This is a genomic window from Heliophilum fasciatum (assembly GCF_004341395.1).
Classification (GTDB): domain Bacteria; phylum Bacillota; class Desulfitobacteriia; order Heliobacteriales; family Heliobacteriaceae; genus Heliophilum; species Heliophilum fasciatum.
This window is the reverse complement of the sequence record NZ_SLXT01000004.1, coordinates 1-177,845: the sequence shown is the minus strand read 5'-3', so window position 1 is coordinate 177,845 and position 177,845 is coordinate 1. Positions and strand designations below refer to the sequence as shown.

161 protein-coding genes, 2 pseudogenes, 1 riboswitch and 2 other annotated features are annotated in these 177,845 nt (G+C 52.9%); of the genes and pseudogenes, 26 read left to right on the top strand and 137 right to left on the bottom strand.

Annotated elements, in window-relative coordinates; translation table 11 throughout:
* On the top strand, window positions 1-438 hold a 438-nt coding region (locus EDD73_RS03375; protein ID WP_207668794.1), incomplete at its 5' end, for a transposase.
* A gap of 373 nt (window positions 439-811) precedes the next feature.
* On the opposite strand, the gene EDD73_RS03370 is transcribed toward EDD73_RS03375, so the two are convergent.
* The 48 genes from EDD73_RS03370 to EDD73_RS03130 form a co-directional block, all read right to left on the bottom strand.
* The gene (locus EDD73_RS03370) at window positions 812-1,978 is read right to left on the bottom strand and encodes a polysaccharide pyruvyl transferase family protein (protein ID WP_131918313.1); all 1,167 of its coding nucleotides are present in this window, start codon (window positions 1,976-1,978) and stop codon (window positions 812-814) included.
* 1 nt (window position 1,979) lies between these two features.
* Window positions 1,980-3,083 (bottom strand): glycosyltransferase family 4 protein, encoded by a 1,104-nt coding sequence (locus EDD73_RS03365; protein WP_131918311.1) that lies wholly within the window; start codon window positions 3,081-3,083, stop codon window positions 1,980-1,982.
* Between the two features lie 266 nt (window positions 3,084-3,349).
* The gene (locus tag EDD73_RS03360; RefSeq protein WP_131918309.1) at window positions 3,350-4,417 is read right to left on the bottom strand and encodes an ATP-grasp domain-containing protein; all 1,068 of its coding nucleotides are present in this window, start codon (window positions 4,415-4,417) and stop codon (window positions 3,350-3,352) included.
* A 15-nt stretch (window positions 4,418-4,432) separates the two neighbouring features.
* The gene (locus EDD73_RS03355) at window positions 4,433-5,659 is read right to left on the bottom strand and encodes an alanine racemase (RefSeq protein WP_207668793.1); all 1,227 of its coding nucleotides are present in this window, start codon (window positions 5,657-5,659) and stop codon (window positions 4,433-4,435) included.
* 46 nt (window positions 5,660-5,705) lie between these two features.
* On the bottom strand, window positions 5,706-6,326 hold the full coding sequence (locus tag EDD73_RS03350; protein WP_243116772.1) for a sugar transferase: 621 nt from the start codon (window positions 6,324-6,326) through the stop codon (window positions 5,706-5,708).
* Window positions 6,323-7,003, bottom strand: coding sequence for a PIG-L deacetylase family protein (locus EDD73_RS03345; RefSeq protein WP_131918307.1), 681 nt, complete (start codon window positions 7,001-7,003; stop codon window positions 6,323-6,325). The genes EDD73_RS03350 and EDD73_RS03345 overlap by 4 nt, the downstream gene beginning before the upstream one ends.
* Before the next feature lie 717 nt (window positions 7,004-7,720).
* Complete coding sequence (locus EDD73_RS03340; protein ID WP_131918305.1) at window positions 7,721-9,658, bottom strand: polysaccharide biosynthesis protein; 1,938 nt, start codon at window positions 9,656-9,658, stop codon at window positions 7,721-7,723.
* A gap of 392 nt (window positions 9,659-10,050) precedes the next feature.
* The gene (leuS, locus tag EDD73_RS03335) at window positions 10,051-12,639 is read right to left on the bottom strand and encodes a leucine--tRNA ligase (RefSeq protein ID WP_131918304.1); all 2,589 of its coding nucleotides are present in this window, start codon (window positions 12,637-12,639) and stop codon (window positions 10,051-10,053) included.
* Between the two features lie 32 nt (window positions 12,640-12,671).
* Window positions 12,672-13,295 carry a DedA family protein gene (locus EDD73_RS03330; protein WP_207668792.1) on the bottom strand — a complete coding sequence of 208 codons (624 nt, stop codon included), beginning with the start codon at window positions 13,293-13,295 and terminating at the stop codon, window positions 12,672-12,674.
* A gap of 34 nt (window positions 13,296-13,329) precedes the next feature.
* Complete coding sequence (locus tag EDD73_RS03325; protein ID WP_131918302.1) at window positions 13,330-14,085, bottom strand: class I SAM-dependent DNA methyltransferase; 756 nt, start codon at window positions 14,083-14,085, stop codon at window positions 13,330-13,332.
* Window positions 14,086-14,176: 91 nt separating this feature from the next.
* Complete coding sequence (gene rsfS, locus EDD73_RS03320; protein WP_131918301.1) at window positions 14,177-14,542, bottom strand: ribosome silencing factor; 366 nt, start codon at window positions 14,540-14,542, stop codon at window positions 14,177-14,179.
* Between the two features lie 2 nt (window positions 14,543-14,544).
* Window positions 14,545-15,135, bottom strand: a complete 591-nt coding sequence (gene yqeK / locus EDD73_RS03315) for a bis(5'-nucleosyl)-tetraphosphatase (symmetrical) YqeK (RefSeq protein WP_131918299.1) — start codon at window positions 15,133-15,135, stop codon at window positions 14,545-14,547.
* Between the two features lie 74 nt (window positions 15,136-15,209).
* Window positions 15,210-15,464, bottom strand: coding sequence for an RNA recognition motif domain-containing protein (locus EDD73_RS03310; protein ID WP_131918298.1), 255 nt, complete (start codon window positions 15,462-15,464; stop codon window positions 15,210-15,212).
* A gap of 141 nt (window positions 15,465-15,605) precedes the next feature.
* On the bottom strand, window positions 15,606-16,205 hold the full coding sequence (gene nadD / locus EDD73_RS03305) for a nicotinate-nucleotide adenylyltransferase (protein ID WP_131918297.1): 600 nt from the start codon (window positions 16,203-16,205) through the stop codon (window positions 15,606-15,608).
* Window positions 16,206-16,208: 3 nt separating this feature from the next.
* On the bottom strand, window positions 16,209-17,465 hold the full coding sequence (locus tag EDD73_RS03300; protein ID WP_131918295.1) for a glutamate-5-semialdehyde dehydrogenase: 1,257 nt from the start codon (window positions 17,463-17,465) through the stop codon (window positions 16,209-16,211).
* An 89-nt stretch (window positions 17,466-17,554) separates the two neighbouring features.
* A complete protein-coding gene (gene proB / locus EDD73_RS03295; RefSeq protein WP_131918293.1) occupies window positions 17,555-18,394 on the bottom strand; it encodes a glutamate 5-kinase in 840 nt (279 codons plus the stop codon).
* Window positions 18,395-18,479: 85 nt separating this feature from the next.
* Complete coding sequence (obgE, locus tag EDD73_RS03290) at window positions 18,480-19,790, bottom strand: GTPase ObgE (RefSeq protein ID WP_131918292.1); 1,311 nt, start codon at window positions 19,788-19,790, stop codon at window positions 18,480-18,482.
* Between the two features lie 41 nt (window positions 19,791-19,831).
* Window positions 19,832-20,434 carry a Spo0B domain-containing protein gene (locus tag EDD73_RS03285; RefSeq protein WP_131918290.1) on the bottom strand — a complete coding sequence of 201 codons (603 nt, stop codon included), beginning with the start codon at window positions 20,432-20,434 and terminating at the stop codon, window positions 19,832-19,834.
* 221 nt (window positions 20,435-20,655) lie between these two features.
* Window positions 20,656-20,934 (bottom strand): 50S ribosomal protein L27, encoded by a 279-nt coding sequence (rpmA, locus tag EDD73_RS03280; RefSeq protein WP_131918288.1) that lies wholly within the window; start codon window positions 20,932-20,934, stop codon window positions 20,656-20,658.
* Window positions 20,928-21,275 (bottom strand): ribosomal-processing cysteine protease Prp, encoded by a 348-nt coding sequence (locus EDD73_RS03275; RefSeq protein WP_131918286.1) that lies wholly within the window; start codon window positions 21,273-21,275, stop codon window positions 20,928-20,930. The genes rpmA and EDD73_RS03275 overlap by 7 nt, the downstream gene beginning before the upstream one ends.
* 3 nt (window positions 21,276-21,278) lie before the next feature.
* Entirely contained in the window at window positions 21,279-21,590 is a 312-nt protein-coding gene (gene rplU / locus EDD73_RS03270) for a 50S ribosomal protein L21 (RefSeq protein WP_131918284.1), read from the bottom strand.
* A 10-nt stretch (window positions 21,591-21,600) separates the two neighbouring features.
* Window positions 21,601-21,678, bottom strand: a sequence feature (ribosomal protein L21 leader region).
* Between the two features lie 60 nt (window positions 21,679-21,738).
* Window positions 21,739-22,725: a DUF4351 domain-containing protein gene (locus EDD73_RS03265; RefSeq protein WP_131918282.1), complete on the bottom strand. Its 987-nt coding sequence runs from the start codon at window positions 22,723-22,725 to the stop codon at window positions 21,739-21,741.
* Window positions 22,726-22,972: 247 nt separating this feature from the next.
* Window positions 22,973-24,214, bottom strand: a complete 1,242-nt coding sequence (locus EDD73_RS03260; RefSeq protein ID WP_131918280.1) for an Rne/Rng family ribonuclease — start codon at window positions 24,212-24,214, stop codon at window positions 22,973-22,975.
* Complete coding sequence (locus EDD73_RS03255) at window positions 24,211-24,909, bottom strand: TIGR03936 family radical SAM-associated protein (protein WP_131918278.1); 699 nt, start codon at window positions 24,907-24,909, stop codon at window positions 24,211-24,213. The genes EDD73_RS03260 and EDD73_RS03255 overlap by 4 nt, the downstream gene beginning before the upstream one ends.
* Window positions 24,906-26,924 (bottom strand): TIGR03960 family B12-binding radical SAM protein, encoded by a 2,019-nt coding sequence (locus tag EDD73_RS03250; protein ID WP_243116771.1) that lies wholly within the window; start codon window positions 26,922-26,924, stop codon window positions 24,906-24,908. Before EDD73_RS03250 ends, EDD73_RS03255 begins: the two co-directional genes overlap by 4 nt.
* Before the next feature lie 238 nt (window positions 26,925-27,162).
* Window positions 27,163-28,083, bottom strand: coding sequence for a M50 family metallopeptidase (locus EDD73_RS03245; RefSeq protein WP_131918276.1), 921 nt, complete (start codon window positions 28,081-28,083; stop codon window positions 27,163-27,165).
* Window positions 28,080-29,342 (bottom strand): murein hydrolase activator EnvC family protein, encoded by a 1,263-nt coding sequence (locus EDD73_RS03240; protein WP_131918274.1) that lies wholly within the window; start codon window positions 29,340-29,342, stop codon window positions 28,080-28,082. Before EDD73_RS03240 ends, EDD73_RS03245 begins: the two co-directional genes overlap by 4 nt.
* A 226-nt stretch (window positions 29,343-29,568) precedes the next feature.
* Window positions 29,569-31,194, bottom strand: a complete 1,626-nt coding sequence (locus EDD73_RS03235; RefSeq protein ID WP_165876293.1) for an N-acetylmuramoyl-L-alanine amidase family protein — start codon at window positions 31,192-31,194, stop codon at window positions 29,569-29,571.
* 10 nt (window positions 31,195-31,204) lie between these two features.
* Window positions 31,205-32,890, bottom strand: coding sequence for a nucleoside kinase (locus EDD73_RS03230; protein WP_131918271.1), 1,686 nt, complete (start codon window positions 32,888-32,890; stop codon window positions 31,205-31,207).
* Window positions 32,891-32,907: 17 nt separating this feature from the next.
* Entirely contained in the window at window positions 32,908-33,594 is a 687-nt protein-coding gene (locus EDD73_RS03225) for a flagellar brake protein (protein ID WP_131918269.1), read from the bottom strand.
* Between the two features lie 12 nt (window positions 33,595-33,606).
* On the bottom strand, window positions 33,607-34,731 hold the full coding sequence (gene rodA, locus EDD73_RS03220) for a rod shape-determining protein RodA (protein ID WP_131918267.1): 1,125 nt from the start codon (window positions 34,729-34,731) through the stop codon (window positions 33,607-33,609).
* 167 nt (window positions 34,732-34,898) lie between these two features.
* Entirely contained in the window at window positions 34,899-35,168 is a 270-nt protein-coding gene (minE, locus tag EDD73_RS03215) for a cell division topological specificity factor MinE (protein ID WP_131918322.1), read from the bottom strand.
* A 32-nt stretch (window positions 35,169-35,200) separates the two neighbouring features.
* Window positions 35,201-36,001 (bottom strand): septum site-determining protein MinD, encoded by an 801-nt coding sequence (minD, locus tag EDD73_RS03210; RefSeq protein WP_131918265.1) that lies wholly within the window; start codon window positions 35,999-36,001, stop codon window positions 35,201-35,203.
* Window positions 36,002-36,021: 20 nt separating this feature from the next.
* The gene (gene minC, locus EDD73_RS03205) at window positions 36,022-36,876 is read right to left on the bottom strand and encodes a septum site-determining protein MinC (protein ID WP_165876292.1); all 855 of its coding nucleotides are present in this window, start codon (window positions 36,874-36,876) and stop codon (window positions 36,022-36,024) included.
* Window positions 36,877-36,991: 115 nt separating this feature from the next.
* Window positions 36,992-39,103, bottom strand: coding sequence for a penicillin-binding protein 2 (gene mrdA / locus EDD73_RS03200; protein ID WP_131918260.1), 2,112 nt, complete (start codon window positions 39,101-39,103; stop codon window positions 36,992-36,994).
* Complete coding sequence (gene mreD, locus EDD73_RS03195) at window positions 39,100-39,603, bottom strand: rod shape-determining protein MreD (protein WP_131918258.1); 504 nt, start codon at window positions 39,601-39,603, stop codon at window positions 39,100-39,102. The genes mrdA and mreD overlap by 4 nt, the downstream gene beginning before the upstream one ends.
* A complete protein-coding gene (gene mreC, locus EDD73_RS03190; RefSeq protein WP_243116773.1) occupies window positions 39,604-40,437 on the bottom strand; it encodes a rod shape-determining protein MreC in 834 nt (277 codons plus the stop codon).
* 45 nt (window positions 40,438-40,482) lie between these two features.
* A complete protein-coding gene (locus EDD73_RS03185; protein WP_131918254.1) occupies window positions 40,483-41,514 on the bottom strand; it encodes a rod shape-determining protein in 1,032 nt (343 codons plus the stop codon).
* A gap of 24 nt (window positions 41,515-41,538) precedes the next feature.
* The gene (radC, locus tag EDD73_RS03180) at window positions 41,539-42,225 is read right to left on the bottom strand and encodes a RadC family protein (RefSeq protein ID WP_131918252.1); all 687 of its coding nucleotides are present in this window, start codon (window positions 42,223-42,225) and stop codon (window positions 41,539-41,541) included.
* 43 nt (window positions 42,226-42,268) lie between these two features.
* Complete coding sequence (locus EDD73_RS03175) at window positions 42,269-42,895, bottom strand: Maf family protein (protein ID WP_243116770.1); 627 nt, start codon at window positions 42,893-42,895, stop codon at window positions 42,269-42,271.
* A gap of 176 nt (window positions 42,896-43,071) precedes the next feature.
* Complete coding sequence (locus tag EDD73_RS03170) at window positions 43,072-43,254, bottom strand: hypothetical protein (RefSeq protein WP_131918250.1); 183 nt, start codon at window positions 43,252-43,254, stop codon at window positions 43,072-43,074.
* Between the two features lie 27 nt (window positions 43,255-43,281).
* Window positions 43,282-44,748, bottom strand: coding sequence for a hypothetical protein (locus EDD73_RS03165; protein WP_131918249.1), 1,467 nt, complete (start codon window positions 44,746-44,748; stop codon window positions 43,282-43,284).
* A gap of 146 nt (window positions 44,749-44,894) precedes the next feature.
* Complete coding sequence (locus tag EDD73_RS03160; protein WP_131918247.1) at window positions 44,895-45,884, bottom strand: inorganic phosphate transporter; 990 nt, start codon at window positions 45,882-45,884, stop codon at window positions 44,895-44,897.
* A complete protein-coding gene (locus tag EDD73_RS03155) occupies window positions 45,877-46,503 on the bottom strand; it encodes a DUF47 domain-containing protein (RefSeq protein ID WP_165876290.1) in 627 nt (208 codons plus the stop codon). The genes EDD73_RS03160 and EDD73_RS03155 overlap by 8 nt, the downstream gene beginning before the upstream one ends.
* A gap of 185 nt (window positions 46,504-46,688) precedes the next feature.
* Window positions 46,689-48,140: a bifunctional folylpolyglutamate synthase/dihydrofolate synthase gene (locus EDD73_RS03150; protein WP_131918244.1), complete on the bottom strand. Its 1,452-nt coding sequence runs from the start codon at window positions 48,138-48,140 to the stop codon at window positions 46,689-46,691.
* Complete coding sequence (locus tag EDD73_RS03145; protein WP_243116769.1) at window positions 48,137-50,818, bottom strand: valine--tRNA ligase; 2,682 nt, start codon at window positions 50,816-50,818, stop codon at window positions 48,137-48,139. Before EDD73_RS03145 ends, EDD73_RS03150 begins: the two co-directional genes overlap by 4 nt.
* 85 nt (window positions 50,819-50,903) lie before the next feature.
* Window positions 50,904-51,133, bottom strand: a binding site (T-box leader).
* A 9-nt stretch (window positions 51,134-51,142) separates the two neighbouring features.
* The gene (meaB, locus tag EDD73_RS03135) at window positions 51,143-52,105 is read right to left on the bottom strand and encodes a methylmalonyl Co-A mutase-associated GTPase MeaB (RefSeq protein WP_131918242.1); all 963 of its coding nucleotides are present in this window, start codon (window positions 52,103-52,105) and stop codon (window positions 51,143-51,145) included.
* A gap of 129 nt (window positions 52,106-52,234) precedes the next feature.
* On the bottom strand, window positions 52,235-53,263 hold the full coding sequence (locus EDD73_RS03130; protein WP_131918241.1) for an MPN domain-containing protein: 1,029 nt from the start codon (window positions 53,261-53,263) through the stop codon (window positions 52,235-52,237).
* 122 nt (window positions 53,264-53,385) lie between these two features.
* Here EDD73_RS03130 and EDD73_RS03125 point away from each other — a divergent pair, with 122 nt between their 5' ends.
* From EDD73_RS03125 to EDD73_RS03090, 8 genes are all read left to right on the top strand, one after another.
* Complete coding sequence (locus EDD73_RS03125; RefSeq protein ID WP_131918240.1) at window positions 53,386-53,775, top strand: rhodanese-like domain-containing protein; 390 nt, start codon at window positions 53,386-53,388, stop codon at window positions 53,773-53,775.
* Window positions 53,776-53,806: 31 nt separating this feature from the next.
* Window positions 53,807-54,646 carry a 3-methyl-2-oxobutanoate hydroxymethyltransferase gene (panB, locus tag EDD73_RS03120; RefSeq protein WP_131918239.1) on the top strand — a complete coding sequence of 280 codons (840 nt, stop codon included), beginning with the start codon at window positions 53,807-53,809 and terminating at the stop codon, window positions 54,644-54,646.
* A gap of 14 nt (window positions 54,647-54,660) precedes the next feature.
* Entirely contained in the window at window positions 54,661-55,599 is a 939-nt protein-coding gene (locus EDD73_RS03115; protein ID WP_131918238.1) for a ketopantoate reductase family protein, read from the top strand.
* A gap of 7 nt (window positions 55,600-55,606) precedes the next feature.
* Window positions 55,607-56,536 (top strand): L-lactate dehydrogenase, encoded by a 930-nt coding sequence (locus EDD73_RS03110; protein WP_131918237.1) that lies wholly within the window; start codon window positions 55,607-55,609, stop codon window positions 56,534-56,536.
* Between the two features lie 177 nt (window positions 56,537-56,713).
* Window positions 56,714-58,141, top strand: coding sequence for a TolB family protein (locus EDD73_RS03105; RefSeq protein WP_131918236.1), 1,428 nt, complete (start codon window positions 56,714-56,716; stop codon window positions 58,139-58,141).
* 133 nt (window positions 58,142-58,274) lie between these two features.
* The gene (ilvA, locus tag EDD73_RS03100) at window positions 58,275-59,498 is read left to right on the top strand and encodes a threonine ammonia-lyase (RefSeq protein ID WP_131918235.1); all 1,224 of its coding nucleotides are present in this window, start codon (window positions 58,275-58,277) and stop codon (window positions 59,496-59,498) included.
* Between the two features lie 85 nt (window positions 59,499-59,583).
* Window positions 59,584-60,426 carry an SPFH domain-containing protein gene (locus tag EDD73_RS03095; RefSeq protein ID WP_131918234.1) on the top strand — a complete coding sequence of 281 codons (843 nt, stop codon included), beginning with the start codon at window positions 59,584-59,586 and terminating at the stop codon, window positions 60,424-60,426.
* Window positions 60,427-60,460: 34 nt separating this feature from the next.
* On the top strand, window positions 60,461-60,643 hold the full coding sequence (locus EDD73_RS03090) for a type II toxin-antitoxin system antitoxin (RefSeq protein WP_406567179.1): 183 nt from the start codon (window positions 60,461-60,463) through the stop codon (window positions 60,641-60,643).
* A 49-nt stretch (window positions 60,644-60,692) separates the two neighbouring features.
* On the opposite strand, the gene EDD73_RS14770 is transcribed toward EDD73_RS03090, so the two are convergent.
* The gene (locus EDD73_RS14770) at window positions 60,693-60,854 is read right to left on the bottom strand and encodes a hypothetical protein (RefSeq protein WP_165876289.1); all 162 of its coding nucleotides are present in this window, start codon (window positions 60,852-60,854) and stop codon (window positions 60,693-60,695) included.
* 326 nt (window positions 60,855-61,180) lie between these two features.
* Between EDD73_RS14770 and EDD73_RS03085 the strand changes: the two genes are divergently transcribed.
* The 3 genes from EDD73_RS03085 to EDD73_RS03075 are packed head-to-tail and all read left to right on the top strand — an operon-like array spanning window position 61,181 to window position 64,551.
* Window positions 61,181-62,278, top strand: coding sequence for a class II glutamine amidotransferase (locus EDD73_RS03085; protein WP_131918232.1), 1,098 nt, complete (start codon window positions 61,181-61,183; stop codon window positions 62,276-62,278).
* Window positions 62,275-63,777: a glutamate synthase-related protein gene (locus EDD73_RS03080; RefSeq protein ID WP_131918231.1), complete on the top strand. Its 1,503-nt coding sequence runs from the start codon at window positions 62,275-62,277 to the stop codon at window positions 63,775-63,777. Before EDD73_RS03085 ends, EDD73_RS03080 begins: the two co-directional genes overlap by 4 nt.
* Before the next feature lie 12 nt (window positions 63,778-63,789).
* Window positions 63,790-64,551, top strand: coding sequence for a GltB/FmdC/FwdC-like GXGXG domain-containing protein (locus EDD73_RS03075; RefSeq protein ID WP_131918230.1), 762 nt, complete (start codon window positions 63,790-63,792; stop codon window positions 64,549-64,551).
* 73 nt (window positions 64,552-64,624) lie between these two features.
* Here EDD73_RS03075 and EDD73_RS03070 read toward each other — a convergent pair whose 3' ends face one another.
* From EDD73_RS03070 to EDD73_RS03030, 9 genes are all read right to left on the bottom strand, one after another.
* Window positions 64,625-67,075 (bottom strand): homocysteine S-methyltransferase family protein, encoded by a 2,451-nt coding sequence (locus EDD73_RS03070; protein WP_131918229.1) that lies wholly within the window; start codon window positions 67,073-67,075, stop codon window positions 64,625-64,627.
* Window positions 67,072-67,818, bottom strand: a complete 747-nt coding sequence (locus EDD73_RS03065) for a methionine synthase (protein ID WP_131918228.1) — start codon at window positions 67,816-67,818, stop codon at window positions 67,072-67,074. Before EDD73_RS03065 ends, EDD73_RS03070 begins: the two co-directional genes overlap by 4 nt.
* A 184-nt stretch (window positions 67,819-68,002) precedes the next feature.
* Window positions 68,003-68,140 carry a zinc ribbon-containing protein gene (locus EDD73_RS03060; RefSeq protein ID WP_165876288.1) on the bottom strand — a complete coding sequence of 46 codons (138 nt, stop codon included), beginning with the start codon at window positions 68,138-68,140 and terminating at the stop codon, window positions 68,003-68,005.
* A 139-nt stretch (window positions 68,141-68,279) separates the two neighbouring features.
* A complete protein-coding gene (locus tag EDD73_RS03055; RefSeq protein WP_131918226.1) occupies window positions 68,280-68,831 on the bottom strand; it encodes a 2-oxoacid:acceptor oxidoreductase family protein in 552 nt (183 codons plus the stop codon).
* Entirely contained in the window at window positions 68,831-69,652 is an 822-nt protein-coding gene (locus tag EDD73_RS03050) for a 2-oxoacid:ferredoxin oxidoreductase subunit beta (protein WP_131918225.1), read from the bottom strand. The genes EDD73_RS03055 and EDD73_RS03050 overlap by 1 nt, the downstream gene beginning before the upstream one ends.
* A complete protein-coding gene (locus EDD73_RS03045) occupies window positions 69,653-70,798 on the bottom strand; it encodes a 2-oxoacid:acceptor oxidoreductase subunit alpha (protein WP_131918224.1) in 1,146 nt (381 codons plus the stop codon).
* Window positions 70,795-71,016, bottom strand: coding sequence for a 4Fe-4S binding protein (locus tag EDD73_RS03040; protein ID WP_131918223.1), 222 nt, complete (start codon window positions 71,014-71,016; stop codon window positions 70,795-70,797). Before EDD73_RS03040 ends, EDD73_RS03045 begins: the two co-directional genes overlap by 4 nt.
* 218 nt (window positions 71,017-71,234) lie before the next feature.
* Complete coding sequence (locus tag EDD73_RS03035) at window positions 71,235-72,302, bottom strand: GGDEF domain-containing response regulator (RefSeq protein WP_165876287.1); 1,068 nt, start codon at window positions 72,300-72,302, stop codon at window positions 71,235-71,237.
* A gap of 2 nt (window positions 72,303-72,304) precedes the next feature.
* A complete protein-coding gene (locus EDD73_RS03030) occupies window positions 72,305-73,969 on the bottom strand; it encodes a polysaccharide deacetylase family protein (RefSeq protein WP_165876286.1) in 1,665 nt (554 codons plus the stop codon).
* A gap of 391 nt (window positions 73,970-74,360) precedes the next feature.
* Here EDD73_RS03030 and EDD73_RS03025 point away from each other — a divergent pair.
* Window positions 74,361-74,705: pseudogene (locus EDD73_RS03025) on the top strand (cell wall hydrolase); the annotation flags it as partial.
* Window positions 74,706-74,771: 66 nt separating this feature from the next.
* Here EDD73_RS03025 and asd read toward each other — a convergent pair.
* Window positions 74,772-75,566 carry an archaetidylserine decarboxylase gene (asd, locus tag EDD73_RS03020; RefSeq protein WP_131918219.1) on the bottom strand — a complete coding sequence of 265 codons (795 nt, stop codon included), beginning with the start codon at window positions 75,564-75,566 and terminating at the stop codon, window positions 74,772-74,774.
* Window positions 75,567-75,637: 71 nt separating this feature from the next.
* Entirely contained in the window at window positions 75,638-77,023 is a 1,386-nt protein-coding gene (locus EDD73_RS03015; RefSeq protein WP_165876285.1) for an ATP-binding protein, read from the bottom strand.
* Window positions 77,024-77,160: 137 nt separating this feature from the next.
* On the opposite strand from EDD73_RS03015, the gene gluQRS reads away from it, so the two are divergent.
* Together gluQRS and EDD73_RS03005 are read left to right on the top strand one after the other, a co-directional pair.
* A complete protein-coding gene (gene gluQRS, locus EDD73_RS03010; RefSeq protein WP_131918217.1) occupies window positions 77,161-78,138 on the top strand; it encodes a tRNA glutamyl-Q(34) synthetase GluQRS in 978 nt (325 codons plus the stop codon).
* A 39-nt stretch (window positions 78,139-78,177) separates the two neighbouring features.
* Window positions 78,178-79,203, top strand: coding sequence for a hypothetical protein (locus tag EDD73_RS03005; protein WP_131918216.1), 1,026 nt, complete (start codon window positions 78,178-78,180; stop codon window positions 79,201-79,203).
* Window positions 79,204-79,273: 70 nt separating this feature from the next.
* Here EDD73_RS03005 and EDD73_RS03000 read toward each other — a convergent pair whose 3' ends face one another.
* Window positions 79,274-80,224 carry a D-2-hydroxyacid dehydrogenase gene (locus EDD73_RS03000; protein ID WP_165876284.1) on the bottom strand — a complete coding sequence of 317 codons (951 nt, stop codon included), beginning with the start codon at window positions 80,222-80,224 and terminating at the stop codon, window positions 79,274-79,276.
* A 4-nt stretch (window positions 80,225-80,228) separates the two neighbouring features.
* Entirely contained in the window at window positions 80,229-80,867 is a 639-nt protein-coding gene (gene nth / locus EDD73_RS02995; protein ID WP_406567180.1) for an endonuclease III, read from the bottom strand.
* Between the two features lie 87 nt (window positions 80,868-80,954).
* Between nth and EDD73_RS02990 the strand changes: the two genes are divergently transcribed.
* Window positions 80,955-81,143 (top strand): DUF896 domain-containing protein, encoded by a 189-nt coding sequence (locus EDD73_RS02990; RefSeq protein WP_131918213.1) that lies wholly within the window; start codon window positions 80,955-80,957, stop codon window positions 81,141-81,143.
* A gap of 45 nt (window positions 81,144-81,188) precedes the next feature.
* On the opposite strand, the gene EDD73_RS02985 is transcribed toward EDD73_RS02990, so the two are convergent.
* The 7 genes from EDD73_RS02985 to feoB all read right to left on the bottom strand — a co-directional run bounded on the left by EDD73_RS02985 (window position 81,189) and on the right by feoB (window position 86,598).
* Window positions 81,189-81,434: a DUF3243 family protein gene (locus EDD73_RS02985; protein WP_165876283.1), complete on the bottom strand. Its 246-nt coding sequence runs from the start codon at window positions 81,432-81,434 to the stop codon at window positions 81,189-81,191.
* A gap of 94 nt (window positions 81,435-81,528) precedes the next feature.
* Window positions 81,529-81,858: a rubredoxin-like domain-containing protein gene (locus tag EDD73_RS02980; RefSeq protein WP_131918211.1), complete on the bottom strand. Its 330-nt coding sequence runs from the start codon at window positions 81,856-81,858 to the stop codon at window positions 81,529-81,531.
* Between the two features lie 139 nt (window positions 81,859-81,997).
* On the bottom strand, window positions 81,998-83,698 hold the full coding sequence (locus EDD73_RS02975; RefSeq protein ID WP_131918210.1) for an NAD+ synthase: 1,701 nt from the start codon (window positions 83,696-83,698) through the stop codon (window positions 81,998-82,000).
* A 29-nt stretch (window positions 83,699-83,727) separates the two neighbouring features.
* A complete protein-coding gene (locus EDD73_RS02970) occupies window positions 83,728-84,036 on the bottom strand; it encodes a hypothetical protein (protein ID WP_131918209.1) in 309 nt (102 codons plus the stop codon).
* Between the two features lie 16 nt (window positions 84,037-84,052).
* The gene (locus EDD73_RS02965; protein WP_131918208.1) at window positions 84,053-84,253 is read right to left on the bottom strand and encodes a hypothetical protein; all 201 of its coding nucleotides are present in this window, start codon (window positions 84,251-84,253) and stop codon (window positions 84,053-84,055) included.
* A gap of 73 nt (window positions 84,254-84,326) precedes the next feature.
* Window positions 84,327-84,530 (bottom strand): FmdB family zinc ribbon protein, encoded by a 204-nt coding sequence (locus EDD73_RS02960; RefSeq protein WP_131918207.1) that lies wholly within the window; start codon window positions 84,528-84,530, stop codon window positions 84,327-84,329.
* A gap of 64 nt (window positions 84,531-84,594) precedes the next feature.
* Window positions 84,595-86,598: a ferrous iron transport protein B gene (gene feoB, locus EDD73_RS02955; protein ID WP_131918206.1), complete on the bottom strand. Its 2,004-nt coding sequence runs from the start codon at window positions 86,596-86,598 to the stop codon at window positions 84,595-84,597.
* A 216-nt stretch (window positions 86,599-86,814) separates the two neighbouring features.
* Here feoB and EDD73_RS02950 point away from each other — a divergent pair, with 216 nt between their 5' ends.
* Complete coding sequence (locus tag EDD73_RS02950) at window positions 86,815-87,711, top strand: ABC transporter ATP-binding protein (RefSeq protein ID WP_131918205.1); 897 nt, start codon at window positions 86,815-86,817, stop codon at window positions 87,709-87,711.
* On the top strand, window positions 87,708-88,472 hold the full coding sequence (locus EDD73_RS02945) for an ABC transporter permease (RefSeq protein ID WP_131918204.1): 765 nt from the start codon (window positions 87,708-87,710) through the stop codon (window positions 88,470-88,472). The genes EDD73_RS02950 and EDD73_RS02945 overlap by 4 nt, the downstream gene beginning before the upstream one ends.
* 7 nt (window positions 88,473-88,479) lie before the next feature.
* On the opposite strand, the gene mutY is transcribed toward EDD73_RS02945, so the two are convergent.
* Complete coding sequence (gene mutY, locus EDD73_RS02940) at window positions 88,480-89,640, bottom strand: A/G-specific adenine glycosylase (RefSeq protein WP_131918203.1); 1,161 nt, start codon at window positions 89,638-89,640, stop codon at window positions 88,480-88,482.
* Window positions 89,641-89,903: 263 nt separating this feature from the next.
* On the opposite strand from mutY, the gene EDD73_RS02935 reads away from it, so the two are divergent.
* Window positions 89,904-90,203, top strand: a complete 300-nt coding sequence (locus EDD73_RS02935; RefSeq protein WP_131918202.1) for a zinc-ribbon domain containing protein — start codon at window positions 89,904-89,906, stop codon at window positions 90,201-90,203.
* Between the two features lie 175 nt (window positions 90,204-90,378).
* On the opposite strand, the pseudogene EDD73_RS15570 reads toward EDD73_RS02935, so the two are convergent.
* The 26 genes and pseudogenes from EDD73_RS15570 to EDD73_RS02800 form a co-directional block, all read right to left on the bottom strand.
* Window positions 90,379-90,819: pseudogene (locus EDD73_RS15570) on the bottom strand (universal stress protein).
* A gap of 37 nt (window positions 90,820-90,856) precedes the next feature.
* A complete protein-coding gene (locus EDD73_RS02920; protein ID WP_165876282.1) occupies window positions 90,857-92,380 on the bottom strand; it encodes a PAS domain-containing sensor histidine kinase in 1,524 nt (507 codons plus the stop codon).
* A 297-nt stretch (window positions 92,381-92,677) separates the two neighbouring features.
* The gene (locus EDD73_RS02915; RefSeq protein WP_131918198.1) at window positions 92,678-93,652 is read right to left on the bottom strand and encodes an NGG1p interacting factor NIF3; all 975 of its coding nucleotides are present in this window, start codon (window positions 93,650-93,652) and stop codon (window positions 92,678-92,680) included.
* 64 nt (window positions 93,653-93,716) lie between these two features.
* Window positions 93,717-94,616 (bottom strand): Hsp33 family molecular chaperone HslO, encoded by a 900-nt coding sequence (hslO, locus tag EDD73_RS02910; protein WP_131918197.1) that lies wholly within the window; start codon window positions 94,614-94,616, stop codon window positions 93,717-93,719.
* Between the two features lie 16 nt (window positions 94,617-94,632).
* Window positions 94,633-95,115, bottom strand: a complete 483-nt coding sequence (gene ribH / locus EDD73_RS02905) for a 6,7-dimethyl-8-ribityllumazine synthase (protein ID WP_131918196.1) — start codon at window positions 95,113-95,115, stop codon at window positions 94,633-94,635.
* A complete protein-coding gene (locus EDD73_RS02900) occupies window positions 95,112-96,317 on the bottom strand; it encodes a bifunctional 3,4-dihydroxy-2-butanone-4-phosphate synthase/GTP cyclohydrolase II (protein WP_131918195.1) in 1,206 nt (401 codons plus the stop codon). The genes ribH and EDD73_RS02900 overlap by 4 nt, the downstream gene beginning before the upstream one ends.
* 26 nt (window positions 96,318-96,343) lie before the next feature.
* The gene (gene ribE, locus EDD73_RS02895) at window positions 96,344-97,021 is read right to left on the bottom strand and encodes a riboflavin synthase (RefSeq protein ID WP_131918194.1); all 678 of its coding nucleotides are present in this window, start codon (window positions 97,019-97,021) and stop codon (window positions 96,344-96,346) included.
* Window positions 97,003-98,157, bottom strand: a complete 1,155-nt coding sequence (gene ribD / locus EDD73_RS02890; RefSeq protein WP_243116767.1) for a bifunctional diaminohydroxyphosphoribosylaminopyrimidine deaminase/5-amino-6-(5-phosphoribosylamino)uracil reductase RibD — start codon at window positions 98,155-98,157, stop codon at window positions 97,003-97,005. The genes ribE and ribD overlap by 19 nt, the downstream gene beginning before the upstream one ends.
* A 135-nt stretch (window positions 98,158-98,292) precedes the next feature.
* A riboswitch (FMN riboswitch) is annotated at window positions 98,293-98,408 on the bottom strand.
* 42 nt (window positions 98,409-98,450) lie between these two features.
* Complete coding sequence (rpe, locus tag EDD73_RS02885; RefSeq protein WP_131918193.1) at window positions 98,451-99,122, bottom strand: ribulose-phosphate 3-epimerase; 672 nt, start codon at window positions 99,120-99,122, stop codon at window positions 98,451-98,453.
* Window positions 99,119-100,030 (bottom strand): ribosome small subunit-dependent GTPase A, encoded by a 912-nt coding sequence (rsgA, locus tag EDD73_RS02880; RefSeq protein WP_131918192.1) that lies wholly within the window; start codon window positions 100,028-100,030, stop codon window positions 99,119-99,121. Before rsgA ends, rpe begins: the two co-directional genes overlap by 4 nt.
* An 18-nt stretch (window positions 100,031-100,048) precedes the next feature.
* Entirely contained in the window at window positions 100,049-102,022 is a 1,974-nt protein-coding gene (pknB, locus tag EDD73_RS02875) for a Stk1 family PASTA domain-containing Ser/Thr kinase (protein ID WP_131918191.1), read from the bottom strand.
* Window positions 102,019-102,768 carry a Stp1/IreP family PP2C-type Ser/Thr phosphatase gene (locus tag EDD73_RS02870; RefSeq protein WP_165876280.1) on the bottom strand — a complete coding sequence of 250 codons (750 nt, stop codon included), beginning with the start codon at window positions 102,766-102,768 and terminating at the stop codon, window positions 102,019-102,021. The genes pknB and EDD73_RS02870 overlap by 4 nt, the downstream gene beginning before the upstream one ends.
* 2 nt (window positions 102,769-102,770) lie before the next feature.
* Window positions 102,771-103,850, bottom strand: a complete 1,080-nt coding sequence (gene rlmN / locus EDD73_RS02865; RefSeq protein WP_131918189.1) for a dual-specificity RNA methyltransferase RlmN — start codon at window positions 103,848-103,850, stop codon at window positions 102,771-102,773.
* Entirely contained in the window at window positions 103,843-105,210 is a 1,368-nt protein-coding gene (rsmB, locus tag EDD73_RS02860; RefSeq protein ID WP_165876279.1) for a 16S rRNA (cytosine(967)-C(5))-methyltransferase RsmB, read from the bottom strand. The genes rlmN and rsmB overlap by 8 nt, the downstream gene beginning before the upstream one ends.
* A complete protein-coding gene (locus EDD73_RS02855; RefSeq protein ID WP_131918187.1) occupies window positions 105,210-106,073 on the bottom strand; it encodes a DUF116 domain-containing protein in 864 nt (287 codons plus the stop codon). The genes rsmB and EDD73_RS02855 overlap by 1 nt, the downstream gene beginning before the upstream one ends.
* Window positions 106,074-106,100: 27 nt before the next feature.
* On the bottom strand, window positions 106,101-107,039 hold the full coding sequence (gene fmt, locus EDD73_RS02850) for a methionyl-tRNA formyltransferase (RefSeq protein ID WP_131918186.1): 939 nt from the start codon (window positions 107,037-107,039) through the stop codon (window positions 106,101-106,103).
* A 5-nt stretch (window positions 107,040-107,044) separates the two neighbouring features.
* On the bottom strand, window positions 107,045-107,503 hold the full coding sequence (gene def, locus EDD73_RS02845) for a peptide deformylase (protein WP_131918185.1): 459 nt from the start codon (window positions 107,501-107,503) through the stop codon (window positions 107,045-107,047).
* A 63-nt stretch (window positions 107,504-107,566) separates the two neighbouring features.
* The gene (gene priA, locus EDD73_RS02840) at window positions 107,567-109,849 is read right to left on the bottom strand and encodes a replication restart helicase PriA (protein WP_165876278.1); all 2,283 of its coding nucleotides are present in this window, start codon (window positions 109,847-109,849) and stop codon (window positions 107,567-107,569) included.
* A 116-nt stretch (window positions 109,850-109,965) separates the two neighbouring features.
* Entirely contained in the window at window positions 109,966-111,159 is a 1,194-nt protein-coding gene (metK, locus tag EDD73_RS02835; RefSeq protein ID WP_131918183.1) for a methionine adenosyltransferase, read from the bottom strand.
* Between the two features lie 174 nt (window positions 111,160-111,333).
* The gene (coaBC, locus tag EDD73_RS02830) at window positions 111,334-112,542 is read right to left on the bottom strand and encodes a bifunctional phosphopantothenoylcysteine decarboxylase/phosphopantothenate--cysteine ligase CoaBC (RefSeq protein ID WP_131918182.1); all 1,209 of its coding nucleotides are present in this window, start codon (window positions 112,540-112,542) and stop codon (window positions 111,334-111,336) included.
* Window positions 112,539-112,748, bottom strand: a complete 210-nt coding sequence (gene rpoZ, locus EDD73_RS02825) for a DNA-directed RNA polymerase subunit omega (protein WP_131918181.1) — start codon at window positions 112,746-112,748, stop codon at window positions 112,539-112,541. Before rpoZ ends, coaBC begins: the two co-directional genes overlap by 4 nt.
* Window positions 112,745-113,380: a guanylate kinase gene (gene gmk, locus EDD73_RS02820; RefSeq protein ID WP_131918317.1), complete on the bottom strand. Its 636-nt coding sequence runs from the start codon at window positions 113,378-113,380 to the stop codon at window positions 112,745-112,747. The genes rpoZ and gmk overlap by 4 nt, the downstream gene beginning before the upstream one ends.
* A gap of 10 nt (window positions 113,381-113,390) precedes the next feature.
* Window positions 113,391-113,666: an extracellular matrix/biofilm regulator RemA gene (gene remA, locus EDD73_RS02815; RefSeq protein ID WP_131918180.1), complete on the bottom strand. Its 276-nt coding sequence runs from the start codon at window positions 113,664-113,666 to the stop codon at window positions 113,391-113,393.
* A gap of 56 nt (window positions 113,667-113,722) precedes the next feature.
* Complete coding sequence (locus tag EDD73_RS02810; RefSeq protein ID WP_131918179.1) at window positions 113,723-114,598, bottom strand: YicC/YloC family endoribonuclease; 876 nt, start codon at window positions 114,596-114,598, stop codon at window positions 113,723-113,725.
* 126 nt (window positions 114,599-114,724) lie between these two features.
* Complete coding sequence (gene dapF, locus EDD73_RS02805; RefSeq protein ID WP_131918178.1) at window positions 114,725-115,576, bottom strand: diaminopimelate epimerase; 852 nt, start codon at window positions 115,574-115,576, stop codon at window positions 114,725-114,727.
* A gap of 29 nt (window positions 115,577-115,605) precedes the next feature.
* A complete protein-coding gene (locus EDD73_RS02800) occupies window positions 115,606-118,383 on the bottom strand; it encodes a calcium-translocating P-type ATPase, SERCA-type (protein WP_131918177.1) in 2,778 nt (925 codons plus the stop codon).
* Window positions 118,384-118,562: 179 nt separating this feature from the next.
* Between EDD73_RS02800 and EDD73_RS02795 the strand changes: the two genes are divergently transcribed.
* Window positions 118,563-120,359 (top strand): Rqc2 family fibronectin-binding protein, encoded by a 1,797-nt coding sequence (locus tag EDD73_RS02795; protein WP_165876277.1) that lies wholly within the window; start codon window positions 118,563-118,565, stop codon window positions 120,357-120,359.
* Window positions 120,360-120,410: 51 nt separating this feature from the next.
* Here EDD73_RS02795 and EDD73_RS02790 read toward each other — a convergent pair whose 3' ends face one another.
* Window positions 120,411-121,229: a C40 family peptidase gene (locus tag EDD73_RS02790; RefSeq protein WP_131918175.1), complete on the bottom strand. Its 819-nt coding sequence runs from the start codon at window positions 121,227-121,229 to the stop codon at window positions 120,411-120,413.
* A 287-nt stretch (window positions 121,230-121,516) separates the two neighbouring features.
* Between EDD73_RS02790 and EDD73_RS02785 the strand changes: the two genes are divergently transcribed.
* The gene (locus tag EDD73_RS02785) at window positions 121,517-122,011 is read left to right on the top strand and encodes a hypothetical protein (RefSeq protein WP_165876276.1); all 495 of its coding nucleotides are present in this window, start codon (window positions 121,517-121,519) and stop codon (window positions 122,009-122,011) included.
* Window positions 122,012-122,164: 153 nt separating this feature from the next.
* Here EDD73_RS02785 and EDD73_RS02780 read toward each other — a convergent pair whose 3' ends face one another.
* The 26 genes from EDD73_RS02780 to rlmD form a co-directional block, all read right to left on the bottom strand.
* On the bottom strand, window positions 122,165-123,703 hold the full coding sequence (locus tag EDD73_RS02780) for an alkaline phosphatase family protein (RefSeq protein ID WP_131918173.1): 1,539 nt from the start codon (window positions 123,701-123,703) through the stop codon (window positions 122,165-122,167).
* Window positions 123,704-123,862: 159 nt separating this feature from the next.
* Entirely contained in the window at window positions 123,863-124,771 is a 909-nt protein-coding gene (locus EDD73_RS02775) for a dihydroorotate dehydrogenase (protein WP_131918172.1), read from the bottom strand.
* The gene (locus EDD73_RS02770) at window positions 124,764-125,588 is read right to left on the bottom strand and encodes a dihydroorotate dehydrogenase electron transfer subunit (protein WP_131918171.1); all 825 of its coding nucleotides are present in this window, start codon (window positions 125,586-125,588) and stop codon (window positions 124,764-124,766) included. Before EDD73_RS02770 ends, EDD73_RS02775 begins: the two co-directional genes overlap by 8 nt.
* A 4-nt stretch (window positions 125,589-125,592) precedes the next feature.
* Window positions 125,593-128,820: a carbamoyl-phosphate synthase large subunit gene (gene carB / locus EDD73_RS02765; RefSeq protein ID WP_131918170.1), complete on the bottom strand. Its 3,228-nt coding sequence runs from the start codon at window positions 128,818-128,820 to the stop codon at window positions 125,593-125,595.
* 2 nt (window positions 128,821-128,822) lie between these two features.
* Window positions 128,823-129,908, bottom strand: coding sequence for a carbamoyl phosphate synthase small subunit (locus EDD73_RS02760; RefSeq protein ID WP_131918169.1), 1,086 nt, complete (start codon window positions 129,906-129,908; stop codon window positions 128,823-128,825).
* A 61-nt stretch (window positions 129,909-129,969) separates the two neighbouring features.
* Entirely contained in the window at window positions 129,970-131,268 is a 1,299-nt protein-coding gene (locus EDD73_RS02755; RefSeq protein ID WP_131918168.1) for a dihydroorotase, read from the bottom strand.
* Complete coding sequence (locus EDD73_RS02750) at window positions 131,252-132,190, bottom strand: aspartate carbamoyltransferase catalytic subunit (RefSeq protein ID WP_131918167.1); 939 nt, start codon at window positions 132,188-132,190, stop codon at window positions 131,252-131,254. Before EDD73_RS02750 ends, EDD73_RS02755 begins: the two co-directional genes overlap by 17 nt.
* A 15-nt stretch (window positions 132,191-132,205) precedes the next feature.
* Window positions 132,206-132,751 (bottom strand): bifunctional pyr operon transcriptional regulator/uracil phosphoribosyltransferase PyrR, encoded by a 546-nt coding sequence (gene pyrR / locus EDD73_RS02745; protein ID WP_131918166.1) that lies wholly within the window; start codon window positions 132,749-132,751, stop codon window positions 132,206-132,208.
* 285 nt (window positions 132,752-133,036) lie between these two features.
* Window positions 133,037-133,972: an RluA family pseudouridine synthase gene (locus EDD73_RS02740; RefSeq protein WP_131918165.1), complete on the bottom strand. Its 936-nt coding sequence runs from the start codon at window positions 133,970-133,972 to the stop codon at window positions 133,037-133,039.
* A gap of 16 nt (window positions 133,973-133,988) precedes the next feature.
* Window positions 133,989-134,522, bottom strand: coding sequence for a signal peptidase II (gene lspA / locus EDD73_RS02735; RefSeq protein WP_131918164.1), 534 nt, complete (start codon window positions 134,520-134,522; stop codon window positions 133,989-133,991).
* A 77-nt stretch (window positions 134,523-134,599) separates the two neighbouring features.
* Complete coding sequence (locus tag EDD73_RS02730) at window positions 134,600-135,196, bottom strand: flavodoxin family protein (protein ID WP_131918315.1); 597 nt, start codon at window positions 135,194-135,196, stop codon at window positions 134,600-134,602.
* A gap of 189 nt (window positions 135,197-135,385) precedes the next feature.
* Window positions 135,386-136,144 (bottom strand): 4,5-DOPA-extradiol-dioxygenase, encoded by a 759-nt coding sequence (gene ygiD, locus EDD73_RS02725; protein ID WP_131918314.1) that lies wholly within the window; start codon window positions 136,142-136,144, stop codon window positions 135,386-135,388.
* 97 nt (window positions 136,145-136,241) lie between these two features.
* Window positions 136,242-137,348, bottom strand: coding sequence for a DUF362 domain-containing protein (locus EDD73_RS02720; protein WP_131918163.1), 1,107 nt, complete (start codon window positions 137,346-137,348; stop codon window positions 136,242-136,244).
* 100 nt (window positions 137,349-137,448) lie between these two features.
* The gene (locus EDD73_RS02715; RefSeq protein ID WP_131918162.1) at window positions 137,449-138,609 is read right to left on the bottom strand and encodes a zinc ribbon domain-containing protein; all 1,161 of its coding nucleotides are present in this window, start codon (window positions 138,607-138,609) and stop codon (window positions 137,449-137,451) included.
* Entirely contained in the window at window positions 138,606-140,765 is a 2,160-nt protein-coding gene (locus EDD73_RS02710; protein WP_131918161.1) for a hypothetical protein, read from the bottom strand. Before EDD73_RS02710 ends, EDD73_RS02715 begins: the two co-directional genes overlap by 4 nt.
* Window positions 140,766-140,877: 112 nt before the next feature.
* Window positions 140,878-141,315 (bottom strand): hypothetical protein, encoded by a 438-nt coding sequence (locus tag EDD73_RS02705; protein ID WP_131918160.1) that lies wholly within the window; start codon window positions 141,313-141,315, stop codon window positions 140,878-140,880.
* Between the two features lie 84 nt (window positions 141,316-141,399).
* Entirely contained in the window at window positions 141,400-142,359 is a 960-nt protein-coding gene (locus EDD73_RS02700; RefSeq protein ID WP_131918159.1) for a pentapeptide repeat-containing protein, read from the bottom strand.
* A gap of 162 nt (window positions 142,360-142,521) precedes the next feature.
* Window positions 142,522-143,214: a DUF554 domain-containing protein gene (locus tag EDD73_RS02695; RefSeq protein WP_131918158.1), complete on the bottom strand. Its 693-nt coding sequence runs from the start codon at window positions 143,212-143,214 to the stop codon at window positions 142,522-142,524.
* Between the two features lie 178 nt (window positions 143,215-143,392).
* The gene (locus EDD73_RS02690) at window positions 143,393-145,027 is read right to left on the bottom strand and encodes a sensor domain-containing diguanylate cyclase (RefSeq protein ID WP_165876275.1); all 1,635 of its coding nucleotides are present in this window, start codon (window positions 145,025-145,027) and stop codon (window positions 143,393-143,395) included.
* An 18-nt stretch (window positions 145,028-145,045) separates the two neighbouring features.
* Window positions 145,046-145,867, bottom strand: coding sequence for an alpha/beta fold hydrolase (locus EDD73_RS02685; RefSeq protein ID WP_131918156.1), 822 nt, complete (start codon window positions 145,865-145,867; stop codon window positions 145,046-145,048).
* 236 nt (window positions 145,868-146,103) lie between these two features.
* Complete coding sequence (locus tag EDD73_RS02680) at window positions 146,104-146,799, bottom strand: DsbA family oxidoreductase (RefSeq protein WP_131918155.1); 696 nt, start codon at window positions 146,797-146,799, stop codon at window positions 146,104-146,106.
* 378 nt (window positions 146,800-147,177) lie between these two features.
* Window positions 147,178-147,474 carry a hypothetical protein gene (locus tag EDD73_RS02675; protein WP_131918154.1) on the bottom strand — a complete coding sequence of 99 codons (297 nt, stop codon included), beginning with the start codon at window positions 147,472-147,474 and terminating at the stop codon, window positions 147,178-147,180.
* A gap of 78 nt (window positions 147,475-147,552) precedes the next feature.
* Window positions 147,553-148,317, bottom strand: a complete 765-nt coding sequence (locus tag EDD73_RS02670) for a DODA-type extradiol aromatic ring-opening family dioxygenase (protein ID WP_131918153.1) — start codon at window positions 148,315-148,317, stop codon at window positions 147,553-147,555.
* A 110-nt stretch (window positions 148,318-148,427) separates the two neighbouring features.
* On the bottom strand, window positions 148,428-148,541 hold the full coding sequence (locus EDD73_RS15670) for a CDGSH iron-sulfur domain-containing protein (protein WP_479723869.1): 114 nt from the start codon (window positions 148,539-148,541) through the stop codon (window positions 148,428-148,430).
* Window positions 148,542-148,769: 228 nt separating this feature from the next.
* Entirely contained in the window at window positions 148,770-151,502 is a 2,733-nt protein-coding gene (locus tag EDD73_RS02665; protein ID WP_131918152.1) for an InlB B-repeat-containing protein, read from the bottom strand.
* Window positions 151,503-151,646: 144 nt separating this feature from the next.
* Entirely contained in the window at window positions 151,647-153,050 is a 1,404-nt protein-coding gene (gene rlmD, locus EDD73_RS02660) for a 23S rRNA (uracil(1939)-C(5))-methyltransferase RlmD (RefSeq protein ID WP_165876274.1), read from the bottom strand.
* Between the two features lie 84 nt (window positions 153,051-153,134).
* On the opposite strand from rlmD, the gene EDD73_RS02655 reads away from it, so the two are divergent.
* Window positions 153,135-153,983 (top strand): hypothetical protein, encoded by an 849-nt coding sequence (locus EDD73_RS02655; protein WP_131918150.1) that lies wholly within the window; start codon window positions 153,135-153,137, stop codon window positions 153,981-153,983.
* 3 nt (window positions 153,984-153,986) lie between these two features.
* On the top strand, window positions 153,987-155,051 hold the full coding sequence (locus EDD73_RS02650; RefSeq protein WP_131918149.1) for a hypothetical protein: 1,065 nt from the start codon (window positions 153,987-153,989) through the stop codon (window positions 155,049-155,051).
* An 11-nt stretch (window positions 155,052-155,062) separates the two neighbouring features.
* Here the strand turns inward: EDD73_RS02650 and EDD73_RS02645 are convergent, their stop codons facing one another.
* Together EDD73_RS02645 and EDD73_RS02640 are read right to left on the bottom strand one after the other, a co-directional pair.
* Window positions 155,063-156,778, bottom strand: coding sequence for an amidohydrolase family protein (locus EDD73_RS02645; protein ID WP_131918148.1), 1,716 nt, complete (start codon window positions 156,776-156,778; stop codon window positions 155,063-155,065).
* A complete protein-coding gene (locus EDD73_RS02640) occupies window positions 156,775-157,365 on the bottom strand; it encodes a CPBP family intramembrane glutamic endopeptidase (RefSeq protein WP_131918147.1) in 591 nt (196 codons plus the stop codon). Before EDD73_RS02640 ends, EDD73_RS02645 begins: the two co-directional genes overlap by 4 nt.
* 118 nt (window positions 157,366-157,483) lie before the next feature.
* Here EDD73_RS02640 and EDD73_RS02635 point away from each other — a divergent pair, with 118 nt between their 5' ends.
* Both EDD73_RS02635 and EDD73_RS02630 read left to right on the top strand, forming a co-directional pair.
* Window positions 157,484-158,281 (top strand): DUF4912 domain-containing protein, encoded by a 798-nt coding sequence (locus EDD73_RS02635; RefSeq protein ID WP_131918146.1) that lies wholly within the window; start codon window positions 157,484-157,486, stop codon window positions 158,279-158,281.
* On the top strand, window positions 158,281-159,894 hold the full coding sequence (locus tag EDD73_RS02630; RefSeq protein ID WP_131918145.1) for a glycoside hydrolase family 57 protein: 1,614 nt from the start codon (window positions 158,281-158,283) through the stop codon (window positions 159,892-159,894). The genes EDD73_RS02635 and EDD73_RS02630 overlap by 1 nt, the downstream gene beginning before the upstream one ends.
* 110 nt (window positions 159,895-160,004) lie before the next feature.
* On the opposite strand, the gene EDD73_RS02625 is transcribed toward EDD73_RS02630, so the two are convergent.
* The 12 genes from EDD73_RS02625 to EDD73_RS02570 all read right to left on the bottom strand — a co-directional run bounded on the left by EDD73_RS02625 (window position 160,005) and on the right by EDD73_RS02570 (window position 177,345).
* Window positions 160,005-161,270: a glycosyltransferase family 4 protein gene (locus tag EDD73_RS02625; RefSeq protein ID WP_207668791.1), complete on the bottom strand. Its 1,266-nt coding sequence runs from the start codon at window positions 161,268-161,270 to the stop codon at window positions 160,005-160,007.
* Between the two features lie 33 nt (window positions 161,271-161,303).
* Window positions 161,304-161,672, bottom strand: a complete 369-nt coding sequence (locus tag EDD73_RS02620; protein WP_131918143.1) for a carbohydrate-binding protein — start codon at window positions 161,670-161,672, stop codon at window positions 161,304-161,306.
* Window positions 161,673-161,852: 180 nt separating this feature from the next.
* Window positions 161,853-162,995: a homocitrate synthase gene (gene nifV / locus EDD73_RS02615; protein WP_131918142.1), complete on the bottom strand. Its 1,143-nt coding sequence runs from the start codon at window positions 162,993-162,995 to the stop codon at window positions 161,853-161,855.
* 119 nt (window positions 162,996-163,114) lie between these two features.
* Entirely contained in the window at window positions 163,115-163,330 is a 216-nt protein-coding gene (locus tag EDD73_RS02610; RefSeq protein WP_131918141.1) for a hypothetical protein, read from the bottom strand.
* A 42-nt stretch (window positions 163,331-163,372) separates the two neighbouring features.
* A complete protein-coding gene (locus tag EDD73_RS02605; RefSeq protein ID WP_131918140.1) occupies window positions 163,373-163,846 on the bottom strand; it encodes a peroxiredoxin in 474 nt (157 codons plus the stop codon).
* Window positions 163,847-164,046: 200 nt separating this feature from the next.
* Window positions 164,047-167,892 carry a helicase-exonuclease AddAB subunit AddA gene (gene addA / locus EDD73_RS02600; RefSeq protein WP_131918139.1) on the bottom strand — a complete coding sequence of 1,282 codons (3,846 nt, stop codon included), beginning with the start codon at window positions 167,890-167,892 and terminating at the stop codon, window positions 164,047-164,049.
* 10 nt (window positions 167,893-167,902) lie between these two features.
* Entirely contained in the window at window positions 167,903-171,421 is a 3,519-nt protein-coding gene (gene addB / locus EDD73_RS02595) for a helicase-exonuclease AddAB subunit AddB (RefSeq protein WP_131918138.1), read from the bottom strand.
* Window positions 171,418-172,425: a 3'-5' exoribonuclease YhaM family protein gene (locus EDD73_RS02590; protein ID WP_131918137.1), complete on the bottom strand. Its 1,008-nt coding sequence runs from the start codon at window positions 172,423-172,425 to the stop codon at window positions 171,418-171,420. The genes addB and EDD73_RS02590 overlap by 4 nt, the downstream gene beginning before the upstream one ends.
* Before the next feature lie 115 nt (window positions 172,426-172,540).
* Window positions 172,541-174,058 carry an Asp-tRNA(Asn)/Glu-tRNA(Gln) amidotransferase subunit GatB gene (gene gatB, locus EDD73_RS02585; protein WP_131918136.1) on the bottom strand — a complete coding sequence of 506 codons (1,518 nt, stop codon included), beginning with the start codon at window positions 174,056-174,058 and terminating at the stop codon, window positions 172,541-172,543.
* A 3-nt stretch (window positions 174,059-174,061) separates the two neighbouring features.
* Entirely contained in the window at window positions 174,062-175,525 is a 1,464-nt protein-coding gene (gatA, locus tag EDD73_RS02580; protein WP_131918135.1) for an Asp-tRNA(Asn)/Glu-tRNA(Gln) amidotransferase subunit GatA, read from the bottom strand.
* A gap of 51 nt (window positions 175,526-175,576) precedes the next feature.
* The gene (gene gatC / locus EDD73_RS02575) at window positions 175,577-175,861 is read right to left on the bottom strand and encodes an Asp-tRNA(Asn)/Glu-tRNA(Gln) amidotransferase subunit GatC (protein WP_131918134.1); all 285 of its coding nucleotides are present in this window, start codon (window positions 175,859-175,861) and stop codon (window positions 175,577-175,579) included.
* Window positions 175,862-175,941: 80 nt separating this feature from the next.
* A complete protein-coding gene (locus tag EDD73_RS02570) occupies window positions 175,942-177,345 on the bottom strand; it encodes a hypothetical protein (protein ID WP_131918133.1) in 1,404 nt (467 codons plus the stop codon).
* Window positions 177,346-177,517: 172 nt separating this feature from the next.
* Here EDD73_RS02570 and EDD73_RS02565 point away from each other — a divergent pair.
* On the top strand, window positions 177,518-177,845 hold a 328-nt coding region (locus EDD73_RS02565; RefSeq protein ID WP_131918132.1), incomplete at its 3' end, for a transposase.

The following is a 177,845-nucleotide window of genomic DNA, read 5'->3' as shown; positions in this document are numbered from 1 at the left end:
ATCTGCCCGAACGGCAAACGGATCACTTCGTTCAACGACGTGGAGGATGGCAGGAACTTCAACATCACAGCAAAAACCTATGGTTGCAAACATTGCCCCCATTACACCACGTGCTTCAAGGGGAAAAAGAAGCGCACCGTCTTTGTTCATCACGCTTTTGACACGCTACTAGAAGCAGCCCGCCATGCCCAGACCGATACCTATCGGGAGCAAATGCGCCTTCGCGGTCGGATTGAAGCGAAGCAGAACGAACTCCTTCATCACTATGGCCTGCGTCGTGTCCGCTATTGGGGCCAACGCAAGCTCGCTTTTGCCGCACGCATGAAAGCGTTAGGGGCGAACCTGAATAAACTCAATCGTCGATGTTGGGATAAAAAAAATCCGTTAGAATTGGATATGCATACGGCGCGAAGTATCACTTTCAAAAAAGTCGCATGATCCTCCCTGGGGGAGATCTGCCCATTTTGAGGCAATGCCTCGAATGGGTGGGCAAAACGATGGGAACACGGTGCGTTTTGTGGCTACTTTCTTGATTAATTTGGAAAAAACACAGTTTCAACGAATACCATGCTTATTTTCATTAGGTTCCTAGACGGACTCTATATAACAACTAAATCACTACAAATGCTCGTATTTTCGATAGGACAAAGGCGTTTTAGTGATTTTTTCCCGTAAATAACTATCTCCGCAGAAACGAATCGCAAAAAGCTGCCCCGCATCATCAAAATGATTCAGGCGCTGAATGCGTCTATAGGCACGGTAACTGAATACGGATCTAGCATTAAATAAATCCGCTACAGTTACCCCCATTTCAATCTGATAAAGCGTTTTCGAGATAAGCAAAAGAAGCTTTCCTGTTCTCATTTACCTTTTCATTGACAGATGCCCAGTCAATATCCATTAACGAGCACTCTCCAACATCTTCATCCCCTGTGATAATTCTATCATTAAGCCCAGTCCAAGATAGCAGGGTATATAATCTGCTGTTAGTTGAAAACTTGCTACTGTCCCGCTCGCGCCTAAATGCAAAGAACGGGGTATTGCTTAGTATCGAAAACACACAGCCGTGGAACGAGTCGGTACACATATATTTTGCATTTCTAATTAGGTTAATGAACTCTCCAGGACCCACATTATATGGACTTTCATCAGCAAAACTTTCATCAGATGATATATATGTGCTCCCGTGAAGGAGTCCAATAATCCGGTAGTTAGTTTGTTCTTTAAGGCGTTTTATGAATGTTCGTTGTTCCGGGTTATCTCCCATAAGATAACAGAGAATATAATCCCCCTCAGCAAAAGGTTTTTCATCTTGAATTTCCATCCATTCTTCCGCCGTAAGCAACATTGTCGGATCGCAGACCACCGATACATCCCTGTTGGTGATTTCTTTAATAATATTCTGACCAGCGGTTTCCCGTACACTAACATGATCAATCCTGTTTATGAAATTTTTAACATGAGCGTGTAACTGCCTCGGTAATACAGAAGTACCAAAACTGGTTGAATAAGCTATCTTTTTTATCGTGTCAGGTACAAACTCAAGCGTGAAATACTTCGCTGCGACATTAGCCGCACCCCATAACTGATCGCTACCAACAACAACAGCTTCGCACTCTTTTGATTGTTCGCTCAACTGTTTCCATGACGAAGCCCTAGGAAAGAAACTCAATTTATTGCTATAAAATTTTCTATACTCTTCATGCCTAATACGCATATTTTTCGAATATGACTCTTCTACCCAGTTTGCCTTTTTTGACAAAGCATTTCTTATCACATACTCTCGCTCATCCTTACTTAGCAATCTACTGAAGTAGTAGCATATTTTACGCATTTGAATGCTTCGTCTGATTCCCGACATGTCAAACACTTTAGTATCGTAACCTAGCTTTCTTATGGCATATTGTGTCGCATATGTCTGCAATGCACTGCCGAAGTTATCTTTATAGGTTACAACAGTCAATCCGATTACTCCCATTTCAGTCCTCCATCAATACCTTTTCTATCTCTTCCAAGTAAACGTTAGTCACAATGCTTCGGTCAAACTCTCTCTCCACTTTTTCTCTTGCAGTTCGACCCATTGTTTCTTTCCGCTCATGCGGCAGTTCGATAAATGTCCTAACCGTTTCAACTAGAGCCCCAACATCCTTGCGTGGAAATGTATATCCCGTCACACCATTCTCAATAGCATCATTGACACCGGGAATATCGGAACCAATACACACCCGCCCCATTGCACTGTGCTCAAGAACGACATTTGTCATCCCTTCATAATAACTTGGATGAATCACTGCATGAGCTGAAGCAATAGCCGACTTCATATCAAGCAGAACACCACCATACTCTATATAACCGCACTTGATATACTCGTCTAGCTTAACCTTATATTTATCGTCATCGTAATCACCGTAGATTATAAAACGTGTATTGGAATATTCGCTATGTATTCGCTTAGCACACTCGAGGAACTCATCAATTCCTTTAATTTTAACTATACGTGCCACAAAGTTAAAAGTAATGCTGCTGTCATCTTCAGGATACTGTTGATACGAGAACTCTGCCACATTTACTCCCGAACCCGGAATATCATGGTAATTTACCTTATTGCGCAGAATTCGGTTCATGTAGTCTCTTTCTTGGCTGTTCTGATACATCATGCAGGATGCTTTTCGGAAACCGAGCCTATAAAGCGTATCTAAGATAAACTTCAACCACCACGGATAAGTACTCGTATCAATTAATCCAGCATTATTAACAATGTACTTGGTTTTTGTTAGCCCACAGGCTATTCCACCATATATAGAACATTTTGTTGTGTAGGTCAGTACTAAATCCGGTTTATATTTTTTCAAGATATCAACGTAGAAACGAATTTGCTGTAAATCCTTTAGGGGATTAGTCCCTCTACGATCAATTGTCAAGTTAATGAATTTACATCCCATTTCGATGAAGCAATCCATTTTTTTCCCATATGGGCAGACCAAATATACTTCGTATTTATTTTTAATTAATTTCTCTATCAATTCACGTCGAAAATTATAAAAATTATTATCTTTAGGGGATATCATCATTATTATTGCCATACAAACCTCATATTCAGGAATTAATTTGTCTTCATTCGTGTTCGGTTAACCAAATTCACCCCAAGAAAACGACACGTATTCCATTCGTTGATTTCGTTAATTCCTCCTTCTTGCAACATTTCCCAGTCATTGTTGCAATTATAAGGAAGAATACCCACAATAAAGCTCCCCTTCCGCCTTGGGATCATGTATCAGCATTTTCAATGTGGTGAATTCATTGAATAAATTTCACTATATATGGTTAACCGATCACGAATGAATTTGTCTTATATCTCTACCAAAACACCACTCTCGTCTATTAGGAGATCATTATACTTGCGAGCGAGTCGGACGCCGCATCTTGCTTTCACATTCTTTGGCAGTTCTTCACCCAACAGTTGCTTTACTCTCAAATATGGAAGGTTAATCCCTGCCGCTGCATAAAGAACAATTGTAGCTGTGATTCGTGGATTCAAATCTGTAAGCACAGGATTGTCATTTTCATCAAGCATAAAATCGAATCCGATATTACCATCTAATTTGAGGATATCTACTATTTTTCTACACAGTTCAAATGCATCTTCCCTTTCCTCTACTATGCTCTCCTGTGCTATACTCATAGAGCTTACGGTATTATGCCGACCGGCGATGTATAGGACTTTCCCCCGGTCAGACAACAAATCTACCGTGTATTCGCATCCGGGCAAGAATTCCATAGCAAACATTTCTGGCACTCTAAAGAATTCATCTACAATCTCACACATTTCGTCAAGCGTTATATATAAAGAGTTAGGCTTATCGTTAAGAAAAATATCAGCTTTCGATTTATGAGCACTTAGAATTCTAACTCCACGACTTCCGCTACTCTTTGCAATCTTTATACATACAGACTTTTCCGGATATCCAAGTTTTGTAGCTGCATCTACCAAAGATTTCTTTGAATCGACTAAATAATGCTTGGGTGCTTTTATGTTATTTTTTTTCATTATTTCGTATAATAAGTATTTGTTATTCGCAATAGAAAGGCTCTCATTTGCACTTACAGCCACTTTGACCCCGATTCTCTCGAAATCTACCAATCTCACTCTTACAATGTCTAGTTCCATAGAAAGGTGCGGAAATAAAATATCGACTTTTTCTAATCTGCATACCTTAAGAAGATTATCTACATATGCTTCATCCGTATAGTGCGACACTTGGTAGTACTTATCTACAATTGCATTCATAAATGGACTGTCGGTTATATCACAACCTATTATTCTAATATTTCTTTCCCCATTTCCTTTAAGGCAACGGAAAAAGCCAGGCATGAATATTGCTCCACAGGCTGTGCTTAAAACTGTTATATCTTTCATCAAAAGTATCCCTCATCAAAGATTGAATTTAGAGAAAACATCGTCAAAGGTCTCTTCTCTCATTATTTCTTTAACTTCATATTCCTTATTAACGCTGAACATCGGACTGTTAGGTTTAATGAACTGCGGCTTAGAAACGATGGAGTATCCGCCAACATTCTCAAAAGTTAGAATATCTCCGACAGCTAGTTCACCTGAATAGTCTTTATAAATACAGTCCTGTTCCAAGCATGTAAAGCCCATAATATCGATGGCATCATAGTGATGCCTGTCTTGACCGCTCTCTTTCACGATCACAGGTAAATTCTTCAATGTACAAATCTCTCCTACATTGAGGTAACTGCCGTCGACAGTTGCCATATTGCGACCACGAATCGTTTTTATGTTCAGGATTTTAGTAACAAAACTTATATACCTTGCCACTATAGTTGTGCCGGGCTCTGTATATAAGATTGGTTTCTTTTCTTCAGGGATGTGCGAGTAATGATCAGCAATCGGTTTGATTACTGCCTTAGCATAATCTTTGTAAGTTGGGATATTGCTTCCAAACTGAGCCTCTAAAGCTTCAGGCATTTTTCCGAACATTCCACTACCTAAGCTGATATATTCCGGTACTCCATCAATATATTTTTCAGTGGCCTTCAGCATGATCTCTACCCTCTTACGCCATGCTTCAATTCCTCGCGCACGACTTATATGGCAGTGCAAACCGACGAGTTGTATATTGGGATGATCTTTTAATAGTTGGGTAGTCTTATGTAGTTCTTCGCTCTCAGGTTCAAATCCAAAACGTGAAATAAATACACCACTAACGTCAAGATTAATTCTTAAACCTACTTTATATTGGTGAGCTATATGCAAGGTTGCGTAATCACAGATACGCTTTGCTTCGTCGTAATTATCAATATTAATGATTCCGCCGTTCTCTAAATGTTCTTCTAGACGTGCACCTTTCACGGGTCCGTTAAATACTATCTGTTCCTCTGGATATCCTAGTTTTCTTGCCAGTTCATACTCCATATCAGAAACAACTTCGGCATGACCGCCTAATCTCTTTACAAGATTACAAATATAAGGAGTATAATTAGTCTTATAGGAGTATGAAATTTGGTACTTCGTATATATAGCACGAAAAGCATCAAGCATTTCATTATAGTTATTAATGAATCCCTGTTCATCAAACAAATAGAACGGGGTTTTATTGTATTTTTTTTGAACAGATTGTAACATTCTATTGTTCATTTCTCGTCTACCTTACCCTTTAAACTTAATCTACACTAATCTCGTGCTATGCCCTTTCATTTGTACGATAAACATTCAAATGAGGTCTAAAATCTGAACCATAATTTGTGGTGAACCTCTTCACCAATATCTTTAGAGTTGTGTACAAAATCTTCAAATCAAGGATAAAAGATACATTTTTTGCGTAATATGTCTCATACTCAAACTGTTCTTCCCAAGTTGTTACCGGTTTTCCGGACAAACTATCTGGCGGGAGAAGTCCCCCTCTCACAGTGTGTCTTACACGCTCATCTTCATGGAAGAAAGGCCCGTAATATGTAGGCAGTGGTCTTGGCCCAATAATTGACATTTTTCCTGTTAGAATTAGGAAAAGTTCCGGGAGTTCATCGAGTGAAGAGCTACGAATAAAAGCACCAAATTTTGTTAACCTATTTGTCTCATCAAGTAAGTTCCCATCAGCATCTAGTTCTTCCGTCATTGAACGAAACTTATATAACTTAAACACTTTCTCATTTACCCCAATACGTTCCTGTGAAAACAGAATAGGAGATCCCATCTTAATTCTCACAAGAGTCGCAATAATCATATATACTGGCAACAGAATAATAATGCCTATCAATGAAAGCATGAAATCAAGGGGTCTTTTTATGAATTTTCTATATATCACACATGCCTCCTAAACACACACTCAAAAGCTTCTGCATAATTCAAACCAGACTGTGAGCCACGGTAGGCTGCTAAGCCTTTGATTGCTTCCTCAGAACGTGGATGTGGATATGGACGCATTACACCACGGTATGCAGACAGCGCCGTTATCTTCGCCTCAACTCCTTCCAGACTAACCTCTATGAAGGTATTTGGCTGGAAACGATTCATTGCGCTGTTAACTGACCAATCCGTGGACGATGATGTTTCCATGAACCAGAATTCAGACACCGACTTCACATCGGTACGACGTTGGAACAATCGAAGAGCTGCCTGACAAGCCATAGAGGTATGCAAGTGATCATTATTTGTATCAGCAGGATGATGTGTAATGATTACATCGGGCTGAGAGGACAAGATTGCCTGCTCTATAAACTGAACCATCTCCAAATGTGGCACGGTATTCATTTTCATGTTAGGGAACGGGCCTTGATAGATGCGATGAACACCTAACACTGAATTACTCATTTCCATCTCCGAATTGAGAATATCATCAGCAGGACGTTTGGCTCTAGCTTCTGCCTTAACATTCATAATGCACACATCAACTTTGTGTCCCTCTTTAGCATGCTTATGTATTGTCGCTCCTGCTCCGAGAACCTCATCGTCAGGGTGCGCTACAACAAACAAGTAGTTCATGATATCTCTCCATCTTCCATCTCGTTTTTATAAAAAACTATATTTATATTACATCACTGAAATCGTAATGAGCTAATCTGCCAATTTAACCCTGTGCTTGACTGCCTACGCACATGTAATGAAAAAATGCCATAGTCATCAATTGTCCCTGTATGCTTGTCTCGATAACTAAGTACCTATAGACTTGACCGCATCTTTTCAGAGCCTTCGGAAACATGTTCCACGACTTTTAATCACTGTCGATAAATACTGGTATGGCCTTTTGGTAGATGATCGGATTGGTCGTCACCGCAAAAAGTCAAGCTCTAACAAAAGACGATATCACCGGTTCCCACGCCGGCAACAAACAGCGCCATATGAATGGCTACCGTTCCTGATGACAAGCTACTGCCGAAAGGGCAATCGCCTTCAGAGCCACCTCATTCTCATTCTCATTCACATTCGTACCCAGCAGAGCGATCCAGTTGGGGGCAAATGATTCCTGAGTATATTGCATTTCATATCTTTTATCACTGATGTGCGTTGCTAACCCCTTCTAAAAAGTCAAAAGCCCCTTGCAGGGTCGAATCAAGCATAATGCTCACAGACTCTAACACCAAGCTCGGGGCTGGTTCCTTCACACAATTGGCCGGTCAGTAGACAGGCCTTCTTCTCTTCATACGAGTTAGATTGACCTAACCGTACTCTCTTTCAGAGAAGGTACATCCTTTGTAACCCTTAACTCTCTGCCATCTTTACACGCTCTGCTCGGCAAATGCTTGGCGCTCCGTCCCAGTGGTACCCCGGATTCACCAATTCCAACTGCCTTACTGCTTCTTCCCGGCTCAAACGCATCATATCCTGCTCACTCATTCTGACCAAGCGCTGAATCGGTACCGGCGATCCGCAGTACGCCCCGATGCAATCGCTGATCCGCATGATTCGTTCATGGCTGGTCTGCTCTAAGCTTTCCCCTTCGTGGCTGAGTTCTTCGTAAAGCTTTTCACCAGGACGCATCCCTGTATAGACGATCGGAATCTCAATCATCGGTTCCAGACCGGAAAGACGGATTAGATCTTTCGCCAGATCAGCAATCTTCACCGGCTCCCCCATATCCAGTACGAATATTTCGCCACCGTGGGCCTGTGCTCCTGCTTGCAGAACTAAGGCTACAGCTTTGGGAATCGTCATAAAGTAACGCACCATATCGGGATGGGTTACCGTCACCGGCCCACCCTGGGCGATCTGCCGCTTAAAGATCGGTACCACCGAACCACGACTGCCGAGGACATTGCCAAAGCGCACCACCGCAAACCGTGTGGATGGTTTATCGCTGCCTTTTTTCATCGCTTCAGCAGCGTAATGCTGAACAACCAACTCAGCAAATCGCTTCGATGCGCCCATGGCCGATGTGGGTCGTACTGCTTTGTCACTGGAGATCATGACAAAGCATTCCACGCCGAACTGCAACGCCAGTTCGGCAAGCACTTTCGTTCCCCAAGCGTTGTTTTTCACTGCTTCTTCCGGTTGCTTTTCCATCAGGGGCACATGCTTATGTGCTGCTGCATGAAAGACCGCGTCCGGCTGATGCTCTTCAAAGATGCGACTGATCACATGACGGTTTTTCACATCAGCGATGTATGTATGGAGCACTAATCGTGGGTACCGGTCGCGCATCTCCTGCTCCATTTGGTGGATGCTGTTTTCCCCTTGCCCAATCAAGACCATGCTCGCCGGCCCGATCGCAGCGATCTGCCGAACCAGTTCACCACCGATAGAACCACCAGCCCCCGTCACCAGGACGGTTTTTTTATGTAAGTACGTCGCGATGCGCTGAAAGTCCGTGACCACTGGTTCTCTACCGAGGAGGTCTTCCACTTCCACGTTCCGTAGCTTGCTGACGCTTACTTTACCGCTGACCAGATCGCCGATGTTCGGCAAGATCTGTAGATTCGCCCGTGTTTGCTTACATAACTCGACGATGCGCTTTAGTTTTGCCCCGACCACGGAAGGCATGGCGATGATAATCTCTTCAATCATGTACTGATCCACCAAATCGGCAATTTCCTCTGTAGAACCGAGCACCTTCAACCCTTGGATGCGCTTGCCCAGCTTGGTCGTTTCGTCATCTATAAAGCCGATCGGCAACATCTTCGATGATACTTTGCGCAGTTCCCGGGCCACCAGTACACCGCCGGCTCCGGCGCCGACGATCAAGGTGTTGCGCCGCTTGCCTACGGTGATCGGCGCAAAGAGACCGTATTTCCACTCACAATAGACGCGCCAACCGAACCGCGATGCGCCCATACCCAGCACCAGGAGCATTCCGGCGATCACATAGACACTGCGTGGTATCGTTTGCCCCGGCGTGACAAAATCAATGAAAAAAAGTGCCCCCAACCCTAAGCCGATGGCCTTTACGATCCGCCATGCATCGCGCACACTGGCATAGCGCCACACTGTTGTATAGATTCCGCAAAGCAAAAACGCTGACATAAAGCAAGCCACACCCCACGGTAGGATGCGGCTGAGATAGCGCCACTCATGTTCGGGAATCCGTAGGTCAAAGCGTAGGTAGTAGGCCATTAGTAACGAAAATACCACCACACTGGCATCAAAAAGAATGACAATCAATCGGCGCGCCGGGTTGTTGCGGAAATCGACTAATGGAATCATTGTGCCCTCACCCTTTATGTGAACTTTCTCAAGTGCTCAATACGTTGTGTATACTAACTTTGTTCACTTCCTGCAAACAAAATCCAGATTCCATTCTGTTATGCATTCTATCATATTTTTGTAGCTCCGTCCCCCTATGGCGAAGTCAAGAAGATGGATTAAGCCCCAAGACCTACATCTTTCTTCCTTATTCGCTCTGAATCAAATCTACAGTTTCTGCCTGCTTTTGACCGGCAATACCTACTTTTCTTCCGGTTATTTTTTTGTTAATTCGATTCCAACTTTTCAAAATACGATTTTAATTAAGTGAAATTATCCTACCATATTTCTATGCGCTTGTCTCCATAAAAAAACCTTACGCATTTGCGTAAGGTTGGATGCCTAGCCATCGGCTAGCGCACGACAATATTGACGAGTTTGTTCGGTACGGTGATTACCTTAACGATCGTCTTGCCCTGGATCAATTCTTGTACACGCTGGTTATCCATGGCCGCCGCTTGCAGCGCTTCGCCGTCCAGGCCGTTGGGCAGTTGCAGTTTTTCCCGCACTTTGCCGTTGATCTGCACGACTACAGGCACTTGGTCTTGTACCAGCGCCGCCGGATCATAGCTTGGCCAGCTTTGTTGATGAACCGAACCGGAGCCACCGATCGCTTGCCACAGTTCTTCGCTGATATGGGGCGCAAAGGGTGCCAGCACGAGGATCAGCCGCGCCAGTGCATCTTTAATGAGCGACAAGTTCTGCGCTTTCGGTGCTACTTTGTCTTTGTAGAGATAAAGGGCGTTGACCAGTTCCATGATCGCCGAGACGGCCGTGTTGAAGTTAAAGCGCTGACCGATGTCTTCGGTCACCCGTTTGACCGTCACGTGGGCCATGCGCACCAGTTCGCGATCATCGCTGTTTAAGGAAGCTACGTCGGGGTTGGTGATCAGCAAGGATGCGATTTGCTGCAAGGAAATTCTGCTTTTTCCATCGCTTGCTTCATTGCCGGTTTCAGTACTTGCTTCCGCGCCGGCTGTGCTTGCTTCTTCACCGGGGTAATAAGCCTGCACAAGGCGCCAGACGCGGTTCAAGAAGCGGTGCGCCCCTTCGACGCCGCGGTCGCTCCATTCCAGGTCCCGTTCCGGCGGCGCTGCAAAGAGGATAAACAAGCGGGCCGTATCAGCGCCGTACTTGGCGATGATCTCTTCCGGCGAGACCGTATTGCCTTTGGACTTGGACATCTTCGAGCCGCCCAGGAGCACCATGCCTTGCGTCAAGAGGTTCGCAAAGGGCTCGTCCACCGCCACCAAGTTGAGATCATGAAGTACTTTGGTAAAGAAACGCGAGTACAAGAGGTGCAAGATGGCATGCTCTACACCGCCGATATACTGGTCAACGTTCATCCAGTAGTCCACGGCCGAACGCTCGAAGGCATCCTTATCGGAGTAAGGCGCCGTGTAGCGCAGGTAGTACCAGCTGGAGCAGACGAACGTGTCCATGGTATCTGTTTCCCGCTGGGCCGGGCCGCCGCACTTCGGACAGGTCGTATGGACAAAGTCGGGCCGCGACTTTAAGGGCGATTCGCCGTTGGGCTTAAACTCCACATCGTTCGGCAAGATCACCGGCAAGTCTTGATCCGGTACAGCCACTTCGCCGCACTTGTCGCAGTAGACGATCGGAATCGGTGCGCCCCAGTAGCGCTGGCGCGAGATCAGCCAGTCGCGCAGGCGGAAGTTGACTTTGCGTACCCCTTTGCCCGTTTCTTCCACGTAAGCGGCGATGGCCGCCAGGGCATCGTTGTTGTTCATGCCGTTAAAGCGGTCCGAGTTGACCAGAACGCCCTCATCTTCATAGGCGTGGTCCATGTCATCAGCCACCAGATCGGGCACGCCGACCGGCTGGATGACGACCTTCAAGGGCAAGGCATATTTTTGGGCAAATTCAAAGTCCCGCTGATCGTGCGTCGGTACGCCCATGACGGCGCCGGTGCCGTATTCGGCCAGGACATAGTTGGCCAGCCAGATGGCTACTGGTTCGCCCGTCACCGGGTTTTGGCAGTAGTGGCCGGTGAAGATGCCTTCTTTTTCCGTATCGGTAGCGGTGCGCAGGATTTCGCTTTGGCCGAGGACTTTTTTGATAAACGCGCGGATTTCCGCTTCTTTGGGGTTGTTTTGGAGCAAATGTTCCACCAGCGGATGCTCCGGCGCCAGGACCAAATAGGTGACGCCGTAGATCGTGTCTTGCCGGGTCGTGTAGACCGTCAGTTTGTCAAAACCGCCGATGGGGCTTGGCAAGGGAAAATCCATCTCCACGCCTTCCGAGCGGCCGATCCAGTTTTCCTGCATCGTCTTGACTTTGTCGGGCCAGCCGGGCAGTTTTTCCAGATCGTCAATTAGGCGCTGGGCATAGTCGGTGATGCGGAAAAACCACTGTTCCAGCGCTTTTTTCTCGACGGTGCTGTCGCAGCGTTCGCAGGCGCCTTCCACCACTTGCTCGTTGGCCAGCACAGTGGCGCAGGAAGGACACCAGTTGACGTTGGCTTTTTTCTTGTAGGCCAGGCCGGCGTTGTAGAATTGCAAGAACAGCCACTGGGTCCACTTATAGTACTCGGGGGTGCAGGTAGCCACTTCCCGATCCCAGTCGTAAGAAAGGCCCATCGTCTTGAGTTGGGTGCGCATGTTGGCGATGTTGCTTTTCGTCCAATCGGCCGGTGGTACGCCGTGTTTGATCGCCGCGTTTTCGGCCGGGAGGCCAAAGGCGTCCCAACCCATGGGATGGAGCACGTTGAAGCCTTGCATGGTCTTAAAACGGGCCACCACGTCGCCGATGGAGTAGTTGCGTACGTGGCCCATGTGCAAGTTGCCTGATGGGTACGGGAACATTTCCAGGCAGTAGTATTTGGGCTTGGCCGGGTCTTCGGTGACGCGGTAGATATGCTCGTCCTGCCATTGTTGCTGCCACTGCGGTTCTATCGCTTGAAAATCGTAACGCTCTTGCATGATATCCTCCTGTATCCTCGGAATCTTCTGGATTACGCCGAACGGGCGTCTTTGATCTTGTGCCACAACCACCAAGCAAAGACGAGCGCAATGGCGGAAATGATCACGATATCGATGTCATGGCCGTATTTGCGTATGGACTGCCAGTTTTCGCCGAGTGCGTAGCCGATGTAGGCCAGCCCCAAGCACCAGGGAAAGGAGCCGACGAAGGTATAGAGGGTAAACTTTTTGACGTCCATCTTGGCGATGCCTGCCGGCAGGGAGATAAAGGTGCGAATCACCGGCAGCATGCGGCTGATGAAGATGGCTCGGTCGCCCCAGCGGGCAAACCACCGTTCGGCTGCCCCGTATTCACTGCGGGAGATCAGCCAGCCAAAGTAGCGAAAGATAAACTCAGCACCCAGTTGACGTCCGGCGTAGTAGGCCACCAGCGAGCCAATGACGTTACCGATCGTGCCGGCCAAGGCTACGCCCAGGAGGGTCATCGTACCTTGATAGGCCATGTAACCGCCCAGGGGCATGATGATCTCTGACGGTAAGGGGATGCAGGCGCTTTCTATGGCCATGCCGATGGTGACTCCGGGGTAACCGAAGGAGTTAAGATAGGTAACGATCTGGGTCAGGAAACCTTCGATCGCTTGGATGATTTGACTCACAGTAATGCTCCTTCAGCTTGGATTTTTCTATGATTTACGATGTTTCTTCCCGTTGGGCGATGAAAAAATATCGTTCTGTGCTTTCCGTGACCGGTCCGCCTTGCTTGTCGCCGTAGAAACCGCGAACGGGCAAGCCTGCCTTTTGTAAGCTGGCTTTGATCGTCGCTTCTGAAAACCAAGTTTGGCGGTGGCTTTCTTCAAAACGCTCGTAGAGGCCTTTTTCCTGCTTGACGAAAAACAGCAAGTCCATATCCACCGTCCGGGTATCCGCATCGTATGTATTGGACCAGATGTAGACCAGATCGTCATGCACTTCGGTGAAGGTCTCGTTGCCGAGCACATGGGCGATTTTGGTTTCGCTGTGCATATCGGCAAGCAACAGGCCGCCCGGTTTGAGGCAGCGGGCGATGCGCTGAAAGGTTTGCTGTAGGTCAGTGTCGCTGGTGAGGTAGTTGAAGCTGTCTAAGTAGCAGACGACGGCATCGACCGGTGCATGGAGTTCCAACTTGCGCATGTCCTGGGCGATGAGCAGAAGTTGTCCGCCCTGCATCGCGTCTTCGTGCCGGTTCGCGTTGACGGAGAGCATTTCCGTTGATTGGTCGGCGCCGATCACCCGGTAGCCGGCCTGTAAGAGTCGCCCGGTCATGGCGCCGGTGCCGCAGGCAAGATCAAGGATTTGCCGGGGGCGGCAGTTGTACTTTTGCAAGGCTGCTTCGGTGAACTGCATCCAACCGTCGTAATCGACATCGCTCATCAGGCGATCGTAGACGTCGGCCATTTGTTGGTACATGGTGGGCACCTCAGGTTCTGTCGATAGAATTATCAGCCGATGAATTGATAAACTAGTTTATCAACCTTTGAAGAAAAAAGTTAGCACTGCTTTATTGCACAAATTCGCTGAAGTTCGGTTCTACGGCGCGTGGTGCATCGCCCCAGAGGCGCTCTAAGGAGTAGTAGTCCCGCGTTTCCGGTCGGAAGATGTGCACGACAACACTGCCAAAGTCGAGCAGTACCCAGCGGCCTTCGCGATAGCCTTCGGTACGGAGGACGCGCAGGTCGCTTTCTTTCATTTTGTCTTCAATGTTTTGGGCGATGGCTTGCACTTGCGGTACGGAGTTGCCGGAGCAGATGACAAAGTAGTCGGTTACGTTGGATTTTTCCCGCAGGTCCAGCAGCATAATGTCCATGGCTTTTTTTTCGGAGGCCGCTTCGGCAATGGCGATGGCGACGGTTTTGGGATCAGTCATGGTTAGGGTCCCCCTTGTTTTTTTATTTGGGTTAATAGATCGTTGCGGGCTTCCACTGTCCAGAGGTGGATGGCGATGCCGCGTTTGATGGTGATCGTCAGTGATTGGTTGAGACAAGCCAGGGCCGCTTGCAACAAGGACTGCGTTGCCAATTGGCGCAAATCGTCCACGCCGGGATAATGGCGGTTCGGCTCAATTTTGTCGCTGATCAAAATGATCAGTTCCAGCGGTGTCATGGCGGCGCGGGCCAGTGTATGGGAGCGAATCGCTTGCAGGACCGGCTCATCGGTCACGCCGTAGTGCCTGGCGGCGATGTCGGCGCCGACAAAGGCATGGAGCAGTTCTTTGTTTTGCCGGTCTTCGCGGTCAAAGGGCAGCGTCAGGTGCGCGCTGGCGGCTTTGAGTCGTTCATAATCCCATTCGCGGGCAATGTCATGGAGCAGGCCGGCCAGGTAGGCTTGGTCGGCGTCTTGGCCGTGCTGCAGGGCCAACTGCCGGGCTGTATCGGCTACACCCAGGACGTGGGTCAAGCGCAGGGGGCTAAGGCCGTCTGTGAGGTCCTGCTGAATCCGGTCAACAAGGTTGTGGTTCATCCTCTTCCCCACCCGTAACAGGTTTTAGCCTCCTGGCACCATGCGGTCCAGGAGGCTGTGTGAATTTATCTCTTTTACTCTCCTTGCCGCGGCTTGGCTTCGTTGACGGTCAGTTGACGACCTTCAAACTCTGCGCCGTTCATGGCTTCTACCATGCGCTCGGCTTCTTGATCGCCGACTTCGACGAAGCCGAATCCGCGCGATCGACCGGTTTCACGGTCGGTAATAATGCGGCTGCTGATCACTTCCCCATAGGGGGCAAATAAGTCCGTCAATTGTTCCGGCTTGGTTGCCCAAGGGAGATTGCCTACATACAGTGTCCGTGCCAAATACTTTCACCTCACATCGGATCTTTGGACGATACGGGGGACGCCTTTGTCCTTCGTACTGTCGCTTGCGCTTTTAGTATGACCGCAAGGGGGCGGGTTATACATGGTTCATTGCTGGTTGATGTTTATCGCTAGTGCCGTTTATTGATAATCGCCGTTGGCGATGATCGCTTGCTCGACCGGTTCCGGCAGGAGATATTTGATCGAGCGGTTTTGCCGGCGTCGTTCCCGGATATCGGTCGAGGAGATAGCCAGGGCCGGTACTTCCAGCAAGTGAAAGCGACCGCCCCGCCCTTGCCACTCGGCGATGGCTCGATGCAGTTCTTCCGGGTCATAGCCGGGCCGGTAGGCGGCGATAAAGTAGCAGGAACGGATCAATTCATCAATGCGATGCCATGTCATGATTTCCAGGAGAGCGTCGGCGCCGGTGATAAAGTAAAGGTCGGCGTCGGGGCCGTAACTTTCCTGCAGCGCGCGCACCGTGTCGATAGTGTAGCTCATGCCGCTTCGTTCGATCTCGATGGAGGATAAGCAAAAGCGCGGGTTGCTTTGGATGGCCAGTTCCGTCAGGTAGTACCGGCGCCAGGGGTCGGTGACTTTTCGGGCATGTTTATGGGGCGGTTGACCGGCCGGCACAAACAGCACCGTGTCCAGTTGAAATTGTTCGGCCGCTGCTTCAGCCGTGACCAGGTGGCCGTAGTGGATCGGGTCGAAGGTACCGCCCATGATGCCAATGCGCATCGGTTACTCCCGCACTTGGCCGTCGCCGTAGCCGATGTATTTGATCGTTGTCAACTCTTCCAGGCCCATCGGTCCGCGGCTGTGCAGTTTTTGTGTGGAAATGCCGATCTCGGCGCCTAGGCCGAACTGGGAGCCGTCGGTGAAGCGTGTGGAAGCGTTGACATAGACGGCGGCGGCATCGACGCGCTGGGTAAACTTGCGTGCCCGGCTGTAATCGTTGGTGATGATCGCTTCGGAGTGGCCCGAGCTGTAGCGGCGAATATGTTCCAAGGCTTCGTCAAAGTGGGCCACGACGCGTACGGCCAGGATCAGATCGAGAAACTCGGTGGCGTAGTCTTCGTCGGTCGCTGCTTGGATGCCAGCGATGATTTTGCTGGTTTGCGGGCAGCCGCGCAGTTCTACGTTTTTTTGCTGCAGCGCTTGGGCGATTTGCGGCAGGAAGGTGGCTGCTACCTCTTCGTGCACCAGCAGCGTTTCCATGGCGTTGCAGACGCCGGGGCGCTGGGTTTTGGCATTGATGATGATCTTTTCGGCCATGGTTAGATCGGCGCTTTTGTCCACAAAGATGTGGCAGTTGCCGACGCCGGTTTCGATGACCGGGACGGTGGCCGTTTTGACGACGGTTTGGATCAAGCCGGCGCCGCCGCGGGGGATCAGCACATCGATGTATTCGTTCATCGTCATCATGGCCTGGGCCACTTCGCGGCGTGTATCTTCGATCAGTTGGATCGCGCCGTCGGGCAGGCCAGCTGCGGTGGCGGCGGCGGCAATGACTTTGATCAAGGCGATGTTGGAGTGGATCGCTTCGGAACCGCCGCGGAGCAAGGTGGCGTTACCGGATTTGATGCACAGGCCGGCGGCGTCGACGGTCACATTGGGCCGCGCTTCATAGATAATGCCGACGACGCCCAGGGGCACCCGCATCTTGGCGATTTCCAGGCCGTTGGGGCGGCGTTTTTGGCTCAATACTTCGCCGATCGGATCGGGCAGGCTGATCAGGTCGATCAGGCCTTGGGCCATTTCGTCGATGCGCTTGGGTGTTAGGAGCAAGCGATCGAGCAGCGCTTTGGACATGCCTTTTTGCTTGCCTGCTTCGACGTCGATAGCGTTGGCCGCCAGGATCTCGTCTTGCTGGGCCTTTAAGGCGTCGGCCATCGCTTGGAGGGCTTGGTTTTTTTGTATCGATGAAAAGGTGCTTAACTCATAGGCCGCATCTTTGGCTTTTTGGCCTTTGCGGCTTAGTTCTTCAAAAGCGATCATTGGGGTTCCTCCTCCTATCCGTTAGGGGTCGGGGTCAAGGTGGGGTTGTGCGGTGCGGGGGTGGCCCCGACATTAGCCTTGGCGTTGGCTCAAGCATTGGCCTCGGCGTTAACCTCAGGGGTGGTCTTGCGGCTGGCTTTGGCCGCAAAAAAAGTACCTACCGGTTCGCCGGCCATGATTTTGCGCAGGACGTTGGGCAAGGAACTGCGGGCGATCACCATGGCTGCGCCGGCATCGGCGGCGATGGACGCGGCTTGCAGTTTTGTCGTCATGCCGCCGGTGCCCAGCTTGGAACCGGCGCCGGCGGCCATGGCTGTGATGTCTGGCGTGATTTCATCCACGTAGGTGATCAGTTGCGCCTCGGGATCTTGGCGCGGGTTGGCCGTGTAGAGCCCGTCAATGTCGGTCAGGAGTACCAGGACGTCGCTGTGCACGAGGCTGGCCACGAGGGCCGACAAGGTGTCGTTATCGCCGACGCGGATCTCGTCGACGGCGACGGTGTCATTTTCATTGATGATCGGTATGGCGCCGGACCGCAGGAGGGCTTCCAGGGCGTTGGCGGCGTTGATATGGCGGTTTTCAATAGCCAGGTCGTCGCGGGTTAAGAGCACTTGGGCGACGATTTGGCCGTATTCGGCAAACATCTTTTCATACATGTGCAGGAGCAGGCCTTGGCCGACGGCGGCGCAGGCTTGTTTTTCCGGGATCGTTTGGGGTTTTTGCTGCAGGCCCAGCCGACCCATACCGGCTCCGACGGCGCCGGAGGTGACGAGCAGGACTTCGTGGCCGCGGTTGGCCAGATCGGCCAGCTGGCGGACGATTTTTTCGATCTGTTCCAGGTTGAGCTTGCCGGTGCTGTGGGTCACGGTGCTCGTGCCGACTTTGACGACGATGCGCCGGGCTTGGGCCAGTTCTTGGCGAGAACGCATAGGGGGGTCACTCCTTGGGGGTATGCCTTGGGGTTGCCGTGCAGGTATGCCTTGGGGTTGCCATGGCGGTATGCTGTGGGGACAATTACTCCTCTTCTTCGAGGTCGTGGCCGTATTCGTAGAAGTCGAATTCCAGTTCCTTGATGCGGATCGTGTCGCCGTGTTTGGCGCCGGCATCGCGCAGTGCTTGGTCCACGCCCATTACGTCGAGGATGCGCTGGAACCGTGTCACTGCCTCTTCGTTGTCGAAGTTGGTCCGTGCCAGGTGACGCTCTACTTCGGCACCGCCAACGATGTAGGTGCCGTCGGGATCTTTTTTGATGGTAAAGCGCGGTGCTTTGGCGCCGCTGACTTTGACGTCGAGATGGCTGTTGGGCTCGATGGGCACGGGCGCTTCTTGCGCGATCGCTTCGAGTTTCCGGTAGGTGGCGTAGACGAGGGGGGTAAGGCCCTGGTTGGTGGCGGCGGAAACGGCGAAGATCTCGACGGTGTCGCCGATTTTGGCTTGGAGCCGCGCCAGGTTTTCAGTGGCTTCGGGCAGATCCATTTTGTTGGCGGCGATGATGCGTGGTTTGGCGGCCAGTTCCGGTTTATATAGCGCCAGTTCGCGTTCGATGATGTCATAGTCTTCCAGCGGGTCCCGGCCTTCGCTGCCGGCGATGTCGATGACGTGAATGAGGAGGCGGGTCCGCTCAGTATGGCGCAGGAATTCATGGCCTAAGCCGACGCCGCTGTGGGCGCCTTCGATCAAACCGGGGATGTCGGCGAGGACGAAGCTTTTGCCTTCTTCGACGCTGACAACGCCCAGATGAGGTTCTAAGGTGGTAAAGGGATAGTCGGCGACTTTGGGCCGCGCTGCGGAGACGGCGGCGATCAGTGTGGATTTGCCGGCGTTGGGGAAACCGACGAGACCTACGTCGGCGAGTAGTTTCAGTTCCATGGCCAGCCACCGTTCTTGACCGGGTTCACCGTTTTCGGCAAAGCCTGGTGCTGGGTTGTTGGCGGTGGCGAATTTGGTGTTGCCTCGGCCGCCGCGGCCGCCTTTGGCGACGACGACGCGTTGGCCTTCTTCGGTGATGTCGGCGATCAGTTCACCGGTGTCGGCATCTTTGATCACGGTGCCGACGGGCACTTTGGCGATGCGGTCGCCGCCGTTGCTGCCGAACTGGTTTTTGCCGGTGCCGTGTTCGCCGCGCTCGGCTTTGTAGTGTTTTTGGTAGCGAAAGTCGATCAAGGTGCGCAGGCCTTCGTCACCGATGAAGATGACGCTGCCGCCGGCTCCGCCGTCGCCGCCGGCCGGTCCGCCGAGGGGAACGTATTTTTCTCGCCGAAAGGCGACGATGCCGTTGCCGCCGTCGCCGCCTTTGACGTAGATTTTGGCGCGATCATAAAACATGCTTGGTTTGCTCCTTTTGTGTGGTTCGGGGGTGCGGTGTGTTAGGAAGCGTCGATGGCGATGTGATCCAAGGTGTCTAGCGGGTACGTAACGACGTTGTCGGGATCATGGGTCCAGCAAGCGATGAGGGACGGTGGGGTGCTTGCCGATGGGTTGCCTGTTGTTGGGCTACCGCCTTGAAAGCGTAAGCTTAATTGGTTGGCTTCGCTTTCTTCGTCGTTCCACCGGTTTTCGTCTTCGGCGCCAGCATTGTCCCTCCCTAGGTTACGCTGGTCGATGGCCTTTTGAATCGCGGTCAGGGCCGCCTGGGCCAGGTGCCGCGCAGCTCCCTCGCTTTGCCAGGGGGCCGGATCCCAGTCACGGGCGACATACACGGTCAGTTCAATTCCCTGCCGGCTCAAGTGATGGCTTTCAATGACTATGGCAATGGCGACTGGCTGCACGCCGATGGCCAGGACATTGCCGGCTTCTTGCAGGTGGGCGGCCGTCGTTCGCGCGTAATTCATGGCCCGTTCGGTGCTGCCCATTTGCAAGTAGCCCAGGATCACTTGCATGTGGTTGACTTGATCATGGCGAAGATGGCGCCACAAGGCAAGCCAATCTTCTGCGCCCGGTGCAAAGGCTTGCTCCAACGTCGTGGTCATTGTTGTTCCTCCCTATTATAGGTACGGTACTGCCTGTGCGGGATGTGCAAATGTTGTCGTTTTGGATACTGCTATGACCCTTCCTTGGCACCGTCGATGCTGTGCTTCTCCTAGTGATTGTACCCCAAAGTATAGCATCTGACGCTGTTTTTGCAATGTAAAGGCTTTTTTTAGGGTATAAAAAAACCCCCGGATGCTTCCGGGGGGATTCTGTGCGTTGATTACACGGCGTAAACGCTGATTTTTTTCTTGTCCCGGCCAAAGCGTTCGAATTTGACGACGCCATCGATCAAAGCGAAGATCGTGTGATCTTTGCCGATGCCGACGTTGTTGCCAGGATGAAAATGCGTTCCCCGTTGGCGAGCGATGATGTTGCCGGGAATTACGGCTTGACCGTCGCTTTTCTTGACGCCCAGGCGTTTCGACTCGGAATCGCGACCGTTACGGGAGCTACCGACACCTTTTTTATGGGCGAAGTACTGCAGGTTCATCATTAACATGGAAGGCACCTCCTTTTGCGCACCAGCAGGTAGCGCGGGTAGTTTTGTTGCGTATGCTCAAGTCCGATCATCATCGTCTCGAGAATGATCTGGGCGGTTCCGGCTGCTTCGGGGCTGAGGCTGTCACGCAGGCGCAGTGCGAGGTTGCCCGGTTTCCCGGCCTCCACTTCTATAGCATCAGCACCTAAAAAGTGTTCTAGGCCGTTGACGGCGGTGAACGTAATGGCGCTGACGCCGGCGCAAACGATATCTTGCCCGGCCGGGGCCGCTCCGGCATGGCCGGTGGCGTTGAAGGCCAGGATGCGTCCCTGATCATCGTGGAAAATTTCGACCTTTACCATCGCTTAGGCGCGGATTTCTTCGACGCGCACTTGGGTGAACGATTGGCGATGGCCTTGTTTCCGACGATAGTTCTTCTTGGACTTGTATTTGTAGATGATCAGTTTTTTGCCGCGGCCTTGTTCTTCGACTTTGACGAGCACTTTGGCGCCTTCAACGATCGGTGTACCGATTTTGAGGTCGCCGGCTTGGCCAACTGCGAAAACTTGGTCGATCTCGACGACGTCGCCTACATTGGCGTTCAGTTTTTCAACTTTGATCACGTCGCCTTGGCTGACGCGGTATTGTTTACCGCCGGTTTCGATGATTGCGTACATGAATATGCACCTCCTAATCCAGACTCGCCAGGTAACAGGCGTGAGGGTTGCTCAGCTTTCGGCCTGACTTGCGCGGTTGTGACAGGGGTTAGCCTGCAAAACAGTACGATAGCATGGTTTTGGGGAATTGTCAACAGGGGGGGCGAAGTTAGTGCATATACTTGTTTAGATCATCAAGCGATGCGATTTCAAAAATGTGCTCGGCGATGTTTTCTAGGACTTCCGGGTCTTGTTTTTTTAGTTTTTCTTGGATGTCTGGTGATAGGGGGCCTAATTTGACTTGGAGCTGTCGGGTGAGCATTTTGAACATGCCCTCACTTAGACCTTCGATTTTGCCCTCGATCTTGCCTTCTGCTTTTCCTTCCATTCGGCCAATCTCTACACCCTTTTTAATGATACGGCGGTAACCGGCCGATTCTTCTAGTTTCATCATGGTTTCCACCTCCCGATAAAGTAGCTCAATCAACGCTTCGTCATAGGCCATACCTGCCAAGATTTCCGATTGGAGCAGCACATGTCGCTTAGATACAAGCTCCATTGGACTTTCTATAATGGCCTGTAGGCACTTTTTCAAGTGAGGAATTGGATCTTTTCGTCGCTGGCGGCGACCCGTCACTGGCAGCAGTGAATAAAGCTTTGGGTTACCGGTAGCAATTATTTCTTCTGGATCGATTGCGCCGATATCAAGCAATTGATATCGAAACGCCAGATGATTTTGCGGTCCAAGATCATAAGAGATTTGGTTATCCATGGTTAATGGGTCCCTTCCAACATAGATGACCAATTGAAAGGGCGGCTTGTTGTCTCGGTTAGCTTTAGAACTACAGATCTTCGTTGCATATTCCAACATTCGATAGGGCATTGACGGATCGTTCGCGCTCTGGAACTCGATGTGACAAACAGTCTGTCCCCTAGAACTTTGGATAACAGTCAATTTATCAACGCGCGGGTTTTGTGTTCGAGGAAACTCAATCTCCATCGAACCAATCGGTATCGCTTCCTGCTGGACAAAAAAGCGCAGTAGTTCTGGCTCACTGTCCTGAAAGATTTCTTTTAAGGTAGTGTCGTATCTGTTGCCTTCTTTTCTTGCAGGTGATGGTCTGTGTCGTTTGAGTTTGTACCGTATGTCGGTCACCCCACTTCATTCGACTTTACCATCATTTTAACAGTGTTCTAAAAAAAGTTCTATCGAAAGAAAGTAATTTATTTCTATTTGCACTGTATTATAGCCGCCAGTTCGTCTGCTTTAATCAAAGTATAACCCCGAATGCTCTGACGTTTGTACGCGAAAAGGCCTGGCGTTCTTCTTGATCGCGCAGGCCTTTATTGTTCTCTTCGTAATTTCAATTAGTCATAACACCATCTGACTTACCCGTTTACGCTTATACCTGCTCCCACAGCGCCGCCAAGGTCGCGCTAACTTTTTTCCGGGTCATCTCTACTAGCCCTAGGTTGGTCACACCAAAAATCCTGGTCGGTGTGCGATCATGCCGTAGTCCCGCTTGCAGCGTCTGAATCACTTCTTTTTGCTTGTCCTCATCGCGCATATCAATAAAGTCGATGATCACAATACCGCCGAGGTTACGCAGGCGCAGTTGCCGGGGAATCTCCTGAGCTGCTTCCAGATTGGTGCGGTGGGCCGTGTCGGCCAGGTTTTGCTTACCGGTGTATTTGCCGGTATTAACATCGATGACAATCAGCGCTTCTGTCGGTTCGATGACCAAAAAGCCGCCGCTTTTTAACCACACTTTGGGCCGCAGTGCTTTTTCCAGTTCCTGTTGAAGGCAGTATTCGTTCCAGTAGTCAGCGCCGCTGTCTAAGCTAAGCCGCGGGTGCAGATCGATGCCGTTATTGGTCCCCCAGCGGAGAATACTCCGGTATAATGTCAGGTCATTGACGCGGATGCGCTCGATGGCGTCGGTGAGCACATCCCGTAGCAAGCGGGTAATTAAGTCGTCGTTACGCTGCAGCAAAAAGGGCGGCCGCTCACGGCGGGCTTGCTCGCTGATCTCTTGCCACTGATGGGTCAATCGCTGCAGATCGTCAAGCAGTTCCGCTTCGCTGACACCTTCGGCGGCCGTGCGCACAATGACGCCGCAGTCTGCCGGACAATGTGCGGCAACGATGGCTCGCAGGCGCTCTCGTTCGCCGGCACTTTCGATCTTGCGGGAAACGCCGATCTGCTCGCTTCGGGGTACCAGGACAAGCCAGTGTCCCGGCAAGGTCAAGTTGCAAGTCACCCGCGGACCTTTACTGCCGCTGGCTTCACGGGTGATCTGGACGATCACCCGCTGGCCTTGGGTGAGGAGCCGCTCGATCAATGGTGTTGGCACACTGGCTCTCTCGCCTGACGGCGGTAACACATCTGCCGCATGCAGATAACCTTTTTTCTCTAAACCAATCTCAACAAAGGCCGCCTGCATACCCGGCAGGATCGTTTCTACTCGCCCAAGATAGATGGTGCCGCTTTGCCCTGTTGTGCTGCTTTGTTCTACGGCACCGCTTTGCCCGGCCCTATTACTTTCACCTAGCCGCTGACGAAAGAATTCGACAACCTCTTCCCCTTCGCGTAGCACCCCACGGATTTCGCCGTCCATCGCTTGCAGGAGCAGTTCGGCGCTCACAGCTCCTCCATGGGCGAACGGAGTTGATCACCTTTAGCGATATAAAGGCCAACACGAATGATGCGCAAGCTCTCCTGATCAACAGGCAAGTTCCCCTGCTCCATCAAGACGCGCAGTACTTCGTCGGGTCGCACATTGCCTTCGCTGCCGGTCTGGACGAGCGTTTCGATCAGCAGCATCTGATCATGAAGGCTGGCCTGCAAACGAAATACACCGGCGCGGATGTCTTTGGTGCTTACGCCGCGCTTGCCGTCCCGCTCGACGAGCCAGGACGTTTGCTGCAGTGCTTTTTCTACGGTCGCTGCCAGATGCTCTTCCGTCACCGGCGCTGTCAAAGCGGCCCGCAAACGATAATCGGCACGGTTAATTACGGCCATTAGGGCAGCGGCATTGTGGGGAATTATGGTCACCCCCAAGATGCGTACGCCTTCGGGCATCGCTTTTTGCAGTTTCTCGCCTACAACGTCCGGATCAACCTCGGCGGCCAGTTCAATGTCCACATATTCACTTAAGGAAACAACACCAACAGCCAAGGCGGAGGCAAAAGCGATTTTGGGGTGGGGGTTAAAGCCTTCGGAAAAGGCCAGGGGAATATCGGCACGCCGCAAGGCGCGTTCAAAGAGCTTTTGCGTGTCCAGGTGCGAAAGCCAGCGCACTGGATCTTCTTTGCTAAAAGCGATGCGGATCTTGGTCAACCTTTTTTCCCCCTTAGATCATTGGATACGCTGAGCGTGGAACAAACGCCGCAACCGCTGCAACTGCCGGTACGGCAGTCGGCGGTGAGGGTCGCTGTGAGGGCTTTTTCATGTTCCCCTATGAGATAGCTGCGTTGCACACCGATATCGAGGTGCTCCCACGGTAACGGTTCATCGTAGGCAATTGGCCGGTAGGCATAGTCATCGGGATTGATGCCTTCCGCCTCGAAAGCGGCTTGCCATTTTTCAAATTGAAACAAATCCGACCAGCCGTCAAAGGAACACCCGCTGGCCCAAGCGCGCTTGAGCACGGCCGCCAGGCGGCGATCGCCTTTGGCAAAGATCGCTTCTAAAAAGCTTAACCGCGCATCATGCCAACTGTACTGAATACGGCGGTCGCGGAGGCGTTTTTTCAACCATTCTTGCTTGGCTTCCAACTCGGCCCGGGCCATTTGCGGTTCCCATTGAAAAGGCGTCTGCGGCTTCGGTACAAAGGATGAAGTGCTGACGGTGATTTTGACGCCTTTTTTGATGCCCTTCTGGCGCAAGATGGCGCTGCCGCGGTTGGCGACGGCTTCGGCTAAGCGGGCGATGCCTTCCAGGTCCTCTTCGGTCTCTGTCGGCAAGCCGATCATAAAGTAGAGTTTGATGGTGCTCCAGCCGTTTTCAAAGGCGCTGGTGACGGTATTCATCAGATCCTCTTCGGTGACGCCTTTGTTGATCACGTCACGGAGGCGCTGGGTTCCTGCTTCCGGTGCAAAGGTGAGGCCTGTTTTGCGCACTTTTTGCACTTCCTTGGCTAGATCGACGGAAAATGCGTCGACCCGTAGCGACGGCAGGGAAACACCGACTTTTTTATCTTTGTTTTGGGCGATCAGATTGCGAATCAGCGGGCTGACGCAGCTGTGGTCGGCCGTAGACAGCGACGTCAAGGCAATCTCGTCATAGCCGGTCGCTTGGACAAGTTTCTCCGCTTGGGCTAACAGGCGCTCCGTCGACCGTTCGCGGACCGGGCGATAGTTCGATCCGGCCTGGCAAAAACGGCAGGCCCGGGTGCAGCCGCGTAAGACTTCCAGCATGATGCGATCATGAACGACTTGCATGTAGGGCACGAGCGGCTCTTCCGGGAAGTAGGCGCTGTCAAAATCGCGGACAACCCGTTTGAGGATGCGCGCCGGTGCATCGGGGTGGGTCGGTGTAAGTTCCCGGAAGCGTCCCTGGGCGTCATAGTTGGCTTCGTAGAAGCTTGGCACATAGACGCCGGGGATGCGGGCCAGCCGGGCCAGGAGTTCTCGCTTCGCTTGAAGACGGTCGCCGTACACACCGGTGCCGGCAGGTTGGGTACTGGCGGGTTGGGTGCCGGTATTACGGATGCCGGCGGGTTGGACGCTGCCGGTAGCGGTATGTTGCGCTTCTGCTTGTTCTCGCCGAAAGTCGGCCACGGTCTGCAAGAATTCCAGTAGCACTTCTTCACCTTCACCAAGGATCACTGCATCCAAAAACGGCGCCAGCGGCTCGGGATTCATCGCGCAAGGTCCGCCGGCGATGACCAGCGGCATCGTCAGGTCACGCTCGCCGGCTTCCAGCGGGATACCGGCCAGATCAAGCATGTTCAGTATGTTGCTGTAGGCCATTTCGTATTGCAAGGTAAATCCAAGTACATCAAAATCCTTGAGTGGCTTGCGACTTTCCAGGGCAAACAGCGGTACACCGGCCTGGCGCATCTTCGCTTCCATGTCAGTCCAGGGAGCAAAGACGCGTTCCATGGCCATGCGCGGTTGATCATTGACGAGGTGATATAGAATACGCAAGCCAAGATGAGACATGCCTACTTCGTAAACATCAGGAAAAGCAAAAGCCATGGTCACGTCTACGTCGTCCCAGTTTTTCCGGACTTGATTGAACTCACCGCCGGTATAGCGCGTCGGTTTGGTCACTTGCGCCAGGATCCGTTCTTCCAGTAGCTGGCTGATTTCCTGTTCTGTATGTTGCCATGTGTTTTTTTGCAGGTGCACGTTATTTTTCCGCCTCTCCAATCGGGTTGTTAAGATATTTGTCGGTTGATCAGGATGTTTGCCGGGCGATGCTCAGAATATTTGCTGGGTCGTGATATGAATAGGTGGTCAAAGTGGTTGCAGGGAACTGTTGAGCAAGCTTTATATTATAGAATATCTCCAAAAAAGGGTCAGGCGCAACCCCATGTCCGCTTTTTCATCAAAAAGGTCCTGCCGCACCGCAAGCAGGACCTTTTTTTCAAGGCGTCGGCACCAGCAAATCCTCCAAGGTAGCTTCTGGTCGCTCACTGACGGCCGATAAAATTTTACTTTCGGCGATCTGGCCGATCACGCTGCCGCTGCTGTCGGTGACCACAACAAGCAAGCAACGGTTAGGGGCAATGCGTCCCAGCAGCGCCGATAAGGGCGTACTTCCTTTGGCGATCACCACATCTCCGCTGAGGGGCCCTGTGCCCTGAAGTTGGGCGGCTTTGGCTTTAAGCAACTGCCAAAAAACGATGGTTCCCGACCTCCTTTCTTTGCGGGCACCGAGCCAGAGCAGTGCCGCCAGCAAAGGCACGTCCAGCCCAGTGACGCGATAATAAAGCCCGACCACACCGAGAAAAGCCAGTCCAATCGACAAGCCTTCGCCCCAGCCGGCGGTGATCGCTGTGGCCCGCAAGGCGCCGAGGCGCTCTGTCAGGAGTGCCCGCAACAGGCGACCGCCGTCCAAGGGAGCGACCGGCAGCAAATTAAACAAAGCCAAGGTGATGTTGACTGTTTGGATATAAGGGATTCCTTCGTCGATCAACCGCTGAGCCAGGCCGTTATCGAAGGGGATCTTGTCCATTTGATTCAGAGTCATGGCCAGTGCCGCACTGGCGACAACCAGGCCAAAAGAAAAAGCCGGGCCGGCGAGAGCCACGCGCATTTCATCTTGCGGTGCGTGGGCCATGCCGCTTTCCAGCCGCGCCACACCGCCAAAAGGAAAGAGTTCCACTTCGCGCACAACAAACCCCGCCCGCCGCGCCGCCAATACATGGCCCCACTCATGCCAAGCGACACTGAGAAAAGCAACGGCCATAGCCAAACCGACGCCTGCCCAGACATAAAATGCGCTGAACAGCAGCAGCCACTCATTAACGCGCAGGTCAACTCCGGCGAGGCGGCCAATTTTCACGTTGTCCCCTCCCCACTTCCTTTGCTCTTCGTGATTCCGCCGTCATACACCGCTCCGTTGCTCTTTCCCGCTTCCCCACCATCGGTACCCTTAGCAGGGGCTGAAGCAGGTGTTTGTGCGGTACCGGGCGCGGAGGCGGAGGTTGGCGGTGAAGCAGGCGCTGGAGCAGGGATAAGGGCAGGAGTTGAATCAGGAGCGGAGGTGGAGCCAGGGGCCATAACCTGTGATGGCTCTCCCTCGTTCTTGGGGGTAGCATCGTTCACCCCTGCCGACCCTGTAGCTCCTGTAGCCGCCGTAGACCCGGTAGCCTCTTCAGCAGGCAGCGGTGCCACATTGCGCCCGTCGCGGCGCAGTTCCAGCGAAAGCTGACCTTGACGTCCGTCGTTGCTGCGGGCCAGTCGTCCCAGCGGTGTGTTGACCGTTACGCTTTGCCCCGGCTGCACAGTCACCGCATCCAGCGGGCCGATGAGCAATTGATCACCATTGCCTCTGTTGATCTGCAGGTACGTGCCGCCGCCTTCTTCCCAGGAGCGAGCAACTTGACCGTCACGATCGGCCGTCACTTGCGATCCTACTGGCGCGGCGATGCGGATGCTGGGGAAGTATTCGCCGCCATGCAAACCAAAGGACTGCACGATCATACCGCGAATTGGCACTTCCACCATACTGCCATAGCTGTCGCGGGCCGTCGGCGATAGGGCCGGTACGGCCTCAGTCCCCAGCACCGGTGCCAACGCCGGAGCAAGCGCCGGAGCCACTTGGGTAACATCGGTCCAAAGGCCCAGTCGTGCCACTGCTTGCTGTAGCGGCAAAACAGCCATGTCTTCTGTCGCTAGGGCGCGCACTTGCTGTTGTAACGGTTCTGCCCAGGGTGCATCGATCTTGAAAATTCCCCAGGCGATCAGCAACAGCGTAGCAGCGGCACCGCTTTGCCAAAGCAGCCGAAAAATGATTTTCTGGGGCTGCTTGTCTTTAGGTGCAGCCGGTTTTTCCGGCATCCACGCCGGTTGCCCTGTTGGTTCCAGGGGCCCTTCAAAAAAGCGTTTGCCCCAGCGTCGCATCGACGGTCCCGTTGTCTCTTCTCGGGTCCTTCGCCCCGTCTCTGGCGGCATCACGGGCGCTGTACCCGGTATCTCAGGGGGCACGCTTGATCTTCGGCTTGTTTGCTCCCCCCGGGTCCCGGCACGCGCTGCTGATTCAGTCGGATTCGGCACAGACCGGCGGCGCCGGTTGATGTATACATAGTCTTCAGGCTTCACAGTCGCAGCCTCCTCTGTTTTTTCTTACACTTTATGCACCGGTACATGCCGATTAGGACAAGGATTTCTTGACAGGTGATTTCTTGGCAGATGCTTTCTAAAACCACTGATTTCCGGTGGAAAAAGGAAAAGGCCCTCTCCGGCTGTGCGGAAAGGGCCTTCATGCGATGGTTGTCCATGCGTTTGCTTATGCTGCTAGCGGCAGTCGATTATGATGTCAATAAGATCACTGCAAGGGTTGTTTGATATCAGATGGCTGGGAACCTGACGGTTGGGTGCCTGGCAGTTGACCGCCCGACGATGGGGTGCCCGACGGCTTCGTGTCCGGCGCTTTGCTGTCTTTGTTCATCGCACCTGCCAGTTCCTCCCCAGATAGCAAGGGCTGGCCCAGATACGCTAATATACCCTGCGCCAGGGCGGTGGCCACGTTTTGTTGAAAATCTGCATTGACCAGTAGTTTTTCTTCTTCTGGATTGGAGAGGTAGGCCACTTCTTCCAGCGCTGCCGGAACCGGTGAGTTGCGTAACACCGAAAAATTCGCTTTTCGAATCTTGCGATCTTCACGTCCGACGGCAGGTACAAGGTACTTATGTAGCATCTGCGCTAAGTACAGGCCCGCTTCATACTGATAGTATGATTCGGTGCCGCCAATCTCAGGCTTACTGATGGAATTGGCATGAATGCTGAGGAAAAGGGCCGGTCGCAATTGGGCTGTAATGGTGGAACGGTCAAGCAGCGGCACATCGGTATCAGTCGTGCGGGTCATGTGTACGTAGATCTTGCGTGCCTTCAGCCGTTCGCGCAGTGCCAGGGCGATCTGTAAGTTAACCTTTTTTTCTTGTACGCCCGTCGGCCCGATCGCCCCGGGATCGTTGCCGCCATGACCGGGATCGATGATAATCTGCGGGATTCCCGGGACCGGACGCCAGCTTGATCTACCAGGAATGCGTACTTGTATGTAACCGTCACCTTGAATCGTCTGTGCTTGTGTGGCTTCGGTTAAATCAAAAACCAAGCGCACTTTCTTCGCTTCGTTCTGGGCAATGCGGATACGTTGTAAGGGATCAAGGCCAACAACGATCAGCTTGGACAGGTTCTCACCCATCACCGTATTCGCAATGTCCACAACGATCCGCGGCGGCCCGTCGAGACGCATAATATTTTTGGTGGTCGACGGTGTTTTGATCGTCACCAGCAAATCCCCGTTGTCAATGTTCCACTCAACAGCGCTCACGGTGGATGTAGCGGAGACGGCCGGGGGCTTAATTGCGCCTGCATTGTTGGAGGTCCCGCCGTTGTTCCCGGCTCCGGAGGCGCTGCCGGAACTATTGGAGTTGCCGGAACCACCGGAACCACCGACATTGCCGGAACCGCCAGCATTGCCAGAACCGCCAGCATTGCCAGGACTGCCGGCGTTCGTTGCCGCTGAGGTCAACAGCACCGTTCGCGTTGCGTTGTTCCAATCAACGCCGATCCCCGTTGCCTGGCTGACCCAGCGCAAAGGCACCATCAAGCGATCTTTTTCGATGACCGGCGGTACATCCAGCTTAACTACGTCATCATTAATGCGCGCCTGCCACTGCGCCGGCGCGATCACCAGATTTTTGCCGCCGCCGACGATCGTCGCTTCCCGGCGGTCATTATCCCAGTGCACCGTCAGCCCTAACTTTTCTGAAATAAAGCGAATCGGCACCATCGTTCGCCCGGCCACAATGATTGGCGGCACATCGGGAGCAACCGTTTTACCGTTAAGAACGATGGTGATCGGCGCCGCGGCCTCGGCCTTAGGGCTAGGCAGCAGGATACTCCAAAAGCTGAGCAAAAGGATCAAAAAGGCTGCAATACGTTTCATGATCTTCCTTTCATTTCGCAAAACAACTGCCGCCGATGAACTCGCGCAAAATGGAATTCGGCGCAATCTCCTGATCATCAATAACACAGAAATAGTCAAGCAGCGACAGTAGCCGCTGGGCTTCGCCATAGACGCGACTTTGCTTTGGTATTGCTCGCAAAAGCGGTTCTGCATAGGTCTTGATCACGGCCGGTTCATAGACAAGGGCGGAGTTAAACATGATGTCAGCTTCTTCTTGATAGGGGAAGATCCAACGCTCTTCACCACGGCGTACGGAGGGCCAGATGGCTAAGGTACGCTCGGCCGGATAAGAGCGGAATTTGCTGTCTCGGGTGATGCGGCGAATCGCCCGCGCATCGGTCGACTTGATGTAATTCATCAAATCCAAATTGACCTGGAGCAAAGCGCTGACGTAGATTTTGAATTTCTGACTGCGCTCAACGCGTTCCGTCAGTGCTTCATTAAGGCCATGGATCCCTTCGATAATGATCGGTTGATTGCTCTGAATTTGCACTTTCCGGCCTTCGCGGTATTCCCGTTGCCCCGTATGAAAATTAAAAAACGGAATGTCTACCGCTTCGCCGGCGATCAATTTGGTCAAATGCTCGTTAAAAAGTTGGCGATCGATGGCATCAATGTGCTCGAAGTCATATTCCCCGTTTTGGTCACGCGGTGTTTGATCGCGCGAAAAAAAGTAATCATCCAAGGCGATCGTCACCGGCGATAATCCGTTGACGCGCAGTTGAATTTTCAGCCGCTGCGCAAAGGTCGTCTTGCCCGACGATGAGGGCCCGGCAATTAAAATCAACCGTGCTTGCTCCGGATGATCGGCGATTCGATCGGCAATCTGGGCAATTTTTTTCTCGTGCAACGCCTCAGCGATGCGGATCACTTCACCGGCATCCCCTCGTTCGCTGTACTTGTTTAGTTCAAACACATTATGCACTTTGACAATCTTGGCCCATTTGTCGGACTCGAGAAAAATATAACTGAGCTTTTTTTGCTCCACATTGGCAGGAAGCGTTCCGGCATCATTGCTGTCCGGATGGCGTAATAAAATACCTGTGTAGTGTTTGAGCATCTGATAGCAAGTGATCAGTCCCGTGTGCGGCACGAGAATCTCATCACTAAAATCGATGAACTCACCGCACCGGTAAAGATTGACTTCCTTGCTAGTACGGTAGCGCAGTAACTCCGCTTGCTCCTGCCGCCCGGCGCCGACCAAAATTTCCATCGCTTTTTCCCGGCTGACCACAGACCGTTCAATCGGTTCAGCGGCGCGTATGGTATCCCACATGCGCTCCCGTAAGCGATTGACCATCTCATCAGTCAACGGCTCATCGCCGAGCAGCTCGCTATAGAAACCTTTATTTAAGGAAAATTGAATCTCCAACTGCCGCTCCGGGAACAATTCGCGGGCCGTACGCATCAGTACAAAAGCCAAGCTCCGAGCATAGACCCGCAGTCCCGCTTCCTTGGTCATGTCGACCATTTCCACGGTACAGTCTTCATCGGGCGTATACCGTAAGTCTTCCAACTGGTTATTTACCGATAACGCCACGATCGGCGCCCGGTATTGCGCTTGCAGTTCATTGGCTAAGACCTGCAGCGGCGTACGCCGGTTCCACCAGCGGCAATAATCGTTCCCTTGCGGGGTGATGATGGTCAGTCCGATATAGGGTCGATGGCCGTCCATGGTGTCTCCCCTTCCGGTTAAGAATTAAGCGTCCCTTCCTCCCCACCGGGAGTATTCCCTTTGCGCAATAGACTGCGCTGTTTCGCAAAAACATATTGGACCACCAAATCCTGGTCACTTGGAAAAATATCGAGGAATTCAACACCGGATACGTAAAAGAGGCCCTCGTCATCGCATTCCATGCCTACTCGTTTCACTTCGCCCCACAATTGCAGGGTCTCTTGATTCAAGGGTAGATCAATGACCAGTTGTAGCCCTGCTTTTAACGGGGTCTTGTTGATCAAGCACAAACCACCGCCCGATAAGTCACGCACCCGCGTCTCTTCCCACTCCCACTCACCCATTGGCTTCGTTTCATCGGCCCGGGCGAATTTTGTTAAAATGTTGACGGGAACACGAAAAAAATTACGCCGCTGGATTTTGTCGATATGGAGCGGTTGCTTGATCTTCATCAACCGTGACGATACCCCTTGGGTCATCACGGTGCCGCGGTAACGCCAGATCGTCGTCTCCGTCACCCGGTAAAATTCCAGTTGCTCATTGGTATTGATGATCATGATCCGCTCTTTGTTGCGCGGTACATCAAGAAACAGCACTTCATCGGTAATCGCTCGGACCTGGCTTTGATAGGCACCTCGGTACGTATTCCGATCAGAAACCATGAATTCCAGTTGATCATTGATTTTTAACTGATGCCCACTCAACGATAAAGCCCCCTAGAACAAAATGGTGCGTCTGCGTAGATTTACGTTAAGTAGAATACCAATGCAGGCCATATTGGTGATCATCGCTGACCCGCCATAGCTGACAAAAGGCAAGGGAATCCCGGTCACCGGCATAATACCGATCGTCATACCGACGTTGATCATAATATGAAAAAGAAACATCGATAAGATCCCGATCACCAGTAAGGAGCCATAGATATCGCGGGCATCACGGGCAATACGCAATCCACGGACGATCAAGATGAAAAAAAGCAATAGCAAACCGAAAACACCAGCAAAGCCCAATTCCTCACCGACGACCGAAAAGATAAAGTCCGTATGATGCTCCGGCAAAAAGTTAAGCTGTGCTTGGGTGCCGTTAAACAATCCCTTGCCAAAAAGACCGCCGGAACCAATGGCGATCAGCGACTGGCGAATATGATACCCGGTACGTACCGGATCGAGATCGGGATTGATAAAAATAATCAGCCGGTTGATCTGGTATTCTTGCAAAGGCAGCGGCAATCCCCACTGGAAATGGGCATATAAAGAAAAGACGATCACAACAAGTCCACCAGTGATCAGTGACGTTAGAATGCGCTTATTCGCGCCTGCGGCATACATCATCCCAATCATAATGGCAATTAAGACCAGCGATGTCCCCAGATCGGGTTGCTTGAGGATCAGCAGCATCGGTACGGCCACATAGGCAAAGCAAGGCAAGAGCTCTTTCAACGTATTCAGTTGGCCCTGTCGGCGTGCCAAGAAATCAGCGAACGTAACGATCATGATTAATTTCGAGAACTCCGACGGCTGAAACTGAAAGGCGCCGATGTTCACCCAGCGAACCGCACCGTTCACATTGATCCCGATAAAAAAGACTGTCATCAGCAGCAAGAGATTCGCCGCATAGATGTACCAGGAAAAACGGGCCATCGTTTGATATTGTACGAAAAGAAAGCTGCCGGCCAAGGTAATGCCGATCAGCATCCAGGTTGCTTGTTTGCGTACAAAGTCAAGGGGCTCCCGCCCGACATTGGAAGAGGCACTGCTCAAGATGATCAGACTAAAGGTCAACAGCAAGAAGACGCTCACAAGCAACGTAACATCGATGTTTTTTATTCGTTTGAGATCCAATGGCCTTCCTCCAGCAATTGATCGTTAATTCCCTTCGTCATCGGTACGGCGTCCTTAATCCATAAGTATAGGTGAAAAGCATCCCCATGAAAAGGCCTCTCTTGCCCGGAACGGGTGAGAGGCACTGGTTCATTTATGTTTAGTTCTGGCTTGTGTTTGGTTCTGGCTTATGTTTGGTTCTGGCGCTTGACGCCGATGACGGGAATATTGGCGACCAGGGCCATGGCCTGATCTTCCTGACTGAAGCTGACATCGAGAGAGCGAACATCGATTTCAAGATATTTGGAGATCACACGAATCAAGTCTTCTTTTAGATCATCTAAAATTTCGGGAGAAATGTTGCAGCGATCATGTACAAGTACCAGGCGCAGTCGCTCTTTGGCGATGGATTTACTGCCGGTTTCTTTGCCAAAAACGCGGTTGATGAAGTCGATCATTGCCATGGATACCTTCTCCTTTTCTCTACTCCTCACCCTTTGCCAAAAATCTTGCGCAACTTATCGACCAGACCTTGCGGTTCATCTAAATTCATCAAGGGGACATCATGGCCGGTGATGCGCTGTGTGATATTGCGGTAGGCTTGCCCTGCGCGGGATTTGGGATCAAGGATCGCCGGCTCACCTTTATTGGTGGAGATGACGATGGTGTCATCTTCGGGAACTACACCAATCACATCGATGGCCAAGATGTCTACCATATCTTCAATGGACATCATGTCGCCCTGGCGCACCATTGTCGGTCGGAGGCGGTTGATGATCAGCCGCGGGTTTTTCAGATCCGATGCTTCCAGCAAGCCGACGATGCGGTCGGCATCGCGGATCGCCGAGACTTCCGGCGTCGTCACTACAATCGCTTTCTCTGCTCCGGCAACGGCGTTTTTAAAGCCTTGTTCAATACCGGCAGGACAATCGATCAGCACAAAGTCGTACTCTTGTTTCAGTTCTTCACAGAGCTTGACCATTTGCGTTGGATTGACGGCCGTTTTGTCTTTGGTCTGGGCCGCCGGCAACAGGCTGAGGCGTCCGTCGGGAAAACGTTTGTCTTTGATCAACGCTTTGCTGGCGGTGACTTTTCCGGAGGTAACATCGACAATGTCGTAAACGATGCGATTTTCCAGCCCCATAACTACATCGAGATTGCGCAGTCCAATATCGGTATCGATCAGAACGACTTTGTAACCTAATGAAGCCAGACCTGTTCCAAGATTGGCCGTCGTTGTGGTTTTACCCACGCCGCCTTTGCCCGATGTAATAACAATGACTTCCCCCATGCATGCTCCTCCTTCTGTATTCAACCGATGGATTTTACGGGGCCAAACTGGTATTGCTCGATCGTCACCACACCATCACGAATACGCGCAACTTCCGGCTGATCGGGCAGTGCGTTGTCATCGTCAGGCGGTCGGGTAATGTGGTTGGCAATACGCAATTGTACAGGGCGTAAGCGCAACGCTGTCACAATCGCGCGATCGTCACCCATCGCACCGGCATGGGCTACGCCGCGAAAAATCCCCATCACGATGATATTACCGCCGGCGATCACTTCGGCACCGGGATTGACATCACCTAAAATGATCACATGCCCAGGATAACGAACGGTCTGACCCGAGCGCAACGTGCGCTGGATCACCAGTGCCTGCTCATCGCCGCCTTGGGTGTTGATGGCATTATCTTCGGCCGGGTCAGGCTCTACTGCTTCCGCCGGCAGAGGTGCAGGCGTTACAGCCGGTGGCACCGTGGAAACAGCCGGTGTTTCGATAATACTCGCTCGCCTTGGACTCAGCACGGATGATTGTTCCCCTTTATCTTTAGATTCATAAAGCTGGTTGGCGATCTGGTAGATGCGCTCCCGATGGTCTTGCGGTATCACTTCATCTTCGCTTTGGTTTTCCGGTTGTTCCCATGTATGAATGCTCCGCAAGATAAGGCCATAGGAGGGAAAAAGTCGTCGAATGATGGTGTGCTGTTCTTCCGTTAGTTGACGCCAACCAACATCAACGCTGACGCTGGCACCGACGAGAAAACTGTCGGCAGCGGCCAGTTTGTGTTCAATGGCCCTGGCCAGTTCCTCAAAATCGCAATTTCCATCGAGATAGAAGGTTAGTCCGTCTTTGCCGCCTTTAATAATGATATCGGGATTCTTCATCGGTCTTCCTCTCCGAAGATTTCCATATCTTTGCCAGTTGTACGATTGAATTCTACATAGTTGTGAGTTTTCCTTCCCACAAGCATCGTAAAAGTTATATTTCTGCCTTACATCCTTATTCTTCGACCCGTCCAGCCGGCATAATGCTGGCATGATTCGATGACTTCAGACCAAAATATTGCTCGAAAACGGACCGAGCCACCAGACCGGCCGACGTGCCGCCATGGCGACCGTATTCAACGATGCCGGCAAAGGCAACTTCCGGGTTGTCGTAGGGGGCAAAGGCTACAAAAACACCTTGGTAGTCTCGCTCTTTATCATCACCGACCTGGCCGGTTTCGGCCGTACCGGTTTTCGCAGCGACTTTAAACGGAAAGTCGCTAAAGAGAAAGTGGGCCGTGCCTCGTGGTTCCGTAACGGCCAGCATGGACCGACGAACTGCCGCCATGGTTTCCGGTGAAACGGATACTTTATTGATCAAGGTCGGTGCAAACTTCTGAATCACTTTTTGATCTTGCGATTCGATGCGATCGACCAGATAGGGTTGGTAACGATTGCCGCCGTTCGCCAAGGTGGCCATGTAGTTGGCCAGTTGTAACACCGTAAATTGGTTGCGGCCCTGACCGATGGAGGTATTGTATGTTTCAAAAGCTTGCCAGTACGGCCAGTAGGTCATGTCATTGTTGTAATCTTGCTCAATGACGCGGCGCAACTGCGCATCTTTTTTACGGATTTTTTGTTTTTCTTCTTCGGTGGCGGCCGCTTGCAGTTGTTCTTCCGTGCGTTTTTGCAATTCCAGCAAGCGCGCTTTATAGCGATTGCTGGCGTACGAACTGCCCCAAGCTCGCTTCCAATCTTTACCAGGCAGCAATCCCTGTTCCTCACCGGGTAAGAGTACGCCCGTTTCCTGACCAAGGCCAAAGTCACGGGCCACGCGGCTGATGTTATCGATACCGGCGCGCCGTCCGGCTTCTTGCATATAGACGTTGCAGGAGCCGGCCATGGCTGAGTTCAGGTTAACGGGACCGTGCACGGACCAGCAACGGATATAGGGTTTTTCCCAATAGGCGCCGGTGCAGGTCATGTACTCATCCGGCGTCAAGCGGCCGGAATCGAGGGCCGCCATGGCCGTTATCGGTTTAAACGTCGAGCCTGGCGGGTACGTCGCTTGAATGGCGCGATTGATATGGGCCGGTGGGCTGGAACGGAAATAGTAGTCGGCCGTCGTTTGATCGAGTTTGCCGATAAAGTCATTGGGGTTCAACCCCGGCCGCGAAACCATAGCCAGGATCGCGCCGGTACGGACATTGATCAATACACCGGAACCGGCCTGGGCTTTGGGGTTTTCTGCTTGCACGCGCTTCAGCACTTCGTCCATGGCGTCTTCCATGGCTTTTTGCACTTTCACGTCAATCGTCATGACCAGGCGGTTGCCTGGTTCGGGAACTTGGCTGTAAAACTGCTGAATCGGCCGATTGAGATAGTTCACTTCGACTTGCTGATAGCCGTCCTGGCCGCGCAAGTATTTTTCGTAGGCCTTTTCCAAACCGAATTTACCGATCATTTCGCCAAGCCGGTAATTCTCGTCGTTATTACGCTTAAGTTCATCCGCGCTGATCTCGCGAACGTAGCCAAGCAAGTGGCCGGCCATTTGGGTGCCTTCGTAGGGCGGATAGTAGCGCAGGGGGCCTTTTTCCACTACGATGCCGGGCAATTCCGCACGGCGCTCTTCGATCAACGCCACTTCCGATTCGGTCAGTTTGGTTTTGATCAACACCGGCTCATACATGCGCGTTTGCATCGTTTTGATCTGGCCGCGAATGTAATCGGGAGTGATTTTAGGGTCATTGGCGCCGAGAATTTGAGCCAGTTTCTCAATGACTTCGTTTTGCGTATTTTTATCTTTGATGTCCAGGTGCGTTAAGTAGACGCTGTACACCGGCACCGATGTGGCCATCACGACGCCGTTTTGATCGACAATGTCACCGCGCATGGCCGGAATCGGCAAGAGTTTCACCCGGTTTTCTTCGGACGTGGCTTGGTATTCCGCGCCGGCGATAAACTGCAGGTAAAACACTCGCAGGAGCAGCAAGCTGAAAACGGTGATGGCGATAAGAATAAAGATGCGTAAGGTATGTTCGAATTCTTTGCGTTTGTTCGTAACTACCGGGTCGGCGCTTAGGTCGTGACCGTAATCATCATTTAAGGGTGATGGTGCGAACTTCATGCGCCCAACTCTTCCTTCCTGATCCACCAGCGGTTGGCCGCGCGGTAGATGGGTTTATACAGCAGCGGCATCAGTACGGTATTGTAGATGGTCTCGGCGATCATCGTCAGCAGCAACGTCGTCAAAGGGATTTCAATGCCGGCATACCGGCCAAGGGCAAAGGCCAGCAAGCTATGGATGACGGTTCCGGTGGCAATGCTGATCAGCGGTACGAACAAGTTTTCTTTGTACAGTCGACTGGCCAGCAAACCGATCAGCCAACTGGTACCGGCAAAACTGAGGCTGTGAAAACCGATATACCGGGCGGACAGCAGATCGAGAAACAGTCCAGCGCCGGCGCCATAAAGGAGACCCCGCTGCCCACCGACGAGGAGGGTCGTCAAGATCACTTGCATCAAGATGAGATTAGGATGGGTGCCGTAAATCTCAACATGGGGCATGACTGTGGTCTGGAGCACGATGTTAAACAGCAAGAGGACCGCCCAGATAAGATGCCGCACTTATCCCTCTCCCTCCTGACTGATCACTTTTTGAATGACAAAGACCTCTTCCAAACGTTGAAAATCAACGGCCGGGCGAATCATGGCGCGCTTCGTCAAGCCGTTGGGCTCCGGTTCGCTGCCGGTAATATAACCGATGCGCAGGCCCCGCGGATAAATCGCTCCCAGACCGGAGGTGATCACCAACTGCCCTTCCTGCACCGCGGCGTCGCGGCGCAAGTGGATCATCTGCAGTTGGCTGTTGACATCATTACGAGCTTCCACGATACCCGGTTCGCGCGTCGTCTGCAGCATACCCGGTACAGGACCTTCTTTATCAATGATCAACAGCACATGAGCGCTGCGGGGATTGACGGAGGTGACGTGACCGATCACGCCGTCGTTGTTGATCAACACCATGCCGGGAGCTACACCGTCTTCGCTGCCGCGATCGATGGTGACGGCGTTAAACCACGATTCGGGATCGCGGGCAATCACCCGTGCCCCTAAAAGCTGCAGGTTTTTTTCTTTTTCTTGTTTAAACGCCAGCAAATCACGGAGGCGCAGGTTTTCCAGTTGGTACTGCGTCAACTGACTGTTTAAGCGGCGTAATTCACCGTTTTCACGGCGCAACGCTTCGTTTTCTTCTTTGATTTGCTTATAGTTGACGACCGACTGTCCCAGTGCGCCGATTTGGTCGGTCACGATGGTGGCTCCTTTTTGCAAGGGTGCGAGCAGGGCTTGCGTATAGCGCTCGATACCGGTAGCTTCCCGCTCACCGCCGGTTGTACGCAGCAGCACCAGTCCCAACAGTAAACCTACAACAACGGCGATCCCTAGTTTTTTTTCGTGCATCCGGAACAACAGGCTTTCCCCTTTCCCTTCCCTCTCCTCTACGAATTAACCAAGTCGTTTGTTGGGCAAAAGGACGCGTCTGAGAGCAGGGATATTTTCCAGTACCCGGCCTGTCCCTAGGGCAACGGCCGAAAGGGGTTCCTCCGCAATATAAACGGGCATGCCCGTTTGGATGCTGACGAGCCGGTCAAGACCGCGCAACAGAGAGCCGCCACCGGCCATGACGATGCCATGTTCCATCAAATCCGAAGCCAGTTCCGGCGGCGTTTTTTCTAAACAAACGCGAATGGCGTCGATGATCGACATCACCGTTTCAGCCAAGGCTTTTTGAATCTCTTCGGCAGTAATCGTCACGGTCTTGGGGAGGCCGCTGAGGAGATCACGGCCGCGCACATCAAATTTAGCATATTGATCTTCTCGGCGTTCCAGATAGGCCGAACCGATTTGAATCTTGATCTCTTCGGCCGTCCGTTCGCCGATGGCCAGGTTGTACTGGCGCTTGATGTACTGGGTGATGGCTTCATCCATTTCATCACCGGCCACGCGGATCGATTTGGAGGTCACGATGCCGCCGAGGGAAATCACGGCGACTTCGGTGGTGCCGCCGCCGATATCGACGATCATGTTGCCCGTCGGTTCATGGACCGGCAGCCCGGCACCGATGGCGGCGGCCATCGGCTCTTCAATCAAGTAGGCTTCTTTGGCACCGGCTTGCATGGCCGCTTGTTTGACGGCGCGCTCTTCCACGGCGGTGACGCCGCAGGGCACACAAACCACGACGCGTACGCGCAAGATGATGCCGGCACCGGCCAAGGCTTTGCGAATAAAGTACTTAAGCATGGCCATCGTAATATCAAAATCAGCAATGACGCCGTCTTTCATGGGCCGGATGGCGACGATGTTGCCCGGCGTGCGGCCGATCATTTGTTTGGCTTCTTCACCGACGGCCAGTACGGCGCCGGTATCGCGCTGAATCGCCACAACCGACGGTTCACGCAAGATAATTCCTTTGCTTTTAATATGGACAAGCGTATTTGCCGTACCAAGATCAATACCCAGGTCTTTGGTAAACATCATGTTCTCCTTATATTTTATCGTACGTTAGAGGTATCCCAGTTCTTTTAAGCTGGCATAACGATTGTCACCGATGATCACGTGATCAAGCACTTCAATGCCGAGCAGTTTGCCTCCTTCGGCGAGGCGCTGGGTTATTTCTCGGTCTTCCCGCGAAGGAGTCGGGTCGCCGCTGGGGTGATTATGTACAAGAATCACGGCGGCGGAACTGCGGCGGATTAAAGCTTTAAACAGTTCCCTGGGGTGAACAATCGAAGAAGCCAGGCTGCCTACGGAAATGGTTTCGATGGCCAGTACTTGGTTTTTCGTGTTCAGGGCGATGGCGCGAAAATGTTCTTTATCGAGGTAACGCATTTCTTCCATGACCAGACGGCTGGCATCGCCGGGCGAACGGATGGCGCTGCGCTGTTCCGGTGCCGTCGTTGCGATGCGCCGCCCCAGTTCCACAGCCGCTTTGATCTGGCTGGCTTTGGCCAGCCCCAGCCCTTTGATCTGCTGCAGATCCTGAAGGTCACTTTCCGCCAGATAGCGTAGGCCTCCCCGGTGCAGTATGCGCTGGGCCATATCAACAGCCGTTTCTCGTTGGCCGCCGGTTCCCAGCAAAATGGCCAAGAGCTCTGCATTGTTCAATGCTTGTGGTCCGGCACAGGCCATGCGCTCACGGGGGCGCTGGTCTTCCGGCAAGGATTTGATCGTCAAGTGATATTCTCCCATAATGCCCTCCCTTAGGGCGGGATTGGTGGAGATCATTGCCGTATCAAGTCAGGGTCGCACGCTGCGATTGTTCCCGCGCTGCTCCTTGTTGTAGTAATGAGATCTGCCATCGCCGCATCAAGCGGTCGAGGGCGACAAGGGGCAAACCAACTACATTAAAATAGTCACCGTCAATGCGTTCCACGAGTAACGCCGCTAAGCCTTGAATGCCATAGGCACCGGCTTTGTCCAGGGGATCACCGGTGGCTACATAGGCAGCAATATCGGCTTCATCCAATTGGCGAAAGGTCACCATCGTTGTTTCCGCGCCGGTCACCGTGGCCACCGGCTGTCCGTCATGAACTTCAATCAAAGCCAGACCGGTGATCACCTGGTGAGATTGTCCGGAAAGACGGCGCAAGGTACGGAAGGCGTCGTCCGCGTCACGGGGCTTGCCCAGCACGGTACCTTCATGAACAACGATCGTATCAGCGCCGAGGATCAGCCCCTCACCGGTGCGGCGGGCCACTTCGTTCGCTTTGCCTTCGGCCAAGGCGATCGCTTGTTCCCGTGGCGGTAAGTGGTCGACGCCGGCTTCGACAAAATTACTGGGGACGATTGTAAAGGACAAGTGTAAATCCGTGAGCAGTTGCCGTCGTCGCGGCGACGCCGATGCCAGAATCAGGTGCACCACTTCACCTCCCACTGTTGCCGATTGGCGAAGAAAAAGAAGGCGACGACAGTTCCGCCGCCTTGGAACAATTTCGATTTCATGGGGCAAACCAAGTTGACTTTACAGTATCCTTCATAACTCAAGTTGAATTCGTCAATTCTCAATAAAATCCTGCCGGTTTGGTTCATTTCTTCTTAACTCGACAAGTTTCTATCCACCCCGTTGGTGATCGCTTCACTTTCCCCCGGTTCTCCCTGCCAAGTTGTTTCTGCTTCTTCCATGGCCATCCACTGCATCTGCTGGCGCAATCCTGCACCGATGCGCAACTTCTTCGATAGGGGGTAGGGCCAACTGGTTAAACTATGCCAAAGTCCCATCGAATCAACCTCCCCGTTTCACCTTCGCTACTGCGGCAACAGTTGACTGTGGCGAGCGATAATCTCGATCAGTTGCACCAGTGCCTGTACACCATAGCGCATCGGTTCTTCCAACAGTTGTCCTTGCTCGTCCACCGTGCCGAGCCCCGGCGCGATTTCAATATTACCTTCGCAAGCGCTGGCCGGAATAATGCCCATCTGGGCCAAACCGGTTTGCAAGATGTTCGTACCGGCATACATGTCTTCGACAGTGAAAACCGGCAAACCGCAGCTTGCTTTTTTCCACGTTTTTTCATAGTTGATTTCGATCAGTCCGCGGTTATAGGATTTACTGATTTCGATGTCTTGCCGTAATGACGGTGGCAGTTTAGCGAATTCTTGCTGCACAATCGCTTCCAATTGATCCACCGGCCCCGTTACACTTTCCGGCCGTTCGTGAAGCATGCGTAACGCTTGCGCCTGCGCCAGCAAAGCGGCTTTGCTCGGCAAGACAAAATCATAGCCGGCTTTGCCGAAACTGGCCGTGGTTCCCCAGCGATCACTGTGCATGCCTAAGGCGCGCCGTATCGTGACCATGGTGCTTTCCCGGCCAATGATCAATCCCGTGTTCATCGCACCGACGGCTTCCATCGCACAGATGATCAGATCGGCCTGGACTTTACGAGGATCAGTGCCGATAAAGGGCATACCGGCCGTATTGTTGATCAGGTAGGGCACACCGTATTCGGCAGCCACCTCACCGATGCGTTTTTGCAGTACCGCAGCGCCTTGTTCATCTTTAAGGTTGTATCCGTATCCGGGCGTATCGTAGCCCAGCGAAGCAAAACCGCTGAGATGAGGGCCGTGAACTTCCGCCGCCAAGGCGATTTGCTCAATCGCTTCCTCCGGATCGACTTCCGTTAAAAAGGGGACCGGATGCTGTTTGATCCCATGGACTGGATAATCGGCACCGGCCAAGGGGACGATGACCATATCCAGATTGGTTAGTCGTTTTCCTTGCAGGCCCTGCTCGCCTGCTGTCGTGCCGCGGTCAGCAAAGAGATCTTTATACCGGGGCGGAAAGGGCCGGCCGTAGGCACCGTGATGGTGCAGTTGCTTTTCATAGGGAAGAATGTAGCAGGCGCGATAGCTGTCGCCGCGCCCCAGATGGGGCGGCGTAAAGAGCGTATCCATACAGAGCCAGAGGGCGGCTTCACAGGTGTTGACGGGAGCTGCATCCCAGTCATCGCCATAGCCTGCCTTCACCATTTCACGGATTTCATCCACAATTTTGGCTAACGGAATGGCTTGGCTGTTGCCCTTGGTGATGGCTTCGGCAATGTCATTGCGGAGCGGCGAAGGACAACCGGCCAAGGTGCGGGAAAGACCAATGCGGCCCCGCAAATGGGCCGGGATGCCAAGATCATCGGCAGCTTTGCGGGCTTCCGCGTAGATCTGGGGAATGCTCATTTGTAAATGCTTATAGAGTTGAAATTTATATTTTGGCTTGACCATGTTCTCCTCCTTTTCTTGGTTAGTTTCACCTCCTCTGGCGGGAATCATGTACTAAAAAAACACCGTTTTTGCCCGAAGACAAAAACGGTGTTTCGCTGATCATGTAATTAAAAAATAACGCCATCAAAATAAGAATCACGTTGATCTTAAAACAAGTTCACAAAAAACAAGGTCAACGCTGCCACTGCCGCTGCCGAAGGAATGGTCAACACCCAAGCGGTGACGATTTGCTTGGCGACAGCCCAGCGAACGGCTAAGAGGCGCTTGGCCGAACCGACACCCATGATGCAGGAGGAAACGACGTGTGTTGTGCTGACGGGCATGCCCAGCAACGTGGATCCGTAGATTACGCTGGCCGAGCTTAAGTCAGCGGCAAAGCCATTGATCGGCTCTAGTTTCACAATGCGTCCGCCCATGGTGCGAATGATTTTCCAGCCGCCTACGGCTGTGCCTAAGGCCATGGCGATAGCACAAGCCAAGGTGACCCAGAAAGGAACTTCGAACTTCGGTATCAACCCGGCACCAAAAAGGGCCATGGTGATGATCCCCATCGATTTTTGCGCATCGTTCGAGCCATGGGAAAAGGCACCGGCCGTTGATGCCAGGATTTGCAGCTTGAGAAAAACGCGATTGATGTGGCTTGGTGTTTGCCGGCGCATGAGCCACCACAGTGCGGTCATGACCAGGTACCCTACGGTCAAGCCGATCAGCGGGGAAAGCACTAAGAAAGCTACCACTTTGATCACACCGGCTGTTTTCAAGACGCCAAAGCCTTGGCTGGCTACGGCTGCACCGACCAAACCGCCGATCAAGGCATGGGAGCTGGAAGAAGGAATGCCGTAATACCAAGTTAACAAGTTCCAAAAAATCGCTGCAATCAAGGCTGCAAACAGCACGTGCTGGGTCACGGCCGCCGGCATCACGATATCAGAACCGATGGTTTTCGCGACGGCCGTTCCGGAAAGGGCGCCAATAAAATTCATGACGGCCGCAAGGCCGATGGCAAAAGACGGTGTCATGGCCCGCGTCGACACAGATGTGGCTACGGCATTGGCCGTATCATGAAAGCCATTGATGTAGTCGAAAAGCAGTGCCAGAAGTACAACGACAAAAATAGCCAACTCGGCACTAGGCATATTTCATTGTAACCCCTTTAGTAATTTTTCCAACGTGCTCACAAACATCGATGCTGTCTTCCACACGCTCCCAGATTTCTTTCCATTTGATCAATTCGATCGGATCGGCGCATTCGTTGAAGAGGCGGGCCATACCTCGGCGATACAAGCGATCGCCTTCGCTTTCGCAGCCTTTGATGATCGCACATCCGGCCAGGATCTTATCGGTTTCCTTGGGCATGTGCCGGAGCATCTTGATCACATCGACGAGGGTGCTCGTTGATTTCACCAGTTGATCAACGAGATGAACAAAGTCTTCTGTTGGTTCTTCCGTGTGATAGAGGTGCATGCGCTCAATCGTACCGTGAACGCCGTCGAGAATATCATCTAAGCGATTGCTTAACAGATAGATATCTTCCCGATCAATGGGGGTGATGAAAGTGCGATTGAGTTGATCGGCAATTTTGGCAGTTACATCATCGCCTTTGTGCTCTACTTCGGTGATTTCCGCCGAGCGTACGCTGATCTGGTGATAGTCATCCATTAGCGTACGAAAAATGCGGGCTCCCTGGGCTACGAGCATTGAACTTTCTTCCAGTAAGTCAAAGAACTTATTTTCTCGCGGTTTCAAAGACAGCACAGTTTCTCTACCTACTCCCTTATTTCCGTATAAGCGGCCTTGCTTCCCTTTTCCAGGACTGGTGATCCATCCTTCGCTTTACCGCCTTCACAATTATAACAACAAGGAGATGATTCGGGAAACTACTTATTTCGACAAAAGTTTGTGTAAATGTTATGGCAATGTTAAGTTTTTGCGAGTTTCAGTTAACAAAAGGTAAATTCGGGGGTTGTTTGCCGGTGCAAAATCACGTGCCGAGCCTCGGCGATCATGTATAAGGAACCGGTAACGACGACAATGCCATCGACAGCCCGGGCGGCTTGGTCGGCCTGGGCGATCGCTTGATCGATCGCTGCTTCCACGTGAACTTGCGAACAATAGAGGCTAACGGCAGCGGCCAGTGTGGTCCAGTTACCGGCACGGGGACTGTTGGGTCGCGTAACGATCACTTGTTCGGCCAGCGGTGCCAGTATGGCCGCCACAGCGCTGCGCTCTTTGTCACTGAGCATGCCCAGTACAAAAATCTTGCGCCGGTCCCGGTAGGGCGGACGTTGCAGCGTTGCTGCCAGCGTTTCGGCGCCGGCCACGTTGTGGGCTCCATCAATAAAAAAGCGGCCAATGCGCTCTTGTCGCCCGGGCCACTTCGCTACGGCCAACCCTTGCTCCAGGTGCGACGGCGTCCAGGTAAAGCCTTGCTCGGCTGCTACTTCTAACAGCGCTATGGCCGTCGCGACGTTGTCACGCTGATGGGCACCGCTTAGGGGTGGAACGATCGGTTTATAGGTGTGCAGGCGGCCACGAACGAGGATCGCCGCTTCTGTCGTTGCGACGGACCAGCTAACATCGCTCATCATACAGGAAGGTTCGACGTCGTCACCGTCGGTGCTGTTCAATGGATTGCCTTTTTCCGGTGCTTTTTCTTGCACATGAATGAGCGGCGCCCCTTGCGATTGCGCTTTCTGGCGGATCACCGCAAGCACCTGGGGATCTTTGGTGGCTGTAACGATCGGAACCTGCTCTTTGATGATGCCGGCTTTGACCTTGGTGATCGCTTCCACATCGTGGCCTAGGTACTCCATGTGATCCATCGATACATTGGTGATGGCCGCGACGATGGGCCGAATCACATTCGTTGAGTCAATGGCACCGCCGAGGCCCACTTCGATCACGGCAATATCCACATGGCACCGTTGAAAATACAACAAGGACAGCGCCGTCCACACTTCAAACTCCGTGGGATGTTCAAAGCCGTCGGCCACCATGGCCTCGATGTGGGGACCCATTTCTTCGATCAGATCGGCCATATCGTCAGGGGCAATGGGCCGGCCGTCAATGCGCGTACGTTCCGTATAACAATGCAAATGGGGCGACGTAAACAAACCGGTACGATAACCGGCTGCTTGCAGCACCGCCGCTGTCATGACGGCCGTTGAGCCTTTGCCATTGGTGCCGCCGATGTGCATAAAGGCCGGCGCACCTTGCTCCGCCCGGTGGGGATCACCAAGCCGCCGGAGCAGCTCGGTAATCCGTTGCAGGCCAAGGTTAAAGCCGAACTTCGTCAATTCCTGCAGGTAGTGAAGGGCTGACGCAAACCGCGTCGTCGCCGCCGGGGTGTGCCGTTCTTGTTCACCGGCATCATCATGCTTGCCGGTACTCATAGGTTTTGCAGTGCATCGAGCCGCTCTTGCAGGGCGGCTTTTTTCTGCTCTGCATCGGCCAGTTTTTCTTTTTCTTTGGCGATAACCTCCGCCGGTGCTTTCGCGACAAAACCGGCATTGTTTAGTTTACCGCTGAGGCGTTTGATTTCATTCTCCGCATTGGCCAATTCTTTGCTCAAGCGGGCGATTTCTTTGTTGATATCGATCAGATCTTTGAGCGGCAAGAAGATCTGGACGCCGCTGACGATGGCGGTGACAGCGCCCGACGGTGCCGGTGCCGGCAGCATCGCTACGGTGACGGCCGTCGCACTGCCTAAGTTTTGGATGTAGCTGAGACCGGCTTCAATCACTTTTTGGGTCCCTTCATCGGCGACATGCAAAATCACGGCCGCTTTTTTACCGGGAGCCACGTTGAGTTCAGCCCGCAGATTGCGGATCGCCCGGATCACTTCCATGATCAAGCTCATTTGCGCTTCCGCTTCACTGTCCTGCGCTTCTTCGCTTAACCGTGGCCAGGGCGCGCGCATGATCGTCTTACCGTGGCGCGGCAGCTGCTGCCAGATTTCTTCGGTCAAGAAGGGCATGAAGGGATGGAGCAGTTGCATCGTGCCGCGCAACACATGGATCAACACTTTTTGGGCTGCATAGCGCGCTTGTTCGGGATCGCCGGAATTGTCCTTGCCAAAGAGACGTGGTTTGGCCAGTTCAATGTACCAATCACAGAACTCGCTCCAGAGGAATTCATAGATCCGTGACGCCGCATCACCGACATCGTAACTGTCGAGGGCTTTGGTGACATCATCGACGAGGTGTGCATACCGGGAGAGAATCCAGCGATCCGCCAAGGTCCGTTCCCCATGGGGTTGGTGCGACTCATAGCCGTCCAGATTCATCAGCACAAAACGGGCGGCATTCCAGATCTTATTGGCAAAGTTGCGGGTGGCGTCAAGCCGTTCCATGTGAAAGCGAATATCGTTCCCCGGTGTATTGGCGGTAACCAACATGAAGCGCAGTGTATCGGCGCCGTACTTTTCGATCACTTCGATGGGATCGATGCCGTTACCGAGTGATTTGGACATTTTGCGCCCTTGGGCGTCCAAGATCAGGCCGTGGATGAATACTTCACGAAAGGGCACTTCGCCCATGAATTCCATGCCGAGAAAGACCATGCGGGCGACCCAGAAAAAGATGATGTCGCGGCCGGTGACGAGCACGGACGTGGGATAGTACCGCTCGAGGTCGGCCGTTTTTTCCGGCCAGCCCAAGGTGGAAAAAGGCCAAAGACCGGAGGAGAACCATGTATCGAGCACATCGGGATCTTGCTCGAAATGGGTAGCACCGCACTTGGGACAAACTTCCGGTACACCGTCGGCGGTGCCGCAGTAGAGGTAGTCGCAATCATCGCAATACCAAACGGGAATGCGGTGGCCCCACCAAAGTTGGCGCGAAATGCACCAGTCACGGATATTTTCCAACCAGCCCAGATAAATCTTGCTGAAACGCTCCGGCACAAAGCGGAGGCGGCCGTCATGAACGGCTTCCATGGCCGGTTCCGCCAAGGGCTGCATGCGCACAAACCACTGGGGCGAGACCATGGGTTCCACGACGGTATCGCAGCGGTAGCATTGGCCGACGGCGTGGATGTGTTCCTTGATGTTGACGAGGTAGCCTTGGGCTTCCAGATCGGCTACGAGCTGCTTGCGGCAAGCATAGCGCTCCATCCCGGCATAAGGACCGGCCGCTTCGTTCATGTAGGCTTCTTTGGTCATTACGTTGATCTGGGGCAATTGATGGCGGAGGCCGACTTCAAAGTCATTGGGATCATGAGCCGGTGTAATTTTGACGACGCCTGTGCCAAAAGCCGGATCGACGTAAGCATCGGCGATGACCGGAATGGCCCGGTCCAGCAGCGGCAAGCGCACCATTTTGCCGATCAAATGCTGATAGCGGCTGTCGTCGGGATGAACGGCCACGGCCGTATCACCAAGCATCGTTTCGGGGCGCGTCGTTGCTACGACCACTTCTCCTTCGCCGTCGATGACGGGATAGCGGATGTGCCAAAGATGGCCGCCGCGCTCTTGGTGCTCTACTTCGATGTCGGAAATGGTCGTCTGGCATTTGGGGCACCAGTTGATGATGCGGTGACCGCGATAGATCAAGCCTTTTTCAAAGAGGCGGATGAACACGGCTTGTACTGCTTCCGAGCAGCCTTCGTCCATGGTAAAGCGTTCCCGGCTCCAGTCGCAGGAGGTACCCAGTGTCCGCAATTGCGTCGTGATTCGGTTGCCATATTGATGCTTCCAGTCCCAGACGCGCTCTAAGAACGCTTCCCGGCCCAGATCATATTTAGACACGTTTTCTTTGGCCAGCGCTTCTTCCACTTTGGCTTGGGTGGCGATGCCGGCATGGTCCGTTCCGGGCACCCAAAGCACGTTAAAACCTTGCATGCGCTTATAGCGAACAAGAATATCTTGTAAGGTGTTATCGAGAGCGTGACCGAGGTGCAAGCTGCCGGTGACATTCGGCGGCGGCATCACGACGGAAAAAGGCTGCCCGGGATGGTTGGGGTCGGCCGTAAAATAGCCTTGTTCTTGCCAATGATCATACCACTTTTTTTCTACTTGACCGGGATCGTAGGTAGTCGACAAGCCGCTTGCGGCCTTTTGGGATGTTGTCAACGTCGGTTCCTCCTTATTTTTCCTGACACCTTATTTTTCCTGACATCTGGTGGCCGCAAAAAAAAAAGAAAAAGCACTCCACCCCTCAAAGGGCGGAGTGCTCCGCGGTACCACCTTTGTTCCGTCGTTCCAAGCCGATCGCTCCTGGCGATCGCTTGTTCCTGCACGGCGCTTGAGCAGACGGTAACGGGTCCAACCGGCCGGTTTGTCCGGCACTCAAGGGCGACTTCCATCGCGCCACCCGACGATCTTTCAGCCTAGGATCGTCTCTCTGCGGGGTTAAAGCGATGTACTCCTCCCTATCTTCGCATTTTCGTTGTGATTTTACCCTTTTTTGAAGGTTTTCGTCAAGATCTCTTCCGCAGCCGTATGGGGATCGACAGTGCGCCCCATTACCTGATCCTGCAGCGCTTGCCACTCGCCGGTTTTTTGCAGTTGGTTGCGGATCAGATCACGAATGTGATGCTCCATGATTTCGGCAAATTCCGCTTTTAATCGTTCTTGCCGTTCCGTTGTGAAGCGTCCTGATTCGTTCAAATATTCATGGTGGCTGTCGACCGCTTTTATTAATTTGTCGACGCCTTCATTGCGCACGGTGATCGTTTTGACGACGGGCGGGCGCCAGGGCAAGCTCCCCTGCGGATGGTTGTGCGCTGCCAGATCAAGCATCACTTCCACTTCGGTAACAACGCGATCGGCGCCAAGCAAATCAGCTTTGTTGATCGCAAAGATGTCGGCAATCTCCATGATGCCGGCTTTGATCGCTTGAATCGAATCACCGGCACCGGGTGTCAAGACGACGATGGTTGTATCGGCGGCCGTCATAATTTCCAGTTCGGACTGACCGACACCGACGGTCTCGACGATGATGATGTCACAGCCAAAGGCGTCAAGGATTTTGATCGCTTCTTTGGTGGAGCGCGAAAGGCCGCCAAGGCTGCCCCGGGTGCCCATGGAGCGAATAAAGACGTTGCGGTCCGTATAGTGTTCATTCATGCGAATGCGGTCGCCAAGCAATGCGCCGCCCGTAAAAGGACTGGTCGGGTCGACAGCGATGACGCCGACTTTTTGGCCGCGCTGCCGGTACTGGCTGATGATCTGATCGGTCAAGCTTGATTTGCCGGCTCCGGGGGAACCGGTAATGCCAAGAATATAGGCCTTGCCTGTATGGGGGTAAATGGCTTTTAAGATTTCGGTCTTCTGGTCGCCATTGTTCTCCACCAGGGAGATCATTTTGGCGGCAATGCGACGGTCACCGGCCAAAAGGGCTGGAACGTGTTCGATCATGAGGGTCCACCGCCTTGTCTTCGATCTGAGACGTTGTCAACAACAATCGACAATGTTGCCGTCCATTTGTTCTGCGCAAAGTCAGAAAAATCCTTCTTTCTGGCTCAAAATCTGGCAGTTTCGGCGATATTACTTTGGCCCGAAAATCATGTAGATGCCAAAGGTAGCCAGCGCAGTAGCCACAATCAGTGCAAAGACGATGGCGAGCATCTTGCCGATGGAAAAACCGGAAGAGCCCATCCGTTCATTGATGGCTTTGGCATTGCCATTTGGATTGGCTTTGGGAAAGGGCGGCTTGGTGGTTCGTCCCCGGTCGACGGTAGCGGCACTTTCCTGTGCCGCCGGACGCAGCCGGGCGATACTTGACGAGCGACTGGCGTCAAAGTCACAGATCAGCGGCACGTCGTCTGGCGTTTCACCGGATGTTTTGGCGTTCGTACCGGTACCTGACGTTTCCGCTCGATTCTTTGGTTCCAATCGATCCGGTTGCTCAAGTCGATCTTGTTGCTCCAAACGCGGTGCAGCAATGACCGAAAAAAAGTTCGGTCGCCCCGGCTCACTTTGCAAGATCACGCCGGACGGCGGTGGTTGAATCGCCGGCGGCACCACCGGAAGCTGAACTGTCTTTTCTTGCCAGGAAGGAGGATTTTGGCTACGTTGCGACGAATTCAGATTGCCACTGGTCATTTGAATCGTTTGCCATTCCGGAATCGCCACGATCGTCTCTTGCTGCCAACCGTACATGGCTTCGCTCGGCGCTTTGGGATCGACAATCCAGGCAATGTGCCACGGTTTGGTAAAGTAAGTTTGTTGAATCGTCAGATCCGATTCGGTAAAACGAGCACCGCTGCCAGGATGGCTATGAACCCATCCCAAAACGGACATATTATCGTAGGAACTGCGCAATCGATCCCATTCTTGCCAAGTAGCACTGGTAAACCAGACGCGATTTGCTATAATTTCAGCATGACGTGCCGGTAGCATCGCTTCAATACGGGCTAATCCATAAATTTTGCTGCGTTTTTCTTGAAAATATACATTACCCAGAAGCAGTCCGCCCGAAACTTGGTCAGTTTTTTCGAGCCAACTGGCTACTTCTGTCGCTACTTTTTCCGTTATCTCAATTTTTAACCGCTCAATGCGGGTTTCTTCGGACAAATTGCGACACCCTTTCGATCCATGCTTTCACTAATTATAGCTTTTATTGCATCTCGATACAATTGTTCTGTTTTTTCTCCTATTCTAAACTGATAATTATGCGTGCCAGGAGGGTTACTATAATGGATCCATTGCAGTCATTCATTGCAACGGCCGGTACGGTCGTGCTCGGCTATCTCGTGGTCAAGACGGTGCTCAATTCCGGTATCAAATCGATCAAGTATGAGGAAGCCAAGCCCTTGCTGGCGCAAAAAAATAAAACGCTCCTGTTGGACGTACGCACGCCGACGGAGTTTGCCGGCAGGCACGCCAAGGGGGCGCTCAATATTCCCTCAGGCGATCTGAAAAATCGTCTCGCTGAATTGGACAAGTATAAAGATAAAACTGTGATTGTCATCTGTGCTTCCGGTGCACGCAGTGCTTTAGCTGCCCGCACCTTGCACAAAAACGGTTTCACCGATGTACTTAATTTTTCCGGCGGCATGACCGAGTGGCGTGGTGAAACCCAATAAACTTCCCCCATTCAGAAAGGCGGTTCATTTGATGAAAAAACGTTTAACCATACCGCAACTGCAAACGTACAAGCAAGAAGGCAAGAAAATCCGTGTAATCACAGCGTACGATTATCCTTTTGCCCATCTGGTCAATGGTAGCGACATCGAGATCATCCTTGTCGGTGATTCTCTTGGTATGGCCGTCCTGGGCTATACCAGCACGGTTCCTGTTACGATGGAGCAAATGCTGCATCACTGTCGCCCCGTTGTGGCCGGTGCCCCCGATACGATGGTCTTTGCCGACTTGCCTTTTGGTTCGTACAACGTTTCTATTGAACAGGCGATTACTAATGCCAACCGCTTCATGCAAGAAGGCGCCGTGGACGGTGTCAAACTGGAAGGCGGGGTGCGCATGGCCCGCACGGTGGCGGCCATCGTGGAAGCCGGCATTCCGGTCATGGGGCATATTGGCTTGACGCCGCAAACGGCCACACAGTTGGGCGGATTTAAGGTACAAGGCAAAGATGAAGCGACGGCACGGCAACTCATCGAAGACGCGCTGGCCTTGGAAGCGGCCGGCGTTTGCAGCATCGTTCTGGAATGCGTCCCGGCACCGCTGGCTGCCGAGATTACCGGGCAGCTCAAAGTGCCCACGATCGGCATCGGTGCCGGTCCTGATTGTGACGGTCAAGTCTTGGTCATTCATGATCTGATCGGTATGTATGATCGCTTTGTTCCCAAGTTCGTCAAACAATATGCGCAAGTCGGCCAGACGATCAGCCAAGCCTTAGCGGAATACGCCCAGGATGTGGCTACGGGCCGCTTTCCCGATGCTGACCACTCGTTTGGCCTGCATCGCGAGCGTGATGAGTCGCGTCGCCTCTACTAGAAAGGTGGTTCGCTATGCGTATCGCCGTCATCGGCGCCGGTGCCATGGGCAGTCTCTATGCTGGGTTTCTGACGTTGGCCGGCCAAGATGTTTGGGTTATTGATACCAAAGATACCCTGGCAACGCGCTTGTCGGAAACCGGGGTAATGATCGCGGAAGGCAATGATTCCATCTCGCTGAAAATCCAAGCTACCACCTGCGCTGCCGAGGTTGGCCCTGTCGATCTGGTGATCATCCTGGTCAAAGCACCGGCAACCAAACGGGCACTGGCTTCGCTGCCGCCGCTGCTTGCTGATCATACGGTGGTACTTTCGCTCCAAAACGGTATTGGACACCAAGAGTTGATCCGAAATGCTGTTGGTGCCAAGCGAACACTGGTCGGCACTACTTCCTTTGGGGCCGCTGTGATTGAGCCCGGTTATATTCGCTTATCGGGCCGCGGCACGACCTTGATCGGCGAACTGGACGGAACGGTGACACCACGGGTTACCGCTATTGCGGAGGTCTTTACCCAAGCCGGGCTGCATGGCCTGGTCTCCTCCGATGTGCAACAGGCGATCTGGAACAAGCTGTTGGTCAATGTCGGGATCAATGCCTTAACGGCGTTGCTAGCGGTCCCGAACGGTGTGCTGCTGGAACGGCCGGAACTGCTATCCTTGATGGAGAAAGCTGTACAGGAAGGCCAAGCCGTAGCCTTAGCCTCGGGTGTAACAACGGATCCGCAAATCGTCGAGCGCACCAAGGAAATCGCTTTTCGCACCGGAGCGAATCTTTCCAGTATGTATCAAGATATCAAAGGCCGGCGTCCAACGGAAATTGAAATGATCAACGGTGCCATCGTCGCTTTTGGCCAGGCCAACGGTGTACCCACACCGGTCAATCAAGTGCTTACCCATTTGGTTCGAGCGTTTGCAGGGAAATCACAGGCAGTGGGTATACTACCTCTGAGGTGATGGACTGGTGGATGTGCGTATTTCGATCATCGGTACCGGTTTTGTTGGGGCAGCGACGGCTTTTTCCTTAGTCCAAGCCGGCAGTGCCTCGGAAATTGTGCTCGTTGACATTGATAAGCAAAAAGCGGAAGGCGAAGCGATGGATTTGCTCCATGGCGTTTCCTTTGTGCAGCCCGTTGATGTGCGTGCCGGCGAACTGGCGGACTGTCGTGGTTCGCGGATTGTCATCTATACGGCCGGTGTGAATCAAAAACCGGGCGAAACACGGCTTGATCTGGCGGCCAGAAATTTGGCGATTTTACGTCAGACCTTGCCGCCATTGATCGCCGCCTGTCCTGATGCGCTTTTTTTGTTCGTCGCTAACCCCGTAGATATTTTGACTTATGCTGCTTTAAAGTGGAGCGGGCTGCCCGCGGAGCAGGTAATCGGCTCCGGAACGGTCCTGGACAGTTCACGGTTACGGATGCATCTCGGCCAGCACTTTGGTTTTGATGCCCGTAATGTCCATGCCTATGTCGTCGGTGAGCATGGCGACACGGAATTGGTGCTCTGGAGTTTAGCCAATGTGGCCGGTGCTGATCTGTCGCACGTCGACCCTTTGGGACGGCCGCCGCTTAATCGCGAGCAGGTATTTGCCGATGTGAAAAACGCTGCTTATCGGATCATCGAACGTAAAGGGGCGACCTATTACGCCATTGCGCTGGCAGTAAGGCGGATCGTCGATGCGGTGTTGCGTGACGAGCGGTCCATTCTTACCGTATCCAGTTTGGTCAACGGCCCTTATGGATTGCACGATGTTTGTTTAAGCCTTCCGTGCTTGGTGACGTCAGAAGGGCGAAAACAGATTCTGGAATTGCCGATCACAGCAGAGGAGCAAATAGCCTTGAACGCCAGTGCTGTCCATCTGGCTACATTCTCCAAAGAGTTGGGATTATAAATGGTAAAACAGCCGATTTCCTGCACGGAAATTGGCTGTTTTATTTTTCTGTGCCGGAATCGTACTGTGGGTGCTTGCGTTATTCCATTCTAAAGAGTACGATACAAGGTGTTGTTTTATTCCCCACGGATATTGGTGGGGATCTGCTATTTCAGTTTGTATCCAGGAGGTACTTTTGTGAAACGCCTGATGTCCGGTATTCCTTTTATTGCTGCTTTGTTAATGGTGCTCCTTGCGGCGTATACGCTGGTTACTTCGAAGCAAACCCCACTTTTCCCCACGAACGGAGAAGATGTGCAAGGTGATCGTACGCAGATTCTTGAGCCGAAGATTCTGCCGCCCCCTTCGAATATGTTGGCTTTCTACCCCTATACGCCGCAATTTATCGATTTGGGACCGATTTGCGAGCAAGCGGTACTCCAAGGCAATCAACCCTTACCGGTTCCGACTCCTTCTGTGCGTATGGAAAAGAAACCTACCGATGTAGGGATTGCCTGGTCCAGTTTGACGCTTAATCATCAGCGTGATCGCATCGCTTTTCAAACCAAAAGCGGCTTGTATGTGGTAAACTTGCGCACCAAACAATCGGCGCGGGTCTTTTCGTTACCCGATGATGGCAACAGTCGCTTCGGGACAGGCATTACCTGGAACCCAGAAGACACGCACCTGACCTTTACGGAAATACGCGGCGGTACATCGGAAGGTGCCGATGCCACCCTTTTGTACCGGATTCACCTGCTCCAATTAGATGACCTGACCGATAAAATCATCCATGAGACCTTTAGCCAACCGGATTTGCCGCTTTGGTCACCGGACGGACGTTATGTGGCCTTGGACAACCCCTTGGTATTGATGGAGCGCAAAACCGGCAAAACCACACCGGTCGGCACCGGCAAAGATGCCCGCCACCCGCGGTGGTCACCGGACAGCAATTATCTTGTCTTTATGCAATACTCCGCACCGGACCGCGCCGAAATCTACCGCTATACAATGGAAACCAAAGAAATGTTGCCGCTGACCAGCATGGGGAAAGCGGCCCGGGCCGTAGAATGGCTGAAATCACCATCGACGATTTTGATGGAGACAGAAAATTATGCTTCCGGTGTCGATACAGGCCGTCATCATGTAGGCGAAGTACGTCCCCATTCGGAAAGCAGTATTCGCTGGCTCAGCCCCTTTGATCGGCAAGAATCTAATCGTTACTATGCCATCTCACCGAATGAGCGTTATGTGATCTTGCGTAAAACCGAGCCTTATACCACCAACGGTAGCGAAGAAAATGCCTTTAGTTTGATCGGCGTTAACCGCGAGTTAAATTTCTTCTCCTGGCATTTTGTCCGCTTGCACTCCTTCGCAGCCAACGCGCCTTTGTCCTTTGCCTGGGGTAAAGACGGCAAGCTCCTCTACCTCACCGAAGCGAAGGCAACGGTTACTCCACCGGCGACGGTCGGAGCCCAAGGTACGGTGGCAGCGCCTGCTGGCACAGCCTGGGAGATGTACTCTTTTGATTTTGAACAACAAGCCGTACAAAAAGTTTGGGAAACGCCAACACCAACACGCCTTATCGGTGTTGACGGTAGTATCATCTATCACAGTCCCTATTGATGATCGATGGGCTCGCACAACACTGCTTCCCACAGCACCGCTTCCCTTCTCGCGAGGGGAGCGGTGCTTTTTTTCATCATCATGTATGCCTGCAGGCGGAAGTGATTAGGCTAGCAGGAAAGGGGGAATGGTGATGAAGAGAACGGAAGCTTCCCTGTCCCTGGCGATGATTGAAACGGCGGCCCAGCGCATTGCGCCCTATATTCACCGTACACCGTTGGCCCATTCGCACACCTTCAGCCGCCTTGCCGGTTGTGAAGTGTACTTAAAATGTGAAAACTGGCAACGCACCGGTTCATTCAAGCTGCGGGGCGCCTTGAATCGCTTGCTTTCCTTGACGGAAGACGAAAAAAAGCTCGGTGTCGTCGCCGCTTCTGCCGGCAACCATGCCCAAGGCGTCGCCTTGGCGGCGACGATGGTCGGTGTACCGGCGACCATCGTGATGCCGAAGGGGGCTGCACTGGCCAAGATCGAAGCGACTCGCGGCTACGGTGCTGAAGTGATCTTAGAAGGCGATACTTATGACGAAGCTTATCAAGCTGCGCTGGCATTACAGAAAGAGCGCAGCTTGCTTTATGTTCACGCTTTTGATGATCCTCTGGTGATCGCCGGTCAAGGGACCGTGGGACTGGAAATTGCCGATCAGCTCCCGGACATCACCGGCATCACGGTGCCGATCGGCGGCGGCGGGTTAATTGCCGGCCTGGCACTGGCGCTGAAATCTCGCTTTCCTCAGGTGCGCATCATCGGTGTTCAGTCGACAGCTGCATCGGCCATGGTTGCCTCGCGCCAAGCCGGATGTGCCACGACTGTCTCGTGCCAGCGTACGATCGCCGATGGAATCCGTGTCGCCCTGCCTGGCCGCCTGACCTTTCCGCTGGTGCAAGATCTCGTCGATGATCTGCTCACCGTTGATGATGAAGCCATTGCTAAGGCCATTGTCTTGCTGCTGGAGCGGGCTAAACTGGTCGTGGAAGGTGCCGGCGCCGTATCACTGGCCGCCCTGCTGACGCAACAGTTGGGCAAAAGCGGTGAACGTTGGGTTGCCTTGCTGTCTGGCGGCAATACGGATATTTCCGCCATTGCTGCACTGATCGAACATGGTCTGGTGCAAAGCGGGCGGCGCTGGGAGTTTCGCGTGACCTTGACTGATGCGCCGGGATCGCTGCAACAATTGCTGGCTTTAATTGCTGCCGGCGGTGCCAATGTTATCTCGATCATTCACGATCGACTGGCACCGACGCTTTCACTGCGTCAAGTGGAGGTCATCATCGCGCTGGAAACACGCGATCATGAGCATATTGACGAACTGACGGTGCAACTTACTCGGGCCGGGTTTCTTCTGCGTCCATGGTAGTCCACGATTTTCTGCTCCTTGTCTTGCTTGTAAAATATCAATGTGATATCATTATTATATCAGATATGGCAAGGAGGTTGTTTCCATGAACGAGCAAAGAGCTTGGCAAGTGAATGGGTTATACGCGCTCCTCTTGTTTATCGGTTTGTTGGCTCTCACGTTGCTTTTACTGGTGACGGGTTCTATCTTCAGTGCGGTCTTGGTGTTTTTGTTGACGGCGATTTTAGCATCGGGGATCAAAATCGTTGCGCCGAACGAAGCGAAGACATTGATGTTTTTCGGCCAGTATGTGGGCACTCTCCGTGAAAGCGGGATCTGGTTGAGCGTTCCTTTCACGGTTTATCGCACCGTATCACTGAAAGTTCGTAACTTTAACAGTGCCAAGTTAAAGGTCAATGATGTAGAAGGAAACCCTATCGAAATCGCTGCGGTCATCGTTTTTCGGGTTACTGATTCCGCTAAGGCCGTTTTTGATGTTGATAATTACGAAAGCTTTGTGGAGATTCAAGCGGAAACGGCGCTTCGCCATATTGCCACCAAATATCCCTATGATGATTTTTCTGGCAAGGCCTACTCCCTGCGCGGCAATACGGAAGTTGTCGCTTCTGAAATTGCTCAGGAGTTGCAGTCTCGTCTGAGCGTGGCCGGTGTGGAAGTGCTGGAAGCGCGCTTGACCCACTTGGCCTATGCCACCGAAATCGCCAGTGCCATGCTCCAGCGCCAGCAAGCATCGGCCATTTTAGCCGCACGCCAGATGATCGTGGAAGGTGCTGTCGGTATGGCCCAAATGGCACTGGAAAAGATTCAGCGCGACGGTCTGGTGGAGTTGGACGATGAGCGTAAAGTAGCGATGATCAACAATCTGCTGGTCAGTATCGTATCCGATCGGTCGGCCCAACCGGTCATCAATACTGGCAGTTTGTACTAATCCCGTGCCGCCGAAGAAAAGCTTCCCTCTACGTTTGGACCCTCATTTGTATGTGCTGATCGAGCGCTGGGCAGCAGATGAAATGCGTAGCGTGAACGGGCATATGGAATACCTGTTACGGGAAGCGCTGAAAAAAGCCGGACGGCTGACCCAGGAAAAACCAACTGAACCGCCGCTGCCGGCAAATCCAACGGACGATGATTATGGTACCGGGTAGCCAGAAGCACAAAAAAACGCTGAAGCCGTTCTTCAGCGTTTTTTCTTTGTTACTCAAAATCATCGGGATTTTTGTTTTCCTGGGCGGCCCACTGGGCGATCTCGCTGGGCTGCTCGATTTGGCGGGGATCGGGCTCATAGACACCAGGTGCTTTCTTGGCTCCTGAAAGGTTAGCATCGATGGTGGAATTGTTGTGTTGATCTTTTTTCATCATCTTTTTCCTCCTTACTTAAGCTGGACACCCGAATAGTATGCCCTTTTTTCGCTATCTCATGGCCTGTATCCCGATGAATGTATACAGTGTTTCTGTTGCGATGCCATTGAATGCCTGATACCTCTGTGTTATAAATACCATACACTTATCAACCGACAAAAATTTTATCTTTGTGGAACAATGGCGTTCTCACGTTGCAGACGATCGATCGCTTCACTCGATGCTCGCTGATCTTGTCTGTCATTGAGTGCGCTTTTTTTTATTCCGCAGTTCCGCCTGCCGGTTGCGCATAGGTGTTTATTTTACGTAAGGAGGCTGCTTCCATGCTGCTACGTGAAGGTCAGATCCGCATCCCCTCTGGCTGTGCCATCAGCGGGATCATGAACCGTGACGGCGAAGTTTTTTCCGGTCACGACATCATCCGCTCCATCGCGTTGATGCATGATCGCTCGAATGGCCTCGGTGGTGGTTTTGCGGCCTACGGTATTTATCCCGATTATCCCGAACACTATGCGCTACATATGTTTTTCGAGGATGATCAAAGCCGGGAAGCAACAGAAGTTTTTTTCAACAACCATTTTGATATTGAAGTGGGCGGTAAGATTCCCACGCGCAAAACGGTAAAAATCACGAACGCTCCCTTGATCTGGCGCTATTTTGTCTTGCCCAAGGAAAATAAGTTAGTGGAGTCCGGCCTTGGTGCCGATGAATATATGGCTCGCTGCGTAATGCGCATCAACAGCGAATATCCTGGGGCGTTTGTCGCTTCTTCCGGTAAAAACATGGGCGCCTTCAAAGGTGTCGGCTATCCTGAAGAGATCGGCGAGTTTTATAAGCTCGATACGTATAAAGGCTACCTCTGGACGGCTCATGGCCGTTTTCCGACGAATACACCAGGCTGGTGGGGCGGCGCCCATCCCTTTACCCTGCTGGACTGGTCCATCGTTCATAACGGTGAAATTTCTTCCTACGACGCCAACCGGCGCTATCTGGAGATGTTCGGTTATCGCTGCTCCTTACAGACTGATACAGAAGCGATCACTTACGCTTTTGATTTGCTCCTGCGCAAGCATGGCTTACCGCTGCACGTGGCAGTAACCGCGCTGGCCGCCCCCTTTTGGTCGGCGCTGGCGCGCATGGATGATCAGCAAAAAGCACTGGTCAAAGCGGTGCGGACCGTCTACAGTTCCCTGCTGATCAACGGTCCCTTCTCCATTATCTTAGGTAGCCGCAAAGGTTTTGTGGCATTGAATGACCGCTTGAAGCTCCGTTCGCTTGTGGCGGCGGAAAAGGGCGCTTTTATCTATGTGGCCAGCGAAGAATCGGCGATTCGGGAGGTCTGCGCCGCACCGGATAAAGTTTGGTCTGTCGGTGGCGGCGAACCGGTCATCGGCCTGTTGAAAGGGGTGGATCAACTATGAGTTTTCACTATACCACACCGGATTTTATCGTTGATCGCGACGAACGCCGCTGCACCCAGTGCCAGATCTGTGTTCGCCAGTGCGCCAATGAGGTGCACCGCTGGCATGAACGGGGCCGCAAAGTCGTTCATGATGATCGCAAGTGTGTGAACTGCCATCGCTGCGTCCTCACGTGCCCGGCCGATGCGCTGACGATTCGTAAGTTTCCCAACGAGTACCGGGCCAATGCCAACTGGACAGACCACTATATTGATTCGATCTACAAGCAAGCGGCTACAGGCTCGGTGCTTTTATCCGGCATGGGTACGGACAAGCCTTATCCCATCTACTGGGATCACCTGCTGCTCAACGCCAGTCAGGTCACGAACCCTTCGATCGATCCCTTGCGTGAACCGATGGAATTAAAAACCTTCCTCGGTCGCAAACCCGATGCCTTGTCGATCAACGATGGTAAGCTGGCCGAAGCGCTGCCGCCGCAGTTGGAACTGGATCTGCCGATTATGTTCGGCGCCATGAGCTTTGGCGCGGTTTCTCTCAATACAATGACGTCGCTGGCCCGTGCTGCCGAGCGCATGGGTACGTACTTCTGCACCGGCGAAGGTGGCCTCCACCGCGATCTTTATCAATACGGTGCTCATACGATCACCCAAGTCGCATCGGGTCGCTTTGGCGTTCACCCGGAGTATCTCGAAGCGGGCGCGGCGATTGAAATCAAGATCGGTCAAGGTGCGAAGCCCGGTATCGGTGGGCATTTGCCCGGTGAAAAGGTCGGCATGGACGTATCGTTGACGCGGATGATTCCCGAAGGCTCTGATGCTATCTCACCGGCGCCGCATCATGATATCTACTCCATTGAAGATCTGCGCCAGTTGATCTATTCACTCAAAGAAGCGACGGAATATCGGAAGCCCGTCGCTGTAAAGATTGCCGCTGTGCACAACATCGCCGCCATTGCCTCCGGCGCGGCCCGGGCCGGAGCAGACATTATCGTCATCGACGGATTCCGCGGTGGTACCGGTGCTGCACCGCTACGTACCCGTGATTCGGTTGGTATTCCCATTGAACTGGCTCTGGCGGCCGTGGATCAGCGCCTGCGTGATGAAAGCATTCGCCATCAAGTCTCGCTTGTTGTTGCCGGTACTATCCGCTGTTCCTCTGATGTGGTCAAAGCGATTGCGCTCGGTGCTGATGCTTGCTATATCGGTACAGCAGCGCTGATCGCCCTTGGTTGTCACGTCTGTCAAAACTGCTACTCCGGTAAGTGTAACTGGGGGATTGCGACGCAGCGTCCGGAGTTGACGGAACGCCTCGATCCTGATGTGGGCGCCGGTCTGGCAGCGAATCTGCTTAAAGCCTGGGCTCATGAAATTAAAGATATGCTGGGCGGTATGGGCATCAACGCCCTGGAAAGCTTGCGGGGCAACCGCCTGATGCTACGCGGCATTGGCCTTTCGGAAAAAGAACTGGAGATTTTAGGCGTTAAGCACGCCGGTGAGTAAGGAGGTGCTTTTATGACGATTTCCAACGCAAGTGCTGTGGCGATCAACGCACAGGGACTGTACTACAAAGAGTTAAACGAAAAAATTCGCGCTGCCCTGGCTGCCGGCGCTGCAACGGTAAGGGTGCACAGCGTCAACGGTCAGCGCTATATCGGCACCGGATTGTCCGGTAACGCTTCGCTGATCGTCGAGGGCACCGCCGGCAACGATCTAGGCGCTTATATGAACGGCCTCACAGTGACGGTTTACGGTAACGGTCAGGATGGTATCGCCAATACGATGAATGCCGGAACAATCGTCATCCATGGCAGTACCGGCGATACACTGGGCTATGCCATGCGCGACGGCGAAGTCTATGTGGAAGGCTCTGTTGGCTTTCGTGTCGGCATCCACATGAAGGAGTATCAAGAGAAGGTTCCTGTCTTGGTTATCGGCGGCAAAGCCGGTTCCTTTTTCGGCGAATACATGGCCGGCGGCATATTGATTCTGCTTGGGCTCTCGGGCCGCGAAGGTCATCCCATCGTCGGTGATTTCTGCGGTACCGGCATGCACGGCGGCGTCATGTATATTCGCGGTAATGTGGAGGAGCATCAACTGGGCAAGGAAGTCAAGGTCGTGGAACTGGATGAGCAGGATCGAGAAGTGCTCGGTAAGTATGTGGGTCGCTATGTTGGGCATTTCGGCGGTGATGCTGGAGAAATTCTCGATGCGCCTTTTGTCAAGCTGATTCCTTTTAATAAGCGACCTTATGGGAATTTGTATGTCGGTGTGTAAGCGTTCTTGATATATAAAGGTAAAAGCCGGAAGTAACTATTCGTTGTTACTTCCGGCTTTTTATTATTGTAAATTACTTTTTCTCTTTGAGCATTTTTGCCGCCAGCGCTACGGCGGCGACTCCGTCAGCGGCATAGCCGTCGGCACCGGCCTGCTGAGCGTAGTCTTCCGTCACAACAGCGCCACCGACCATGGTCACAACCGGCACCGAAGCAGCTTTCAATGCGGCAATGGCCACATCCACTTCGGGCAGCGTCGTCGTCATTAAAGCACATAACCCGACAATATCCACCTGATGTTCTTGCGCGGCTGCCACAATCGTCTCCGGCGCCACATCTTTACCAAGATCGATTACTGTGTAGCCGTTGTTTTCCAACAGCGCAGCAACAATATTTTTACCCAGGTCATGGATATCACCACGCACCGTTGCGAGTAGCACTCGTCCTTTGCTTTCGATGGCTTGCGCCGGCAAAAGCGCTTTCAATGTGCCAAAAGCGACGCGCATCGTTTCAGCCGCCAGCATCACTTGCGGCAAATAGCAACGTCCAGCACCAAACGCTTCGCCGATCTCGTTCATTGCCGCCGTGAGACCTTCATCAGTAATCGTCAGCGGCGCTTTACCTTCGTTTAATGCCTGCTGAACCAACGGAATGATGCTCTCTTTCTCACCACGGATCACCGTTCGTTTGATCCGCTGAAGAACATCGGCACCTTCATCATCACCGGCGACTGCTACCCCGGCTGTTCCCGCCGCTGCGGCGGCTGTACCTGTTCCGGCCGCCGGCGCTTGCCAACCGCTGTAGCGCACACTGTAGGCTTGGCCTTGCCGATCATGGCCAAGCAACGTACGCGCTGCCGCAATAGCATCTTGCAAGACCTCATCATAAGGATTCATAATCGGCGCATCAAGGCCGGCATCAAGGGCCAAGGCACAAAAGGTAGCATTGAGGAGATTGCGCCGTGGCAAACCGAAACTGACGTTGCTGAGCCCCATCACCGTGGGAAAACCAAAGCGCTGCCGGAACAGGCGCAGCGTGCCTAAGGTTTCCTTGGCCGCCTGCTCATCGGCGGCCACCGTCAAGACCAGCGGATCGAGCAGCAAATCTTGCCGACGCAAGCCGATAGCTAAGGCCGCATCAACGATGCGCTGGGCTATCTCGGCGCGCTCCTCTGCCGTCTCAGGAACACCGCCCGGCGCGATAGGCAAGCAAAGCACAGCGGCGCCATATTTCTTGGCTAACGGTAAAAACTCGCGCAGGCGGTCAGGCTCAGCACTGATCGAATTGACCAGTGCTCGTCCCGGGTACGCCTTCAGCCCGGCTTCCAGGGATGCTGCATCGGTCGTATCAATCGCCAAGGGTACATCAACGAGCATGGACAGTTCAGTGATCGCATTGGCCATGGCCGCTGGTTGGTCAATGCCCGGTACACCCATATTGACATCCAAGATCTGCGCCCCTGCTCGGACCTGACCGAGGGCTTCTTTTTTTACGGTCAGCCAGTTGCCATCGCGAATCTCGGCGGCCAAGGCTTTACGTCCCGTCGGATTGATTCGCTCCCCGATCAAGACCGGCGGAAAAGCGGGGCCAAGATAAAGCGTTTGGCTGCGGCTCGTCAAGGCCGTTACGGTCGGCAGATCACGAACAGGAAAATCAGTGGGATAGCGCCTGGTAACGACATCATGACCAGCAGCAGTCAAAGCCGCCCGAACCGCTTGAATATGTTCCGGCGTAGTACCGCAGCATCCGCCGATATAAGAGGCGCCTGCAGCAGCCAATTTCGGTGCCCATGTAGCCAATTCTTCCGGCCCCATGGGAAAAACGGTCTTGCCGTCGACAAGTACTGGCATGCCGGCATTAGGCTGAATGCTCAGCGGTTTACGCGTCACCGCCGCCATCGCTTTCACGATCGGCAGGAGTTGCGCCGGCCCCAAGGAACAGTTGGCACCAATAACATCAGCGCCCATGGCGTCAAGCAAAATCGCGGCTGTTGCCGGATCGGTGCCGGTCACAGTCCGTCCGTCCGCTTCAAAAGTAAGCTGACAGATCACCGGCTTATCGGTCACGTCTTTGGCAGCCAGCAAAGCGGCGCGCATCTCTTGAATATCAATAATCGTCTCGATCAAAATATAATCTACACCGGCTGCCGTCAGCGCGGCAATCTGCCGTCGAAAAGCAGCGTATGCGTCATCAAAAGCGAGATCGCCCAGCGGTGCGATCAGCTTCCCTGTAGGTCCAACGGAACCGGCAATCAGCGTATCGGCGTTACCGGCAGCCCGCGCTGCTTGCACAGCGGCCTGGCAGATGGCTTCCACTTGATCGGCGAGCCCGTAGTGAGCCAGCTTAATCGGGTTGGCGCCAAAGGTGTTGGTTTCGATGATCGCCGAGCCGCTTTCTACATACCGGCGGTGAATCGCCGTTACCGCTTCCGGATGCTCAAGGTTGAACTGCTCCGGTGCACTGCCGTTCGGCAATCCGGCAGCTTGCAGCATGGTGCCCATGGCACCGTCAAATAACTGAATCATGAAGGTGACCCCTTTCTGGCCAGGCAATCTTTTCTTCCACAAATATCACATCGATTACGGGTGCACCCTTTTTTCGTACTTGCCGTTGTCGGCATCGACTGTAACGGAGTGCCCAGCATCGTATTATCGAGAGTTGTTACGGCAGCCTTACGCGGCGATAACCCGATCAGCGCCGTAACGGATTTGCGCGGTTTGAGCATAGCGTGGCTCGTCACCGTAAGTCCGATGGCCGCACCGGCTGCCAGCACAATCAACTCCGGTTGTACCGTTACATCCCAGTCGCCATAACCTGGACTATATCGCCATGTGGCCGCCAGTCCGCGCCGGGCAGCCTCCTGCTCGATGAGGCGATTGGCACCGTCAGCAACCGTTTCAACGGCTGCAGTGCCTACCGCATCAAGCAAAAGCGCTTTGGTATATTCGCCATCAGCAAAACACCGATCAATCGCTTGGCCAATATCCCCGCCAATCGTGGCTGCCAGCACAGCCACTTCCGTCGATTGGGCCAGGTGCTTACGAATATCTTGGCCCTGTAGGGTCAACAAATTCGGTGCCACGATCATTCCCTGTTCGGGATCATAGGGAAAGATTTGCCACGTCGCTTTTCCGTTGGCCATAAGTAATCCTTCTTCGATCGCCTCGGCCAAAAGAACTTCCGGAAAATCATTCGCCGACGCCATCCCTGCATAACGGCGAACTTCTGGCTTATCCACTGTGGTTAACGGAATGCGACACATGGGCATCTTATTTCTCCCCTATCTTCAAGTTTATTGGTTATTTCTACAGGATCGGATAGGTGCCCTGCTTATTATAGCAATAATCCCTCAAGACGATCACTGTTCTATAAAAAATCCGTTCTCACGACGGCAAAAAGCCCTGCTGGGCTTGACCCCGGCAGGGCTAATGCGTCGAAAACGCGAAAAGGGATTAGTCCACTTTTACGTACTCATCAAATTTGCAGAGCGGGCAAATGGGCAGTTCCGTTGCTCCGTCAACAGTGATCTTAAAGCGACATTTGGTACACTTATAGGTACCTGCTGCGGGTTTTTCACCGGTTTTGGCCACAAGAATCACCTCCTGTTTGCTTAAAATTATTCCTGCTCTTATTTTGCCATGATTAGTTGCTAAATACAATCAGGAATCTGTCTTAATAAGAATTTTTTCTATGTTAGATCTGCAAGCTGGTCCTATGTCAACCCGGCCCTTAGGCGGCGTCAATCAGTCCTTTGACCGCATCCAAGCCCACCTGCAGAGCCTTTTTATTCATCTCTTCCGTTCCCTTCGGTACACGTGCCAACACGGCTTGCACCAGGGCATCCCACGATACCACCTTGGTCAATCCGACAAGCACACCGAGAGCAACGATGTTCGCCACCACTTCGCGGCCCACTTCTTGCTTCGCCAGCAAGCTGATGTTCACGCGGTAGACGTTGCCCTTCACCGGTTGCTCATCTTTGACGTAGGTAGAATCGATGATCACCACCGCATCGTCTTTGACTTCAGGGCAATATTTTTTCGCTGCTTCCGGACTCATGACCAAAAGAACGTCGGCAGCGAGAACTTTCATGTAGTCGATCGAGTCATTGGCAATCATCACTTCTGCTTTGGAAGAACCGCCGCGCGATTCCGGTCCATAGCTTTGGCTTTGTACGGCATTTTTTCCGTCGATGATCGCTGCTTCCGCCAAAATCACACCGGCTGTGATCAGGCCTTGGCCACCGGTTCCGCCAAAACGAATTTCCCAATGATCACGCATCAGCCATTTCCTCCTTGCGCTTTTTCAATGATCTTGGCATACTCGGCCGTATATTCCGGTTGCGGCTCATGATGAAGCACACCGGTGATGATCTTGCCGGCCCGCTTTTCTTCCGGCAAACGATCGTAGGCGGCTTGAGTCACACAAACATCACGCTGCCACTTGAGCATATCGGCAGGGCCACCTTTTTTATTGCGGCGTCCGTAGTACACAGGACAGGAGGAAAGGGCTTCAATAAAGGAGAAGCCGGGGTTTTCGATCCCTTTCAGGATGATATCGGTCAATTGACGGGTATTAAAGGCGTTGCCTCGCGCCACATAGCTGGCTCCGGCAGTTTGCGCCAACTTGCAACTGTCAAAGCTGCGCTCAATGTTACCATAGACAGCTGTCGTCGCTTTGGTACCGGTCGGGCTGGTCGGCGAATATTGTCCGCCCGTCATCCCGTAGATGTTGTTGTTAAAGAGAATCACGTTGAGGTCGATGTTCCGGCGGGCAGCATGGATAAAGTGGTTGCCGCCGATAGCAGTGCAGTCACCGTCACCGGTGATGACGAAGACGTTGAGCTCCGGCTTGGCTAACTTCACACCGGTAGCAAAAGCAAGCGCCCGCCCGTGGGTGGTGTGGAGCGTATCAAAATTCATATATCCCGGCGCCCGCGATGAGCAGCCGATACCCGAAACGATGACAGTTTTATCTTGATCCAGTCCGGCTTTGTCAATCGCTTCGACGATGGAACGAACGACAATGCCGTTAGAACAGCCGGGGCACCAAATGTGGGGAAGTTTGTTCACACGATAATATTGAGCAATTTCCGGATTCATTTAGAGCACCTCCTTGATCTTAGCGAGGATTTCGGTGGGCGAGATCGGCTCGCCGTCAGCCCGCAATACCCCGTAGACCGGAGCTTGTCCTTCTACGGCGACACGCACTTCATTGATGATCTGACCTAAATTCATCTCTGCCACAATTACCGCTTTGGCCTTGGCTGCCGCTTTCTTGACAGCTTCTCCCGGGAACGGCCACAAGGTAATCGGGCGGATCAAACCGACTTTCAGGCCCGCTGCCCGGGCATCTTTCACGGCCCGCGACGCAGCCCGTGCCACCGAACCGTAAGCGAGTAAAACTACTTCAGCATCTTCAATTGATTGCTCTTCATAATCGACAACTTCCGGCAAGAAATTGTTAATCTTATCATGCAAACGTTGCAGATGGGCGGCCATCTTCTCCGGCTTGGTCGTAGCAAATCCAGTTTCATCATGAGTTAAACCGGTCACATGGTAGCGGTAGCCGTCACCAAAGCTGGCCATCGGCGGGACGAGCGTTTCATCAACAGGCTCATAGGCCTTATAGCTTTCCGGACCTACTTCCGGCTTTTTCCGGTTGACCACGGGAATTTGCCCTGGTTCCGGCAGCACCACACGCTCACGCATGTGCCCGATAATTTCATCAAACATGATAAACACGGGGGTGCGGAAACGTTCGGCCATATTGAAGGCTTTCACCGTCAATTCAAAGCACTCTTGCACCGAATTCGGGCAAAGGGTGATGACGGGATGATCACCATGAGTGCCCCAACGCGCTTGCATCACATCACCTTGTGCCGGCGATGTGGGACCACCGGTGGAAGGACCGAGACGCATCACGTTCGCGATAACGCAAGGGACTTCAGTGATCATCGCATGGCCGATATTTTCCTGCTTCAAGGAAAAACCCGGTCCCGACGTGGCTGTCATGGCTTTGGCCCCGGTCACGGAAGCGCCGATTACGGCGGCCATACTGGCAATTTCATCTTCCATTTGGATAAAACGTCCGCCTACTTGAGGTAAGCGTTCGGACAAAATCTCGGCAATCTCGGTTGAAGGGGTAATCGGGTAACCGGCATAAAAAGAAGCCCCGGCATAGATGGCTCCTTCCGCACAGGCTTGGTTACCTTGCATCAATTTCGCTTTCAGTGAAGTGACACTCATCGCTTTGGTCCCCCTTCAACTGTTATCGCATAATCGGGGCAATGGGCCTCGCAAACACGGCAAGAGGTACAGAGTTCCGGGTGTGCAACGACGGCTTTACTTAGTTCATTACCAATCAAAACCTTCGTTGGGCAAAGGGAATAACAGATCCCGCATCCCTTGCACCATGCCAGATTCACCGTTACTGGGGATTTCAACTGTTCCGCAGGAATGGCCATACGATCACCTCATTACAAGTTCTGTTCAGTCCGCAACGTGATGACGAGGTTAAATAAAGAGAAATTTCTGATTAATCAAACCAGCGACATCTCTGCCGCATCCTGAACGAAGTCCATATTCAATTTTAGGTGCTGAGCGATAATGTGTCAATCACAGATTATACAATTTATGTAGGCGTATAATACACCTCATGACGCGCTTTGAACTAAAAGTAAGCTTAGTTCCGCTTGATGCGGTCGCCGCCTTCTTCTTTGGCACGTTGGAGCGCCTTTTCACAAATCTCCAGTAAATCAGCAGGCAAGTTTCTTTCCGTCGGCTCCACCGTAGCAACACCGATGCTGATGGTGAAGGATGTTTCCGGCAACGTGCCTTCTTCACAAGCAGCACGCCAGTGTTTTTGAATCATTTGCGCTTTTTTCAACGCATCATCGGTGGCCGTCACCGCCAAGATCATGGCCATTCGTCCCGGGCCGCCGGGATAAAGACTTTCTCCCTCTCCGGTAATTACTTCGAGCATGATTCGCCCAAGGCTATCGACAAGAGCTTGCGCACCTTCACCGCCTTGCTGCTCATACTCATCAAAGTTATCGATCTCCACCAAAACAGAAGCCATCAAGGCCTTGTTTTTCGCAGCAATTTTCCATTCTGCCCGGATCATCTCAGCAAAACGGCTCGTGTCCTCGATACCCGTGCAAAAGCCAAAACGAAGCAGTCGCAACAGGATTTCATTCATATCTTGGGTTGTCATTGCATTGCCGGACGCAACGGACGATACCGAAGCCCCTTCACCGCCGGCGATAGCCGGTGATGCCTGCCGATCTTGTTCCAGTTGATGAATCTGTCGACGCAGTTGCGCTTGCACACGGCGTAACTTATCGGCTTCCCGCTTGGAATTAAGTGCTGCCCGTACTCGTGCCATCAATTCCATGCGCCGTAACGGTTTGGTAATATAATCAACGGCCCCGGCGTTAAAAGCCGATTCCAAGTCTTGCATCTCTGCTTTGGCCGTGACCATGATGATGGGAATATGGCGCGTCGCCGGCAATTCCTTTAAGAGCTGGCAAGCTTCCACGCCGTTCATCTCCGGCATCATGATGTCCATAAGAATCAGATCGATCGATTCCAGCGGTTCTTCGGTGTTGATGTGATCGTCAACTATACCCATGAGTCGGAAGGCCTCTGCCGCTGAGTCCGCTAATTCAATCTCTACATCTTCGATTCCCTTAAGCAGTGACTTCAAGAGAATACGATTATTTAACAAATCATCGACAATCAATACCTTCATGATCAACAACCTTTCCCTCGTTTGATGATCAAATCCTGGCGACGAATAAAGGTTCCACATAGTATAAGCACGCCACAGACCGCGAAACCGGACAAGATCATTTCTCCTAATGCCTGTTGGTGATACCAGCCCCGGTTCCACACTTCTATCCACGGTATCACTTCTTCACGCAAGGGATCGGCATCGACGCGAACACGACTGTCCAATTCAGGTAAATAGCGGGCCGAAAAACCGTGCCAAGGCTGATCAGTAAAGCGAAAGCCTTGCCCTTGCAAGCCATCCAGCAATGCCCCCAAGCGCTGTTCATCTAAGAAAGAATGGTAAAAAGCACTGACGGTGCATCCCCGTACCAAACTGTTCTCCTGCGCTGCTGCCAGCATAGGCGGGATTGGATCAGCCAGATTCATATCAATATAACCAATGTTTTCAGGGATCACCCGAAAACCGTGCTTATCCTGCCGGATCAGGTAGGGGATTTTTTGCGTTTGTCGCGTACGCTCGGTCACCTGCGGAGCACCAACAACGAGATCGAAATTCTGACGTATCTGCCCATAGGTTTTTTGATCCACCGCATAATGCGGTAAGGTGACTCCGCGTGGATGTAGCCCCTGTTGCTGCAACAGGCCAACAGTGCGGTTAAGACGCGCCCAAGCCCAATCCGGTTCGGCCTGGGAGCGTACCGGTTCTTCCTGTGCCGTATCCCAGAATTCAAAACCTACCCCGGTTTCACCGTCACCGATCTGGTGAGTATAACCGTGCACAAGCAAACTTCCCCCATGGGCTTCCATATACCGCAGCGCTTCGATGAACTCCGGCCGTTCCGTCATGGTAACGCGCTGATTGGTAGCAGGATTGACATAGTTCGGAATCACCGTCACCAAAAAAGGAATTCGTCGTGCTGCCATCGTGTCCGTAAGCGCCCGCAAATTAGCCGGTGAACGGAGCGGATGAACATCTTCAATACGAATCACAGCGCTTTTCTCAACCGGAGGAACTTGACCAAGAAAATCATAGAGTTGATCGGCAATCAAGAGTGACGCTTTATCTTGTAAATCGGCTGTGCCGAAATACCACAACCGGTTCAAGCGCAGTCCGAGGGCCAACGGTTTTTCCTGCGTCGTCGCTTCTGCCCATAGCGTTGCTTCCGGCGGAAATGCAGTAAGCGCATCAATGGCCAGCGGCTTATCCAAGGACAACCTCTGCCCACGATAGTGGAGTGTTACCGCCTGCTCTTGGCCAAGACGTACCTGCCAAGGCTGGCCCCATCGTTCGCCTAGTTGTTCGATATTACGGCCAAGCCAGAAAAGCGGTTTGCTTCCCGATGCAAGATCATCCAGCAACGCTACCGGTACTTTTTCTTGAAAAGTACCGACATAGATGATCCGATCAAAATGTTCGGCATCACCTTGCTGATAGTTTGCGGAAGGTTCTATGGTCACATCGGTCTCAAAGTGACCTAAAAGGTTGCCTACCATCACGGCCGGCACTTCCGCTTGATCATCGGTAATCCCGCGAAACCACCGTGTTGACGGATAAAGCACGAGCACGCGCTGCTTTACTGTACCTGCATTGAGGGAATCAGCTGCCGAATCAACCGTTCCCTCTGCCCATCTTGACGGTACAAGCAAGCTTATCAAAAGCATGCCACAGAGCATCCACCGAGTCAACGCGCTTCCCATCCTGTTTTTCCTTTCTTTCAATCACTAACAAAGGGATGATAAAGCTACCTTACCCCTAAGTCAAATTCCATAGGCATCGGTAAATTCCTGCCCATTCCTAGCATGATCACAGTTATTCTGCTCATACTACAATCAACTTGCTTCGTTATCGCGCATCTGAACCGTTATCAACGCACCGCATCTGAGCGCAGAAAGTGAGGGAATGACCATCGTAACCAAAAGTCGTATCAAAATGATTTCGCTTTTGCTCGCGCTGCTTCTTTTTCCTTGGCCGGCAGGAGCTCCGCAACGCTCCCTGTCTTACGAAGAGTTTCTTAAGATCTTTGAAGCCGATGTGGCCCATGGGCAAGCGCTTGGTGTCGGCTACCCACGCAGTTATGATGTCTGGATGCTGGCCCGTTGCATTACCGGTGAAGCTCGTGGTGAATCTTATGTGGGACAAGTGGCTGTCGGTGGTGTCGTGCTCAACCGTGTACGTCACCGCTCTTTTCCCAACACGGTGGCCGGCGTTATCTTTCAACCAGGTGCCTTTACTGCTGTCGATGATGGGCAGATCTGGTTGAACATTGACCAGACTTCACTGAAAGCAGCCCGCGACGCTTTGGCTGGCTGGGACCCAAGCGGTGGCGCCCTTTATTATTTTAATCCGGCAACGGCTACAAGCCGCTGGATCTGGAGTCGTCCCCAGATCAAACAGATTGGGCGACATATCTTTACCAAATAACCAGCAAAAAAGCACCTCCCGGCGGGAGATGCTTTTTTTTGCTTCTATCAGGTTCGTCTTCGTCGATCAGGTTCGTCCATCAGCAATCGCTTGACCGGTGATGACCCGTTGCCCGCAGGCGATCCCCGGGCGCCAGGTGATGCGTCCCGGTTCAAACAACAAGATCACCGTTGAGCCAAACTGAAAATGCCCCAATTCATCGCCTTTCTCCAGCCGAGTACCAGGCGCTTCACCGGGTTCATAGGCCAGTTGGACACTGCCGACAATCATGGCCCCCACTTTGACAACGGCTACCTGCCCAAAGGGTGAATCCAGATAGGTAATCACGCGCTCATTCCGAGCTAACAGGCCCGGCACACTGGTAACTCCGCGATCATTGACAGGATAAAGCCGTCCTGGACAAAAAGTGGTCCCCGTCACCGCCCCGGTTACAGGCGTATGAATGCGATGATAATCACGGGGACTTAAGTAGATCGTCATAAATTGCCCTTGATGATAGCGCACAGCTTGCTCGGTATCGGCCAGCAAATCCGCTGCTGTATAATCCATACCTTTGGCTTGAATCATGCGTCCTTGCTCAATGGTACCCATCTGCGAGATGAGCCCGTCAACAGGACTGACAATCGCCGATGCCTCTTGCGCAACCGGTCGCATACCGGGACGCAAACGGCGCGCAAAAAACTCGCCGAGGGTTTTATATTCCTGCCATGGTTTTTCTGCCTGCGCCACATCAATGTCATAGGTACGAATAAACCAAGGGATGGCCGATTGACTCAACGATGAAGCTGCCCACCGGCCCGCTTGCACGGTGATCCACTTTTGCGGCAAAAAAGTTAAGGCAGACGCCCATAAGCGACCCAATGGGTTCCCTCCTGAATTTTGTTTTGTCCCGTGTAAGAATACCTTCCGGTCGGGATGATGTCAAATTGATCTTATCCTTCACTCCGTACGGTACCGGTTTCCGCAATCAACTGGTCGATAAACTGCCGCGCTGTTCGTCCCGATCGTCCATTGTGACGAATCGCCCACTGCAAGGCCAACTGATGGAGTTGTTCCCGAGCGATGGCAATCCCGCTTTGACGGGCTAAGATTTCGACGATCTTCAGATAGGTCTCTTGGTTGGGCATCAAAAACGTAATCGTAATGCCAAAACGGTCAGCGAGGGACATTTTTTCCTGGTAGGTGTCGCCGGGATGAATTTCTCCGTCTTGCACGATCTGTTGACGATCGGCAAAGGTCTCTTTGATCAAATGCCGCCGGTTCGAGGTCGCATAAATCGCCACATTCGCCGGCCGGGCAGCCACACCACCGTCAAGCACTGCCTTGAGATCCTTGTAGCTGTCTTCGCCTTCCTCAAAGGAAAGATCGTCCACAAAGATGATAAATTTTTGCGGGCGGTCTTTGAGCATGGCAATCAACTGCGGAAAATCACCTAATCGGCTTTTGGGCACTTCGATCAACCGTAACCCCTGCGTGCCAAAACGGTGAATCAAACTCTTGACCGTTGACGATTTACCGGTACCGCGATCGCCGTAAAGTAAAAGATTGTTCGTGCGATAGCCGCGGATCATGCGTGCGGTATTCTCCACCACATCTTGCCGCTGTCGCTCATAACTGACCAGTTGCTCCAACCGAGTTGGATCGGGATAATCAATGCCAACCAGTTTCCCCTCCCAGCGAAAGGCCAAGAACCGAGCAAAAGGGCCGATACCGTATTGCTGGTGATAGGCAATCACTGCCGGCAGTTCGAGGGCCCAATCCATACTGCCCAATAATTGCTGTTTTATGGCTTGCCGGGCGCTCGCCGGATCTTGCGCAGTTCCATCGCCATGAGCACCTTGGCGATCGGCGGCAAGGATCGGCTGCACAGTTGACCATTCCGGCAGGGGTCCGCCGTAGATCGCTTCCGCTTGGCGACGCCAAAAACCGGCAGAGCAGTGCACAAGCTGTTGCCAGGCCCGCAATTCTTGGGCCGCTGCCGCTTGCATAGAAGAACCCATCGCTTGCTGCCCGTATTGGGCTTTTTCGGTAAAGCCATTTTCGTCACTCAGCAATTGATCAAGAATATAATTTTGCCAGGCATCGCCGACAACGGGCTCACGGCGTTGCTCTCCATAGGTGACTACTATCGCCAGCAACTCCATATAATCGGCAATCAATTCCTCCATGGCACGGCTGCTTTCGGCAAAAGCACCGATTAGACGCCGTGCCAGCACCATGGCCGGATCGTCAAGAAGCTTTTTATAGAAACCAAAACGGTAAAAAGCAAAATGGATCTCTTGAATCGACGGTTCCACTACTTGCCTTGATTCATGCATCATCTAACGCCTCCCCCTGCGCTTCCTCTTCGACATGTTCCGAAAAAATCCTTTTCACTTGGTAAGATCTTGCCTGTTACGATGAAACCAGTTAAGATCATGATTGTGCTTCAATCACCGGTTCTGGAGGGATAGCCATGGCGGAACTTTCACCGCCGATCGTCGGCCGCTATGCACCGAGCCCAACAGGTCAGTTACATCTTGGGAATGCCCGTACCGCGCTGCTTGCTTGGCTGCAAGTTCGTCAAGCCGGTGGCCGGTTTATTTTGCGCATGGAAGACTTGGATCCGGCTCGTTCCTCCCCCACCGTGGCCAAAGCGATCATTGAAGATTTGCGCTGGCTTGGCCTGGATTGGGATGAAGGGCCTGATGTGGGCGGCCCGCACGGGCCTTACTGTCAAAGTGAACGCCGGGCATTCTATACGGAGGCCCTCGAAAAACTCTGGCAGCAAGAGCTCATCTATCCTTGTACCTGTAGCCGCAAAGACTTGGCCTCTGTTGCCCACGCTCCTCATGGTGCCGCCGATGATCCGCCGCCTTATCCCGGCCATTGCCGCCATCGACGGCGGAGCGAACAAGAAGCACTCTGCCAAAGCGATCATCGCTGGTCCCTGCGCTTTCACGTGCCGGCCGGTATCGTCGCCTGGCAGGATGCGCTTGCCGGTACGATCATCCAGGATGTAGCCCGTACCGTCGGCGATTTCATCGTCTACCGGGCTGACCATGTCATCGCCTATCAGTTGGCCGTTGTTGTCGATGACGCAGCCATGGGCATCACCGATGTGCTGCGCGGTGATGATTTATTGTCTTCCACAGCCCGCCAGATTCAGTTGGGACAAGCCTTGGGCCTGCCGATCCCGCGCTATGCTCATGTGCCGTTGCTTTATGGACCTGATGGCGCTCGTCTGGCCAAGCGTCACGGCGCAACAGCCATTGCCGCTTTGCGTGATCGTGGATGGAGGGCTGCGGAAATCACCGGTTGGCTGGCAGCCAGCGCCGGCCTGCTGCCTGATGTAGCACCGATAAATGCCCGAGATTTAGTCGCGACCTTTGCCTTGTCTGACATCGCCAAGCATCGGGTCGACCCCGTCGCACTTTGGTCTTTCCTGGCATGACCAATCGATAGTTGGCAACATAATGAAGGAGGTTTTTTTGTGGGCTTTTTTCAAAAGTTATTTGGTGGCGGCAGTGATACGCCAAAGCAAAATGTTCCTGCCGCGGCGCCGGCACCTGCAGCCACTGCCTTAGAGCAAGTCAAAGGTTCCTGGCAGAAAAAAGGGATCACTTCCCTGACGGCTCCTCTTCCCTACTATGCCTTGACCGACATTAAAGTCGCCCATTCCAATACGAAACTTTTTGTCGATTTTCCGCAAGCATCGAAGGCGGTCATCAAGCGCTTTGCCCCTACGCTGACCTTCAACCCGGATACTTCCTTTGACGGTTTTGGTTACTATTCGGACATCCCGATGCGCTCGGGAATCATTGATCTGGTGGAACTGATGAATGCCCATCGTCAAAAAGTAGCTAACGCTTGGATTGCCGCCGCCGAATCCGGTCAGGCCCCCGCTAACGAACTGCGCCTTGGTGCCTTGCACTACAATCCTTTCCCCGCCGCCGGCAGCCAAACGGGCAATTCCCTGCAAGTACAGATCTATGAAACCGATGACTTCACCAACGATGTCTTTCGCTCGATCTACGCCGAACTGCGGTTGAAGGGACACGAAATGATGCAGGCCACCATCGATGAAGTCAATCGCTATAATTGTTTTCTGAACCGGTTAACCTTGACGGCTCTCTTGATCGCTCCTTCAGCACAAGGCGATCAATTCGTCATCGCCGGCACCGATGTGCCGCTGGCGATTGATTTGCTGGGCAGCGATCAAAAGCATTTTGATTTGACACGCTGGTTTGCCCAAGCCGCGTCGCTGACCGATGGCTGGACGCCCTCAGCGATTCGTTTTTATGATCTTTTCTTAAACACAGCCGCTTATACCACAGGCATCACAGCTACTGTACGATTGAATCAACCTTTATCGGACCAAGCCGTCGCTCAAATCGGTGCCAAGGGCGGTCACGTTGTCTCGCTCAGCGGTACGGCCGTAGCCGATCTTCTGGCGCAGGGAACGCTCGATCCGGTCACTGCTTATGCGGTAGAAATGATCAAGGCCCGTCCGGCGTAACGTCCGCTAGAAAAAAGCAAGCCCGCCATGACGATGTTTATCGTGGCGGGCTTTGCTATGTGCTTGATGCTTAATATCCTTTTTCCAAGTCTACTTGGTGGAACGGAAAGGGTTTGCCGTCGAGAAAAGCAGCCAGATTGGCTTCGAACATCTCCATGGCTCGCTCCATGTAGCGTGGTGTCCGCCCGGCGATATGAGGGGTAATCACCACATTATGCATCCGCCATAAGGGGCTCTCACTGGACAAGGGTTCCTCCACAAACACGTCGAGGGCCGCGCCGCCAATCCGACCTTCTTCAAGTGCCCAGATCAACGCTCGTTCATCGACCACCAGTCCACGGGCCACATTGACCAGGATGGCTGATTTTTTCATGACATCAAGTTCGGCAGGGCCGATCATGTTTTCTGTGTTCGCCGTTAACGGTACGCACACCACGATAAAATCAGCTTCGCTGAGGGCGCGCTTCAGTTGATCCGCCGGATAGACTTTATGCACACCGTTCACATCACGTCCGTCCGTATTGACACCGACAATACGCATGCCAAAGGCTTGGGCACGCTTGACCACTTCTTTACCGATGGCGCCCAGTCCCACCACACAAATTGTTTTTTCGAAAAGCTCATCAAACTTGACGTGCTGCTCCCAGCGCCCGTGCTCTTGCATGCGCGTAAAAAAAGGAAACTGGCGCATAAAGCTGATCATCATGCCAAAAACATGCTCCGCCACCGGTACGCCATGAATGCCCCGTACATTGGTCAAGGCGATTTCGCGCTCACGGAACAAATCAAAGGGGAAAGTTTCCAACCCGCTGGTCAACGAATGAATCCAGCGCAGTTTTTCAGCGGCACGAAAATGATCTACCGTAAATCCTTGCCCATACGTGACGAGAACGTCGGTACGGGGAAGAAATTCCATCGCTTCACTTGTCGAACGACAGATCCGCCATTGTACACCGGGGTAGGCGCGCTCCAAACGCTCCCGGTACAAATCGCTGATCGCCGTAGTCATGAGAATCTTCATCGCGCTATTCCTCCGTCTTTTTGTGGTAATCGGCACAAACCGGATGTAAGTCACAACTGCTGCAAGCCGGCTTACGGGCATGGCAAACTTGACGGCCATGGGTGATCAGCCAGTGATGAGCGATCGTCCATTGCTCCTCAGGGATATTACCCATCAACTGCCGTTCCGTCTCCAACACTGTCGCTGCTTGGGCTAAGCCAAGACGGTTGGCGACCCGAAAAACATGGGTATCGACGGCAATCGCCGGTACACCAAAAGCATTGCTAAGTACAACATTGGCTGTTTTACGCCCAACGCCCGGCAGCGATTCGAGGGAAGCCCGATCGGCAGGTACTTCCCCGCCAAAACGACTGACCAGCAATGTACAAGTCGCTAAAATGTGGCGTGCTTTGTTTTTGTACAACCCGATCGTGCGAATCGATGCTTCAAGCTCCTCCGGGCTAAGCGGCAAAAAGTCAGCCGGTGTGGGATACTTGCGAAAAAGCTCCGGCGTAATCTTATTGACCGATTTGTCCGTCGCTTGCGCCGCCAGGATTGTAGCAATCAAAAGCTCGAAAGGATTACGAAAAAGCAAAGCACACTGGGCATCTGGATATAAGCGGGCCAACGATGATAAAATGAAAGAGACCGTCATAGATGCCAACTCCCTTGGAACTGTGCCGTGCAGGCACGGTCACTGCCTTCCCATAGTACCATAACCACCCACATCGAGAAAAGGAGCGTCTGCATAATGATCACCAAAGAATTAATTGAGCGGATCAATCAACTATCCCGTCAGAGCCGTGAGCAAGGGCTGACTCCGGAAGAAAAAACCGAGCAAGATCAACTGCGCCGCCAGTATGTGGAAGCCATCAAAGCGCGGGTCAAAGATACGCTGAGCCGTGTGGAATTTGTGGACGAACTGCCGCCTCAACATTAACAGGTTCAAAAAAGACCATCTGCTGAGCAGATGGTCTTTTTTTGGTTAGTGCAATGCTTGTTTGCCGTAACGCAGCAACAAGCCGGACATCATCTTTTTTTCTTCTTCCGTGCTGATTTCCCAGAGGTCCTTCATCAGGCGCTCTTCCGGTTTGTCAGCCGAAAAGAAGGAGACAGCGATGTCAGTGAGGTTGACAATCCCTTCGGCCATGAGGTCATCAGTGACCCCATGTTGTTTGCCTTCCGAAATTCGCGATGCCAAGCGCTCTTTGAATCCTTGCATGTCGACCATCGTTTTATCTCTCCTTTGCATGTACTTCTACCCTTTCGTAGTTTTTGCACAGGCAAAGAAAATCATGCATGACCGATATCAAGGCGGGAACGGCTTAACCCCACTTACCCTTATTCATGTGCCCTTGCATTTCTGCTTTGATCGATTGAATGCTTTCGGTGGCGCAAAGCAAGAGGCGTTCAAAAATTTTATTGCAGTTCGGGTCAAGATCTTCTTCCAGGCCTTCTTCGGCCAGCAAGGCGATATTTTCCAGGTCATTAATCAATTGCATGTGAATCGAATTGGTGATGCGGGATTTGTCGATCAGCGCAGCTGCTTCTTCCGAAAGTTTCTCAAAGCGATCTTGCACCGCACCGCACTTGGGACACCGAGCCGGAGCTTCGTCACCATCATGGATGTACCCACAAACGGAACATTTGAACATCCAAATTCCCTCCCGATTTTCCTTGATTGTGCCTACGGGCACATCATTGGATCCTATTCGACAAGATTAACAATCTTCCTGCCTTGCTTTTCCTCAATTGGTCAATCGATGGTGGCCTACCGGCAGGCTTGCTTCTTGCTCAGCGTTCCACCGGGGAGGTCGATTCATACATGACGGTAAAATCGTGACTGTGACGGGCAGCCAGCGGCATGCGCCGGCCGATGCCGAAAGCTTTTGCCGTTACCTTCAAGCCCGGTGCTGCTTGCTTGCGTTTGTATTCGTTACGATCGACCGTCCGAATGACCCAGGCGACGGTCTCTTCGGCAAAGCCCTTGCTGATGATCGCATCACGAGAAAGTCCTTCTTCCACATAGTGCTGCAAGATGGCATCGAGCACCGGATAAGGCGGCAACGTGTCCTGGTCTTTTTGATCGGGCCGCAATTCTGCCGACGGCGCTTTTGCGATAATGGCCATCGGTATCAGCGGTTGCTCACGGTTAATGTAGGCAGCGAGACGGTACACATCGGTTTTCAACACATCGGCCAGTACGCTCAGGCCGCCGCTCATATCGCCATAGAGTGTGCAGTAGCCCACGGCCATTTCACTTTTATTGCCGGTGGAAAGCAACAGATGACCAAACTTATTGGAAAAGGCCATCAACAAATTACCGCGAATCCGCGCCTGCAAGTTTTCCTCGGTAGCGTCCGGCGTCAATCCGGCAAAAGAGGTCGCCAAGGCATCGAGATACTGCTGCTGGATCGCTTTGATCGGCAATACTTGAAAGGGCACGTTGAGGTTCTGCGCCAGTTCCCGCGAGTCTTCCACACTGCCGGTAGAAGAATAGATAGACGGCATGGAAATGCCCAGGACTTGTTCACTGCCCAGCGCCGCTACGGCCAGCGCCAGCACCACGGCCGAGTCAAGACCGCCGGAAAGACCGACAACAGCCCGGGAAAAACCGCTTTTACGCATATAGTCACGGATACCAAGAACCAGTGCGTCGTGAACGCTGGCCATATCGTCATCACCGTCATCATGGTCTGTTTCCGGTAACGGAACGGCTGCGTTCAGGTCGATGGTCACCACTTCTTCCTGAAAAAAAGCACTTTGATGGACCAGGGCACCGCCCCCGTTAATTACCATACTGCCGCCGTCAAAAATCAATTCATCATTGCCACCGATTTGATTGACATAGACCAACGGAAGCCCATGCTTGCGTGCATGATTTTGCATCAACTTGCGCCGCAATTGCGCTTTTCCCTGGCAAAAGGGTGATGCGGAAAGGTTGATCAGCAGGGTAGCTCCCTGGCGGGCCAATTCAGCCACAGGATCAAAGGAATACATGCGCCCTGCCGGCCAGAAATCCGGTTCATTCCAGGCATCTTCACAGACGGCAATGCCCAGGCGCTCACCGCCACATGCAAAAAGCCCGATCGACGGTGCCGGTTCGAAATAGCGCGCTTCATCAAAAACATCGTACGTCGGCAACAAGGTCTTGGCTTGAACGCCGGCAACAGCACCCCGCTGCAGTAATACAGCCCCATTATAGAGGCTTTTGCCATGAGCACTGCCGGTGCGCACCGGAGCGCCGATGAGCAGCGCCGTATCGGGAAAAGCACTGGTCTCTCGAGCCAGTGCTTGCAGCGCTTCTTCCACTTGATCGATCATCCAAGTTCGTTCCAATAAATCCTTAGGCGGATAACCTACCAGGTAAAGTTCCGGTAAAACGACAAGATGCGAACCGGTCGTTGCCGCTTCACGATAAACAGCGATGGCTCGGGTCAGGTTACCCGTCAGATCGCCGACAATCGGATTGAGTTGAGCAATAGTGATGCGCAAGTCAGGACCACTCCTTGGTTTATTCGGGCCTAGCGCCGTGCAGCACGCTTCTTGGAACTGTTCACCGCTGTACGGGCATGGGCACGGCTGCGCGATTTGGCCGCAAGGGCAGCTTGTTTCTTTTTACGGTTTTTTAACCAAAAGAAAAAGGTGCTGATGGCAATGATTGGCCATCCGGCGACCATGGTCGTCTTGTAGATCGAAGTCATGCCATCCCACTGGCGATCGACGGTAGGATCCATGCGCATCCAAAACCAATAAGCAAATCCGCCACCAAGATAAACAACGAGTCCTACGGCTACGTAGCCCATCGCAGTCATAATAAAACTAAAATCCACGTTGTTTCAACCTTCCTCACTGTTTGCGCTTGAAAACCCACCACCACGCGATGACACCACAAACAGCCATGACCCCTACCATCGTAGGATAAGGATTGGCTGTTTCTCTTGTAGCAACTGCTGCGGTTGGTTCCGCCCAAGCCATCGTTATACTGCCCATGAACGTTGCCAGTGAAGCAAGGCCTGTCGATAAGCTTCTAGCATATCTGCGTTTCATTTTCTTTTTCCCTTCTCCCTTCTCCGGAAGTAATGATTCGCGTCGCTTGGTGAAAAATCCTGCCGCCGCAACATTAATTAGCGCAGTGGCTGCAACCATGACAATTACCGCAGCCGGTGGCCGGACGTAAAGCATGGTGGCAACGGGGGCAGCGAGTTAAAGGGTTCTCGGTACGCTGCCACTCCTGCAAGTCAAGGCCGCAGGCGGAGCAACGGAACTCACTATGACACTCTTGTTGCTTTTCTTTGGTAACCTTGCGGGCACTCCACCAACTCATCGGTCCATCTCCTTTTCTCGCCTACTCACTTTCATCAGCGAGCCTTCTCGCTTACCCGCTTTTATCAGCGAGCCTGCTCATAGGAGGCCAAGTCAGACTTGCACGGAGCAGCAAGTGGCGTTTTTCGTTTCTTAACTGTAAGCCCATAGGTGATCGCCACCATCGCCACCTGTAAGGCCAAACAAGCGAGTGTGGTGCTGATGACGGAACCAAACCAGCCATAAAACTGCGCTACAATGCCGCCGGTCACAAAGGCGATCACCCAAGTGGAAAACCACATCACCAGGGCTTCTTTTTTCGAACGTTCTTTGAACATGACCAGCACCGAAGCAAAGCAAGGCACAAACAAAGCCAGCGTCACTAAGGCCACAACGGCCTCCGCCGACCCCAAGCTGATGTTGGCCAAGCCGGCAGCGCCAAAATCACGGCGGATCAGCCCCATCACAAACACGGTCGATGTTTCTTTCGGTAAATGGAGCCAACCAACGGTCAACGGTTCCAGCAGGTCTTGCAGCGCCGTTAAGGCACCGCCGACCTGAAGCAAGCTGATCAACAAAGCCCCAAAGCCAAAGATCGGAATGGCTTCGACTGTAAAGGCATAGGACTTCATCCACGTCTTGGTCAAGACATTGCGGACAATCGGCACACGAACCGGCGGCAACTCCAAAAAAAGATCGGCAGGGCGCCCCGGAATCAAGCGATCCATGATCATCCCCACACTGACGAGGATCGATGCGATGATCAACACAAACATCAGTGCATAAGCCAGGTCGATCGTCGCCAAGATGCCGGTGATCACACCTAACTGGGCGGAACAGGGAATGACCAAACCCAATAAAAAGACGGCAATGCGTTTCTCCCGTTCGGAAGCGAGGACGCGCGTCGTAATCGTAGCCAAGGTGACGCAGCCAAACCCGAGAATAAAAGGAATCACGGCGGAACCGCTAAGACCGATGTAATTAAGCATCCGGTCGGTCAGCGCGGCGATGCGCGGCAAATACCCCGAGTCCTCCAAGACGCCTAAGAAGAGATAAAAAGCCACTACCATCGGCAACAGTAAGCCTAGGACATAGGTGAAGGTCATCGTCAACAGGCCAAACTGACCAAAAAGCACGACACCGATGATCGACGCCGGATCAATCCAAGCACTGAGCAAACTGTGCACCCAAGGCACATAATAACCTTCCATGATGACGCCTTCGGTCAATTCCACCAAGTCGCCGGCCACCCAAACACCGATTAACTTATACATAAAATACATTACCGCCAGCAACATCGGAATGCCGGTGACGGGCCGTACCATCCAGTATCCGAGCTTCGTTGTCCATGCCGCCCCTTCAGTCGTTTCCGTAGTCACCGTTTCGACGATTTGATTGACCCGTTGGCGGCGGTACAGGTAGATTTGTTCACGCTCTGCCGGTGTTTCCATCAGGTAGGCTGCGCGAATTCCCGGATCACCTTCCAAAGCAAGCAGCGCTTCGCCGCGATATGGGGTAACCTTAAGCAACGGTTCGATCTTCGGCTCGATACCCGGTGTGGTCCGACCTGGGCACGCTTGCGTCAAGGCTGCTTCCAATTCGGCAAACCCCTCTTTGCGAACAGCGATCGTCGAAACGACGGGCACGCCCAGTTCCCGGGCCAACCCATCAATATCAATGGCAATCCCTTGACGGCGCGCTTCGTCGACCATATTCAGCGCCACGATCACCGGTACGCCCGTATCGATGATCTGTTGCGTTAAAAACAGATCTCGTTCCAGATGCAACGCGCTGACCACATTGAGCACTTGATCGGCTTGAATGATCACATCACGGGCAATCCGTTCTTCATCGTTAAACGAAGAAAGACCATAGATTCCCGGTGTATCGACAATCACCCACTCGCCGTAATGACCGTGGGCAATATCGAGAGTTGTGCCCGGATAATTGGAGACATCTACATACATCCCGGAAAAATGATTAAAAAATACAGACTTACCAACGTTGGGATTGCCAGCAAGTACAAGTTTCTTTTCATCATGGCCAAGCGTCAGTTTCACTGGCGCTCCATGACAAGTTGGTGCAGCCATTTCAATCCCTCCCGTCTTCTCCTTGCTTTATTTTAATTGATTATGGTTCTCATTGTCAATGAAAATCCCCTTTGCCTCTTCTTGCCTCTTTGATCAACGAGCATTGCTTGCTTTGTAATAACCATTCCTAAAAAATCAGATCAGTTGCGACAATTTGTGATAAGATAAGCCTGTTCGTAAGCGAGCAACATTGGTGAAAGTGAGGCGCATAATCGGTTGATTGTACTTGAGCATTTAACCAAAAAATTTGACAAGTTTACGTCGGTAGACAACCTTTCGCTCCATATTCACAAAGGTGAATTTTTCGGTTTGCTTGGCCCTAACGGCGCCGGTAAAACAACTACGATCCGGATGCTGATGACCTTAGCCCGGCCCACGTCAGGGCGAATCATCATCGACGGTCAAGATATGACGCGCAATGCACCGGCTTTGAAGGCGGAGATCGGCTTGGTGCCGCAACATATCAATCTCGATAACGAACTGACACCGCGGGAAAATCTTGATCTCCATGGTCGGCTTTTTGGTATCCCCACCAAAGAGCGCCGTGAGCGCATTGAAGAATTGCTGCACTTTGTCGAACTGGAAGGACGAGCCGACGAGATTGTCCGTAAGTTTTCCGGCGGAATGAAACGGCGTGTGTTGATCGCCCGGGCCCTGATGCACCGGCCCCACATCCTGCTCCTCGATGAGCCGACGATCGGCCTCGATCCCATGACCCGGCGTAAAATCTGGGAGTTGGTCCGCAAGCTCAATACCAACGGGCAGACGGTGCTCTTAACGACGCACTATTTGGAGGAAGCGGAAGCGCTTTGTAACCGTGTGGGGTTGATGAACAAAGGCCGTTTGGTTGAACTGGGCACACCGGAAGAATTAAAAATCCGCACCGGCCCCTTTGTCGTGGAAATCGACAAAGGCGGCGAACGGCGCGGACACTTTTTTCCGACGCGGGAAGCAGGATTAGCTTTTATGCAGCAGTTACATCACGAAGGCCATACCGATCCGGTCTCCTTGCGGGCAACCCATCTGGAAGATGTTTTTATACATATTACGGAAGCACCGCCGTCAGCAATTGGTTCGCTGCAGGCTACCCGAGAGGAGAAGCAAAAGTCATGAGTAAAGCAACTACCCTGTCTTTATGGAACGGTGTGCAGACGATTCTCTGGCAAGAATATTTGCTCTTTGAACGGCGCTTTTGGCGCAATATGGCCTCTACCATGGTCACGCCGCTCCTGTACCTGATCGCTTTTGGTTTTGGCTTAGGCCGGGGGATTCGCTTTGAAGGTACGTCCTACCTGGAATTCGTCATCCCCGGCATCGTGGCGCTGACGACGATGAATGGTTCCTTCAATGCCGTAGCCACACCGGTCAACATCGCCCGGATGTATGACAAGACCTTTGAGGAATACCTGACGGCGCCGATTTCGATGCTGGCGATTACCTCCGGGCGCATTCTTGCCGGCGCGCTGCGCGGTCTTTTTTCCGGTACGATGATGTTAGTCTTGACGCTGCTTTTTGGCGTCCACCTGAAGATTACGCCGCTTTTTTTCTTAATGCTTTTTCTGAATTGCCTCCTCTTTGCCGGCTTTGGCTTCTGGGCGGCCTTGACCATTCAGTCGCACTCCGATGTAACCAAGTTTAACTCCTTTGTGATTAACCCGATGTCTTTTCTCTGTGGCACTTTTTTCTCGCTGCAAAGTATTCCCGGACCATTGGCGCTTTTTCTCAAAATCTTGCCATTAACGCATACAACGACGGGATTGCGGGCCATCGCTTCCGGTCAAGGCGTGCCCTGGTGGAATCTCACGGCGCTGGCTTTTTTTGCGTCGCTCTTTTTCTTGTTGAGTTTGCGGGCTTGTTATCAAGTGGAGGATTAACCTATCGCTATCGCAGCAGTCCCTCAGCACGGTAGCTCTCTAGAATACGTTGGGTCAGCCGGTGCATGGGGAGCCGGCTCAGATCATGCGCATCGCACCAGCGCGGCATGGTCCCGTAACCGGCTTGCTCCTCAGCGATGCGTAGTTCTACATCGGCTGATGGCGGTAAAAGCCGTTGATACTGCCAGTGAAGCAAGTTCACTTCCACTTCCCAGGTAAGGTGGCTGAACACATGAGTAAAACGGCGGGACGCAGGGTGCGGCGATTCCTTCTCGGCCCCGGCCGTCGTCAGTTCGCTTCCGTCCGGGGCCATTGCTGACGGCCAATCGGGCAGTTCCCAAAGTCCCGCCAGTAAGCCTTCCTCCGGGCGCTGCACCAGTAGAATCCGGCCTCGCTCATCGACGATTAAAGCCAACTGCCGCAGGACGATGCGATTCGTTGTGCGGTTTTTTTTCAGCGGCAATTCTTCCGCTTGTCCGGCACTGCGGGCTTGGCAATGTTCGGCCACCGGGCAATGGGTACAGCGCGGGCTTTTGGGCAGGCAGATCAGTGCGCCCAATTCCATCAATGCCTGGGTCCAATCGGCAACTTCACCGTCAGCCAGCCGTTGCAATTGCTCCCGCGAGAGTTGCTGCGCTTGTTTGAGCAGTTTGGTACTGCCAACCGGCTCGGTCCACAACTGCAGGCGGGCCAGCACGCGACAAACATTGCCGTCCACGGCCGGTTCGCGCAGCCCATAGGCAATCGACAACACGGCACCGCTGATGTAGTCACCAACGCCCGGTAGCGCTCGGAAGGCGGTCGGTTCCGGCGGAACTTTTCCTTGATGCGCTTCGACAACCAGGCGTGCCGCCTGGTAGAGATGGCGCACTCGGCGATAGTAGCCAAGTCCTTCCCAAGCTTTGAGCACTTGCTCTTCTGCGGCGGCAGCCAGCACCTGCACGGTGGGAAATAAGCGGAGAAAGTTTCGGTAGTAAGGTATCACTGTTTCCACCCGGGTTTGCTGAAGCATCACTTCGGAAACCCAGATGGCGTAGGGATCGGTTGTCCGGCGCCAGGGCAGATCGCGCTTTTCTCTTTGGTACCAGGCGAGCAGTGCTTCCACCCAAGGCAAGCGTTCTTTTGCAGCCCTGGCTTCATCCAAAAAAACATCTCGATTAGCCGTCATTGTACTTCCTCCTCTGCATTGATCATCGCTGTAGTAAGCTGTAGAAAACAATACTAACGATTGTTCAAAAAAGTTTTTGCCTTTTTTTACGTTGACTCGTATAATAAAAGTAGCCGTCGGCTAGGTGCGTCAACCTGCCCCAAACAGTCCGTTTGACCATCGGCAATGCCTGGGGAACTATCGGTTTCAGTTTTGGAGGATTGGGTATAGGACCCCGGCCAAGGTAAATCTAACAAGTCCGATGGAAAGGACGGGAATAGTAAGTGTTTGAAGACAAGACCCTATCCTGCAAAGAGTGTGGCGTTGAGTTTCTTTTCTCCGCCCGCGAACAAGCCTTTTACGAAGAAAAAGGCTTCCAAAACGAACCGTCACGTTGCCCTGACTGCCGTGCGGCTCGCAAACGCCGTATGAATGAAAACGGCGGTGACAATGGCCGCCCGCAACGGGAGATGTTTGAAACGGTGTGCGCCGAGTGCGGTGTTACCACCACCGTTCCCTTCCGCCCCACCGGCGATCGTCCTGTTTATTGCCGCAGCTGCTTCCAAGCTCATCGCAACTACTAAAAACAGGTGTTTGCTACAAGGTACCGGGATTTCCCGGTGCCTTTTTTGCGTTATTCCTCGGTCATCTGATCGTAACCTATGAGCCCCTAAAAAAAAAGACCCTGCAATCAGCTCCCATTCAAGCCGTTGCAGGGTCTTTGCTTGTTCCATTTTATCTAAAACCATCAGCGTGGAGTTACCGAACAATCAGAACAGGACATTTAGCCAGGTGCAACACACGATCACTGATGCTGCCGAGTAACAAACTTTTGATCTCACCCATGCCGCGAGAACCAATGATAATCAGATCCATGTTATGTTCTTCTGCATATTCACAGATAGCATAAGCGGGATTACCCATCGTCAAGTCCCGCTTACACGTTAGGCCCGCTGCTTGAAATACGGCTTCGGTCTTATCTAATACCCGCTGGCCGATTTCTTACATATTTCCTTCCAAGATGGCTGGTTCAACAAAGAGGGCTCCGTCGGCTCCCATTACATATTGATTGGCTACATCATAAGCAAACAGCAAGGTCGTTTCGACAGCGGGATTGAGCTCCATGAAAGAGCAAGCATATTTCGCTGCCTTAAGCGCATGTTCTGAACCATCGGTAGCCAATAAAATGTTTTTAATCATTCCATTCCCCTCACTTTGCTCCCTTTCACTACTACATTTATTTTAGCACTTCCGTAAGTTTGTGAGAAGCATAGGAAAAATGCTCGGAAAAATCTGTGCTTTTTTCTGAAAAGGGAGGAAAAAAGGGATAAGCGGCCTCTTGGTGATCCGTTGTCGATTCATTGGCATGAACCGGAAAGGCCACATGAAAGGTTGTTCCTCTTGGAGAACTGCTTACATCGATCGTGGCTTGATGACGGGCAGCAATGCCGTAGCAAATGGTCAAGCCAATGCCCACACCGTTTTCTTTGGTGGTTAGAAAAGGTGTACCGATCCGCTCAAGGATATGGGCAGGTATTCCCGGCCCTTGATCGGCCACGGAAAGGAGCGTTTGGTTGTGCTCTTGCTTGAGGGTAATCGTCAAAACACCGCCGGCCTCCATGGCATCGAGGCCATTTTGGACGAGATTAAGCAGGAGTTGCCGCACTTCTTTGGGGTCGCCCTGAATCGCAGCAACATCATGCAGTTTCGTCACGATCTGTTTATTTTGCATCAGTGCCGTTGCTTGCATTAAGGGCACAAGCGAATCAATCACTTCGCGCAGATCCGTATCGATATGGGCACCGTCGGGCTGCCGCGCCATGGATAAAAATTCACAGAGGATCTGATTCGCACGATCAAGCTCTCCGATCATCGTTGTGAAGATCCGCTGATGCATCCCATATTCCGGCCGGACACTGAGCATCTGCAAATAACCGCGCACCGTTGTCATCGGATTGCGTATCTCATGACCGATGCCGGCCGCCATTTGTCCAACTAAATGTAACCGATCTAACCGTAGCATTTCCTGCTTCATTAACTGCTGTTCGGTAATATCGGTGCAAACCATCAATAAGCAAAACTGATCCTGATGGTAAACGATTTCGCCGGCAAACAGACCTATTCTCTTCTCGCTTTTTTTTGTGTAAAAGTCCATTTCCAGATTGTGAAAAGTCCCTTTCGTCTGGATAGCCTCATAACAATCTGCCAGCTTTTCCCCATCCCTGAGCAGTCCTATTTCTTCCCCGTTCTTGCCGATCACTTCGCTGCGCTCATAACCTGTAACTTGAAGAAATCTGTTATTCACTTCAAGGAAACGGTTATCATGTAATGAGCACAAAGCAATCAGCGAGGAAGTTGCGTTAGAGAGAATGGCAAAACGTTCTTCCCATGAATCGTGCTGCTGTTCATTCTCTATGCCTACAGGTATCCCTTGACTGATGACGTAGGCAAAAATTTTTTTCTCTTCCACTTTTGAGATGCACTTAAACCGTAACCAGATATAATGACCCGATTTGGCGCGTGCTCGTACATCCATGTACTGAACGCAGGACCGCTGACTCAGGCGTTGCTCCAGCTTATTGACGGTCCGGTGGTCATCAGGGTGAATAAATTCGTAAAAATTGTGATCAACTACTTCAGCTACTGCATATCCCAATAGTTCTTCGTATGCAACGTTAACCCGCATGATCCGACAATCAAAGCGGAGCAACAAACAGGCATAAGGGGAAAGCGCGAAAAAGCTTTCTGCTTCGCTTCCCATAGTGCCAGTGCCCTCACTTTCCATCAAGAATCCTTGACATACTGTTGTTTCGCCAGACAAATTGAATTTCCTGCAAATACAACTTGTTTTTTCAATAAATAACCATTACGGGCTTTTGAAACCATTGATTTAGATGGAATACTTCCTTTGGAATACTTAGCCACCCTACACTATATCGTATTTTTATGTAAAAAAATTAGTATTATTTCAAAAAAAATCGCCGGCTATATCAATGCCGGCGATTTTACCACGCTACTCATCGGAGCAACCAAACTAAGATTAGAAACTAAGATTATCCTACACCGGTACCCGGCGATGGCGTAAAAAGCCGCCGCAAGGCACGACTTCTACGCCCTGCTCTTCCAAGCGATCCATCAGCAAATTTAAGCCCAGGGAGTCACAGGCCATGTGACCGGCAATGATCACCCGAAGATGCATTTCTGCTGCTTTTTTACGTTGTGCTTCCGGCAAGTGCATACAGACGATGGTTCCTACGCCGGCCTGAGCCAGCGCTTCAATCGAACCATCGGGTCCCGATGTGCCGCCGTTCATCTTGATATAAAGCTTGCCGGCACGGTCCTTGTTTTTACCGGCTGTCACCTGCGGCACCATGCCATGCTGAGCGGCCAGTTGAAATTCCGGCAGATCGAGCAAGGCGTTGATCACATCTTCTACTTGACGGGATCCTACCGGCCCAAGCCGTTCTTCCGTCAGATAGTTGGTCAAGAAGCGATAGACTTGATTATCAGCGGGCGAATGAACACACAAGAAAGGGATCTCCAGGCAGCGTGCCAAATCGACTACCTTTTGATGGTTGGCACCTAACAGCGAACGCCGTACTTCATTCATCCGTCCCTGAAGCAAGCCTTCGGCCACGTTGACAGGCACACCGGCAGCGATCAGTAAATCCTCTTGCACTTTCATGACCTGCGCCAGTTGGACAAGGCCGCGCCCTTCGGGATGATGGGCGATGACACCGTCCACCGCTTTGCCTTGTGCGCGCCAGCGGTCAGCCAAGAGCAATTCGGCACCATCAATGTCGATACCGACAAGTACGCGCCGGATCTCCTGCGCTTCATCACCGTAAAGGATCCGCGAATCACCGTAGGGATTTGCCCACTGCTGATCGTGGGCCATTTGCACAGCCCGGTCCTTGCTTGCCTCCCATGCTTGGCGGCTTTTTTGCAAGGAAGCGTTGATTGCTTCCGCTGAACGCGGATCGGCTTCAATGCCCCATTCGATCAGTTGACGAAATAACAGGCCCCACTGCAAATGACCATCCCCCTTTTTCTCCGCTTTGACGCTGGCGCCTCGCTACTGCAACAGCATGATCACTTTATTCAGCTGATGGCGTTGTTTTTACCTCTTCGGCCAGCGCCAACAATTCTTCACCGGTAAAAAGGTACTGGGCATTGCAAAAATGACAGCATATTTCCGCTTGGCCCTGTTCGGCGTGCATCGACGCCAATTCTTCCGGCCCCATGCTTTTTAAAAGTGTCCGTAAGCGCTCCCGATCGCAGTTGCACTGGAAGATTGGTTTTTTTCTGGCCAAGATCTGTACATTGAGATCACCAAGCAAGGCTGTAACCAATTCCTGTACATCGCGATCACTTTGAAAAAATCGGCTGATCGGTCCCAGTGCTTTGATCCGTTCCTCCAGTTGATCGATCAGGCTTTCATCGGCACCGGGCATGCGCTGTAGAATAAAGCCACCGGCCGACAAAACGGACCCATCCCTATCGATCAGTACACCGAGCGCACAAGCGCTGGGCGTCTGCTCGGAAATATTCAAATAATAGGTCAAATCCTCGGCAATTTCGCCGCTGATCAATGCCGACGAACCGGTGTAGGCTTCGCGCAATCCCAAATCCCGCGTGACATGAAGAAACCCTTCTTTGCCTACAGCCGTACCGACATCGAGCTTGCCTGCCGCTGTCGGTGGCAATTCCAAATCGGGATGTTGCACATAGCCGCGCACTTTGCCTGTGCCGTCCCCTTGGGCGATCACCCCACCGAGCGGTCCGTCACCAAGCACACGCAGCGTTACGCGCTCTTCGCCTTTTTGCATGGCCGCTAACAGTGCCACGGCCGTTAATGACCGCCCCAGCGCCGCCGTTGGTACCGGGTACGTACCGTGCCGCCGCTGAGCTTCAGCAACAAGGTCCGTCGTACGGGCAGCCAACAGGCGCAGTCCGCCCTCGGCTGCAGTTGCCCAAATTAAAGCATCCATGGTCATGGTTTAATCCTTCCTATCAACAATGGGGCTTGCTTTCAATGTGCCGGAGCAGGTTGGCCATTTCGATGGCCGACATACCGGCATCCCAGCCTTTGTTGCCGGCTTTGGTCCCGGCCCGCTCGATGGCCTGCTCAATCGTATCAGTCGTGACGACACCAAAGATCGTCGGCACGCCCGTCTGCATACTCACTTGGGCAATGCCTTTGGATACTTCACTGCAAACATAATCAAAGTGCGGCGTGGCACCGCGGATCACTGTGCCCAAGCAGATCACGGCATCGTAATCTTTGGTCGTTAACTTTTTGGCAACCAGCGGAATTTCAAAGGCACCCGGCACCCAAGCCACGTGGATATCCCGCTCGGCTACGCCATGGCGCACCAGCGCGTCAACGGCACCGGATAAAAGCTTATTGGTGATGAATTCATTAAAACGGCTGACTACGATGCCAATTTTCAGTCCTTGACCAAGCAGGTTGCCTTCAAAGGTACGAATGTTCATGCTTGTCCCTCCATCATATGCCCCAATTTTTCTTTTTTGGTCTGTAAGTAGCGCTCGTTTTCTGGTTTACACCCCATGACGATGGGTACCCGTTCGACGACGGTCAACCCATATCCTTCTAACCCCTTGATTTTACGAGGGTTATTGGTCATCAAGCGAATCTTTTGCAGGCCCAAATCGGCCAAGATCTGTGCCCCCATGCCATAATCGCGCAAATCGGCGGGAAAACCCAGCATTTCATTGGCTTGCACCGTGTCGGCGCCTAGATCCTGCAGCTTATAGGCGCGGATTTTGTTGAGCAAGCCAATACCGCGGCCTTCTTGGCGCATGTACAGCACGACACCGCGGCCTTCTGTTTCGATTTTGGTCAAGGCGTCCGCCAGTTGATCACCACAGTCGCAGCGCCGTGAGCCCAAGGCGTCGCCGGTTAAACACTCCGAGTGAACCCGTACCAGTACGGGCTCATCACTGGATGTAAGATCACCTTTGACGATGGCCAGGTGGCATTCCTTATCCATGACGCTTTCATAAGCAACGGCCGTAAAATCACCGTACTTCGTCGGCATTTTGATCGATTCAACGGCACGAATCAATTTTTCTGTGCGCCGGCGATACTTGATCAAATCAGCAATGGTTACGATGTTCAAGTTATGTTTCTTGGCAAAAGCCAGAAGCTCGGGCACCCGTGCCATCGTGCCGTCTTCAGCCATGATCTCGCAGATCACACCGGCCGGCTGCAGACCGGCCATCCGCGCCAGATCGACGGCCGCTTCGGTGTGACCGGCCCGCACCAGCACACCGCCGTCCCGTGCTCGCAGCGGGAAGATATGGCCCGGTCGCCGCAAATCGGACGGGCGCGTCTCTTGGTCAAGGAGCGCTTGAATCGTTTGTGCCCGTTCAAAAGCGGAAATGCCGGTGGTACAGCTTGCCCCGTCAACAGACACCGTAAAAGCTGTGCTCATCCGGTCCGTATTATCCTGCACCATCGGCTGCAGTTCCAATGCATCCAGTCGCTCACCGAGCATGGGCGTGCAAATCAAGCCGCGGCCATAAGTCGCCATAAAATTAATCGCTTCCGGCGTCGCCTTTTCCGCGGCCATCAGCAGATCGCCTTCATTCTCCCGATCTTCATCATCAACAACGATGACGATCTTGCCATTGCGAATATCTTCAATCACGGTTTCAATGCTGGCAAATGTCATGGTTTGTTCCTCCTAATCGCCTTTTGCTAATAGCCGTTTTCCATCAAAAAGGCTCTCGTCAACGTCGACGCTGCTTTGGTTTCACTGGTTGCCGCCGGAGTCACCTTGTTTCCCCGTCCCGTTGCCAACAATCGTTCAATATATTTGGCCAGCACATCCACTTCCAGGTTCACCAAGTCACCGGCTTTTTTAAAACCAAGGGTGGTCATCTGCCCGGTATGCGGGATTAGTGAGATTTGGAAACCGTCGCTGCGCACATCGACAATCGTTAAACTGATACCGTCAATAGCAACGGAGCCCTGCGGAATCATGTATTTGAGCAATTCTGCTTCACAAGCGATCTCCGTAAGTACGGCAATGTCCACTTGCGTTTGCTTGCGAATCGTACCGACACCGTCAATGTGTCCGGAAACAAGATGGCCGCCAAAACGGCCGTCGGCGCGCATGGCACGCTCTACATTCACTGCCGTACCCGGCTTAACTTGGGCCAGCGAAGTGCGCCGCAAGGTTTCGGCCATCACATCGGCTTCAAAGCCGCGGCCGTCAAAAGCAACGACGGTCAGACAAATGCCATTGACGGCAATCGAATCGCCCAGATGAACATCATTCATGATCGCGGCGGCATCGATGCGAATGCGCGCTGATTGGGCTCCCCGCTTGATTTGGCGTACGGTACCCAATGCTTCTACGATTCCGGTAAACAAGGCCTCACCTCCTGCAGTGTTCCTTCCATCAACCAGTCATCGCCAACGACGTACATGGACGTTTTGGCCAACTGCCAGGCATGGGCCATCTCGGCAACACCCGGCCCGGCTACAGGTGTTGGCGCACCTTGGCCGCCGGTGATCTTCGGTGCGACAAAAGCTGCTACTTTATCGACCAATTGTTCCGTGAACAATGTGCCGAGTACTGCCGATCCCCCTTCGGCCAGGATCGACGTAATTCCCGCTTGGGCCAGCGCTTGCAGCACTTCGCTTACCCGGACATGACCTTGCTCATCCGGTTCCGTGATGATCAACTGCGCACCGGCTTGCCGTAATGCGGCAACGCGTTCCGGCGGTGCCAATGTGGTCACAGCTACCCACACTTTCCCTGTGGGCGCCAAGACCTTGGCCGTTACGGGCAACCGGGCATGGCTGTCCAGAATTATCCGATCGGGCTGGCGCCCATCGCGGTTCACCAGGCCGGGGTGTTCATCAGGACGCACAGTCAATTCGGGATCATCGGCCAGGGCCGTACCGATGCCAACCATGACGGCATCAAGCTGGTTACGCCAGATATGAACTTGTCGACGCGCTGCCGACCCGGTAATCCAGCGACTGCTGCCGGTCGAAGTAGCAATTTTACCATCAAGGGTCATGGCCCATTTGGCCAGAACCCAAGGACGTCCCTTGGTCACCCAAGTAAAAAAAGGCTGGTTCAAGGTGATCGCTTCATCGGCTAAGATCCCCATTGTGACATCGATCCCGTGAGCGCGCAGCTTTTGAATGCCTTGACCGGCGACGCGCGGATTGGGGTCAACGGTAGCGATCACCACGCGGGCAATGCCGGCTTGGATGATCGCATCGGTGCAGGGCGGCGTTCGTCCATGATGGGAACAGGGCTCCAACGTCACATAGATGGTGGCCCCTTGCGCCGCAGCGCCGGCCTGACGCAACGCATGTACTTCTGCATGAGGTGTTCCGGCTTTTATGTGATAGCCTTTCCCAATGATTCGGCCGTTTTTCACGATGACGGCACCAACCACAGGGTTTGGTTGCGTTCGTCCTTGCGCCAATGACGCCAGTGCCAGCGCTTGGGACATATAAACAGCATCACCCGTCGGCATTTTTTGCTTCAACCTGCCCTTCCATTGTTCAACGGTATAACGGTTTGGTGTTATGTTCAAAGAAATCGGAAAACCCCGAGGATTTCTTCCTCGGGGTTTTAAAAGCAACACAAGGTAAATCGAAGTGCTTTTTTCGATCTGTTCATTGCTTTCCTTCTCTCATCCAGACTGTACTGTCGGCTCCGGATTCTCACCGGATCTGCCCTGACGGGCTCGCGGGCTTTACCGCCGGTAGGGAATTGCACCCAACCCCGAAGGAAACGATTATTGACTTTTCTTGATTATAACCAGCTCGTCACTATCTGTCAAATGTCGCCATCACCACGGGCACAGCGCCGTAAGATGCCTACTTCTTCGCGCACGGACGGCGCCCCAAAGACAGCAGCGCCGGCGACCAGCACATCAGCGCCGGCTTCTGCCGCCATCGCCGCCGTAGTCCGGTTAATGCCGCCGTCCACTTGGATTTCATAGGACCAGCCCTGTTCATGGCGCAAGGTGGCCAACTGCTCTACTTTTGACATCATGGTTGGAATAAACTTTTGACCGCCAAAACCGGGGTTGACGGTCATGACCAGCACCAGATCGACCATCGGCAAGACATAACGCAGCGTTTCCCAAGGTGTGGCGGGATTGATGGCCACACCGGCTTTGACGCCCAAGTCTTTGATCTGGCCAATCGTGCGATGCAAATGAACACAGGCCTCTTGATGGACGGTAATCAAATCCGATCCGGCTTTGGCAAAGTCAGCCACATAGCGTTCGGGATGCTCAATCATCAAGTGCGTATCAAAAACCATTTGGCTGTGGGGACGGAGCGCCGCCACAACCAGCGGTCCGATCGTAATATTCGGCACAAAATGGCCGTCCATGACATCAATGTGTAAGTACTCGGCACCGCCCGCTTCCACTTCCGCCACTTGTGCCGCCAAGCGAGCAAAGTCTGCTGATAAGATCGATGGTGCAATTTTTTGCTTCATGGTTTTTTCCCCTTTGGTCCACGCTTTTTTTGTTCCTGCATTTCTTGTAAAAAAGTAACGTAATGGCGATATCGTTGTGGGTGGATCCGGCCTTCCTCCAATGCCCTTTTCACGGCACAATCCGGCTCATTGACATGTAAACAGGAGGTATATCGGCAACCGGCATCAAGGGCTGTTATTTCCGGCATCAGATCGGCCAGCGCCGCTTCGGGAATATCGGGCAAATAAAGTGTGGAAAAGCCCGGTGTGTCCGCGATCAGCGCGCCGGAAGCGAGCTTCATCAATTCCACATGGCGCGTAGTATGACGACCGCGGCCAATTTTGGCGCTGACATCGCCCGTCTTCAAGGTGAGTCCCGGTTCCAACGCATTGAGCAAGGTCGATTTGCCGGCTCCGGAAGGACCGGCCAGCACGGAGATCGCACCGGTGAGCAGCGGCCGTACCTGATCGATCCCCAGGCCTTCACGGGCAGCGATCAAGAACTGGGGCACAGCGCTAGCCCGGTACATCGCTTGGACTTGCTCTTGCACTTCCGGTGCGACTTGATCGGCTTTATTCCACAAAATTACCGGCCGGATGCCCTCGTGAAAGGCCAAAAGCAGCATGCGATCGAGCAAGCCAAAATCCGGTTCCGGCGCAGCCAGGGCAAAGACCAAGAGCACTTGATCGACATTGGCAATCGCCGGGCGCAACAGTTCATTGCGCCGGGGCATGACTTGATCGATCACACCTCGATCCTTTTCGATCACCGTCAGGCGGACACGATCACCGACGAGAAAAACCCGGTCGTTCGCTTGAAGGCGAAACTTGCCGCGGAGCGAGCACGTATACAACGTCTCGGCAGTTTGCACATAATAAAAACCGCTGTACCCTTTGATGATGGTCCCTTCCACTTGGCCCTCTCGCACAGTTTCCCTCCTCATCCGTTAACGAACGGTCTTTTCCAGGAATTTGGTCGTGTCTACATACCCCTGGATCAAGGTTTCACCGGTATAGCTGATTTCTTTGGTCACTGCTTCGCCGCCGCGATGCTTGCCGCTGTAGACTTCCTGGCGATTGCCGTTTTTATCTTGCAGCACGAGCCGCACTAGGTGCTCCTTGCCATCGTTGGGTACGGGTATGGTCACGCTGAGCGTCTTGGGTGCCGGGGTGGCCGGGGCCCCGCTGTAGGTCAACGTCACCACATCACCGATTTTAACCAGCGTTTCCGGCGGCGGATCTTGAGCAACGATCGTACCGACGGGCGCATCGGATGTTTCATCGGCTTTTAGTTTTACATCGATTTTTAACTCTTCCATTTTGGCCTGCGCCTCTTGCACTTTGTAGCCGATTACGTTGGGCAAGGGCTTTTTCTCACCGGCCCCTTTACTGATGGTCAGGCGCACGGTCGATCCCGTTGCTTGCTCGGTGTTGCCGGGCGGGAATTGGGCAATGACAATGCCGGCCGGGATTTGGGCATGGATTTGTTCGTCGATTTCAATCTTGAAATCTTCCTGTAAAAGCGCCATGGCTTCTTGCTGGAATTTCTTGGTCACATCAGGCAGTTTTACGTTTCTTGGTCCCAAACTGATGGTTAAGCGGATCTCCCGGCCTTGTTTGACCAGTTGATCACCACCGGGCGGGTCTTGACTGATCACATAATCTTTGGCCACGGTTGGGCTATAGGCCGTCGTCGGCGTAAAGGTTAAATTAGCCCGTTGCAAGATGCTGGTTGCCTCGAGGTGATGGCGACCGACCACATCAGGCACCTTGACTTCGGGCACATTCATATAGCTTTTCCATGCCCAGAACAGCCCGACCAGAACCAGTACCATCGCTGCCACCGAGCCAATCAGGATATTCCGCTTTTTTTTGCGCCGTTGATTTTGTTCTTCACCGTTCGGAGCCATTACGGGCATCTCCATTCCTCCCGGCGGTAATGTAGCTTGCAACTCTTCACGAAAGGGTTGGGGCGGCAATTGCGGCAACGGCTGCGGTTGCTGCGGCAGCGGCGCAGCCTGTAACAACTTGGCCAAATCGCTACCGATGCGCATGGTGGGGCTGTCATCATCAGGCACCGGTAAGCGACCGATGATCTGGCCGGTAAAGACATTTTCCAGATCTTCCTTAAAGGCTCGGGCATTGCGATAGCGCCGGGCCGGATCTTTTTCCAGCGCTCTGAGCACAATCTCTTGGAGCGCCGCCGGTACTTGCGGGTTTACTTCCGTCAAGGCCGGTGGTGTTTGCTGGATCTGCTGCAACGCCACGGCGATCGGTGTATCCCCTTCAAAGGGCAAGCGACCGCTGAGCAGTTCATAGAGCACAACACCGAGGGCGTAAATATCGGATTTGGCATCGACAGGAACACCTTTGGCCTGCTCCGGCGACAAGTAATGGACCGAACCGACAATCGTTCGCTCCATAGTCATCGTCATGGTCGATTGGGTAATGGAACGAGCAATGCCAAAGTCGGTTACTTTTACGCGACCGTTGCGTGTCAGCAAAATATTGTGCGGCTTGATATCGCGGTGGACAATCCCTTGCTCATGGGCATGCTCCAAGGCATCGCAGATCTGCTTGGCCAGGTCGATCGCTTCTTCCGGGGCCAGCGGTGCCCGGCGGCGAATCACTTCTTTCAGCGTCGGTCCATGGATATATTCCATGACGATATAGTCAGTTTCACCTTCGCGGCCCACATCATACACATTGACGATGTTGGGGTGGGAAAGGCAGGCGATCGCCTGCGCTTCACGGCGAAAACGGCGCACAAACTCTTCGTCGGTGGTGAGACTGTCCCGTAAAATTTTTACCGTAACGGCTCGCTCCAATTTGCGATCCCATGCCTTGTATACATGGGCCATACCGCCGCCGCCAAGATGCTCTTGAATTTCATAGCGTTCTGCAAACACACGATCGATCATGCGTTCCATCCCTCACTCTCTGTTTGAACCAGAATGAGGAACGTAATATTATCAAAACCTCCACGTTCCAGTGCCAGCGCTAACAGTTGATCGGCTGCTTGTTCCCACTGTTGCGAGGAACGCCGTTGATGCGTACTGAGGACCTTGCCGATTTCCTCATCAGTGATTAAGTTCGACAAGCCATCGGTGCACAACAAAAGTACATCCTGAGGCGCCAGAGCTTCCGTGAAGACATCAATCTTGACAGTATCCCGTGTGCCAAGCGCCCGCGTGATCACATTGCGCTGCGGATGCCCTTGGGCTTCCGCTTCCGTCAGGGTACCTTGACGGATCATTTCCTCCACCAGAGAGTGATCATGCGTCAGCGGAGTGACGCCGTGCTCATTGATGCGATAGGCGCGACTGTCACCGACATGGGCGATCACCACTTGGCTGCCGTCACTCCAAAGGGCGGTCAAGGTTGTCCCCATCCCGCTCCAGGAACTGTGGGTTTGTGCTTGCTCAAAGATGGCACGATTCGCCTTTTGGCAAGCGTCAAGCAAGGTCTTAACCGGCTCCGCTCCCACCGGTTGACCTTGCCAGCAATCGGCCAGTGTTTGAACGGCCAGGGCACTGGCTACTTCACCGGCTTCATGGCCCCCCATGCCATCAGCAACAAGAAACAAACCGCCGGGAATATCAAACCAAAAGCCATCTTCATTGATCGGCCGGACTTTACCCACATGTGTACGAGCAATGACCTGCATCATCATTCCCCCTCGTCTTGTCCCGCCAATACCCCACGCAACTGTCCACAAGCTGCTTCTATATCGGTACCCCGTTCTTCTCGCACGACCGCTTCGATACCATAGCGAGCCAACTCGGCGGCAAAACGCTTGACACCCACACTGCCCGGGTGTTGCGTACCACTGCCGGCTACGGGATTTACCGGAATCAAATTAAAATGAACCGGCCAGTCGCGAAACCAAGCGCCCAGACGGCGCGCGTCATCGGGACGATCATTGATCCCGGCCATCAAGGCATACTCGACAGTCAACCGTCGCTTGCTCGTCAACCAATAGCGGCGGCAAGCGGCCATGACTTCCACTAAGGGATAGCGCTGGTTGATCGGCATAAGGCTGCTGCGTGTTTCATCATCAGCACCATGGAGCGACAGGGCCAAGTTGACTTCCCAGCCTTCGGCCGTAAAACGCTCGATGCCCGGTACGATACCGGCCGTCGAGACGCTGATGCGCCGCTGCCCCAAGGCTTGCCCTTGGGGATGATTGAGGAGCAAAATCGCCTGGCGTACGGCATCATAGTTCAAAAAGGGTTCGCCCATCCCCATCAAGACTACGTTGGTTACGGCAAAATCAGCCTGCTGTTCCTGCTGATCCGCCGTAATCGCCAAGACTTGGCCGACGATCTCACCGGCCGATAAATTGCGGCGAAAGCCTTGCTGCCCGGTAGCACAAAAGCGGCATTGCAAGGCGCAGCCTGCTTGTGTGGAAATACACACCGTAGCGCGATCACGCGTCGTGGCCCGGCGGTAGGTCATCAGCACCGATTCGATGCACTCACCGTCGGCTAACTGCCAAAGGTACTTGGCCGTGCCATCACGGGCAACACGCTTGGATACCCGTGTAAACGGCGGTAACTGCCCCGAAGCTTGCACTAACTCCCGCAAGGCCGCCGGCAGGTTGGTCATCTGGGCAGGATCGGTGACAGCTTGCTTTTGCATCCAGCCAAACAACTGCTTCGCGCGATAGGCCGGTTGTCCCCAACTCTGCAGCACAGTTGCCAGTTCTTCCGGCAATAAACCGCGTAAATCCGTTGTTACTTCACTCACCTTTTGAGTGCCTCCTCATACGTGCAATAAAAAAGCCGTCACCAGGCCAGCGATGAGGCAATATCTGCCAGTATCCCCGGGCAATTTGGCGTTTTTCTTCGGCACTGTAATCCAGTGCCGGCAAATAAGGGGTCAGGTCTTCACCGTAAAAATCAGGATGACGCTGCAAAAACATTTTCACTTGCAGAAAATTCTCTTCCGGTTCCGTCGTACAAGTGGAATAGACAAGTACGCCGCCCGGTTTGACGGCGAGGGCCGCTTGATCGAGAATCTGCCCTTGCAGCGCCGCCAGACGCTGAATATCGGCTTCGGTCACGCGATAGCGCAATTCCGGTTTCCGCCGTAATACGCCAAGACCAGAACAAGGTGCATCAACAAGAACACGATCAGCTTGCTCTTGCCACCCATCGGGCAGCGGTTGAGTGGCGTCTACATGGTCAGTGCGAATGCTCTTGATGCCCAGGCGATGGCAGTTTTGGCGAATCAACCGTAGTTTATGAGGATGAATATCCCAGGCCATGATCGTCGCTTGATCACCGGTGCTTTCGGCGATATGGGTCGTCTTGCCGCCCGGCGCCGCACAAGTATCCAGAATTTTTTCTCCCGGTTGTGCTTCGACCACCGGTGCCACGATCATGGAGCTTTCATCTTGAACGGAAAAAACCCCTTCGTTGAAACCAGGCAGCGCGGTGACAGCCGACGCCGCGGTGACGCGAATGCCGTCCGTTGACAAGGCCGACGGCGCGGCAGCAATACCGCTCGCCTCCAGTTGCTTCAGCAGATCATCCCGTGTGCCACGCAGGCGATTGACACGCAAGGAAACACCGGCCGGTTGATTATTAACCGTACAAAGTTCTCGTGCCTGCGCAGAACCATACTGCTTACACCAGCGTCGCACCAGCCAGCGCGGGTGCGACGTCATGATCTCCAGGTAACGCACCGGATCAGCTTCCCAGGTTGGCCATGCCACTTGATCAGCTTCGGCGGCCAAACGGCGAAGCACACCGTTGATCATCCCGGACAGCCGTTTTTCACCGACCTTTTTCGACAGTTCCACTGTCTCATGGCAAGCGATCGGCCGGGGAATGCGGGAAAGCTCCAGCAGTTGGTACGCGCCTAAGCGCAAGAGTCGCCTTCCTGCCGGCGGTACTTGCCCGGGTCGCTCCAAGTAGCGATCGACAGCAAAGTCCAATTTATTGCGCCACTGCAACACGCCTAACACCAGCTGGGTGGTTAAACTGCGCTCGGCTTTCGACAGATCGGCCGTTAAGCTATGCGCTAACTGCAAGTTGGCATAAGCTGACCGCTCATCAACGGCCGTTAACACCTGGTAGGCCAGTTCACGGGCCCCCTGCTCCATCATGATACCTCCATGCGCCGCTTGGCTTTTTCCGTGCGGTAACAGGTTTCCTGACAACTTGACGTGTGCGCCGCCGCCATCAATTCCTTCGTCGAGGGCCAGTTCATCTCTTCACCATAAAGGAAGTAGCGGATCGATTCCTCCACCCGTTGCAGGTTAACCCGCGTGTTGCAACAAGGCCCTTCCGGGCGGTCATTTAAAATGCCGATCACCGGGATCTTGTCTACATCCTGAATACCACTCGTTAGATCACGCTCACAAGCCACGGCGATAATGGCTTGCGGTCGCTGTTCCATAATCAGCTTGCGCGCCCACGTGCCGCCGGTGGCCACGACGAGCGATACGCCATAGGCATCGGCCAGCAGACGCAGATCATGAACATGACAACCGCCGCACATCTTGCAATTGCGAATGTCCAGTGTAATTTTATGAGGGCATGTGGATTTTTGCAGGCAGTGCGGTGTCATGATCATGACTTTTTCCGGCGGCACACCTTCTAACAGTCGCGCCCGCACCAGCGTATTGCTGACTTCAATAAAACTGCTTTTTAAGCGGTCATCGGAGATGCCAAAGATACGCCCCAAAACGATGGCCAACGGAAAAAGCAAATTCACGGCCATGCGTGTCCAGCGATAGACCGACGGAAAGGCCTGCTCCCGCCATACGGCCAGCACCATGCCGCCCACCCCTAAGGCAATCAGCGCCAAGATACCGATAAAAAGCACCATCAGCGTACTGACCACCATCTGATTGAGCGGATAATCACGGTGCCGCAGCAAATAGCCGCCGAGCACACTCAAGCCAATCACCGTGAATAAACTGATGATCATCAAGGAAATAAATAAGCGTTTGCGTATCGGCATGGTATGCCCCTTTCCAGCCGCCTAAATTCAAGTAAAACGGTGTCCCTGACCGATCCGTCGTCCGCGCAGGTACGCCGCTGCCGACATGCGTTTGCTGCCGGCCGGCTGTACTTCCGTAAGCCAATACAGTCCGTCACCGGTGGTAACAGCCGCTTCTTCGCCTTCGATCTTGAGAATCGTGCCGCCTGCCGGAGTCACCATATCCTGCCGGATTTTTCGACCGCTACGACCGGCAGTGATTTTGACAATCCGGTCTTCATCCATCATATAAGCACCGGGCCAAGGATTCATGCCGCGCACCCGGTTATGAATTTGCTCCGTCGTCCAGGACCAGTCAACGCGCTCATCGTCACGGGTAAGCAGCGGCGCATAGGTCGCCCGGGAATGATCTTGCGGTCGCCGCTGCAGCGTCCCCTCGGCCAGTTGCGCCACCGTCTGTGCTAAAAGCACACCGCCGATTTCGGCAAGACGATCATGAATGTCGCCGGTTGTATCTTGGGGACCAATGGGCAATTCCTGTTGCAGCAGCATGTCACCCTCATCAAGACCGGGGGCCACCACCATCGTCGTAATGCCGGTCATGGTCTCGCCGGCCATCACCGCACGATGGATCGGCGCTGGGCCGCGATAGGCTGGCAACAGTGAGGCATGGACATTGATCCAGCCATAAGGCAGCGCTTCTAAAAGCACCGGCGGCAAGATTCGTCCATAGGCCACGATAATGCCACATTCGATATTTTGCTCTTTTAACTGAGCGGCAAAACCGGCATCGAGCTTGACGGGATGTTCTACGGGCAAGCCATGGCGCAGCGCTGCTTGTTTCACGGCGCAAGGCGACGGTTTTTGCCCGCGGCCACGCGGTTTATCGGGCCGGGTAACGACCATGGCCACGTCATGGCCGGCGCCAATTAACGCTTCCAGCGAGGGCACTGCAAAATCAGGGGTGCCCATAAATACGATGCGCACAGATTTCACTCCTCTGCCATTGCTTCCGGCGGAATACGATCGACAAACAAAATACCTTCCAAGTGATCAATTTCATGCTGCAACGCGCGCGCCAGGAGTCCTTCACCGGCGATCTCTACGGGATTGCCATGGCGATCTTGCCCTTTGACGCGTACACGGTACGAGCGTTCTACCGGGTGGTGGTATTTCGGTACGGACAAGCAGCCTTCCTCATCGGTTTCGACGCCTTCCGCTTCCACAATCTCCGGATTGACCAGTTCAATCGGGCCTTTGCCGATATCGATGACGACTACCCGTTTGCTGATGCCAATCTGCGGCGCAGCCAGGCCAACACCTTGGGCCGCATGCATCGTTTCAAACATATCATCGATCAACCGTCCGAGATTGGCGTTAAACCGTTGAACCACTTTTGCTTTCTCACGCAGGACCGGATCGCCAATCGTCACAACTTCAAATACGGCCACGTTTCAGCCCCTCACTTTCATTATGTTTATCGTCTATCTTATGACCAGGAAGCATCCCTGCCATCATGATTGAAATGCCTTATCGAGCGGAGGATAAACTCTCGGTTCGGCAGCGCTGTCGATCGCTACACTGACCGTAACGGCTGCCGGTCGTCCCCGCAACCGCCGATAAGCTTGATTCGTGGCCTGCAAGGCTGCGCGCAGCGGCTCGGCGTCAATGCCTTGCCAGCGCACCGTCAGCACACGACGATGGCGATCTTCCAGTTTGGCAATGCCATCAACGGCCGGTCCCCAGACTTCCAAAGGTCCGATGCTTTTCGCTTGATCACGCAGGCGCTCCGCCCAAGTTTCCGCAGCCATGGCCACTTCCGCTTCTACCAGGCCCGTAAAGAGCACGCGCGCCAGGTAGGAGAAGGGCGGGTAGCCCAGATGCTGGCGGATAGAAATTTCACGCCGATAAAAGCCTACGTAGTCGTGGTTTTCTACCGCTTGCAAGCAATAATGTTCCGGACAGTAGGTCTGCATGATCACCTCGCCAGGCTGTTTGGAACGACCGGCCCGGCCGGCTACTTGGGTCAGTAGCTGCATGGTTCGCTCAGCAGCACGAAACTCAGGTACATGCAGTGAGAGGTCGGCCGCTAACACGCCCACCAGCGTTACAGCAGGAAAATCCAGTCCTTTGGCGATCATCTGAGTCCCCACCAGGATATCGCCCTCGCGCCGGGCAAATTGATTTAAGACCTGTTCCACCCCATGACTGTCAGCGGTATCCCGATCCATACGCAACACGCGGGCCGACGGAAAGTGCTGCAGCAATTCCGTCTCGATGCGCTGCGTCCCGGTACCGAAATAACGGATGGCCTCGCTGTGACAATGAGGACACTGCTTTGGCACGGCTTGGCGATGCTGGCAGTAATGACAGCGAAGCACCTGCGCTGCCCGGTGATAGACCAGCGAAACAGCACAATGGGGACAAGTCAACACCTCGCCGCATTCACGACAAAGCACAAAGGTGGAAAAACCGCGCCGGTTGAGATATAAAAGGGACTGCTCGCCTCGTTGTAACCGCTGATCGATCGCTTCGCGCAGTTGCTGGGAAAGTACACCGCGCCGCCCGGCAGCCAACTCGGCCCGCATATCCACCATCGTCACCGGCGGCAAAGCGGCACCGGTAACCCGTTCGCGCATGGTCAACAGTTGCAGACGGCCCATTCCGGCTTGCCAATAAGCCTCCAGCGAAGGGGTGGCGGAGCCCATAATCACCAATGCCCCTTGCTGATGAGCACGAAACAGTGCCACTTCCCGAGCGTCATATTTGGGATCTTGATCTTGAATATAGGAAGGTTCATGCTCTTCATCGACTACAATCAAGCCGAGACGATCGATCGGTGCCAACAAAGCCGAGCGCGCACCGATGACCACATCCACCTGCCCCGAAGCAATCCGGTGCCATGCTCCATGACGCTCCCGGTCTTTGAGGCCGCTGTGTAACAACAAGACCGAATAATCGGCAAAACGTTCGGTCCAACGGGCTCCGGCTTGCGGTGTCAAACCGATTTCCGGCACAAGGTAAAGCACCCGTTGCCCTCGCGCCAATACTTCACGGGCGCTGTGCAGATACACTTCCGTTTTACCGGAACCGGTGACACCATGGAGCAACACCGGCCCGGAGGCCGTTGCCAAGTGCTCACAAATGCGCGCTTGTTCCGCCGTCAAAGGGGGCCACGGCGACGGCGTTTGCTCTCTTTGCCCTGTCTTGTGCTCGATAGGCGGACGTTCGCGCGGCAATTGCCATTCCAGCTTGACCCAACCGGCCCGGATCAACCGTTCAATCGCCGCCGTCTGGGCTTGCCGATCAGGCTGGAGCAACGTGGTGAGACGCATCTGGCGATGAGCGGCACGGCTCAATCGCGCGATGATCGCTGCCGCGTCCGGATCAATACCGCCCCAACTGGCCCGCTCTTCCGTTGTCATTGTTCCTTGCAGCATCACCCACCGAGACGGGCGTTGACGTGGTCCCGGCGGTAAACAAGGATGGAGCGCTTCGGTACGCGTGCACTGGTACCGATGGGCCATCCAATCGACGAGTTGGCGCACGTCGTCAGGGACACGAACATGTCTGTCAACGGCAGCGAGGAACTGTACGGTACTTACATTCTCCGGCGGGCGATCATCGAGTGCCCAGACCCAGCCGGCGATCAACTTGCGATTAAAAGGTACCCATACTTGTTGCCCCAGGGGAACATCCCAGCCATCAGGAACACGGTAATGAAAAAGCCGGTCCAGTTCGGGCAGCGGTTGATCGATCAACACCTGAACATACCGCTCTTGGCTCGTTTCTGGCATCGCTTTTCCCCCCCGTCTCCTATCCATTATACCAAAGAGCAGTAACGAATCCAAAAGATATAAAAGCCCGGGGGTAAACCCCCGGGCAGTAAAAGCATAACGGGTTGTCTTGACGCTTACAGGCCGGCCAGCTCTTTGAGCTGTTCCACCTTGTCCAAACGCTCCCAAGGCAGATCGACATCGGTACGACCGAAATGGCCATAAGCTGCCGTCTGACGATAGATGGGGCGACGGAGTTCCAGCGTTTTAATGATGCCGGCAGGACGCAGGTCAAAGACTTTTTGTACGATTTCTTCGATTTTGGCTTCATCCACTTTGCCCGTGCCAAAGGTATCGACAAGGACCGAGACAGGATGAGCCACACCGATAGCATAGGCCAGTTGAATTTCACAACGATCGGCCAGGCCGGCAGCAACGACGTTCTTCGCCACATAGCGAGCAGCATAAGCGGCCGAACGGTCCACTTTTGTGGGATCTTTGCCGGAGAATGCGCCGCCGCCATGACGGGCCATACCGCCGTAAGTGTCGACGATGATCTTACGACCGGTCAAACCGGCGTCGCCTTGAGGACCACCGATGACAAAGCGGCCGGTCGGGTTGATGAAGTAACGGGTATTTTCGTCCAGCAATTCTTGGGGAATCACCGGTTTCACAACCGTTTCAATCATATCCCGGCGGATCGTCTCCAAGGAGACTTCCGGCGAATGCTGCGTCGAGATGACGATGGTGTCGATACGGACCGGACGGTTGCCGTCGTACTCGACAGTGACTTGCGTTTTGCCGTCAGGACGGAGATATTCCAAAGTGCCGTTTTTGCGGACTTCCGACAGGCGGCGCGAAAGTTTGTGCGCCAAGGAGATCGGCATCGGCATAAATTCTTCTGTTTCATTCGTGGCATAACCGAACATCATGCCTTGATCGCCAGCACCGGTCGCTTCAATCGCGCTTTCTTCCATTTCACCCATTTTAGCTTCCAACGCTTTATCCACACCCATGGCGATATCGGCCGATTGTTCATCGATCGACGTCAACACTGCGCAAGTTTCGCAGTCAAAGCCAAATTTGGCCCGCGTATATCCAATTTCCCGGATCGTCTGACGAACGACACGAGGAATGTCTACATAACACTGGGTCGTGATCTCGCCGGAAACCAAGACCAACCCGGTCGTTACCGAAGTCTCACATGCGACGCGAGCATTCGGGTCATGAGTAAAAATGGCATCCAATACGGCATCGGAAATTTGGTCGGCTACCTTGTCAGGATGGCCTTCGGTAACTGATTCCGACGTGAACAGGCGCTTACGATTCAAATCTACGTCCTCCTTCACCAAACATGGAATTATGCTGACAAGTTATGAATGTAACGAACACCATAACTTCTGTCATTAAGATTATCAAGGAAAGTGTCGAATTACAAGAGGGCATCTTTTTTTGCCCTGGGCCGATCAAGTGATCAAAATCCTTTACAATTCTGCCAACAGGATCTAGTTACGCAAAAACTGGGCGATGCGTGTGCATATTGCTTCGGCCACCTCTGTTTTGCTCATCAGCGGCAGGTCTTCCCGCCCACCGTTTCGATCTAAGATCGTCACTTGGTTGGTTTCCGTACCAAAGCCAACACCCGGTTGCGCTACGTCGTTGGCAATCAGCAGATCGGCATTTTTCTTTTGCAGCTTTTCCTGGGCAAAGCGTTCCACCTCATGGGTCTCGGCGGCAAAACCGACAAGCAGTTGACCACGCTTGCGCTCACCGAGTTCTTTGAGGATATCAGGGTTTTTCACCAGTTCAATCGTCAAGTGCTCATCATGCTTTTTGATCTTTTGCGCTTGCGGCGCTACCGGTCGGTAGTCAGCTACAGCGGCCGCTTTGATCACCACATCAACATCGTTAAAACGGCTGAGTACGGCATCGCGCATTTCCAGTGCTGTTTCTACTGGAACGATCTGCACACCGGCGGGCACCGGTAAGGAGACCGTGCTGACGAGGGTCACCTTAGCTCCTCGCCGGGCCGCAACGGCAGCCAGGGCATAACCCATTTTGCCGGAAGAGCGGTTGCCGAGAAAACGTACCGGATCGACCGCTTCGCGGGTGCCACCGGCAGTGATCAAGATCTGCTTGCCGGCCAAATCCTGCTTCGCTTGAAGCACACGGGCCAGTTTATCGATGATCACATCCGGTTCAGCGAGCCGACCTTTACCGGAAGTGCCGCAGGCCAAGAAACCTTCACCGGGTTCGACGATCTGTACGCCGCGCTGACGCAAGACCGCAAGATTTTCCTGTACGGTAGGATGCCCATACATGTGCACATTCATCGCCGGCGCCAGTACAATCGGTGCCTCCGTCGCCAGCAAGGTCGTCGTCAAAAAATCATCGGCAATGCCGGTGCGCATCTTCGCAATCAAATTCGCCGTCGCCGGAGCGAGCAAAAAGGCATCGGCGGCTTCCGCTAAGGACACATGGGCCACATTCCAGTGGGCAGGCTTATCAAACATCTCGGTGATGACGGGATGATTGGAAAGGGTCTGCAAGGTCAGCGGTGTAACAAAACGAACAGCCGATGCCGTCATTACTACGTGAACGTCGGCACCGGCTTTCGTTAAACGACTGACCAATTCGCACGCTTTATAGGCGGCGATCCCTCCGCTGATGCCCACGACAATCGTCTTTTGTGCAAAAGCTGAAGGAGTACTCACTTGAGGCCACCTTGCGGCTGCTCGTAGTTTAACTTGCCCTCTTCGATCTCACGAAGGGCGATGCTGACCGGTTTCATCGACTTTGTCGTCGTAATCATCGGTTGGGCATGATCCATAAGCTCGCGCGCCCGTTTTGCGGCAAGAACAACTAAGGTATACTTGCTGTCGACCCGTTCCATCAGGTGATCAAGCGATGGTTTGTTCATGGTGAACACTCCTCTTCGTTTAACAATCGAAAGGATTGCCGGTGAATTCGGCATTTTTCCGCATGTAAAATCGCCTGAAGACGTGCTGTGGCTTTTTCCACATCATCATTGACAACGCAATAGTCATAGCGGTCGATATAAGTAAGTTCGGAAGAAGCCAAGGCCAAGCGTTTACGAATCACTTCCGGACTGTCCGTACCCCGGGTATAGATGCGCCGTGATAACTCTTCCAACGATGGCGGTGCAACGAAGATCAATGCCGCTTCCGGGTAGCTAGCTTTGACTTGCAGCGCCCCCTGGATATCAATTTCCAGCAGCACATCCCGCCCCGCCTGCAACGCTTCTACCACATGTGTACGCGGTGTGCCGTAATAGTGGTCATAGACTTGAGCATATTCCAGAAAGGCTTGGGCTTCGATCTGCCGAACAAAGTCTTCATGCTGCAAAAAATGATAATGTATGCCGTCTTGTTCACCGGTTCGAGGCTGCCGCGTCGTCGCCGAAACAGACAATTGCAGGCCTGCTTGCTGCTGGAGCAAATTACGGCACAGCGTTCCCTTACCGGCACCGGAAGGACCGGAAAGAACAAACAGAACGCCGCGGCCCAGCCGTGAAAGCCAGGAGTCAAGCATCTCGTTACCCTTATTCTGCTGGATCATCATGTTGCTGCACTGCTTCTTTCGTTGATAAGCGATGGGCCACCGTTTCCGGTTGTACTGCCGATAAGATCACATGGTCGCTGTCGGCGATGATCACGGCCCGTGTGCGTCGTCCATAGGTCGCATCGATCAGCATGCCGCGGTCGCGAGCTTCTTGAATGATGCGCTTGATTGGCGCCGATTCCGGGCTGACGATGGCAACAATCCGGTTTGCCGACACGATGTTGCCAAATCCAATGTTGATCAATTTGATATCCATGGCCAGTTCCCCCTACATTCATTTGGCGATCAGCCCATCGCGTGCCGGCTTGCCGATCACTCGATATTCTGCACTTGCTCACGAATCTTTTCCATTTCACTTTTCATCGCTACTACATACCGGGTGAGTTCCAGATCATTGGCTTTGGAGCCGATGGTGTTGACTTCCCGGTTCATCTCTTGCAGCAAAAAGTCAAGCTTCCGTCCCACCGGTTCATCACTTTGCAGTGTCTGATCAAACTGCTCCAGGTGACTGTGTAACCGCACGATCTCCTCAGTCACATTGGCGCGATCAGCCAGTAAGGCTACTTCCATCGCTACGCGCTGTTCATCAACAGGAATCGCTTGTAGCAGTTCTTGCAACCGGTCAAGGATCCGCTGCTGATACCCTGAAGGGATCTGCGGCGCCCGTTCTTCCACTTGATGCAATAAATTGCGTACAATCGCTAATCGCCCCTGCAAGTCCGCCAGTAAGGAAGCCCCTTCTTGTTGTCGCATCTTGAGGAGTAACGCTAAGGCTTGCTCAGCCGCTTGTCCGGCCACGGCCATCAGCCCTTCCAGATCTTCTTGCGGCTCCACCACTTGAATCACACCGGGGAGGTTAACAAGGCTGGATACCGACAAATCGCAAGGAATATCGAGGTTTTCCGCCAAGTCTCTCAACGAATGATAATACCTGTGTGCCAAGTCTTTGTCAACCGAAACCTGCGGGATCGTCGCCTCCGCTTCGATATTGACGGCGATATCGACGCGACCGCGCGCCACCGCTTGGCTAAAGATTTTCTTGATCCCTTCTTCCAGGCTGCCGTAGATACGGGGCAAGCGGACAATCACTTCGGCATAACGATGATTCACCGCTTTGGCTTCGATGGTCACACGTTTGCCGGAACCACTCGCTTCACCACGACCAAAACCGGTCATACTTTTGATCACAACTGTCTCTCCTTCATCTTTCCCAGACAACAACAGGATGCAACTGCCGATGGTCCATGTGGAAAAGAGGACCGGTACGCCGGTCCTCTTTTTGTTAACATGTAACCTTGCCGTTCGCTGCTGGAATTATTCTTTCCACTCACCGGTAAACACTTCGACGGCCGGGCCGGTCATGTAGACATGATTGTCACTTTCACGCCACTCAATCGTTAGGGGGCCGCCGGCCAGATTGACTGTTGCCAGACGGGACGTTTTGCCGTTGAGCACCGAGCCGACGACGGTAGCACAAGCACCGGTACCGCAGGCTAAGGTGGGGCCGGCACCGCGCTCCCAGACGCGCATCTCGACGTAATCGGGCGAGCAAACTTGAACAAATTCTACGTTGGTTTTTTGCGGGAACAGTGGGTGTTTTTCCATCAAGGGGCCCAGTTCGGTCAACGGTGCACTGTTGATGTCATCGACATAGATCAAGCAGTGAGGGTTACCCATAGAAACAGCCGTCACATGAACGATTTGACCGTTGACTTCCACCGCTTCGCCGACAACCGGGCCGCCAGCTGGTCCGGCCATGGGAATCTGCTGGCGTTCCAAGCGAGGTTCACCCATGTCGACACAAACACCGACGATCTCACCATTTTGAACTTGCACTTCCGGTACGATGATCCCGGCCAAGGTCTCCACCCGCATGGATGCTGTGGAAACAATGCCTTGTTCATAGACGTAGCGCGCAAAACAGCGAATCCCGTTGCCGCACATTTCCGGCTCCGATCCATCGGGGTTGATGATGCGCCAGCGGATATCGTTACCGGGCTCAAGGGCCGGCAAGATCAAAATCAAGCCGTCGGCACCAACACCATAATGACGGTCACAAATTTTTTGGGCTACCGCTTCCCAATCATTGCGGGAACAGTTGGGCTCACTCATTGCGTTGATCAGGACAAAATCGTTGCCAAGGCCATGCATCTTTACAAAATTCATTGCTGTTTCAAGGGCCACCTTTCTGATGATTAAGAATGAAGGAGGTGTTGACGGCGCACTGCTCGGGCCGGTTTACGGATCCAATACCAAAGACCGGTCAGGAGCAACCACCCGCCAGAGAAAAAGAGAATGACCAGCCAGTGCGAAAGTTCCAGCGGTACCGTTTGAAAAATCGCTTGAAAGATCGGTACATAGATCACCGCCAACTGCATCATTGCCGATAGAACAACGGCACCCAGCAAGTAGCGATTGCTCGTCAGGCCAATCGCAAAGACCGGCGCAGTTTCCGAGCGGCATTCAAAAACATAAAACAGTTGGAAAAAAGTTAACGTCGTCAGCGCCATGGTCCGCGCCAACGCCAGATCACCGAGCATCAATCCCCAGGCAAAGACGGCCAAGGTGACGATACCACAATAGGTACCCCAGAGCAACACACTGCGACCGAGCCCCCGGGCCAGCACACTTTCGCGCGGTGAACGGGGCGGTCGCTGCATCCCTTGGGGATCGGGCTTTTCGACGCCCAGGGCCATAGCCGGCAACCCGTCCGTGACCAGGTTCACCCAGAGCAGTTGTACCGGCAAGAGCGGCAGGGGCATGGCCAGCAAGCTGGCCAAAAACATGACCAGGACTTCACCGGTGTTGCATGCGAGCAGATAGCGAATAAACTTGCGGATATTGTCATAGATGGCTCGTCCCTGCTCAACGGCCGTCACGATGGTGACAAAGTTGTCATCAGCCAGGACCATCGACGACGCTTCCTTCGTCACATCGGTGCCTGTCCGCCCCATGGCGATACCGATATCGGCTTCTTTCACGGCCGGCGCATCGTTGACACCGTCACCGGTCATAGCCACGATATGGCCTCGTTCTCGGAGCGTTCGAACGATGCGCAGCTTGTGCTCCGGTGAAACGCGGGCAAACACGCTGGCCCGAGCGACGGCCTCGGACACTTCCCCTGGCGCCATGCTATCCAACTGCGCTCCCGTAACCACTTCTTCCGACCGGGAAGCGATCGTCAGTTCCCGAGCGACAGCCAGTGCTGTAACGGGGTGGTCACCGGTAATCATGACCGTACGAATCCCGGCCTGGGTGCATCGTTCCACTGCCTGCTGCACGCCGGGCCGCGGCGGGTCCATCATCCCAGCCAGCCCAAGGAAAGTCAAATTCGCTTCCAAGTTGATGCCATCGAGATCCCGCGTTGACGGCGGCAGTTCACGGCAAGCTACGGCCAACACCCGCAATGCCGATGACGCCATGGCGTCGTTGGCAGCCATGATACGCTTTTTTTCAGCATCATCGAGGGGCACCACCAAACCTCGCCGCCGCACGTTAACAGCGAGCGACAACAGCGTTTCCACAGCCCCTTTGACATAGACGCGCAAGCCGCCACCCGCGGTACGTACAACAACGGTCATGCACTTACGATCGGAATCAAAGGGTATTTCTTTAACGCGAGTGAACTCATTTTCGACATCTTCCCGGGTAATTCCTGCTTTGGCAGCTAAAACAACCAGGGCACCTTCCGTAGGATCACCGTTGAGTTTCCATGCTTGTCCGCCTGCCTTGTCGGCGCTCTTGCGGCGTTTGCCTTTTTCTTCACCGTCCAAGCGAATCTCGGCATTATTGCAAAGCAGTGCCGCTTGGATCATTTCATGTCCGTCCATCCATTCTTTCGGTGGCAATCCTTCTTGGGCCGGCTTGATCACCCGGGAGCCGCGCAGGAAGGCGCCGATCGGTTCATAGCCCCGCCCTTCCACGTCGATTTCTTCACCACCCACATAAAGGCGGCGTACGGTCATTTCATTTTGGGTTAGGGTACCGGTTTTATCGGAACCGATCACGGTCACACAACCTAAGGTCTCCACGGCGGGAAGCTTGCGTACAATCGCTTGGCTGCGAATCATCTTTTGGACACCGATGGCCAGGGCAATCGTCACAATGGCCGGCAAGCCTTCAGGAATGGCCGCTACGGCCAAGCTGACACCGGTCAAGACCATGCGGTAAAAGGCTTCACCTTGCCACAAGCCGATCGCTACGACGAGGGCACAAACAACCAAGCAAAGTGCCACAAGCGTCCGGCCTAACTGGGCCAGGCGCTTTTGCAGCGGTGTGTCTTCTTCTTCGACGGCATCGATCATCTGGGCAATGCGTCCCATTTCCGTTTGCATGCCCGTAGCAACCACCAGGCCCCGGCCGCGACCGCTTGTCACACTTGTCCCGGCAAAGGCCATGTTTTGTTGATCACCAAGACTGATGCCGATTTCACCCAAGCCTTCGGTACACTTGGTCACCGGCAACGATTCGCCGGTCAAGGGGGACTCGTCCAAGGCCAGATCACTCACTTCGATCAAGCGCAGATCGGCAGGTACGCGATCACCGGCTTCAATCGTGACCAGATCACCGGGCACAACTTCACTGGCGGCCATGCGCCGTTCTTCGCCGTCACGGCAGACCCGCGCTTCCGGTGCGGTCAGCTTTTTTAACGCTGCCAGTGACTGTTCTGCCCGGTATTCCTGCACCAAGCCCAGCACCGCATTCATCAGCACGATCACCAGGATCGTCACCGCGTCGACCCACTCACCGAGGGCGGCGGAAACAACGGTAGCGGCGACCAAGATCAAAATCATCACATCTTCAAACTGCGCCAAAAACTTACGCCATAAGGGGACCGGCTTTTCTTCACTTAAACTGTTCGGCCCCACTTGCGCCAAACGACGCTGGGCCTCTTTGGTGCGCAAGCCTGTGGGCTCCGTCTCGAGTTTGTCCCACAGCGCTTGTACCGGCAAGCGATGCCATTGTTTTTCCATCGCCTATTCTCCTTCCTCCCATACCATTATTTTCAAGATAGTTTCCTCTTTTCATAGGTATGAAGCAAGCAGCCCGTCCATACCAGCATGTACACTCTCTTGATCGGCAGAAGGTGGGAAAAGTTGCCCCCTCGCGCTTCCCATGCTATGATCACACCCATAATGAGGGGGGATGCTTTTTGGCTCTCGATGGGATTACGTTAACTACGATCGTTGATGAATTACGTCCACGCTTGATCGATGCCCGCATCGATCGCATCGTTCAACCCTTGGCCGATGAGGTTCACTTGCTTGGACGACACCTGGGAAAAAACTGGCGCCTGCTGCTTTCGGCGAACCCAGCGCAAGCGCGTCTTCATTTCACCCAAGAAAATAAGCCCAACCCTACCCAACCGCCCATGTTTTGCATGGTCCTGCGCAAGCACCTGGAGAACGGCCGAATCCGCCGGATCATCCAGCCTGCCTGGGAACGGATCGTCGCTTTTGAGATCGAATCGACGGACGAGTTGGGCGGGAAAGCGCTCAAGACATTGATCTTGGAGATCATGGGCAAACATTCGAACTTGATTCTCGTCGACAGCGATAACATGATTCTCGACGGCCTGCGCCGCTACAGTCATGCCGTCAGCCGTCATCGGGAAGTACTGCCAGGCCGGCCTTATGTAGCACCGCCGGCTTCGACTAAAAAGCCTTTGGCACCGCTCGATGATCAGTCACTGGGTGAGTTGATCTACAGTACGGCAGAAAATGTGCTTATCGTCGATGGGCTGCAACGCAACCTGGCCGGCATTGCGCCGGAAACGGCTCGTGAGCTTGTGCACCGCGCCGGCCTGGCTCCAACGGCCCGAGTCGGCGAATGCGGCCATTATGAATTACAGCGGCTGGCACTGACGCTGGGTGAGCTTGTACAGATCGTACAGGACGGAAAAACAACACCGCTGATCTTCTGGCAAGGGAGTCAGCCAAAAACCTTTGCCCCTTGGCCGTTGGAACATCTCTCAAGTTTACGCCAAGAACCGGCGCCAACGATGAATGATGGCCTCGCTTCCTTTTATGATCAAAAATATCGCGCTGATCGCTTAGCGGCACAACGGCAAACGCTGGCCAAACGGATCAGCTTGGAATGGGAACGGGCCAACCGCAAGCGCGCCGGTCAGGAAGCAGACATTGCCGCCGCCGAGAAGGATCGGATCGGCCGCACTTGGGGCGAACTTTTGTTAGCCAATCTTTATCGCGTACAGCCTGGCGACGTGAGCGTCGATGCGGAGGATTTTTATGATCCGGCGGTGACCCATCGTATCCCCCTTGATCCGTCATTGACGGCCGCCGAAAATGCCCAGCGCTTTTTTGCGCGCTACAACAAAGCAACGGCCACGATCACCCAGGCCGGTGCCCAACTGGCCGCTACCGTGCAGGAATTGCATTATCTGGATTCAGTGCTCGTTGCTTTAGAGCAGGCCGATGATGCCGCTGCTCTCGAGGAGATTCGCCAGGAGTTGGTGCAATCCGGGTACCTCCCGCCCCAGTCACCCAGCCGTCCGCAGAAAAAGCGCGGCACCCCAGGCAGCAGTAAAGACAAAAAACCCAAAGAAGCGCCGCCGCAGCCAACTGTCTGGACCACAGCGGAAGGCGGCCTGATCTGGATCGGCAAAAACAATCGCCAGAACGACTATTTAACGATGAAGATGGCCCGCGACGGCGATATCTGGCTTCATGCCAAAGACATGCCTGGTTCTCATGTGGTGGTTCCCCTCCGCGACAAAGGCGGGATCACCCCGGAACTCTTGGAACTGGCCGCCAACTGTGCTGCTTATTTCAGCCGCGGTCGCGATGCTGCTAAAGTGCCTGTAGATTACACGGAGCGGCGCTATGTGCGTAAGCCCGGCGGCGCCAAGCCGGGCTATGTGATTTATGACCACCAGCAAACGATCTGGGCGTCACCGCAAGCGGTGCCGGAAGCATTGCGGGGAAGCTAATTGTCGTGAGGCACTATTGACGAAGGAACTGTAGCCAAGTGCCGCTCGGCGTTATACCGCAGTCGGTACGATCACGCGCCGATAACCGAGAAGTCGTTCTTGATAAAAGGGATCATCTCGGTTCGTTCGGACTACCCCACCAAGACGACTGGAGGCATGGACAAAGTGTCCCGGCCCTTCCAGACTGCTGATCATCCCTACATGAGTCACACCATCATCAGGGGAACCGAAAAAAAGCAGATCACCTCTCTGCACTTCCGCTTCTTCTATCGGTTGAAGTTGTGCAAACTGATCGGCCGCATCACGGGGCAGCGCCACACCGCAAAGCCAGTAACTTAAATACATCAAGCCGGAACAATCGATACCTTCCACAGTCATGCCACCCCAGAGATAAGGAATGCGGGGGAGGCGCAGGGCGTGGCGAACAGCCTGAAGCGGGATTTTTTCTTGCTCTTCTTTCCCTATAGCTTCTTTAGCCAAACCTTGCCAAGGTTGCACCACCGCTTTAGGCAAGGTTGCTTTTTTTCCACCGGGCAGTGTCAAGATCACCCGCTCGCTTTGTTGCCGCTCCATCGGAAGTACCGTACCCATGACCAGATGCAGTCCATCACTGTAGACTTTGGGAATTACCACAACGACGCGCTCTTGTTCATCCGGTACTGCTGCATCCTCACAAAGCACTGCTTCCCTCACCCAACCGGGATAGTTACCTTGCTCCGGAAGTAGAATCTGGCACCATCCCTGGGAACGGTTCAGGATCTTTGCTGTACTGCCCAACCAAGCTTGCGTCACCCGCTCCTTCTCTACCGGCTCTGCCCAAACGTCGACCAGGGTTACACCAATCACTCCACCGGTTTTGCTCTTTTCCAAGGCCACACCTCCGTCATGAATTGAGTCTTACGACTTTCATGCCATCGCTTACTTGAAATAAAGACTGCTTTGTCTTTGTCTATGTTCTCCTACCATTTTTTATGAAAAAAACCAAAAAGTATTCAATTGTTTATCGCGCTTGTGTTATACTGTAGGTAACTTGTCCACCCTTTCTTGACCGTAAAGATCACAAGAAAAGTCAGAGAACGTTTACATCAGGGACAGAACTCTTAGTTAACTTGAGTCGATGCGTCGCCTATTAGAAACAAAAAAGGAGAGTAAAGCGCATGGAAAACACCTTAAAACTGATCCTCGAAAAAGTCTCCTCCCTCGACCAAAAAGTCTCCTCCCTCGACCAAAAAGTCTCCTCCCTCGACCAAAAAGTCTCCTCCCTCGACCAAAAAGTCTCCTCCCTTGATCAGAAAGTTTCCTCCCTCGATCAAAAAGTTACTTCCATGGATCACCGCTTATCCAAATTGGAAGAAGGTCAAGCAGGGCTTCAATCCGGTCAAAAAGAACTTTTTGCTTTGGTCAACGCGTTAGAACACCGCGTCGAAGAAAACACAGCCCAGTTGGTCACTGTCGTTGAAGACGTATCGTTCATGAAAGGACAGTTCCAACGGCTGGAGTCGCGGATGGACGCGACGGAACGCAAAATGGAACAAAATCATCAACAAACCCTGGCTGCTTTGAAAGAAATTCGCGAAGATCAACTATCCATGCAAGCCATGCTCGGCGAGCACGATGTGAAGATTCGCTCCCTCCGTCGCCAGCCTGTCTAATCCGGCACCGCCGCAAAGCACCGCTTTAAGCTTCAAGAAAAAGCATCTGAAGATCAAAAAAAGCCCTTGATCGCTTCTAACGATCAAGGGCTTTTCTGTATTGGCCGGCGCTATTTACCGGCGCCATTTACCGACGCTACGGACCGATGCCGTCTACCAGCGCCGCTCCGGCAGTTGCTTCATCAACCAATTATAAAATTCAATGATGCGCGGGCTGGCCAAGTCATAATCCGAACCGGCGATCAGGGCCGGCACCAGAGAATCACTTTGATGCAGCGAGCCATGGCTGCCGCCGCCCGGAAAAATCGGCGCTTCCTCACCATAAAATTCATAACCAGGCCGTGCCGAAAGCAGCACCCGCGGCGTCCGTTGACAATCGAGGGCCGAAGCAATGCGGGCCAACGCATCGGGGTACTCACCAAAACGTAATACTTCTCCGTCGAGGCGCCCGTCAATCACAGCCAGATCACCTTCATAACCCCACCGTTGACCATATTGGTCAACGACTACTACCGGCCTCAAGGCAAACTCATCCGTCCTATGTTCAGACGTTCCATCGGTCGGAATATCGCCGCGCCAGAAGGTCAAAGAACGCCCCGTGCCACCTTCGATGACTCGATAATGGTCGTGCTCTTTCCACATGATCTGGCTGATGCGATCCTCGCCGATAAAAGCGTCGACGATACGCGGTAAGATCTCACCGGGATTCTTTAACACATAGATAATCGCCATACGCTCATTGGGGCAGATCGCCACATCATCACGGCTGCGCACGCGGCCGGAAAGCATCGAAACTTGGGTAAACTTTTGAAGCGCCCGGTCGAGACGAATCAAATTATGTTTTTTGACGATCTGGCACTGCGAATGATCGCCCGCTACCAAAATCGCGTTGTGCTCCAGCGCATGTTCCCAAGAGGGAAAAGCATCCAGCACATATTGAATCAGCTTATCGGCTTCACGAATACAAGGATGAGTATTCATCGGGCCAACACGGTGAGAAAAGCGGTCATTGTCCGGCAAGTAGACCATCATAAAATCCGGTTGCTTGCCACGCTTGATCAACTCCCGTGCCGCCAAGCACGAAAAGCGATCATTAAAACCGAATTTATTGAACAAGCCCACAGGACCGCGAAAATTTTTCAGCGATGGCGACAGACAAAACTCACCAAGTGCCAAGCTCTCGGGACCGAGGATGGGCCCCCCCTGCAAGCGGAGCCAAGCAGCCAGGCGCACCAACCAAGGCACTTTAGCTTCCCGACGTTTGCGTCCCCGGTAAATAAAAAAGTTAATATTTCCCGAGGAGTAGCCTCGTTCTTCCAACGCTTCATGTACGGTTTTCACCAGGGGACTCACATGTTCCTGGTTTAAGCCGTAGAGCAAATTCTTGACCGATTGAAAAACACCAAGCTTTAAAATGGAGCCTGGCGTGGCTCCATAATTAACCAGCCAATGGCTGATCTCCGAAAGCCAAATAAAACCGGGCACCTTATGTTTATCGGCATAGGTACCCGTCGCGATCGAACTCAAGGCCGTCGGAGTCATCGTTGGGAACGCAGATACGACGCCGCTGTGGCTAAATCCTTGCTTGCGCAAAAAAGAAAGTGCCGGGGCTGATCCATCGGCTGTGACATCGTCCAGCACCTGAGGGTGAAAAGAATCAATGATAAACATGATCACCTTTTTGCGCCGCACTGCGTTTCACCTCCCCAGGAATCCTTATGCAATCGCTTATCTGCAATCGCTTATCGGCAATCGTTTATCCACAATCACTTATCGGCGACCGCTTATCGGCTATCTCTTATGATAGACCAAAATCTCAATGTCGTAAATGCCAAAACTCATGTCGAAAAATCAGTGAGCCGCCCCGATCAGTTCCTCCATCGAACGCACACCTTCGCGCCGGCAAAAATCTTGCAGACCGTCGATGATCTCCATGGTGGCTGTGGGATTGCAGAAATTTGCCGTCCCGACAGCAACGGCCGTAGCCCCCGCCATGATCATCTCCAGTGCATCGGTGCTGTTCATCACACCGCCCATACCCAAGATAGGTATCTTTACTGCGCGATGGACTTGATAAATCATGCGCAACGCCACCGGCTTGACGGCCGGACCGGAAAGGCCGCCAAAGCAGTTGGCCAGCACAGGCCGGCGCTTTTTCACATCAATGGCCATGCCCAGCAACGTGTTGATCAGTGCTACCGCATCAGCACCGGCGTCAGCAACCGCTTCGGCCATGACCACAATATCGGTTACATTCGGTGACAGCTTGACGATGACCGGTTTTTTGGTTCCTGCCCGCACCGCCCGCGTCACTTCGGCCGCTGACTCCGGCATGGTACCAAACTGAATGCCGCCGTGCTTGACATTGGGGCAAGACACGTTGACTTCTAACGCCGCCACACCGTCAGCTTGATCGAGCTTGGCCGCCAACTCACCATACTCTTCTACGGTATTCCCGCTGATATTGACAATGATCGGTGTATCGATGGCCCGCAACGGCGGCAGGTAGTCCCGGATAAAAGCATCGACACCGGGGTTTTGCAAACCAATCGAATTCAGCATGCCTCCCGGCGTTTCGGCCATACGAGGCACGGGATTGCCTTCCCGCGGTTCCAGCGTTGTCCCTTTAACGACAATCGCTCCTAACCGTCCCAGATCGACCATCGATGCAAATTCCAGGCCAAAACCAAAGGTTCCCGAAGCTGTGGTGATCGGATTTTTCATGGCCAAAGGGCCCAGCTTAACACTCAAATCAATCATCCCAGATCACCTCTTCCCGCCAAAAAACCGGCCCGTCGGTACAAACTTTGGCATAGGTCCAGGGGGCACCCTCTGCTTGATGCTTACAAACACAAGAAAGACAAGCGCCAAGACCGCAGCACATCCGCTCTTCCATGGACACTTGGCATCGCCAGTTCCGCGCTGCAGCGGCCTGCTGAACGGCGTTGAGCATCGGGTGCGGACCACATACATATAGCAACGGCGTTTGTTCACCCGACGCTTGGGCGACTTGATCGAGCAATCCCGTCACATAGCCTTGATGACCGGCAGAACCGTCTTCCGTCGCCAGTGCCACCTTGACGCCAAGTGCTTCAAAATCCCCGATCGCCGGCATTAAGCTTTGCGAGCGGCCGCCGTAAAGCAGCATGCCCGGTTGTCCGGCCTTGGCCCAGGCTGCCGCCAGCGGCAAGAGCGGCGCAATCCCGATCCCGCCGGCGACAAAGACCGGCATCACTTCCCCGGCAGCCGTGATCGCCTCTGGTAAGGCCCATCCTTGACCGAGGGGCCCCCAGAGCGTCACCTTTTCACCTACAGCTAGTTCGGCGAGTAACTGCGTGCCTTTGCCAATGGCGGCATACAACAAACGCACCGTACCGGCGGCAGCATCAATGCCGAAAAAACTAATCGGCCGCGGGAGGAGCGGATCAAGCCCCCGGCTGACCCGCACCTGTACAAATTGGCCTGGCTGCGCTTTCGTGGCAATCAGCGGTGCATCCAATTCTAAGCAATAAAAACCCGGGCACACCGCTTCGTGGCGAAGAACGGCAGCCTCGACTTTGCAGGCTTGATCGTTCATGGGATTACCCCTCTATGCAGTATTCTTGCAGCGGTACCATGGAGAACGTCTCGCCGCCCCGGATGGAACGAAGCGTCTGCAAGAGCACCTGTGCTGTATCGAGCGACGTGAGACAGGGGATAGCATGCTCCACCGCTGCCCGGCGGATGCGGAAACCGTCACGTTCCGGTTGTTTGCCCCGCGTCAGCGTATTGATGATCATCTGCACTTTGCCTTCACGGACCACGTCGAGCAAATGCGGCGAACCTTCATCGATCTTATTGACCGTTTCCACTTCCACACCGACCTGGCGCAGCTTCTCGGCCGTACCGGCTGTCGCGATCAAGCGATAGCCCAAAGCAGCAAATTCCTGCAACAGCGGCAACGCTTCTTCTTTGTCCTTGTCGGCGATCGTCGCCAGAATCGTGCCGGCCGTCGGAATTTCCATCCCTGCCGCCACGAGCGCTTTATAAAAGGCTTTGTGGAAATCTGCATCGACGCCCATAACTTCACCAGTTGATTTCATTTCCGGTCCCAGCGAAGGCTCTACTTCTAACAGCTTGCCGAAGGAGAAGACCGGCGCTTTGACAGCGATGAAGGGCGGTGTCGGCCGCAGGCCGCCTTGATAACCTTGCGCCGCCAGCGACTCGCCGAGAATGATCCGCGTCGCAATGTTGACCATGGGCACACCGGTCACTTTGGACAGGAAGGGCACTGTCCGGCTGGAACGGGGGTTCACTTCGATCACATAAACTTGATTTTCATGCAAAACATATTGGATGTTGAAGAGACCACGGATGTTGAGATGGAGACCCAACTTGGTGGTGTAATCCACAATGGCATCACGGATGGCCGGATCGAGGTTGTTGACGGGATAGACAGCAATCGAGTCACCGGAGTGTACACCGGCACGCTCCACGTGCTCCATGATTCCCGGGATCAACACTTGTTCGCCGTCAGCGATGCCGTCGACTTCGATCTCTTTACCGGTCAGATACTTGTCAACCAGCACAGGATGATCGGGGTTGACCTTGACTGCGTTCGACATATAACCAACCAGTTCTGCGTCACTGTAGACGATCTCCATGGCCCGGCCGCCCAGCACATAGGAAGGCCGCACCAGCACGGGATAGCCGATCTCACTGGCAATGGTCAACGCTTCTTCTACCGATGTAGCTGTGCGCCCCGGCGGTTTGGGAATGCCCAGTTCAATCAACACTTGGTCAAAGCGATCGCGATCTTCCGAGCGGTCAATATCCTCAACCGATGTGCCGAGGATGCGGAAACCGGCTTTTTCCAAAGGCTTGGCCAGGTTGATTGCTGTCTGACCGCCAAACTGCACGATGACCCCTTCCGGTTGCTCTTGCTCTAAGATATGAACTACATCTTCCGGCAAGAGCGGTTCGAAATAAAGACGGTCCGATGTATCAAAGTCCGTCGACACTGTTTCCGGGTTGTTGTTGATGATGATCGCTTCGTACCCGGCTTCGCGAATCCCCCAGACCGAGTGGACCGAGCAGTAGTCAAACTCAATCCCTTGTCCGATACGAATCGGTCCCGAACCAAGAACAACAATCTTCTTGCGATCCGTCGGCTCCGCTTCATTTTCTTTGTCATAGGAAGAGTAAAAATAAGGAGTCTGCGCTTCAAACTCAGCGGCGCAAGTATCGACCATCTTATAGACGGGGCGAATCTGGCGGGCTTTACGCCAAGCGCGCAGCGCCAGTTCGTCCATCTGCAAGATACGGGCAATATCGGCATCAGCAAAACCAAGCTTTTTCGCTTCTTTGAGCAGTGCTTCCGGCAATTCATCGGCACTTTTACCGGCTTGTTCCGCCAGGCGTGCTTCCATTTGAATGATATTGTTGATCTTATGGAGGAAAAAGTAATCGATCTTCGTTAAGTTATGGATGCGCTCCAGCGTCCAACCGCGGCGCAGCGCTTCGGCAAGGACAAAGAGGCGGTTATCGTCAGCTTCAACCAGCCCAATTTCCAGTTGCTCGTCCGTCTGCGCATCGATGCCTTTTTGCCATAAGCCGACAACACCCATTTCCAGCGAACGGACGGCCTTGAGTAGAGCCGGTTCAAAAGCACGGTCAATGGCCATGACTTCGCCGGTCGCTTTCATTTGCGTGCCTAAGATACGGCGAGCATCGGCAAATTTATCAAAAGGCCAGCGGGGAATCTTCATGACACAATAATCGAGGGCCGGTTCAAAGCAAGCATAGGTCTTGCCGGTCACGGCGTTTTGGATCTCGTCGAGGGTCTTGCCGATGGCGATCTTGGCAGCCACTTTAGCGATCGGGTAGCCCGTCGCTTTGGAAGCCAGCGCCGACGAACGGCTGACGCGCGGGTTCACTTCGATGACGATGTACTTATAAGAATGGGGATCCAATGCATACTGAACGTTGCAGCCGCCTTGAATGCCCAGAGCGCGAATGATCTTCAACGAAGCGGAACGCAGCATTTGATATTCTTTGTCGGCCAAGGTTTGCGACGGTGCCACAACAATGGAGTCACCGGTGTGAATACCGACGGGGTCAAGGTTTTCCATATTACAGATGGTGATGCAGTTGTCGGCGCTGTCGCGCATCACTTCATACTCGATCTCTTTCCAGCCGGCAACGCTGCGCTCGACGAGGATCTGATTGATCACCGAGTGCTTGATACCGCGAATCGCCGTGGCGCGCAGTTCTTCATCATTGGTCGCGATCCCACCGCCGGTGCCGCCCAAGGTATAGGCGGGACGGACGATCAAGGGATAGCCTACTTTCTCGGCAAAAGCCATGGCGTCTTCGACCGTTTCCACAATCGTCGATTCCGGTACAGGCTCACCGATCTCTTCCATCATCGCTTTGAACAGCTCGCGGTCTTCCGCTTTTTCGATGGCGTCCAGTTGGGTGCCCAGGAGACGCACACCCAGTTCTTCCAGGATACCGCTCTTGGCCAGTTCGCGGGCTATGTTCAGGCCTACTTGGCCGCCCAGTGTCGGCAGCAAGCCGTCAGGCCGCTCTTGGCGTAAGATCTTAGCGACAAATTCCGGTGTCAGCGGCTCAATGTAGACCCGATCGGCCATGTTGGCATCGGTCATGATCGTCGCTGGGTTGGAGTTGACCAGGACGACTTCAATGCCTTCTTCTTTCAGCGATCGACAGGCTTGGGTGCCGGCATAGTCAAATTCAGCGGCCTGGCCGATGATGATGGGGCCGGAGCCGATGACCATTACTTTTTTTAATGTCATATCTTTTGGCATGATTACGCCCTTCCTTTCGCTTCCGCCATCATGGCCATAAACCGGTCAAACAAGTAGTCAGAATCATCGGGGCCCGGGCTGGCTTCCGGATGGTATTGCACCGAAAAAGCAGGGATTTCCGTGAACTGTAACCCTTCGACGGAACCATCATTGAGGTTGATATGAGAGATTTCAACGCCGGCAGGAACGCTGTCCGGCCGAACAACATAGCCGTGGTTTTGGCTGGTAATGTAGACACGGCCCGTTTTCAAATCTTTGACGGGATGGTTCGATCCGCGATGACCAAAGGGCAGTTTCTCCGTAATTACCCCGGCAGCGAGGCCCAAGATCTGATGGCCTAAGCAAATGCCGAAGATGGGCAGTTTGCCGATCAATTGGCGCACCGTTTCCACAGCATAAGGCACATCCTGAGGATCGCCAGGGCCGTTGGAAAGCATTACGCCTTCCGGATTCATGGCCAGGATTGCTTCAGCCGTAGTACGTGCCGGTAAAACCGTCACATCGCAGCCCCGTTGGTTGAGCGAGCGGGCAATGTTATCTTTGGCGCCAAAGTCGAGCAGCGCCACTTTCGGGCCGTCACCGGGCAGGCGGTAGCTTTCCGGCGTCGTCACTTCATCGATAAGCGGCTGCCCGGAAAGCGTCGGCGCTTCCAGGGCCAGTTGCTGCAATTCAGCAAAATTCGGGTTTTCAGTGCAGCTGATGATGCCACGCATCGTGCCGTGGTTGCGCAAGCGCCGTGTCAGCGCCCGTGTGTCCACACCGGCCAGGCCGATGACGCCGACCCGTTTGAGATAAGCATCGAGCGTTTCCGTACAACGCCAGTTCGACGGTGCTTCGGCCCACTCACGGACGACAAAGCCCCGCAAAAAAGGACGACGAGCCTCAAAATCTTCCGGATTGATGCCGTAATTGCCGATCAAGGGATAAGTCATGACCACAATCTGCGCGCAGTAGGAGGGATCGGTCAGCAGTTCTTGATAACCGGTCATCCCTGTATTAAATACTACTTCGCCTGTGCGTTGTTCCGTAGCCCCAAAGGCTTGCCCTTCCCAGATCGTGCCGTCTTCAAGTATTAAGTATCCTTTCAAAAACAGGCCCTCCTATCGTCGTCAACAAAAGTTCCAAGCTGCTTTATCTCAAGGTCATGAACTAGATCAACATCTGCCGATCGCGCATGACCACCGTACCCCCAACAATCGTCGTGATTGGCCAAGAGGTCAGTTCCCAACCTAAGAAGGGTGTGTTTAGTCCTTTCGATTGCCATCCGTCAAGACTGACTTTTTCCCGGTGTCCTGTATCAATGATCGTGATATCGGCTGCCGAACCAACCGTCAAATCACCGCCAGGTAAGCCAAAGCGCTTCGCCGGGTGAATCGTCAAGGCGGCCACCAGTTGATGAAGCGTCAAAATACCTGATTCAATCAGTTCCCGCCAAAAAACCGGCCAAGCTGTCTCTAAACCGGAAATACCAAAAGGGGCATAGGCATACTCCCGTTTTTTCTCTTCCGGTGTATGGGGCGCATGATCCGTCGCCAAGATGGTTAATGTGCCGTCAGCCAGACCGTCTTTCAAGGCCACCCGGTCCCGCTCGGTACGCAGCGGCGGGCTCACTTTGGTGGCCGTGTTATATCCTTCTACGGCTGCATCGGTCAAGGCAAGATGATGGGGACAAACTTCTCCCGTTACGTCCACACCGCGCGCCTGCGCTTGCCGGATTAAATTCACAGCACCCATCGTCGAAACGTGGGCAATATGCACCGGTGCACCGACACTTTCGGCCAGTAAAATATCACGAGCGACAAAAACATCTTCGGCCACAGCCGGCAAGCCGCGGAGCCCCAGCAGGGTGGACCAGTATCCTTCGTTCATGGCCCCGTCCGTTGCCAGATCTTTATCTTCACAATGCGCCGTGATGATCCGCTTGCACATGGTGGCATAACTCAAGGCCTGGCGCATCAAGTCGGCCCGCAACACCGATTTACCGTCATCAGAAAAAGCGACGGCACCGCACTCGGCCATGTCGCCCATTTCCGCCAGTTCCTGCCCTTGCAAGCCTTTGCTGATGGCGCCGATGGGATAGACTCGCACCACACCGGTCGCTTGGGCACGGCTCTTTAAAAACTCCACACCGGTTTGGTTGTCACAAACAGGCGACGTATTGGGCATGGCACAAAGGGCCGTAAAACCGCCGCGCGCCCCGGCCCGTGTTCCCGTCGCCAAGGTTTCCTTGGCCTCACCGCCCGGTTCCCGCAGGTGACAGTGAACATCGATTAAGCCGGGAATTACGAGCTTACCGGTAGCATCGATGATTTGATCGCTTTCCTCCGCATGGTCAGCAAGATTCGGCCCGCAAGCAACAATGATACCTTTGTCGACACGAATGTCCAGGACATGATCGATCCGCTGGGCCGGATCAAGAACGCGGCCGTTTTTAATTACCAACGCCATCGTTGTTGCCTCCCATCATCAAGTACAGCGCCGCCATGCGTACAGCAACACCGTTGGTTACTTGTTCTTCAATGGATGCCTGATCACCATCAGCCACATCATCGGCGATCTCTACACCGCGATTCATCGGGCCGGGGTGTAAGACAAGCACATCTTGCTTGCAGAGACGCAGGCGATCGCGATTGAGACCAAAAAGCCGGCCATATTCACGAATCGTCGGGAAGAGCCCCTTTTGCTGCCGTTCTAACTGCAAGCGCAGCACGTTCACCACGTCAGCGCCGCGCAGCGCCGCTTCGATATCGGTCGTCGCTTCCACACCGAGGGCAGCGATTTCCGGCGGCAAGAGCGTCGACGGTCCGCACACCCGCACCCGGGCGCCCATCGTCGTCAAGCCCCAGATGTTCGAACGGGCGACCCGCGAATGGAGAATGTCGCCGAGAATCGTCACGGTTAATCCGGCAAGCTTGCCTTTTTTCTCACGAATGGTAAACATGTCGAGCAGTCCCTGCGTCGGGTGTTCATGGGCACCGTCACCGGCATTGATCACCCGCGCTTTGACTTCGCCGGCGAGAAGTTGCGCTGCCCCCGATGCGCTGTGGCGCATGACAATGATGTCAGCACCCATCGCATCAATCGTCCGCCCTGTGTCAATCAAGGACTCGCCTTTAACGACCGATGAAGACGAAGCAGCAATATTGACGGTATCGGCGCTCATATACTTGCCGGCTAATTCAAAGGAAGTGCGCGTACGCGTGGAAGCTTCGTAGAAAAGACAAACCATCGATTTTCCGCGTAACGTCGGTACTTTTTTGATGTCCCGTTGGATGATTTCTTTCATCGGCACGGCCGTATCGAGCAGTTTACCGATTTCCTGGTGGCTCAGTCCACGCAGTCCCAGAAGATCCTTGCGTCGCCAAACCATGGTGGACGCCCCCTTTTACATACGTTCCTGAATGGTAACACTGTCTTGTCCGTCAATTTCCTGCACACAAACAGACACCATTTCTTTTTTCGAGGTTGGTACATTTTTTCCGACATAATCAGCGCGAATCGGCAGTTCCCGATGCCCCCGGTCGAGCAATACGGCCAATTGAATCGATTGCGGGCGACCAAGATCCATCAAGGCGTCCAGCGCTGCTCGGACGGTGCGGCCAGTATAAAGCACGTCATCGACGAGCACCACTTTTTTACCGGTAATCGAAAAGGGTACTTCCGTTTTGAGAATGACCGGTTGCTCAGCCAAGGTCGTCAAATCATCACGGTAAAGGGTAATGTCCAAAGCGCCCAGCGGCACAGCGACATTTTCGATTTCATTGATCTTGCGCTGTAAGCGCTCGGCCAGCGGCACACCGCGCCGCCGGATCCCAACCAGCACCAGCTCAGCCGTACCCTGGTTTTTTTCCACCATTTCATGGGCGATACGGGTCACGGCCCGGCGTACACCTTCGGCATCCATGAGCAGCGTTTTTTCTCGCGGTTCCATCACTTTTCCCCTTCTTCCTTTTTGCTCCCCTTTTCCTTCGTCCTCTTGTACGTCTTTGTCCATTTGTAGGTAAATAACCAAAATAAAAGAGCCTGCCCCTGTCGTTACCGACAAAAGCAGGCTCGTCAAATGCGCTCCAAATCATGACGGGCATAGTATTCCCGTCATTGAGGTTGACATCCGCCGTATAGCCCACCTTGCTGGCCTCACAGGACCGAATTAAAGGAGGGGACTCACTCTGTTTATTGTAAAACAGCTTGTCGATCTTTGTCAATGCGGCGGCGTTTATGTTCCTAAAGAAGCTTCTTTTTTGGCTTGAAGTTGCTCCAGAGTTTGCGCAAACAGCGGTGGCAGCGGCGCTTCAAAGCGCATCTCCCGCCCGTCACGGGGATGGGTAAAGCGTAAGCACCAAGCATGCAAGGCTTGACCGGGCAAGCCAAAGGCGATCTTCCGGGGACCATACTTGGGATCGCCGGCGACAGGATGACCAATGTAGGCGAGATGCACCCGAATCTGGTGGGTGCGTCCCGTCTCCAAGGTGCAGTGGAGCAACGTAAAGGGCTCGGCCCCAAAGCGCTGGCGTACACGAAAATGAGTCACTGACGGTTTACCGCCGGCGACAACGGCCATGCGCTGCCGGTCCTTGGGATCACGACCGATGGGCGCTTCAATACGGCCCGTTTCGGCCTGGACGATACCATGAGCCAGCGCCAGATACTCGCGCTGCACCTCATGAGCTTTGACTTGCTCCGTCAAAGCGATATGGGCTTCGTCGTTTTTGGCTACGACCAGCAACCCTGATGTGTCCTTGTCAATGCGGTGGACGATGCCGGGGCGCAGTTCGCCGTTGATGCCGGAAAGATCGGTAATGTGATAAAGCAACCCATGGACAAGGGTGCCGCTGCCATGGCCTTCGGCCGGGTGAACGACGAGACCGGCCGGCTTGTTGATCACGACCACATCTTGATCTTGATAGACGATATCGAGGGGGATATTTTCGGGGACCAGTTCCGTCGGAGCCGGTTCCGGCGGCTGCACAAGAATGTGCTCACCAAGGCGCAGTTTGTGATTGGCCTTGCAAGGTGCCCCGTTGACGGTGACATGACCGGCTTTGATCCAGTGCTGGCCGTGAGCCCGCGAGGGAACAAGTTCTTGCTGAAACAGCCACTGGTCGATGCGCACACCGGCCATGGCTTCGGTAACGATCCAAGGTTCATTCATGGGCCTTAGCCTCCATCTATTGAATTGCCTGTTGATTTTCCCGCTTAGGGTCATCGTTGCCGCACTCTTGGTTGGGCCGATTGTCGCGCTCTTCATCAGGCATCATCAAGATGCCGATGATCAGCAGAGCCACACCGACGGTGATGGCAATATCGGCAATGTTGAAAATCGGCCAGATCCGGAAATCGAGAAAATCGATGACCAAGCCGCTTTGCACACGGTCAATGAAGTTGCCCACGGCCCCGCCGGCTTGCAAGGCCAAGCCCAGGCGCAAGAGAACGTGATCGTCCGTCAGCTTCCAGGCAGCCAAAAGGATGCCCAGCAGCACAAGTACAGTGATGCCGATAAACAGCCAGCGTTGGTGAGCAAAGATGCCAAAAGCGGCGCCGGGATTCAATATATAGGTGAGATGGAAAACATCCGGCCAAAGCGGAATCGACTCATGTTCAGCCATGCGCGATTGGACGAGATATTTGCTCCAGCGATCGAGCGCCAGCACAGTAAGGGCGGTGCCTGCAAAAACGCTGCCCGTAACGCGGGGCAACTTCATCAGTACTTTCATCTCCTCGAAAAAAACTTTCCTAATTTTAGCACAGCTACAACGCTAGCGCAATTGCTCTGCCTGAGCTACGCTTTCCCCCCTTCCTTTGAACGCGCTACCAATTGCCGGCCAAAATCCCGGGCTTGTTGTATTTTTTCCTCTGTCAAAAACTCCGTCTTATAGCTGGCATGCCGCGCCGCCAGCATGCCTACATAGGTTAATTTTGAGTGCTTACAATAGCGGATAATTCCTTCCTCAAAAAGATCGGCACCTTTTTCCGGTCGGTAGCCACAGGTCGTCACAATGGCGCAGCGCTTCCCTGCCCACAGGGAAGGACCGATTTCGTCACCATAATACTTATTCATCCCATAGACCCAGCGATCCAGCAAGGCTTTCATCGGGGGCGTACAAAACCATGAATAAATGGGCGTAGCGAGAATAATGCAGTCACTGGCCAAGGTTTGATCAAAAATCTCTTGCATATCGTCACCATGAATACAGCCAAAAAATGACCAATCTTTTTGACAACTCCGGCAAGCGATACAGGGATTGATCTGCTTGTCATGGAGCCAGATCATATCTACCTCAGCACCGGACTCCGCTAATTCCTCCATCAACGGCGTTAGCAACGCTTGCGTATTGCCGTTTTTTCTGGGACTGCCCATAAGAATCAAATACTTCATTTTTACACCCCAATCGATAAATTTCTGATTGCCTACCTCTTTGAAGGTTCGTTCCCCTCGATCGTTCTCCTGCCTGCCACGATCGCTCGGCAAAAAAACAAACCATCCTGAACGGCGTATTTCACCGAATCAGCATGGTTTGAACTTGATTATCCTTCGAGATCGGCTCATGAGCGGCGTAAATTTGCTTTACTCGAATAAGTAGCTGGTCATGGACATGGCTCCCATGGTGCAAGAATTGTTGAAAACGGTCAGCGTATCATCGTCGCGGGACGCGCCCAAGATGTAGAGCAGCGGATAAAAATGTTCCGGTGTAAAAAAAGCCAGTTCCGCCGACTTCCCTGCTCCTTCATAATGAAGAACATCATCATATTGCTTGGCCATGATCTTCTCTTTGATATAGTTATCAAAATCAACAGCCCAAGAATAAGGCTCTTTCATGGCAATATTGATTTTAGAAAAATTATGGACCACATTGCCGCTGCCGAGGATCAACACGCCCTTCTCACGAAGGGGGCCGAGTTCGCGGCCAATTTGAAAGTGTGTTTCAATATTGGCGCTGCCATGCACACTAAGCTGGTAGACCGGAATGTCGGCCTGCGGGTACATACGACAAAGCACCGACCAAGTACCGTGGTCAAGCCCCCAACTGTTATCGATCTTCACGTCCCGCTTGAGCAAATCTTGGGTCAAATGAGCAAACTCCGGCGCACCTTTGGGCTGATACGACACCCGGTAGACCCTTTCAGGATAGCCATACATGTCATAAATCATCCGGGGAACAGCTTCGTCCATAATACGGGTTCCAATCGTATACCAGTGCGCAGAAATGGCTAGGATGGCTTCCGGCTTGGGCATCCTCACGGCAGCTTTCATCCAATTTAAGGTATAGCGATTCTCTTCAATTGCATTCATCGGGGAGCCGTGTCCAATAAATAATGTGGGCATCTTTGTTGTCAAGTTTGCCACAGTCCCTGCTACAATATTTTGTTGGAATCGATCGCATTGGAACCTGGTTTTTAAGAAGCCCGGTGAAGATCGCCCGTTAGATTTCGATCAGTTCATAATCAAGGCTGCCCATACCGATCTGGGCACCGTAACGGAATTGCAGTGTACCGTCTACATAATCCCAGACCCCGCGAAATTTGTCTTCGCCATGGTCATGGTTGCACTGGAGCAGCGAATGGCGCAACCCCGCCTGCTGGTTGACCAGATCATAGCTGGCCTTATCGATGGCCACCGGGTCAGCCGAAGCGAGAAAACCAATATCCGGAACGATCGGTGCATCGCTCCAGGAGCAACAATCACAGTCCGGGGTAATATTGGTCAAGAAGTTGATGAAGCCCACCTTGCCTTCTTTGCCTTTGATCGCTCCGTAGGCATACTCGGTCATACGCTCCAAAAAAGGCGGTAATTCCGTTTCCCAGTCCATGCCGATCGCTTTGACAGGACAAACAGTCATGCATTCGCCGCAACCGATGCAGCGAGCCGGATCAATCGCAGCTTTTTTGTCCGTCAGCGTGATCGCTTGTTCCGGGCAAACTTTGATGCAAGTGGAGCAACCCGTACAAGGTTCAGGGTTAACCACAAACTTCGCATCATGCTGTGCTTTTTTCCCTGCCGCCGGTGCACAGCCCATGGCCAGGTTCTTGATGGCTCCACCAAAACCGGCCATTTCATGGCCTTTGACGTGGGAAAGCACAATCATGCTGTCAGCAGTCACGATATCCCGAGCCATTTTGACCGATTGAAAATGCTTTTGGCCGATCGGCACTTCAACGACATGATCACTGCGCAAACCGTCAGCGATGATCATGGGCGCACCGGTCACCTCGAAGCCAAAGCCATGTTCCAGCGCTGTCAGCAGATGATCAACGGAGTTATGGCGACTGCCGGAATATAAGGTGTTGGTATCGGTCAAAAAAGGCTTGCCGCCTCTTGCTTTGATCTGTTCCACAACCGGGCGCACCAGCACTGGGTTAATGTGGGTATCATTGCCGCGCTCACCAAAATGGAGCTTTATCGCCGTCAGATCATCTTGCCCAATCATCTGATCAAAGCCGGCCATGGCAAAAAGGCGGCGGATCTTTTCGATTTTATTGTGCTTTGGTTTACGTGCACGAAAGTTGGCAAAATACACTTTGCTTGCCAAGAAAAACACCTTCCTTTATCTCGTAACTTGTTACTCTTTCGACATAGGCCGGAATTCTTCCTGCCGCGAGCAGACGATCACAAGGCAAACCATCAGAGCGTTACAAATCATCCATCGCCGGCGATGGCCCATCCCTGTTAATCTTTGTCCCGCACTGTGAACAAAACAAAGCACCGGCGTTGAGCTTGCAGCCACATTTTATGCAGTACTTATGTATAACTTCAGCATCAGACTTTTTCTGCTTCTCTCCCAGTATGGACAGATGCTTGCGGAGAATGTTCTTGATTTCATCGACGGTCTCTGACTGCGTCAAGGAGAGATGGGTAAATTCTGTTTTGCTGGGCAGTTGCGTCAGGCTGATCCAATGGTTGGCTTCATCGGTCGATGCGAGATAATAGCGACCGACGCTCACCACTTGCCCCTGGTTATTTAATAAGGTAACTTCTAGACCACTGGCTTGTTTCCAGGAGAGCGCAAATTCCATTCCCAAATACTTACCGGTCGAACCCAAGCAAAATAACCGCCGCCCGCTCTCACCGGCAACGGTGCGCGCAAACAGTTGTAGATGTTCAGCAATATTTAGGTATTCACTTTGAAACTCCAAGACACTGTTACTGAGCCCAGGAACGAGCCGTAACAAGGAAGGCACCGCCCAGCGCAGATCATTGCTTTTGAGCGCTTGCTGCAGTGTCGATACAAATTCATCTTCATAGATCGCTTCCACCAAGTTTGTGGAATGATCCAGCATTTCATACAAGTAGGCCCGGCGGTAGCAGTCAATCAAGTTGAACATAAACACAAGCACTTCTAACGACAACGTCAGTTTGAGCAAATTGGCCGGTGCGCTGTTTACCGGTGTCGTATGTTGGGCCGCAAAATATGCTCCATAATGATCAATGCTTTCAAACAGACGCGCTGTCAGGCTGCTCCGGCCCTTCTGTAGTTCCACGATCTGCGCTACATCACGGTCATTTTTAATCAATACTGATGAAACTGTCAATGGCCCTGGATGTCCACCCTGCCGGATTTCGATTTTGATCTCCGGTTGGGCCAGTACGTTTACCATCGCCTTACACCGGGACTCTTCGGCCAGGGCCATCGTATCGGTCGAGGACTGGCTGCCTTCCGGCAAGGAATGCAACGGTGACAAGCTGTTCAACGGTAGTTTATATACATTCCGGACGAGGTAATGCAAAGCACCGCCATCCACTTGATATGCCGGTGTAGTTTTCAAGAAATCTCCGCTTTTTTTTATTCTCACCAGGACCTACCACCCTTTCCCGGATCGTCATGGGCACCAAGGGAATCATCATGGGCACCAAGAGAAATCTCTGCATGTAACGCTTTTTTCATATCATCAAACGCTTCCACCAGTGTCAAAGTATGCTTTTTGCCCCCGGGCAAAGCGCCGATAAAGATAGCCTTCCCGACTATGCTTGCCCAGGTATTGCCGGCACTGCCAGTACTGCCGACGCCGCCAGGCACATGATCTTGGCCTTTGTTAGCAATCACCTTGGAAACAGGGATTTGCGGGGTCCTCATTTCGTCGCTCGCGAAAAGCGTTTGTATGGCTAGCGCCTTGCTCCATTGATCAATATTCGACTTTACTTCACTGGAATTGATAATCGAGGAGTTGATCATTGAGGAGACCGGTTCCACGCCGATCACCGGTTGTTGAACAATGGGGGGTATACGCTTTTTCAGCAGATAGGCACTCCCTCCGAGAAGAAATGTAAAAAGTACCATTCCGGTGATCAGAACCCATCGTTTGGGCTGATCATCAAAAACCGTTTTTACCTCTGGAACTTCCAGGACATAAGCAGGCAGATCCTGCGTATACAAGCTCCCGCCAGCTTTGACTGGGAATTGCCGTAAACTGGCCGCCGTTGTTTGAGAACCTGGGGAAGACTCTTGCCGATACGTGGCCAGCCCCTGCAAATTCATCTGCGCCGGCAGGCCCGGCAGCTTTTGCAAAAGGATGTATCCGGTGATCTCCAGCTTTGGTTGTCCGGGCAAATTCATTAGGTCCAGCGTAATTTTTACATTCCCCCGGAGGCCGTTGGACTGCCTTTCCGTAACCTCACAGACTTGTGAATAGGTTGTATCTTGATACTTACCTACCAATTCAATCGTATCACCCCGATCAAGGATGACCATTTCTTGATCCCGTAGGTTAAGGTCGCTCGGCCGGTTACTGCTCGGCTCGTTACTGCTCAGCTCGTTGCCGCTCGGCTCGCTGCTTTCTCCTGTAACGGCGCCGCCGAACTGCCTATCCAGATTAAGCTTATAACGTCCGGTAAAGTCAGTGGGTTGCGGTGTCAAGGGGGCCATCGTGATATAAAAATCAGGAACCCCTTTTTCGTTGCATGCGACAACGGGCATGTTGGAGGCGATCAGCCGATATTCCCCGGCCGGCAGCACCACACCGGGACCGGCAATCCACATGCCGTTGACGACGGTCCCTAACCTGGCCCCATAGGCTTGGAAACGACCGGCCAATTGGTCTTGTACATCGATAATCGAAATAACCCCCGGCGCTGCCCCTTTGCCATCGTTATATGTATTAAAAACAATCTCATTGATAAAAGTGGAAGAGGCTAAGGAAATCGTGGCTGGTTGCGGCGATGCTGATGACTCCGCCGGTGCCTGATATTTTTCCGGGTTCTCGCGCCAGCGCGCCAGCGATTTGCTTCCTTCAAGATAAAGCGGGAGCGGACTGTCGATGGGGGTGCGTGCGGGTTGGGGGCGATCACCGGTCGCCAGATCGGCTTGCTGGAGCATCTTGGCCTTATACTTCTGCCACGCAGCATAATCGATGCCGGTAATCAAAACTGCGCCTTGGAAGTCTGTTTCGCGATTACGGACCCATTGGGCATCATCATCGGTACGTAAGGAATACGTGCCTGGCGGCAGGACGATCGCCGATTCAGCGCTAAAAAAGTGATCCTTAAAAATTTGATCAAAAGGTTGATCTTTAATCCCAGGATCGGCCGGCGTTGTCTTTCCCATGCCATAGATATTACCCTCGGAATCATGGATATAAAAGTTGACCCTGCGAATCCGAGGATCATCGGCAGGGTAGGTAAAAGGCAGACAAATCGTCCGCAGCAGTGTCGTTTCCTTGATGTCAAAGTGAAGGAATTCTTGGTTGGCATCCCGGTTTGGTGCCGTTTCTATTTCCCGGTTCCCTTGATAACGTATAACCAAGCGGGTTTGATCATCATTACCGAAGCGCAGATGATCTGCTTTCCATGAACCACGTTGATATACTACATAGGCATCGGGCTCTTCCGGTTGCACCGGTTCTACCGCATTGGCGATCAACGGTAAAGAAAAAAATGAGCTGACCATCAATATCGATATCATGGCGATAATCTTTTGAGCAATGATCTTATGTCTTAATTTCGTCGTTATCAAGACAATCTCTCCTTATGGGCAAATCGGCTAAAGCCATCGTGGGGGCGGTAAATCAAAATATTTCAAGAACAACGAAAAACACCCCACAACCGGAGTTGTGGGGCTGATCGTATCAGTATTTTTCTTGAGCAGGGCCGATGACCTCAATGGCCATCTCCCCTTCACAGCGTTGGCAATCTTTCCATGGCTTGCCGTCGACGGTAGCAGTGATGGCATGGGTGCCCAGGGGTAAACCGTCCGGTGTAATCACCGACACTTGATTATTCGTGCAGCTTTTGATGGTAGCCGGTTTGTCGCCGACCTTGATTTGGATTTGTTCTTTGGTCACTTGCTCCTTATAATCCAAGGTTAGCATGAAGCTGGCACCGGGACGGGTTTGGGTTCCTTCCGTACTGTGCAACGTCGGTTCACTGGCTCCGCAGGTTTTGGGGGCTGAACTAAGCGAGGTTGTCGTAGCGGGCTTGTTGGTGTTGCCGTCCCCGCAACCTGATAAAAGTGTCGTAAGCAAGGCGGTAGCGATGAAAGTTGTCGCAATTTTTTTTAAAAACAACAGTGACCCTCCTTAACCGGGAGCTTTTTACGTGCTTGAAACAAACATCCCTTATGAACTTCTCTGGCATCAGCGGTTATTTGATCAAAAAGCATTAAAATTAATGTTATTAAACTCCATATCATGGATGGTTACGCCGGACAGATTTGTATTACCCAGATTGGCTTGATTAAGAACAGAACCGGATAAATTGGCTCCACGCAGGTCTGCCCCGTTAAAGTCTAATTGATAAAGATCAGCTTTTTCCAAACGTAATGCCTGGAGGTTCGCATTCCTCAAATTTACACCACTTAGAAAAACAGATGATAACTGTGAATTTTCCAGCGATGCACCTTTAAGATTGATGACATTAAGAGCCGCTTCCGAAAAACCAGCTTTACCAAGGTTAGTTTCACTCAAATCCACTTTACAAAGGAAAGAATAATAAAACTTTGCGTTGCTGAGGTTAGCCTCACTGAAATTGCTATCGTAAATATAGGTGCCCGAAAAGTCAGTATCGATGAGATAGGCCTGACTTACATTGTTTTTGCGCAAACGGGACCAGCGCAAGGATGCTTTGTTAAGGTTGGCGCGATAAAAAAAAGATTCATCAATATCGGTCTTTTCCATGTTTACGATCGTTAGATTGGCATTTTCCAGATCTGTGGCGTGAAACTTGGACCGTGCGAAGGTAGTCTCGGCGATCAACGATTTAACCAAAACTGCTCCGTTAAAATGAGCACCCATCATTCTGCTTTTGACGACATATACGCTTTCCATGTTGGTTTGCTTAAGGTTGGCGAAACAAAAATTGGATTCAATGATTTTGGCGTTACACATACTGGAACCGTTGAATATGGTACCTGTTAAATTACTTTTGTAGAAAGTTGCTTTGCTTAATTCTGTATTACTGAAGTTGGTTCCATTGAAATTCGCTTTCGAAAAATCCCGGTTGCTTAACTTGGCACCGCTGAGATCGGGGGCAATCTCCGGGTTCTCTTTTCGCCACCGATTCCAAACATCTACACCTTTCAATAGTATATCGACATGCTGATCATTGGCCATGGAATCGCTCACCGCCTTCCTTTTTTCGCCCAAAAAAATCCGACAGTCCCGCCTTGCTCAAAGTTGACAAAACAGGACTGTCGCAATCTCGCTCTATACCCTTTTGGCTCTCCTATGTTGATCCCATGATACCAATCGTGAAAGTAGCGGTCAAATACTTTTTTAGATATTCAAGCGGGTAACCAGAGCGCTCAGCGGGATCGCCACAAATATGGCCGGTAACAGATTACCCACTTTGATTTCTTTAATCTCTAACATCGTCAGGCCGATGCCTACGATGAGCAATCCGCCGGTAGCACTCATTTCCGTAATGATGGACGAAGAAAGAATCGTTTGTAACAAACCGGCAGCCAATGTAATGGCCCCTTGATACAAAAATACCGGAATCGCCGAAGCCAACACGCCGATCCCCAGGGAAGAAGCAAACACAATGGACGATATGCCGTCCAACAGCGATTTCACCATCAAGATACGATGATCACCGTTAACGCCGCTTTCGATGGAGCCCATGATCGCCATCGCCCCCACACAATAAATGAGGCTTGTGCTGACAAAAGCTTTGGTAAATCGCCCATCTTCACCACGGGCGATTTTGTTTTCCACCCAATGGCCGAAGTTCTTTAACTTCTGTTCGATGTCCACAAACTCGCCGATCATTCCGCCGATCACTAACGCGCCAATGACCACAAGGACATTGTTGGTCTTTAAAGCCATGCTGCCGCCAATCAGCAAAACGGCCAATCCCAATCCTTGGAGCACCGTCTCTTTCATTTTTTCCGGCACAGCATGGCCAAACCAAAGCCCTAATGTTCCTCCGATGATAATCGCCAGGGTATTTACAAGCGTTCCTAACACTGTTTTCTCCTTACGTTTGGATTCTTTCTCGATCGGCAATGATTCAGACTGACCTATCCTACTTAGATCGTAGCCATCTCCACACGATTGCCGTTCTTTAAGATTCGCTTGGTCAACGCCTCTCTCATGGGAATAGCCCTCCCTTTTTCCTCGCATTCGGTGGATTTATTGGCAGGAATCATTTCGATTTTCCCAATTCGTATGCGACAACACGGTTGCGTCCTTTTTGTTTGGCGCGATATAACGCTTCGTCAGCACGTTGATACCAGTCACGAAACGCTTCGGTTGTGGCTCGCTCGGCCACACCGATGCTGACCGTTCGTTTGCCCGTAACGGGGTGATCGGTGTTTTCGATGGCCAGACGGATTTTTTCCAATGCCTTGATCGCACCCTGGGTGGATGTCTGCGGCATCAATACGACAAATTCTTCGCCGCCGAATCGGATCAGTAAATCAGCGCCGCGCAACTGCTTTTTGGCAGTTGCGGCCGTCAGCTTGAGGAGTTCATCGCCAATCGGATGACCCCATGTGTCATTGACATATTTGAAATGATCTAAATCTAAGATGGCTAAGGTCAGCGGTTGCTGATAGCGATCGGCTTTTTCCATTTCTTCACCGAGAATCATATTAAAGTAATGACGGTTATAAAGACCGGTTAATTGATCGCGGACAGCAATTTTTAGCAATTGCTCTTCTTTTTGTTTCTTTTCCGTTACGTCCCGAGCCGAGGAATAGATAAATCCTCCGACACCCGGTTGGCTGTGCCATTCGATATATTTATAGGAACCGTCCTTGCATCGATAGCGATTGGTAAAGCCCGATAGGGCATTTTGATTGGTCAGCGCTTTCATTGCATCGAGCGTGCCGGGAATATCTTCTTCATGGATAAAGGAAAGATAACTTTCCCCTACCAATTCTTCCGTTTTATAACCCAGAATCTCTTCAAATTTTTTATTGACCTTATGAAAATTAGCAGCTAAATCAGTCACGCAAAGCATATCTAAATTTACATTCAAAAACCCGTCGATCTCTTTGGCTTGGAGATATTCTTTGGTGATATCGCGGAACGAAATCACGACGCCGGTAATTCCGCCATCTTTCGCCACCATGTTGGCTACCGTTCCCATGATAAAGCGTTCTGTTCCATCGCGGGAAACTAATATCACATCATCGATGCTGCCCTGGCATCCCACACAGACCATATCGTCGATAATGACTGGTTTTTTTTCTCTTGTCTGACGATGATAAGTTAGAAATATGTCGGCAAATGCTTGGCCGATCACCGATGCCTGCGGCCATCCGGTAAATATTTCGGCCATTCGATTCATGAGGGTGATTTTCCCCTCTTTGTCGGTAACAATGATGCCTTCATTGATCGAAAAAAGGGTGGTTTCAAAGAGGCTGCGCAGTTCATTTTCTTTTTTGTACGCTCTCTCTAATTCTTTTTTGACCTGCCGGAGTTCCTTTTCGTATTCATTGCGTTTGGCCATCTTAACAACCATACAATCGATCATTGCATCAGTATCATCAGTTACTTTGTTCCCCAGCATTAAAACCGGTATCTCTTCCCGATTTTTACCTTTCAAAGTGACATAGATCTCTTCAATTTGCCCCTTAAGTTGCAATTGAAGAAAAAACAAGGAGTGAAAGACCATTTTACTGGCAGATGTTAAAAGCGATTCCATGTGTTGATGTAACAAATCATCTTGTTCATATCCCAGCATAGTTAATAAGGTTTGATTGACATCCTTGATCAACCCTTGCGATGTTACGGTAAGGTAGCCACAGGGGGCGTTGGTCATCCGACAGTTCACCATGATCCCATCTTTCTTTTATGGTTCTCCGGAAACGCTAGTGCCAGTTATGTAGTTCAAGATCATTTTTGCCGTTTCCTGCGGTTGACTGATATGAGGGTAATGTCCTTTGGTATCTGTAACTTTCAGCACACTGTTCTTGATATGGTTATGCAGATAGGTTCCAACCTCGATTGGCACGATGCTGTCTTCCGAACATTGCACAATTAAAGTCGGGACTGTAGCCTCGGCCAAGTACTTCCGGTGATCCGATAAAAAGATGGCTTTAGCAAAATTATGCATCACTAAGGCGTTCTCCGCAGAAAGGGCCGCTTTTAATTGCTCAGTCAGGTGAGGCTGTTCGGGCTGGTTCATCAAGGCAGCGGCATTGACGCTTGCCCAGCCCACAAAATTTTGCTCCATCATGTCCAGCAACTGGCTGACTTCATCATCCGTAAAGCCACCATAATAATCGGGCAGGTCATTGATATACCTCGGTGAAGCACCGAGCATGATCAGCGCTGCAAATAACCCCGGTCTTTGGATCGACGCCAGCAAACCGAGCATACCACTGACGGAGTGCCCGATGAAGATGACGGGGTCACCAGCGAGAGCTTCTAAAATCTCGATGACATCCCGGGCATACCCATGCAGAGTGCTGTAACGTTGCGGATCATAAGCGGCAACATCGGCCTTCCCTGACCCAACATAGTCAAAGAGGACAATTCGGTAGTCGTCTTCAAAATAGGGAATCATGAGCCGCCAGATATTTTGATCACAGCCAAAACCGTGGCCGAATAGGATCGTTTTTTTTCCTTTTCCAAGGATGTTGACATTGTTGCGTGATAAAATGTTTTTCATTAATTCCCCTCCTCCAATAACGAGTTGCACACGGGATGATCGTTAGTTTGATCATACTTCATAATCCATCCAATTTTCAATTGTAAATTATCTCTACTCATTAACGATTGGCGCAGGTGGCATAAAAAAATGCACTCTACAACATTGGCCGTAGAGTGCTTTTGAGGCGGCTGTAACTGTTTTTATTAGTAACGCTTGAAAAGGACACGAGTCTCCTATATTCATCGGCAAATTAATCAATCGCATTTGATTTTACTGCCATCCAATCGGCAGGACGCACCGGCAGGAGGAGTTTGCTCTTGTGTTTCCACAGCGCTGCCGATGGCCTGGATAATTTGCGCAAGAGGCTGGGCACCGCTGATGCGATATTTTCCTTCGATGATCAGGCATGGAACCGCGTGGACGCCATATTGTTTTGCAAGAATTAAATCTTTCTCCACCGCTTCCTTGGTATCATCACTGTTATAATGCTGCTCCCATGTTGCAAAGTCGATACCACTTTGCCTGATGCAGTCATTAATGATATCCCGTTCTTCAATGTTGCGGTTTTGTACGAACAAGGCATGTTGCAGAGCGTCAAAAACATCCCAATAGCCAGCGTCGCCTGCGGTGAAGTATGCCGCTTTACAGGCAGTAAGCGCTTTCAGGGAAGTCGGGAAGGGAAAATCTGCCTGATACATTCCCGAGATGTTAAACCGGTGCAGATCATCATTTTGATTGGCCTGTTCCCAATGGCTCAGAATTTCGGCCTTGGCCGCTGCTCTTGAACCAAACATTTCGTCAAAATCGCGTTCTGATTTGACCAGCGCATAGGATCGATGCACGATTTGAACTTCTGGCATCATTTTTTGGAGTTGACGCATCCGATATGACATGGGGAAGCAAAAGCTACATATTACGTCATGGAAAAACTCTACGGTCACTTTATTCATCATAACACTCCTTCGCTCTTGTACTTCAATAGTATGAACGATATCCATTCATTTCTTACGTCGGCTTTCCTATCTACCTGCAAACGGGTGGATCGCCGCTCCATGAAGGTGGCTCTATTTTTCCGTGATCATGGCTCTGGTTCGCTGACACAATGGCTCTCTTAGAGCGAAATATTCATGGCTGTCTGATCACCTGTAAAATACAACCTGATTATCTCATAACAGTGGATAAAAACAAATATTTGGTGCACAGTGACTTACCAACAATAAATGAAGAAGCCTCGATCTTGCTTGCGATCGAGGCTTCTTCATTTATTCAGTTGCCAGTGACTGAACAATACCTTGGCTTTTTGCTTCTTGATAAGCTCTTTCCACTGCCTACTTAACCACTTCTTCGTCCAAAAAGATGCCTTTTGCCTGCAGTCCACCAACTACCAATTCGACAGCCGCTTCATACTGTGCTTTTCCGTCCATCGTCTTGAACCTCTCTCGGGCAGCAACGACGGCAAAATCACAGAGTTGCTTGAGTGTCGCCAATTGCTGCTGGGTTAAATTTGCTTCCAGAAAAGCTTCTACCTTCGGCTTGAATTGATTGTAGGCCACGATGGACAACACGAGGACAACAAAAGCGGTGATTTCGATAGCGGTGGATACCAATACGTTATAGAATTCCATAAGCGCATTCCCCCCGCTATCAACCTATTCCGGCGTGATCGTCCCTGTGCTGACGTTTACGAGTTTTTTGGATTTATTTTAGAACTCAAAACATATATAACTTAAAGTTCCATATACATAGCTTTGGTGTAAAAGCTTTGGCTTGTCTTTGTTACCGCATCCCATGGCTATAAACATAGGAACTATGTGCTCCTCACGTGGTATGGCACGTTTAGCATATGGTGCTGTCTCCCTGTAATTAAACAGAACTTCTTTATCATTATTCTCTACTTTTTCTATAAGCCAATTGTCAAACTCTACTGCCCATTCTTCCACCTTTGTAGAATTCCAATCTACTGTAGCAAGGTTATGAACGGTCGAACCGCTTCCTATTACCAGAATATCCTCTTCTCCCAGTTCTTTAATGGCCCTTCCTATCTCATATTGCTTTTCCATCGCCAAATAGGGATTTACTGATACTTGAACAACAGGTATCGTTGCATTTGGATACATTAAGTAAAGAACATCCCACGCACCATGATCCAATCCTCTGTTTTCGTTAAACTTGCTTTCAATGCCATTATTACCCAACATGGATTTGAGCTTTGAAGCTACTTCTACAGAACCCTTGGCAGGATATTTTATTGAATATAATTCTTTTGGGAATCCGGAAAAGTCATAGATCATATCGTAGGTATCATCCATTGATGAGATTGTTGTAATTTCACTTTCCCAATGGGCTGTAAATATGACAACAGCTTTAGGTGTTAGTTTTTTGCCCAAGTCTTTAAGAAAATCAGTATATTCGTTTTTTTCCACCACAAGTGTCGGTCCGCCATGGCATAAAAATATCGAAGGAATCATCTTTTCACTTCCTTTTCTGTAATTATATATTTATGATAATCGCTAAAAAACCTCTAGGGAAATATATAAAAAGCCTATGTATAAGATACATAGACTCTTATAATCAATTATTAAAGATTTTGGTGTGAACCATCACAGTATGGAGGGTTCTTAGTTTGCTTGCAGGCACCCTTTTTAATCTCAACTGGAATAGGTGATTTTCCAGCAACCACGGGTTTATCCATACTTATATCTCCTTATTAGCTATGACTTCATTTTTTATTTTGTGCAAAAGCTCATACTTTATTCACTTGAAGCCTTTGATTTCAGCCATTTCTGGGCCTACTTCTCAGAATGAGCCCCCTATCCTCATAAGAAAACAATCCCTCTGTCCAGTGTTTAAACGCCAGTCAGAGGGATTGAACTATAGTTGGATATTTATTGAATGGTTCCTTGTGGCGATTCTATCACATTCAGGGTTCCAACCTGTGGCTTTCGTCGAAGCGCTGAAGCAGTGCCGCCACTTGCGCACGGGTAGTGTTTCCGCCAGGCAGCAGCTGGTTGTCGCTGCCCAACAGCAGGCCTTTGTGCACTGCCCAGGCTACTGCCGGGGCTGCGTATTCCGATATGTTGCCGTAATCGGCATACTCCCGACTGGACATGCTGCCCTGGGAAGTGTCCTGCTTCTTATACTGGGCGTAGCGGAACAGCATGGCGACCAATTGCTCCCGGGTGATGCTCTGTTGGGGAGCGAATCGGTCGGCGCTGTGGCCTTTGACGATGCCCTCCTTAGCTGCCCAGGCCACTGCCTGGGTGTAGTATTCCCCTGCGGGCACATCGGCAAAGGCCGCCGATGAAGCCGGAGCGGGCTTGCCCTCCATACGCCAAAGGATGGTCACGATCATGGCCCGGGTGACGTCTCCCTGTGGGCCGAAACTGTTGGCATCGGTGCCCTCCATCAGGCCCCTGTCGGTCATGTACTGCACGGCCCCACTGAACCATTCATCGGCCTTCATATCGGCAAAGCTCTTGGAGCGGGTGCCTGCGGCTGGTTGGCCCGTCGCCTGGTTAAGGCCGATCATATAGAGCGCGAAATGGCTCACCTTGAAGGTTACACGACCGGTGGCTACATCGTAGCTACAGGGGATCTCCGTAAGGATGCCGTCAGCCGCCAAGTGCCAGATGGCCACCCGACTGGGGTCTTCTCCCGGTTTCAGGGTGTAGGGCAGAGTCACTGTGACGCTTCCTCCGAACTGGCTGATGGTCTTCCCTTCCGAGGTAACAGTGAGGGAATACACCACCCGGCCGGGGTGGCTGGTTTGATACTGGGCGGATACGTTCTGCATCGTTGCCTGAACGCTGCTACCGGCCTGGTTCGCAATACCCTTTACGGCCTCGGCGTCGAACACCAGCCTGCTTCCATCCTGGCTGTTCACCGTGAGGGTGCTTCCCATGGATGCCAGCTGCTTCATGTCGGCTTGGGCGAGGCTTGCACCGCTATTAATATTGCTGACGGGAGCGGCAGGCTGTCTTGCCTTCCCGCCACCGTCTCTGCGGTTGAACGTCCATTGAGCATAAACTTTAAGGTCAGCCAAAACTACAGTGGCATGAGTAAAGACTGATCCACTGCCGTTCGAAACCGTATTCCATCCGGTAAAGGAATACCCAGAGCGTGTCGGCGCCGTTGGCAAAGATTCCACTGTGCTGCCGGAGATAACACTGTGGGAAACAGGGTCCGCATCTGTATCCCCACCGTTCCGGTCATAGGTAACCGTATATGTCTGCACCGGCTCCACCGACCACTGGGCATATACCGTCGTATTCTGTGAAACCGCGGTTCCCGCCGTGAATTCGGATCCACTGCCGTTCGAAACCGTATTCCATCCGGTAAAGGAATACCCGGAGCGTGTCGGCGCCGTTGGCAAAGAGCCCACTGCGCTGCCGGAGACAACACTGTGGGAAACAGGGTTCGCATCTGTATCCCCACCGTTCCGGTCATAGGTAACAGTATGAGTCGTCACCGGTACTACAGCGGTCGTTGCCGGGTACAGAATTATGGCGATGTTCTTTGTCATATTGTCTGTCACGCTGAATCCAGTCGCCCCTGGCCACATTGTGGACAGCGCATCGGTGCTGTAATAGGACGGCATGAACATCCCCGCAATCGTTCCTCCGGTCGGGGCATTGGCCATCAAGGTCTGTACATTGAAATTCCTTGGAACAAGCAGCTGGTATGTGGAGAATTCTGCTCCCGGAGGAAAACAGGCTTCACCAGTCAGGCTGTAGGAAGGGCCGGTTGCTATGATAGCGGATGTTGCCGTCGTGACCCCGGTGTTGGAAATCCCGCTTGGCAGATAAACCTTCCCCGAAATGAGATATGCCGAAATCAACTGGATATCGACATTGGATAGCGGATTGGCAATGTTCAGGACCTTACCTCCGTTGTAATGCGGAGCTGTTCCCTCAGGACTATAGTAGTTCGCTTTGCAGTAACGGTCTTGATTGGACAGAATACACCCCACTGTGCTAGTGGCGCTCGGCGGCATGACGATTCGGTATGTCGCTGAAGAGCTGCCCTGTGCCATGACTTTGGCAGGCAGCGTCACCCCTAATCCTGAGGTGATCTGGTACTGAAGGCCTCCCTCAGGGGCCACTTCTTCCTCGGGCAAAAAAATGGTCCCCTGAATCGGGTATCCCAAAGGAACCGCGAAGTCCGCGATGATTGTCTGCCCAGCGGAAATCGGATCGAACATCGCGGAGATTTCTGATTCGCTATAGCAGATGCTGTGGCCAGCATCGTTCTTGTAGATGCCAGACGACACCATGTCAATGCCGCCACTATCGGTAATACTGTAGCGGAGATAGGTATCTTGGTGGTCGGCGAGGTTTAGCGTAATAACATACGATGCCGTCGTCTGCCCCGGGTTCAGGATAACCTCCGTACTGCCCATGTCGTGATTCGCGCTTAATTCGATTATCACCTTCTGCCCATCCGGAACAGCTTGCGGAATGGTCACGGTTCCCGTCAAGGTCGCAGATGCGGCAGATGCGGCAAATACGCCCAGCGGCACCAGGTTCACGAGGATCATCAGCGTCAGAAGCAAGGAAATTTTCTTGCACCGGAATATTCCGGCACGCATTGCGCCGGCGGTTTCCTGGTGATCCGCTCTATGCTTGGTACTTTGTTTCAACACAGTCCGATTCATTCTACTCACTCCTAAGTATGATTTTTTAAACTCACCCGGCCGCTGTTTATTTGCTATAACGAAGTAATATTTTCACGATATTTACACATCGAATTTTTACTCTCAAACCTCGAAAAAACCAGTATTACTGGACTTCCCACACATTCACTTCTCCACCCTTGACATCAACACTACCGTCTCTACATGTCCCGTCTGGGGGAACATGTCCACCGGTTGTACAGAACCAACGCGGTACCCCGCTACAACCAATCGTCCCACATCCCGGGCCATGCTGGCCGGATCACAAGAGACATAGACAATCCGCTGGATCTCAGCTTCAGCGATCGCATCGATCACCCGTGGATCACAACCGCGCCGCGGCGGGTCAAGCACCAGCACATCGCAAGCCTTGCCTTCTTTAATGTAATTAGGCAGCATTTCTTCCACAGCAGCCACATGAAAGGTTGCATTGGTACAGGCATTGATCAACGCATTGCGCCGGGCATCATCAACGGCCGGGGCAACTTCTTCAATGCCGACCACTGCCTTGGCTCTTTGGGCTAGATAAAGACTGATCGCGCCGACGCCACAGTACGCATCGATGACCGTCTCACTACCAGTCAAGGCGCAAGCTGCGCCGATAACCTGAAGCAACACATCAGCCTGTGTAGGGTTGACTTGTTGAAAACTGGCTGCTCCCACTTCCAACTGCAATCGTGCCGCTGTATGCTCGACGAGGCGCTTCTTTCCCCATGTGTTCAGATAGCGCCGTCCCAGCACTTCACCGTTACTGTGGGGATTGAGGTTAAGCACGACCGAGGTCAGCAGCGGGTTACGCTCTATCATCGCATCGGCTATCGCTGCCCAGCGCTCGCGAAGGTCAGCAGTGGCCTTGCTCACTACGATGATCAGCATGAGCTCGATACCGGCATCGGCCTTTTTTTCACCGGCAGCCGCTTCATTTCCGGTCCGGGCGTTTGTACGCACGGACTTGATCACCGCATGCGTCAGGGGCCAGCGACACTCCGGATCGTGTTTGGCCAGTTGCCCACGCAGTTCGGTAATCACCTCGGTTAAAGGGATCGGTAGCAAGGGACAGTCGTCATTTTCCACGACTTGCCGTGAACCGGCTTGGTAATGGCCCAGGCGCCACCCTTGCTGGGATGCCTGAAAATGCAGTTGTACGCGGTTGCGATAACGCCAGGGATGATCCATGCCCTGGACAGGCTGTACGTCTACATCGTGAAGGTGGGCCAACCGTTGTAAGGCATCAACAACAGCTTGCCGTTTCAGAGCCAATTGACTGGCATAATCAAGCATCTGGAATTGGCAACCGCCGCAAAGACCAAAACTAGAGCAACGCGGTTCTACTCGCTCTGGAGCAGCACTTTTTCGCTCGATGACCTGCGCCCGCAGGTAATTTTTTTTGACTTGTGTAATCTTGACACGGGCTTTCTCCCCTGGCAGTAGCCCCGGCACAAAACAAGTGATTCCTTGTGGCCGAGCAATGCCGTCACCTTGTAAGCTAATATTCTCTCCGATTATCTCCAGTTCCTGCCCTAGTTGCACGCGCATCATTTCCTTTCCAATGTATAAAAAAACCAGCACCGTTCGGATGGTTTGATCCGTTTCCCTTTGCCGATACTAGGCAGTATGAATGAATTTGTTTGTTTGCGTCAATGGATTCTTAATTTTCGCCGTCTGCTGGCGATGCCGGCCAGCGAGGAAAAGTCCCTTCCACCCTGTGCATCATCAACAGTACAGTTATATCCTTATTGTCTGCTCGACAAGCCGGCAGTGCCGTTGCCGGATCGCTTAGCCGTTGCCGATAGCAAAACCGAAGCTGACGCGTCGATACCGGAACCAAGCGTACCCTTGCTTGCCGATCATGCTTATCTCGATTTAGGAAGTACACTTCCTACCGTGGAACAGTTATGCAGCGCCGATGAGCCACGCTGTGACCGCCTGGACTTGGCACTGGATCAATTGCTGGAAGTGATGGTTCAACAGCGCTGGTCACGGCTACGCGCAGGGATTAACGAACTATTGAAAGATTACCTTCGCAGTTTGCTGGGACTGTCTGCTCCCGGCACCTTCCCTGGCCTTGCCCACAGCCCTGCCCCCAGCTACAGCAACACCGGCGAGTCAACGCACTGTCCCGCCCCGGATCCCGATGAACTGACAAGGCGGTACATGGATATCCTCAGTCTCATCTTTGAGTATTGCCAGTCCTCTCGTTTTCCCTATCGTGACAGCTTGTGGGGTTACTTCAGCGATTGCCTGCGTTCCGTTGGCTTGACCCTGGCAGAGCACCGGCAATGGTCCGCTTTGGCCGTTTTAATAACGGAAACGGCGGCCATGGGGCGACAAGCAGCGCGGGAAGGCTTGCCGACGGCACCGCTGCAACACCTGCTCCGCCGCCTCGAAAGCGCCTGCTTGTCCGGGAATGCACCGGAGATCGCTCAACTGGCCAAGAATCTGCGTTTTACCCTGGAGGTGTGAGGTGTGTTCGATCAAGAGATTTATGTGACCTTTCTCTGGACGGTTTCGGGCGCCCTCTTGGCCTTGCTGGGATCGACCGGTATTTTTGTATCGCTGCTTGTACAGCGACGGGTGGAGCGCCTGCAAGATGTGCTGGAAGAATTTCTTGAGCTGCCCTATTTTGAAAATAAAAATTTAACCGGCCCGATGGCCAACTTGGTGCGCAAATATCAGATGTATTACCTTTTTCCCCATGGACCCAGCCAAACGTTGCTTTTTTATCTTGATTTTACACTGGCACTGATCGGCGGTATCTGGATGTTTGTGCTTTTGCAGGGACTACAACCGCCGTTAGGCAACCAACTAGTAATTCAGGGGCTCTTGCTTTTCTTAATCGCAGGGAACTTTCTCTTGTTTCGCCGCCTGCTTCAGCACAGCATCAACCCCACTGGCAACGAACTTTTCAATGCGATTATTCCTCCGCCGGATCAGCTACGCTCCGTTTCCTACTTGTCACGGTATGTCAATGTGTCGGTACGCTCCATGATTCAGCAAGCTCGTTTGGCCCTGGTGATTCAACCGGATGGCGAACTGCGGCTCAAAGAAGAGCTTTCCTTTGATGACTTTTTTTATATCCTCTCTGCCCCCGGCCTTGCGCTATGGGCTTGGGGGGAATTGCGCCTACAATTTCCTGCCGATCCGATCACCAAAAAACCGGTTCCCCTACAGCGCAATATTGAGATTCCTTTGGCCGGTACCAGTGCGCCGGCGCTCAGCGAAACCATTTCTTCTCTGACCATCACTTTCTGGATCTTTGCGCTGGGCGAAAAGCACCCCATCCAGTATCGGTTTATCCTTGACCGTGAAGATGGTGGGTTTCACTCGCGCCCTTTTCCGGAAAATACCGTTCAGTCGCAGATCGTTTATCAAGTGGAGCAAAAAAAACTACGCATCTTAAAGGGCATGGAGTTACTCACCGGGATGAGCGCTTTCTTGGATGATCTCTGGTGGGATGGGGAACGTTACTATACACAAACACCGGCAAAGGGTGTACCTTGCCGGTGTCTTCGTATGCCTGAGATCCGCTAATGCTTGCCTCATTACTGATCCACTTTGTTAGCCTTTTCCTTTTCGGTTGCGGTTGCTTTAACGACCGGTTCCAGTACGAGGGGCTGCGCCTTAAAGCGTAAGACTTTGCCGTGTCCTCGATCCTTGTCGGAGATGCGACCTTGGCTATAGATGAGCTTCCCATTGACCCAGACATAGCGCATGGGATTTTTGTCTCGGGCCTGGCCATTGAGGATCAAGGGATCAACCACAACGACGTCGGCCCATTTGCCTTTTTCCAGGGTGCCGCGATCAGCGATGCGCAGCAACTGTGCCGGACGAGCCGCCAGCTTGACGGCAACTTCTTCCCAGAGAATCCGGCCTTGTGTCTGCACGGTATGCAAAAGAAAATCCCGGATCACTTCTTTGTCACCATTGGTATATCCTGTTCCCGGCTCGACCGTCAGGGCCGCATAAGGGGCAGCACTGATCGCTTGCAAGCGCTCCGGATTGGCCGTTCGCAAGGTTACTTGAACGGTCGAATCAGCGCTCAAGGCACGCACCACTTCTGCCGGCGTTCGGAGCGTCTCCATGGCCACTTCCGTGATGGTTTTTCCGATATAGCCTTCGGCAGCTACACCGGCCTGAGCAATTTCGATGCGCTCCAGGGGGTACCGCGAAAGCGCACGCTGCAAGGTCTGTCGCACTTCTACGGTTTGACGCATCCCGGGATAAAGGCAAACGTAAAAGCGATTGCCGTCGGCATAGGCACTTTTTAACGATGCCAGCATGCTGTCGATCTTGGCTGGGGGGCCGCTTTCCCAGTAAGGCCAAGGGGCCAGCATGACCGATGCGCCGCTGACGCGATGCAATTCAACGACGCGGCGCAGGAGCGCTTCCGGATCGGGTGTTTCTGCCGGAAGCGTCATGGCGAGCAACGCGCCGCGCTCCTTGAGGATTTTCGCCAAGGCTAAGACTTCTTCATAGGTGATCTGCTGGCCGATTTCGTCATCAAAATTAACGGATAAGCCAAAAGCGCCTTGCTCCAAGTTGGCATCAAGTTCTCTTTCCAGATCGGCCAGTGCCGGCCGTGGTTTGGTTGCTTCTGCCTTTTTGGCTGCTGCGGCTTTTTTCGCGGTTTCCGCTTTTTTGGCCGCTTCTGCTTTTTTCGCTGCTTCTTCCGGCGACGCTTCTTCTGGCAACTCTTCTTCGGGTAATTCTTCTTCGGGTAATTCTTCTTCCGGCAACGCTTCTTCCTCTGCCGCTTCCGGCAGAACAAACAGATCTTGATGACCGGTAAGCACTCCATAATTGAGGGAAAGCTTGGCCTGACCGGCTTTTTGCAGGTGCTGAGCAATCGTTTCTTCCGTCTTGGTCCCATGGTCGAAGAGCATGGTCGTGACGCCCTGGCGAATCAGCATGTCCAATTTTGTCCCATCGTCTTCCACGCCATCAATTCGTGAGTAAAGATCGAAAAATCCGGGCAGGATGAACATGCCCGTCGCATCAATCACAGTTATCCCTTCCGGTGGCTCAATGTAGCCGATAAAAGCAATTTTTCCTCTTTGAATGGCCACATCCGCTTGATATCGCGGTTTTCCTGTTCCATCGATCACCGTACCGTTTTTGAGCACAAAGTCGTAATTCATCGGCTTCTCCGCCCATGCAAAACCCTGCTCCGCCAGCCAGCCCAGGCCAAAGTAAACGCCGGTGAACGATCCTGCAAACAAAAAGATTAGTCCCGCAATCAAGACGATCAGTCGTCTCATGCCGTTCCTCCTCCGGCACTTAGCCATAAAAGAATAAAATTACATCCGTTCCAGATACTATGCGCTACGGTCACCGAGAGGAGATTTCTCTCTCGCAGCGCTTCTCGGCCAAGTAGCCAAGCAGCCAAGTAAAGGAGCGGCAAACGAAACAGATCCAGATGAAGCGCCGCAAAAAGGAGTGCTGAACCATGTAAAGCTTTGCGCTCACCCCAACGTGCGGCCAAGGCGGGCAAAAGAAATCCACGAAATAACGCTTCCTCACTCCATGGTGCCAGCAGGACAACGCTTAAGAAAGCTCCCCCCGTTGCGGCTTCGGCCATTGCCCGGCGTAGAACTTGTTCCGCTGCTTGGGGCGGCGGGTTCAACAAAGACAAGATCGCCCCAAGGACGATGCCGCCGCTCAGAAGCACCCCTGCCAGCCCAATGCCGCGGTAAAAAGCGCGGGCATGTACTTTAAAGGGCAAAAGCAACAGAGACGACTGATCCGTACTTTCCCCGGTCTTGCGCCGGAACCAACGCGATCCAACATAAGCAATCGCGAAAAGCAAAGCGGAAGTGAATGCACTTTTCAGCAGTAATGATGACATCCTCCATCACTCCCTCTTTGGTTTTCGCGATATCGGTGAAAAATCCCTGCCCCGTCATGAAATTAAGCGCTACGAACGGGGAAATACTAGATCAAGCTAGACAGGAGGTGGCAACCCTATGAATTTTCTATCGCTTAGTTTGTTCCTCACGCTGGTTTTTTTCCTTGCCTTTTGGATGCCTCGATGGATGCGTATGGGATCTGCCCGTGAAAAGCAAGGTCCCCGGGGCAGCCAGTTTGGTCTTACCGAATTTTCCGAAGAACTATCCTTATTTCCGCCGTTGCGGCATCGCTTTGACAGCGCACTGCCACCGTTACCGCAGCAATTAGGTAATGATTGCTTAACGGTATTGGTGCGTTCGGCCGATTCCCTGTATGTATATTGGGAACTGACGGCGGCACGGGAAGCGGCAGCCAGTCTCGCTTATCCCCGGGAAATCTGGGACAGTGCCCCCATGGTCTTGCGCTTATACGATGTGACGAGCGGCCAGGATTGGACCGTCGCATCGCATCAAGAGCATGCTTTGTTGCCGGGAAGCGATCACTGGTTCTTTCATGGTTTGGTACCTTCTACCCAGTATCAAGTCTTAGTGGGCCGGATCTTGTCTGATAAGTTCATTCCTTTATTAATCTCCGGCATTGTCAAAACGCCACCGGCCGCACCTTCATCCATCATCGATCCGCTGTGGCCGCCCATTGCCGGTCTCATGCCCGGTTTTGTTGGAGCATTCGTACCACAGGAGGACGGTGACGTGCCGACATCGCCACAACGCGCCTGGTCAGCGCTGCCTTCCTCGCCGCAAGGTGCTTGGTCATCACCACAAGGTGCCTGGTCGTCACCACAAGGCCCATGGTCCGGTGCGCCTTCGTCGCCCCAAGGCGCTTGGGCAAATCCCGAAACAGGAGGAAGCAGCTGATGCCCGCAGGTTGGTTGGCCTTTGTCTTACATGCCCATCTCCCCTTTATACGCCACCCTGATCGGCATGATTATCTGGAAGAACGCTGGCTTTTTGAAGCCATTACTGAATGTTATTTGCCACTTCTGAGTGTCTTTGAAGGCTGGGTTCGTGATCAGATTCCCGCTCGTTTAACACTGACCATGAGTCCTCCCTTGCTCAATATGCTTGCTGATCCGCTTTTGCAAGATCGTTATCGTCAACACATGGAACGACTGCTGTTACTTGGTGAACTGGAAATCGAGCGCACGCGCGGTGATGATCAGTTTCATCCTCTGGCGATCATGTATCATGATCGCTTTGCTCATCACTTGCATCGCTTTGAACATGAATACGGCCGTGACTTGATCGGCGCTTTTCGTCGCCTCATGGATCAAGGGATTCTGGAAATTATCCCCTGCCCGGCTACGCATGGCTATTTGCCCTTGATGAAAGACAATCCTCAGGCACAACGGGCGCAACTGCAAGTTGCCGTTGATGTGTATTGGCAATATTTTAATCGTGCCCCCCTGGGCATCTGGCTATCGGAGTGTGCTTATCATCCCGGCTTAGATCAGTTGCTCATGGAAAAGGGGATCGGTTATTTTATTACCGACGCTCATGGCATCTTATACGCTACGCCCCAACCGCGTTATGGGCTTTTCGCGCCACTGCGCACACCGCACGGTGCGGCCGCCTTCGGTCGTGACATGGAATCATCGCGGCAAGTCTGGAGTAAAGACGAAGGCTATCCCGGTGACGTCGATTATCGTGAATACTATCGGGATGTAGGCTATGATCAAGATTTCGAGTATCTTCGTCCCTTTATTCATCCGGAAGGGATTCGCTTGCATACGGGATTTAAATATCATCGCATCACCGAACGCGAAGGCCATCACAAGGAGGCCTATGTGCCGGAATGGGCTGCCGGTAAAGCGCGGCAGCACGCGGAAAATTTTATTTTCAACCGTCAACAACAAGTGCGCTATCTCAATGGACTGATGGATCGACCGCCGATGATCCTTTCTCCTTACGATGCCGAGTTGTTCGGTCACTGGTGGTACGAAGGCCCTCAATTTATTGATCAAGTTTTCCGCTGCCGGGCGCGAGTCGCACCGGAACTGCAGATGGCCACACCCGGTGATTACTTAAAAAGCGGGTTGCCGATTCAACCGGCCGAACCTTGTGAATCCAGTTGGGGAGCCGACGGTTGTCATCAAGTCTGGCTCAACGAAACGAACCACTGGCTTTATCGCCACTTGCATCAAGCAGCCGATCGCATGGTCGATCTGGCCAGTCGTTATCATCATCCTGACGGTTGGCAGCACCGCATCTTAAATCAAATGGCGCGGGAGTTATTGCTTGCCCAGAGCAGTGACTGGGCTTTTATCATGAAAACAGGCACGACGGTCAAATACGCCACCAACCGCAGTCTGTACCATTTAAATAATTGTACTCGTCTGGAAGAGATGTTGCGCAACTGCGACAATGGGTTGCACGGTGCATGGCTCGAAGAATTGAATGACATGGAAGACCGTAACAATGTCTTTCCATCGATTGATTATCGTATCTATCAAACACAAGCGCAACACTGATAAAAAAAATAACAACACTGATAAAAAAACAACCCATTTGCGGGTTGTTTTTTTATCAGGTAAATGTGATTTCAATGGTTCTAACGGTTCTAATGATTCTAACCTTAAACTTATTTGCGACGACGAGAAACCGCTTGGTCAGCCGTGCGTCCCAAAGGCCACAAATTCAAGAAACTTTTGTTGGCAGCAACCGTTGTTTTGGGCTGTTGCTGCAGCACCGTTTCATACAGTTGTCCCGTCGTCCGTGCAATCGCCTGCCAGGAGTATTTCTGGGTTACATCTTTGGCAGCTTGTTTGGTCACTGCATGGGCTAGTCGGTCGTCACTGAGCAATTGTCGGACTTGGTAGGCTACCGATCCCGGGTTGTTCACATGCGCTTTGACACCGTTGACCCGATGCTGGATAATCTCGCCCAGACCGCCCGTATCGGATACGAGCACCGGCGTATTGGAAGCCATCGCTTCTAAGGCGACAATGCCAAAGGGCTCATACAAGCTGGGAAAGAGCGCCACTTCAGCAGCGCGCAGCAAGCCCACCTTGGGGCCATGCTCCAGATAACCGGCAAAATGCACTTTGTGGGCCACACCGCGTTGGCGCGCCAGCGCTTCCAGGTAACCGCGCTGTACACCGCTGCCACCAATGACGAGCTTGACTTGCGGATGGGTATGCAGGATTTCCGGCATCGCTTCAATCGCCACTTGTATGCCTTTTTCCCAAACTAAGCGGCCCACATAAAGCAAAATCCGTTCGTGATCGCTGGCGTACCAATTGCGGTTGAAATCAGGGCTCACTTTATCAGCCCTAAAGTCTTCCGCATGCACACCGTTAGGGATGACGCTCAACTTATCCGCCGGAACTTGGAAGATGCGCTGCAGTTCGCCTTGCATCGCTTGACTACAGACAATGACGCGCCATGATTCATAACAAAGCCACCATTCGATTTGGCTGATGTACCGCTGCAAATCGGTGTGCAGTCCGTTGTGGCGTCCCCACTCGGTGGCGTGAATCGTGGCGATCATCGGTACCTCCCAGGCATTTTTCAACGCCCGTCCGGCAAAGGCGACAAGCCAATCATGAGCATGGACGATATCAAAGGGGCCGTATTGAGACGGTAAGGTCATCGCCTTTTCTAAGAAAACAAAATTCAACTGGTGAATGCCGCCGATAAAATCAAGGGACCAAATGGAATTCGCTTGAATGCGATGAACTACAACGCCACGATCATGGTCAAGCGCCGGCAATTGATCATCGCCTTGAGTTACAACATGAACTTCATGACCTTGCCGTACTAATTCCCCGGCGAGGCCGTGAACGTGCGGTGCCAGTCCGCCTACGCTTTTCGGCGGGTATTCCCAGGAAAGCATGAGAATCCGCATGTCTTTCCCCCTGTCTGCTTTGATTGTGGCGGTTTAACCGTTATGAATCTGGAAGCTCCAGTTATGACCGCTGTTGTTGTCCCAGTTAGAGGCCGAGTCGCGAAAACAAAGGTTCATGGTGCGGCCCCAATCGTCAGCGCTGATCACTTTGGCCCAGCCCCAACCGAGTTTTTCCATACGCAGCTCTTGCGTATCTTCCCATTTGTCGGAATCACCATAGCCAAGATGAAGAAATACTTGATCGGCACCGCTATTGGCGAGCAAACCGGAGTACAGAATCGTCACGTCTTGTCCGGCCGTAATCGGCATGGGGTCAACACGTACGCCACCGGGATAAGTGTGATTGGCCATCGCTTCGATACGATTGTCTTCCTCGAAATTGCTGTACTTGAGATTCGACATATTTAACCTCCTTCATAGAAGTGGCAACGGTTCCACCATTGCTAGTATGCGAAGATCCGGGGCAAGCTATGACCGAAGGCGACCATGGAGGCTGTGAAAAAGCAAAAAAACTGCCCGGCAGTTTATACTGCGGACAGTTTTTGGTTTGAGACAGTTTGAGGCCGCTTGAAACAGCAGCAATTAGTGGTGAGTGACAGGATATCCGTAAAGTTCTTCGTAGATGTACATGATTTCCTTGTCGAAGAGCGTCCGCTTGAGTTCAACCGCAGCGGAACGAACGCGCTCCAGAATTTCCGATGCTTGCCCTTCCGTTATATCGATTTCAAACTCGCGGAATTTAGCTTTGATCGAGGCCGTACCGGAGTGTTTGCCGATGACGATCTGACGAGCCAAGCCCACTTCTTCCGGAGTGATCACTTCATAGGTTTGAGGATTTTTCAGCGCGCCGTCAGCATGAATGCCCGATTCGTGAGCAAACATGTTCGTACCGACGATGGCTTTCCAGGAGGGCAGGAAGCGGCCCGAAGCCTTGGCGACATAGTCGCAGAGCTCAACAAATTTGTCGGTTTTGAAGTTGAGGTCGGTATCATCGAGATACTTAAGGGCCATAACGACTTCTTCCAAAGCCGAGTTGCCGGCGCGCTCACCGAGACCGTTGACGGTAACACCCACGTGGGTAGCACCGGCGCGAACACCGGCCAAAGCATTGGCCGTAGCCATACCGAAATCATCGTGCGTATGCATTTCAATGTCGATATCGACAGCATCACGGAGGGCTTTAATCCGCTCATAGGTGAGGAATGGCTCCAGGATACCTACGGTGTCGCAGAAACGAATGCGGTCGGCTCCGGCTTTTTTCGCTTCCGTGGCAAACTGAATCAGGAAGTTAATGTCCGAGCGGGAAGCATCTTCTGCGTTCACGGAAATGTACATGCCTTCTTTTTTGGCAAATTCCGTGGCTTTGATCATCGATTCCAGAACCCATTCCCGGGTGGTACGCAGCTTATGTTGAATGTGAATATCGGAAGTAGAAATAGAAATCGCTACGGCGTCAACACCGCAACCGATGGATTTTTCGATGTCTTTGATCACCGCCCGGTTCCAGCCCATGATGCTGGCTTTGAGACCGAGTTTACAGATGGCTTTGATAGCTTCTTCTTCATCGCCACCCATGACCGGAATACCGGCTTCGATCTGGTGAACACCGACTTCATCTAACATCCGGGCAATCCGGATTTTTTCTTTGTTCGCAAAAACGACTCCAGCTGTTTGTTCTCCGTCGCGTAACGTGGTATCAACGATAGTGATATGTTTTTTTGTCACGACTTCCACACCTTTCACTAATTTGATTTTTACCCAAAGTGCCTCTATTTTAACAATAGGATGGCCAAATAGCAATAACCCCCTAGACTTTAGCTGTATACACTGCTACGTTTTTACTTTTATGGCAACAACGTAACCGATACAACCCGATCCAAAGCAATCACTTGTTTTTGTGCACTTGGCAGATCTAAGGGAATAATATGGGCAAAGGGCGGTTCCAATGACTCCACCTGATAACAGCGCTTACTTCCGTCTTGAAACTGAATCATGACGTTGCGCTCTTGAGCAATGGCCTGCTCAATTTGGTGGTAAACTCCTGCTCGATGTAGGGCCATTTCTTTTTCCACCTCACGGTATCCTTTACAAGCGGCTACACCTCAGGACGTCACCGATTGAAGTGCCGCCAGAACAGCGCCGGCATGCCCATCGGCTTTTACTTTCCGCCAGACTTGCACAACATTTCCTTCGGGATCGATGAGCACGGTTGTTCGCTCTACACCGATGGATTTCTTCCCATACATGTTTTTTTCTTTCAAAACATCATAGAGCGTGCAAACAACGCTGTCGCTGTCACTGAGTAGCAAAAAAGGAGTACACAGTTTTTCGATAAACTTCTGATGGCTTTTGATGGAATCTCGACTGATCCCCAGGATCACCGCGTTGGCAGCTTGAAACTGCTCGTGAAGTTCTCCAAATTGGCGTGTTTCCAATGTGCACCCTGGCGTATTGTCCTTGGGGTAAAAATAAAGAACGACGTATTGCCCGCACAACTGAGCCAGTTCAACAGTGCTTCCGTCACTGGCCGGTAGCGTAAACAAAGGGGCAGGTTGACCGGCAAGGATATCTGCCATCATGCTTACCTCCAGAGTATAGTGATCACGAAAAAATTGCTGGGAAGATTGGCTGAATTTACTGAATGTTCTGTTGATCTACGACAATAGGTATTCGCCAATAACTTTGAAACTTCCTGCTTGCAGCTATTTTTTTTTTATTCAGGCAGCTACCCGGAAATATTTCCGGGTAGCTGCCTGTTTGGAAGCTGTCCTTGTGCTTACATTTTCATCGCCTGAGCCGCAGCAAACAAATAAAGATAGCTTTCTTTGACACCCGTCGTGAACACGGCACTGGCCGCTCGCCGGTACCACTCGATCTGGACAGCATAGCGCTGACGGATCTGCTCCAGCCACGGGTTACTTGTCCCGTCTGCCGGTAGCGCAGGGGGCCGATCGGTTTTATAGTCGACCAAGACCCATCCATCGCCTTCATCAAACAAACAATCGATGACACCTTGCATCACTACATGCTCCCGATGCTGCCCATCGCCGGCGATCCCGGGGGCCACCGTCGTCAGCGGCAAGGCCATGCTGAAAGGAACTTCCCGCATCACCGTACGTGCCTTGAACATCCGCTCTGCCAGGTCGCTCCGGTAAAACTGTTCGATCGTCGCTACGTCGATCGCTTGGCGCTGCTGCGGGGTCATCAATTCACAGTGCACCAAGTGATCCAACTGCTCAGCCAGATCACCTGATGTTACGGCGCGCCGGTGATCGACATGCTGCATGGCCAGGTGCATGGCCGTCCCTCGTTCACTGGCCGTCAGCGCCTGTTGCGCTTGCAAAAAGCGCGGCCGCTCCCGCCAGGGACGACGTTGCGCCAGCAGCGGTTGTGCTTCCTCATTGATTGGATGTTGCTTAGTCAAACGCTTGAGTTCCGTAACGGTGATCTTGGCGGCGATCCCTCGTCGGTCCGCCCAGGGATCGTGCCAGGCCAACAGCGGTGCCATGGCGCTGCCATCAACGACCGGTTCCAGTGCCTGTACTTGGGTCCATCGTGGATCTTGTTGAACCGGTATCGGCACTTCCGGCGCTGAATCGGTAGCACCGCCCAAGCAAAGCTTCCATGAAGGCGGTTGGCAGCCGACAACGGCCGGGCTAATCCAGTCAAGAAAACTGTTGGCACGCTGCAAAGGACGCGCCGGCAAGCGCCCATCATCGGGCTCTATCCCGCGCCAGTCAGCCAGTTGTTTTTCCGGATCGGTCAGGGTACCCAAGAGAATCAACCGTTCTTTTGCCCTTGTCAGGGCCACGTAGAGAATCCGCATCTCTTCAGCTAAGGTTTCACGCTGCACTTGCCCGGCAATGGCCCATTTGGCCACGGTTGGATAACGCAAACCCGCTTCCGTATCAAAGACCATGGGTCCCAGACCTAGCTCTTGGTGAATTAACAAGGGTTGACGTAAATCTTGACGGTTAAACCGGCTGCCGATGGCCGGTAGGAAAACAACAGGAAACTCCAATCCCTTGCTTTTGTGGATGCTCATGATGCGCACGACGTCTTCCGTCTCGCCGAGCGCACGGGCAGCGCCAAGATCATCGCCCTTTTCCTGCAAGCGGCGAATAAAGCGTAAAAAGCGAAATAACCCGCGATAACTCGTCGCTTCAAACTGGCGTGCCCGGTCATGGAGCGCCCGTAAATTGGCTTGCCGCTGTAATCCCCCGGGCATGGCGCTGACATAAGCGAAGTAGCCCGTATCCCGATAGATCTGCCAGATCAGATCGGTCACGGTGCCTTGGCGCGCTTGCGTGCGCCACGCTTCCAACTGCGTCAAAAATCGCTGTAACTGCGGCACCAGTTGATCACCGTCGGACAAGACGCCTGGTTCCAGACAGTGCTGCAAGGCCCGGTAATAATTTTCGGCCGGCGCAGCCAAACGGATTCGTGCCAATGTATCGGCGGCAAAACCGAACAAAGGAGACCGCAACACCGCCGCCAGGGGAATGTCTTGCTGGGGATTATCGATCAACTGCAATAAGGATAGCATGACAGTGATCTCCGTTGTAGCCAAGTAGCCTGTACCCAACTCTGCGTAGGCCGGCAATTGGGCCTGACGGAAAGCTTCCATATAGATCGGTGCCCGGTTTTTCGTGCTGCGCAGCAACACCACGATATCACGATAGCGCAGGGGCCGCATGCCGCCAAGGTCGCGATCGTACACTTCTGTTCCCGCTTCCATAAGCGCCCGGATGCTTTCTACGACGGTGCGCGCTTCGATCTCATCGCGTTCGGCGTCAAGAATCCCTTCCGCTTCGGCATCACTTTCTGTTGGGTTTTGCCCTTCATCGCTCTGAAGACCGTCGAGTGCATCCATGAATAGCACGTCATTGGTTGTCTCACTTTGTTCCTCGGCGCCTAGCAAACGAAGTTCCACCAAAGGACCGCCTCCGGGCAGCGGCGGATAAAGAGCGCCACTTACCAGTTCGGCCCGGCTGTCATAATCCATATCGGCAACTTCCCGGCGCATGATCAGTCGAAACAGATCATTGACAGCATCAATGATTTCCGCGCGGCTGCGAAAGTTTTTTGCCAGGTCAATCGCTCGTCCCGGCGACAGTTCCGCCGGCCGTCCCGCCGTCTCTTGCGCTGTTGCCGAGTTTTCGGTAGCACCGGCACCGGCAAAACAGCGATATCTCGTTAAAAACAACCCCGGGTCGGCCAGGCGAAAGCGGTAGATGCTTTGCTTGACATCGCCAACCATGAACCGGTTTTGCTGGGCGACCATCGTCAAGACCATTTCTTGGACAGCATTGATATCTTGATATTCATCGGTCAGCACTTCGCTGAAGTGACGGCGCAATTCTAAAGCCGCTTCCGAAGGCATGGGCTGGTCCGGCGTCGATGCCGGATCGAGCAGCAAGCGCAGCGCAAAGTGCTCCAGATCAGCAAAATCAACGATGCGCTTGGCTGCTTTGGCCTGCCGATAGGCTTCTTGAAAAGCCAGCACCGTATTCACCAGAGTACGTACATCCGGCGCAATGCGGCGCAGATCGTCGACCCAAGCGGCAGGCGGGCGCTTGGCGTATTTTTGCACGAGATCTTTGAGCACTTTTTTGGCTTTATCCCGCTGCGTTTGCGCCGCTTTTTTCAACTCTTCATCAACGTTGCGCACTGCTTTTAACCGGCCAAACGTCGCTTCCGGTAGCGCTGCATAAAGGGCCTTCCAGGAACGCTGGGCTGCTTGCTCCAGTTGCTGCACCATCGCTTGCTCTTGCAGCAAGTTAACCTTATAGGCTGCCGGTCCCCCCGGCTCATCGGTGATCCGCAAGGCTTGGGCTAAAGCGTCACCGGCATCGGCCAAGTCCTCGCAGATCTGGCGGCGCAACGCTTGAAACCAAGGATGGTCTTCAAAATTATCCTGATCAATACGCTCAAAGGCTTCGGCGGCCGCTTCCAGCCACCGGCGCGGCCAGGGTTGGCTCATCGCTTGTCGATCGATCTGCATGATCACGGCGAACAAACCACTGTCATCGCGGTCACTGCCGTAGGCATCGGCAAGACGAGCAAAAGAACCGGCTTCCCCCAGCGCTTCCTGGGCCGTTTCATCGGCAGTTCCTGCACCGGCGGCATTTGCACCAGCGCCACTTACATCGGCAGTACTTGCACCGTCCGCTTCATGAGCCCTTTCGATCACCTGCTCCAATACATCAGCCCGTAGCAGTTCCGTTTCCGTATCATCGGCCACGCGAAAAGCCGGATCCAGCCCCAGGCGATAGTAATTTTTACGCATCAGATCCAAGCAAAAGGAATGAAGCGTCGTGATCGGCGCCCGCCCCAGCAAAATCACTTGCTCGCGCATCCGCCCGGCTGCAGTTCCCTCAAGCTGAGCGGCTTCGTGCTCCAAAGCCTTGCCGATGCGCTCACGCATCTCCGCCGCTGCCGCATTGGTAAACGTAACGATCAGCATGCGGTCAATATCAACGCCCTCACGGATCCGGCCCAGAATGCGCTCCACCAGCACGGCCGTCTTGCCCGCACCGGCACCGGCCGCCACCAGCAGATCACCGCCGCGCGCCGTAATCGCTTGCCACTGGGCATCGGTCCATCGACTGTCTCTTTTCATGGGAAACCTCCTAGCGCTTCAGGTCTTTTAGACATTGCCAGATCTGATCGGGTGGCGGATCGATCAGTAAGCGATAGTCATTGTCCGGCAGCGTCGGGTCAAACTGACAAACCGGTTGATAGGGACAAAAGGTGCAAGCCACATGTTGCTGGCGTCGGTACGGCGAGATATCAATGTGACCGGCAAAAATCGCTTCACCGGCTTCTGTGAAAATCCGGTAACTGTGATTGCGTAACTGCGCAAACTGCTCCAGCGTCAGCAAAGCCTTGCGGCTGGCAGCCGTGAAATCACCGTCTTTTTTGACACCGAGGGGAACCAGCAGCGAACTGTTGCCCGGTTGAAGCCCTTCATCCATCCACCCGGCGATGGTCAAATCGTGCAGCACCATGCCTTCCATGCGCATGCTTTTCATCTGGCGCTGCTGCACTTCACTGAGCGGTAAGGGACCGTCAGCCGTCACGATCGGTTGTTTGAGGCCAAAATAAAGCATACCTGCCGGCAGCACTGTGCCTTGAACGGCGCGGGCCATGTTTTGCAGAGCTACATCGAGATAGGTCAAAAGCTGCAGTTGCAGTCCATGATAAACACCGCCCAGATCAAAAGCAGTCTTGCTGGACTTATAATCAATGATCCGCAGCCATGTAGCCAGTTCGCCCGGCGCCGGCGGCGTATCAAGCGGCAGGGACGCTGCACTCAATGGTGCCCGAAAGGCGTCCAGGCGGTCAATGCGACCGACCAGTTCCATCTGCCGCCCCTGGCTCAAGGGAACCAAGACAGGCGGCCAAGCGTCGCCGAGGCCAAAGGGGATTTCCAGGCCAATCGGTTGAAACCGCCCTGACCGGCCATGTTCACTTAAGACCTGGACGACGCGCAGCAAGGTCTTGCGTAAACGCCCTTGCAAATAGCGATAGCGCGCCGAACTGAGCAAAATCTCATTTTGCAGTTGCGGCGCCAGATGGGCCATCACCTGCTCCACACGGCGCACCTGCTCCTCTCGACTGAGACGGCCCCAGTCCAGTTGATCCGCTTGCAGTTGATCACCAAAGCGCTTAAGCGCGGCATGATGAAACTGGCCGACCTCCGGTGCTTGCAAGCGATACTGGGAACGCTCCCGCAAGCGCAAACCATAGGCAGCAAAGTGACGAAAAGGACAGGCCAGATAACTTTCGATGCGTGAGATACTGGCTTGCAAGCGCGAACCGATCAAGTGGCGCGTTCGCTCCCCCGGCAAAGGATGTTCGCGGTTGCGATGCCACAAGCCCGGCAGCATCGTCGCCAGCCGGGGACGCCATTGGGGATGTACGACAAGCCATGAGTAGACTTGCCACCAATAGGGCGCGATGTCATGGCCGTTGCGTCCCTCCCGCAGTTGCCCGATCAAGTAGTCGATCACCTTCGGCGGCGGGCACAGAAAAGCGCGACCGGCCGCTTCGTCACCGACAGGCGGTGATAGGGGCCAATCCAACGACGTCAACGCCGGCACCACCTGACGCACACGATGAATCACGAAAGACGGTGCCATCGCCCGCCCTTCCTCATCGGCCATGGGATAACTGAGAATCAGCCGCGCCGATGCCCGGGTCAAGGCCATATACACATGGGTTTGTTCATCAAAGAGCCGCCGCCGGTGCCCAGGTGCCATTTCAATCTGCGCCGCCTGGCTGATCAATTCGCGCTCGCGATCGTCAAAAACACCATCTTCACGCAGTCGCGCCGGCAATCCTCCCTCGGTAACGCCCAGGACAAAAACAACCTTGGCCTGAGGATTGCGAGAACGATCGAGCGTACCGATCAACACTTGATTTAATTCCGGCGGGATCAGCCGGAGCCGCAGTGTCTCCAGACCGGCATCTAAGACCGTCCGGTACATGGCCAGATCCACCGGTTGATCACCGAGCGCTTCCACCAGTTGGTCCAATACATCAAGGGCAGCCGTCCAGATTTGCCGGTACGCCCGCGCCCGTTCCACTTGCCCCGACGCTTCGGCCTGTTCGCTCCATAAGGCTAACTGACCGGGCACGTCCAAATCCAACAACAGTTGATAGAGTGCGGCGGAAAAAGTCCTGGCGTCCCTGGCCCCCTTAATCGCCTGTTCAAAACGCAGTAATGGTGCCCGCACTTGATCACGGGTGGTGTTGACAGCAGCCAAGTCCCGCAATTCTCGGGCGCCTAATTCCGCCGTTTCATCGACGGTAAAGCGGCGACGGTAGCCCCAATCATGGCTGTCACGCCAGCGAAAACCACGCAACCCATGAGCCAGTACATAGTTTTCCAACTGATCGGCGGCATCCCGGGTTACCGGTATCAAGTCCGTTTTCAAATAACGAAAAATCGGCTCATCGGCCCAATCACTTTCGATGATTTCACAAGCCGATCGCAGCAGTTCCACCAGCGGATGATGGATGACCGACCGCTGGTGATCGAGAAAAAAGGGAATCTGCAGATCATCGAAAACCGTCAAAAGCAAGTCCAGGTACGGTGCGAGATCGCGCGTCAAGATCGCCATCTCCTGCCAGCGATAGCCTTCTTCCCGGCAAAGGCGCACAATCTCCCGCGCCGCCCCTTCCACCTCGGCGCGCCGGTTCGCCGCTATCGCTACAGCCACCGCCGGTGCCGCTGATGGCCACGGCGTCAGGGACGGCGCAAAATAAGTTCGTTCCAAGTGCTGCAGTTCCGGAGCACCGGCAAACCGCGGCGCACCATCCCTTTTGTCGAGAATCACCGGCGGCAACACCTGGGCTCCTGTCTCGACCGCGATCTGCAACAAGCGATGATAGGTCTCAACAGCGCCATGAAAAGGATCAGCCGCTGCCGCCTGCAGTTTACCACCGTCCATGGTCAAGGTAATATGTACATCCCAACCTTTACGCAAAAGGGCGGCAATGACCCGCCGCTCTTGGGGCATAAAGCGGGTAAAGCCATCGATCCAGACTTGCCCGACCGACCATTCTTGCAGCCGTTCCGCCAGGAGATCGAGATAATCGTCAGGGTCGGTATAGCGCCCGGCCAGCGCTTCTTGCATGGCCGCCGCCATGACAGCCAGATCATGAAGCTTATCACGCAACAATCCCGTTCCCGGCACATGGGCCAGTTGATCCATGCAATTTTCCAAGACCGGTTGGTCGATGCGATACGCTTTGAGTTCTGTGAGCATCGTGCTCAAGGCATCAGTAAAACCGATGCGCTCCGCGGAACGGTCAAAAAGGCAAAGTTCTTCTTTTTTGCTGTCCAGCAAGTGCCGCAAGATCATGCGCTTGCCCAACTCGCCAATGGGCAAGCGCGCACTGCCGCCCTTTTCCTGGAGCACCCGGTGAGCAAGGCGGCGGAAACTGTACACTTGCGCCCGCACCATCACACCACCGGGCACCGCAGCGAGCAAGGCCCGTTCCGCGTTAAAAGTCATTTGTTCCGGTACGATCAAGAGCAAAGGATCGCCGGCAGGCGCTTGATGCAAGGCTTCTGCCATCGCTTGCAAGCAATACTGTGTCTTGCCGCTGCCGGCCCGGCCGAGAATCAAGCGTACACTCATCGTTCCTTACCTGTACCTACATAAAATTTGCGGTCCATGCCTTTTAGCCACGGTGTCCAGTTGTCTCGCGCTTCATCGATACCACGGAGCACTTTATCTTTTTCCGCATCAAAGCGATCGGCCATGTGCAAGATCAAGCTTTCCATGGTTTTGGGCCGCTTCGGTGATTGATATTCATACTCACCGTGATGACTGGCGATAATGTGCAGTAACTGCAAGCGTAGTTCAGCAGGAAACCCGGCAACTCGTTCGATGGCCCGTTCGACGCGCATGATGCCGATGACAATATGACCGAGCAAGTTACCTTCATCGGTATAGCCGATCAGCGTATCATACTGCAGTTCATCAATCTTGCCGATGTCATGAAGCAAGGCACCGGCGATCAGCAAATCACGATCGGCCATGGGCGCCGTCTCGGCCAGACGCAACGCCACGTCGACAACGCCAAGCGAATGCTCCAACAAACCGCCGATATAGGCTTGATGGTGCGTCATGGCCGCCGGCGCCGTCGTGTAGGCACGGCGCACCGCCGGATCGTCAAGGAGACCTTGAAGCAGTGCCCGCAAATGCGGTTGTTCTACTGCGCCCATCGCTTCAGTGCAACGGCGCCAGAGTTCCTGACGATTACAAGGAGTGACCGGTAAAAAAACTTCCCAATCGATCGTCAGCGGATCGACAGGTTCGACCATTTGCAGATGCAGTTGTGTACTGCCTTGATACTCCGAAGCAAGGCCCCGTACGCGGTACACCCGGTTCTCCTGAAGGACCTGGGCGATACGAGGAACGAGATCGCCTTTTTCCCAGACACGCCCTTCAATCTTGCCGGTCCGATCCTCCAAGAGCATGCTCAGGTAATGGCCTTTACTGGTATCGCGGTAGGGCACTTGAGCAAAGCGGCGCACCACCAGTTGGCCTTCAAATAATTTGCCGCCAGCGATGTCTTTGACCCAGACCCGCACTTCCGGATTCCCTGTGCCCTTACCTTCGTTACGTTCGTTTCCCATCAAACGGTCGATCCTTTCTCGCGCAGTTTTTCGCTGCGTTGCTTCCGCGCTACGAATATAGACGCCCTCACGCAGCGGTAATCACAGCGGAGGGCGTTACTTCGTTTCGTTCCGTCTAACGACGGTCCAGTTCTGCTTTCAGTAGTTGATTGACAACGCCGGGATTGGCTTTGCCTTTGGTCGCTTTCATGATCTGACCGACAAAGAAGCCCACGGCTTTTTCTTTGCCTGCTTTATAATCAGCAACAACATTGGGGTTTTTATCGACAATTTCAGCAACGATCTTGGCAATGGCCCCTTCATCGGAGATCTGGACCAGACCTTTTTCTTCGACGATCACTTTGGCTTCCTTACCGGTGGCATACATCGTTTCAAAGACGGTTTTGGCAATTTTGCTGGAGATCGTGCCGGCTTCCAGCAGTTGCAAAAGACCGACCAAGTTCTCCGGCGAGATCGGGCAATCTTCAAAGCCCTTGCCGTCTTCTTTAACGAGACGGGTCAGTTCACCCATCATATAGTTCGAGATCTGTTTGGCTCGATCCTTCCCTTGCTGATCAGCTTGGCGATAGCCGTCGTCATCGGCAATGGGCGACGGTTCGATGCCGTAGTGACGGCAAGCGGCATCAAAATAATCGGCCATGGCTTTGGAATCGGTAATGATGCCGGCATCATAGGAAGGCAGCCCATAGGCAGCGACGAGGCGTTCATGACGGGCTTCCGGCAATTCCGGCAACGCCGCCCGCACCCGATCCACCCACTCCCGGGAAATGATGATCGGCACCAGATCGGGTTCCGGGAAGTACCGGTAGTCGTGGGCTTCTTCTTTGCTGCGCAAGGAGATGGTGACGCCTTTGGCGTCATCCCACATGCGCGTTTCTTGCACGACAACACCGCCGTCGCGGAGGATCTCGGCTTGCCGCTCGATTTCATACTCTAGCGCTTTTTGCAGCGTCTTGAACGAGTTCATATTCTTGAGCTCTGACCGCACGCCAAACTCTTTTTGGCCCCAAGGGCGCAGGGAGATGTTGGCATCACAGCGCAAACTGCCCTGTTCCATCTTACAGTCGGAAACGCCCGTATATTCGAGGATCGCCTTCACATGTTCCATATAAGCGATGGCTTCTTCGACGGAACGGATATCGGGTTCGGAAACGATTTCAATGAGGGGCACAGCCGTGCGGTTATAGTCAGCCAACGAATAGCCGGCACCGGCCAAGGTTCCGCCACCATGAACGAGTTTACCGGCATCTTCTTCCATGTGCACACGGGTAATACCGATCCGTTTCGTTCCTTGTGACGTGGTGATGTCCACCCAGCCCTTTTCGGCAATGGGCAAGTCATATTGCGACGTTTGATAAGCCTTGGGCAGGTCCGGGTAAAAATAGTTTTTGCGGTCAAACTTAGAAAACTCAGCAATCGTACAGTTGAGTGCCAGGCCGGCTGTCATGGCATACTCGACCACTTGCCGGTTTAAAACCGGTAACACACCGGGCAGTCCCAGACAGACAGGACAAACATGGGTGTTTTGCTCACCGCCGAACTCGGTCGTACAACCACAGAAAATCTTGCTCTTGGTCGCCAGTTCAGAGTGAATCTCCAGCCCCATGACAATTTCAAATTCAAATTCTTGCATCACTTACTCCCCCAGTTGCGGCATCTGCCGGTGGTACCCGGTCTCCTGCTCAAAGGCATAGGCCGCTTGCAAGAGGCGCGGTTCGTCAAAAGCCTTGCCCATCAACTGCAACCCTACGGGCATACCGCCGGCAAAGCCACCGTTGATCGACAGTCCCGGAATCCCGGCCAGGTTCGCCGACAGGGTGCAGACGTCGGAGAGATACATCGCCAGGGGGTTGTCCGTACGGGAACCAAAGGGAAAGGCCACCGTCGGCGACGTGGGCGATAGGATGAGGTCAAAACGCTCAAAAGCCTGATCAAAATCTTGTTTGATTAAGGTACGCACTTTTTGCGCTTTCAGATAGTAGGCATCGTAGTAACCGGACGACAGCGCATAGGTGCCCAGCATGATGCGCCGCTTGACTTCGGCACCAAAGCCTTCGGCGCGCGTCTTTTTGAACATCTCGACGATGTCATCGGCACCTTCGGCGCGGTAACCGTAGCGCACCCCGTCATAACGGGCCAAGTTGGATGATGCTTCGGCCGGAGCGATTAAGTAGTAAACGGGCAAGGCATATTCTGTATGGGGCAACGTGCATTCCTGCACTTCGGCGCCGAGATCGCAGAACACTTGCAGCGCCTTGTCGATCACAGCGGCCACTCCCGGTTCCAGACCTTCGCCCATGTACTCTTTGGGTACACCGATTTTCCATCCTTTGATCGACTGGCCTAAAAGCGCCGTGTAATCGGGATAAGCCACCGGTGCGGACGTGGAATCAAGGGGATCATGACCGGCAATGGCATTCATCACCAGTGCGCAGTCACGAACATCACGGGTAAAAGGACCGATCTGATCGAGAGAAGAAGCAAACGCCACCAGTCCATAACGGGAAACGGCGCCATAAGTCGGCTTCATCCCGACGACTCCACAAAAAGCTGCCGGTTGGCGAATCGAACCGCCTGTGTCAGAACCTAAGGAAAAGACGGCTTCGCCGGCGGCAACGGCAGCAGCAGCGCCACCGGACGATCCGCCAGGCACACAATTGAGATCCCAAGGGTTTTTCGTGGGAAAAAAGTGCGAGTTTTCCGTGGAAGAGCCCATGGCGAACTCATCCATATTTAACTTGCCCAGCAGCGGCGCACCGGCCTCTTTTAGCTTCTTGACGACCGTCGCATCATAGGGTGGTACAAAGTTATGGAGCATCTTGGACGAACAAGTCGTTTTGATGCCATCGGTACAAAGGTTGTCTTTCAGCGCCATCGGGATGCCTTCCAGCGGTCCAATGGCTTCACCGGCAGCCACTTTGGCATCGACACGTTGGGCTTCGGCCAAAGCGGCCTCCGCGGTCCGGGTCATATAAGCTTGCACTTGCGGCTCTACGGTATCGATGCGCCCCAGATGGGCTTCCACCAGTTCCGTTGCTGTAATTTCTTTTTGAACGAGCAGCCCATGAAGTTCATGGGCCGGTTTGGCAAAGAGCTTCACAATAGTCCTCCTCAACGCTTCATATCCATCGTACGATCAGGGCGTTGTTGATCAGACGATGCGTGGTACACGGAAAAAGCCATCTTCCTCTTCCGGTGCATTGGCCACGATCTTGGCTTGCTCCATGGAAGGTCTCACCACATCATCGCGGAAGACATTGTGGAGCGGAAACACATGGGCTGTCGGCGCTACGGCCGATGTATCGAGCGCTTCCAAGCGCTGGGCATAATCTAAAATCGCATTCAACTGCGTCGTGTACATGGCCACTTCGTCATCGGTCAGGGCCAGGCGGGCGAGCATGGCTACATGCTCTACTTCAGCTTTGGTCAAAGACACAATCATTCACCTTCTTCAATCAATCATCAAGATAAGGATATTCTAGCCAATTACGCCCACTTTGTCATCCTATCGCCCGATCACGAATGCTCCTGATGTTTAAGCAACGTCGTTACATTCGCCGGCTCAAAGGTATCTTCGCGATGGGTAAGAAAAAAGCCCCCGTACTTAAATAAGACTTTTTTCAGTTGCTCCAGCCGTTCCCGGGAAACCGTATCGATCACCGCATACCCCTTGTTGATCGTTAATGTCCCCAGTTGGCTGACGACTTGACCGTCGATTTGACTGGTCAAATCCTGCAAAGCGACGGCATCACCAGGAATAGGCACGCTGTGCCGCCGCAGTTCGGTCATTAACTGACCGGACATGCCCTGATCCAACCATTCAAAGGTCAGCACTTCGCCTTCACCCTTTTTACGCTTGCTCTCGACCAGCAAAAGATCGGGAACGTCCAACAAGGCTTTTTTGAGGGAGCGATAATCATCAACATGATAGATGGCCCGTGATGCGCCGGCCAAATGGCCTTCGACCGTCAACAAGCGCGGTGCAATCGGTATTTGGCGCAGCTGCAGAAAGAAAAAGAGGATCTGCCGCGATTTGCGCACCCAAAGCTCCTGAAAATTCCCGCCACGCTCCTTGGTTTCCAGCTTGCCAATCCGTTGCATGCCGTTGATGATGGCCATGCGGTACCAGGGCGGAAAAAAATAAGCTACACCGCCATACCGGTATACCCCTTCCCAGGGAAGAATGCGACAAAAAAGCACAAAGCCCACTTCATAGGGCGCGCGCTCGCCTGTATAATCGGGATCTTTGATTTCAAACATTTCATCGGTAAACAAATCCTTGATCCAGAAGCTATCGTTGCCCAATCGTTCGATCACGTACACACCGGGGCGGTTCTGCAGCCAGATTTCCACGGCCTGACGCAGCGGTAGGGCCAGGTGCTTACCGATTTCCCGCAAAAACACTTGCAATGCCGTCACACCGCCGCGCATGCGCCGGTCAAAAACAAACCATTCCCAGAACAGCGCCGATTGCGGGTGCTCTTCAAAAGGCTTTTCCGGATCGGCCGTCTGGCGCACAAAAATCGGCCATTCCCGCTTCCAGGCTTCCATAAAGCGCCACTGCACAAATTGCGTCAGCAACGATCCAATCTGCGCCATCTGCGCCAGCGCCCGGGCCACCGGATCTTGGTCCCCTTGATCGTTGCCCCAGCCTTCCGGCCAGATCAAACTGTCGTGGAGCCGTCCCTGCCAAGCTTCCAGCAGTTCTGCAAAAGTCTGGTAGGTGCCTTCACGAAAAAGATAATTGGCCATCTCCGGCAACCGGAAAGGTCCCTGCCCACGGTTTTTGCCGAGAATATGCTCACGGCGCAATTCTTGTACCAGTAAGGCCAGGCGATCTTCACTGACCGACCCGACAACGATTTCATCGGGCGCCAACCACACTTGACCACGTCCATCGCGGGCGACATCAATGCCCATGGCGATGGCATCATTGACGCGGCTTACATGAGTCTGTCTAAAAACCTCCGCATCCCAAGGGTCGATTCATAAAACTCAGTATTCAATGGTATTTTGTGCCATTTAAAGGTATTTTGGCTTCGCTTGTCGAATCAAATGAAGAAAAGATCGATTCGAAAGCGAGGTTTTCTCCATGTTTCGATATGATGATGATCCCCAAGGTAGCTTTTATAATCATGACGGCCTATGGGATACGTTGATTCCCAACGATTCGGTATTTCGCCTGTTTCGTGAATTCGCGCCGATCTTAATTCAACCGGATGACTTTATCGGCCGATACAGCCTCGACAATGGGCGTCCCAGCCATGCTGCGTTACGGATGACGATGGCTTGTTTATTGCAGCAAATGCTAAATGAAACCGATCGCGGAATGGAAGTGCAGACCCGTGTCAATCTCGAAGTCAAATATGCATTAGGCATGGCCCTCGACGATCCCGGCATTGATCATGCGAACTTCGGCG

Coding starts and splice junctions, on each gene's coding strand:
- EDD73_RS02855 (WP_131918187.1), bottom strand. CDS start 106,073: ATGCCGATACGCAAACGCTTATTTATTTCCTTGATGATCATCAGTTTA.
- EDD73_RS03285 (WP_131918290.1), bottom strand. CDS start 20,434: ATGACCACGACGTTGGAGCAAGCCTTTGCACCGGGCGCAGAAGATTGG.
- gatB (WP_131918136.1), bottom strand. CDS start 174,058: ATGCAAGAATTTGAATTTGAAATTGTCATGGGGCTGGAGATTCACTCT.
- EDD73_RS15670 (WP_479723869.1), bottom strand. CDS start 148,541: ATGGATAAACCCGTGGTTGCTGGAAAATCACCTATTCCAGTTGAGATT.
- EDD73_RS03365 (WP_131918311.1), bottom strand. CDS start 3,083: ATGGCAATAATAATGATGATATCCCCTAAAGATAATAATTTTTATAAT.
- EDD73_RS02625 (WP_207668791.1), bottom strand. CDS start 161,270: ATGCGGATTCTCATGCTTTCCTGGGAATACCCGCCGAAAAGCGTAGGC.
- EDD73_RS02655 (WP_131918150.1), top strand. CDS start 153,135: ATGAATGAATTTGTTTGTTTGCGTCAATGGATTCTTAATTTTCGCCGT.
- mutY (WP_131918203.1), bottom strand. CDS start 89,640: ATGACGGCTAATCGAGATGTTTTTTTGGATGAAGCCAGGGCTGCAAAA.
- hslO (WP_131918197.1), bottom strand. CDS start 94,616: ATGACCATGGATGCTTTAATTTGGGCAACTGCAGCCGAGGGCGGACTG.
- pknB (WP_131918191.1), bottom strand. CDS start 102,022: ATGATCGATCGTGTGTTTGCAGAACGCTATGAAATTCAAGAGCATCTT.
- EDD73_RS03085 (WP_131918232.1), top strand. CDS start 61,181: ATGCTGCTACGTGAAGGTCAGATCCGCATCCCCTCTGGCTGTGCCATC.
- EDD73_RS03015 (WP_165876285.1), bottom strand. CDS start 77,023: ATGCATGAATCAAGGCAAGTAGTGGAACCGTCGATTCAAGAGATCCAT.
- EDD73_RS03170 (WP_131918250.1), bottom strand. CDS start 43,254: ATGGGACTTTGGCATAGTTTAACCAGTTGGCCCTACCCCCTATCGAAG.
- EDD73_RS03345 (WP_131918307.1), bottom strand. CDS start 7,003: ATGAACTACTTGTTTGTTGTAGCGCACCCTGACGATGAGGTTCTCGGA.
- radC (WP_131918252.1), bottom strand. CDS start 42,225: ATGGGAGAATATCACTTGACGATCAAATCCTTGCCGGAAGACCAGCGC.
- EDD73_RS03070 (WP_131918229.1), bottom strand. CDS start 67,075: ATGATTCAGTTATTTGACGGTGCCATGGGCACCATGCTGCAAGCTGCC.
- pyrR (WP_131918166.1), bottom strand. CDS start 132,751: ATGGAACCGCGAGAAAAAACGCTGCTCATGGATGCCGAAGGTGTACGC.
- EDD73_RS03360 (WP_131918309.1), bottom strand. CDS start 4,417: ATGAAAGATATAACAGTTTTAAGCACAGCCTGTGGAGCAATATTCATG.
- EDD73_RS02620 (WP_131918143.1), bottom strand. CDS start 161,672: ATGTCGAATCTCAAGTACAGCAATTTCGAGGAAGACAATCGTATCGAA.
- EDD73_RS03325 (WP_131918302.1), bottom strand. CDS start 14,085: ATGTACCAACAAATGGCCGACGTCTACGATCGCCTGATGAGCGATGTC.
- priA (WP_165876278.1), bottom strand. CDS start 109,849: ATGCCAGAAACGAGCCAAGAGCGGTATGTTCAGGTGTTGATCGATCAA.
- EDD73_RS03080 (WP_131918231.1), top strand. CDS start 62,275: ATGAGTTTTCACTATACCACACCGGATTTTATCGTTGATCGCGACGAA.
- EDD73_RS02640 (WP_131918147.1), bottom strand. CDS start 157,365: ATGTCATCATTACTGCTGAAAAGTGCATTCACTTCCGCTTTGCTTTTC.
- mrdA (WP_131918260.1), bottom strand. CDS start 39,103: ATGAAGTTCGCACCATCACCCTTAAATGATGATTACGGTCACGACCTA.
- proB (WP_131918293.1), bottom strand. CDS start 18,394: ATGCGTTCTCGCCAAGAACTGGCCCAAGCCCGGCGCATCGTCGTCAAA.
- EDD73_RS02740 (WP_131918165.1), bottom strand. CDS start 133,972: ATGAATGAACCTTGGATCGTTACCGAAGCCATGGCCGGTGTGCGCATC.
- remA (WP_131918180.1), bottom strand. CDS start 113,666: ATGGATATCAAATTGATCAACATTGGATTTGGCAACATCGTGTCGGCA.
- EDD73_RS03000 (WP_165876284.1), bottom strand. CDS start 80,224: ATGAAGATTCTCATGACTACGGCGATCAGCGATTTGTACCGGGAGCGT.
- EDD73_RS02985 (WP_165876283.1), bottom strand. CDS start 81,434: ATGGTCGACATGCAAGGATTCAAAGAGCGCTTGGCATCGCGAATTTCG.
- EDD73_RS02670 (WP_131918153.1), bottom strand. CDS start 148,317: ATGATTCCTTCGATATTTTTATGCCATGGCGGACCGACACTTGTGGTG.
- addB (WP_131918138.1), bottom strand. CDS start 171,421: ATGAGTGTACGCTTGATTCTCGGCCGGGCCGGCAGCGGCAAGACACAG.
- minC (WP_165876292.1), bottom strand. CDS start 36,876: ATGAAGAATCCCGATATCATTATTAAAGGCGGCAAAGACGGACTAACC.
- ilvA (WP_131918235.1), top strand. CDS start 58,275: ATGAAGAGAACGGAAGCTTCCCTGTCCCTGGCGATGATTGAAACGGCG.
- EDD73_RS03340 (WP_131918305.1), bottom strand. CDS start 9,658: ATGATTCCATTAGTCGATTTCCGCAACAACCCGGCGCGCCGATTGATT.
- EDD73_RS02755 (WP_131918168.1), bottom strand. CDS start 131,268: ATGGCGTTGGTAATTAAAAACGGCCGCGTTCTTGATCCGGCCCAGCGG.
- EDD73_RS03150 (WP_131918244.1), bottom strand. CDS start 48,140: ATGAGTACCGGCAAGCATGATGATGCCGGTGAACAAGAACGGCACACC.
- EDD73_RS02965 (WP_131918208.1), bottom strand. CDS start 84,253: ATGAAACGCAGATATGCTAGAAGCTTATCGACAGGCCTTGCTTCACTG.
- EDD73_RS02680 (WP_131918155.1), bottom strand. CDS start 146,799: ATGAATAAAGTGACCGTAGAGTTTTTCCATGACGTAATATGTAGCTTT.
- EDD73_RS03040 (WP_131918223.1), bottom strand. CDS start 71,016: ATGGCCATTCCTGCGGAACAGTTGAAATCCCCAGTAACGGTGAATCTG.
- EDD73_RS03355 (WP_207668793.1), bottom strand. CDS start 5,659: ATGAACAATAGAATGTTACAATCTGTTCAAAAAAAATACAATAAAACC.
- EDD73_RS02920 (WP_165876282.1), bottom strand. CDS start 92,380: ATGGGAAGCGAAGCAGAAAGCTTTTTCGCGCTTTCCCCTTATGCCTGT.
- EDD73_RS03115 (WP_131918238.1), top strand. CDS start 54,661: ATGCGTATCGCCGTCATCGGCGCCGGTGCCATGGGCAGTCTCTATGCT.
- EDD73_RS14770 (WP_165876289.1), bottom strand. CDS start 60,854: ATGAAAAAAGATCAACACAACAATTCCACCATCGATGCTAACCTTTCA.
- panB (WP_131918239.1), top strand. CDS start 53,807: ATGAAAAAACGTTTAACCATACCGCAACTGCAAACGTACAAGCAAGAA.
- EDD73_RS02665 (WP_131918152.1), bottom strand. CDS start 151,502: ATGAATCGGACTGTGTTGAAACAAAGTACCAAGCATAGAGCGGATCAC.
- EDD73_RS02635 (WP_131918146.1), top strand. CDS start 157,484: ATGAATTTTCTATCGCTTAGTTTGTTCCTCACGCTGGTTTTTTTCCTT.
- EDD73_RS02570 (WP_131918133.1), bottom strand. CDS start 177,345: ATGGGCATTGATGTCGCCCGCGATGGACGTGGTCAAGTGTGGTTGGCG.
- ribH (WP_131918196.1), bottom strand. CDS start 95,115: ATGAACATTCGTACCTTTGAAGGCAACCTGCTTGGTCAAGGACTGAAA.
- rpmA (WP_131918288.1), bottom strand. CDS start 20,934: ATGTTAATGATGAACCTGCAGTACTTCGCCCATAAAAAAGGTGTCGGT.
- EDD73_RS03370 (WP_131918313.1), bottom strand. CDS start 1,978: ATGGGAGTAATCGGATTGACTGTTGTAACCTATAAAGATAACTTCGGC.
- EDD73_RS03035 (WP_165876287.1), bottom strand. CDS start 72,302: ATGAAGGTATTGATTGTCGATGATTTGTTAAATAATCGTATTCTCTTG.
- nadD (WP_131918297.1), bottom strand. CDS start 16,205: ATGCGCATTGGCATCATGGGCGGTACCTTCGACCCGATCCACTACGGC.
- leuS (WP_131918304.1), bottom strand. CDS start 12,639: ATGCAAGAGCGTTACGATTTTCAAGCGATAGAACCGCAGTGGCAGCAA.
- rsmB (WP_165876279.1), bottom strand. CDS start 105,210: ATGGAGCAGGGGGCCCGTGAACTGGCCTACCAGGTGTTAACGGCCGTT.
- addA (WP_131918139.1), bottom strand. CDS start 167,892: ATGAAAAGAGACAGTCGATGGACCGATGCCCAGTGGCAAGCGATTACG.
- minE (WP_131918322.1), bottom strand. CDS start 35,168: ATGATCGACTTCATCAACCGCGTTTTTGGCAAAGAAACCGGCAGTAAA.
- carB (WP_131918170.1), bottom strand. CDS start 128,820: ATGCCAAAAGATATGACATTAAAAAAAGTAATGGTCATCGGCTCCGGC.
- gluQRS (WP_131918217.1), top strand. CDS start 77,161: ATGGCGGAACTTTCACCGCCGATCGTCGGCCGCTATGCACCGAGCCCA.
- rsfS (WP_131918301.1), bottom strand. CDS start 14,542: ATGACTGATCCCAAAACCGTCGCCATCGCCATTGCCGAAGCGGCCTCC.
- EDD73_RS03050 (WP_131918225.1), bottom strand. CDS start 69,652: ATGAATCCGGAAATTGCTCAATATTATCGTGTGAACAAACTTCCCCAC.
- EDD73_RS03165 (WP_131918249.1), bottom strand. CDS start 44,748: ATGGTCAAGCCAAAATATAAATTTCAACTCTATAAGCATTTACAAATG.
- EDD73_RS03055 (WP_131918226.1), bottom strand. CDS start 68,831: ATGCGTGATCATTGGGAAATTCGTTTTGGCGGAACCGGTGGCCAAGGC.
- EDD73_RS03185 (WP_131918254.1), bottom strand. CDS start 41,514: ATGATGTTTACCAAAGACCTGGGTATTGATCTTGGTACGGCAAATACG.
- EDD73_RS02685 (WP_131918156.1), bottom strand. CDS start 145,867: ATGAAAAACATTTTATCACGCAACAATGTCAACATCCTTGGAAAAGGA.
- EDD73_RS02630 (WP_131918145.1), top strand. CDS start 158,281: ATGCCCGCAGGTTGGTTGGCCTTTGTCTTACATGCCCATCTCCCCTTT.
- rpoZ (WP_131918181.1), bottom strand. CDS start 112,748: ATGAACAAACCATCGCTTGATCACCTGATGGAACGGGTCGACAGCAAG.
- EDD73_RS02785 (WP_165876276.1), top strand. CDS start 121,517: ATGGAAAACACCTTAAAACTGATCCTCGAAAAAGTCTCCTCCCTCGAC.
- EDD73_RS02870 (WP_165876280.1), bottom strand. CDS start 102,768: ATGCAGGTCATTGCTCGTACACATGTGGGTAAAGTCCGGCCGATCAAT.
- EDD73_RS02675 (WP_131918154.1), bottom strand. CDS start 147,474: ATGGAATTCTATAACGTATTGGTATCCACCGCTATCGAAATCACCGCT.
- minD (WP_131918265.1), bottom strand. CDS start 36,001: ATGGGGGAAGTCATTGTTATTACATCGGGCAAAGGCGGCGTGGGTAAA.
- EDD73_RS02900 (WP_131918195.1), bottom strand. CDS start 96,317: ATGACATTTGCCAGCATTGAAACCGTGATTGAAGATATTCGCAATGGC.
- EDD73_RS03235 (WP_165876293.1), bottom strand. CDS start 31,194: ATGAAACGTATTGCAGCCTTTTTGATCCTTTTGCTCAGCTTTTGGAGT.
- EDD73_RS03125 (WP_131918240.1), top strand. CDS start 53,386: ATGGATCCATTGCAGTCATTCATTGCAACGGCCGGTACGGTCGTGCTC.
- ygiD (WP_131918314.1), bottom strand. CDS start 136,144: ATGCCCACATTATTTATTGGACACGGCTCCCCGATGAATGCAATTGAA.
- EDD73_RS02750 (WP_131918167.1), bottom strand. CDS start 132,190: ATGGTTTGGCGACGCAAGGATCTTCTGGGACTGCGTGGACTGAGCCAC.
- EDD73_RS03160 (WP_131918247.1), bottom strand. CDS start 45,884: ATGCCTAGTGCCGAGTTGGCTATTTTTGTCGTTGTACTTCTGGCACTG.
- EDD73_RS03300 (WP_131918295.1), bottom strand. CDS start 17,465: ATGATCGCTTTTGAAGAACTAAGCCGCAAAGGCCAAAAAGCCAAAGAT.
- EDD73_RS02990 (WP_131918213.1), top strand. CDS start 80,955: ATGATCACCAAAGAATTAATTGAGCGGATCAATCAACTATCCCGTCAG.
- rplU (WP_131918284.1), bottom strand. CDS start 21,590: ATGTACGCAATCATCGAAACCGGCGGTAAACAATACCGCGTCAGCCAA.
- meaB (WP_131918242.1), bottom strand. CDS start 52,105: ATGATCGAACACGTTCCAGCCCTTTTGGCCGGTGACCGTCGCATTGCC.
- EDD73_RS03275 (WP_131918286.1), bottom strand. CDS start 21,275: ATGGTAAAGGTCGAAATTTTCCACGATGATCAGGGACGCATCCTGGCC.
- EDD73_RS03095 (WP_131918234.1), top strand. CDS start 59,584: ATGAACGAGCAAAGAGCTTGGCAAGTGAATGGGTTATACGCGCTCCTC.
- obgE (WP_131918292.1), bottom strand. CDS start 19,790: ATGTTTTATGATCGCGCCAAAATCTACGTCAAAGGCGGCGACGGCGGC.
- EDD73_RS02800 (WP_131918177.1), bottom strand. CDS start 118,383: ATGGAAAAACAATGGCATCGCTTGCCGGTACAAGCGCTGTGGGACAAA.
- EDD73_RS02960 (WP_131918207.1), bottom strand. CDS start 84,530: ATGAGTTGGTGGAGTGCCCGCAAGGTTACCAAAGAAAAGCAACAAGAG.
- lspA (WP_131918164.1), bottom strand. CDS start 134,522: ATGAAGTTGCCCCGCGTTACGGGCAGCGTTTTTGCAGGCACCGCCCTT.
- EDD73_RS03065 (WP_131918228.1), bottom strand. CDS start 67,818: ATGCCCATGTGTCGCATTCCGTTAACCACAGTGGATAAGCCAGAAGTT.
- gmk (WP_131918317.1), bottom strand. CDS start 113,380: ATGCTTGACTCCTGGCTTTCACGGCTGGGCCGCGGCGTTCTGTTTGTT.
- EDD73_RS02775 (WP_131918172.1), bottom strand. CDS start 124,771: ATGATTGATTTGAGTGTTAAGCTGGGCCCTTTGGCCATGAAAAATCCG.
- EDD73_RS02770 (WP_131918171.1), bottom strand. CDS start 125,588: ATGAACGATCAAGCCTGCAAAGTCGAGGCTGCCGTTCTTCGCCACGAA.
- rpe (WP_131918193.1), bottom strand. CDS start 99,122: ATGAAGCAAAAAATTGCACCATCGATCTTATCAGCAGACTTTGCTCGC.
- EDD73_RS03230 (WP_131918271.1), bottom strand. CDS start 32,890: ATGGACGGCCATCGACCCTATATCGGACTGACCATCATCACCCCGCAA.
- mreC (WP_243116773.1), bottom strand. CDS start 40,437: ATGCACGAAAAAAAACTAGGGATCGCCGTTGTTGTAGGTTTACTGTTG.
- EDD73_RS02700 (WP_131918159.1), bottom strand. CDS start 142,359: ATGGCCAATGATCAGCATGTCGATATACTATTGAAAGGTGTAGATGTT.
- EDD73_RS02730 (WP_131918315.1), bottom strand. CDS start 135,196: ATGAAGTATTTGATTCTTATGGGCAGTCCCAGAAAAAACGGCAATACG.
- EDD73_RS03075 (WP_131918230.1), top strand. CDS start 63,790: ATGACGATTTCCAACGCAAGTGCTGTGGCGATCAACGCACAGGGACTG.
- EDD73_RS03045 (WP_131918224.1), bottom strand. CDS start 70,798: ATGAGTGTCACTTCACTGAAAGCGAAATTGATGCAAGGTAACCAAGCC.
- EDD73_RS02590 (WP_131918137.1), bottom strand. CDS start 172,425: ATGGGAAACGAACGTAACGAAGGTAAGGGCACAGGGAATCCGGAAGTG.
- EDD73_RS02980 (WP_131918211.1), bottom strand. CDS start 81,858: ATGTTCAAATGTTCCGTTTGTGGGTACATCCATGATGGTGACGAAGCT.
- yqeK (WP_131918299.1), bottom strand. CDS start 15,135: ATGAACCACAACCTTGTTGACCGGATTCAGCAGGACCTCACAGACGGC.
- EDD73_RS02610 (WP_131918141.1), bottom strand. CDS start 163,330: ATGGCCCTACATCGAGCAGGAGTTTACCACCAAATTGAGCAGGCCATT.
- EDD73_RS02945 (WP_131918204.1), top strand. CDS start 87,708: ATGAGTAAAGCAACTACCCTGTCTTTATGGAACGGTGTGCAGACGATT.
- dapF (WP_131918178.1), bottom strand. CDS start 115,576: ATGAATTTTGTAAAGATGCATGGCCTTGGCAACGATTTTGTCCTGATC.
- EDD73_RS02605 (WP_131918140.1), bottom strand. CDS start 163,846: ATGGCAGATATCCTTGCCGGTCAACCTGCCCCTTTGTTTACGCTACCG.
- EDD73_RS02645 (WP_131918148.1), bottom strand. CDS start 156,778: ATGAGACGACTGATCGTCTTGATTGCGGGACTAATCTTTTTGTTTGCA.
- feoB (WP_131918206.1), bottom strand. CDS start 86,598: ATGGCTGCACCAACTTGTCATGGAGCGCCAGTGAAACTGACGCTTGGC.